Annotated in this window: 203 protein-coding genes, 2 pseudogenes and 2 riboswitches (1 of these 207 cut by a window edge); of the genes and pseudogenes, 50 read left to right on the top strand and 155 right to left on the bottom strand. The window is 48.2% G+C overall.

Annotated features, from left to right (window positions below; all coding sequences use genetic code 11):
* Positions 1 to 515, bottom strand: partial view of an ankyrin repeat domain-containing protein gene (locus CHI14_RS16985; RefSeq protein WP_349290384.1) — the 5' portion only. It extends 79 nt beyond the left edge of the window; 515 of the gene's 594 nt are visible here — the first part of the coding sequence; its start codon is at positions 513 to 515; the stop codon falls past the left edge of the window.
* Between the two features lie 170 nt (positions 516 to 685).
* Between CHI14_RS16985 and CHI14_RS16980 the strand changes: the two genes are divergently transcribed.
* Positions 686 to 1,567: a LysR family transcriptional regulator gene (locus tag CHI14_RS16980; RefSeq protein WP_095289681.1), complete on the top strand. Its 882-nt coding sequence runs from the start codon at positions 686 to 688 to the stop codon at positions 1,565 to 1,567.
* Positions 1,568 to 1,702: 135 nt separating this feature from the next.
* Here the strand turns inward: CHI14_RS16980 and CHI14_RS16975 are convergent, their stop codons facing one another.
* From CHI14_RS16975 to CHI14_RS30100, 5 genes are all read right to left on the bottom strand, one after another.
* Entirely contained in the window at positions 1,703 to 3,619 is a 1,917-nt protein-coding gene (locus CHI14_RS16975) for a beta-glucoside-specific PTS transporter subunit IIABC (protein WP_095289680.1), read from the bottom strand.
* 129 nt (positions 3,620 to 3,748) lie between these two features.
* Positions 3,749 to 4,600, bottom strand: a complete 852-nt coding sequence (gene licT, locus CHI14_RS16970; protein WP_095289679.1) for a BglG family transcription antiterminator LicT — start codon at positions 4,598 to 4,600, stop codon at positions 3,749 to 3,751.
* 232 nt (positions 4,601 to 4,832) lie between these two features.
* On the bottom strand, positions 4,833 to 6,257 hold the full coding sequence (locus CHI14_RS16965; RefSeq protein WP_095289678.1) for a glycoside hydrolase family 1 protein: 1,425 nt from the start codon (positions 6,255 to 6,257) through the stop codon (positions 4,833 to 4,835).
* A 69-nt stretch (positions 6,258 to 6,326) separates the two neighbouring features.
* Positions 6,327 to 7,784: a glycoside hydrolase family 1 protein gene (locus CHI14_RS16960; protein WP_095289677.1), complete on the bottom strand. Its 1,458-nt coding sequence runs from the start codon at positions 7,782 to 7,784 to the stop codon at positions 6,327 to 6,329.
* A 349-nt stretch (positions 7,785 to 8,133) separates the two neighbouring features.
* The gene (locus tag CHI14_RS30100; protein ID WP_095289676.1) at positions 8,134 to 8,427 is read right to left on the bottom strand and encodes an antitoxin Xre/MbcA/ParS toxin-binding domain-containing protein; all 294 of its coding nucleotides are present in this window, start codon (positions 8,425 to 8,427) and stop codon (positions 8,134 to 8,136) included.
* A gap of 148 nt (positions 8,428 to 8,575) precedes the next feature.
* On the opposite strand from CHI14_RS30100, the gene CHI14_RS16950 reads away from it, so the two are divergent.
* From CHI14_RS16950 to CHI14_RS16940, 3 genes are all read left to right on the top strand, one after another.
* Entirely contained in the window at positions 8,576 to 9,640 is a 1,065-nt protein-coding gene (locus CHI14_RS16950) for a suppressor of fused domain protein (RefSeq protein WP_095289675.1), read from the top strand.
* A gap of 18 nt (positions 9,641 to 9,658) precedes the next feature.
* Entirely contained in the window at positions 9,659 to 10,420 is a 762-nt protein-coding gene (locus CHI14_RS16945) for a LuxR C-terminal-related transcriptional regulator (RefSeq protein WP_249281151.1), read from the top strand.
* A 110-nt stretch (positions 10,421 to 10,530) separates the two neighbouring features.
* Entirely contained in the window at positions 10,531 to 11,310 is a 780-nt protein-coding gene (locus CHI14_RS16940; protein WP_095289674.1) for a hypothetical protein, read from the top strand.
* 112 nt (positions 11,311 to 11,422) lie between these two features.
* Here the strand turns inward: CHI14_RS16940 and CHI14_RS16935 are convergent, their stop codons facing one another.
* Positions 11,423 to 13,168 carry an ABC transporter ATP-binding protein gene (locus CHI14_RS16935; protein ID WP_095289673.1) on the bottom strand — a complete coding sequence of 582 codons (1,746 nt, stop codon included), beginning with the start codon at positions 13,166 to 13,168 and terminating at the stop codon, positions 11,423 to 11,425.
* 137 nt (positions 13,169 to 13,305) lie between these two features.
* On the opposite strand from CHI14_RS16935, the gene CHI14_RS16930 reads away from it, so the two are divergent.
* From CHI14_RS16930 to CHI14_RS16920, 3 genes are read left to right on the top strand one after another with little or no spacing between them, the layout of a single operon-like run.
* Positions 13,306 to 14,757, top strand: a complete 1,452-nt coding sequence (locus tag CHI14_RS16930) for an ABC transporter permease (protein WP_481856428.1) — start codon at positions 13,306 to 13,308, stop codon at positions 14,755 to 14,757.
* 12 nt (positions 14,758 to 14,769) lie between these two features.
* A complete protein-coding gene (locus CHI14_RS16925) occupies positions 14,770 to 16,284 on the top strand; it encodes an ABC transporter permease (RefSeq protein ID WP_095289672.1) in 1,515 nt (504 codons plus the stop codon).
* A 45-nt stretch (positions 16,285 to 16,329) separates the two neighbouring features.
* Entirely contained in the window at positions 16,330 to 18,156 is a 1,827-nt protein-coding gene (locus CHI14_RS16920; RefSeq protein WP_095289671.1) for an ABC transporter substrate-binding protein, read from the top strand.
* 90 nt (positions 18,157 to 18,246) lie between these two features.
* Here CHI14_RS16920 and CHI14_RS16915 read toward each other — a convergent pair whose 3' ends face one another.
* Positions 18,247 to 18,729 carry a hypothetical protein gene (locus CHI14_RS16915; RefSeq protein WP_095289670.1) on the bottom strand — a complete coding sequence of 161 codons (483 nt, stop codon included), beginning with the start codon at positions 18,727 to 18,729 and terminating at the stop codon, positions 18,247 to 18,249.
* A gap of 185 nt (positions 18,730 to 18,914) precedes the next feature.
* Between CHI14_RS16915 and CHI14_RS16910 the strand changes: the two genes are divergently transcribed.
* Entirely contained in the window at positions 18,915 to 19,115 is a 201-nt protein-coding gene (locus tag CHI14_RS16910) for a hypothetical protein (RefSeq protein WP_095290136.1), read from the top strand.
* Positions 19,116 to 19,244: 129 nt separating this feature from the next.
* Here CHI14_RS16910 and CHI14_RS16905 read toward each other — a convergent pair whose 3' ends face one another.
* Together CHI14_RS16905 and CHI14_RS16900 are read right to left on the bottom strand one after the other, a co-directional pair.
* The gene (locus tag CHI14_RS16905) at positions 19,245 to 19,982 is read right to left on the bottom strand and encodes a cyclase family protein (protein ID WP_095289669.1); all 738 of its coding nucleotides are present in this window, start codon (positions 19,980 to 19,982) and stop codon (positions 19,245 to 19,247) included.
* 180 nt (positions 19,983 to 20,162) lie between these two features.
* Entirely contained in the window at positions 20,163 to 21,089 is a 927-nt protein-coding gene (locus tag CHI14_RS16900; RefSeq protein ID WP_095290134.1) for an NADP-dependent oxidoreductase, read from the bottom strand.
* A gap of 185 nt (positions 21,090 to 21,274) precedes the next feature.
* On the opposite strand from CHI14_RS16900, the gene CHI14_RS16895 reads away from it, so the two are divergent.
* Positions 21,275 to 22,153 carry a PhzF family phenazine biosynthesis protein gene (locus CHI14_RS16895; protein ID WP_095289668.1) on the top strand — a complete coding sequence of 293 codons (879 nt, stop codon included), beginning with the start codon at positions 21,275 to 21,277 and terminating at the stop codon, positions 22,151 to 22,153.
* A gap of 125 nt (positions 22,154 to 22,278) precedes the next feature.
* Here CHI14_RS16895 and CHI14_RS16890 read toward each other — a convergent pair whose 3' ends face one another.
* From CHI14_RS16890 to CHI14_RS16880, 3 genes are read right to left on the bottom strand one after another with little or no spacing between them, the layout of a single operon-like run.
* A complete protein-coding gene (locus CHI14_RS16890) occupies positions 22,279 to 23,484 on the bottom strand; it encodes a cation:proton antiporter (RefSeq protein ID WP_095289667.1) in 1,206 nt (401 codons plus the stop codon).
* A 3-nt stretch (positions 23,485 to 23,487) separates the two neighbouring features.
* Positions 23,488 to 23,994: a cation:proton antiporter regulatory subunit gene (locus tag CHI14_RS16885; protein ID WP_170948171.1), complete on the bottom strand. Its 507-nt coding sequence runs from the start codon at positions 23,992 to 23,994 to the stop codon at positions 23,488 to 23,490.
* Positions 23,984 to 24,457: a GreA/GreB family elongation factor gene (locus CHI14_RS16880; protein WP_095289666.1), complete on the bottom strand. Its 474-nt coding sequence runs from the start codon at positions 24,455 to 24,457 to the stop codon at positions 23,984 to 23,986. The genes CHI14_RS16885 and CHI14_RS16880 overlap by 11 nt, the downstream gene beginning before the upstream one ends.
* Positions 24,458 to 24,844: 387 nt before the next feature.
* Here CHI14_RS16880 and gdhA point away from each other — a divergent pair, with 387 nt between their 5' ends.
* Positions 24,845 to 26,221: an NADP-specific glutamate dehydrogenase gene (gene gdhA, locus CHI14_RS16875; RefSeq protein WP_095289665.1), complete on the top strand. Its 1,377-nt coding sequence runs from the start codon at positions 24,845 to 24,847 to the stop codon at positions 26,219 to 26,221.
* Positions 26,222 to 26,440: 219 nt separating this feature from the next.
* Here gdhA and CHI14_RS16870 read toward each other — a convergent pair whose 3' ends face one another.
* A complete protein-coding gene (locus CHI14_RS16870; RefSeq protein WP_095290131.1) occupies positions 26,441 to 26,980 on the bottom strand; it encodes an NADPH-dependent FMN reductase in 540 nt (179 codons plus the stop codon).
* Positions 26,981 to 27,330: 350 nt separating this feature from the next.
* Between CHI14_RS16870 and CHI14_RS16865 the strand changes: the two genes are divergently transcribed.
* A complete protein-coding gene (locus CHI14_RS16865) occupies positions 27,331 to 28,155 on the top strand; it encodes a pentapeptide repeat-containing protein (RefSeq protein WP_095290129.1) in 825 nt (274 codons plus the stop codon).
* Between the two features lie 109 nt (positions 28,156 to 28,264).
* Here CHI14_RS16865 and CHI14_RS16860 read toward each other — a convergent pair whose 3' ends face one another.
* The 18 genes from CHI14_RS16860 to CHI14_RS16775 all read right to left on the bottom strand — a co-directional run bounded on the left by CHI14_RS16860 (position 28,265) and on the right by CHI14_RS16775 (position 49,395).
* On the bottom strand, positions 28,265 to 29,242 hold the full coding sequence (locus CHI14_RS16860; protein ID WP_095289664.1) for a diaminopimelate dehydrogenase: 978 nt from the start codon (positions 29,240 to 29,242) through the stop codon (positions 28,265 to 28,267).
* 166 nt (positions 29,243 to 29,408) lie between these two features.
* On the bottom strand, positions 29,409 to 29,588 hold the full coding sequence (locus tag CHI14_RS16855) for a hypothetical protein (protein WP_095289663.1): 180 nt from the start codon (positions 29,586 to 29,588) through the stop codon (positions 29,409 to 29,411).
* A gap of 44 nt (positions 29,589 to 29,632) precedes the next feature.
* Positions 29,633 to 30,616, bottom strand: coding sequence for an alpha/beta fold hydrolase (locus CHI14_RS16850; protein ID WP_095289662.1), 984 nt, complete (start codon positions 30,614 to 30,616; stop codon positions 29,633 to 29,635).
* Positions 30,617 to 30,913: 297 nt separating this feature from the next.
* Complete coding sequence (locus CHI14_RS16845; protein ID WP_095289661.1) at positions 30,914 to 31,669, bottom strand: exodeoxyribonuclease III; 756 nt, start codon at positions 31,667 to 31,669, stop codon at positions 30,914 to 30,916.
* Between the two features lie 102 nt (positions 31,670 to 31,771).
* Positions 31,772 to 32,503, bottom strand: a complete 732-nt coding sequence (locus tag CHI14_RS16840) for an alpha/beta hydrolase (protein ID WP_095289660.1) — start codon at positions 32,501 to 32,503, stop codon at positions 31,772 to 31,774.
* A 36-nt stretch (positions 32,504 to 32,539) separates the two neighbouring features.
* Positions 32,540 to 33,562, bottom strand: a complete 1,023-nt coding sequence (locus CHI14_RS16835) for a FecCD family ABC transporter permease (protein WP_095289659.1) — start codon at positions 33,560 to 33,562, stop codon at positions 32,540 to 32,542.
* The gene (locus CHI14_RS16830; RefSeq protein ID WP_095289658.1) at positions 33,555 to 34,562 is read right to left on the bottom strand and encodes a FecCD family ABC transporter permease; all 1,008 of its coding nucleotides are present in this window, start codon (positions 34,560 to 34,562) and stop codon (positions 33,555 to 33,557) included. Before CHI14_RS16830 ends, CHI14_RS16835 begins: the two co-directional genes overlap by 8 nt.
* Before the next feature lie 23 nt (positions 34,563 to 34,585).
* Complete coding sequence (locus tag CHI14_RS16825; protein ID WP_095289657.1) at positions 34,586 to 35,587, bottom strand: ABC transporter substrate-binding protein; 1,002 nt, start codon at positions 35,585 to 35,587, stop codon at positions 34,586 to 34,588.
* 118 nt (positions 35,588 to 35,705) lie between these two features.
* Positions 35,706 to 37,349 carry an AraC family transcriptional regulator gene (locus CHI14_RS16820; RefSeq protein WP_095289656.1) on the bottom strand — a complete coding sequence of 548 codons (1,644 nt, stop codon included), beginning with the start codon at positions 37,347 to 37,349 and terminating at the stop codon, positions 35,706 to 35,708.
* Between the two features lie 117 nt (positions 37,350 to 37,466).
* Positions 37,467 to 38,303, bottom strand: coding sequence for an alpha/beta hydrolase (locus tag CHI14_RS16815; protein WP_095289655.1), 837 nt, complete (start codon positions 38,301 to 38,303; stop codon positions 37,467 to 37,469).
* Between the two features lie 214 nt (positions 38,304 to 38,517).
* A complete protein-coding gene (locus tag CHI14_RS16810; protein WP_095289654.1) occupies positions 38,518 to 39,075 on the bottom strand; it encodes a GNAT family N-acetyltransferase in 558 nt (185 codons plus the stop codon).
* 190 nt (positions 39,076 to 39,265) lie between these two features.
* Positions 39,266 to 42,253 (bottom strand): beta-galactosidase, encoded by a 2,988-nt coding sequence (locus CHI14_RS16805; RefSeq protein WP_095289653.1) that lies wholly within the window; start codon positions 42,251 to 42,253, stop codon positions 39,266 to 39,268.
* A gap of 84 nt (positions 42,254 to 42,337) precedes the next feature.
* Complete coding sequence (locus CHI14_RS16800; RefSeq protein WP_095289652.1) at positions 42,338 to 43,837, bottom strand: glycoside hydrolase family 30 protein; 1,500 nt, start codon at positions 43,835 to 43,837, stop codon at positions 42,338 to 42,340.
* Positions 43,838 to 43,919: 82 nt separating this feature from the next.
* Positions 43,920 to 44,765 (bottom strand): carbohydrate ABC transporter permease, encoded by an 846-nt coding sequence (locus tag CHI14_RS16795; RefSeq protein ID WP_095289651.1) that lies wholly within the window; start codon positions 44,763 to 44,765, stop codon positions 43,920 to 43,922.
* Positions 44,758 to 45,645, bottom strand: a complete 888-nt coding sequence (locus CHI14_RS16790; RefSeq protein ID WP_095289650.1) for a carbohydrate ABC transporter permease — start codon at positions 45,643 to 45,645, stop codon at positions 44,758 to 44,760. The genes CHI14_RS16795 and CHI14_RS16790 overlap by 8 nt, the downstream gene beginning before the upstream one ends.
* A gap of 83 nt (positions 45,646 to 45,728) precedes the next feature.
* A complete protein-coding gene (locus CHI14_RS16785; RefSeq protein WP_095289649.1) occupies positions 45,729 to 47,000 on the bottom strand; it encodes an ABC transporter substrate-binding protein in 1,272 nt (423 codons plus the stop codon).
* A gap of 181 nt (positions 47,001 to 47,181) precedes the next feature.
* Complete coding sequence (locus tag CHI14_RS16780; protein WP_095289648.1) at positions 47,182 to 48,210, bottom strand: LacI family DNA-binding transcriptional regulator; 1,029 nt, start codon at positions 48,208 to 48,210, stop codon at positions 47,182 to 47,184.
* A gap of 291 nt (positions 48,211 to 48,501) precedes the next feature.
* Complete coding sequence (locus CHI14_RS16775) at positions 48,502 to 49,395, bottom strand: metallophosphoesterase family protein (protein ID WP_095289647.1); 894 nt, start codon at positions 49,393 to 49,395, stop codon at positions 48,502 to 48,504.
* Positions 49,396 to 49,620: 225 nt separating this feature from the next.
* Here CHI14_RS16775 and CHI14_RS16770 point away from each other — a divergent pair, with 225 nt between their 5' ends.
* Positions 49,621 to 49,983: an iron-sulfur cluster biosynthesis family protein gene (locus CHI14_RS16770; RefSeq protein WP_095289646.1), complete on the top strand. Its 363-nt coding sequence runs from the start codon at positions 49,621 to 49,623 to the stop codon at positions 49,981 to 49,983.
* Between the two features lie 218 nt (positions 49,984 to 50,201).
* Positions 50,202 to 51,359: an N-methyl-L-tryptophan oxidase gene (gene solA, locus CHI14_RS16765; protein WP_283163899.1), complete on the top strand. Its 1,158-nt coding sequence runs from the start codon at positions 50,202 to 50,204 to the stop codon at positions 51,357 to 51,359.
* Positions 51,360 to 51,534: 175 nt separating this feature from the next.
* Here solA and CHI14_RS16760 read toward each other — a convergent pair whose 3' ends face one another.
* A complete protein-coding gene (locus CHI14_RS16760; protein WP_095289644.1) occupies positions 51,535 to 53,595 on the bottom strand; it encodes a methyl-accepting chemotaxis protein in 2,061 nt (686 codons plus the stop codon).
* A 270-nt stretch (positions 53,596 to 53,865) separates the two neighbouring features.
* On the opposite strand from CHI14_RS16760, the gene CHI14_RS16755 reads away from it, so the two are divergent.
* Both CHI14_RS16755 and CHI14_RS16750 read left to right on the top strand, forming a co-directional pair.
* Positions 53,866 to 54,282 (top strand): hypothetical protein, encoded by a 417-nt coding sequence (locus CHI14_RS16755; protein WP_095289643.1) that lies wholly within the window; start codon positions 53,866 to 53,868, stop codon positions 54,280 to 54,282.
* Between the two features lie 106 nt (positions 54,283 to 54,388).
* Positions 54,389 to 54,712 (top strand): hypothetical protein, encoded by a 324-nt coding sequence (locus tag CHI14_RS16750; RefSeq protein ID WP_141236697.1) that lies wholly within the window; start codon positions 54,389 to 54,391, stop codon positions 54,710 to 54,712.
* Between the two features lie 333 nt (positions 54,713 to 55,045).
* On the opposite strand, the gene CHI14_RS16745 is transcribed toward CHI14_RS16750, so the two are convergent.
* From CHI14_RS16745 to CHI14_RS16725, 5 genes are all read right to left on the bottom strand, one after another.
* Complete coding sequence (locus tag CHI14_RS16745; protein WP_095289641.1) at positions 55,046 to 55,924, bottom strand: amidohydrolase family protein; 879 nt, start codon at positions 55,922 to 55,924, stop codon at positions 55,046 to 55,048.
* On the bottom strand, positions 55,911 to 59,081 hold the full coding sequence (locus tag CHI14_RS16740) for a GNAT family N-acetyltransferase (RefSeq protein WP_095289640.1): 3,171 nt from the start codon (positions 59,079 to 59,081) through the stop codon (positions 55,911 to 55,913). Before CHI14_RS16740 ends, CHI14_RS16745 begins: the two co-directional genes overlap by 14 nt.
* A 359-nt stretch (positions 59,082 to 59,440) precedes the next feature.
* Complete coding sequence (locus CHI14_RS16735; RefSeq protein ID WP_095289639.1) at positions 59,441 to 59,707, bottom strand: AbrB/MazE/SpoVT family DNA-binding domain-containing protein; 267 nt, start codon at positions 59,705 to 59,707, stop codon at positions 59,441 to 59,443.
* A gap of 210 nt (positions 59,708 to 59,917) precedes the next feature.
* Positions 59,918 to 61,126, bottom strand: a complete 1,209-nt coding sequence (locus CHI14_RS16730) for an MFS transporter (RefSeq protein ID WP_095290127.1) — start codon at positions 61,124 to 61,126, stop codon at positions 59,918 to 59,920.
* 86 nt (positions 61,127 to 61,212) lie between these two features.
* Positions 61,213 to 62,247, bottom strand: coding sequence for an ROK family protein (locus CHI14_RS16725; protein ID WP_095289638.1), 1,035 nt, complete (start codon positions 62,245 to 62,247; stop codon positions 61,213 to 61,215).
* A 184-nt stretch (positions 62,248 to 62,431) separates the two neighbouring features.
* On the opposite strand from CHI14_RS16725, the gene CHI14_RS16720 reads away from it, so the two are divergent.
* The 4 genes from CHI14_RS16720 to CHI14_RS16705 all read left to right on the top strand — a co-directional run bounded on the left by CHI14_RS16720 (position 62,432) and on the right by CHI14_RS16705 (position 65,661).
* Entirely contained in the window at positions 62,432 to 62,776 is a 345-nt protein-coding gene (locus tag CHI14_RS16720; protein ID WP_095289637.1) for a hypothetical protein, read from the top strand.
* 119 nt (positions 62,777 to 62,895) lie between these two features.
* Positions 62,896 to 63,510, top strand: a complete 615-nt coding sequence (locus tag CHI14_RS16715; protein WP_095289636.1) for a TetR/AcrR family transcriptional regulator — start codon at positions 62,896 to 62,898, stop codon at positions 63,508 to 63,510.
* Positions 63,511 to 63,659: 149 nt separating this feature from the next.
* Complete coding sequence (locus tag CHI14_RS16710; RefSeq protein WP_095289635.1) at positions 63,660 to 64,985, top strand: amidohydrolase family protein; 1,326 nt, start codon at positions 63,660 to 63,662, stop codon at positions 64,983 to 64,985.
* A 16-nt stretch (positions 64,986 to 65,001) separates the two neighbouring features.
* Positions 65,002 to 65,661: a DUF554 family protein gene (locus CHI14_RS16705; protein WP_095289634.1), complete on the top strand. Its 660-nt coding sequence runs from the start codon at positions 65,002 to 65,004 to the stop codon at positions 65,659 to 65,661.
* Between the two features lie 83 nt (positions 65,662 to 65,744).
* Here CHI14_RS16705 and CHI14_RS16700 read toward each other — a convergent pair whose 3' ends face one another.
* Positions 65,745 to 69,275: an S-layer homology domain-containing protein gene (locus tag CHI14_RS16700; protein ID WP_095289633.1), complete on the bottom strand. Its 3,531-nt coding sequence runs from the start codon at positions 69,273 to 69,275 to the stop codon at positions 65,745 to 65,747.
* A 728-nt stretch (positions 69,276 to 70,003) separates the two neighbouring features.
* Here CHI14_RS16700 and CHI14_RS16695 point away from each other — a divergent pair.
* Positions 70,004 to 71,311 carry a DUF4990 domain-containing protein gene (locus CHI14_RS16695; RefSeq protein ID WP_249281150.1) on the top strand — a complete coding sequence of 436 codons (1,308 nt, stop codon included), beginning with the start codon at positions 70,004 to 70,006 and terminating at the stop codon, positions 71,309 to 71,311.
* Positions 71,312 to 71,433: 122 nt separating this feature from the next.
* Here CHI14_RS16695 and CHI14_RS16690 read toward each other — a convergent pair whose 3' ends face one another.
* Positions 71,434 to 71,892 carry a MarR family winged helix-turn-helix transcriptional regulator gene (locus CHI14_RS16690; protein ID WP_095289632.1) on the bottom strand — a complete coding sequence of 153 codons (459 nt, stop codon included), beginning with the start codon at positions 71,890 to 71,892 and terminating at the stop codon, positions 71,434 to 71,436.
* Between the two features lie 148 nt (positions 71,893 to 72,040).
* Here CHI14_RS16690 and CHI14_RS16685 point away from each other — a divergent pair, with 148 nt between their 5' ends.
* Positions 72,041 to 72,919: an SDR family NAD(P)-dependent oxidoreductase gene (locus tag CHI14_RS16685; RefSeq protein ID WP_095289631.1), complete on the top strand. Its 879-nt coding sequence runs from the start codon at positions 72,041 to 72,043 to the stop codon at positions 72,917 to 72,919.
* Positions 72,920 to 73,062: 143 nt separating this feature from the next.
* Here CHI14_RS16685 and CHI14_RS16680 read toward each other — a convergent pair whose 3' ends face one another.
* Positions 73,063 to 73,890 carry a sugar phosphate isomerase/epimerase family protein gene (locus CHI14_RS16680; RefSeq protein ID WP_095289630.1) on the bottom strand — a complete coding sequence of 276 codons (828 nt, stop codon included), beginning with the start codon at positions 73,888 to 73,890 and terminating at the stop codon, positions 73,063 to 73,065.
* A 198-nt stretch (positions 73,891 to 74,088) separates the two neighbouring features.
* Here CHI14_RS16680 and CHI14_RS16675 point away from each other — a divergent pair, with 198 nt between their 5' ends.
* The gene (locus CHI14_RS16675; protein WP_095289629.1) at positions 74,089 to 74,793 is read left to right on the top strand and encodes a DUF6199 family natural product biosynthesis protein; all 705 of its coding nucleotides are present in this window, start codon (positions 74,089 to 74,091) and stop codon (positions 74,791 to 74,793) included.
* Between the two features lie 133 nt (positions 74,794 to 74,926).
* Here the strand turns inward: CHI14_RS16675 and CHI14_RS16670 are convergent, their stop codons facing one another.
* From CHI14_RS16670 to CHI14_RS16635, 8 genes are all read right to left on the bottom strand, one after another.
* Positions 74,927 to 76,249, bottom strand: a complete 1,323-nt coding sequence (locus CHI14_RS16670; protein ID WP_095289628.1) for an LLM class flavin-dependent oxidoreductase — start codon at positions 76,247 to 76,249, stop codon at positions 74,927 to 74,929.
* A 2-nt stretch (positions 76,250 to 76,251) separates the two neighbouring features.
* Positions 76,252 to 77,484, bottom strand: coding sequence for an MFS transporter (locus tag CHI14_RS16665; RefSeq protein ID WP_249281149.1), 1,233 nt, complete (start codon positions 77,482 to 77,484; stop codon positions 76,252 to 76,254).
* Positions 77,485 to 77,616: 132 nt separating this feature from the next.
* Positions 77,617 to 78,063: a GNAT family N-acetyltransferase gene (locus CHI14_RS16660; RefSeq protein WP_095289627.1), complete on the bottom strand. Its 447-nt coding sequence runs from the start codon at positions 78,061 to 78,063 to the stop codon at positions 77,617 to 77,619.
* 69 nt (positions 78,064 to 78,132) lie between these two features.
* On the bottom strand, positions 78,133 to 78,462 hold the full coding sequence (locus CHI14_RS16655; protein WP_095289626.1) for a GRAM domain-containing protein: 330 nt from the start codon (positions 78,460 to 78,462) through the stop codon (positions 78,133 to 78,135).
* A 195-nt stretch (positions 78,463 to 78,657) separates the two neighbouring features.
* A complete protein-coding gene (locus CHI14_RS16650) occupies positions 78,658 to 79,476 on the bottom strand; it encodes a purine-nucleoside phosphorylase (RefSeq protein WP_095289625.1) in 819 nt (272 codons plus the stop codon).
* Positions 79,477 to 79,603: 127 nt separating this feature from the next.
* Positions 79,604 to 79,930, bottom strand: a complete 327-nt coding sequence (locus CHI14_RS16645; RefSeq protein ID WP_095289624.1) for an immunity protein TriTu family protein — start codon at positions 79,928 to 79,930, stop codon at positions 79,604 to 79,606.
* Positions 79,931 to 80,048: 118 nt separating this feature from the next.
* A complete protein-coding gene (locus tag CHI14_RS16640; protein WP_095289623.1) occupies positions 80,049 to 80,228 on the bottom strand; it encodes a hypothetical protein in 180 nt (59 codons plus the stop codon).
* 90 nt (positions 80,229 to 80,318) lie between these two features.
* Positions 80,319 to 82,388, bottom strand: coding sequence for a helix-turn-helix domain-containing protein (locus tag CHI14_RS16635; protein WP_095289622.1), 2,070 nt, complete (start codon positions 82,386 to 82,388; stop codon positions 80,319 to 80,321).
* Between the two features lie 147 nt (positions 82,389 to 82,535).
* Between CHI14_RS16635 and CHI14_RS16630 the strand changes: the two genes are divergently transcribed.
* The 4 genes from CHI14_RS16630 to sdaAA all read left to right on the top strand — a co-directional run bounded on the left by CHI14_RS16630 (position 82,536) and on the right by sdaAA (position 86,916).
* Positions 82,536 to 83,774: an MFS transporter gene (locus CHI14_RS16630; protein ID WP_349290383.1), complete on the top strand. Its 1,239-nt coding sequence runs from the start codon at positions 82,536 to 82,538 to the stop codon at positions 83,772 to 83,774.
* 112 nt (positions 83,775 to 83,886) lie between these two features.
* Positions 83,887 to 85,317: an amidohydrolase gene (locus CHI14_RS16625; protein WP_095290120.1), complete on the top strand. Its 1,431-nt coding sequence runs from the start codon at positions 83,887 to 83,889 to the stop codon at positions 85,315 to 85,317.
* Positions 85,318 to 85,321: 4 nt separating this feature from the next.
* A complete protein-coding gene (gene sdaAB / locus CHI14_RS16620; protein ID WP_095289621.1) occupies positions 85,322 to 85,990 on the top strand; it encodes an L-serine ammonia-lyase, iron-sulfur-dependent subunit beta in 669 nt (222 codons plus the stop codon).
* Positions 85,991 to 86,040: 50 nt separating this feature from the next.
* A complete protein-coding gene (gene sdaAA, locus CHI14_RS16615; protein WP_095289620.1) occupies positions 86,041 to 86,916 on the top strand; it encodes an L-serine ammonia-lyase, iron-sulfur-dependent, subunit alpha in 876 nt (291 codons plus the stop codon).
* 142 nt (positions 86,917 to 87,058) lie between these two features.
* Here sdaAA and CHI14_RS16610 read toward each other — a convergent pair whose 3' ends face one another.
* The 21 genes and pseudogenes from CHI14_RS16610 to CHI14_RS16500 all read right to left on the bottom strand — a co-directional run bounded on the left by CHI14_RS16610 (position 87,059) and on the right by CHI14_RS16500 (position 101,209).
* Entirely contained in the window at positions 87,059 to 87,406 is a 348-nt protein-coding gene (locus CHI14_RS16610; protein WP_095289619.1) for a hypothetical protein, read from the bottom strand.
* Between the two features lie 192 nt (positions 87,407 to 87,598).
* Positions 87,599 to 88,474, bottom strand: coding sequence for an aminoglycoside phosphotransferase family protein (locus CHI14_RS16605; RefSeq protein WP_095289618.1), 876 nt, complete (start codon positions 88,472 to 88,474; stop codon positions 87,599 to 87,601).
* 86 nt (positions 88,475 to 88,560) lie between these two features.
* A complete protein-coding gene (locus tag CHI14_RS16600) occupies positions 88,561 to 89,040 on the bottom strand; it encodes a DinB family protein (RefSeq protein ID WP_095289617.1) in 480 nt (159 codons plus the stop codon).
* A 27-nt stretch (positions 89,041 to 89,067) separates the two neighbouring features.
* Positions 89,068 to 89,604: a GNAT family N-acetyltransferase gene (locus CHI14_RS16595; protein WP_095289616.1), complete on the bottom strand. Its 537-nt coding sequence runs from the start codon at positions 89,602 to 89,604 to the stop codon at positions 89,068 to 89,070.
* Between the two features lie 45 nt (positions 89,605 to 89,649).
* Entirely contained in the window at positions 89,650 to 90,186 is a 537-nt protein-coding gene (locus tag CHI14_RS16590) for a GNAT family N-acetyltransferase (RefSeq protein ID WP_095289615.1), read from the bottom strand.
* Positions 90,187 to 90,808: 622 nt separating this feature from the next.
* A pseudogene (locus CHI14_RS16580) lies at positions 90,809 to 91,266 on the bottom strand (DUF2262 domain-containing protein).
* A gap of 498 nt (positions 91,267 to 91,764) precedes the next feature.
* Complete coding sequence (locus CHI14_RS16570; protein ID WP_095289612.1) at positions 91,765 to 92,310, bottom strand: GrpB family protein; 546 nt, start codon at positions 92,308 to 92,310, stop codon at positions 91,765 to 91,767.
* A 74-nt stretch (positions 92,311 to 92,384) separates the two neighbouring features.
* On the bottom strand, positions 92,385 to 92,867 hold the full coding sequence (locus tag CHI14_RS16565) for a GNAT family N-acetyltransferase (RefSeq protein ID WP_095289611.1): 483 nt from the start codon (positions 92,865 to 92,867) through the stop codon (positions 92,385 to 92,387).
* Positions 92,848 to 93,390 (bottom strand): DinB family protein, encoded by a 543-nt coding sequence (locus CHI14_RS16560; RefSeq protein ID WP_095289610.1) that lies wholly within the window; start codon positions 93,388 to 93,390, stop codon positions 92,848 to 92,850. Before CHI14_RS16560 ends, CHI14_RS16565 begins: the two co-directional genes overlap by 20 nt.
* Before the next feature lie 60 nt (positions 93,391 to 93,450).
* Positions 93,451 to 93,873: a DUF1801 domain-containing protein gene (locus CHI14_RS16555; RefSeq protein ID WP_095289609.1), complete on the bottom strand. Its 423-nt coding sequence runs from the start codon at positions 93,871 to 93,873 to the stop codon at positions 93,451 to 93,453.
* Positions 93,874 to 94,104: 231 nt separating this feature from the next.
* Positions 94,105 to 94,590, bottom strand: coding sequence for a hypothetical protein (locus tag CHI14_RS16550; protein ID WP_095289608.1), 486 nt, complete (start codon positions 94,588 to 94,590; stop codon positions 94,105 to 94,107).
* Between the two features lie 40 nt (positions 94,591 to 94,630).
* Positions 94,631 to 95,146, bottom strand: a complete 516-nt coding sequence (locus CHI14_RS16545; protein WP_481856427.1) for a DinB family protein — start codon at positions 95,144 to 95,146, stop codon at positions 94,631 to 94,633.
* Between the two features lie 154 nt (positions 95,147 to 95,300).
* Positions 95,301 to 95,516, bottom strand: a pseudogene (locus CHI14_RS16540) (DUF3977 family protein); the annotation flags it as partial.
* Positions 95,517 to 95,677: 161 nt separating this feature from the next.
* Positions 95,678 to 96,619, bottom strand: coding sequence for a GNAT family N-acetyltransferase (locus CHI14_RS16535; RefSeq protein ID WP_095289605.1), 942 nt, complete (start codon positions 96,617 to 96,619; stop codon positions 95,678 to 95,680).
* A 14-nt stretch (positions 96,620 to 96,633) separates the two neighbouring features.
* Positions 96,634 to 97,113, bottom strand: coding sequence for a GNAT family N-acetyltransferase (locus CHI14_RS16530; RefSeq protein ID WP_095289604.1), 480 nt, complete (start codon positions 97,111 to 97,113; stop codon positions 96,634 to 96,636).
* Between the two features lie 21 nt (positions 97,114 to 97,134).
* On the bottom strand, positions 97,135 to 97,620 hold the full coding sequence (locus CHI14_RS16525; RefSeq protein WP_095289603.1) for a DinB family protein: 486 nt from the start codon (positions 97,618 to 97,620) through the stop codon (positions 97,135 to 97,137).
* A 179-nt stretch (positions 97,621 to 97,799) separates the two neighbouring features.
* Positions 97,800 to 98,246 carry an oxidoreductase gene (locus CHI14_RS16520; protein ID WP_095289602.1) on the bottom strand — a complete coding sequence of 149 codons (447 nt, stop codon included), beginning with the start codon at positions 98,244 to 98,246 and terminating at the stop codon, positions 97,800 to 97,802.
* 91 nt (positions 98,247 to 98,337) lie between these two features.
* Positions 98,338 to 98,781: a GNAT family N-acetyltransferase gene (locus CHI14_RS16515; protein WP_095289601.1), complete on the bottom strand. Its 444-nt coding sequence runs from the start codon at positions 98,779 to 98,781 to the stop codon at positions 98,338 to 98,340.
* 56 nt (positions 98,782 to 98,837) lie between these two features.
* A complete protein-coding gene (locus CHI14_RS16510) occupies positions 98,838 to 99,266 on the bottom strand; it encodes a GNAT family N-acetyltransferase (RefSeq protein ID WP_170948169.1) in 429 nt (142 codons plus the stop codon).
* 31 nt (positions 99,267 to 99,297) lie between these two features.
* The gene (locus tag CHI14_RS16505; RefSeq protein WP_170948168.1) at positions 99,298 to 99,753 is read right to left on the bottom strand and encodes a GNAT family N-acetyltransferase; all 456 of its coding nucleotides are present in this window, start codon (positions 99,751 to 99,753) and stop codon (positions 99,298 to 99,300) included.
* Positions 99,754 to 99,985: 232 nt separating this feature from the next.
* Positions 99,986 to 101,209 carry an amidohydrolase family protein gene (locus CHI14_RS16500; RefSeq protein WP_095289598.1) on the bottom strand — a complete coding sequence of 408 codons (1,224 nt, stop codon included), beginning with the start codon at positions 101,207 to 101,209 and terminating at the stop codon, positions 99,986 to 99,988.
* 152 nt (positions 101,210 to 101,361) lie between these two features.
* On the opposite strand from CHI14_RS16500, the gene CHI14_RS29740 reads away from it, so the two are divergent.
* Positions 101,362 to 101,553, top strand: a complete 192-nt coding sequence (locus CHI14_RS29740; protein WP_141236694.1) for a hypothetical protein — start codon at positions 101,362 to 101,364, stop codon at positions 101,551 to 101,553.
* Between the two features lie 41 nt (positions 101,554 to 101,594).
* Here CHI14_RS29740 and CHI14_RS16495 read toward each other — a convergent pair whose 3' ends face one another.
* Together CHI14_RS16495 and CHI14_RS16490 are read right to left on the bottom strand one after the other, a co-directional pair.
* Positions 101,595 to 102,149 carry a methylated-DNA--[protein]-cysteine S-methyltransferase gene (locus CHI14_RS16495; protein WP_095289597.1) on the bottom strand — a complete coding sequence of 185 codons (555 nt, stop codon included), beginning with the start codon at positions 102,147 to 102,149 and terminating at the stop codon, positions 101,595 to 101,597.
* Between the two features lie 64 nt (positions 102,150 to 102,213).
* Positions 102,214 to 102,918, bottom strand: a complete 705-nt coding sequence (locus CHI14_RS16490) for a DNA alkylation repair protein (protein WP_095289596.1) — start codon at positions 102,916 to 102,918, stop codon at positions 102,214 to 102,216.
* A gap of 191 nt (positions 102,919 to 103,109) precedes the next feature.
* Here CHI14_RS16490 and mgtE point away from each other — a divergent pair, with 191 nt between their 5' ends.
* Positions 103,110 to 104,486 (top strand): magnesium transporter, encoded by a 1,377-nt coding sequence (gene mgtE, locus CHI14_RS16485; protein ID WP_095289595.1) that lies wholly within the window; start codon positions 103,110 to 103,112, stop codon positions 104,484 to 104,486.
* Between the two features lie 149 nt (positions 104,487 to 104,635).
* On the opposite strand, the gene mmsB is transcribed toward mgtE, so the two are convergent.
* From mmsB to CHI14_RS16455, 6 genes are all read right to left on the bottom strand, one after another.
* A complete protein-coding gene (gene mmsB, locus CHI14_RS16480) occupies positions 104,636 to 105,799 on the bottom strand; it encodes a multiple monosaccharide ABC transporter permease (protein ID WP_095289594.1) in 1,164 nt (387 codons plus the stop codon).
* Complete coding sequence (gene mmsA, locus CHI14_RS16475; protein ID WP_095289593.1) at positions 105,783 to 107,333, bottom strand: multiple monosaccharide ABC transporter ATP-binding protein; 1,551 nt, start codon at positions 107,331 to 107,333, stop codon at positions 105,783 to 105,785. Before mmsA ends, mmsB begins: the two co-directional genes overlap by 17 nt.
* A 21-nt stretch (positions 107,334 to 107,354) precedes the next feature.
* Entirely contained in the window at positions 107,355 to 108,440 is a 1,086-nt protein-coding gene (gene chvE, locus CHI14_RS16470) for a multiple monosaccharide ABC transporter substrate-binding protein (protein WP_095289592.1), read from the bottom strand.
* Positions 108,441 to 108,742: 302 nt separating this feature from the next.
* Positions 108,743 to 110,062, bottom strand: coding sequence for a response regulator (locus tag CHI14_RS16465; protein ID WP_481856423.1), 1,320 nt, complete (start codon positions 110,060 to 110,062; stop codon positions 108,743 to 108,745).
* Entirely contained in the window at positions 110,059 to 111,915 is a 1,857-nt protein-coding gene (locus CHI14_RS16460) for a cache domain-containing sensor histidine kinase (protein WP_095290117.1), read from the bottom strand. Before CHI14_RS16460 ends, CHI14_RS16465 begins: the two co-directional genes overlap by 4 nt.
* An 88-nt stretch (positions 111,916 to 112,003) precedes the next feature.
* Positions 112,004 to 113,011 (bottom strand): substrate-binding domain-containing protein, encoded by a 1,008-nt coding sequence (locus tag CHI14_RS16455; RefSeq protein ID WP_095289591.1) that lies wholly within the window; start codon positions 113,009 to 113,011, stop codon positions 112,004 to 112,006.
* A gap of 207 nt (positions 113,012 to 113,218) precedes the next feature.
* On the opposite strand from CHI14_RS16455, the gene CHI14_RS16450 reads away from it, so the two are divergent.
* The 3 genes from CHI14_RS16450 (at position 113,219) to CHI14_RS16440 (ending at position 115,378) form a co-directional block, all read left to right on the top strand.
* Positions 113,219 to 113,800 carry a LysE family translocator gene (locus tag CHI14_RS16450; protein WP_095289590.1) on the top strand — a complete coding sequence of 194 codons (582 nt, stop codon included), beginning with the start codon at positions 113,219 to 113,221 and terminating at the stop codon, positions 113,798 to 113,800.
* A gap of 18 nt (positions 113,801 to 113,818) precedes the next feature.
* Positions 113,819 to 114,595: an AraC family ligand binding domain-containing protein gene (locus tag CHI14_RS16445; RefSeq protein ID WP_095289589.1), complete on the top strand. Its 777-nt coding sequence runs from the start codon at positions 113,819 to 113,821 to the stop codon at positions 114,593 to 114,595.
* A gap of 114 nt (positions 114,596 to 114,709) precedes the next feature.
* Positions 114,710 to 115,378 (top strand): phosphatase PAP2 family protein, encoded by a 669-nt coding sequence (locus CHI14_RS16440; protein ID WP_095289588.1) that lies wholly within the window; start codon positions 114,710 to 114,712, stop codon positions 115,376 to 115,378.
* Between the two features lie 70 nt (positions 115,379 to 115,448).
* On the opposite strand, the gene CHI14_RS16435 is transcribed toward CHI14_RS16440, so the two are convergent.
* The 4 genes from CHI14_RS16435 to CHI14_RS16420 all read right to left on the bottom strand — a co-directional run bounded on the left by CHI14_RS16435 (position 115,449) and on the right by CHI14_RS16420 (position 120,838).
* Positions 115,449 to 116,570 (bottom strand): Ger(x)C family spore germination protein, encoded by a 1,122-nt coding sequence (locus tag CHI14_RS16435; protein WP_170948167.1) that lies wholly within the window; start codon positions 116,568 to 116,570, stop codon positions 115,449 to 115,451.
* A 4-nt stretch (positions 116,571 to 116,574) separates the two neighbouring features.
* A complete protein-coding gene (locus CHI14_RS16430) occupies positions 116,575 to 118,074 on the bottom strand; it encodes a spore germination protein (RefSeq protein WP_249281148.1) in 1,500 nt (499 codons plus the stop codon).
* A complete protein-coding gene (locus tag CHI14_RS16425) occupies positions 118,071 to 119,213 on the bottom strand; it encodes a GerAB/ArcD/ProY family transporter (protein ID WP_095289586.1) in 1,143 nt (380 codons plus the stop codon). The genes CHI14_RS16430 and CHI14_RS16425 overlap by 4 nt, the downstream gene beginning before the upstream one ends.
* Before the next feature lie 191 nt (positions 119,214 to 119,404).
* Positions 119,405 to 120,838 (bottom strand): glycoside hydrolase family 1 protein, encoded by a 1,434-nt coding sequence (locus CHI14_RS16420; RefSeq protein WP_095289585.1) that lies wholly within the window; start codon positions 120,836 to 120,838, stop codon positions 119,405 to 119,407.
* Positions 120,839 to 120,928: 90 nt separating this feature from the next.
* Here CHI14_RS16420 and CHI14_RS16415 point away from each other — a divergent pair, with 90 nt between their 5' ends.
* The 3 genes from CHI14_RS16415 (at position 120,929) to CHI14_RS16405 (ending at position 123,457) form a co-directional block, all read left to right on the top strand.
* The gene (locus CHI14_RS16415) at positions 120,929 to 121,873 is read left to right on the top strand and encodes a helix-turn-helix transcriptional regulator (protein ID WP_249281147.1); all 945 of its coding nucleotides are present in this window, start codon (positions 120,929 to 120,931) and stop codon (positions 121,871 to 121,873) included.
* Positions 121,874 to 121,946: 73 nt separating this feature from the next.
* Positions 121,947 to 122,762, top strand: a complete 816-nt coding sequence (locus tag CHI14_RS16410) for a class I SAM-dependent methyltransferase (protein WP_095289583.1) — start codon at positions 121,947 to 121,949, stop codon at positions 122,760 to 122,762.
* A 77-nt stretch (positions 122,763 to 122,839) separates the two neighbouring features.
* On the top strand, positions 122,840 to 123,457 hold the full coding sequence (locus CHI14_RS16405) for an SMI1/KNR4 family protein (RefSeq protein WP_141236693.1): 618 nt from the start codon (positions 122,840 to 122,842) through the stop codon (positions 123,455 to 123,457).
* Between the two features lie 62 nt (positions 123,458 to 123,519).
* Here the strand turns inward: CHI14_RS16405 and CHI14_RS16400 are convergent, their stop codons facing one another.
* The 3 genes from CHI14_RS16400 to CHI14_RS16390 all read right to left on the bottom strand — a co-directional run bounded on the left by CHI14_RS16400 (position 123,520) and on the right by CHI14_RS16390 (position 126,381).
* Positions 123,520 to 124,314, bottom strand: a complete 795-nt coding sequence (locus CHI14_RS16400) for a hypothetical protein (RefSeq protein WP_095289581.1) — start codon at positions 124,312 to 124,314, stop codon at positions 123,520 to 123,522.
* A gap of 92 nt (positions 124,315 to 124,406) precedes the next feature.
* Entirely contained in the window at positions 124,407 to 124,823 is a 417-nt protein-coding gene (locus CHI14_RS16395) for a hypothetical protein (protein WP_095289580.1), read from the bottom strand.
* Between the two features lie 277 nt (positions 124,824 to 125,100).
* Complete coding sequence (locus tag CHI14_RS16390; RefSeq protein WP_095289579.1) at positions 125,101 to 126,381, bottom strand: transcriptional regulator; 1,281 nt, start codon at positions 126,379 to 126,381, stop codon at positions 125,101 to 125,103.
* A gap of 200 nt (positions 126,382 to 126,581) precedes the next feature.
* On the opposite strand from CHI14_RS16390, the gene fabV reads away from it, so the two are divergent.
* Positions 126,582 to 127,772 (top strand): enoyl-ACP reductase FabV, encoded by a 1,191-nt coding sequence (fabV, locus tag CHI14_RS16385; RefSeq protein ID WP_095289578.1) that lies wholly within the window; start codon positions 126,582 to 126,584, stop codon positions 127,770 to 127,772.
* 151 nt (positions 127,773 to 127,923) lie between these two features.
* On the opposite strand, the gene CHI14_RS16380 is transcribed toward fabV, so the two are convergent.
* The 3 genes from CHI14_RS16380 to CHI14_RS16370 form a co-directional block, all read right to left on the bottom strand.
* On the bottom strand, positions 127,924 to 129,171 hold the full coding sequence (locus CHI14_RS16380) for a winged helix-turn-helix domain-containing protein (RefSeq protein WP_095289577.1): 1,248 nt from the start codon (positions 129,169 to 129,171) through the stop codon (positions 127,924 to 127,926).
* A 126-nt stretch (positions 129,172 to 129,297) separates the two neighbouring features.
* Positions 129,298 to 129,528, bottom strand: a complete 231-nt coding sequence (locus CHI14_RS16375; protein WP_095289576.1) for a hypothetical protein — start codon at positions 129,526 to 129,528, stop codon at positions 129,298 to 129,300.
* Positions 129,529 to 129,663: 135 nt separating this feature from the next.
* On the bottom strand, positions 129,664 to 130,260 hold the full coding sequence (locus tag CHI14_RS16370; RefSeq protein WP_095289575.1) for a restriction endonuclease: 597 nt from the start codon (positions 130,258 to 130,260) through the stop codon (positions 129,664 to 129,666).
* A 258-nt stretch (positions 130,261 to 130,518) separates the two neighbouring features.
* Between CHI14_RS16370 and CHI14_RS16365 the strand changes: the two genes are divergently transcribed.
* The gene (locus CHI14_RS16365; protein ID WP_095289574.1) at positions 130,519 to 131,790 is read left to right on the top strand and encodes a hypothetical protein; all 1,272 of its coding nucleotides are present in this window, start codon (positions 130,519 to 130,521) and stop codon (positions 131,788 to 131,790) included.
* Positions 131,791 to 131,873: 83 nt separating this feature from the next.
* Here CHI14_RS16365 and msrA read toward each other — a convergent pair whose 3' ends face one another.
* From msrA to CHI14_RS16335, 7 genes are all read right to left on the bottom strand, one after another.
* Entirely contained in the window at positions 131,874 to 132,389 is a 516-nt protein-coding gene (gene msrA / locus CHI14_RS16360; RefSeq protein WP_095289573.1) for a peptide-methionine (S)-S-oxide reductase MsrA, read from the bottom strand.
* Positions 132,390 to 132,593: 204 nt separating this feature from the next.
* Positions 132,594 to 132,851, bottom strand: a complete 258-nt coding sequence (locus tag CHI14_RS16355; RefSeq protein WP_095289572.1) for a GlsB/YeaQ/YmgE family stress response membrane protein — start codon at positions 132,849 to 132,851, stop codon at positions 132,594 to 132,596.
* A gap of 284 nt (positions 132,852 to 133,135) precedes the next feature.
* Positions 133,136 to 134,440 (bottom strand): AAA family ATPase, encoded by a 1,305-nt coding sequence (locus tag CHI14_RS16350; protein WP_095289571.1) that lies wholly within the window; start codon positions 134,438 to 134,440, stop codon positions 133,136 to 133,138.
* Positions 134,440 to 135,903: an RtcB family protein gene (locus tag CHI14_RS16345; protein ID WP_249281145.1), complete on the bottom strand. Its 1,464-nt coding sequence runs from the start codon at positions 135,901 to 135,903 to the stop codon at positions 134,440 to 134,442. Before CHI14_RS16345 ends, CHI14_RS16350 begins: the two co-directional genes overlap by 1 nt.
* On the bottom strand, positions 135,887 to 136,045 hold the full coding sequence (locus tag CHI14_RS30095; RefSeq protein ID WP_170948166.1) for a hypothetical protein: 159 nt from the start codon (positions 136,043 to 136,045) through the stop codon (positions 135,887 to 135,889). Before CHI14_RS30095 ends, CHI14_RS16345 begins: the two co-directional genes overlap by 17 nt.
* Before the next feature lie 408 nt (positions 136,046 to 136,453).
* Positions 136,454 to 137,272, bottom strand: a complete 819-nt coding sequence (locus tag CHI14_RS16340; protein ID WP_095289570.1) for a TerC family protein — start codon at positions 137,270 to 137,272, stop codon at positions 136,454 to 136,456.
* 295 nt (positions 137,273 to 137,567) lie between these two features.
* Positions 137,568 to 137,882 (bottom strand): DUF3817 domain-containing protein, encoded by a 315-nt coding sequence (locus CHI14_RS16335; protein ID WP_170948165.1) that lies wholly within the window; start codon positions 137,880 to 137,882, stop codon positions 137,568 to 137,570.
* A gap of 161 nt (positions 137,883 to 138,043) precedes the next feature.
* On the opposite strand from CHI14_RS16335, the gene CHI14_RS16330 reads away from it, so the two are divergent.
* Positions 138,044 to 139,138, top strand: a complete 1,095-nt coding sequence (locus CHI14_RS16330; protein WP_095289568.1) for a glycosyltransferase family 4 protein — start codon at positions 138,044 to 138,046, stop codon at positions 139,136 to 139,138.
* A 55-nt stretch (positions 139,139 to 139,193) separates the two neighbouring features.
* Here CHI14_RS16330 and CHI14_RS16325 read toward each other — a convergent pair whose 3' ends face one another.
* The 12 genes from CHI14_RS16325 to CHI14_RS16270 all read right to left on the bottom strand — a co-directional run bounded on the left by CHI14_RS16325 (position 139,194) and on the right by CHI14_RS16270 (position 156,695).
* Positions 139,194 to 139,556, bottom strand: coding sequence for a DNA-binding protein (locus CHI14_RS16325; RefSeq protein ID WP_095289567.1), 363 nt, complete (start codon positions 139,554 to 139,556; stop codon positions 139,194 to 139,196).
* Positions 139,557 to 139,613: 57 nt separating this feature from the next.
* Positions 139,614 to 140,579 carry a helix-turn-helix transcriptional regulator gene (locus CHI14_RS16320; protein ID WP_095289566.1) on the bottom strand — a complete coding sequence of 322 codons (966 nt, stop codon included), beginning with the start codon at positions 140,577 to 140,579 and terminating at the stop codon, positions 139,614 to 139,616.
* Positions 140,580 to 140,851: 272 nt separating this feature from the next.
* A complete protein-coding gene (locus CHI14_RS16315; protein WP_095289565.1) occupies positions 140,852 to 141,370 on the bottom strand; it encodes a hypothetical protein in 519 nt (172 codons plus the stop codon).
* Positions 141,371 to 141,546: 176 nt separating this feature from the next.
* The gene (locus tag CHI14_RS16310) at positions 141,547 to 142,182 is read right to left on the bottom strand and encodes a 50S ribosomal protein L25 (RefSeq protein ID WP_095289564.1); all 636 of its coding nucleotides are present in this window, start codon (positions 142,180 to 142,182) and stop codon (positions 141,547 to 141,549) included.
* Positions 142,183 to 142,467: 285 nt separating this feature from the next.
* Positions 142,468 to 145,344 carry a type I pullulanase gene (gene pulA / locus CHI14_RS16305; RefSeq protein WP_095289563.1) on the bottom strand — a complete coding sequence of 959 codons (2,877 nt, stop codon included), beginning with the start codon at positions 145,342 to 145,344 and terminating at the stop codon, positions 142,468 to 142,470.
* Between the two features lie 293 nt (positions 145,345 to 145,637).
* Positions 145,638 to 147,707 (bottom strand): type I pullulanase, encoded by a 2,070-nt coding sequence (gene pulA, locus CHI14_RS16300; protein ID WP_095289562.1) that lies wholly within the window; start codon positions 147,705 to 147,707, stop codon positions 145,638 to 145,640.
* A 171-nt stretch (positions 147,708 to 147,878) separates the two neighbouring features.
* On the bottom strand, positions 147,879 to 149,390 hold the full coding sequence (locus CHI14_RS16295; protein ID WP_095289561.1) for an extracellular solute-binding protein: 1,512 nt from the start codon (positions 149,388 to 149,390) through the stop codon (positions 147,879 to 147,881).
* A gap of 96 nt (positions 149,391 to 149,486) precedes the next feature.
* Complete coding sequence (locus CHI14_RS16290) at positions 149,487 to 150,590, bottom strand: glycoside hydrolase family 88/105 protein (protein ID WP_095289560.1); 1,104 nt, start codon at positions 150,588 to 150,590, stop codon at positions 149,487 to 149,489.
* Between the two features lie 23 nt (positions 150,591 to 150,613).
* The gene (locus CHI14_RS16285) at positions 150,614 to 152,113 is read right to left on the bottom strand and encodes an extracellular solute-binding protein (protein WP_095289559.1); all 1,500 of its coding nucleotides are present in this window, start codon (positions 152,111 to 152,113) and stop codon (positions 150,614 to 150,616) included.
* A gap of 90 nt (positions 152,114 to 152,203) precedes the next feature.
* The gene (locus tag CHI14_RS16280) at positions 152,204 to 153,076 is read right to left on the bottom strand and encodes a carbohydrate ABC transporter permease (RefSeq protein ID WP_095289558.1); all 873 of its coding nucleotides are present in this window, start codon (positions 153,074 to 153,076) and stop codon (positions 152,204 to 152,206) included.
* A gap of 44 nt (positions 153,077 to 153,120) precedes the next feature.
* A complete protein-coding gene (locus CHI14_RS16275) occupies positions 153,121 to 154,074 on the bottom strand; it encodes an ABC transporter permease (RefSeq protein ID WP_095289557.1) in 954 nt (317 codons plus the stop codon).
* Positions 154,075 to 154,358: 284 nt separating this feature from the next.
* On the bottom strand, positions 154,359 to 156,695 hold the full coding sequence (locus CHI14_RS16270) for a helix-turn-helix domain-containing protein (protein ID WP_170948164.1): 2,337 nt from the start codon (positions 156,693 to 156,695) through the stop codon (positions 154,359 to 154,361).
* 558 nt (positions 156,696 to 157,253) lie between these two features.
* Between CHI14_RS16270 and CHI14_RS16265 the strand changes: the two genes are divergently transcribed.
* Positions 157,254 to 159,206, top strand: coding sequence for an endonuclease MutS2 (locus tag CHI14_RS16265; protein ID WP_095289555.1), 1,953 nt, complete (start codon positions 157,254 to 157,256; stop codon positions 159,204 to 159,206).
* 53 nt (positions 159,207 to 159,259) lie between these two features.
* Positions 159,260 to 159,529, top strand: a complete 270-nt coding sequence (locus CHI14_RS16260; RefSeq protein ID WP_095289554.1) for a cysteine-rich CWC family protein — start codon at positions 159,260 to 159,262, stop codon at positions 159,527 to 159,529.
* A gap of 69 nt (positions 159,530 to 159,598) precedes the next feature.
* On the opposite strand, the gene CHI14_RS16255 is transcribed toward CHI14_RS16260, so the two are convergent.
* The 5 genes from CHI14_RS16255 to gcvH all read right to left on the bottom strand — a co-directional run bounded on the left by CHI14_RS16255 (position 159,599) and on the right by gcvH (position 165,599).
* Positions 159,599 to 160,744 (bottom strand): mannitol-1-phosphate 5-dehydrogenase, encoded by a 1,146-nt coding sequence (locus tag CHI14_RS16255; protein ID WP_095289553.1) that lies wholly within the window; start codon positions 160,742 to 160,744, stop codon positions 159,599 to 159,601.
* Complete coding sequence (locus tag CHI14_RS16250) at positions 160,741 to 161,175, bottom strand: PTS mannitol transporter subunit IIA (protein WP_095289552.1); 435 nt, start codon at positions 161,173 to 161,175, stop codon at positions 160,741 to 160,743. The genes CHI14_RS16255 and CHI14_RS16250 overlap by 4 nt, the downstream gene beginning before the upstream one ends.
* A 5-nt stretch (positions 161,176 to 161,180) precedes the next feature.
* On the bottom strand, positions 161,181 to 163,277 hold the full coding sequence (locus tag CHI14_RS16245; RefSeq protein ID WP_095289551.1) for a BglG family transcription antiterminator: 2,097 nt from the start codon (positions 163,275 to 163,277) through the stop codon (positions 161,181 to 161,183).
* A 39-nt stretch (positions 163,278 to 163,316) separates the two neighbouring features.
* Positions 163,317 to 164,777: a PTS mannitol transporter subunit IIBC gene (locus CHI14_RS16240; protein WP_095289550.1), complete on the bottom strand. Its 1,461-nt coding sequence runs from the start codon at positions 164,775 to 164,777 to the stop codon at positions 163,317 to 163,319.
* Between the two features lie 429 nt (positions 164,778 to 165,206).
* The gene (gene gcvH, locus CHI14_RS16235) at positions 165,207 to 165,599 is read right to left on the bottom strand and encodes a glycine cleavage system protein GcvH (RefSeq protein WP_095289549.1); all 393 of its coding nucleotides are present in this window, start codon (positions 165,597 to 165,599) and stop codon (positions 165,207 to 165,209) included.
* Positions 165,600 to 165,939: 340 nt separating this feature from the next.
* Positions 165,940 to 166,063, top strand: a riboswitch (glycine riboswitch).
* A 3-nt stretch (positions 166,064 to 166,066) separates the two neighbouring features.
* Positions 166,067 to 166,168: riboswitch (glycine riboswitch) on the top strand.
* A gap of 186 nt (positions 166,169 to 166,354) precedes the next feature.
* On the opposite strand from gcvH, the gene gcvT reads away from it, so the two are divergent.
* From gcvT to gcvPB, 3 genes are all read left to right on the top strand, one after another.
* Complete coding sequence (gene gcvT, locus CHI14_RS16230) at positions 166,355 to 167,491, top strand: glycine cleavage system aminomethyltransferase GcvT (protein WP_095289548.1); 1,137 nt, start codon at positions 166,355 to 166,357, stop codon at positions 167,489 to 167,491.
* A complete protein-coding gene (gene gcvPA, locus CHI14_RS16225; RefSeq protein WP_095289547.1) occupies positions 167,488 to 168,843 on the top strand; it encodes an aminomethyl-transferring glycine dehydrogenase subunit GcvPA in 1,356 nt (451 codons plus the stop codon). Before gcvT ends, gcvPA begins: the two co-directional genes overlap by 4 nt.
* A 74-nt stretch (positions 168,844 to 168,917) precedes the next feature.
* Positions 168,918 to 170,393 (top strand): aminomethyl-transferring glycine dehydrogenase subunit GcvPB, encoded by a 1,476-nt coding sequence (gcvPB, locus tag CHI14_RS16220; protein ID WP_095290111.1) that lies wholly within the window; start codon positions 168,918 to 168,920, stop codon positions 170,391 to 170,393.
* A 248-nt stretch (positions 170,394 to 170,641) separates the two neighbouring features.
* Here gcvPB and ptsP read toward each other — a convergent pair whose 3' ends face one another.
* The 11 genes from ptsP to CHI14_RS16165 form a co-directional block, all read right to left on the bottom strand.
* Complete coding sequence (gene ptsP, locus CHI14_RS16215; RefSeq protein ID WP_095289546.1) at positions 170,642 to 172,354, bottom strand: phosphoenolpyruvate--protein phosphotransferase; 1,713 nt, start codon at positions 172,352 to 172,354, stop codon at positions 170,642 to 170,644.
* Positions 172,347 to 172,622, bottom strand: coding sequence for an HPr family phosphocarrier protein (locus tag CHI14_RS16210; RefSeq protein ID WP_036617010.1), 276 nt, complete (start codon positions 172,620 to 172,622; stop codon positions 172,347 to 172,349). The genes ptsP and CHI14_RS16210 overlap by 8 nt, the downstream gene beginning before the upstream one ends.
* A gap of 78 nt (positions 172,623 to 172,700) precedes the next feature.
* Entirely contained in the window at positions 172,701 to 174,755 is a 2,055-nt protein-coding gene (ptsG, locus tag CHI14_RS16205) for a glucose-specific PTS transporter subunit IIBC (protein WP_095289545.1), read from the bottom strand.
* Between the two features lie 287 nt (positions 174,756 to 175,042).
* Positions 175,043 to 175,897, bottom strand: coding sequence for a glucose PTS transporter transcription antiterminator GlcT (gene glcT, locus CHI14_RS16200; protein WP_095289544.1), 855 nt, complete (start codon positions 175,895 to 175,897; stop codon positions 175,043 to 175,045).
* A 165-nt stretch (positions 175,898 to 176,062) separates the two neighbouring features.
* Entirely contained in the window at positions 176,063 to 177,610 is a 1,548-nt protein-coding gene (locus CHI14_RS16195; RefSeq protein WP_170948162.1) for a flotillin family protein, read from the bottom strand.
* A gap of 52 nt (positions 177,611 to 177,662) precedes the next feature.
* Positions 177,663 to 178,199: an NfeD family membrane protein gene (locus CHI14_RS16190; protein ID WP_095289543.1), complete on the bottom strand. Its 537-nt coding sequence runs from the start codon at positions 178,197 to 178,199 to the stop codon at positions 177,663 to 177,665.
* Positions 178,200 to 178,413: 214 nt separating this feature from the next.
* The gene (locus CHI14_RS16185) at positions 178,414 to 179,577 is read right to left on the bottom strand and encodes an iron-containing alcohol dehydrogenase (protein ID WP_095289542.1); all 1,164 of its coding nucleotides are present in this window, start codon (positions 179,575 to 179,577) and stop codon (positions 178,414 to 178,416) included.
* 90 nt (positions 179,578 to 179,667) lie between these two features.
* Positions 179,668 to 180,255: an MSMEG_1061 family FMN-dependent PPOX-type flavoprotein gene (locus CHI14_RS16180; RefSeq protein WP_095289541.1), complete on the bottom strand. Its 588-nt coding sequence runs from the start codon at positions 180,253 to 180,255 to the stop codon at positions 179,668 to 179,670.
* A gap of 264 nt (positions 180,256 to 180,519) precedes the next feature.
* Positions 180,520 to 182,118 (bottom strand): UDP-glucose--hexose-1-phosphate uridylyltransferase, encoded by a 1,599-nt coding sequence (locus tag CHI14_RS16175; RefSeq protein WP_095289540.1) that lies wholly within the window; start codon positions 182,116 to 182,118, stop codon positions 180,520 to 180,522.
* Between the two features lie 15 nt (positions 182,119 to 182,133).
* Entirely contained in the window at positions 182,134 to 183,123 is a 990-nt protein-coding gene (gene galE, locus CHI14_RS16170) for a UDP-glucose 4-epimerase GalE (RefSeq protein WP_095289539.1), read from the bottom strand.
* A 1-nt stretch (position 183,124) separates the two neighbouring features.
* Positions 183,125 to 184,306, bottom strand: a complete 1,182-nt coding sequence (locus CHI14_RS16165; RefSeq protein ID WP_095289538.1) for a galactokinase — start codon at positions 184,304 to 184,306, stop codon at positions 183,125 to 183,127.
* Positions 184,307 to 184,459: 153 nt separating this feature from the next.
* Between CHI14_RS16165 and CHI14_RS16160 the strand changes: the two genes are divergently transcribed.
* Positions 184,460 to 185,422, top strand: a complete 963-nt coding sequence (locus CHI14_RS16160) for an AraC family transcriptional regulator (protein ID WP_249281144.1) — start codon at positions 184,460 to 184,462, stop codon at positions 185,420 to 185,422.
* Positions 185,423 to 185,578: 156 nt separating this feature from the next.
* Here the strand turns inward: CHI14_RS16160 and mgrA are convergent, their stop codons facing one another.
* The 6 genes from mgrA to CHI14_RS16130 form a co-directional block, all read right to left on the bottom strand.
* Positions 185,579 to 186,586 (bottom strand): L-glyceraldehyde 3-phosphate reductase, encoded by a 1,008-nt coding sequence (gene mgrA / locus CHI14_RS16155; RefSeq protein ID WP_095289537.1) that lies wholly within the window; start codon positions 186,584 to 186,586, stop codon positions 185,579 to 185,581.
* Positions 186,587 to 186,667: 81 nt separating this feature from the next.
* Positions 186,668 to 187,408 (bottom strand): NAD-dependent protein deacylase, encoded by a 741-nt coding sequence (locus tag CHI14_RS16150; RefSeq protein ID WP_095289536.1) that lies wholly within the window; start codon positions 187,406 to 187,408, stop codon positions 186,668 to 186,670.
* 30 nt (positions 187,409 to 187,438) lie between these two features.
* Entirely contained in the window at positions 187,439 to 188,215 is a 777-nt protein-coding gene (locus CHI14_RS16145) for an HAD family hydrolase (protein ID WP_095289535.1), read from the bottom strand.
* Between the two features lie 29 nt (positions 188,216 to 188,244).
* Positions 188,245 to 189,009 carry an alpha/beta fold hydrolase gene (locus CHI14_RS16140; protein ID WP_095289534.1) on the bottom strand — a complete coding sequence of 255 codons (765 nt, stop codon included), beginning with the start codon at positions 189,007 to 189,009 and terminating at the stop codon, positions 188,245 to 188,247.
* A gap of 91 nt (positions 189,010 to 189,100) precedes the next feature.
* A complete protein-coding gene (locus CHI14_RS16135; RefSeq protein WP_095289533.1) occupies positions 189,101 to 189,766 on the bottom strand; it encodes a bifunctional 2-keto-4-hydroxyglutarate aldolase/2-keto-3-deoxy-6-phosphogluconate aldolase in 666 nt (221 codons plus the stop codon).
* An 87-nt stretch (positions 189,767 to 189,853) separates the two neighbouring features.
* Complete coding sequence (locus CHI14_RS16130) at positions 189,854 to 190,819, bottom strand: sugar kinase (protein ID WP_095289532.1); 966 nt, start codon at positions 190,817 to 190,819, stop codon at positions 189,854 to 189,856.
* Positions 190,820 to 191,041: 222 nt separating this feature from the next.
* Here CHI14_RS16130 and CHI14_RS16125 point away from each other — a divergent pair, with 222 nt between their 5' ends.
* From CHI14_RS16125 to ilvD, 3 genes are all read left to right on the top strand, one after another.
* A complete protein-coding gene (locus tag CHI14_RS16125; RefSeq protein WP_095289531.1) occupies positions 191,042 to 192,082 on the top strand; it encodes an acyltransferase family protein in 1,041 nt (346 codons plus the stop codon).
* 122 nt (positions 192,083 to 192,204) lie between these two features.
* Complete coding sequence (locus tag CHI14_RS16120) at positions 192,205 to 192,456, top strand: KGG domain-containing protein (RefSeq protein ID WP_095289530.1); 252 nt, start codon at positions 192,205 to 192,207, stop codon at positions 192,454 to 192,456.
* Positions 192,457 to 192,766: 310 nt separating this feature from the next.
* Positions 192,767 to 194,452, top strand: coding sequence for a dihydroxy-acid dehydratase (ilvD, locus tag CHI14_RS16115; RefSeq protein ID WP_095289529.1), 1,686 nt, complete (start codon positions 192,767 to 192,769; stop codon positions 194,450 to 194,452).
* Between the two features lie 142 nt (positions 194,453 to 194,594).
* On the opposite strand, the gene CHI14_RS16110 is transcribed toward ilvD, so the two are convergent.
* On the bottom strand, positions 194,595 to 196,019 hold the full coding sequence (locus CHI14_RS16110) for a polysaccharide deacetylase family protein (RefSeq protein ID WP_095289528.1): 1,425 nt from the start codon (positions 196,017 to 196,019) through the stop codon (positions 194,595 to 194,597).
* Positions 196,020 to 196,190: 171 nt separating this feature from the next.
* Here CHI14_RS16110 and CHI14_RS16105 point away from each other — a divergent pair, with 171 nt between their 5' ends.
* Positions 196,191 to 197,387 carry an AI-2E family transporter gene (locus tag CHI14_RS16105; protein WP_095289527.1) on the top strand — a complete coding sequence of 399 codons (1,197 nt, stop codon included), beginning with the start codon at positions 196,191 to 196,193 and terminating at the stop codon, positions 197,385 to 197,387.
* On the opposite strand, the gene CHI14_RS16100 is transcribed toward CHI14_RS16105, so the two are convergent.
* The 15 genes from CHI14_RS16100 to cymR form a co-directional block, all read right to left on the bottom strand.
* Positions 197,366 to 199,174, bottom strand: coding sequence for a peptidoglycan D,D-transpeptidase FtsI family protein (locus CHI14_RS16100; RefSeq protein WP_249281143.1), 1,809 nt, complete (start codon positions 199,172 to 199,174; stop codon positions 197,366 to 197,368). The two genes, CHI14_RS16105 and CHI14_RS16100, sit on opposite strands and share 22 nt — an antisense overlap.
* Before the next feature lie 132 nt (positions 199,175 to 199,306).
* Positions 199,307 to 201,547 carry a methyl-accepting chemotaxis protein gene (locus tag CHI14_RS16095; RefSeq protein ID WP_249281142.1) on the bottom strand — a complete coding sequence of 747 codons (2,241 nt, stop codon included), beginning with the start codon at positions 201,545 to 201,547 and terminating at the stop codon, positions 199,307 to 199,309.
* Between the two features lie 229 nt (positions 201,548 to 201,776).
* Positions 201,777 to 203,105, bottom strand: a complete 1,329-nt coding sequence (locus CHI14_RS16090; RefSeq protein WP_095289526.1) for a peptidase U32 family protein — start codon at positions 203,103 to 203,105, stop codon at positions 201,777 to 201,779.
* A 17-nt stretch (positions 203,106 to 203,122) separates the two neighbouring features.
* Entirely contained in the window at positions 203,123 to 204,052 is a 930-nt protein-coding gene (locus tag CHI14_RS16085) for a peptidase U32 family protein (protein ID WP_095289525.1), read from the bottom strand.
* A gap of 15 nt (positions 204,053 to 204,067) precedes the next feature.
* The gene (mltG, locus tag CHI14_RS16080) at positions 204,068 to 205,108 is read right to left on the bottom strand and encodes an endolytic transglycosylase MltG (protein ID WP_249281141.1); all 1,041 of its coding nucleotides are present in this window, start codon (positions 205,106 to 205,108) and stop codon (positions 204,068 to 204,070) included.
* A gap of 75 nt (positions 205,109 to 205,183) precedes the next feature.
* On the bottom strand, positions 205,184 to 205,498 hold the full coding sequence (locus CHI14_RS16075) for a DUF1292 domain-containing protein (RefSeq protein ID WP_095289524.1): 315 nt from the start codon (positions 205,496 to 205,498) through the stop codon (positions 205,184 to 205,186).
* Complete coding sequence (locus CHI14_RS16070) at positions 205,499 to 205,798, bottom strand: DUF1292 domain-containing protein (RefSeq protein WP_095289523.1); 300 nt, start codon at positions 205,796 to 205,798, stop codon at positions 205,499 to 205,501.
* 12 nt (positions 205,799 to 205,810) lie between these two features.
* Positions 205,811 to 206,227 carry a Holliday junction resolvase RuvX gene (ruvX, locus tag CHI14_RS16065; RefSeq protein ID WP_095289522.1) on the bottom strand — a complete coding sequence of 139 codons (417 nt, stop codon included), beginning with the start codon at positions 206,225 to 206,227 and terminating at the stop codon, positions 205,811 to 205,813.
* 126 nt (positions 206,228 to 206,353) lie between these two features.
* The gene (locus tag CHI14_RS16060; RefSeq protein WP_024633073.1) at positions 206,354 to 206,614 is read right to left on the bottom strand and encodes an IreB family regulatory phosphoprotein; all 261 of its coding nucleotides are present in this window, start codon (positions 206,612 to 206,614) and stop codon (positions 206,354 to 206,356) included.
* A 254-nt stretch (positions 206,615 to 206,868) separates the two neighbouring features.
* Positions 206,869 to 209,487: an alanine--tRNA ligase gene (alaS, locus tag CHI14_RS16055; RefSeq protein WP_095289521.1), complete on the bottom strand. Its 2,619-nt coding sequence runs from the start codon at positions 209,485 to 209,487 to the stop codon at positions 206,869 to 206,871.
* 432 nt (positions 209,488 to 209,919) lie between these two features.
* Positions 209,920 to 210,987, bottom strand: coding sequence for an AI-2E family transporter (locus tag CHI14_RS16050; RefSeq protein WP_095289520.1), 1,068 nt, complete (start codon positions 210,985 to 210,987; stop codon positions 209,920 to 209,922).
* 275 nt (positions 210,988 to 211,262) lie between these two features.
* On the bottom strand, positions 211,263 to 211,472 hold the full coding sequence (locus tag CHI14_RS16045) for a hypothetical protein (protein ID WP_095289519.1): 210 nt from the start codon (positions 211,470 to 211,472) through the stop codon (positions 211,263 to 211,265).
* A gap of 10 nt (positions 211,473 to 211,482) precedes the next feature.
* Positions 211,483 to 212,004 (bottom strand): PRC-barrel domain-containing protein, encoded by a 522-nt coding sequence (locus CHI14_RS16040; protein WP_095289518.1) that lies wholly within the window; start codon positions 212,002 to 212,004, stop codon positions 211,483 to 211,485.
* A gap of 165 nt (positions 212,005 to 212,169) precedes the next feature.
* Complete coding sequence (locus tag CHI14_RS16035; protein WP_095289517.1) at positions 212,170 to 213,321, bottom strand: cysteine desulfurase family protein; 1,152 nt, start codon at positions 213,319 to 213,321, stop codon at positions 212,170 to 212,172.
* 125 nt (positions 213,322 to 213,446) lie between these two features.
* Entirely contained in the window at positions 213,447 to 213,866 is a 420-nt protein-coding gene (gene cymR, locus CHI14_RS16030; RefSeq protein ID WP_076287765.1) for a cysteine metabolism transcriptional regulator CymR, read from the bottom strand.
* Positions 213,867 to 214,181: 315 nt separating this feature from the next.
* Between cymR and mnmA the strand changes: the two genes are divergently transcribed.
* On the top strand, positions 214,182 to 215,306 hold the full coding sequence (mnmA, locus tag CHI14_RS16025) for a tRNA 2-thiouridine(34) synthase MnmA (RefSeq protein WP_141236692.1): 1,125 nt from the start codon (positions 214,182 to 214,184) through the stop codon (positions 215,304 to 215,306).
* Positions 215,307 to 215,438: 132 nt separating this feature from the next.
* Here mnmA and crcB (CHI14_RS16020) read toward each other — a convergent pair whose 3' ends face one another.
* From crcB (CHI14_RS16020) to CHI14_RS16005, 4 genes are read right to left on the bottom strand one after another with little or no spacing between them, the layout of a single operon-like run.
* Positions 215,439 to 215,798 carry a fluoride efflux transporter CrcB gene (gene crcB / locus CHI14_RS16020; RefSeq protein WP_095289516.1) on the bottom strand — a complete coding sequence of 120 codons (360 nt, stop codon included), beginning with the start codon at positions 215,796 to 215,798 and terminating at the stop codon, positions 215,439 to 215,441.
* The gene (gene crcB / locus CHI14_RS16015) at positions 215,795 to 216,193 is read right to left on the bottom strand and encodes a fluoride efflux transporter CrcB (protein WP_095289515.1); all 399 of its coding nucleotides are present in this window, start codon (positions 216,191 to 216,193) and stop codon (positions 215,795 to 215,797) included. The genes crcB (CHI14_RS16020) and crcB (CHI14_RS16015) overlap by 4 nt, the downstream gene beginning before the upstream one ends.
* 28 nt (positions 216,194 to 216,221) lie before the next feature.
* A complete protein-coding gene (locus CHI14_RS16010; RefSeq protein ID WP_095289514.1) occupies positions 216,222 to 217,529 on the bottom strand; it encodes a replication-associated recombination protein A in 1,308 nt (435 codons plus the stop codon).
* Positions 217,530 to 217,580: 51 nt separating this feature from the next.
* A complete protein-coding gene (locus CHI14_RS16005) occupies positions 217,581 to 218,459 on the bottom strand; it encodes a LysR family transcriptional regulator (RefSeq protein WP_095289513.1) in 879 nt (292 codons plus the stop codon).
* A 138-nt stretch (positions 218,460 to 218,597) separates the two neighbouring features.
* Between CHI14_RS16005 and CHI14_RS16000 the strand changes: the two genes are divergently transcribed.
* Together CHI14_RS16000 and CHI14_RS15995 are read left to right on the top strand one after the other, a co-directional pair.
* A complete protein-coding gene (locus CHI14_RS16000; RefSeq protein ID WP_095289512.1) occupies positions 218,598 to 219,341 on the top strand; it encodes an SDR family NAD(P)-dependent oxidoreductase in 744 nt (247 codons plus the stop codon).
* Positions 219,338 to 220,276: a DMT family transporter gene (locus CHI14_RS15995; protein WP_481856421.1), complete on the top strand. Its 939-nt coding sequence runs from the start codon at positions 219,338 to 219,340 to the stop codon at positions 220,274 to 220,276. The genes CHI14_RS16000 and CHI14_RS15995 overlap by 4 nt, the downstream gene beginning before the upstream one ends.
* A 96-nt stretch (positions 220,277 to 220,372) precedes the next feature.
* Here the strand turns inward: CHI14_RS15995 and CHI14_RS15990 are convergent, their stop codons facing one another.
* From CHI14_RS15990 to hisS, 6 genes are all read right to left on the bottom strand, one after another.
* Positions 220,373 to 222,559 (bottom strand): HelD family protein, encoded by a 2,187-nt coding sequence (locus tag CHI14_RS15990; protein WP_095289511.1) that lies wholly within the window; start codon positions 222,557 to 222,559, stop codon positions 220,373 to 220,375.
* A gap of 175 nt (positions 222,560 to 222,734) precedes the next feature.
* Positions 222,735 to 224,543 carry an ABC transporter ATP-binding protein gene (locus CHI14_RS15985; RefSeq protein WP_095289510.1) on the bottom strand — a complete coding sequence of 603 codons (1,809 nt, stop codon included), beginning with the start codon at positions 224,541 to 224,543 and terminating at the stop codon, positions 222,735 to 222,737.
* 55 nt (positions 224,544 to 224,598) lie between these two features.
* Positions 224,599 to 225,897, bottom strand: coding sequence for an NCS2 family permease (locus CHI14_RS15980; protein ID WP_095289509.1), 1,299 nt, complete (start codon positions 225,895 to 225,897; stop codon positions 224,599 to 224,601).
* A gap of 167 nt (positions 225,898 to 226,064) precedes the next feature.
* Positions 226,065 to 226,823 (bottom strand): tRNA threonylcarbamoyladenosine dehydratase, encoded by a 759-nt coding sequence (locus CHI14_RS15975; protein WP_095289508.1) that lies wholly within the window; start codon positions 226,821 to 226,823, stop codon positions 226,065 to 226,067.
* 18 nt (positions 226,824 to 226,841) lie between these two features.
* A complete protein-coding gene (aspS, locus tag CHI14_RS15970) occupies positions 226,842 to 228,620 on the bottom strand; it encodes an aspartate--tRNA ligase (RefSeq protein WP_095289507.1) in 1,779 nt (592 codons plus the stop codon).
* 216 nt (positions 228,621 to 228,836) lie between these two features.
* Entirely contained in the window at positions 228,837 to 230,090 is a 1,254-nt protein-coding gene (hisS, locus tag CHI14_RS15965) for a histidine--tRNA ligase (protein WP_095289506.1), read from the bottom strand.
* Positions 230,091 to 230,686: the final 596 nt, after the last annotated feature.

Genomic DNA, 230,686 nt, shown 5'->3' with positions numbered 1-230,686 from the left:
TCCGCGATCTCTCTATCGGCACCATATTGCAGAAGCAATGCCACGATCTGCTGATGCCGAGGTCCACCGTCTCCCAGAATGACGGCCTCCAGCAGAGCTGTCCAGCCCAGATTGTTGACATGGTTCACATCCACATCCGTACAAGTCAGCAGGAATTCCACAATGTTCACATGGCCCCGGTCTGCTGCAGGGATAAGTGCCGTTCCGCCAAAGCGATTTGTTAATCTTGTATCTGCCCCAGCTGTGACGGCCATTTCAACTATTTCCTTGAGGCCCTCAGCACTGGCATATAACAATGGATTATCCAATCGATTATCCTGAATGTTAATATCTGCTCCGGCATCAATCAACATGCTAACGGTCTGTACCTTATTGCCATGCACTGCAGCCATTAGCGGAGTTCTCCCAAGCGCATCCCGTTCATTCAATCCGGCTCCTTGCGTAATAAACCGGATCACCTCATCTGTATGTCCAGCTTCAGCAGCAGCATGTATCGTATTAACCAATACGTTCATCCTCCAATTCGTTGTTAACCTTGTGGATCAGCGTTCCAATGGAGATCGAATCTTGCGATTTAGGTGCGTAAATCTAATGTATGGTACCATAGGAGGATAGTATATTAAAAATACATGTTTTGTTGGCTAACTATACGAAATACATATACTTGCAACGAGGGTGAAAACAGGTGGATATCAAACAATGTCGCTACTTTATTGCCATTGCCGAAGAGAAACAAATTACCGCAGCTGCCCGAAGATTGCACATGGCTCAGCCTCCACTCAGCCAGCAATTAAAACTGATGGAAGAAGAGCTTGGCGTAGCGTTATTTGAACGCAAAGGACGCTTGATGGAATTGACGCAAGCAGGCCGCAGCTTCTATGATTATGCCGTCACGATGACCAAATACATGGAGGAAGCCGTTATGGAGATGCAGAGCTTCCGTTACGGAATCCGGGGCAAGCTATCCCTTGGCATGAATACCATTTCCGACAGTCTGATCCCGAAGGCACTCCAGCAGTTTCGCACAAGCCATCCTCAAGTTACCTACAAAATTCAGCAGAATGAATCCGCTCAACTATGCAGCATGCTGGATGATGGACTGATTGAGCTGGCCTGCGTACGTATGCCGGTGAAAACGAAACACTATGAAGTGCTGCATCTGCCGCAGGAACCGCTCTACTACATATCCTCGGATCCCCTGGAGACCAAGGGAGAACATGGCACTTACTTTGATCAGTTGGCAGAAGTTCCACTCCTGCTTCCCAGTACAGAGGGACTCGGAATGTTTGAACTGATTCTCGAGAAGTTTCGTGAACATCAGGTGAAGCCTTCGATTATGGGAGAATGCTCAGATGTGGCCATGCTGCTAGAGCTGGTCCGGCTCGGATTCGCGAATTCCATCGTGCCTGGCACTGTGCTGCAGCTTCATCACGAACAATCATTCCATGTATATCGGATCCTTGATCCGAACTCCACCGTGGGTTCAGCGCTCGTCTGGCTGCACCATCGTTACCTGTCCAAGCCAGCCCAGCAATTCGTGCAGTTGGTTCGGGAGATGCTACCATAGGTACATACGGATAAGGTGTTGTTTCTGAAAGCAACGGATATTAAACTGCGATGACACACAACGAATAGCGTAGCTATAAACAAAAAAAACAGCAGGGTCTCCAGTACGTTTGGAAACTCTGCTGTTTCTTATGGACTAGGCTTTTGCTGTATAGAGCAGCTCTTGCTCTTTAATTGCAGTACGACCTGCAGATACAATCGACTCATATTGATGCATGTTTGTGACAATCACTGGTGTAATGGTTGTATAACCGGCTTTTTCGATTTCTTCACGGTCAAATTCCATCAATACATCACCCACAGCAACTTTTGCACCTGCCTGAACCTTAGGCGAGAAGAATTGGCCTTTCAGTTTCACCGTATCAATTCCGATGTGGATCAGCATCTCTGCACCGTTGTCGCTGACCAGACCAATGGCATGTCCACTCTTGGACAAGGAGAACACCGTTCCGTTAATCGGGGAAACCACACGACCTTCAGTCGGCTGAATTGCAAAACCTTTACCCATAATTTCTTCAGAGAATGCAGGGTCTGGTACTTCGCTCAGCGGTTTTACTTCCCCTGTCATCGGGCTGAATACTTCTTGATCCTGGGCTTTTTCTTCTTCGACTGCAGATACTGCGGAAGCGGAACTGTTTACATCAGCTGCAACTGGTGTAACAGGCTCAGCTGAAGCTGTAGTCGTTGCTGCTGGAACCGCTTCTGGAACATCTTCAAATCCGAGGATGTAGGTCAGAATTGCTGAAGCTACAACCGCAATGACAATTCCGATCAGAGCATATACAAATGTCGGACCGATGATCATTGGAATTCCTGAAAGACCTGCCAGACCACCGATAACATACGCTTTAGTTTGGAAGAAGCTGATGAACGCTCCGCTAATTGCCGCACCAATCAATGCTGCCACAAACGGTTTTTTGAATCGCATGTTGACCCCGTACATGGCGGGTTCTGTAATACCCATAAGTGCGGTAACACCAGTTGATGCAGACAAGGACTTAATTTGTTTGTTTTTGGATTTTAGAGAAACACCCAAAGCACTACCTGCTTGTGCAAAGTTAGCAACCATCATGAGCGGAATCAAGTAATCGTATCCCAATGTTGCAATGGAACCGATCATGATTGGAACGAGCGCATAGTGCATTCCTGTAATAATCAAGAGTGAGAACGCTCCACCAACAAGCAACCCTGCAAACAAACCAGCATTATTAAACAACCAGTTAATACCATCTGTCAAGCCGTTACCAATGATAACCCCTAGTGGTCCTACGGCAATCATCATAACAGGAACAATGATAAGCAGAGTCACTGTAGGCACAACAATCAATTTAAGTGAAGCATGTGTAACTTTGTCGATCGCCTTTTCCACATAAGACGCCAGCCAAATTGCAATCAAAATCGGAATAACCGAAGATGCATAGGTTGCAGCTACAACCGGCAAACCGATGAAAGATACATTCTCACCCGGTGCTAACAAAGCCGTAATGGTTGGGTGCATAACCGATGCACCAATGGCCGCACCAATGTACATATTGCTCCCGAGTTTACGCGCTGTACTAATCCCGAGAATGATTGGCAGGAAGTAGAACGCACCATCACCGATAGCGGACAAGATGATGTATGTTGAACTTGTTGCATCGATCCATCCAAAGGTAAGCAGCAAAGCTACGATCCCTTTAATCATACCCGCGCCAGTGATGGCTGGAAGGATTGGAGTGAACACACCTGAAATAAAGTCAAATACGGCACTCAGCGGATTTTTCTTTTTGCCGCCTGTTGCAGCAGCAGCTGGTTTCGCATCAGGAGATTTGGACATGTTTCCAACCAGCGCGTTATACACCACAGGCACATCGTTCCCGATAATAACCTGAAATTGACCACCATTCTCCATAACACCCATAACGCCAGGTGTATTTTTAAGCGTCGCTTTGTCAGCTTTGCCATTGTCATTAAGATTAAATCTAAGTCTTGTCATACAGTGCGTGACTTGATCAATGTTTTCTTCTCCACCGACCAATTTCAGAATATCTTTGGACAATTGTTGTTTATCCATTGTGTTTTGCTCCTTTAATGTGTAATGAAGGTTAAAAAAAAACCTAAACACTGGATAATGACAAAGCAGTTTAAGCTTATCATTATTCAACGTTTAGGTTTTGCCTTTTTAGCAGTAACAATCCCAAAATTATTCAGTTGGTTGTTCATTTCTTACCACACGCTCAATGTGAATCGTCAGATACAGTATTTCTTCCTTAGACAAGACCCGATTATAGATCTTCCGCGTATAATCATTAATCTTGACTGCACAAGCAAATGCTTCAGGGTATTGCTTACTCACCAGATCATGAAGCGGATTATCTTCTTCCTTGTCTTCAATGGCTGTACCTTGCAGCACACGTTGAGCAAAAAACTTCAGATGGGTTAAGAAGCGATAATAGCTCAGCGAATCCTCATCCAGTTCAATGACAAAACTGCGCCTTACAATGTTGAGTATGTCCTTGACAATATTCGTAATACTGATGGTTTCTCTCATCTCACCGTTCATCTGGGCATTGACCAGATGCATGGCGATGAATGCGCATTCGTCTTCAGGAAGCAGTACACCCAGCGTTTCTTCAATAATCTGAAGTGCCTTTAGTCCAATGGCATATTCCTTGCGGTACATGCGCTTGATCTCCCAGAACAGCGCGTTACGAATCTGCAACCCTTGACGATGTCGATCAATGGCAAAATGAATATGATCCGTTAGTGAAATATAGATGCTCTCATGTAACTTCTCACCTAACACCGTCTCCGCATAACGAATAATTTCATCCGAGCATTCAACATATTCAACTGGAATATCGGACAGAAGCGTTTTCAGTTTCTGCGATACTTCCTTGCTTTCCAAAGAGAATATTTTTTCGACAAGACTTTCGTCGATCGATTCACCAGCATGTTTTTTGAAGGCAATTCCCCGCCCCATGACGACCAGTTCGTTTCCGCCCGAATCAATCACGGTAACTACGTTGTTGTTGAGCACCTTCTCAATTTTCATTTCTTCACATCACCTTGCACCGTCAAAGTAGTAAAAGGCAAAACCAAAGCAGGTCACGAAAGATGCCCTGCTTCTGGTTTTGCCTGATTGAACAGTAACAATCCAGTTATTCATTAGCCTTAGGCCCATCTTACCATATAAATATCTATATGACAATGTTTTTGTGAAAGCGGTTAATGTGACTAATTATGACATGAGAAGATGCTTGTCAACCATGCCTTTTGAACCACTATTATTCGTTAATGCCTTTCAAGCTTGCACCATTAGTACTAATAACTTCTTTGTACCAATGGAACGATTTTTTCTTATACCGTTCCAGTGAACCAGTTCCGTCGTTGTTGCGGTCCACATAGATAAATCCATAACGCTTCTTCATCTCTGCCGTCGATGCACTAACCAGGTCGATACAGCCCCATGAAGTGTAGCCCATAACTTCGACACCATCTTCAAGCGCTTCACCAACCTGCACCAAGTGGTCATTCAGATATTGAATGCGATAATCGTCATTTACCGTTTTATTGCCGTTCTCATCCGTGATCAATTCATCCACGGCACCCAGCCCGTTCTCAACGATAAACAATGGTTTTTGGTATCGATCCCAGTATTTGTTCAGCGTTACACGCAGACCTTGCGGATCGATCTGCCAGCCCCATTCACTTGCTTTGAGGTAAGGGTTTTGAACCCCTGCAAACAGATTTCCTTTTCCTTCAATGCGTTTTTGCGGATCTCCTGTTTCACAGATACTTACATAGTAGCTGAACGAGATAAAGTCGACCGTATGCTTCAGAATTTCTGCATCTCCGTCTTCGAACTTGATATTGATATTATTCGCCTTGAAATAACGGTTAATGTATTTTGGATAGTATCCACGTGCGTGGATATCAGCAAAAATGTCATTGCGTTGTTCTGCATGCATCGCTGCAACCACATCATCCGGATTCGGAGTCAGCGGATACGTAGGCATACTCAGAACCATACAGCCAATTTTGGCTTCCGGCATAATTTCATGACCCAGTTTAACAGCCAGTGCACTTGCCACCAACTCATGGTGAATCGCCTGATATAGATCCTGCTTGCTCAATTGATCTTTTGGCGTATAGATCCCGCCGCTCATGAATGGCTCTTCCAAAATGGAGTTGATTTCATTAAACGTCAGCCAGTATTTTACTTTGCCTTTGAACCGGTTGAACAGAACGGTTACATAACGTTCGTAAAACTCGATCATTTTACGGTTAACCCAGCCGTCATACGTTTTGGACAGATGCAGCGGCGTCTCATAGTGAGAAATCGTTACTAGGGGTTCAATCCCGTATTTGTGGCACTCATCGAACAGGTCATCGTAAAATTGCAAACCTTTTTCGTTTGGCTCAAGCTCGTCCCCTTTAGGGAAGATCCGGGACCAGGCAATGGATGTGCGGAACACTTTGAAGCCCATTTCGGCAAACAGTTTTACGTCCTCTTTGTACCGGTTGTAGAAATCGATACCGATCAATTTCAAATTATCTTCCGTAGGTCCTTCTGTTCTTGGCGTTGTGATCCCGTGAGGCATCACATCTTGGACAGACAATCCCTTACCATCCGTATTATAAGCTCCTTCAAGCTGGTTGGCGGCTACCGCGCCGCCCCATAGAAAGTCCTTAGGAAATGGTGTTGTCATCTCAATCATTCCTCTCTTATCGTGTCTATTCATTGTTTGTCAGAAGCGTTCACGCTATCCGAACCTGTATTACAGCTGTTCACCATTGCTTGCAATCACGTTTTTGTACCAGTCAAAGGAATCCTTTTTGGAACGTTCCAGGGTTCCGTTACCTTCGTCGTCCAGATCTACGTAGATGAAGCCGTACCGTTTGGACATTTCGGAAGTGGACATGCTCACCAGGTCAATTGGACCCCACGCCGTAAATCCGATCAGATCCACACCATCCTTGATGGCTTCCTTCATTTGTTCGATGTGTTTTTTCAGGTAATCCACACGATAGGAGTCATGAATTGATCCATCTTCTTCTACTTTGTCATAAGCTCCAAGGCCATTCTCAACAATGAACAATGGTTTTTGGTAACGATCCCAGAAGTTGTTCAGCGTTACGCGCAGACCGATTGGATCGATCTCCCAACCCCATTCGGAAGCTTCCAGATAAGGGTTTTTCACACCGCCAGCCAAGTTGCCTGCAGTTTCCTCCAGGTCAGCAGAAGCTGATTTGGTCACGGACATGTAGTAGCTGAAGGAGATGAAATCGACCGTGTTGTTCAGCAAAATTTCATCATCGCCAGCTTCTTTTTGAATCACGATGTTGTTCTCTTCAAAATAACGGGCCATGTAGTTCGGGTATTTACCACGAGCGTGCATATCCGTGAAGAACAGGTTGATCTGATTCTCGTGCTGAGCCAAACGAACATCTACCGGGTTACAAGTCGCCGGATATGTCTCCATGCGAGCGAGCATACAGCCCACTTGTGAACCTGGCATGATCTCATGCGCAAGTTTTGTTACCATTGCACTTGCTACGAATTGGTGATGCAGCGCTTGATACGTCGTTTGCAATTTGTTGTCTACTTTATCGATCAGAATGCCGCCGCCAGTGTACGGGCTAAACAGCATAACGTTGATTTCATTGAAAGTCAGCCAGTATTTCACTTTATTTTTATAACGGTTGAATACCGTTTCTGCATATCTTACGTAGTGCCCAATAACTTCACGACCAGCCCAACCATTGTACTTCTGCGTCAGACCGAGCGGAGTTTCGTAGTGAGACAGGGTCACCAGCGGCTCAATGCCGTACTTCAAGAGTTCATCGAAGACTTCGTCATAGAATTTCAGACCTGCTTCGTTCGGTTCCTGATCATAACCATTCGGGAAAATGCGCGCCCAGTGAATGGACAAGCGGAATACTTTGAAGCCCATTTCGGCAAACAAAGCGATATCTTCCTTGAAACGATGGTAGAAATCGATACCAAAACGTTTCGGGAAACGCTCTTCAATTTTGCCTGACAGAATCTCTTCGATGCGGGAAGAGGAGATTTCCATCGCATGTCCGCCCGTACGTTTCTCTTTGGGAACATGGGCGATCATATCTGCTGTGGAGAGACCTTTGCCGTCCTTGTCGAATGCACCCTCCAATTGATTGGCAGCTGTAGCGCCGCCCCATAGGAAGTTTTCAGGGAAACCTTTTTTTGCCGTAGTCATGAACAACAACCTCTTTTCAACAATTTATTTTGTAATGACAAGTCAGAAAGATAGAATGTCCTATTTCGAGCAAACCAACACGATAATCAGTAGATCCACTTGAGGTTGTTCCTGATCCATGAACCCAAAACAGGCCAGAAAACAAGAAAAACCTAAACTCAAGGTAAAATAGCGCCCAAAAAAGGAGCTTTCATTTCACCATCAGTTTAGGTTTTGCCTGTCTTCGCAGTAACAATCCATCAAACGATGTATTGATTATTCTGTTGTTTTTCTCTCGTGATGTAAGCGTAACATATCTATATTTGAAAATCAACTTCACCACGTGACACCCATTTTATATAGAAGAACTTCAACGCGGCATGCGCATAATGGCTGCTCTTAATGCATTTGCGCCGTCTGTATGACCCAGATAGCTTGCAGGACTTTGGTCGCCTAAAGCAGGCACCTTTTTGCGCACCCATTCCAGTGCATACTCCCCCATTTCGCATAAAAGCACCTGACATATATCTGCCGGAATTCCCTTTTGTTTCGCGCTTTCCACCAGTTTGGGATTAACCTGCAAAAAGCGATCGGCAAAGCATATAACAAATGAGTCCCAATTCTCCTGATTGAATTCAGCAAGAAAGATATCTTTCATACTCATGTAAATTATCTCCCTGAAATGCGATTTGGTACCCCGAAGTCCTATCTGACATAATTCAGCCTTAAGCCGCTTGAAACGTAAACTGAGAAAGGTAAACTTAATTTTAAATGTTTTTCTGGGAAATTGGAACATGAAGGAGGACCCCATCATGACTGATGAAGCAAGCACAGCCGGCTGGGATGCCATTGATACAGCATTTAACAAACTTTATGGGGAGCAGGAACCCAAACATTATGGCACAGCCATCCCTTATGCACTCGGGGGACCCGACCCTCTGGATGGAATCAGTGCCTATACAGTGGAATATCCAACGCCTCATTGGCATTTTGTAACATACGGATTCTCAGAGCTATATGACAAAGAAACCAATGATCCGGAGCACAGTGGATATGGATTCGAACTGACCTTTCGGCTTACCCGAACAGAGGATGAGACTGAACCTCCCGCTTGGGCGCTGAACTTGTTACAGAATATGGGACGGTATGTCTTCAATAGCGGAAACGTATTTCGCGCAGGCGACTACCTGGATGCCAATGGACCGATCTGTCTGGGCTCTGATACCTTGCTCACCGCCCTTTCCTTCATTGAAGACCCGGATCTGAAGCAGCTGTCCACCCCTAATGGCAAATTGGAGTTTATTCAGATGGTCGGAATTACCGGACGTGAACTGGAAACGATGCAAACGTGGAATACTCGCGGATTCCTCAAATCATGCGAACCTTTCATGCCCAAATATGTCACGGATCTCATGCGTAACTCCTATGTGGATATTCCATCGGTAGGGCAGGCTGTTCAGCGTGGAATTGAGCTTGAAGGCTCCAGCACGGCATTTTTATTCATACAACAACTGGCTTGGACGCCTTCCCGCAAAAGATTGCTGCAAAAAAATATGCCCGCCGAACTCCAGCTTGGAGCCAAACAGGCGGTTCTGATTGGAAAAATACTGCGCAGCCGTATTGCAAAAGGTGCTCCATTATCACTTGTCGGTTCAGGTGTAAATATCACCTTCGAGGCCGGGGAAAACGCTTCTTTTCATGAAGAAGAAACCAAAATAACCATAACCGTGAATGAACAGACAGTAAACGAACTCACAGCTCATCTTAAACCTTCGGAAATGACATTCGATATACCTTCCCTTCCCGGCTTGGTTATCCGAATAGTCCGAACTGAAATTACCGATCAGGAAGGTCGCGTCGTAGAAACCATCGGTTAAATGTAAGGAGGTAATATCATGTCTGTCACTACATCGGCCTTGCTGGAACATTGGTCTGACATCAGTGCACCTAGATCCGGCATGACTCATATTAAATATATTTCCAGGACCAGTCTGGAAAGATTGCGCAAAATCAATCATTTTCTGATCGGTGCCTTCCAGCGCAGTCTATCGGATATCCGGGAGAACCTGTCCAGCACCTATCTGTTTCTGCTTACGGATGCGGATGGCGTGCTGCTCGCCATGGATTACAGCCCTGATCTGGAGGATGAAGTGAAGCAGTCACCGATTCGTCCAGGCATGGTTTTCACTGCACAGAGCTGTGGAATTAACGCCATTTCGGCCACCATGGAAAAGAACGAACCGGTATTGCTGCCACCAGAGCAGCATGAGAGCCCTCTTTTTCAACAATGGCACTGTTACGCTACGCCTCTATCTGTAGGACTCAACCATTCCGGTTATCTGGATGTGTCCACCATTAACGCAGATATGCAAAGTGAATTAATCGCCATTGCCAAGCTCATTCCTGCCCATATGCAGAACAGCTACCAGAGCCTGATGTCATCCGTTCCTTCCGAGAAACCTTCTGTAGATTTCACTGAGCGTCAGTTAACCATCCTCGAGATGATCTCCAAAGGGTTAACCGTTAAGGCCATTGCTTTGAAATTAAAAATCAAGGAATGCACTGTGAATCACCACAAAAAAGTGATCTTCAACAAATTAGGTGTGCAATCCAGCACGGAAGCTGTTTCAATTGCAAGCCGATTGTCTTATTTATAGAGGGACCCCTATAGTTTCCTATAGGTGGTAAAGCAGAACGTTTGTGCTACAATTTTGGAGTACGCAACATTTCAGAGAGAAAACACACACATTTATTTCAGGAGGGTTTTATGTCTATCACAAAAAAAACGTCTTTATTCACTATGCTCATCATGATGATGCTTGTTGCAGCCGCTTGCGGTGACAAGGCAGATAACAACGCTCAAACGGAAGACACAACTAAAACAGAAACTGCAGCCGCTACAGACACGGATACAGCCAAGACTGAGGATACTGAAAGTACAGAAACGTCGACTGACGCAGCAGCTGAGGAAGACAATTCAGCTAACGTGGAACTGGGCACAACCGAAAAAGGTTCCTACACGAATGACTACTTCGGTGTATCATTGAAATTCCCTGAGGAATGGGAGTTCCAGGATGCAGCAGGAATGAACGAGCTGACAAGCGCTTCTTCGGATGCCATTGCCGGTGACGATGATATGAAGAAAAAACAGCTTGAACTGTCCCAAACCAAAACACTGAACCTGTTGATGGCTTCGGAATTGCCACTGGGTGGTCAGGAAGTAGGTCCTTCCGCTATGGCCATTGCCGAGAAAGTCAGCCTTCTGCAAGGGATTCGCACAGGTAAAGACTACCTGGAAGCAACCAAGAAATTCATGGTCGACAGCCAGTTCCCTTACGAATATAAAGATATCGCAACTGAAACGATCGGCGGTAAAGAGATGGACGTTATGCAAATCACAATGGATGCTGGTGACGGCACAACCATTACACAGGATTACTACAGCACCATCATTGAAGGTTATGCCTTCAACTTCATCTTCACGTATTTGGATGATGCAAGCAAAGCCGAGATTGACAACATCAAGAAATCGGTGCAATTCAAATAATAAAGTCCACAACCTAATACAAACGTATAAAGGACCCCGCACAGTTGATCTTGTACAGATCACTGACGGGGTTATTTTTTCGTGCCTACTTGTTTGATCACCCTAATCCGTTCTAACCAGAAACGGCCACCCAGTGCCCCTCCGTTACTTCGACCCACTTGGACTGCTCCAGATTGTAACGATCGGCTAGCTGCTCTCTGCTGTTTTCTTCATACACCGTCCGTTTTTTCTTCGCTTCCACAGCCGGATCAGGGACCGGAATTGCAGAGAGAAGAGACTTCGTATACGCATGCTGTGGATTGGAATAGAGCTCTTCACTCTCAGCAAGCTCAACGATTTTACCGTTATACATCACAGCTACACGATCACTGATATGTTTGACCATGGACAAGTCGTGTGCAATAAAAAGATACGTCAAGCCAAGCCGCTGCTGCAATTCCTCAAGCAGCTGCACGATCTGCGCCTGGATGGACACATCGAGCGCAGACAGCGGCTCATCGCACACAATAAACTCCGGTTCCACAGCAAGTGCCCGCGCAATCCCGATTCTCTGTCTCTGACCGCCAGAGAATTCGTGAGGGTACCGCAGCGCATGGGATGGATCAAGCCCCACCATTTCCAACAGCTCTTCCACCCGCTTTTCTCTCTCCGCTGTTGTCTTTGTCAGCTGATGAATATCAAGCGCTTCACCGATTATGTCCATAATTCTCAATTTCGGGTTCAATGAGGCGTAGGGGTCCTGGAAGATGATCTGCATATGCCGTCTCATCGTTTTCATTTCCGAAGCGGACAGCCGGTTTAGTGGAACCCCTTTGAACAAGACATCTCCGCCAGTCGGTTCATGCAGTCTCAAGATGGCACGCCCCGTCGTGGACTTGCCGCTGCCAGACTCTCCTACGACCCCCAGTGTCTCGCCCTGGCGGATATAAAAGCTGATATCATTCACTGCCTTCAGTGTATTGCCTTTGCCAAGATTAAAATGCTGCCGCAGGGATTTCACCTCAAGCAGAGGCTGATCATCTTTTAGATCCTTAGGGAACAGCGAAACCGGTTTGGGTTTCTTCTTCTCATCCAACCGCGGCAAGGCATTCAGGAGTCTGGACGTATATTCGTGTTTCGGATTCGCGAAGATCTCTGCCGTTGTCCCGGATTCCACGATCTGTCCCTCTTTCATGACCACGACGCGGTCACACATTCCGGCCACAACCCCCAGATCATGTGTAATCAATATAATGGACGTCCCGAGCCGTTCCTGCATGTCTTTCATCAGATTCAGAATTTGGGCCTGGATGGTCACATCGAGTGCAGTCGTTGGTTCATCGGCAATCAGCAGCTCCGGGCGGCAAGCAAGTGCTATGGCGATCATTACCCGCTGACGCATGCCTCCCGAGAACTCATGCGGGTACTGATTGTAGCGCACTTCACTTCGTGATATGCCAACCAGTTCGAGCATGGCGATGGCTTGCTTTTTCGCTTCCCTGCGTGACAGCTTCTGATGCTTGATCAGACTTTCGGAGATTTGTTTTCCAACTTTGATGGTCGGATTAAGCGAACTCATGGGATCCTGAAAAATCATGCCGATGTCACGGCCGCGGATGCTTTCCATTTCTTTTTGCGTTTTGGTTGCCAGGTTAACTCCGCGAAACAAAATCTCCCCCTGCTTCATCTGAGATGGAGGAGATGCAAGCAGCCTCATAATGGAACGGGCTGTTACGCTTTTACCGCTTCCCGATTCTCCAACAATCCCAAGCGTTTCCCCTTTCCGAACCTCGAAGCTGACATCCCGTACCGCCTGAAATTCATTCTCTCCGGAATGAAAAGAGACCGACAAATCACTAACTTTCAGTAAAGGCTGCATGCAAACACCTGCTTTCCTTCATATTTATGCGTTTCATAATATGTACACAATTCCATACCTTGACAATTGAATAGACCCTAAATAATATATACTATATCAATCGGAATAATGCAATTTAAACCTGAATGAAGGGAGGTTTGCTCGATTTGAATCTTGCAGTAGGCGGCAAAATGGCACGGCTTGCAGAGAATCTGAGTTTCATTTATGGCAAAATGCTGCTTCATCCCTCCTACCGATATGTTCTGTTTATTCTCGGGCTGCCGATCAATCTGATTGTGCTTCTGGTGTGGCAATCCAGACGCGAAAAGGATGGATGGCAAACGGCTCAGCGAACTGTAGAACAGGAGATGCACTCTTCTTCTTACCGGGATAAGCTTCGAACCATAGTAGAAGAACAGCTGAGGCGCAAACATCGCTTCTTCCAGCAGCAGGTCAGTGAAACTGAATTCAAGCGTCAGACTGAGCAGTGGCTGGAGGAAACCTATCAGAAAGAGTTGTATGAACGAACGTCACGCAGGCTGCAGGAACATGGAGAACAGCGCCTGACCATGGCCGACACGTTCCGGGCACTGCTGGATAAACCCTGGTTTGTGGCCCTATCTATTATTCCAGGCTGTCTGATGTACGTCATTCTATGGATCTATGGCAATCCTTATCTTAAGTACATATTTGAAAGAATACTGATGACCATGTTCGTCATTTTGGGTGTAGCTACCCTCGTATTTACCATCTTGTATCTGTCTCCGTTCAACCCGGCAGCCAACATTCTCGGAGAGACAGCTACACAGGAGCAGATTACTGCCTTTAATCACGTATACGGTCTGGATCAGCCTTATCTCGTTCAGCTATGGAACAATATCAAGGGAATCGCGCTGTTTGATCTAGGCAAATCCTTCTCAGGAAATGAGGATGTGACCGCGACCATAGCCAGAAAGTTTCCGATTACACTGACACTCGCAGTCATTTCTCTACTGCTTGCCCTTGTCATCGCACTTCCCATCGGGATCATCTCGGCGATCAAGCCCAATTCGCTGTTTGATTACACATTTATGTTTATCGCTCTGATCGGATTGTCAATTCCGAACTTCTGGCAGGGACTGATCTTCATCCTAAACTTTTCTATTAAAATGCAGTGGCTTCCCGCGACCTTCAATCCTCAGAACTGGCTGTCCATCATTATGCCAACCATTGTTCTGGGAACAGGATTAACGGCTGCAGTAGCCCGGATGACCCGTTCTTCCACTCTGGAGGTTATTCACGAAGATTACGTGATGACGGCTCGCGCCAAAGGACTCAGCGAACGGAGTGTTCTGCTGAAACATGCGGTACGTAATGCATTGATTCCAATCGTAACGGTCGTTGGATTGCAATTCGGAGGTATGCTCGGCGGAGCGGCCGTAACGGAGAAAGTATTTAATATTAGCGGACTCGGCAGTTACATTGTGGATAAACAGTTCATTCCCGATATTCCGAGTATCATGGGCGGAGTAGTGTATACAGCGATTACCATTTCCATCATTAATGTGATCGTAGATCTGTTGTACGCATTTATCGATCCAAGAGTACGTTCCAAGATGAAACAATATTAAAGCAGGTGCAATATGACAAATTCGGGTTCCTTAACACAAGAAGTTCGTTTCCGGCTTAAGTCTTCACCAGAATACAGTCAGGCCAGCTTTGCGTGGGTTACTTCTTTCCTATTAACGGTGTTACTGCTGTTTAACAGTTATGACTTGGGCAGGCAAGAATTCAGACCCTTTCTGCTGACTGCACTTTGTATCTATCTTTTCTTCACGATTATTCAGAGTATCCTGATGCTGCTCATCCGAAAAGACTTGACCAGGCACGGACATATTTCAGCATTAACCCGCAGGCTCGCTTGGGTTCAGTTGCTGGCCATCTGCTCTGGCAATATTTTCATCGTCACAGCGGCATTTCATCTGATCAAAAAAGCAAAGCAAGTGGAGTACACCTTCGCAGTCTATATGCTGCTGACGCAGCTATTCGTTATTGGCGTATCGGCGCTCAATATGTTTAAACCCTATGTATCAGATACGTTTTTGCCAGCCATGGCCGCCTTGCTACTCATTCTGGTCATTGACCTGGTCGTCTTGACGATTGTAGCCCAGTATACTGCTGCTTCGGTCATCCCGCGCTGGATGGTTGCTGTCAGCATCCTGCTGATCCTGACCTCGGTCACAGGAAACGTATTTGCACTATTGCTCGGCATTTCCATCATTGGGCGCTACCGGAGACAAGGGAAACAGAAATCAAACTTCTGGAACGACCTCTGGGACCGACTGGCTCCTAACGTAACAGCGATGTCCGGCATGTTTTTTATCATCTTTCTATTTTCCATCTCGATCTGTAGTTTCTTCACCTTTGATTACAGCATGGCGGTCGAAAACAACTATTCCGCCCTGCTGCAGCCGCCATCCCTGGCTTATCCACTCGGGACGGATGACTTCGGGCGATGCCTGTTCTCCCGAATCGTATTCGGTGCCCGCATCTCGTTGATCGTAGGCTGCCTATCGACCATTATTCCTGTAATCATTGGTGGAGTCCTTGGAGCCTTCTCCGGATTCTATGGAAGACACACAGACAATATCATCATGCGGCTGCTCGATGTCCTCTATGCCATTCCGGGCATCCTGCTGGCCATAGCCATCATTGCGGCATTTGGTGCCAATACGGTTAATCTGATTCTGGCCCTCAGTCTGGGATCGATCCCGACTTATGCACGTACCATGAGAGCCAGTGTCCTGTATGTTTCCACCTTCGAATTCGTGGAGGCTGCGCGTGCACTCGGTTATAACAACCGTTCCATCATTTTCAAGCACATCATTCCCAATTCGCTTGCACCAATGATTATCAAATCCACGCTTACGATTGGCGGAGCGGTCATTGCTACCAGCAGCCTGAGCTATCTGGGACTGGGTGTCGAACCGCATATCCCGGAATGGGGCAACATCCTCAAGCTGGGCAGTACATATCTGGAAACGCACTCGTATCTCGCCATTTATCCGGGTCTGGCTATCATTCTGCTCGTTCTGTCATTTAACTTTCTCGGTGATGGTCTGCGCGACGCACTTGATCCGAAATTGGTAAAAGCTTAATTCAAAATCATTCATTCCATTCCAAATTATCCAGGAGGTATTCCCATGAAAAAACGTTCGTTGATCTCATTGCTGCTCATTCTCGTCATCGTGATTTCGGGCTGCAGCGTGAAGACCAAGTCCGAATCCCAATCGGAGACGGCCCCGACTTCTCCAGCTGAGAACGCTCAGAATCAGGCTCCAGTCGACATTGAGCTACTCGCCCAAAGTTCTTCTGAAAATGACGTTAATATCATCCGCGACCAGCTGACCAAAAACGGCTTCAATGTAAAGCTGAATCTGCAGCCGGATTACGGCAGCTACAAATCCCAACAGGATGCAGGCAACTATGATATTGCTCTCTCCAGCTGGACAACAGTAACCGGTAACCCGGACTATGCCGTTCGTTCCCTTTTCAAAACCGGTGGTGACTACAGCATTCTGGCGGATGAAGAGATCGATAAACTCATTGACGCCGCAGCTACCCAAACACCCGAAGAATATAAGGAAACGTACAAACAATTGGAGGACCGCCTGGTAACGGATCAAGCCTACATCGCTCCATTGTACATTTCCCTGAAAAGTCAGGCCGTGAATCAGGACATCCTGAATCCGGATACGGTGCGCCTGTCCAAATCCCGTGCCATGGCTTGGGAACCCATTGAGTTCAAGGACAGTTCCAAAAATACTAAAGATCCTCTGATCCTGACTCAAAGTGCTTCCGTGCTGACTTCCCTTGACCCGATCAAAGGTAACGACGGCTCCATCAACCAATTGAACACCAACATGTATGTTCGTCTTGTGAACCTGACGGATGATGATCAACTGACAGCCGAAGGATCACTTTCCCACAATTTCAGCATCGCTGAAGGGAATTCCGAGTATTATTTCATTCTGAGAGACGACATCAACTTTGCGAAAATTGAAAACAAAAAAGCAGTGGATACCGGGGAGCGCGTGGGTGCCGATGACGTCATCTTCTCTCTGGACCGTGCCAAAAATAAAGACTCTGTTCCGGATCACCGGACATACAGCTTGCACGAGCATATCAAAGAAGCTGAGCTGGTAACCGACCTGAGCACTCTGGAATCCATCCAGCAATCCGGCGGTAACGGAACCATCAAAGACGCTCTCGAGCAAGGGCTCGATTCCAAAATCAACGAACTCGTCTCAGACAAAACAAAAGCGGATAATAATGCAGGTAAATATCAGGTCGTGAAACTGACCACAACGGAGCCTTTCCCCCAAGTTCTGAATTACCTGGCTCACCAATCCGCGGGAATCGTGTCCAAAAAACAGGTGGAGAGTATCAACACCTATGACGTAGCTTCTTTTGACGTAAACAAGGATATCCCTTATGGTGACCAGAACACGGTAACAGAGGGTGCTTCGTACAACAACACACTGTATGCAAGCGGACCTTACATTCTGGCTTACAAAAACGACTACGAGGGCGTATTCTATCAAAACCCCGGATACCGCAAAGGATCTGAATATGCTCCGAAAATTTCACAGGTAAACGTGCGATTCATCGCGGATGCTGACAGTGCGCTGTCTGCGCTTCGCAGCAGTGAAATTCATTTGTATTACGGGGTACCTGAAACGAAATATGACATCATCGAAAGTGACAGCAAGCTGAAACTGCAGAGCATTCCGAGCAACGCGGTTTCCTATCTGCTGTTTAACACCAAGAATAGGGATGTGGCGAAGAGCAATGACTTGAGAAAGGCAGTGCTGTACTCCATCAATCAGGATGAGATTCTGCAGTTCTATAAGAACAACAAGCTCAAAGCCTACTCTACGGTAAGCCCTCTCGTTCAGACAGGGAATGAATTGAAGTCTGATCCGGCTAAAGTAAAAGAGTTCTTGAGCAATTACAACGCATCCAAGTAATAAAAGCATAAACGGCTGCTGACAGAATCACTCCAGGGTTCTGTCGGCAGCCGTTTTCATATAATGCCGATTGTATTCATGTTGGATAATCTATCTGGAATATCTTTGCTGTACTCCAGGCAGCAGAGTAACGACCTGAATTGCGATGCCCCATGCAAAATAGACCAGATGAATGACTGAGACATGCTGTATCCAGAATACCTGAACCATAATCCAGATATGAAGTGCGAACCCTGTATACAAGGAGAACGTCCATGCCCAATGCCGATCCGGGTAGAGATTAAGTTTCACTCCTATCTTCCAATGACATTGAGTCACAAGCGAAATAGCAATCACAATCGGCATTATACCAAGAACCAACAACAGTACGATTCCAGGGATCAAAAAATTGCGAAACGGGGAATGCTCCAACAACGAATTTGGCATTTGGAGGATATTTCCTGATGGATCGATAATGAGGCCTCCCCCTCCAATGATCGCACCAATACCCAAAAATCCGTGCAATATAATGAGTACCCACGATAATCTGCCCAGACTCTGCTTAGATCTGATTCGCTCTTCATCTGCTTGCATACCTCACCCTCCAGACAAGTGTACAGATGGCACTGAATTCTCAATTCCATTTTTACATATGGAGCTGAATGCTCCTGTGCTCTTTTTCACATATTCGCTTGCGGATACAATGCTTAATGGTAAAACTTGATAAAAGAACGTACGTTCGGTATAATGGTGTTATCCTGAATAAGCGAGAGGCAGATATGGACGACAAATTTATTAAAGAATTACGCGAGATTAGTCGGGATGATAGACGAAGATCCGAATTCATGATTCAAGGCATGAAAGAGACACTGGAAGAAAGAAAGCAGCAGAACATACTTAAGCGCTGGATTCGGCGCAAGAAAGCCGAGAAGAAAATCTCACAACGATTCAACCCGAATCCCCACTCGGATCAAAAGTAAGACATAAAAAAGGAGGCAACACGTGCCTCCCTTACGTTTACATATGAGAATTGATCTAGTCATTAGGAATTGTAGTTTAATTGGATACTTATTTTCTATAGAACTTGATTTCATTTGAGAGCTGTCGCATCAAGGCAAAATGGCAAAGGATCTAACCGGGAATCCGGAAGCCTTTTCGGCCTTGGGGACAATGTTGAAGATCACTGCACCTTTTGCTGGCACCTGATCCAGATTGGTTAACAACTCTACCTGATATGTATCCTGAGCAAGCACATAATATTCCGCGAGAAGTGCGCCATTCTTCTGATAGTCCACAGCTGAATCGGTATCGAAGGTTTCATGACCAATGGCCTTGATTTTGCGTTCCTCGAACAAAAACATCAATGCACTAACCGACCAACCGGGTGCATGACTGTTGCCTTCTGCATCCTTGTTGTCGAACTTTTCATGATTGGGCCAGCGTTTGCTCCAATCGGTACGAAGTGCCACGAAGCTGCCTTCTTCAATGACCCCATGTTCCTTTTCGAATTCAAGAATATGCTCGACATCCAGCGTAAAATCCGGATTGCTCGCCACGGCAGCAGACTGGTCAATGACCACAAGCGGCAGCACAAGTTCCTTCAGCCCTAGCTCATCCAGATAACGCGTGTCACGCACAAAATGAATCGGTGCATCCAGATGGGTGCCGTACTGGCCGGGGAATTTGAAGCTTTGAGCGAAAAAGCCTTGGTCGTGATTAAACAACGTATCAAACTGGGCTGCATCAAAAGCAGAGAAGTGCGGCGATTCCGGGCCAAAAGTATGGGTCAGATCAACCCACTTCTTTTCTTTTAACAGTTGAATGGCTTGGATGAGTTCGTTGGACAATTGGATCACCTCATACGCAGAATGGAATAAATTTCTACTATTATATCTTAAACCTCTACATATGGGAATGCGATCTGTTTCTCCCGCCATCCTTGAAACAGCCACCTTCCCAAACGGAAGATGGCCATGATTCAGACTCCTGATTTCAATGTAATATAACCTTCGTATGCGAGTTGACACCTATTGCGCACGGATGACAAGCTTCCCACGTGTATGATGTGTTTCGCTCTTCTTATGCGCCTCCCGGAGTCCCTGCTCGCTTAAATCATACGTCTCGTCAATCACAGGTTTGAGTTTCCCTTCTGAGGCGAGCTTCGCCAGTTGGTCAAGCTGATCCCCTTTCGGTTCCATCATGAATACATTCGCCGTTACGCCTGCCTCCTTGGCAAGGCTCTGATCCGGTTGTTCCACAAGCGAAACCAGATGTCCGCCGGGCTTCAGCACCTTGAAGCTGTCCCGCTGAATGTCACCACCCATCGTGTCGAGCACGACATCATACCCGGAGAGAATCTCCGAGAAATCTTCTTTTTTATAATTGATAAAATGATCCACACTCAAGGAGCGCAGCAGCTCCTCATTGGACTCACTCGCCGTTGCTGCCACTTCAGCACCAATGTATTTGGCAATCTGTATCGCATAAGTTCCCACACCGCCTGCTCCCGCGTGAATCAATACCTTTTGCCCCTTGGCGAGATGCGCATGGTCAACAAGTGCCTGCCAGGCTGTCATGCCCGCAAGCGGTATGGCCGCAGCCTCCTCAAAACCCAGATTGTCCGGAATACGGGATATGATATCTGCATCGACCGCCGCATATTCTGCATAGGTTCCGAAGCTTCGCGGACGGGCAAATACACGGTCACCCTCCCTGAACTGTGTAACATTGGATCCTACCTCTGCCACAATACCCGCAGCATCCCCACCCAAAATCAAAGGGAATGAATCAGCTGCTTCTTCCATATGTCCTTGTCTGACTTTGAAGTCGACCGGGTTCACCGAGGTTGCATGAATCTGGATGATGACCTGATTGATTCCACATGTCGGCTTGGGCACTTCCTGTTCCTTCAATTGTTCCGCTCCACCAAACTTATCAATAACAATAGCTTTCATACCAAATCCCTGCCTTCCCATTGGATTATAGCGCTCTCCTTCTTCATTACCCTGTGCAGCCATTCACTTGACCTTGAATCATCAATCGCTCGACGTCCTCGTTCCACTAAAACCAGCCATTAAGCATGCTATAATAGGAACATTCTCATTCTTCATGAACTAACGGACAAGCGAGGGAAAACAAAATGGATATTGAGGTAATTACATTACATGCATTTTCGGATATCGCTGAGGGAGGTAACCCTGCTGGGGTCGTTCTGCAGGCAGAGCATTTGTCCGCGTCGCAGATGCAGGAGATTGCCAGACAAGTCGGATTTTCTGAAACGGCATTTGTCATGCCTTCGAATTCAGCTGATTACAAGATACGTTACTTTACTCCAAATCATGAAGTAGACCTATGTGGACATGCAACGGTTGCACTATTCTATCTGATGAAGGCAGAGCAGATGGTCGACGTGGGCAGGTATACACTTGATACACTTGCAGGCATTCTCGAGGTAACCGTCGAGGAAGGCGGTGACGTCTATCTGTCCCAGACGCTTCCGCAGTTTGGAGAGCTGGTTAACCGGCAGGACATCGCAGACTCTCTGCAGATTCCGCTGCAGGACCTACATCCAGAATTGCCTGTACAGATCGTGTCTACCGGGCTGCGCGACATCTTAATTCCGGTTAGGCATCCTGATGTTTTGACAACCATTAACCCTGACCTTCAGCAAATCTCCGACATCAGCAAAGCTCATCAAGTGGTGGGTTATCATGTGTTCGCACTTGAAACGCAGGATAATGCAGCCCTCGCAGAATGTCGGAACTTTGCCCCGCTGTACAACATACCGGAAGAGAGCGCCACAGGGACATCCAATGGCGCATTGCTGTGTTACCTGCATAAGTATCAACAACTCCGAGCTCCCCATGATCAGACATACATAATCAAACAAGGGTACACGATGAACCGTCCTTCCAGGATCATAGGCAGAATAACGCTCGGCCCTTCCAACGAGATCACTCAAGTTCAGATCGGTGGTGTCGCCGTGCATATCGAGAATATTCAAATTCATCTCCCTTAGGCAAAAAAATATCCGCGTTGCTCGCCTTCTCACTTACCGTACTTGGTAGCATAGGAATCCAAAAAAAAGCGTCACACCCGAGAGATGAAGTCTCTCCCGGTGTGACGCTGCTACCCGAATTCAATCTAACCAGTTTCTTTCCTTCGTAATCGACTTCTCAGACGCTCATATTGCCCATAGATCCACGGCGCTTCCTTCGTCAGGATCGGGCCCAGAACCGCCAGAATCAGCACGTACAACACAGCGAAGGACTGGATTGAAACCATCAATCCTCCGGCCTTGCCAATGTTCGCCATAATGATGGAGAACTCCCCTCGGGAAACCAGCGTGAATCCTACCTTGAGTGAAGCCTTTGGCGTCATTCCAGACATTCTGCCTGCAATCATTCCTGCGCCATAATTGCTCGCAATGGTTAAAATAACCGCAATGATCGTCATCCCGACAGCACCCCCAAGGGAGGAGGGTTCAATGGTCAGCCCAAAGCTAAAAAAGAAGATCGCACCAAAAAAGTCCTTGAACGGCATGACCTGATGCTCAATCCGGTTCGCATGTCTCGATTCACCGAGGACCAGCCCCATCATTAATGCACCGATCGCCTCGGCAACATGCAGCGTTTCCGAGAAACCAGCGACCAAAAAAAGCAACGTCATCACGGTAAGCAGAAACAGTTCGGATGACTTGATATTCAGCGCCTTGTCAATATACTTGATGCTCTTCCGGCCAATGATCAGAAACAGCACAATGAACAGCATCGCAGACAAGGATACCAGCAGTACACTGAGGAACGAGGTCGCCCCGCTGAGAACGAGGCCAGTCAGGATCGAGATATGAATGGCAATGAACAGATCGTCAAACATGATCATGCCCATAATAATCTCCGTTTCGGGATTCGCCGTGCGCTTCAGATCAACGAGTACTTTGGCCACAATCGCTGTTGAAGAGCTGGTCATGATGCCGCACACCACCAGCGTTTCTTTTAACGGCAGCTCCATGAACCAGCCCAGCAGCAGGCCGGAGGCAAAATTAAGCCCTACATAGAACATGCCTCCGGTCAATATGGCTTTGCCCGATTTCATCAATCGGGAGACCGAAAATTCAAGTCCAAGATAAAATAAAAGAAACAAAATGCCAAGCCTGCCCATAAATTCAATAAATGCCGAGCTTTCGATGAAACGCAAATCCACGATACCGATCTGTGGTGCATGCGGTCCAACCGCCATTCCGATCAGAATGTAGAAAGGAATGACCGAAAAACGTAATCGTGCAGATATTAGCCCCGTAAGTGTAATCAGCGCAACAGCAATTCCCACTTCGAATATGAGCATATCCATAGGCTACAACCGTCCATCGGATAATAACCGTTTTAATTGCCTGATCTGATCCCGCTCTCCAGCCACGACAATCGTAGCCCCTGAGGCAAATGTGTAGTCTGGACCCGGATTAAACTGTTTCTCCCTGTTCTTCTCCATCACCGCCAGAATGACAGCCCCCGTCGCTTGGCGGATATCCAGTTCCCCTATCGTTCTTCCAATGCTTCGTGAATGAGGTTCGATTCGCAACCATTCGATCAGTAAGCCATCGAGCATAACTTCCCGTTCATCCTGGAATTTCGGCTTATAAGTCATGCCTCCCACGACGGCAGCGACTGCCCGGGCCTCTTCGTCATCCAAGGTTACAAGGGATACCATATCCCCCACCTCTTCAGGCGTGTCTCCGGATTCCATGTGAAACAGATCGCGCCGCTCATCATTATGAATCACGATAATCAAATGCTCTCCGCTACGGGTATGCAGCCAATACTTGCGTCCAATTCCCGGTAAATCCGTCTCTTTAAAGTGCATGATCCACACCTCCTGAAGACACCGGATTCAAGGTTGTACTACTCCAAGTGATTTCCATAATACGCACCCTCATGGAACCAGCCGGGATCGTAACGGATCTCGTTTCCCCTTTGCTGCTAAGCAGCAATTGACGTCCTACAGGCGAGAGAAAGGAGATGCGCCCTGCATCCGGATCTGCCTCTTCAGGCATGACAATCTTGAATGCATCCGACGTATGGAAATCAATGTAATCAAATCGGATCTCGCTCCCGATAAGCACGACGGAATGGAGAAGCTCATCCGGGCCGAGCAGGAGCTTCTGGACATATTCGGTGTAAGCAGACAATAATTTCTCCATCTGTATCCGCTCGGGTTCACGCACATCAAAATAGGCGTCGAGAAATGTCCTTTTCTCTTCACCCAATGTAATTAGCTGTTTCACCAGTACTTCTCTGCAAGGTTGAAGGTTAGACCTATGGTTCATAATAGATCTCACCTCCTATACAAGCTTTGTTCTCCACATGAATTCGCATGTTGCTGTTCATCATCCTGTTTTCCTCCTTCTGTTAGATAAAAGCCCCGGAAACCGGGGCCTTCTTACCATCTTACCAAAACTAATTTTTTAATCCAGTCTATTCAGCTAACTTCCCGTTCAAAATGGGTAATCGGCTATATTATCCAATTTTAGAATCCAATCTTTACACCGCATGATAGATCCATAGAACATTTTAATAACGTCATAAAAAACATTTTATGGGTTTTCATCTCGTATTTTTATTTTCTTTCCTGTATATTTAACTACAAACTTTTATGCAATTTATGCAAATAGCCAACCAAAGACTTTAATACAATAAAGGAGTGCATCGAAAAAGTGTCCACTATTACTCAAGAATCAACTCAAGTCACTGCTGCAGAATATGTTCATTCCGTTTATGAATCGGTTATCGCCAGAAATCCGCAAGAACATGAATTCCATCAGGCTGTAAAAGAGATTCTGGACTCACTCATTCCTGTGATTGAAGCACACCCGAAATACATGAACAACAGCTTGCTCGAACAGCTGGTTGAACCTGAACGTGTCATTACATTCCGCGTACCTTGGGTCGATGATCAAGGCAAGGTTCAAGTGAACCGTGGATTCCGCGTACAGTTCAACAGTGCCATCGGTCCTTACAAAGGCGGACTACGCTTCCACCCTTCCGTTTATTCCGGAATCGTGAAGTTCCTGGGCTTCGAACAGATTTTCAAAAATGCACTGACTGGACTGCCAATCGGCGGCGGTAAAGGCGGTTCCGACTTCGATCCCAAAGGAAAATCCGATCTGGAAGTAATGCGTTTCACGCAAAGCTTCATGACAGAGCTGTATAAATATATCGGTTCCGATACGGATGTACCTGCAGGCGATATTGGTGTAGGCGCGAGGGAAATCGGTTACATGTTCGGACAGTACAAACGCATTAGCAGCGGGCATGATGCAGCGGTATTAACGGGGAAAGGTCTGCTGTATGGCGGAAGCCTTGCACGCAAGGAAGCCACTGGATTCGGTTGTGTGTACTTCGTGAACGAGATGCTGAAATCGAAAGGGCTGAGCTTCCAGGACAGCACAGTGGTTGTTTCCGGTTCAGGCAATGTATCCATCTATGCCATCCAAAAGGCTCAGGAGCTCGGTGCCAAAGTCGTGGCTTGCAGTGACTCGGGAGGATACATATATGATGCGGAAGGAATTAACCTGGATACCGTAAAACGATTGAAAGAAGTGGATCGTCTGCGGATCAGCGAATACGTCAAAGAGCATCCTCACGCGGTGTATACCGAGGGCTGTGCAGGCATCTGGTCCATCCCGTGCGATATCGCGCTGCCTTGCGCAACGCAAAATGAGATTGATGAACAGTCTGCTGAGCTGCTCGTGCAAGGCGGCGTCAAAGCCATCGGTGAAGGAGCCAATATGCCTTCCACGCTTGCTGCAATCGAGCTTTTCCTGAAAGAGGGTGTTCTGTTCGGCCCGGCGAAAGCAGCCAATGCTGGTGGGGTTGCGGTGTCCGCTCTTGAAATGTCTCAGAACAGCATGCGCCTGTCCTGGTCATTTGAAGAAGTGGACGCGAAGCTGCATGAGATCATGCGGAACATCTACAGCAGCTGTGTAGAGGCAGCGGATCAATATGGCTGTACTGGAAACCTTGTGGCAGGAGCCAACATTGCAGGCTTCCTGAAGGTAGCCGATGCCATGCTCGCTCAAGGCGTAGTCTAAGTTTAAGCAATTAGACCGTTCCACTTGAAGCGTGTGTACATCATCATTCATCTTAACTTTATTGATGAAGGACAGTTCTCCCTGAGGAGAGCTGTCCTTTTTCATCTTTTGGAATGATCGGAGCACACCAGGCCTTCACAGGGTGAGACGGTCAATATGGTTGTATCCTCCTCACGCAAAAAAGCCGCCAAAATGGCGGCTATTACAGTCCATGTGCTTTTATGAACGAATGGTTTTCAACGCCCCGCTCCAGGACAACACTTGGTCCAACATTCCGTTGAGATTGGTCAAGTGCAGATCAGCCGGTTTGAAGGTTCCGTTATCAAAATCGGTAAACAGCGAGAGTGCCGGATGCACACGAACATCCGCAACCGACAGTTCTCCGAGAATACCACGTAGGTGTTCTGCCGCACGTGCACCGCCTACTGAGCCATAGCTAACAATTCCTGCAGCTTTATCGTTCCAGGCTTCACGAGCATAATCCAGTGCATTTTTCAGTGATGCAGAGATGCTGTGATTATACTCCTGCACGATAAATACGAATCCATCGAGGCTCGCCAGCTTGGTGTTCCAGGCTGCAGCCTGTTCTGTTGCATCAGCTTCGCCCAATAGCGGCAGCTTATAATCGGCAATATCCACGATTTCATAGTTGGCATCACCACGTGAATCAGCGATCTGTTTCACCCATTCTCCTACTTGCGGACTCAAGCGACCTTCACGTGTACTCCCAAGAATAATCCCAATATTTAATTTCGTCATTTTTGTTTCCTCCTCTTGTGTGTTGTTGTTTGTTTTTCCGAATAACTTATCCATAAATCCCATATCTACACCATCCTGCATCCGTTTAATTGTTTGGCTTGTTATTGATAATAAGTTATGTGATTTAATTAGTCAAGTAACTTACATAAAGTTCGCAAATGTTTTTTTATCTCTACATATCATATCAATGCTGATTCCTATTTATGCTGCAATTCTGCCCTCCCATATGAAACCTATAGGAATTGATCATATTTCAGTGTAATGGTAAAGTGATACTAACACGCAATATCCAGTTTTTTCATTTATTAAAGGAAGTGTACACATTGTCTAATCTATCCTACGGCAGTACGATGAGCCCTCATTTATACACGGACTGTGAGCAATGTTTCGGGCTGTGCTGCGTTGCCTTGCCTTATGGCAAGTCATCCGACTTTGCTTTTGACAAAGCCAGCGGCACCCCTTGCTCCAACCTGCGCTCAGACAATCGCTGCGGCATTCATACGCAGCTCCGGCAAAAGGGCTTCAAGGGCTGCACCGTCTATGACTGCTTTGGTGCAGGTCAGAAGCTGTCCCAAGTAACCTATGCAGGCAAGGATTGGCGGGATCATCCGGAATCGGCTGCCGAAATGTTCGACTGCCTGCCAGTCATGAGACAACTGCATGAGCTGCTCAGTTATATGAACGAAATGCTCATGCGTCCGGAAACCGCCTCTCTTCACGACGCCATCCGCAGTGTATACCAGGAGACGGAACGTTTAACCGATCTGGAGCCTTCCGCGATTCTGCGTCTAGATATCCCCTCTCAGCGGGCGATTGTGAACGATCTCCTGGTACAGGGGAGTGAGCTGGTACGTGCACATGCGCCATCCAGCAGTCATGAACAAGGCAACTCCAAACGCAAAAAACTGAAAGGAAGAGACTTCTTGGGAGCCAATCTAAGAGGAGCTGACCTCCGGGGAGCAAGCTTTCGGGGCGCCTTAATGATTGCTTGTGACCTGCGCAATGCGGACTTAAGACATGCTGATCTGATCGGTGCCGACTTGCGTGATGCGGATCTGGGCGGAGCAGATCTGACCGGGAGCCTTTTTCTGACACAATCCCAGCTCAATGCAGCCAGAGGCAATTCCCGTACCAAACTGCCAGCACATCTCAACTTGCCTGAGCACTGGTTGTAACCATATCCTGCTGCTTCATAGTGGCTACAATAGAAACAGCCCGTCCCTCATAAATGAAGGACGGGCTGTTTCTATTTATTGCAATGATTAAATTGTTATATTTCAAACCTTACAGAAGATCGCGGCGAAGTTCCTCAGCGGATTTCGGGGAGAGGTGACCAAGTGGAATATCAAATACAGTTTTGGCACCTTTATGTCCTTCCAAGCTCAAACGCTGTGCAGCCCGTGCATACGCCACCAGTACACTAGCGGTGAATTCAGGGTTGCTATCGAGCTTCAGACCAAATTCCACAATTTGCTTTTGGCCTGTACCGGTAACCCCACTACGAATAACAAAACCACCGTGCGGCATACCTTCATGTTCCGATTTAAGCTGCTCTTCCGTAATAAACGTCACCGTTGTATCGTAATCTGCAAAATAGTTCGGCATGGATACAATGGTTTCACGAATTTCATCCTGGTTGGCACCTTCTTCAGCCACAACATAACATTGACGCAGATGTTTCTCGCGTGTGGACAATTCAGGTGTCTCTCCTGCACGAATTCGGTTGATCACTTCTTCAACAGGTACAGTGTACTGAACACCAGCCTTAACCCCTGGAACACGACGGATCGCATCGGAGTGACCTTGACTAACCCCTTTGCCCCAGAACGTATACTCTTTACCCTCTGGCAGAATGGATTGAGCGAGCAGGCGGTTCATGGAGAACAAGCCTGGGTCCCAGCCTGTAGAGATCACGCTTACGTGACCGCCTTGTTCTGCGGCAGCATGAACTTCCGCATAGAATTCAGGAATTTTGGCATGTGTATCGAAGCTGTCCACTGTATTGAACAACTTGGCAATGGCAGGTGTCTGTTCTGGAAGATCCGTTGCCGAACCGCCGCACAGAATCATGACATCGATTTTACCTATGTACTGCTCAGCAGCAGAGATGTGTTCAAAACGTACTTCTGTACCTTCTGCAACCATCTGCTCCGGGTTACGCCGTGTAAATACGGCAACGAGTTCCAAATCCGGGTTTTGCACAATAGCTTTCTCTACGCCTTTACCCAGATTTCCGTAACCTACGATACCAACTTTAATCATGTTCGATCTCTCCTGTCCTCTTCTATAGTTGTCTACTACTCTAGTATAAACATATAACATACCATGTAACTTGTTAGGTTTCCAGTCGAAATCAAAAATACTTTGCACGAATGCAGCATCAGGCTGCTTTCATGCAAAGTATTAGCCATTCATTTCTATCATTGACCTAGAAAAATAATCGAAACACATGAACGAAGTAATCCGACTGTTCGGTAAAATGTGCTACAGATGCTGCATCTACTCTGGCTGTGAAGCACAAGAAAGAGAGCGTTAGAATCAAGAGAGAGAGTACACTACTTGCCAGGAGCAAGGATGCGAACTTGGTGACGACCCTTAATTTTCTCATCCATTCTGCCTCCTGTTCGCTGTTTGTTTCGGAGATGATATGTTTCATTGATGACCTGTGGATTCAGCCATGTCCAAAATGGCACCCGCAACGGCATCCGGTTGACTATTATGGATGTAATGCTTGGCGTGAGGAACAATCTGCTGTCTCCCCTGTATGGACCATGAGGCAAACTCGGCTTGATCTGCCTGCCATGCCCGGCCTCCCTCACTTGATTGATCTGATCCGGCCGTAAGAATGGTTAGAGGAAAGGACAATTGCTGTTTGTTCTCCAGCACATGGGCTGCGTTAATCTTGGAACGATGAAGCTCATCCATCACGTTGTCGTTGTACGCATGCTTCAGCGTCGAACTGGTAGCGGCCTTTTTCATCGGTTCCGCAACCAGGTCCGGGTCAATAACCAGTGTTGCCATCATCCGATCCGAATGCAGCAATGTTCGTGCAATACCTGTTTTCACCAGAAATCTTGCTGAATCGAAGTACCAGTCTGGTGTATCCATCTCCACCGTGCTGTAATATTCAGGACTGCCCCCATCGATCATAACGATACCTGCCACTTCATCCGGATACATTTGAGCATATCGAATGGTCTCCAGAGATCCGAGGGAGTGACCTACCATGATGTACGGTGGTCGCTGACCGGATTTGCGCAGCAATTGATGAACTTCATCTACAACGGTATCGATGTCACGCGGCTGCTCTGTATAGTCGCTGTATCCATACCCGAATCGGTCATACACGGCAATTTTCACATGGGATTTCAGCTTGTCATACAGCGGACTGAAATCCACGTAGGGATTGGGTGTTCCCCAGCCTGATGCGAGTACAACAGTCACCGGTCCCTTTCCCGCCGAGTAGAGGTGCATATTACGTCCACTTACCTCATACAGCCTGCCAGGCGGCGTATATGACTTCATATCCTGTGCAGACTGATAAGCTTCGTAAGCCGTACCTGTAAGCAGCAGCAGACCTGTCGTCAGCATCAGGCCACCTAATACTTTCACCACTCTCCGTAAACCCTTGTTCATCGCTTCTCTACCCCTTACACGCTAATCTCATCTTCGTCTATGCCTTGCATAACGATCCTATATGTATTCTTTAATCCTACCCAAGATCCGTTGTAACCGGAACAATCCGGGGTCCAGTTCTTCCCCCAACCAAAGTCCAGTTCATGACCTACCCTGCGGGCTGAGAAGGGACTGTCCAGAGTTTTATTAGGAGGTAATAAATGGCCCAGTTCACACCAAAAAACCGCAAATCCCCGATGAATTATCGGGAACCTGCGGTTCTCATCTTATTATGAAGTTCAGCCTCTTCTGCGCATGCTATAGTTGTAACGTCAGTCCGACTGGACAGTGGTCACTGCCCATCACATGACAGTCGATGTTTGCATCTTCAACCAGTGGCGCCAATTGATTGGACACGAGAAAATAATCAATACGCCAGCCCACATTCCGCTCCCGTACCTTAGGCATATAAGACCACCAGCTATATACGTCCGTGCGATCCGGATACAAATGCCGGAAGCTGTCAACATATCCCGCCGCCAGCAGTTCGGTCATTTTCCCCCGCTCTTCCAGCGTAAATCCGGAGTTGCCCATATTGGGCTTCGGATTCTTCAGGTCAATCTCCTGATGAGCCACATTCAGGTCACCACAGACAATGACCGGCTTGGTCTGCTCTAGCTGCAGGATATATTTTAGGAAACGATCCTCCCACTCCAGTCGATAGGGAAGACGGGTCAGATCACGCTTCGCATTGGGAGTGTATACATTCACCAGGTAAAAGCGGTCAAACTCCAGCGTAATCATCCGGCCTTCCGGTTCGCTGTCCTCCTCCATCCCATAGCGGACGGATAACGGCTTGATCCGGGTAAATACGGCGGTACCGGAATATCCTTTTTTGATCGCATAGTTCCAGTATTGATACACATCTTCCCCGAGGTCCATCTCAATCTGTCCTGCCTGAAGTTTGGTCTCCTGCACACAGAAAATATCGGCCTGGCTTTCCTTATAATAATCCATGAATCCTTTGGTAACGCATGCCCTTAAACCATTCACATTCCAGGACACCAGCTTCATATCCTCATCTCCTCACATCTCCCCAATATAGCATGGGCGAATTCATAAGGACAAGGCTATCCGCCTGGAAATGGGACGAGGGCTGCTCAGAGTCAGTTCCGTCTAGGTGAACAGCCACTCAAGCGCTTCGGGAAAATGTTTGGCAAAGAACAGCAGGTCATGTGTTCCTCCCTCTTCCTCCACGTAGTTCAACTGGTCAGCGGGATATCCCTTTGCCAGAATCGCCCTGACCGCTGCACGCGTATAGTCCAGCATATGGGCCTGAATATTTTGTTTGTAGAACCCCTCCAGGCTGCCTACATACATGTACAGCTTCAGCTCACTTCGATCAGACCAGGATTGCCCGGTCAAGTAATCCAAAAAGCCTTCGTACCACATCGATGCAGACAACGCCCCTACCTTGCCGAATACGTGCGGGAATTCGGTGGCTGCATACAGGGAGATCAATCCCCCGAGGGAACAACCCATGATCCCCGTATTCGCTCGATCTGCCCATGTGCGGTAGTTCGAATCCACGTGCGGTTTCAACTGCTTGATGATCGTATCCAGATAGGTTCTGCCATGCCCCCCAAAAGACGAAAACGAAGCCGTAAGGGCAGGCAATGGCCAAGGCGTATAATCATCGTTCCGATTATGGGGCTCAATGCCAACCAAAATCACTTCCGGCAGCCTTCCCGTTCGATAATAATGATCCAGAAGATTGCTGCCGGCCTTGGCTACTGCTCCCCCATCCTGAACATATACGACAGGATAACGACCTCCATCGGCGTAGGAGGGCGGAAGAAGAATATGAAGCGTCCAGCCGCCCACTGTCTCATGTATCCATTTACTCATGCTAGGATTCCTCTCTTCCAATGCGAGTCCGGCCAATCACATCCGGTTTTTGAGCAGCAAAAATATAAAATACGGTACTCCGATAATGGAGATCACGATGCCTACAGGCAGCTCTGCCGGGGCAAATAAGGTTTTGCCAATCAGATCACCCACAACGACCATGGCCATACCCACCAGCCCGGATACCGGAATGACCCGCTTATAATGAAGACCTACCAGTCTTCTGGCAATGTGAGGAGCGATGAGACCAACAAATCCGATACTGCCGGATACGGCAACACAGGCGCTGACCAGACCAACACTGCCGAGCAGCAGCAGTTTTCTCTCCCGATGCACATCCACGCCGAGCCCCTGGCTGCTGGCCTCCTGCAGCTGCATCACATCAAGTACACGGGATTTCAACCAAAGCAGTGGAATAAGCAGCACCAGCCAGGGAATCATGGCCGCAATGAAGCGCCAGTTGGCATTATAGATACTGCCCGTCAACCAGACGGTGGCCATCTCAAAGTCCCCAGGGTTCATCTTCAGGGAAAGATAGAGCGTAATCGCACTGAAGCCCGAACCGATCGCGATGCCGACCAGTATCAGCCGCTGCGAATCCAGCTGGCCCCTCTCCTGGGCAAACCACAGAATAAGAGTTACCGCCACTAAGCCTCCGATCAGCCCAAACAGCGGCATGGCCATAATGGATAACCAGCCGGTCCCCGATATGGAACCCTGGAACAGAAGCATAAACAGCACCATGGCCGTTCCCGCTCCTGCGTTGATTCCAAGCATGCCTGGATCAGCCAGCGGATTGCGGGCAATCCCCTGAATAACCGCCCCTGCAATGCCGAGTCCCAGCCCAAGCAGCAGAGCAATGACGATCCGCGGCAGCCTGAAGTCGAAAATAACCAGGTCATGTTCATGCACAGGGTCCAGCCGCAATAAGGTTTTGACTACCTCCATGACCGAGATATCGAACGTACCGTTCGTTAGACTGATATACATTGCCGTTGCGATAATAGCTGCACATACGAATATAACGGTCCATAATCTTCCCCGCTTCCGTTCAAGCATGTTTTCCCCCTCCTTTGGTCTTGATCAGATAGAGGAAAAATGGCACGCCAAACAATGCGGTGACAACCCCAATTGGTGTTTCAAATGGTGAATTAATGAACCGACTCAGAATGTCGCACCATGCAAGGAATATGCCGCCCAGAATGGCGGAACAAGGAACAACCCAGCGATAATCCACACCGAAGAAAAAACGTGTAATGTGCGGTATCAACAAACCGACAAATGCGATCTTCCCCGCCAGAGCCACGGATATCCCCGTTAAAATAACAACACTCAAGATGGATAATGCCTTGACCCATGCGGTCCGTTGTCCCAGACTTGTCGCAACGTCATCTCCCATGGACAGAATGGTAACGGACTTCGAAAGGAACAGCGCCAGTGCCAATCCCACCACGGCAAAGGGAATAATCAGCTTGATCATGGTTGGATCCATCTGATGCAGTCTGGCGTTGTACCAGAAGCTGATGTTCTGGGAGACCTGATAGTAGGTTGCTACTGCCTGCGACACACCACCTAGAAACGTGCCAATAATCGTGCCCAGGATAGCAAGCCGCACCGGGGACATTCCGCCGGGCAGCAGCCAGGCAATGAAAAATACGAGCCCTGCTCCCAGAGCAGATCCCGCCAGGGAATAAAAAATAAGCCCAAGGGAAGACGTATTCGGCATAAATACCATGCATAGCGTGATTAAAACGACCGACCCGTCGGATACCCCCATAATGGAAGGGGAGGCAAGATAGTTTCTTGTCATCCCCTGCATGAGAGCCCCGGATACGGCCAAAAAAGCGCCGATCAGCAGAGCACCGATCACGCGTGGAAGCCGTGAAGACACAATGATCTGATGATCGATGCTGTTCGTGTCAAATTGAAAGATACTTGCAATGACCGTGGAAACATCAATATTTTTGGCTCCATACAGAATGGATGCCAGAATGGTGGCTGCAATAATCAGGGGTGCTGCTGCGAACAGCACCCCCGGATTCAATCTTCTTTTTTGCATGGATTATACACGCCTTGCTCTAATTATTTGGTTAGCTGCTCAACAGCGGCCTCCAGGAAATGAATTCGGCTCCACGCCGGGCCTCCTTCGGCAAGCGGATCAATTACGTTAACAAACGCCTGATTATTTTGCAGGGCTGTCGTCTTCTGCAGAATCGGATTATTCTTCAGATCTTCAAGCGCATTCGGCGTGTCTGCATTCTCTGTTGCTTCGAATTGAATAAACACCACATCCGGATTCATCTCGGCAAATTTCTCCACGGAGATCGCTTCCTGTGCTTTCGCTGCCTGAATCTCGACAGGGACCTGGAATCCAAGGTCATTGTACAGGATCGGGTTCACGAAGACCGACTCGGGATATACATACATCTGTCCATTACGGATTCGGACCGCCACGACCTTTTTGTTCTGCAGTGTATCACCGAGCTCTGCCTGAGCCGTTGTCAGGGCTGCTTTGTATTGTTCAATCTCCTGTTTGGCCAGCTCCTGCTTGCCTGTCAACTCAGCCAGCAGATTCAGATTCGCCTCCCAGTTCGTGGAAATGTGAGATACCTGAATGAATGGGGCAATTTTGCCGAGCTGCTCAGCCACTTCAGGCTTGAATTTGGTGGTTCCCAGAATAATGTCCGGTTTCAGTGACAATATGGTTTCAAAGTTTGGCTCAATCTTCTGTCCAATAGACTCCGCTTGATCGGTAATCGAGGTATACATCTCCGGGAACTCTCCGCCAAAGGTAATTGCACCTACAGGGTGTACATCCAGTACCAGTGCATCCTCCATCGCTTCCATCGAACCCGTAATTACGATTCGTTGAACATCTGCTGGAACCGTGTATTCCTGATCGAGATACTGAATGGTACGTGTTCCTTCTTCTGCTTGGCTCGTGTCCGTTTCACTACTCGCTGCCGTACTTTCGGCCTGCGCTGAATTTTCCGTTCCTCCTGCTGTATCTTCCTGATTACCGCATGCCGCCAGAACAGTCAGCATACAGATCAATGCCAGCAGCAACCCCAGTTTTTTCTTCATCTCTAGTGATCCCCCTTCAATAGTTCCATTCTCCAATTGAGAATAATAATCATTATTGAATGATAAACAAGAATGACAAACAGGACCATGGACTCTGTCCTGAATCCCTATGGATTATTTACCGAAACAGATTCATCATGTCATCCACCATTCGTTCATTGGATACAGGGGAATTTTCAAGCCAAGGGTCAGCCGTAATGATAAACAGACGGTTATTCTGCACCGCCTTGATGTTTTGCCATAGGGATGTTTTCTGCACATCCTCCCATACGGATAATGTTTCACTCTCCTGACACACCATCAGGAAAATGCAATCCACCTTCATGGCACTTAATTGTTCCAGGCTAATGGGTTCGTTGTATACCGCGCCCTGTGGACTCGAATAGGCGGGTCTAACCCCCAAATCACCATAGAAAACCTCCGCCATGGAAGGTGAGCTGTACCGGGTGAACTGCTGTTTCAGCAGGCGTACAACTACAGCTGTGCCATTACCGAGTTCCTGCTGCACCAGCACCTTAGCCTGCTGGACCTTGAGGTCATAGCTTGCCAGCCAGGCTTCGGCATCCTGCTTAACCCCCACCTGCGCAGCCAGCGTCTGCAGCTGTACGCGCCAAGAATGCTCCGAAGCTGCAATATACTGCACAGGCGCAATCTCTTCTAGCCGTTTCCTCTCTTCAGGCCGCAAATGGTCATAACTGATAATCAATTCGGGTTGATGCTCCTGCAGAGCCTGGATTTTGGATTCCCATTCCACGTCCAGACGATAGGCACTAAGGTGCACCGGGATGTCCTTGCCGAACATGCGATAGTAATAGGCCGTCCATTTGGGGTGCAGCGGGGCAGCATACGGAGTCATGTTCAGCGCCAGCAAATGTCCCGTGACCCCGATATGATAGGCGGCAATTTTGCGGCGGCGGCTGTTCATATATACCGAAGGGGATACGCCTACGATTTTTTTGAATTTGCGACTAAAGTAAAACTCATCCTGATACCCGACCTGATGGGCGATGTCCCGCAGACGCAGATCCGTGCTGGCCATGAATTGCTTCGCCCGGTTGATCCGAAGTCCTGATATGTAGTCAGTGGTGCTCATTCCATATCTTCGTTTGAACAAGTCCACGTAATATTTCGGGCTGAGTCCGGCCATGCCTGCGAGAAGCTCCACCGTCAGATTCTCATTGGAATGTTCATCAATGTATTCTTTGGTACGCTGAATCAACATTTGCGAGTCTTCCTTGAGTGGTGTGTGAGCCTCTGTAACGTGAACCAGGAACTGCAGGAATTCCAGATAAGCATGGTAACGGCCCATCGGCTTGCCGCTGTGCCAGAAGTTATTCATTTCTTCACAACGGAAAGCCAGCTGCAGGGTGGAAGCGACAGCCAGTTCCCTACCAGATCGAAACAAAGGTGTGTCTTTAATGAGACGCAGCGAACTTGTGTCTTCTTGGTCTTCCTCATACAGATCGAAGCGGACCAGCGTTACTTCAGCGCCTTCTTCTCCAAAAGATGCCAAGCCAAACGTCGATTCAGGCACACATGAATATACGCCTTGTGCCCTAATGTTCACAGAACGGTGATCCAGGGTTAATAAAGCTTCACCACCTGTAACCAACACCAATATATAAGACGATGTATGCTGCTGGGGCAGCACCCAACCTGTTGTGGATTTGATTTTCTCAATATCTCGTATTTTCAAAGTCAGACGATCGAGCGGATGTTCGGAACCCACCAGGCGATCCTTGTGAAAGTTTTGGGAAATCATCTATTTTCCTGCCTCCATTTGATAACCATTCTCATTTACTCGTTTTAGTATATCAAATTTACGCAGGATGTCGCACGACCTTCTCAGGATCGACACATTAGAAAAAGAAATGATCCACTATCCTCTGGAGGCAAACCGGATTGCCCTGCTCATCAATATCGGCAGTACCGAAATATGACCTTCATCTGCAAAACATGTAAACTCGGCACTGAAGCCCTCAAGTCCGGTCTGGCCCAGCCAATGTGCGAGCTCCCTGGAACGGCCCACTACGCCGCTCGGGTGGCTTCCTTCCTGCTCCCCTGCTGTGATTAAAACATGCATCTCCTTCCCGCAATTCTCCGCGCGCGAGACCCACGACGCTCTCTGCTGCACAATCCAAGCAGAATTCCAGTGGATGGACGGACTGCCTGCGATGTAATGGCGAAACGTTCCGGGATTGCCCAGCAGCATCTGCAATACCAATAACCCGCCGAGGGAGTGACCTACGATGGATTGCCTGCTGCGATCGATGGAATACTTCTCCTCCACCTCCGGCTTCAACTGTTCTTCAATAAAATGCATGAACGCTTCTGCCCCTCCATGTTCAGGCCAGCTTGCGCCATCCGGTCTTCGAGGCAAGTCCACTTCCGGAACCGGCATCATGAAATCGTAGTATCTTTCTGGTGGGAAGGGCTGCTTAGCCTCGTAACCAATCCCGACAATCACTGCAGGGACCACTCCCGTTTTGTCCGAACGAGCGGATTGAACACGCATCGCCTCAACCATGGTACCGAACACGGCATTGGCATCAAGCAGATAGATCACGGGATATCCACTGGAAGGGGGAGCGATCTCCGGAACAAAAACATTAATTACATACTCGCGTCCACTCCGTTCAGCACGTAACTTATATACAGATGTCCCCGGCAAGATCACTCCCGGACCCATGCCATCTTGATTTATGACCTGTTTCATTGACAATTCCTCCTTGTTGTTAATGCAGTAACTTTTGATTATATCCAAGGCCCTTCCATCCTTCCATGGACGATCTCCCCGTCTGATATGGATAATGCACCGTTCATGAAGGGTTTCCAAAAAAACGAAAAAAGACCGGAACATGGTCCGGTCTTCGTTCGGCCGAGAAGAGGCGCGGCCTTTAGACTATTTGAATCCTTCCAAGTTGTGTTTCCTATACCTCGCTCTTTAACTTGGAGAACACCGCAAGATCGATGTACCGTCCCTTTTCAAACTCTTGCTGCCGCAGCAGACCTTCCTGTTGAAAACCAAGCTTATGCAGCAGTCTGATCGAGGCCACATTCTTCGGTTCCACTCTCGCTTCAATCTTGTTCAGCTGCATGTTCATGAAGCCAAAATGCAGCACGGCACGTGCTACCTCAGTCATGACGCCCTTCCCCCAATACTCGGGATGCAAATCGTATCCGATCTCTGCACGGTTATGTACTTCTTCTCTATTGAGGAACCCGCAGGTACCCACCACCTTACCGGACTCAGGATCTTCAATCATCCAGCGCAGACCGGACTGCTCCCTGAAAATCTTCGTATACCAACCGATCTCATCCATCGCATCGTTCACACTCTCAAAAGGCGTAAACGGCATGAATTCCACAACCGTCTCATTGGAATACAACGCCAAAACATCCAAGGCATCCTGTTCATTTGCAGCTCGCAGGTTGAAGCGGTCGGTCTTAAGCATAGGGAATTCGTCAAACACAAACGGGGTATTCATGGATCGTCTCCTTTAAGCCAAACTGTCATCAAACTCTATTTATCCATTATCCATATGTTTCCTATCCATTGTACCAAAAACATGAAAAAAAGACTCCTATATTGCACAGCAGATGATAGAAACAATCACCGTACTGTTCAAAAAGGAGTCCTACTGCACACGGTTAACCGCGCCTATTCACACTTGATGGTTATTCGATTACAACCCATGGGTATCGGGACGGCTTATCAAACAGAAGTCGCATTCGATCAGGTGCACAACCTTCCTCGTCAAATACGAGCAGTTCATTCTCGTCCTGGAGCCAGGAAACAGGAACTTTGTAATCTTCCTGCGGACCAATCTGCCAATATCGGCCCAGATGATGTCCATTCAAATGGAGTGTTCCCTTGCTCATTCCGGTAAGCCTGACCATCAGATTCACTTGGTAATGTTCCGGTACATCAGGCCGGGAGAACTTCCAACGGTACCACACCGGCTGGCCATATGAACGATCAATCAGCGGACTGGCCATACGATTGCCATTATACTGAACAACATCCTTGGTTTCCCTTGGCTCAGCCGACTCATCGAAAGTACCCTGCGTTGTCCACTGCTTGGGAAGCAGTGCTTCGCTGCCAGCCATGCGCCAGTCTGTCAGCTCATCTTCATTTCGGTACAGAATAAGCTCCAATCGGTTCAGAGGGCTGGTGCTGTAAGGCATCTCCAGTGTGTTGACCTCACCCGGTTTCAAATAAAGTGACAGATCCACCGTATGGAATGAAAACCAGTCCTGATATCCTTCGAGCGGTACATCGATGCCATTAACTCGCAGCCCTTTGCTCACAGCTCCAACCAGAATGGCACGGTCCATGCCACCCAGCGTGAAATTCCGGCTGAGAAGCGGATGTTCCTCCAGCTGATTTACTTCATCCAGATGAACAATTCCATTTGCTGCTTGCCAGTCCCGCCGGATATCCTGTACGGAGCCGCCAAGATACACAGGGCCTGCCAATCCTTTGCTCTCTCCCAGATGTGGGGAGAAATTGAGCCTTCCCATGTGCTGGATCAGGATCTTGAGCCTGTTCGTTCCTTTCACAGTCCTCACCGGGATAGCCGCCGCACCAACCTGTCTTACCAGCGCCTGTTCAACGCCACCCATGTATACTCTGGCCGTATCCTGAAGATCCGGCAGAATGAGATTGCTCGCACTGCCTTCCTCACTGTGGAAGTCGCATTCATAGAGCAGATATCCGTAATCCTGCCCGTACTTAGCGAAGTGTTCCGGCTGACCGCTTGGTGATTGCGCCGCTGCTTCCAACTTTATACGCGATACGTCCGGGGATCCAGACAACCTTGGGGGCATCGGCAGCACTGGCAGCTGCTGATAGTGAGTGCCCTTCGTGGCATAGTAATCCTGCGTATCCTCCGCATGACTGGACTCCACTGAGGCATCCGGGTGGATGAACTCGCGTCCAGTCAGCATCTGTTCACCACAGGGCCAGCCACCGAGCAGCATCATGGACCGATCCGGATCGGAGATCATGCCCTTGACCTGCCCGGATGGCAGAATGTCAACATCATCCAACCCGATCACATAACGCAGTTGTTCCTGATCCGTGCCTTCGATTCTCCAGGTTCTGGCCATCGCTTTACTGTCCAGTACAATGATACGGAGCAGGACACCGCCAGCCTCCAGACGAATCGTCCCGGGTTCACGGAAATGGAACAAATCCAGGCGCTGGACATCACTTTCGGGATCGTGATCCAGGAGCAGCTGCATGCTGCTGCTTATCACTCGCAGGGACGGAGCTTCTAGTTCCACAACTGAACGCTGTCCTGTATCTCCCACAATGAACAACGTTCGTTCACCATTCACCATTTCGTTGCCTGCAATCCACACACCACCAGTCAGGAAAACATCATCTGCAATCCGAATCCGGTCAAAAACCGGAACGATCTGCCCAGGGTCCAAAGCAACAGGAAGGGTCCGTCCTTCTTCCAGCGTAATGGGCACCGTCTGACGTTCATCCAAGTGACTCTCCAGAAACCAGATCGTCTGGTCGCCAGAACGCCGGCCTCGTATGGAGGTCCCTTTGGGATGGCGCGGGCTAATCTCCGCTTCCGGGATCTCTTCGGATTCCATGAAGAACGCTCCGAGCGCATTCACGAAATAGGACCACTTCTTCGTTACCGCATACTTCGGCGTCACACGACCGTATTCATTCAGCGGTGCATCATAGTCATACGAAGTGACCATGAATATGTCGCTGCTGCCCACGGTTCTTCCGCCATATCCGCCAAAGTTGGTCCCGCCATAGAACATGTAGTGGCTGATCCCGGTATACCCGGCACGGAGAACCTCCATCAGCCGCTTTTCCAGTAAGGGCGCCGTTTTCTGAATGGCAGAGGGTCCGCCCCAATTCTCGAACCATCCGGTCCAGAACTCGGTAACCATCTTCGGCGTATCCGGCTGTTTATCACGCAGCCTCGCATAATGCCCGTCAGCACCTGACCAGAAGTTAGCCCCTTCGATGGTCCCCTCTGCACCCCCTACACAGGTAATGAGCGGAACTTCGATACCCCGCCGCAGCAATCCATCCCGGAGGCGGATCATATGGTCGCTTGCTGCGGCGTCATCCATCAAATACCCGTATTCGTTCTCGACCTGAACAAGAATGACGCTTCCTCCAGTGGAAACCTGGCGCTCACGGATGATCGGTATAATCCGGTCGAAGTACAGGTCCACATAATGAAGGTAGGTTTCGTTGTTTTCACGGAATTTCACGTTTGGCTTCGTTTCCAGCCAGTAAGGAAATCCACCAAAATCCCATTCTGCACAGATGAACGGGCCTGGACGGGCAATGACCCACATACCCAGTTCGGCACACAGATCCAGGAAAGCCCCGCAGTCATGATCTCCTTCGAAATTCCACTGTCCTTCCTCGGGTTCATGTACGTTCCAGGCAAAGTACGTATCGATGCAGTTCATGCCGGCCAGTTTGGCCTTTACCAGTACCTCTCTCCACTCTTCCCTTGGCATCCGGAAGTAATGAATCGTTGCACTGTTCAGAAATACGCGTTGTCCATTCCACATGAAGCTATGCCGGTCATAACTCCATTCCGAAGTAACACGGTTGTCAGCCCCAGGTTCTGTATTCTTCTCCTGCTCATGAAGCAAAAGGGATCGTTTCTCTGTCAAAGCGTTCCCCTCCTTCTTAAATGTTTGAGTTCATATGTCATTCGTCTGTTCCTAATCCAGCGAATGGATCTGCGTCTGCTTCATCTACTCGCCCGCCTTCAACGTTACAGCTTCCAGAACCACGGTGGTCACGGAATTGTCCGCCAAAGGCACTTCCACTCCATTGGCATACACCGGAATGTCCTCAAGCTGTTCCATATTCCGGTCCGGTGAGGTCTGGTACACCTGTGCTGTAGATGAATTCCCAATATCAAAAGACTGCAAATCAAACGCCTTTTTCCCGGCAGACAGTTCATTACGGATGATCAGCACCAGTCTCTGGCGATCTGTGTCATAGGCAGCCAGCGTACGTCCATCATCGGTCGGTATAATCTGCATACCCGGACGAATGTACTTGGTGAACTGGGCCATGCCGTAATACTGTTTGGTCATCTCAAACTGCTCATCCCCGTTAAAATGGGCATGGATGAAGCCCCAGTTATTATTCGCACCTTCATCTTCAACCGCCTGCCAGTAGACCCAGGCAGAAGGCTGCATGATTTTCAGATCAAACATGATCCGCTCCGCCAGTTCCTGTACGGATGTCATATCTTCGTGATGATGAGGTTCACTGCCTCCCGTGCCATACTCGGACATCCACAATTTCTTGCCGTGCCGCTCGGCCAGGGTGCGCAGTTCCTCCATTTTGCTTCCATTATAAGAATGGGTGTTGATCTGCGCGATCACATCCAGCGTATCCTGATCATAGATGCTGAAGTTGTGCACAGTCTCATCAATACTGTTGTCGTCCGCAGCACTGATGACCGTACCATCCAATCCCTTGCTCTTCAGCGATGCAGCCACCTTCTTGATGATCTCGGCCTGCTTGTCGTTGCTGAAGTGACTGCCTTCCTGCATATTGCCTTTTTTCCACCAGTCCGAGGATGGTTCATTCAAGGGATCCAGCGTCCGGAACGTAATGCCCCACTCATCCCGGTAATGCTTCACCACTTCGGTCAAATAATCGGCAAAGGCATCATACTGATCCTCACGCAGATTATTGCCGCCGTCTACGGCACCTGTTACCGATCCGCTGATTGTCATCCAATACGGTGGTGAGTTGGAGAATGCCTCAGTGATGTTAACTCCGCGTTCCAGGGAGCCCTGCAGCACCGACCGCTGCCCTGCATCCGCATCCCAGTCCCACACGCCAGGTTCAGGCTGGAAGCCGGGAACATCACCGCCAGGGCGAAGCGCCTTCATTTCCGGGTTTTCTTCTCCGCCGATATTGTAACGGACGATGTTCAGTCCCAGCCCTTTGTCCGCATCAAAGACCAGATCCATGACTTCATTGACCTTCGCCTGATCCTTCCATCCCCCCAGATCGTTGGCCCACCATGCAAGCGACGTGCCCCATCCTTCAAAATGGTCATAGGACTGTTCCAGTTGCAGACGTACCGGCTCACCCTCAAATGCGAGTGTCCCTGATTTTTCATTGGCAAATTGATTCATAATGATTCCTCCTCCCGCCAGAAGCACAATCAGGGCCATACCGATCAGGGTATAGCTCCTTTTGCGGCTGCTGCGTTGTTTGTTATCCGCCATGGTTCACCCAATCCCTTCTCCATGCATGAACATGACATCCACTGATTTTCACGACAGGTTCGATCATTGTACATACCTCCCGTTACTTGATTCCGCTGCTGCCCCCGCTAATGTTGGCTTCATAGACATAACGCTGTCCGAACAGGTAGACCAGTACCATCGGAATGGTCAGGAACAAGGAAGCAATCATGACCAGGTTCCATGGAGGCATCTGCCCGCCGCCAACGGTAGTCAGGAGCTGAACGCCAAGCGCAAGCGGCATTTTCTCCGGATCATTAATGTAGATGAGCGGCCCCATGAAGTTCCCCCAGTTATAGGAGAACGAGAAAATGGCGATGGCTGCCAGGATGGGATACGTGAGCGGCATGATGATTTTCCAGTAGATACCCGGATGTCCCATACCATCGATCATCGCGGCTTCATCCAGCGACTTCGGAATGCTCATCACAAACTGCCGGATCAGGAATACGTTGAACGCCCCTGCGAAGAAGCTCGGTACGATGAGCGGATAAAATGTATTGATCCAGTCCAGATGACGGAAGATGATGAACTGCGGCACCATGGTGACCTCACCCGGAATCATCATTGTGCTTAGCAGGACGATGAACAGAAACCGGCTGCCTTTGGCCTTGATGCGGGCGAAGCCGTAAGAAACGATGGAAGCCGACAGGACCGAGCCCACGATGGTGAATACGGTAATGATGATTGAATTTTTCAAATAGGTGCCCAGGTTATTGTTGGTGAAAATCGTGTAGAAGTTCGACCATTGAAATTCCAGCGGCACAAATGTAAAGGCTGACTTCACCGTAGTTGCGTCACTCGCCAGCGCAATCGAGATCATGTACAGGAAGGGCGAAGCAAGCAGCACCCCGACCAGGATCAGAAAAATGTAGGATATCGTTTTCTCCGCAGTGGATGGATTACTCATTCGCTTTTCCCTCCTCGTAGTGCACCCATAGTGCCGATGAACGGAACACAACCAGGGTGAGTGCCATGATGATAATGAACAGCACCCAGGCTATGGCTGAGGCGTAGCCCATTTTGTAGAACTGGAATGCATTCTGGAACAGGTAGGGAACGACCATCTGGCTCGCATTGTCAGGGCCGCCCGCGGTAACAATGAACACCTGTGCGAACGTCTGCAGCGCTCCGATCATCCCGGTAACCAGATTGAAGAATATGACGGGCGTGAGCATCGGAAAGGTAATATGGAAGAAGGACTGTGTGCTCTTCGCTCCGTCAATGGCAGCAGCCTCGTACAGCTCCTGGGGAATGCCTTTCATACCCGCCAGCAGCAGTACCACGCCACCCCCAACGCCCCAGAGGGACATAAGAATCAATGCAGGTTTGACCCAGTTCGGATCGAGCAGCCAGGCAGGACCCGGAATGCCGAAGATGGACAGAGCCTTGTTAATCAACCCTTCGGTCGGTGCCAGCAAATGAATGAAGAGCAGCGAGCTTGCTACAACCGGTACGACCGACGGCAGATAGAACAAGATGCGAAAAAAGGTAATGCCCTTGATTTTTTTGTTCAAATAATAGGCGATCCAGAGGGAGATCGACATGCCCAGTGGAATGGATATCAATGCATAGAAGAACGTATTGCCCACGGACTTCCAGAACAGTGGATCATCGGTGAGCAGCGTTTTGTAGTTGTCGATACCGATAAATTCCGGGGTCTGGAACAGATCCCAGTTGGTGAAGCTCATATAGATGGAAAACAGGATCGGACCCAGGGTAAGCCCCAGGAAACCGATCAGCCAAGGCGAGATGAAGAGATAAAACCATTTCCCGTCTTTTTTTCTCACATTAAGCCCTCCCCATGACGTAGAGAGCAGATGGAGATCCGCACAAGTTCATGTGCTGCGCTCCATCTGTCCCCCTGTCCATGCTATTTGTAGAGTCGTTCCAGCCCACTCTGAATTTCGGTTACCGTATCATCCAGTGAAGCCTTGTTGTTGAAGTAGACGCCAAGCTTGTCATTGATCAGTTTCATCATTTCGTTCCATTGCGGGTTGAAGGGTTCTGCATAAATGGTGGATTCGCTGAACGCAGCCATGTTGATCTTCTTGCCGCCATATTCGGCATTCAGGAATTCATCGCTGGACAGTCCCGCTTTCGTAGCTGGTGCATCCTGCCCTGCCTTGATCATCGGCATCTGTGCCTCAGGCGTCGTCAGTGCTTCAATAATCTTGAATGCTTCCTCCTTGTGTTTCGATGCATTCGTGATGGTGAAGCCGTTGAAGAACGCGTTCGTCTCCCCCCATACCGGAGAGATGTCCCAGTTGATGCCTTCCACCTTGGCCAGTGAACCGATGTTCCAGAACCCTGTCGTTTCCATCGCGATCTTGCCCTGAGCGAACAACGGGTCCGCACCGATATTCCCCATGTCGGCAATCTCCGTCGGCGTCGGTCCAGCACCATGCGTGAAGATCAGGTCATTCATGAATTGCAGCGCATTGCGCACCGGTTCAGTATTGAAGGTTGGCTTGCCGCTCTCGTCGAACAGCGATCCGCCATTCTGGTAGATCAGCTGCATCCACTGCGGCCACCAGCTTCCCGGGTAGTACCCCCATTGAACCGTCTTGCCGTTCTCCTGCACCGTCAGCTTCTTGGCTGCTTCAAGCAGGTCTTCCTGGGTCCAGTCCTTGGTTGGATATTCCACCCCGGCCTTATCGAACAGATCCTTGTTATAAAAGAGTACCATCGCGCCTGCGCGGTCCGGCATGCCGAACTGCTTGCCATCGTATTTCATGAGGTTCGCGATGTCATCCGAGTAACGCTCTGACATGTTGACATTGTTCGCCTGGATCATCTCATCTAGCGGGATAATCTGATTTTTGGAGGCGTACGCCTGATAGTTCTCGGCAATCATCATGATGTCGGGCGCAGTTCCCCCGGCGATCATGGTCTGTACCTTCTGGTCATAATCCCCGGCAACCACGTTGAGCTTCACATTAATATCGGGATATGTCTGTTTCACAATGTCGAGTCTCTCCTGGTAAATCTTCTTCTCATCCTCCGAGCCCCAGATGGTCATGCTTAGATCAACCTTGCCTCCGGTCCCGCCGGCTGAATCGCCGCCGTTTCCGCTGCTGCAAGCTGTCAGAACCACAACCATAACCAACATCAATAATGAAATGACCTTTAAACTTCTTCTCATACGGTACGCCCCCTCGAAATAATGAATGGATGACCACACTGAAACCCATTTCATGAAATGGGTTTCATAAAGCTTAAAACTAAAACCCGTTCCACTTCATGAAAGGGGTTTCATTTACGGACTCATTATATTTCACCTTTCGAGGGAATGTCAACGCTTTCTTTTCCAGATGTCCGTCCCTTTACTGCTTGGCAGATCCAGTGCTCTGACGGATAATCAGCTCCGGCTGCAGCACGGTTTGCTTCTTCGCTTGTCCCTGATTAATCAGCTCATGCAGCTTATCCACCGCCAGCTTGCCAAGCTGATACGTATTCTGTGACACGGTCGTTAGTTCCGGAATAACTGCACTGGCCAGCGGTGTATCATCGAATCCCACGATGGAAATATCCTGCGGAATCGACAGGCCATGTTCAATCGTTGCCTTGATCGCACCAATGGCGGTGTAATCGTTCACGCAGATGACTCCTGTCGGTGGATTGTCCTGCTCCAGCAGCTTGGACATCTCCCGTTTGCCGTCATCGATGGAGAAACTGCCCAGCAGCTGGCGTTCTTTCGGAATTTCGAGTCCATGCTCCTTCAGTTTTTTCTGCACGGCCTTGACCTTGACCATTGTTGTGGACAGTTCTCTCAATCCGCCTACAAAAGCGATATCCCGATGTCCAAGTTCCAGCAAATGTTCCGCAGCGAGTACAGCTCCTGCCGCTTCATCCGTATAAACCCGGTGGAAACCTCCTTTGGGAATATTGCCATTCACCAAAACAATCGGCATACGTTTGCCCATATCGATCAATTCCTGAGCCATGTCGTCCGGACAATGCTGCATGTTGATTCTTCCACCGAGGAAAATAATGCCGTCCACCCGCTTTTCCCGCAAAATGGACAGATACTCGGACTCCCGGTTGTAATCCCCCGCCGTATTGCACAGAAAGAACGTGTATCCCAAGCCGCGTGCCTCATTCTCGGCGCCCCAGAATACTTCCGGGAAGAACGGATTGGTAATGTCGGGAAGGATGATGGCAATCGTGCCCGTCTCTTTCTTGATCAGGCTACGTGCCTGCGCATTGGGCTGGAACTGGTGCTTCTCGATAATCGACATGATCTTCTCCCTCGTGCTTGCCCGCACGGGTGCCGTATCGTTGAGCACTCGGGAGACGGTCGCAACAGATACGTTCGCTTCTTTCGCGATGTCATAAATGGTGATCGGTGTCATAAGTGGAACCTTCCTTTATCTCTAATTTTCCTGCTTATCATACCAGATAAGGATGGGCGATGTAATGGGTTTCACTCAGGTGAGCGAATCATTTTACACTGGACCACTACGCGGTCAGAACCATCTTCCGATCGCTGTTATCCCCAGATTTTTATGATTCACTAGAAGTAAGGGGAAAATCCGGGGATAAGCGTATGCTTTCGATGTAGCTTTCTTGCAGAAAGCTTTTAGGCGAACGCTTCGCTTCTACAGATTGGTTCTGTCCTCTCCGTTATTGTGTAAATGGTTAGTTCAACTTATATAGCTTGTCAAAATAAACAGCTTGCTGTCGGCATTCACGATCTGCGTACCGTTGTTCAGCTGCACAAGGGACGTATGCCAGTGGGTATGTCCGCAAAAGACGACCGTCTCCGGCCCGGCCTCCAGGGCCTGCCGGATCAGTGGTTCACCCCTGAGCCCAAGCTCGGGAATGCCCGGGCTTTGGTGCAGCAGCAAGCAATCCGGCTGCTGCTTCAGCAGCTTGTTCACGGATTGCAGGTAGTGCTTCTCCGGCAGCCGGTTCGGCTTGTCCGGCCTGCCGATAATGCCGCCCAGGCCAGCGATGCGCAGCAGCTGTGACTGGGCGGCAGCATGCGGCGCAGGGCCATCCGCTGGCGGGCCTGCGTCAATGACGGCTGGGACATCCATGTAGTGGATGCCCTTGCTGCTGTGCAGCCGATGAGCGCCTGCTTCATCGGTGAGATCATGGTTGCCGTCCACGCCGGCAACCCAGCCGAAGGCTTGCCGGAAGGCAAGCCAGACGGGAACCGGATTGCCGCTTGCTCCCCTTTTGCCACGACGGGCATACAGGTCTCCGCACAGTAACACTCCCACACGATCCGGATCAACCTCCGGCCATTCCACCTCCAGCAGCAGCCGGACATGGGCGGGCAGCATTACACCGAGCAATACATCCATGTCGGATTCAGCCGCTGCATCGGCTGTCATCGTGTGCGTTTCCATCCGGGGCACAGGCACAATGCCCTGCAGATCTGAAGCCACAATAAGTGCATCTATACCCTCTGGCAGCCCGGAAACCGTACCATGATATATGGGCAGCTGAGCCTCTGCGACCTCTCCCCCGGGGATGGCATTCAGGTAATCATACTGTTCGATCGGCTGGTCATTCAGCTTCAAGATTTGCATGCGAATTCGCCTCCTTCGCTGACGAAAAATGTTTGTATTTTTGTTCAGAAGTACTCTACACTGCTATTAAGATTTATGTATGACTTCCAAGCTTGTACATGGAGTAGATTAGTCTTCATTTTTCCTTGATTTTGACATGAATACTCCTTCTATTTTACATCACTCGCCCATATATTAGATTGTAAGCGAATTCATATGGTGATTAGAGGAGTGTGAACTTACGTTATGATCATTCAGGTCAGCCCGCTGGCAGAATCAAGACTTAACGCGATGCTGGGAGATCGGCCAGGCTATCTAAAGCTGTTTTATGACACCGATGGATGCGGATGCGATGGCACTGCGGTCCTCCTGATCGTTAACGAACCGGATAGTGATGACATTCCGATTGAATCCGGTGCGCTCCCTTTTCTCATCAACAAACAGCAGCAAATATACTTCGAGTCCAACTTGCGTCTGCAATCGGAGAACAGCTTTCCTTCGTACCGGCTGACCAGTGATTCCATGATCTATGGCAGCCATGTCAAGGTCCATGATCTTCGGGATACGGCCAACTCTTCCCCCGAGCCGCTCAGTTGGTTTGTCCGCTGATTTATTTTACTACGCTTAAACACATATGCAAAAGCCGGCACTCCCGTTGGAGCGACCGGCTTTTGTTATGGAAGGTATGAAATATCTAAGCTTTTATCGAATTTTCCTTTATCGTAATACCTTTCTCCTATAAGCTGCCTCTTGACCAAACTCGCTTTCGCGTCTACATTATCATGTAAGCTAATCAAGCCTATCAATCCGCAAGAGGAGGAGCTCTTATCACACCAATCTATGACGTCATTATCGTTGGAGCAGGCTCCATGGGGATGAGTGCAGGTTATTATCTGGCACGAAACGGGCTAAAAACCCTGATGATTGATGCTTTTGATCCCCCACATACTGAAGGGAGCCATCATGGAGAGTCGCGATTGATTCGTCATGTTTACAGCGGGGGACCTGATTACATCGCGATGGCGCTTCTTGCCCAGAATTTATGGCAGGAGCTGGAGGATATAACGGGTAATAATCTATTTGTTCGTTCAGGAGTCATCAACCTGGTTGATCCAGAATTCCATACGTTTCGCGACCGGTTGCCTCATGCAGATGATGCCGGAGTCCGGTATGAAATGCTGCGTGCAAATGAGGTGATGAAGCGCTGGTCAGGGATTACCCTACCTGAACATTATGAAAGCATGTACGAACCGGATGCTGGTTATCTCTTCAGCGAACGCTGCATTCAGACATATCGGCAAGCTGCAGAACAAGCGGGAGCCACGCTGCTGACACATACTCCTGTGGAACATGTCGAGTGCGGACCTCAGTCCGTATCCGTAAAAACCGCTGGAGGAGATACGTATCACGCAAGTAAGCTCATACTCAGCACAGGTGCCTGGTTTCAGACATTGAAACCTTTTGTGAATCTCCCGATCCGGGCCGTTCGCAAAACGGTAGGATGGTTCGATGCACCGGAAGCATTGTTCGGCGAAGAACATTTCCCTGGTTTCACGATATCCGAACGGGAAGGGATCTATTACGGATTCCCCAGCATCGGAGGGGCCGGTGTGAAGATTGGCCGTCATGATACAGGACCTACATGGACGCCAGGAGAGCAACAGACACCATTCGGAACAGAAGAAACCGACGAGGGTGAACTGCGGAGGCTGCTTGAGCTTCGAATGCCGCTGGCGGCAGGCCAATTGAAACGTGGCAGTGTATGCAAATACGAAATGACGCCTGACGAGGACTTTATTATCGATCGTCACCCGCTGCATGAGCATGTTTGGCTGGCAGGCGGATTCTCAGGTCACGGATTCAAGTTCGCGAGCGCAATTGGCCAGATCCTGTCCGATTTGGTCCAGACAGGGCATACGGGTCAGGATATTGGAAGGTTTGCCCTGTCCCGATTCGCCAAAACCGGCATCTCATCATCACTATAAATTCAAAAGACGTGCAGGGACATCATCAATCCTTATCGATTGGCGTCCTTGCACGTCTTCTTCATGAACACTTTTAATATTAAAAAATGATTCTTGTGATCTTGCTTAAAGCGGGATGAGTTACTATATTTTGGTTACTATATCGTGGTTTCTTTATTGTGGTTGCTTCAGTAGATCAATTCGTTTTAAACTTCGACGCTTCCTCTGCAAGCCGTTTGGTCAGCGCATCAATGGTCTGCACCATCTCTGCCAAATGCTCTGTCATCCCCGCTTGCTCCTGCATCGTTGCGGTCACTTCCTCAACTGAAGCCGATACTTCCTCACCGGAAGCAGACAAGTTCTGTGCGGCCCCAAGAACATCATCCTTGTCACGCTCAATGGATTCGATCTCGGAAGCAATGGCCTGAATCTGGTCCATGATCTCATGCATATTTTGCGTGACAAACGTAAAGGTTTCCTTCGTTTGACCAACACTGCTCTTATGCTGTTCGGCAATGGCCTCAATGGCTTGTACGCTGCGGTTGTTCTGCTCGACATGTTCAATCGTCTGCATCACAATCCGCTTGATGTCTTCCGACTGTGCGGTCGTCTGCTCTGCCAGTTTACGGATCTCCGAGGCAACGACGGCGAAGCCGCGACCCTGATCGCCTGCTCGGGCTGCCTCAATGGAGGCATTGAGTGCAAGCAGCTTCGTCTGATTTGCAATCTCGGCAATGGTGCCTGTAATCTGATGAATACCCGTAGAACTCTCCGCGAGCTGCACCGTAATTTTAGAGATATTGCCAACTTCAATCTCGTTCTGATTGTTCACGGCAATGAGCTTATCGACGACTTCATGATTGTTTTCAAATGCGTCGCTAATCTCATCGGCTTTACGTTTTACCGCCTGCGATTTCTCGCTCACACTGGCAATCTTGCTTCCAACGTTCATGAATTTATCCACGATGGATTCCGTATCACTTGCCTGTGATTCCATGGCCCGCGAGATTTCCATTGCCGTTGTCGTTGTATCCGCAATGGATGCGGAAGTCTGCTGCGTGGACTGATCCAGCTCAGTTGTACTGGTGTTCAACGTACCAATGGAACTGTTCATGCTGGAGATCAGCTGCCTGTTGGCACTCGCCATTGTGTTGAAGCTGTCCGCCAGATCCTTGAATTCCCCGCTGTACTTGCCTTCTGCCTGAACGGTCAGGTCTCCGCCTGCAAGCTGTCTGAACAATCGGGTCAGTTTGGTTATCGGTTTAGTTAACATCAGCGAGATCAGAATTCCAGCTGCGATGGAAACTGCAATGGCACTGAACAGCACGATATACATTTTGTTCGCCATGGATACGAGCGGCTTCCGCACATCTTCGTACGAATCCTCCACGATTACCGTCCAATCGGAGCGTGGAATTTTGGAGTAGAAAACCACTTTTTCTTCCGAGCTGACTTCCCCTTGCTGCAGCTGCTCGCTTGGAGGTAGATCAAGCAATGTCTGATATTCCCCGGACTCCATCTTCTGGCCAGCCAATGTCTCATCGGACGAATGGAACATAACCGTACCTACACGATCCAGAATGATGACACTGCCCTTTTCATTGATTTTGATATTTTGCAGCTGATCGACGAAAAACGAGGCGGTTGCAGTGGACACCAGCACGCCTTCCACTTGGTGGTCATTGTTGTAAATCGGCATAGCGAAGGCTGTACCCAACGTTCCGAGCGTTTTGGAGATAATCCCTTCACTGATTACATTCCGCCCTTGAATGGCCTGCTTAAAATAATCACGATCTGCACGTTCACCCTTGAGCGCTGACGGATCATTGGCTGCAACAATGGCACCTTCCTTGTCCAGCAAGATAATATTGCTGTTGCCCTCCATTCCTGCGAGACTGTCTGCCAATATGCCATTCGCTTTGTCAATCAGTTCACTATTTTCTGTGAAAAATGTATCATCGCTCTGTTCTCCCGAATTCCGTATCTGGAGCAGATCCGCAAATGTACGATGTGTTGTAATCAGAAACGTAGACTGTTCCTCCAAAGTAAGAGATGTGAACAATCCCGCGCCGATCCGATCGGAAGTCGCTCTAATCTCATCTTTACTTTTGTCCAGTGTAATACTTTCAGCAACCCTATAACATAAGACCGCCGTAACTGCCAATACGATACATACCAGCACACTGATCATCAGCGGCAATCTGACCCTGAAGGACATGTTCGCCACGCTTCCCTTCACTTTACCGAATAACTTCAATCCATTTCACCTTCCATTTTCATCATGATGTAATCGATACTATGCATTTTCTTTATATCGGTATGTATCTGTGAATTGTACAGTGATATAGAACATTTGCATTGGATTTTTTCATATTCATGCAGTACCTCTGACGCCCTTTCTCCAGGATCTTTCTAGGACAAAGGAGAGAGCAACCGATTAACAAAACTAGACTTTGGTTTAATACAAAATATGACATCACTTACGTATAATCAAAGAACTACATATTTATTAGGGAGAGAACTGAATTTGAATACAAAAATGCCCACATTGTTAAACGTTATACGCTCACTGCTTGGGGTACAGATGATCTATATGGGAATTGCCACAGGCTTTGTAATCTACGATATGCTGCGCCACAGTGCAGATTACGCCGCGTTTCCGCTATCTGATCAGGTCGCTTACTTCACGAGTGCAGGAGTTCGTATTCTGCTGATCCTGGGGCCCCCGATTCTGACCATGATATTCATTGCAAAAAGAAGATATAAACTGACCATGACCTTCATGAGTCTTACCTTTTTGTTCACTGCCGGATTGCTTCAGAATTTTCTAGTCGTTCTGCATTTGTTCATGCTCCTTGTACTCCTGCTCCACAAACCGAGCAAGATGTATCTCAAGCAGGAGGCTCATGTGCGGCAGTATTCCAAGCGGGATTTGCAAGTATAGATTTAGTTGTAGAATGGAGTCTGTGAATAGAATGAAAATGCCAAAATGGTTCAATGCCTTTTACTCTCTACTCTGCCTCAAAGTTGTCTATGAGGGGTACTCCCTTTTGAAAGCAATCTCTTTGTTTCTCAGCGGCACGCTGGATAACGCTCCTGTTGTACTAGCGGATGCCATTACCCGGTTTATTTTGCTTGGCCTTCCCGCGATCTGGATCGTGGTTTGTATCGCTCAACGTAGGTACACCAGAACCATATTTGCGCTAATTTTGGCATTACTGCTCGGTATAGCCCTTCCACCCACCTGGGGTCAAACGCTATATCTATGTTCCATCCCATTCCTTCTGCTCCATAAGCCTAGCAAGGATTATTTAAAACGTCCCAAGGAAGAGCCCTCGGCCATTCGAATTCCTGTCAAAAAGGCTCGTATGTAAATGAAATCTGATAACGTAACTTGATTCTCCTTGCGGCAGAAAAGCGCTCTTGGTCAGACTGGTTGGGGCTCCGATTGTTCTATAACGGGACTTGCTCAATAGATCGGATCCATTCTCTTACTGCAGACAGAGAAGAAGAACGTTGTTTTAAATGGAAAATTGAAGAAGCTTGGTTAACGTTATAATAAATCCTTCTAGTTAAAAAAGCTCCTGCCACATATGTGGCAGGAGCTTTTTTGCGATCGATAACTTATCGTGAACGATCATAGTTAACGCAAACGTCATATTCCGAATATTTATCATCTTATAAATATATTCCTTGAACCGTTCTTCTTAACCCAGCTGTGCAATTCGCTGCTCTATGCGTGGAAATAAACGGAATGCATTCTCATAGAACACCTTGTCATGATGCTGCTCCGGCACAAGCCTGCGGATGAATTCGGCATACAGATCGATCGGCGCAAGCGGCCAGTCGGTTCCGAAGAGCATTTTCTCGTAGTGATCGGAATACACCAGCGCCCGGCGGAAATGGTCCATGAAAAGCGGTTCATTCATGAACCGTTCAAAATGGGGACGATCCCCCACCACAAGGCCGGACAAATCTGCATATACGTTAGGATTCTTCGCCACTACTTCGGCGGCATCCATCACCCAGGGATCACCCAAATGGCAGATCATGAAGTTCACCCCGCGCTGTTGATAAGCTAGCTCATCCACAGTCAGCGGATGGGCATACTTCAGCAATCCATTCATGGAGTAGGTGTCCCCCGTATGAATCACGACGGGTATATTGTACTTGGCTGCCAGCTCATAGATCGGAGTATAAATCTTGTCATGGACATAGTAATGATAGTACCCCGCGTACAGCTTGATACCCGCTACCTCGGGAGCTTGCAGCCTTGCTTCAATGCGATCCAATTCTTCCTGCGCGTGTTCTCCCCCAAGCCGATTCGGATTGACACCGACGCACTCCATCAGAAAGGGCGGAACCGTTTCTTCCAAATCAAGTCCCATCGGGTTGGGTGAACTGGAGTCCGGAAAGGCTCCCTTGGTCTGCTCGGTTACTCCCATGCCAATACCGAGAATAACGTCGTTCTTGTCAAACTCCGCCTTGAGGCCTGCGGCAGAGTAATCGACTCGGGCCAGATCGATCGCCGTTCGATGAAAGCTGTCAATGTCAGACAGATGAATGTGAATATCAATGATCGGCATGCGTGTTCTCCTTTTCAACAGTTGTGTTCTCAAAGGATAGCTTCAACAGGCTGCGGACATCTTCCGTATGCAGAGGAATCTGCCCTAAGACCAGATAAGTCGGTTTCATCCAGGCAGTCTCCCCATTGGACACCGGCAGATGTTGATGCACATTGTGGCTGAGTACCTGGTTGTTCACATATACCGACGGATTATGATTGGGATAGGCATCTACGGCATGAAGCATGTTTTTACGCGTAACCGCACCTATTCGCAAGAGTCCCTTCAATTGAAGACCTGCATCCACTTTGCCCAAGGAGAACCGTCCTTGCTCGGGATGTTCCAGCCAGCCTTCGGCAAAGATGGGTGACGGCCTGAAGAAATGATCTTCGGTAAGCGAGTAATCCACCAGCGCCAACCCGGTTTCGTTCGTCACCGAATGCAGCGAACAAAGAACAGGCACGCCAGGCAGCATGAGGTAACGCTGTTGTACCGTGATCCCCCGATTCGCTTCCTGTTTCTCGATCCGGGTCGTCATGCAGATTCCTGTCCAGACGTTTCCGTGATCATCCTTCTGTTCCGTCCACTCTGTACTTCGGTGCTCCTGCTGACGGCTGAAACCATTCATGCCGGGAATTCCCACACCAAGCCCGCCGTACCACGGATTCCACCAGGAACGCGGAGCAGCTTCGGGATACGAACTGTCTAGCCATTCCTCACCCTGATACGTCAAGGAATGCACAACACTTCCGAATCCGGGTGCTGCTGCTATTGAGAGAACACCATTGCTCACCGTGTACACCGGTCCTGCCTGCCCTTCTTCAATCACACAGTCAACAGCGGATTGCGTCTTCGGGAACCAGAGAGCGGTCCGTTCCTGAATCCGATCCTCCCCGCGATATACGGCCCGAATCTTCCAGCCATGTTCACCGTTATCCTTTGCCACGGTTTCCTCCGGGGAGAACTCCAGCTGTACAGAGCGAAGATCCTGCTCCCGGTTTAATTCCATATCTGCAACTTTAAACTCCGATGCACCACCGTTCTGCGCATACAGCTCCAGATTTCCGGCTAGGGGTATCATTTTTCGCTCCATCCATTCGGCCTGCAGCTTCCCTCCTTCAAATGGATTACCACCGCCTAGAGCCAGTTCAAGATGGTCATCCAGCACAGGTACAATCAGATCGCGCTCTTTACGTGCAAAAGAACGGAAATCCTTCCACTTAACGAAGGTGTTCAACGCAAATACAGTCTTCTTGGTCTGCACAACGGCCCCTGCTGGCATCCGGCCAAGCTCATGCTCCAGCCCTAATGTATATTCCGGACGAAGCAGCTTCAGGGAAGGGTCCCAATAGATACCACATGCTCCATACGCTTCCTTGCAGAAAAGCCAGTTCTCCGTGATTTGGGCACTATCCCAATGGCCCGGATCGCTGGAATACGTATCACCCATGTCCACGTACCGACCTTGATACGGCAGAATTAGCCGATTCCCGAAGAATCCGAAGTTGGTCATCAAACTCATATTCTCTTCCAGCTCTGTACTGCGCGTATTGATTATTTCGTGGTTAAATTCCGCAATGCCGCTGGCAAACAAATGGACAACAGACTTGATCTGCAACCCAGGAAAGTCCTCCGATTCATAAAGAGCTTCAAAAACCTGACTGTCCCCTTCGGAATAGATGTTGACTTCTCTGGCTTGTTTCTTGGAAAACTCCTCGGCAAACGGCTTACCCAGCTTCGGGTAGGTCCACCAGAACGTATGGTGAGAGCCCGGATATTCGATCCACATCGTATTATCTTGTCTGCTCATATGAAGGGAGAATGCTCCATTCACAGCTACCCATTGATCCCCATGCTCTCCGCCATAACGCCCTTGGGTTCCCTTCATCAGGACGGAGAGTTTGCTTGTGAAAACGACTGGCTGGTGACCTGCCGGAACAGCTGTCACTTCCACCTTCCTCGAATAGAGTCCATACGAGCGCAGGATAAAGGGTACAGGTATCGAAGCTTTACCCTTCGCAGGCACGGTGAGGCGTACCGAAGGCTCTGTCCATTCCAGGAATTCATCCTCAGGCAGGTCAAAAGCAAACTCGGCCTCGGCATCATAATTGTTCTCCACGTTCAGAACCAGCCCTGCCGGGACGCCTGTGTACAGTTCCTTCACGGGCAGTACCATGTTCAGCTTGGCTGGAAACTTCGGTGCAACGCCTATACGAAACTCCGCTTTCCTGCCGTCAATCAGCCATGTGCTGGCGACAACAGGGTGGGTCTTCATCAGGTTCTGTTCCTCTGTGACCGGGTCCAGATGGAACTCGCCTTCCACCACGATCGCCTCTCCCGGAGCCACTTCTCTTGCAGTGTCCAGATCAAAGCGGATATTTTTGTTATCCTGCCCCTTGATTTCAAACGTCTGCTCAGATGCTGAGCAGTTCTTGATTCGGTAGCGAACCTTGTATGTGGAGCCAAACACCAGATCATGGTCATCGATCTCTGAGGAGATTACGAAATCTGGCGTTTCGAGTGCGGTCAAGCCGCGACCGGATTTCTCGAACTCGGCGCGCAAGGAGATATCTCCCTTTTTCCAAGTGTAATCGAAGAAATCAAAGCCACGCTCCCGCCTGCCATCCGGCTCAATGACGAGTTCACGCGTACTGTCGGTATACCAATCCAACACCTCGAAGTATGGAGCGAGCGCTTCGGTCTGCAAGACGGTCGGGATAAAGTTCATTAGGTGTACATTGTCCTCTTTTTTCTCCCAGAAGAAACCGCACTTCTTGTACATCGGCACAGCCTTGGTGTTGCCTGCCCACGTGAACAGATCGAGGCGGGGCCACCCCGCTTCCACGGTTTTGCGAACGGCGTTCAGGATCAGATTGCGGCCAACCTTATGGCCATGATAATCGGGGCGCACGTTCAATAACGGTACATACAGCGCACCTTCATCGAAACGGTAGTGGGCAAAACTGCAAAAGCCAACCACTTCATGCTCATGAACCGCGAGAAACACATGCAGATTGGACGAACTCTCCATCTCCCGGCGCACGGTATCCTCCGTTCTCTGGTTCGTACCGCCTCCCCAGCTTTCATTGCTGCGGTTCCACATGTCTGCCAGTGCGGCAGCGTAAGAGTGATCGTATTCGATAATGCGGATCTGTTCTAGATTTGAAGTTACTGCCATGTCTCTATCCCCTTTGCTTTATGTATAGGGTGGTCTTCGTACTCGTTCGTGATGACCCGAATATATCCGATAGCCACAGAGATGATAGAGTACGTGTTTGCAGAAGCTATCGATAGTATGATCATACTATAAATGGGAAACATTTTCAGAGGATTAAAATATTTCTTTTCACCAGGAGTGTCTACTAGATGCACTTAATCACCGGATAAATTCCATATCGAAACAATATAATTCGTTGCTTTATTAGAACTAGGTAAAACAAGAACAGAAGAATCCGAAAATTCCTTTCGGAATAATAACCAAAAAATCCACGTCATTGAGATGGACGTGGATTTAAGTATGGGATCTCGTTTGGGAACTCAAAGCAACTCGTTCCCTTCCGTGCCAAAGTCTATTTCATCGTGTCGTTTAACCTCTTTCACTTTAGAGAGCAGAGTCTTTAGATGGGAGCGCAGTTCCTCATTGGAATTGGTCAGTTTGGTATTTGGGCGCAACAACAATTCATTGTCTGCCGTCACTAAAATCTCAATTTCCGAACCTTCCTCCAGATTAAGACGTTTAAGTACTTGGTTAGGAATACAAATTGCAATACTATTTCCCCATTTCCTAAGTATGGCTGTAGTCATGGCAATCTCATACCTTTCGTTTGATAGTTGCTCTAATTATACCTCACCCTGAAATATTTTCTTAAAAACCAAAAAAATGCATTTATCCGTCTACGGCTAGCTAAAATAATAGCATCATGTATCTCAGAATCAATAAATAAAAGAACCCCCGTTTAACTCCAACGAGGATTCCCATGCCATCTCACATAATTAAATTAAATAGAATGATTACTAAATCAGCTCCTGCTTCCGTTTCAAATACACAAACAACACCACGCCCGACGCCGCACAGATCACAGCGCATAAACCGATGAACCCATAACCCGCCTGCAGACCGCGAAGCAGCCCCAACGGAGTAGCTGCACCATACGCGTTCTTCACGCCTTCAATAACCCAGCCAATCGCATAGTTACCAATGACGCTGCCGACCCCCATCAGCGTAACGGCAAACGTTATGGCGGTATCACTTCCGTTTGGATACCTTTTCGCAATAAATGCCATCACGGTTGGATAGATCATCGCAATACCTGCACCGGACACGGCAAACAGGAACGCCAGCCCCTCACCGCCCGCGATGGCCGCGAACGTACAGATAGCGGAGAAAGCCGAGAAAACAATCAATGAAAGAACAAAACCAATCCGGTCCGTAAGCGGACCGAGCAGCAGACGCCCGAGTGAGAAGCTTAGGAAAAATGCAGACAGCATCCCCGAAGCCTTCACGGTGTCCCATGTATACGCCTTTTCCAGGAAGTTTACAAGCCAGCCACCCACGGCCAGTTCGGATACCACGCCAAAAGAAAGAATCAGCACCATCATCCAGATGGCCGGATCCCGTGTCAGCATTTTCAAAGAAACTCGGTCTTCATGCGGAAGATCATCTCCCGGAAACGAACTAAGCATCGCCGCAATAATAGGCAGTAGGCAGAGGGACAACATAGCCAGATACATGCCGCGCCAGTCCAGTTCATGCCCAAATACCGTCAGTGACATGACACCTGTTGCCAGCAGAGGAGCTACGGTAGAACTCAGACCATAGAAGAAATGGGACAGGTTCATCATCATGCCTGTATTTTTCACAAAGATCCGAGCACCCAAAATCGCTAGCGCAATCTCCAACATGCCGTTACCGATGTACATGAAGAAATAAGATGAAGCAAAGAGCGGATATGTATGGGATAAATAAATGAACACACCCGAGAGAATCATGGAGGCAAAGGAGATAATGCTAACCGCCTTGATGCCCCATTTGCGGACCAGGATCGCCGTGAATGAACAAGCGATCAGGTACCCCAGTGCGTTCAGGGATAACAACGTTCCGAGCTGCTTCTCGTCCAGATTGAAGTCGAATTGAATGCGAGGAATCGCCGGCCCTTTAATATTTTCCGATATGCCAAACACGATAAAACCAATAAAGATTGTCGCCAGCTGCATGGCATACATCTTATTAAACTTTTTCTTACTCGCTTGCTGCTCCAAAATGAGTACCTCCTGTTGTATAAGACAAATAACGATTCGTCACATATGATCTACCATTTTTTCTCGATTAACTGGATGCGGTAGGTTAAGCTCTCCAACGTGACATCAACCAGGCCGGTAACATATTCACGTCGTGTGTCATTTTGAATGATGACTTGTGGCATATGCTCCTGTGGAATGGTTTGCAGGCAACCCTGAATCAGATCGTGCTGCATGCCAGAGTCCATCGTGTCCCCCGTAATGACGATCGCTGCCGGGTTAATAATGACAATGATGGATACCAGCGTTTTGACTACAAGCTGATGCAGTCCCTCGGGAATTTGCAGCAGCTGAAGCTGTTCTTCGGCTGACATCCCAAAAGGCAGGTAAGATACCTCGCCGCTAAAATGCGTGTTCCCTTTCAACGGGTGACCATCAATGATGAAACCGGCCCCGGGATAATGATTTTTCGGAAAAGTGACCACCGCAAAGTTCTTCTCTTCCTCAAAATGCTGCTCGTTGTACAGTCCGTACACCGTCAGATTCATGTCGTTATCAATAGTGACTTCCACGTCATCGAATCGCTCCTTGAGTTTCGGCCCCAGCGGCTGACCTGCCAGACCTGGCACATCGCAAATGCCTATCATTCCGTTGTGTGCCACCCCCGGTATACCAATTCCGATCGCCTGCACATTGTTGTACTTGTCAATCAAGGCTGCAATCAGATCCTCCACCGTAGCCACGGTTATCTCATCGAAAATAAGCGCCTGCTCATCCTTTATCTCACCATTCAGATTAGCCTGAAGATGCGTGATCGAGTGAACACCGCCCTCTGTTCGAATAAACACGCATAGCACGCTGGCATAATCCGCATTGAATTGATATCTGCTCGCAGGTCTTCCCCCGCTTGATTCGTCTGGGCCAAGATCGATAATCTCCCCCGTCTGGAGCAGCTCGTTCAGAATCGTGCCGCAGGTCGCAACACTGAGTTTTGTCAGGTTCGCAATGGAAGACTTCGTTCCCACGCCCGTTGATCTAAGCGTGTTCTTCACCAGCTCCACATTAATTCGCTTCACCTGCTGGGTGTTGTGTGATGTAGGCTGCATTTCGAGTTTTACGCCTCCTTTCCAGTAGATCTGACGCCATTTACTGAATGTTTTTAAAAGTATTTTAATAATTGAAGTTTAGGGGGACTCATGGGGAAAGTCAATGATTAATTGAAAGCGAGAACATTATTATTGATACTCGGGTTGTTTAGCCATAGTATGTTCTCAAAGGAGGTCAAGGATTATGAGAATAAAACGACTACTTATTATAAGCTTCGCCATCTTGGTTGGCTTACTATTGCTGAGTGAATTATTCATTTGGTCTTCGGGGAGAATCGGATTGATTAATACAGTAAGTAGAATGATTTCAGATGCACCTAATATAGAAATACAAGGCAAGAGATTATCTTACCAAGGAACAGTGAGTTTTGAAGATACGCATAGTCTTGAACAATATGCATCCAGTGACGGGGGCAAAGCCCTGTACAAAGCAAAAGGTACTCCAATACCACCTCCATGGATTTATGTTAAAAAAGATGAAAACCACTTTTTTCGATATAAAATTCCACAGATCCCTTGGCGCATGTGACTATCCAACCCGATCACCGAATCGTATACTTCAAGATCTTCTCGCCCCCATTGACAAACCCACAAAATAGGAATAACCTAATAACGAATCACTCATTCATTATTAAGGAGTCGTTCTCAATGGTGCAAGCCAAGAAAGACGAAGTCAGGAAAGAAATTGAATACGCGGCGCTCAAGGTGTTTTACGAGAAAGGCTTTGTGGATGCCAAGATGAGCGACATTGCAAATGAAATCAATATTTCGGTAGGCAATATCTATACGTATTTCAAAAACAAAAAGGATCTGTTCTACGCGGTCGTTCCGCCCGATCTGGTGGATTATCTGAAAAAAGTGCTGGTCGAGACCATTCACTTCGATAACCAGAACTTGTTCGAGACGGAAACGGATAGCGAAAGGAAATCGGCACTTTTACAGGAGCAGGTTGACGTATTACGTAAATACCGGAACCAGATCATCATCATTTTCGAAAAGAACAAAGGAACGATCTACACCAACGCTAAGAACGAGCTCGTCGAGACCATGGTCGAAACCAAGAAAGCCTATCTCAAAAAGCAGTACAAGCATTATGAGATTGGAATGGAAGAACACCTGATCTTGCTCGATATCCTCGCGCACAATGTGATCGGCATGAACCTCGATTTGTTAAAACGAGACATGAGCGAGGACAGCCGCAAGCAGATTTTTGAAGCATTATATGTATACCGGTTATACGGCATGAAGAGTTTGAGCGAATAAGCCGGCTGGCACAGCGTGCAGATCAGGTCAAAAAGGTACTTGGTCCGCACGCAAAAAAATGCCTAATCCAACACCCTTATTTTTTTGACTTAAAAATGAATTATTAATTCAATTTTAAATTCGATTCTCATTTCAAGGAGGAACACCCAATGACGAAAACAGCTTATGCATTAAAGAACTGCCATCTGATTCATGGAGACCTTAATCGCAATCTGGAGAAAAACATGACTGTCCTGGTCAATGAGCAAGGGCTGATTCAGGGGATTGGAAAATCAAGTGAACTGGCCATTCCGAGCCACTATAAGGTCATCGATCTCTCTGGAAAATACGTGATGCCTGGCTTGATCAACGCTCACGTTCATCTCTTTGCAGATGGTAAGCCCTTCAGCCTGTCTGTCAGTGAGGGCATGCTGCAATTCGCATATGATCGAATCCTGAACACGAAATTCGGCAAAAACGTTCTGAAAAAACGAATGAAACGCAATGCGCTGACCGCACTCCACGCGGGCGTAACCACGATGCGCAGTGTCGGTGAATTCTTCTATACCGATGTAAAATTGCGGGATGAGATTAATAACGGTGAATTCGTTGGCCCTAATCTGCTTGTCTCTGGATTTTTTCTAAGCGTAACGGGAGGTCATGGTGCTCCTTTCCTGGCTCTGGTCGGGGACTCCCCTTGGGAAGCTCGCAGGAATGTACGCATCAATGTGAAGAACGGCGTGGATCTCATCAAAATCTGCGTGACTGGCGGCGTTACGGATGCCAAAATGGTCGGCGAAGCAGGCCGTTTGCAGATGACGGTAGAGGAAGTTGCCGCGATCTGCGAGGAAGCCCACAAAATCGGGTTGCGGGTGGCAGCTCACGTGGAAAGCACGGAGGGTGTCAGGGTCGCATTAAAGGGCGGCGTCGATACCATTGAGCACGGCTCCGAGATGGATGACGAGATTATCAGCTTGTTCAAAAACAATCCGAATGCCCTGAATGGCTATACTGCGCTTATTCCAACTTTTCTGGCTGCTTATCCCTCTGCTCTGCTCGATACCAGCGTAACGAAGGTGAGTGCAACCGTGAAAGAAAACGCCAGACTCGTGTATACATCCATGTTAAAAGGTGCGAAGCAGGCCATCGACAACGGCATTACCATCGGTCTTGGCACCGATGCCGCCATGTCGTATGTGACTCACTATGACATGTGGAGAGAGATGGACTATTACATTAAACAGACTAATCTTAGTAACAAGCAGCTGATCGATATGGTTACCCGAACCAACGCGAAGATCCTGGGCATTGAAGACGTTACAGGTACGGTCGATATCGGAAAACAGGCCGATCTGATCGTGCTGGACCAGAGCCCGCTGGATAACATTGAAGCACTATCCGATGTACGCATGGTCATGGTCAAAGGAAATCTAATTCAAACACCATCTGTGACGAGAATACAGCAAGTAGACGATGTTCTAAACTCGGTTTGGTGAATTCAGGAGTGAAATCATGTTAGGAATATTAGTTAATTGCTTTTCCATTGTATTCGGAAGTACGCTGGGAGCGATAACCAAAAAGTTTGTCAATGACGGATATAAAGCCATCCTGTATCAAGTCATTGGGATCAGCGCAATCATCATCGGCATTAGCACAACCATTAACAGCATCTCTACCAGTCAGTATCAGGTCATGTTTGTTATCTTTCTTACGATAGGCGGCATTATCGGTCAACTGATTAATTTCGATCAGATCTTGTCCAGGATCATGACCCGCTTCTCATCCAATGGACTGAATGAAGGCTTAACGGTTGCGATCTCTTTATTGTGCTTAGGGTCGATACCCATTCTCGGACCGCTGCAAAGTGCACTGCAGGGTGATAACACCTTTTTGCAGATCAACACCATTTTCTCGGGCATTACGGCATTAATCCTGGCTTCCTCCTTCGGCTTCGGCATCATGCTTTCAGCAATTATTTTATTTGTCATCGAAGCTATGGTCTTCTTCTCGGCTGATTTTATCTCCGTATACATGACGGCCAACATCATTAACGAAATCACGCTGATTGGTGGTATTCTGGCGCTCTGTACCGGATTGAACGTTCTGAAGATTACGGAGATCAAAGTATTGAATCTGCTGCCGGCCTTATTTATTCCCATTTTGGTGCTATAAAAAGATTCAATCAACTAAAAAGAGAGGAGCGCCACCTCGACCTCGTGGCACCCCTCTTTTTTAACAATACATTCCTTTATTCTTTACAGGTACATCGCAAGCAGGAATTTATAAATCATGGCTGTTGCTTCCGCACGAGTCGTCATATTCTCCGCGCGAACCGTATGATCCGTATACCCATTAATAATATTAGCTTGTACAGCTGCATCCATGGCTTCCTGTGCCCAAGCTGGCGTTTGTGCTGCATCGGTGAAGCTTGGTTTGGCATTCTCACCGTTCGTTCCTGCTTGAACATCACTCAACTTCAACGCCTTCGCCATCATCACAGCCATCTCCGCACGGGTAATGGTGCGGTCCGGCTTGAATGTATTATCTCCATAGCCTGTCACTATACCGGCTTGCACGGCAGCTGCAATCTCGGACTTCGCCCATGCAGGTACAGCTTCCTCATCGGCAAATGAAGTCGTGGACGCTACCGTTTGGAGAGCCAATGCTTTGCTAAGCAATGTGACAAACTCAGCTCTTGTGATCTCCTTGGACGGTTGGAATGTTCCATCTGCATACCCTTGGATGACGTTCATGCCCATCAGACGATCCGCATAATCAGATGCCCAGTGTCCATTTAGATCCGTCAGATCCGCAGGTGTGTAACTGGAGACAACAAAGGTACCCAGGTGATTCACCTTCGCCGTAATGGTTCCAGCAGCATTCGTTTCCCCGCCGACAAAAACCCAGCTCTGACGAGCTTCGTTATAATAATAGATTGCCGGCTTCGTTCCGCTTATCAAACCTGTCGGATCATAATTCAGGCTCAACTCAGCCGAATGGTTTAACGTCCGTCCACCTGAGCGGCTAATCTGTACCGCTTGACCTAGCACGTTCAGCGAAGCTGTATTCTGCAGTTTGTCCTTTGCAATCACGGACAGCTGTAAAGTATCTTTTTCCCCAACGGCTCCAGCCGGAGCGTTGAATTCTACCACGTTTTTAATCCCCGTCTGTACTGGCTGGTTCGCTTCCACCTCTACCTTCACTTCAGTGGATGAATCCGATCCGGTGTCCGGAGTGGATGGTGTTGTAGGAACGGCAGGGGTTGTCGGTACGCTTGGCGTGCTTCCTCCCGTATTGCCACCGGAACTGCCTCCATTACCGCCGCCTGATCCACCGCCATTGTTCGAACTGGCTTGTACCGTAATGGTACGTTTGACTTCTTCTGCTGCATTGCCAGCGATATCTTTTACGTTATAACGAATCGTATAGATTCCGGCTGTTTGCGTGTTCACGGTGCCATCCATCTGTACGGAACCGCTGATCCCCACATTGTCGGATGCCAATGCTCCAGGCTCAGTGTAGGTATCCCCCACGTTCAATGTCATCTGACTGCTGCCTTGCAGCGTGATCACCGGAATTTCACGGTCGATTTTGATCATCACAGGTAAAGTATACTCACTGTTCAGATCGTCTGTAGCTCGGAACAACAGGCTGTGTTCTCCAGGCTCGGCGATCTCCAGAGGTGTATTCGCGGTATAAGGATCATACGTTTGACCTCCATCACGGGACAGCTCGATGGTCGCCGAAGTAGCCGGTGCATAAACCGCGCTGGTTACACTTACGTATACAGACTGGTTCGTCCATGTATCCGTATGATACGGCTGGCCGTCTGTGGTCGTCATATTGCTTTTCAAAATCAGAACCTGATTATTCGTGCCCTCTACGATGACAGTGAAGACTTTCGTTTGAGTTTCGCTGCCGCGTTGTACCGTTGCCGTCAGTTCCAATCGTTCATTGTTATCCGGTTGTGTCAGCAGCTTGCCTTGATTATCAATCAATGCCGGATTGGAACTGGACCAAGCGATCGTTGCTCCATGCTTTCCTTCAACAGGAAGAGTGAGGTCGGACGTGACTGCGTTCAGGTCCCCCAGATCAATCGCTTGGAGCGTGTCATTTACCGCCTGTACATCACTGTAAGGTGCCGCGTTCACGAAGATCGGATTGGAGTAGAACCACAGATCCCGATAATTGCTATCATTGATTTGGTTGAAACGCGTTTCCGCATCAGAAGTTGTGTTCTTCGGATCCAGCTGGGGTTCGCCATTCACCGTCTCTCCCGGAACATTCATATCCAGATTCGTCCCGCGCAGGCGGAAATACTGGTCTTGATCCGTCGCTTTGATCTTATACGTGATGACATGGTAGCCTTCGGCATCTGTCGTCCAATCGTCCGATGTGAAGGTAGCCAGCACGCGGGTGGAATCGTTGGTATCCTTGTTATATGCGGCTGTACCCTTCTCGGCCTTGCCTGTCACATCTCCTGCAATCAAGTCGACGTGATCTACTACAGGTACCTGTCCAGCCGACGTACCGCTGTTGATTGGTGTTTCATAGTTATTGCTCGTGGTTGGGCTCTTGAACCGGATCTTCAGCTCCACTTCATCGCCCTGAATCACGTTCAGATCCTCACCCATTTCAGCCTGAGCGCCTGCTCCGGAAGCGGTGAAATCCAATGCGTTAATCAGATCACCAAATACGGAAAAGGATTTTCCTGAACGAAGGCCTTCCAGCACGGCCTGCATTCCGCTGCCCTCAATCCACGCGTAAGTTTTGGCATATTCCCCAGGGAAATAACCACTGGAATTCGTGCCAATCGTCTTGAAATGGTAATCCGAGTTACCATAGTTCCAGAAGTGGCGACCTTCTCCCAGGAGTGCGTCCCACAGTCCGCCGACTTTGGCCACCATGTAGTCTACACCGCCATATGTACGGTATTTGTACCCATCGTCTGCCGTCGGATTAGACACGTTGTAGGTTGTGTTATACCCGCCACGATCCGGTTCCATCTGGTTACCCAGCATACCTTCGATACCGAATACCACTTGTGGTGCCAGATCGTTGAAATCACGGAAGTCTGCAATCGTATATTTATTTTTGCCACGCGAAGGATGGTTGATCATCGCATAGCTCGTTGTTGGATAGTTGGTTTTCAGCCAGTTAATGGCAGTTAGGGCATCCTGATGTGTCGTATAGGCACGTCCGCCTTCCTGATCCCAGGCCGCTACATCCGCCGGATCAAACAGACTCGCATCGCGATTGGTAAAACGATATTCGAATTCTTTGGCAGCTTCAAGAGCTTCGGTCGAATTCGGTTCATCTGTGAGAATACCCACCCCAACGTGTTCATGCGTCGGCATGTCCCATTCGAAGCCGGAGAAGATCGTTTTGCCTGCATATTTGCCTTGCTCCTGTAGTGCCTTGATCTGTGGTACCTGATATTCATTCATCCCCACGGACATCGGAATGGATCCACCAGGGATTTCATTTCCGTTGTGATCCCGCTTGGATAACCGCAAATGATCCGTCAGCGCGATCCAGTCCAGCCCATATTGCGTCAAACCCGCGTCCAGGACGTTCTCCAGCGAATTCTGCGCATCATCTGATTCAAAGGTATGTACGTGCAAATCCCCCGTTTGCCATGAGCCTGCAGCCATGCTGTTGACTGGCGTGTTATCTCCCGCAGCTGCATGGGTAATCGCCGCCGGAAAAGCTCCCATGACCATCCCTGCAGCCAGGGGTATCAGCGTAAGCATAGCCAGCATTTTCTTTCCTTTTTTGTTGAACAACCTGATCCCTCCACCCGTTCTGTGTTGTTGTGCCGGGAGTAAATATATGAGACTTTGAGGGCAGGGTCAACGCGTTGAAAGCGCCTATTAAAAATTTTACATAGAGCTGCATTCATTTACGTTCTATTAAAGCTTGCTTTTGCTGCATGCATATGATGTATGCTCTCAAAATCTCTCATTTTATGAGTCAGACTTGAAAAAATGAAGCCGATCCAGCCTCTCGCAACGTTCAAAGTTTGTTCACCATTCAGGAAACTTTCACCACTCTTGTGGATGACAGGAAGAGCTTTGTGAGAATTCCATGATAGATGGGATCAAGCTAACGAATTATGTAAAAATCGTCCTGTGAACATGATTCCAAACACTGTAATACATACGATCCATTTCAGAGATATTCATGAGCTCTACATCCCAAGGATACTCGGTCAATGCTCCCTTTTGGCTTGAATTTTACATCTCCAGTTACGTAAAAAGATTGTTAATGGGATGTTAATCTCAATGGCAAATCTACTACATATGAAGAGGCAAAAATTAATTTCAACAGAGGCTGACTTTCCCCATCAAAAGCTTTCTTATAACACCATTACTTTATACCTAAGACGTACTGCAAAAGAATTATTTCATCGTTGTTTTATAAAAATCTCTATACGGGGGACCGATAAAAATCATGCGCCATGGTTGCTAAGACGTCACCAAACCATTGATTGACCCAAAAGGAGAAAAGCATTGTGAGAAAACTCGGGAGTTTATTCATCATTTATTCCATGCTTACAGCCTTGTTTATGACAAGCTCTGTTATGGCAGCTGGAGATACATTGGATTCAGGGAAAGAAGGAACCATTGCTACTATAAGTGCGACGAGTTATTACGTCTCTCCGAACGGCAGTGACACCAATGCGGGAACGATAAATGAGCCATTGAAGAGCTTGATGCAAGCCCAGTCCATGGCTTCGTCCGGCGATACGGTCTATATCCGCGGCGGAGTTTACGATGATTTTGAAATCGCCAAAACGGATAGTAATTATAATTATGTTCATGCCTTCAACAAAAATGGAATTACCTACGAGGCATATCCGGGTGAAAGACCTGTTTTTGACTTCAGTCATGTCCCAACCAATTTACGTGTGGCTGCATTCTTTGTTGAAGACCGGACAACAGGAGTCACTTTCCAGGGATTCGATGTCACTGGTGTTAAAGTAGGTGAGCAGCCTCAATCGGAGGCTTTCAGAATCAGAGGGCAAGCCGACTTCGTGAATATGGCCGCTTACGGGAATGAAGCGATTGGTTTTTACTATACAGGGAATGGAACAGGAACCGTTCTTAACTCGGATGCTTATGACAATATTGGCCCAACGGATGTATCTGCCGGGAATACAGATGGATTCGGAGCTCATGGTGGAGCGGTCTCGTTCATTAATTCTCGCGCCTGGAATAACAGTGATGATGGATTCGACAGCATCAGTTCTAAGGGACCTGTGGTGTACGATCATTGTTGGTCGTTTAACAACAGGGGCAACCAGAATGGCGTAGGCGACCAGAACGGATTCAAAGTCGGAGGATACGCCTACCGGACAACCGACATTCCAGATCCATTGCCTGTACATACCGTCAGATATTCACTTGCCGTGAATAACGGAGCGAATGGTTTTTATGCGAATCATCAGCCAGGACAATCCGCTAACTGGACCAATAACACGTCATATAATAACAGCCGGGCCAATTATGATATGCTGGAGCGCGTTAGTCCAACGGATATCACCAACATTCCTGGTTACAGGGAAGTGTTACATAATAACATTGCCTTCATGGGGACAACCATCAAAAACGATAACCACCCTATCGAAAATGTGTCCAATAATTCTTGGACCATTGATGGTGGCCTTCAGCTCACCCCAGAGGATTTTGTAAGTCTGGATACGACTCAATTATCAGCAGCCAGAAAAACAGACGGCAGTTTACCTGATGTCACGTTCATGCTTCCTGTAGATACAAGTACTTTATTCAAACATGGTCTAGGATACCTTGCCGACAAATAAAACTCTGTTTTATCCTCAGTAGATCATAAGGTGATGTCCAGCGGAAATGTGGATATCACCTTTTGATTTTTTTACAATGGCTATGTTTATATCAACACAACTTGCGCTACATCCCCCCACAACTACCCCTCCAACCCGTTAAACTGCCGAAGCATGGTGGTGAAATGTCCCAGTTCTTCATCATCCCATCTGGATATACGCTCATAAAAGGCAGACTCCTTCTCCTTCAGCGCATTCACTGTCGACTGCTCGCCAAGCTCTGTCAGAGACAATAGAATGCCGCGCCGATCATCAGGGTCCTGCTCCTTGCTCACATATCCCGACTTTTCAAGCTGCTTAATCAGACGACTTACCGAGCTGCGGTCCATGGCAGTCGCTTCTGCCAAAGCTGCGGCACTTGTTGGACCATAAGAGTACAGCCACCGTACGAGGTGAAAAGCAGCAGGCTGCAACGTCGCATCAAAACGCTCGGCAGACCGAACATTGAGTGCATGCGAAGCACTAATCAGAGCATGGATCTGCTCACCAAGGGCCAGTTCCAGGGTTTCTCTATCTTTTGTTTTGGCTGCATGTTCACTCATTTTGTTGTTCCCCTCTCTTTCATTCATTAAAGCAGGGCTTCAGAATATATAGTTGACAAATATCAATTAATATTCAATTAATATATGTATAGTTGATTTATGTCAATTATATCTGCCGACTCTGTTCGTGTCAAAAGGAGGCTTAACCATGAAAACAACACAGCCCATTATTGTAATCACCGGAGCAACAAACGGATTGGGGCAGCTTGCTGCCATCGAACTTGCCAAACGTGGTGCATCGCTTATACTTACAGCCCGTAGCGAAGAGCGCGCCGAGGCCACCAGGAACAAAATCAGGGCAATCGTGCCCTCTGCCAACATCCACTTTTTCTTCGGAGACTTATCCTTGCTAAGTGATGTAAAACGTGTTGGGCTTGAAATTACAGCTGCGTATCCACGTATCGATGTACTTTTGAATAATGCCGGACTCCATGCGTTTGAGCAGAGAGTGACTTCTGAAGGGTTTGCCGAGATGATTGCCGTGAACTATTTGGCCCCTTGGCTGCTAACGTATACGTTGCGCAATTCCCTGATTCAGTCGGGCCATGCCCGTGTTGTGAACGTTGCATCTGAAGCCTCACGGAATCACGGTCAACTGGTGCTGCCGGATGACTTGATGGATACCACTCCTTTTACTGCACGCGGTTCCTCTCCGATCTATGGCAAAACCAAACTTCTCAATATTATGTTTACCAGTGAACTAGCCAGACAATGGGATGAGACCGGGGTTTGTGTGAATGCCTTGAATCCTGGTTTCAATGTCACCGGCCTTGGTCGGGAGCTGTGGTTCGCGAGTGTGCTGGAGCGCATCTTAACGTTTCTGCACATCGGCGACCCGCGCCGAGGGGCGGACATCATGACTCGTCTGGCTGTGGAGCCCAAGTTTGGGGAGGTTTCGGGAGGTTATTTTAACGTGGGCAGCGGAGCGGCTATTACGCCTGCAGCTCCAGGCGGAGATGCCGAAATGCAACACAAATTGTGGGCGGTAACACATCAATTGATGAACGAACGTGGCTTGCTTGATTAAAAGTAGCTTATTGATAGATGTAAGGCCAATTTGCCCCTTACGAATGCTTATACAATACTCCACTTCCACCTTGGTTAGGGTAAATTGTTTATATAAGGAAACGAAAAGACCCGTACATCATGTACGGGCCTTGTTCCATCAATTTATAACTCCGCAAACACCTTGTCAAAGCCTGCCTTTGACTTGGCAAACAGCTCGCTTGAATCAAGTGTTGATGCAGGGGCCAGAACTTCCTGAGCTACAGGGCCCGTGTAACCAATGGCCTTCAGATTTTTCAGGAAACCCGTCAGATCAATGACTCCCTCGCCTGGGTAGAGGCGCTGATTATCAAGCAATTCTTCAATTGGCAGATCAGAAGCATCATTGATATGAACGTGAACAATCTGTTCCTTTTTCAATTGCAGCATCTCTTCCATACGCAAATCAAGCGTATGCCAATGATAGGAATCCACCAGTAAGCCTACATTGGGAGCATGAATGGTCTCGATCCAGTCCAAGGTGTCCTCCACACTCCAAATAAACGGATTCTTCCACTGGGTCCGCAAATGATGGGGGCCGACAAACTCCAGCCCCAGCCGGATACCGTAAGCACCCAGGATATCTGCGCAGAGCCTCAGCCGTCTGGTAGCCGCCGCCATAAAGGATGCTGCAGGCTGATCGGTCGAGGGCAGAACATAGGTGCAGCAAGTAAAGCAATTCAGCGAAGCGGAGGCTTCGGCCATTTCAACCAGAGATTTGAGCCCTGCACGAAACTGCTCTTCCGAGCCTCTCCAGTCCACGGTTAAATCCGATGAACCGATGATCACCTGATTATGTTCCAATAGATGTGCAGCTTGTTCCTTCCCGTACTGTTGAACCAATGAGAGCGGATTCAAATCTACGGATTGGAAGCCATATTTGGCTGCATTCGTAATATATTGTTCATCAGACTCGATCTTCCCCAAACCCGCTTTCGTTAATCCTCTAATCATCCCAATCTCCTCCTGTGACTTGTCTAATAGGCAACAACTGCTGCACCCTCTCAAGCTCAAATTCAGGGTATAAACTCATAATAACAGCCACGTCCAAAAAAGAAACCAGTATGTTCCATTTCTTTTTTTTGCAGAACCCACTGCAACCAGTTCCTGGAATTTACGTAATAGAGAACAAAGTGGAAGGAAGGCGTTCATATGATAACAAGGTTGCGAAAAATCAAATCCCCTACCCTTATTTTCTTTTCATGCGTTGTGGTTGTGTCTGTGATCGTTGGCTTCCTATCCAAGCCTTATTTCACGGAACACATATTCTACGCAGACAATCACAAGTATTCATTTGATCGCCAAGAAGAAAACCAGTTGATATACCGGAGTAGAACGGCTGATTCCATTCAGGTAATAGTGGGGCAGCAGAAGCGCACCGTATTCATCGACGATCAGAAATATATCATTACCGAACTCAGTTCCAAACCTCATGCAAAATATAGCGTGTTATACCCCAAAGGAGACACGTATGAGGTTCAGGACCATGGCGGTATATTAAGAAGTTTTGATGAAGAAGGCAATATCATAACTTCCATCGCTTTTTACGTTAACAACCAGAGAATACTTAGCGAGGACGAAGAGCAATTTTCACCGGATATAATCGTGACTGCTGCTTACCCGATATACCATCACACGCAAGGTGAGCCTGTCTACCTTTTTCTCGCACTCGCCGGTTTGATATTTGGATGGTGCAGCTTCTACTACCGGAGGTTTCAGGATATCCTCTTCCTCATCTCCCTTCGTTGGATCTGGGTGAACGACCCCGAACCTAGCGACTTTTATTACTTGATGACCAGTATTAGCGGCATTGTTGTCATGATGGGATCCGTTTGGATTTCCTTCAAAGCATTCTGAACCAAGCAGATTTGCATACAAATAAGCGGTGATGACGTTGAAGATACGTCATCACCGCTCTTTTTTATCCCCCTATTAACGGGACTTAGATCAAGTTTGCCAAATGTGAATACCCATCGTCATGTTGCTCCACTTAGTTCACACGTTCCAGCGTGTACCGATTACGCGGAATTTCGAGCCCCAGGGTCTCCCGAAGCGTCTCATGCTCATATTCTGTCCGGAATAGCCCTCGTTCCTGCAGAATGGGGACAACCAGATCCACAAAATCCGCTAGTCCATTCGGCACAACCGTACGGATATTGAATCCGTCTGCGGCTTCGCCTTCAAACCACTCCTGGATCTGATCGGCGATCTGCTCGGGTGTTCCAATGAATGAGGTTCGCGGCGTTGACGCTCTTAGCGCGACTTGGCGGAGAGTCAGCCCCTCTTCCCGTGCCTGCTGCTTGATCTTGTCCGTTGTACTGCGGAAGCTGTTGCTGCCCACATCACCTAACTCAGGGAAAGGCTCGTCAAGCGGATACTTTGAAAAGTCATAATGGTCAAAATAACGCCCCAAATAATTCAGCGCGTGGTCAATACTGACGAGGCCGGCAATTTCCTGATACTTTTGCTCTGCCTCTTCCGCTGTTCTGCCCACAATTGGACCGATACCCGGGAAGATCAGAATGTCTTCAGCCTGACGTCCATATGCTAACGCTCTTGCCTTAACATCCAGGTAAAACTCCCTTGCTTCCTCGAACGTTTCATGTCCCGTATATACAGCATCTGCCGATCTCGCTGCCAGGTCTTTGCCGGATTCGGATGAACCTGCCTGGAAAATGACCGGATAACCCTGCTTCGAACGTGCCACATTGAGCGGTCCCTGTACAGAGAAATGGTTCCCTTTGTGATTCAACGTATGCAGCTTGGAAGGGTCGAAGAAGACACCATTCTCCTTGTCCCCTACAAATGCATCATCCTCCCAGGAATTCCATAGTCCTTTGACCACATTCAGGTGCTCTTCAGCAATTTCATAGCGAAGCGCATGGTTTGGATGCTCGCCTTTGCCGAAGTTAAGTGCCGACCCTTCCAGTGGGGAAGTGACTACGTTCCAGCCCGATCGTCCTCCGCTGATCTGATCCAGTGAAGCAAATAGCCTCGCTACCGTAAACGGTTCGCTGTAGGAAGTTGATAATGTCGCAACCAGCCCTATATTGGAAGTGGCTCCTGCCAGCGCAGATAACAGGGTCAATGGCTCGAAGCGATTCAGGAAATGAGGATTGGATTTTTCGTTAATAAAGAGACCGTCAGCAATAAATAGGAGATCGAACTTGCCTTCCTCCGCTTTACGCGCCTGTTTTTTATAAAAATCAAGGCTAACACTGGCATTAATCGGAATGTCAGGGTGTCGCCAGAAGGAAATACTATTCCCGACTCCGTTCAGATTGGCCCCCAATTTCAGTCGTCGTTTCGTCATATTCAAGTCCTCCCTATGTTTTCGTGAGTAATCCGATCACTCTTGTTCATTTGCTTCATATCACTTGCCTTTACTACCCAGGCAGCCCCGAGAAGTACGATCCCTGTGAGCAGAAAAATAAAAGGAATGCCTGTCCATCCACCAAGAAAGCCGCCAATTAAAGGCCCAAGCACAATACCGAATTGGCTCGCCGTCTGGCTGAGACTAACTGCCCTGCCCCGAAAATCGTGCTCCGCATATTTGATAATTAATGCATTGAGAGCCGGGTAGACCGCAGCGAAGAACAGACCATAGATAAATCGCAAACTTCCAAAATACACGAGATTATACGCGGTTAGCTGAAGAAGACTGCCAATACCGCCACCGATCAGCCCGATAAACAAGGTTTTCTCATACCCGATCCTGCCACCAATCTTTCCCCATCTGGGTCCCATAATGACTGTCGCTACGCCGATGGCTGAAAATACGATGCCTGCACTGAGTGTCGCATGGCTTACATCTCCGCCGATCTGAACGACATACAGCGTAAGCACCGGTTCAATGATGAGCACGGACGTGGAGACGAGTAAAATGAGGCCATAGATCCGCATTAAACCGGGAGTGGATGCCGCTCTCTTCAGATCACCCAGAATACTGGTGGAAGCCACTTTATGGCTTCTGCGCGACTCTTTTACGCCAAGAACCAGCAGAGCCGAGCACAGTGTAATGATCCCGGATGCAATGAAGCATCCCCGCAGTCCAATCCATTGACTGAGCACTCCTCCAGCAAGAGGCCCAAGAATTCCGCCTGCAGCAGTGGATGTGGAGATGACACCCAGCGCGTAGCCGACATGTTTCTCCGGCGTATTCGTGCCCACCAATGTGATGGAGGCCGGATTGAATCCTGCCATGAGTCCCTGAAAGACCCGAACAGCAATAAAGGTGTAAGGATCCTGAACAAAAAAGTTGGCAGAATGGGCAATCGCCAGCCCAACACCCGACCGGATCAGCATCAGCTTGCTGCCGTATTGGTCAGCCAGTGATCCCCAGAAGGGCGCACATAGTCCGCTGATCAGAAAGCTGATTGAGATTGAGACACCGGACCAGGCCTCCAGCCCGCTCTCAATTCCGAGATCATTTTGCAGGAACAGAGGAAAGAACGGCACGGACAAGGTGTACGCCATATGATTGAAAAAAAGCCCCAACCACAGAATATACAGATTACGCTTCCAATCCGGCATATCGGTATTCTCCATAGTATATAATTCCTATAAAATAAGTAGGTTATTATCCATATTAGGATACAGATACAGGAAAGTATAATAGAAATGTTCAATAGACCCATTCAAGAATTAAATGAATGGGCCTATCATGATGCCATTTAAAGATCAATCTCCTGTTAGCTGGAAGGACATAAACATATCTACCTCATCTTCACGATCTACAACAAACCCAAACCGTTCATATAACCGTCTCGCCCGGCTTCCCTGCAGCACATTCAACATGACACGTTTGCCCCTGACTTCATCCTTTCCCAGTAGCTTTTGCAATACTTCGGTCCCGAGCTTCCTGCCCTGAGCATCCGGATGAATGTAAAAGTGCTCCAGCAGAGCACCCTCAGCCATAGGCTTCAGTGACACACAACCTACAGGTGACCCCTCCAGCTTAATAATCCATGTATAGATCGGATCGAATGTGTTCCGGAAACGTTCCCGAACCTTCACCTCGTCATACCTTCCCAATCTGGTCAGATCGTCATATAGAACCAGAGCACGCAAATCAGCAAGCCACTCCACATCTTCCTGCACAGCTTGATGCATCGTTAGTTGGTTCATTAATACAGCCTCCATATTCATAACTCCAAATACCTGTTTCTTCGTATATGTACTACTGCTTTCGCACTTCTACATCAATTCATTATCCATTCGCTTAGCACGTATAATCTCGCCAATAATCTTCGAACGATTCCAAACGACAAACTTGAAGACAAGTCCATCCTCCATCGTAATTGTAATACCATTAGGAATGATTCCCCAGGTCTTTCGTTTCTCAATCTTGGTCATGCCCCAGATCTCAAGTTGAAGCCATTCGGTCTGAATATTCAGGCCATGTGGAATAAAGACCAATCGTTCATTGGTAAGGAACAGCTTCCCCCCAACGCCTTCAAATCCCCTTAACCAGTTCGCATTGATGCGTTCAAAAATGACGTATTCCGTTGAACCCAACTCTTCCATTGCTGTCAGTCTCCTTTGATCAGCCGATCTTGATTATTCTACCAGTTTGAATCTCTCCTATTATAGGTCGTTTCTGCCCGTTTAGGAATATTTTCGCACCTAATTATGATCAAAAAAAGCATAGTCCACCGGAGGTCATCCGTTATAGACAATGCTTTTTCAATGGTTACTATGAAAAGGGTTAGCCTCTCTTCCCTACATCTCTTGCAGGATGCCTTTGACAAGCCCGATAAAGGTTGTCTTCACTTGTGCAGCCACTTCGATGACTTCATCATGACTGAGCGGCTGATCCAGAATGCCGCAGGCCATGTTGGTCAGGCAGGAAATGCCCAGCACCTTCATGCCGCCATGGATGGCTACGATCGCTTCAGGAACCGTAGACATACCTACAGCATCCGCGCCCATCGTCCGAATCATGCGAATCTCGGCTGGTGTCTCATACGCAGGGCCACTCCACCACGCATACACCCCTTGCTGCAGGCTGACCTTCTGCTCTTCTGCAACCTTAAGCGCAATACTGCGCAGCTCGCGGCTATATACCTGGGACACGTCAGGGAAACGTACACCCAGTTCAGCGTTATTGGGTCCCATTAATGGATTGTTGCCTACCAGGTTAATGTGATCCGTAATGAGCATCAGCTGTCCCGGCTGGAAGCTTGTGTTGATGGCTCCGCAGGCATTCGTAATGATTAATTGCTCGACACCCAGCGCCTTCATGATGCGAACCGGAAACGTCACTTCATCCAGCGTGAAACCTTCATAGTAATGAAGACGCCCTTTCATGGCTACGACCGTTTTGCCCATTAGTTCGCCAATGACCAGCTCGTTAGCGTGACCAACAGCTTCAGATTGTGCAAAATACGGAATATCTGTATAGGGAATAACTGTAGCATTCTCAATCTCGTCCGCAAGTGCTCCAAGGCCGGAACCGAGGATCATGCCTACGACAGGCTTGGTGTTGATTCGGTTTAATATGTAATCTCTAGCTTCTTGAATATGTTCGGATTGATGCATGAATGGTTTCCTCCTGATAATCTGTATTGGGGATTAGTGTGACTATACCTCAAGTGTAATGAACAATGGACATGATGTAAATGGAAGTCAGCAGCCATTACATCTGGACAGCTTCACGCGGTACACGTTAAGAATTAACACCTGTCTGTAACACTTGGAAATAACCTTGCAAAAGCTTATCAAAATCAGGAGCCTCATCTTCAATCTGCTCTATATACTTCCACAAGATCAATTCTTCCGTTTCGATGTTTATTACCTCGTATTCCATTTGTCCAGATTCCCAGACAGTTACTTGGCCCATGGCACACCCTGATTCATGAACAAACCCTGTCGAGGGGTCGGGAATATATTGTTCATTCACATGGCCATGTTTCACCGGTTCGGTAGTAATATGAAGCGTTCGCAGTGGGCCTGCCTTTTGTTCGGCCCATTGTCTGAATTTTTTTTGAAGCAACGTGATATGCACCTCCCAAAACGACTGGCATTGGCCAGAAGCCCAATTATTTCCTTTCTAATCATTATACTTCACCTGTGCACACAAAAAACGACCCCCAGCCAGAGAGTCGGTTGTTTCATGGTATTTTATTCAGTGAATGTGTGGTTCTGCTTTTTATAAAATCCATCCCCATCATCAGAAGCAGCATCAGTGTGGCGAACATCAACGGCTTGTTAAGAGTGCCCTCAGCAAAAATGAAATAGGTAAATGTCACATTGCCCATAAATGCAATCAGGTAATTGCGGATGTGATTCATCTTCTCACCCTCATTTCGGGACTTTATTTTAAAACGCCTTATTCTATTCTTAACGCTATCATATTTTACCAAATAAATCCAGATATTCATTCAAGATGAGCGGTATGTCTGCCGCAGATAACAGGCCAGCTGCAGATGAAGCAGGTGTTCCTGGTTACTCAAGGACATGCCCAGAATCTCTTCAATTTTGCGAATCCGCTGATACAGTGTATTGATATGAATATGAAGCGTGGCTGCCGTCTGAGCGGCAGATCCTCCGGAAGCCATATATGTCATTAGCGTTTCCTCCAGTCCGCCGGTCTGCCCTTTGGCAGGTCGAAGCGGCTCAAAGATCTCTGCCATAAACGTATTCAGATCCTCCGCAGATTGCCGGATGAACAAACGGTTGACACCAATATCCGTATAGCGAATGGTTCCCCGTTCGCCCCTTGTCTTCTGATACGCAAGTGCCTTATCCGCTTCCTGGAATCCCGTATTAATCGCGTCCACGCCTGATCGGATTGAACTTAAGCCTCCGAATAATTTCACCTGATTTCGACTCTCCCAATCCTTCACCAGGGAGCTGAACTGCTGCTCCAGCTTACCGGGTTTAACCGCATCGGTTACGATCAGCAGCAAGGTAATTCGCCTCTCATCCCCAAACGCAACAGGCAGCGTTCCGCTTGGCATTTTCTCTCTCAGATAAGCAATGAGCTGAACGGATAATGGACTATATGTGGATGGGTTCACCCGATCTGCAAACTCCAAAAGGCCCACTACGATGAAAGTTGAAGGACCAATCCCGATCTCCCCCGACTTCTGCCAGTAATCCTCCGAGTCCTGACTAAGTCTCAGTTCATTGAAGAATTGCTGTGTTTTCTTGAAGTAAAATTCAGCCAGAGACTGCTTGCGCATCAGTTCAAGAGCCAGGATGGAGCTCCCCTGCTCCAGCGCAATCAACTGCAATGGTTCCAGCGGAGTATTCATCTGCATGATCAGATAACCGAGACATTGATTAGCCGAAGCAATCGGGTACAAATATTGAAATACCTGGCTTTCTTCCCCCTTGATACATGTCAGATAATCAGGATGATGCAAGGATTCGTACAGATTGCGCAGTTTCTCCATATCCCAATTATTCAGGACGCTGCTCCGTTTGGGAATCCATTCATTATCAATAAAGTCGATAAAGACGATTGGCACGCCAATGATACGTGTCAATTCGTTAACGATGGATACCGCACCTTTATTTTGGAGGGAAAGCCGCATTAAGGATGTATGAATCTCGTCCCGTTTGATGAGCGTCTCGTTCCGTTTGCTCAGATCCTCATAGAGCTGGGCATTCGTGATGGCAATGGAAACCTGATCGGCAAAGCTCTGCAGCAGTCTAACATCCGATTCCGTGAATATGGGGACTCTTCCTTTTTGATAGACAATTAACACGCAATCCGGCTCGCCTCCCACCTTGATTGGCACCGAAATGATCGACCCGATATTCTGAAAGTCATATGCCGAATTCAAATGATACTTGTTGTCAGGTGTCATGTTGCCGAAGTCATCTTCCACTGTGGAAAAACTGTTATAGAGCTTGGGTGTGCCTCGCTTAAATGTATTGCCAATAATGCCTTCACCCGGCTTCAGCTTCATTTTCAGCATGTCCTCGCCCATTTCTCCAGCTCTCGCCTTAACCTTCAGTGCATCAATTGCAGGATCATATCTCCATAACACCCCGATACATTCATAAGGGATGACTGATAGCGCACTCACCAAAATCCGCCCCAACAGTTCATTCAGATCTAACAGCTGAGTCACATCACGGATACTGTTCATAATTTCGTTCAAAGCACGTTCATGCTTGCTGGCCACAGCCTCCGTATAATACGGATAGAGTAATGAGGATAGCGTAACTAAATCTTCCGCAGAACAGTGCCAGTTCTTAAAAACACGAATTGCCACACATATATTATTGCTATATGGCAGATAAACTAACACAGCATCATCTGATTCTTGCTCTACTTTGGGGTGTTGAAGAGGGAGGCTTTCAGCAAAACAAGGCGGTATACTTTCCTTTATGCCAATGGCTTCATTCAGCACCCAATCTTCCCAATTACTGCTGATCCAAACCTCATAATCGCATTTCCCCAAACGTTCTCTCAGGATTTCATGCAAGATTCCATTCAACAGATCCGCCCCCAAGTCAATGTAGGTTTTCACATAAAACTACAATTTATTATACATATATATACATTGTGTTGGTACCCTCTCATCCTGTAACTTTATATCAACACAGAAATCAAGTTAACAATTGATGAGAAAGAAGGTAACACAATGTCCAAAATCATGCAAAGCAAACACTTCAAGTACATTGTTCTCGCTCTCTTGTTTCTCGGCTGGTGCCTAGGCAACCTGGATCGCTTCGTCATCAACTATGCCATTGTGGGAATAACTCAGGACCTGGGTCTGGGCGCTTCCGCACAAGGAATCATCCTCAGCAGCTTTTTTCTCGGGTATGCCATTATGCAGATTCCGGGCGGAGCACTCGCTGACCGTTTTGGCTACCGTAAGGTCATTCTCGTTTCCTTGTTCTCCTGGTCCGTATTCACCATCTTGACCGGCTCGGCCTGGTCACTGCTCTCTCTCATCTTTGTTCGTTTCCTGTTTGGTATTGGTGAAGGCAGCTTCTTCCCTTCCGGTTCCAAAGCGATCGCCACCAACTTTCCGGTCAACCAGCGAAGCGGAGCCATGTCGATCATGCTGGCATCCGCTGCGATTATGGGGGTTGTCACTCCCATTCTGACTGGACACGCCCTTGTCACTATCGGCTGGCGCAACCTGTTCTATATCATCGGTGTCGTGGGCATCCTCATCACGGCCCTCATGTTCTTTTTACTCAAAGAACCGGCCAAACCTTCACTCGCTGCCTCTGCCTCGGGCCAACAACCCAAAACATCGCTTAAAGACGTCTTGAAAACACCCATGATCTGGAACTTGTTTATCAGCTACTTCAGTATTTATGCCGTGAACTGGGGCCTTCAATCCTGGATGCCAACATACATGGTCAATGTCCGGGGTTTGGATATGACACAAATGGGACTGCTTTCAGCCATCCCGGCTGTCGTCAGCATTTTCACCATGCTCCTCAGTGGCTATGTGCTTGACCGCATCCCAGCTGGCAAAGATCGAATCATCGCTTCCGTGTTCGGAGTACTTGTTGCCTTGTTCCTGTACCTTATGGGCTCTGCAGGCAGCATTGCCACATTCATTACGTACATGACGATCGTAACGGCCATGGCTGGTTTTATTTCAACACTCATCATTTCGAAATCCCTTAAAACGATGCCCGAATCCGTAGTCGCAACGGCCAATGGATTCATTAACACAGGTGCGCAACTCGCCGGTTTCCTGACACCGATGCTGATCGGGTTCCTGGTACAAGCTTCAGGGGGATCTTATGCAACGGCCTTCATCATGTTGATCGCCTTCGCCCTTATCTGCTCCCTTTCGTTATTGTTCTCGCGTCGGTCAAAACAGGACAGTGGTTCCGAAGTGCAGGCAACGGCCGTTTAAAGACGCAGCAGATTAGTACCCTTTTTCTAGATAAAAATCATGCCATAACTAACAAGCCATTTCGTGTCCACCATAAAACACATGTAGAGAGGTGTATCCCATGACAACAACGATTGATCTAACCCAATATATATCCGATGCCATTGAAGGAAAACGTGAGCTATTTACCCAAGCCAGTGACCGAATCTGGGAATTTGCAGAGACAAGGTTTGATGAATTTCAATCCGCAGAGCTGCTGATCGAATTGCTTGAATCGGAAGGCTTCATAATTGAGAGAGGTGTTGCCGGACTGGAGACCGGATTCATCGCCTCCTATGGTTCAGGGCTGCCTGTTATTGCCTTACTGGGCGAATATGACGCACTCGCTGATCTCAGCCAGGAAGCAGGAATCAGCACATACCAGCCCGTTCAGCCGCGTGGTAACGGTCATGGATGCGGACATAACCTGCTCGGAATAGGCGCTGTGGCTGCGGCGGTCGCAGTCAAAGACTATCTTAAGGAGTATCCGGAAACCCAAGGAACGGTGCGCTTCTATGGATGCCCGGCCGAGGAAAGCGGGTATGGTAAAACGTATCTTGCTCGCGAGGGCTATTTTAAGGATGTGGATGCTGCACTCTCCTGGCACCCTCATTCCATGAATGCCGTTATGCATGGAAGCTCCAATGCGGTCATTCACGGCACGTTTACTTTTAAAGGCATTAGTGCTCATGCTGCTGCCGCTCCCCACCTGGGCCGAAGCGCTCTCGATGCCGTTGAGCTGATGAACATCGGTTCAAATTATATGCGTGAGCACATGATTGATCAGGCCCGAATTCACTACGCCATTACGAACTCGGGCGGTTTGGCACCCAATGTCGTGCAGGCGGAAGCCGAGGTCACTTATCTCGTACGAGCACCGAAGAGCGCTCAGGTACGGAGTCTGTTTGAACGTCTGGTGAAAGTCGCAGAAGGGGCCGCCCTGATGACAGATACCACAATGGATTTTAAATATGAAGGCGCATGTGCCAACCTGATTCCGAACAGCACGCTCGAAAAAGTGATGCATCAGCATCTCGTGGCTTTCGGTGCACCCGAATATGAAGAGGAAGAATACCATTATGCCAAAGCCATCTATGATACGCTGCCGCTCCCAAATCAGCAGGAAGCTGGCGCATTAGTTGGTCCTGAACTGGCCCCTCTTCTGGCTGAGCGACCGCTGCCAAACTTTATTGCTCCTTATTCGGATGAGAAGGAGACCTTCATGGGTGGATCAACGGATGTAGCCGATGTCAGCTGGAACGTGCCGACGGCGCAGTGTATCACAACCACGATGGCCTTTGGCACGCCGCTCCATGCTTGGCAAACCGTTGCCCAAGGCAAGAGCAGTTTTGCCCACAAGGGCATGCTGCTCGCTGCCAAAGCGATGGCAGCCACGGCCATTGAATCCATCTTGCATCCAGAGATCGTCAAGGAAGCACAACAGGAGTTACTGGACAGACTCGGCGGGGAAGTGTACGACTGCCTCGTTCCCGCAGATGTGCAGCCTCCAAAACGGGGAGAATGAGACTGTGAGGTTCAAAGACGTATTTTCCATTATCGGTCCAGCCATGGTTGGACCGTCAAGCTCCCACACTGCAGGAGCAGCACGGATTGGACGCACGGCTAGACAACTGTTCGGCGAATGCCCTTCCCATGCGGAGATCATCATGTTTGGCTCTTTTGCCGCAACGTATAAAGGACATGGTACCGATACCGCCATCGTTGGCGGTCTTCTGGATATGGACACGGATGACCCCGGATTGCCCGAAGCTTTTGCCCATGCAGATATGGCTGGCATGCAAACCGTCATTCGTCCGGGGACAGGTCTGTACCCGCATCCGAACACTGCGGAGATTGTACTATCCAACGCAGCGGGAAATCGCACATTAAACATGATCGGTACGTCAATTGGCGGAGGAAATATCGAAATTGTCCGGATTAACGGCTACAACTTGAAGCTGACGGCTCTCTATCCTACACTCATCATTCGTCATAGCGATGAACCAGGTGTCATTGCTGTCGTCACCCGCCTGCTTGTAGATAATCGCATTAATATCGGACACATGTCCGTGGATCGTAAGAACCGGCGAGGTGAAGCCATGATGGTGCTCGAATGTGATGGTCGGATTGACCCCGCCGTGGTCAGGCAGATTGAGGTGATTCCGGAAGTCCAGGAAGTCACGCTGCTCCATCTTTAACTTAAATATTGGAACTGATTTCCGCTTAATAGATAAAGGAGCCTACGCCAATGAACTTTCGAACGCTAAAACAACTTGCCGAACTGGCGGAGACCCGCAATCTTTCCCTCGGCCAGCTCATGCTGGAAGAGCAATGTCATGAATCAGGCGAAGACACGGGCACCGTATTCGGCCAGATGCAAGAGTATTATGAGATTATGAAAAGTGCGGTGCATCAAGGTCTTCACACCGATACCACTTCCAAAAGCGGCTTAACTGGAGGAGACGCCCGTAAATTGATGGCTTTTCGTGCAGATGGACAGTCCTTGCTCGGCGACCATGCCAGTCTGTCGATGAGTTACGCACTTGCGGTATCCGAGGTCAATGCCTCGATGGGCCGAATTATTGCTACACCGACGGCGGGTTCCTGCGGCATTATTCCCGGGGTATTTATCAGCAGTCAGGAGCGATTCGGCTGGACCGATGAACAGATGGTCTACGGCCTGTTCGCCTCCGGGGCAATCGGTTATGTCATTGCCAACAATTCGTTCATCTCTGGTGCAGAAGGCGGGTGTCAGGCCGAAGTAGGGTCAGCCATCGGGATGGCAGCTGGAGCGCTGGTGGATATCCGGGGCGGGTCCCCGTCCCAGGCCATCCACGCCGTTGGGCTTGCGCTGAAGAATACCCTAGGCCTGATCTGCGATCCGGTAGCCGGGCTTGTCGAGATTCCGTGCATCGTACGGAACGGGTTTGGTGCCATTACTGCTCTCGGAGCCGCCGATATGGCGCTGGCCGGAGTCCGCAGTGTCATTCCTTCCGATGAGGTGGTACAGGTCATGCTTGAGGTTGGATCGGCCATGCCTGAATCATTACGCGAAACGGCAAGCGGCGGCCTTGCCCAGACGCCAACAGGCCGCAAAATCACACGGGATTTGCAGCACAAATAAAGATCAGGCATGTCATTTACACTCGGGGAGACGTTCAGAACGCCTCAAGGTAAATGCATGCCTGTTTTTTGTATGATGTATATGATGTAGCCCAACCAAGGAATAAATCTCACATCCTCCTGTTGAACTAAAAGGGCTAAAGCTATAGCTTGTCCACCTGCAGCAGCGTAACCTGTTTTACGGTACAGGCAGGACTGATCTGCTCCTCGGACAGCACGTTCAGCTTAATCAGGCTTTTCAGCTTATGACTGTCTACCTTGGACAGCAGTCGCCAAATATCCGGATCAGGCAGTGCGGCATATAGCTTCTGGTCGTCATATTCCTTGCGGTGCTGAAGCACCGTTTTCACCGTATAACCGCCAACCTGCGCCTCGTATACCCCTTGTTCCGCACAATAAGCGACAATCTCATCTCGTAGCACAGACAATTGCTGCTCGATGTCTTTTTGCTGCTGCTTCAGTTGAAAGTAGGTTTGCACCTTCTGTTCCATGACCTATCACGCCCCTCTATACCATAGGTATGCAGGAAACGATCGTTTAAGACAGGCTATTCATGACTATTCCCGGGGAAATAATGAATCATGATTTGTACCGGAGGTACCTTCGGTAGTATTCCAACCCAAAATATAAGTACGGATTTCACCTGCTTACTCATCATTTAATAATTCCATCGGGTGTTTCTGTCATGGGTGCAATAGACTCTCCCGCAAATACGGATTATTACAAACAATTGCACGCACACGCTGCATTACCTTCGGTCCCATGGGCACATCGCCGACGCGTCTTAACAGAAGCCAACGCAGACACGCAATTGCCTCAAATACTTTCTCATCCTCCAGCGAGTAACTTGCCGTGCGCCTGAATTCAGCACAATACGTCTCGCCATAATTCTCGCCACTGTAGATCATAATGAGAAAAACAGACCAGGCAATATCGTACCTCGGATCACCGACCTGTCCGTTCGTCCAGTCGATAATGGTATAGTGGTCCTCCATTTCAAGAATATTACCCAGATTATAATCGCCATGGATTAAGCAATCCTGCCTAAGCTGGACGCGCTGAAGAAGGTGCGACAGATGAGTGCCTATGTCTTCATGGAGCTCAATGGAAGGAAAGAAATAACCGACAAAATCATGCCTGGATATGTACGCTCCATCTTCTGCACCAGCTTCATTTAACGGATAACGATGGACCTCCATTAAATTTTGAGCCAAATGTGCCAGTTTGGAAGATGTTAATTGGGTAACAGGTGTACCATCATAGCTCGTTAACAGAACCTGATTCTGCTCCTCATCCATGCCCCAGCCATAAGGTGTGGAGACACGAATTCCATTACGAAGTAGTTTGGACAACAGCCTGTATTGGTTGCCGACATTTGGTTTGGATTCCTTGTTCCATATCTTCAGAACATACGGCTGATCATCAAGTACGATTTTCATTACATCTGCTTCCAGTCCAGGTGACAAAGGAATAACCTTAACCTCATATCCTCCTTTCAACATAAGCCGTAGACTTTCATCCAATTGGACCCAATTTATAAGGCTAAGTTTGATGGTCATCACTTCCTCCTTTCAGCTGGCCTTATCTCCAGTAAAATAGATCGTTCTCATCATTTTTTAGCTGGTCATGGGTCTACCCGATCCGGTCAGTCAGGGATAATCAGGCCTTTACCAATCACATTGGCGGATACCGGTTCCTTGCCCAATTCTCTGGCCCATACTGACAATTGTCCCATATGGTGAATTTCATGAGCAATGACGTGGCGCATCACTTCTCCCCATGAATCTATTACAACTTTGCCATTCGGTAGATGATCGGTATGAGCTCTCTTTTCCATGCTCGTGTCCCACGCCAAAACAAATGCCTCTACATCAGGACGCAGCTTGCGATCAAATTGTCGCACCGCTTCAAGGCTCTTGTAGTGTTCAAAATCTTCCGCCCCATCCGGCTTACCCTGCAGAATCTGAAGCCAGCTCCATTCTACATCAATGATATGGAAAAACGTCTTCAAGATGCTCCCTACACCGCCTGTACGAGTCCGCAGCAATTCTTCAAGCGGTAGGTCCTCACACCACGCATACCACTGTTCACGCACCATCCAGTTATAACGAAAAAATGTTTCCATCACCATTCTCCTTTTCCTGTTGTATTCCTAGAGTGTTTTGATTAATTCTGTGTTGGCAAACGTGGTATCCGAATGTTCAAGATCCCCATAAATCCCGCTAATCTGATTGAATCCGGATTTAATCCAGAATCGTAATGCTGGCCAGTTTTTGAGCGCTACATTGATTCTGATTTCCCTGTATCCGAGTGAGGAAAGATGGAGACTCAGTGCTTGAATCATTTCCTGTCCATAACCTTTCTTCTGAATATCACTTTGGATATATAAAAATTCAAGATAAATGGAATCCTCAGATGGGTAACCATGGTACATACTCAGCAGACCCATTTTTCGATTCTCATCGACTGTACGGATCGATTGAATCCGGTAATTCTCCAACTTTCCTCCCGGTGGAAGATTGCCTTCTTTAACACATTTCTTCACATAATCCGGTTCATACTCTCGTCCGTCCCATTGTTGTAAGTAATGGCTTGTGTTACAAATGGACTGGATCTCGGGGATCTCGTATTCTTCCACATCCGAAATAATGAGTCGTTCTGACTTCCATTCTGCTGGAAGCTGTTTCATATTAATCACTCCAATGTACTTTATCATCATCTTGGATTATAGAAGTTACATAGAATCGCTCTTCAATGTATTGTTATGCTTATCTCCAAATACCTGGATCGGTCCAGTCCATCGTTCCTCATTCAGGATCATCTCCCTATACATTCCTTCCGCATAGCTATGAATAACACGATTCCAAAATTGATTGGCAGGCTTGTTGGCTAGCGTTTGCCGAATCTCCCACGCACCCGGGAATTGATCAAAGATGTGGAACGTGGCTCGTTTTCCATATCCTTTGTTTCTATACTTGCGCACAATAAAAAAATCACTAATGATATTCGTCGCGGATGCCTCACTGACATGCACGAACTCTCTCGGAACATCCAGCATTAATAAGGCGAAGCCTGCTAGCTCCCCATTCACTTTGATCATTAGAGGTTTCCTGTAGGTGTCCGTCCATTGATGATCAATGTACTTGTATAGATATAGCCCATGAATAGTCAATTCATGTCTATCGAACTCACTTGAATCATATCGATATAGTTGCATCAGGTTATGTAATACATGTTTATCTTCATATTCTATCGCATTAATTTCTAACATTTCTCTTCTCCACTCTCCCTTCCTGTTAAGCAATTTTCTTGATGATTATCGCTTTCACCTTCTATCATAACCCACGATATGGAAAAACCAGAACCGCATAATTGCGGTTCGTTACTCTTCGGAACGGGTCAATCTCTTTTTTATATAGTGGAAGACATGAATTGCGGTATAAATAAGTAGGATATTAAACAAATAGGAAAGCACTTGGATGTTGATACCTGAAAGAAACCAAATTGTGTCAGGGGGACTGGCATGGTGATATTCTGTGTAAAACCGAATGGGAAAACCGTACTCCGTTCTCGGTGGACCTTCCGTGTATGCTGTTCCAGGAATAAGCATGACAGCTAACATGGCAAGCCAAGCGGAGAGGTTTAGTATTCTATAATTAATGTTCAAGCTATCTCTCCCCCACTCATCTAGGACTGGACCTTCTTCGAAATACGTTCCTTGCAGCTTTTTATCAAAGAAGTCTCCCCAATCCTTCTAATCAATTACATAATTTTTTAATAATTCAAACTCTTCCTAAACGTAACGCGCGAATACTCTGCTTGAAAATAATCCTTCTCAAACTTCGATACCGAGTAACCAATCGATGTATAAAATACTAATGTGTCTTCTGCTTCTAAATCTCGGCACTTCTAAGACGGTGGTCATTATCAAAGTATGCATGGATTCTGTGACCACCGAACAATTCTCCATCATCATATTCGCAGTATATATCTTCATGCTTGATCACGATGTCCAGAAGTTTGATGAGGCTGCAAAGGTCTCCGGAGTTACATCATATTTTCCTGCATCGACTTCGTCCCAATCCAGATGTTCATCGTCTTCATCATATTCAGGCCAGGAATCATTTTTATAGCTCGTTAATTCATCTGCGATGGATACCTTAGCCTGCTTATCGAACTCATGCAAAACCCTATATAGATTCTCCGCCCGCTGCATCATCCCATAGATATTAGCCTTGTCATCCGATATTTCTAATGTCCAATGCACAGGACCTTTCTCATACGTGTATGCCCTGCTCAATTCTTCATAAATAAATGTTCCGATAAGCTCGCTGCGAATCGATTTTTCCAACTTACAGCACCTCCTTACAAACACTGTTTACACTATTCTCGTTTTTTTGCGAGCCCTGAAGAGAGCCTCCAACCCAAGATCGACCAGTACAAAGATCATCGCTGCAAATACACCAAACAAAGTTAGAGGGAACGTTTCTTTAAGATTAAAAATATTCTCTCTAGCTCCGATAACCAGATAAAATATGAACATGCCGACGAACCCAGCGCACGCGTAACTCAGTATTTTTACAATTAGGTAGAGTACATGATTAGTAATTCTAATCTTGTTCACCAAGAAGTCTACTACGATCGACAAAGGTAAGCCTATCAAAAAGATCAACGGAGCTGCATATATAGGGTACACAGCAATATAAAAACCAAAACCATAGGTTTCACTCATGGATAACAAGCTTGCAGCTAAACTAAACAAGATTACGGTTAAAAGTGAAGTTAACAGCTTTCTACCCAGGTTCATTTCACCACTCCAATATGGGTATCCACAATTAATCCAAGGTACTTATACGTCCGAATCCGCCGGTTTCCAGCCTACGTCCTGAGACCACAGATGGGCTTTCTGCAAGATCTCCCACACTACTGGCCCTTTGTCCTCAACATACTTCGAACGTTGTTCCTTGTATAAACTCATGAGCCTGTGCTTTTCCTCCGCATACTTCAGGCAATCCAGTGGATGTTCTCGTAAATAATCCCTGAACAGCAATGTCATCTGCTCCGAAAAACTCCCTGCTTGCCTAACGTGTACATGCGTTCGTCTATTCCCAGGTGCTTCGCGGAAGTATCTTTTACTTTGATCCGGATTATCCTCCCTAAACACAAAGCCGACCCTTTCAATATCAAACTGGAAACTCCTTAAGTTTTCGAGATGCAAAACGGAAATTTGAATGTCTATGATGGGTTTGGCGTCTAAACCGGTGATAGAAGTTGATCCGACGTGGTCGATGCGAAGAGCCTTATCTTCTAACGCCTCTCTTAATCGGAGTCCCGTCTCTAAAAACATCTGCCTCCATGCCGGGTCATATGTTGCAATTCTCCATTGCTCCTCCATACAGAACCTCAACCTCGTTTCAATATGTATTGGCTATATCATAAATAACAAGCTTATCATGCTTATGTCGCTCATTATCGAGTGTTTCTTTTTCTTTCGTTTAACTTTAATCTGTATATCATTTCACCTTCTTGGTTATCCATCTCTTGATCGATGAATCCCGTCTTCTCGTAAAGTTTTCTGGCATGGGCATTGCTTTCTTCAATAGTTAATGAGACCACCTGACATTGATGATGGGTTTGCTGAATGAATTCTAGTATGGTATAAAGTGCTTCTTCCCCTAATCCTTTGCCTTGATAATCCTGATCGATTTGAAACCCGCCTATCCAATAATTATCCCTACTATCTGGCGTGTAGCTTAAATAGAAGAAACCAAATGCCTTTTCTCCCTGGCGCAGGATAAAGGGGTCAAAAGCTTCATCCCACGGTTTAATATAGGCATGTGCTAATGACTCAATGACAGTTGGCACCCATTTGACCTGAGATTCATGTAATGAGATTGAGAGTGCTTCTTCCCAATTACGTTTATCAATAGCTTCAATAAGAATTGGTATCATTTAAGTTCCTTCCCTTAAACCACTTTCTTAGTTGATTAATATGAGCTTGATGGTAACGATTATGGTCAGCCATATGCCATATTCCCCAGCGTAGTGTGGCTTGTTTTTCATGGTCATGTCCAAAAGTAACAATACGGTCCAGATCAGCATCTGTTAATTGCTCACATGTCTCTTTTAGATCAGTTATTACTCCTTCATATTGAGAGATAAGTGTGTCCCTTGACACTCCACTCACCATCGGAAGGTTGTTGTTTTCATCGATCATCGGGCCGTATTGTTCTCTCAATGATTGGGGTAGCGGTATTCCTTTAATTCTGTAAACCCAGTTTAGATCAACGTACAGGATATGTTTTATTAACTGAGCCGTACTGTTGAGGTTATAATCTGGTCCCTTGTAGTCTACTTCCTCCTGAGACATTCCTTCTGTAATGGTTTGAAGTCGCCGGCTGTTCTCTCTTACCGCTGAATATAACATCCCAACCACAGGTGACATATCGGCTTGGCCTTGCAGGTCATGCAGCATATTAAGTATTCCTCCTTGCCTTGTTCATAGCAGCATAGCAGATCACTTCATGAAATATAACTACGGATTCGGGTAGGTCTCTTGTAAGAACTTAACCGACTGGTTGATTAGAGCTTTCAAAATATCCACATGAATGTCTGCGACTTTATTAATATACACGCATGCTTTTCCTGTCGTATGTTTCCCCAGGTCCTTTAACAGTGCTTCTCGCTCTGTATCTCCGGTTGCAAAATATAAGCTGATTTTCGCTTTACGGGGTGAAAAACCTACCAGCGGGGCATCGCCTTCGTGTCCTGAAGCATATTTATAATGATACGAACCAAATCCAATAATGCTTGGTCCCCACATCTTGGCTTCATAACCTGTTGTTTCAGCAAAAATATCCAGCAACGTATAAGCATCCTCACGTTTCTTTGGATGATCCACACTCTCAATAAACTCAATAACACTATTGTCTGTCTCTTTTGTTTTTTGCTTGTACATCATGATTCACTCCCTTTCAACCTGATTGGCAGATTGGATCTGTCCAGCTCCTCGCAGCTGATGATTCAGTTCATCCAATGATTTTTCAGTGATTCCATTCTCCTCAACCCTGCGTATTGATTACTAATTATGCCTGCAAAACCAATAACAACGACTTTAATGAGATAGAGCAATGGATTCCCTCCAAAGTGAATTATCTTTAATAGAACTGTTAATGAGTGCAGCAGATAATTAATTCGTTAAATCTTTTACTTTCATTGAAAAACTCCCCCAGTCACTACTATATCCTATATTTGTCCCCCAACCTGCTGACCTTAGATCATTTCCTAATTGGATTAGCTCGTTAATTCCGTCATTGTCCAACTTGGTATTTGGAAATCCTGTAAATGTGGGGGATTTAGCAAAGTACTTATACAATGTCCACAAGTCATTTTCTTGCGATTCCGTAATCATTCCAGCATTCTTACCTGAAATCACCATTAGTTGATTGATACCTTCTGTAACATCCTCAATCTTCTCAAGAACTGTATTTTCGTCGTTCCACTTATTATTCATTTGATAATTAATTGTACTCTCCAATTGCACTAAATCGCTCTGAAGTCCAAAGGATAAACCCGAATAAATTTCTCTCAGGTGACTTTCCCTCCAAAATACATACGTGATCAAAATGCAATTGATTACTATGGAAACAACAATAATGATATTTTTGGTCTTCATTGATTCCCCTCTCTATTAAAAAACTTCGCCACCTTAAGCGTCACGAAGTTCTCTTTCTGATCATTCTGATTTGGCCCCTGTGATTGATTTCATCCTCAAAAACATGAAACCACATAAAATAATAATTGGCCGGTTTGTTATACCAAAATTCTTCTTCCTTGCTTAACCAGTCGTCATCTACGCTCTGAAAGAACTGAAGTGTTCTCCTTCTGACCTGGTCCATTTTCGTAAAATAAAAAGTGATATCGTTGCCTTTGATCTTTTCCTGCCCCTCCTTACCTAATTGAAGCGCCGGGCCCCATTCCAATAATTCCTCTTGTTTCAGCTGCCGATTCTCAAACGTCGCCACCTGATAAGCGTATTCGACCCCCGCAAAGTGCAGCAGCAATGCACCAATCGAGTTGCTCTCGGTATCCAGCAAAAAATCAAGTTGATCAATGGATAGATCTTTGACTTCTTTAATCGTTGTATATCTGGCATAGTTCATCATTGAAATCAAGCGACTAATCTGAGGAGAATAACCCGGTATGTCACTTATCAGATAAATGTTATCCATGTTCATGATTTATGTTCCCTCCACTTTAGGTATGTACGACTTGGCTCATGATAAAATTCACAGCATCTTTCAAATGATCCGCAATATAATCCGGCTCTGTCACAAGCCCATTCCCTTTTATCAGGGTTAAGCCTCATGTGCAAGGTTTCTTCAATCAATATCCAAAAAAGCCAAGAATGATTTTTACCTTCTTCTCCTTTTTGTTCATAAATTTAATTCCCTCTTTTGTATCGATGATCATTACCTTTTTTCCAATCCATGCTCTAACGTACACTGATCTTAGACTGAAGGGTTTTGTGAATCCTTTGACCTCACTTTCCGTACCGTCTTCGTGTTCGAATTCCGTTCGGATGAACCAACGGTTTCCATCCGATCTCTCTAAACTTTTTCACAGCATGCTCCTTTTCAAAGCCTCTTTCTTTATCTTAGAATTCAATATAAAAAAGTAATATCTCATTCAGATCATTGATTACAACCGCAGCTGCCGAAACAATATGTTTAGGTGGGGTCATCTTCTCCAGACCTTTCACTTTAATTTGATTCCGCAGGAATAATCATCTGTTGTACTTCTTGTACTCCAGGAATAAACCCGAGGTTATAATACAATGATTCCGCATCGTTTCCTTCCATAACATACAACCGTAGGATTGGATATTTTCCTTTCAGGATTGTCAAAGCTCTCTGCAACATGTATGTAGCAATCCCTCTCCCTCTATGCGATGGGATGACACCAATACTATATACTGCTGCCTCCGTGTCCTGTAAACAAAGCCTGCAATTGGCGACAAGCTGCCCTGTATTTTTGTCATACACAAGTGTAGAAGCTTCCGTAAGGGTCTCATTGGTTAGAGCGGGATCTTCATCAGGTATGAACTGTTCCAACGAAGACTTATTTCTTCTTAACGCCTCAAAACCTCCTACAAAGCTTGCGAAGTCGCATTGAGCTATTTCATTTTCATTGTTAAATCGCTTGGTACCTGTTTCTTCTTCAATAATTTCAGGACTCTTGATGATCAGATCGTCGTCCCATGTCACGTCGAATCGTTCCGTGGGACGCTGCATCCAGCGGCATCTGAACTCCACTGGCCAAAATCCGGCTTTGGCAAATAAATGAACCTGGTCCGGAAGAATTTCAAAAGCTTTAATGGCCTGGGTTCGGTCAGACCAGCTGACAAGGATCTTTTTCAGAAGCTTCAGTACCTCAAAGGACTGATTGAACGGTGGAATGAAAAATAAATGATATATATTATTGGGTGCCATCCGCACCCCACCAATTTTCGATGCTCCCTGGTAGATCCAATACGCATTATTTCGATTAGCACTGAACCGCTCTTCTCTAAAAAAACCAACAAAGCGCATATTGTAATAAACCGAGCAATATATTCCCCACTCTTCCGGGTCAGCCTTACGAATAGAATATTCGCTGGATAAATCATACGTTTCCATGTTTTCAGACCATTCAGCTGCCTTCATTCGCCATTCCCCCACTATGCCTTGAATTCTTGTATTCTTCTGCCGTCATGCACTCGATCTGAGAAGTTTCCTTGCGTGTATTCGCGTATAACCTTATTCCAAAATTGCTGTGCAGGCACGTTGCTTTCAAGCTGGTGTATTTCCCACTGTCCCTTATGCATATCAAATAGTTGTTTAGCTACCGCCGTGCCTATGCCTTCTTTTCTGTATTTCTTCATAATAAAAAACTCCGCAATGGAGCAATACTTTCGCTCTTCTGATTCTATGCATCTGACTAACACAAAACCGATATAGTTATCCTCCTGTTTGATGACATATGGAAATCGATGATCCACTTCGACCCAATAGTCTTCCAAATAAGGATAGGCCTTAAATAGACCATCATCTTCCACATCACAATGGATAAATTCAGAGAAATCATAACTATAGAATTGCATGAGATTTTGTATGATACCCTTATGTTCCTTGGATGCTTGAATTAATTCATAATTCATATCGTGGTTACCACCTCACCTTTACTTAGCTATGTGTAGCGTCTTCTTAAAGGCTTCAATCTGTTTTTTATGATGTTTATCATGCGAGATGAATGCCCTTACATACTTCTTAATACTGAATTTCTTTTTGTCTCCATCCTTATATTCTCGTGTATATTCTTCTTCGTTCAATCCCGTAATGTCATGGATAATGTTCATTCGCTTTTCTACAAATTCTTCAACAATCGTATTCTTCGATCTGGTCTTTGAGTATTCCATCGCATTTGCATTAAATTCATCAAAGTTCAGATGCTTTACGGTCAATGGTTCGCCCTGTTTGATTTTATAGATAGCTTCCTCATAGAAATATTGATCCCACAGCATCATATGCGCGATAACGTCTTTCAAAGTCCATTTGCCCTCAGCTATTGGTGTATTCCAAACCTGCTCAGATAGACTGTCCAACTCTCTCACATAAGAAGTAAACGACTTGAATTCCTCAATCATTTCACCCGTAGTTTTAGCCATGATTATATCGCTCCTATAAATGATTTTGTTCAACTTACTTTAAGATCAAATTCTATGCAAAAAACTAATTCCATCCTTGCTTTTATTCATTGATTAAGGTTGAACTATGCCAGGCCTCTTAGTATCGAAGCAAAAATGTTAAGCGACGTCTAGATAATCCGAGCTTGAATTGATACACATTATTGCTCACCCATAACAAGAGTACCCTGAATAACCTTCTCATAGTTTTCCCACACAAAATAAAATGGACCTATGTTTAGTGGTTGGTTCTTGTGCTCCAGCATAAAGTCCTTCCAAATAACTACATCCTCTTCCCGATCCACTTTCACAGAGATATAACCGCACTCTTCGTCTCCGCACCAAGGGCATACTAAAATGGGATATCTATAATACAGATACTCATGGGGTTCCTTTAACAAAAAGTATTGAATCATTTGTTTTTGATTTTCTTCAGTTCCCCATCCCAGCGCTGGTACCAGATCGTGCCTCTTAAGCATCTGATATAGAGACTTTCCATCAATAATGAGATCTGCGAATGTTGTGTTTTTATTTCCTTCCTGAGCTGGATCTAATTCATCATACCGACTGGAAGGTTGAGTTTCTAAAACATTTATTATTGAAGTCATTAATAGATTCTCCTTGTTGTTTATCCTGCTGATAACTTATAAATAAAATAACGCTTTTCCATTCGTAATAGTTATTACATTTCCAAAAAGTCTACAGCCTTTTCTTCAGAAAATACTGAACAATGCCCTCTGGATATTCATCAATGACTCCAAACACTTCATAGCCCATCTTCTGATAGAACTCTGGAGCCTGGTAGGAAAACGTACTGGTGTGAGCAAGTTTGCACCCCATACTTGAGGCTATGCTTTCCGCTTGCAAGATGAGAGACTTGCCACTCCCGTGATTTCTATATTCCTCGTCGATCCAAAAGTTATCAATATATAACGTCTCACAGTATGTAGCGCAGAAGATTCCACCTACAGCCAGGCCTTCCTTATCCCTTAGAAATAGATTGATGCTTTTGCCTGGCCTCTTTAATAACCCTTTCGTTTCTCTTACATTATAGTTATACAAACGATCACAAATGGCTTTGTAGTCTTCCTCATGGTCTTCATATACAATCTGCAATTCAACATCTTGCTTCGGGCTGCTCATCGCTCTATAACCTCATTTCATTCGATATGATTTATATGCTCACTTGGTTCGTTCATCTATAGATATTTCTTAAATGCTTTGCTTGACTCTCCATCGTACCCTAGTTTTTCGTAGAAATGATGTGCCTCGCTTCTGGATGCTCCACTGGTTAGAAATATTTTCATACAATTTCTCTGTATACATAAATGTTCAATATACTTCATCAGTTCTGAACCGTATCCCTTGCTTTGGACATGCTCCGTAACAATGACTCGTTCGACTACTCCAAACGGTCTATTCTCCACAAAGGCATCCAGACAAATATGTAAGTGCGCTGTACCAATAACCTTTTGATCGATTTCACACACGAGCAAGAAACTGTTGGGATTATTTTGGATCTCCTCAATCCGTTCTCCCAACACTTTTGTATTCAAGTTGTTTGGCAACAACTCTTTGTACAAACGTTCAATAGCCTGCGCATCTCTTGGCTCTGCTTCTCTGATCATCACGCTCACGCTCCTTATGTTCTAAAAATAATTAATTCAGCTGATAACTCAATATAATGTCTCCATTGTCTTCAACTTCGCCTGTGTCCAGGAATCCGGAAGCTTTATATAGCGTATTAGCCACAACGTTATGCGGTACATGAGACACCCTGATCTGTTGGCAATCCGCTCTGCTTTTTAGTTTGTTGATCACTTCTCTAATAGCTTGTTTGGCATAGCCTCTTCCTTGGTATCTTTCATCAATCATAAATCGCAAAATCCAGTAATACCCGTCACTATAGATTTCATTATCAAATAGAATGAAACCCACCATCCGATCCTCCGCATAGATTCCGTATGGCTTGGAAGTGGTCTCCTTGATTGCATGAATGAGCGAGTCCGAATTCGTAGCGACCAGGTTCATTTGCTCTTCCCGTGGTTTAAGGCTAATGCAGTCCAATTCGTTTTCTTTCGTTATCAACCTTAGCGTGACGTTCTCTACTGACATGAGGACCTCCCCTTGATCATTTATCATCGTATTATCATAATTCATATGTATACTTGCACCGGCCTGTCCTACAATTTATTCAATACATATACATCTGGAAAACTAAATCCATCATAACCCAAATCATGGTATATGCGAATAATTACTTCCTTTTTCAAAAGAATCTAATTTCTTTTAACATCACAAAAAGACCACGGTTCCCCATGGTCTCAATTGATTCCTGCCTTTCCTCCTATACCGCTCCACTCACCATTTGCCCCTTGTACCATACCGCCTGCCGGGCAGATTTACGGGCAACAGCTTCCGCAGAGCAGCTCGCATGAACCAGTACAAAGCTCGCCTCATCGCCTACTTTAGGCCAGACTTGTTTCCCTTCCGAATTCAGCGGTGTAACTCCACCCGTGATGAATCCAAGAGATTGGGACAACGAACGTTCATCATTGTATCCATACAATTCGGCGAAGCGCCCTGCTTTCTCCAGTTGATCCCCGCTGCCAAAAGGTGACCAATGATCAGTCAGGCTGTCTGTGGCCAGCCTCACGTTGACCCCCACGCGATGCAGCATCGGAAGGGGCATAACCATTTTGCCGATGGGTACTGTTGAAGCCACGCTCATGCCGAGAGCGGCCAGGCGCTTCGCCATATCCTCTGCCTCCTGCGGCTCCGCTTGAGCGAACCAAAATGCATGACTCACTGTGACCTTCCCTTGAAGTCCTGCCTCTTCCGTCAGATCAGCGAGCCGCTGCAGCGTTTGCTTGCCCGGCTGATTGCGATCATGCAGATGGATATCGATCCCCGCCTGATGCTGCACAGCCAGATCTACCATGGCATGCAGCGATTTCTCGATATGCTCGTCCACTGTATGAGGATCAAGTCCGCCAACGATCGTAGCTCCTTCTTCCATGGCTTGACGCATCAGCTCCACCGAATTGGAGCGAAGCAGCCCGTGCTGCGGAAATGCCACAATTTCTGATGAGAGTTTGCCCGAGAAAGTTTCCAGTGCCTGTCTGGTGGCCTCAAGCCGTTTCAACCCGCTGACGGGCTCAATGTTGCAATGGCTGCGTACATGAGTGGACCCATAGCCCTGAATCAGATGCAGGATACTCTCCGCTTGACGTTTCGCATCCGGCAGCAGCTTGGGCAGCAGTACCTTCTCTTCTTCAATCCGTTCGAAAATGCTGGATATGCGCCTTACGGCTTGCCAAGGTCCATCGTAATACGTTTTATCCAGATGAATATGAGCTTCTTCGAACGAAGGCAGCAGCAGCTGCCCTTTAGCATTATATTGAGGCAGATCCGTCTGAAGTTCCGCTCCCTCATCCTTAATCTCAGTAATGATTCCGTTCTCCACCCGGAGATGGGCCTTCTTTGTCTGTGTTCCCGTTACCTGGCCCTCTTCCGTAACATATCCTTGCTCCAACGTTACGTTAGTCAACCAATATGCCTGATTTAACATGTCATCCCTCTTTCCACGAAGTGTGCCGTGCATGGTACCGATCATCTGTGCTCTATGGTACCATAGGGGTGAACGAGGCAAAAATATGTAAAACGTTGGTGTTCCATACGATGATCGTTTGGATCTGTCTAGCAGAAAGGTGTGCACTCAACATGAATAAATGGCTTCATATCCTTGCAAGTGCAATCGCAATCACACTTTTCATGATGCTGTATTATTCAGTAACCGGAACGTCCCTTTCAGAAGTGCATTGGGGTTCGTACACGGTGATCCTCCTACTTGTTCTCGTTATTCCACAGACGCTCGGAACGATAATCAGAGAACGCAAAAACAGGCACAACTAAGTGCCTGCACCCTATTCACCCTCCTAAACTACCGCTCTTCTTCAAAAATGAAACCTCTCATGCCCGCCATCCGTCACGCCTTCAATCCGCTCTAATTCTAGAAGTCTGCGCTTCAACTCCAAGCCTCCGCGGAATCCGGTGAGCTTGCGGTTGGCACCGATAATGCGGTGACATGGTAACAAAAGAGGAATGGGATTCGCACCGTTTGCTGCCCCAACTGCACGAACCGCCGTAGGTCTGCCGATTGCAGCCGCAATGTCGCCGTATGTGCGAACTTCACCATAAGGGACACGTCCCAGCTCTTTCCACACCTGCTGCTGGAATGCTGTGCCAATCAGATCAAGTGGAATCTCATCCGTATAACGAATTTGCTCCCCTGCAAAGTAAGCTTGCAGCCAGTCCACCATGCCTGTCTCCTTAATGGCTTGTTCATCTTCTACCAGCTCTGCTCCCGGGGCAATCCGGGTAATCCAGCTGCTCCAGTCCTCCAACGTTTCATTCGGCATGACAATACGGCAGATCCCCAGTTCCGTAGCGATCAACACCCACGGACTGCCGTCCAGCTCCAAGGCAGACCATATGATCTTTTTTCGCATGTTACACTCTCCTCCCCTTTAAGTATTTCATTTCGTTTCTTTATATATAATGGAGGCTCCGCTGCTAAACACGAACAGATCTCTTGGTCTTCCGCTTCATGCTGCGCATCATCTGCTTGGTCTCCGGATCCACGCGATAGGACTCCGTTATTTTCTGCAGAGCTTTATTATAGGTAAAATCATCAAGCGTATTGTTTTTCAAATATGGCATCGTCACTTCCGGCTGCTTCACATAGGCCATCGATATTGCCCACGCTACCGCCATTTTGACGTAGTACGCTTCATGTTTAATCTGATCCAATGAGACCAGAACCCGATCAATGTATGTCTCATCCAGATAAAAGTTCAATAGCATGACCACGCCAAAACGTATCTCGTACTCCTGATCCGACTTCAGATAAGGCTGCAGGAAATTCCACACGGATTCTGCATGTACCCTCGTATATTTCAATCCGGCGCAGAAGCTGTCACATATCGACCAGTTATCAATCTTGGGAACAAAAGCGGCGACATGCTCCAGCCATTCATCCAGATCCGCCTGGACATGACCAATAACCATGGCCTGCAGCATCACTTCTTCGAAATAATCATCGTCAGCCGTCTCCAGGTACCCACGCCAGTCCCCTGCAGCGAGCTTTTTCGCCATCTTTCGTATCGCAGGCAATCGAACACCCATCAGATTCGTAATATTGGGAATCAATGCAGCCGAGAATTTTTGGTACTCCGGTTCGGCCAGACTGAGCAGCTGTGTTCTGATCTCTGTTTCCACGATTGCAAGTCCTCCTCATCAGTTACTTGTACAACCAGTATATCTCCGCAGCGCCTATTTGTAAGCCCGTTCCGAATGGTTGAGCAAGATTTCAATAGCGCAGTCCATGCTTCACTCATCCTATCTGCTGTTTACCTCGCTTACATTGCGTTTAAAAATACGGAGCCCCGCCTCTAGAAAGGAGTCTTGATATGAACAAGAACGGACCTCAATCGCCTAGGAATAATTCAATCGAAGAAATCACCGAGCTGCTGGTTCAATATGTACAAACCCAAGACCTCCCCGAATTTTATAAAGCGATAAAAGAGCTTCATCCCTACGATCTTACTCTCATCTACAAAAAGTTTCCCGAACAGGAAACGAAGCGGTTGCTGCTGCTGTTCAAGCCAGATGTTCTCGCTGATATGGCCGAATCGCTCAAGCTTCATGAACAGATTAAGCTGTTCGAACAGCTTGGCCCGGAACGTACGCTTGAGGTCATGCAGCAGATGGACAAGAGTGATCTGATCCGGTTCCTGCATGATTTGCCTGCCAAACGCAGGGAACAGCTGTTGTCGAGCATGCATCTCGACCATTCTGCCATTATCCGCTCCGTGCTGAACTATCCGCCGGAGACGGCCGGCCGGATCATGACCGACCGTTATCGCACTCTGCTGGCGCATGAGACTGCGAAGGAAGCGATAAGAGAATCCCAGGGCACTCCGCCTATACCGGCTGCGAGCTATCTGTACGTTACGGATGATGAAGGCAAACTCATTGGAGTGGTCAGTCACCGATCCCTGCTTCAGGCGGGTGACAAGACCCGGGTAGAGGAGCTGATGACCAAGCGCGTCATTTATACGACTGTGGACATGGACCAGGAAGAAGCTGCGCAGCTGCTGCAGCGTTATGAATTTAACGCCTTACCCGTCGTTGATGAGAACCATAGACTCTGTGGTGTCATTCAGATGGATGATGTCATTGATATCATCATGCATGAAGCCAGTGAAGACCTTGCCAAGATGGGTGGCGGCGGCAAGGATATTGATTTTGATACCAAACCGCTCGTAGCGGTCAAGCGCAGGCTCCCCTGGCTCATCCTGTTACTATTCATCGGACTCATCTCAGGCAGCATTGTGGACTTCTTCGAGGATACGCTGAATCAGGTCGTTGCTCTCGCGTTTTTCATGCCCATGATCGCCGGTATGACCGGAAATACGGGAACACAGTCTCTGGCTGTCGTCGTCCGCGGTCTCATTGGTCGCAAGCTCGACAAATCCACCGTACTGGCGTTAATTGGCCGGGAAATCAAGGTAGGTACCCTGATTGGACTCGTATGCGGAGTCATGATTACAGTTATCGCCTACTTCTGGCAAGGGGACTGGCTGCTCGGCACCATTATTGGCGTGTCCCTCTTCTTCACACTCGTTATCGGTACACTGACAGGTACATGTATTCCCCTATTGCTAAGTCGCTTCAAGGTTGATCCCGCCGTTGCCTCCGGCCCCTTGATCACTACGCTGAACGATATATTGTCGCTGTTTATTTACTTCGGGATCGCTACCCGGTTTCTGGATGCACTTATGTAAAACCGGCTGTGCCTGACATACGGAAAACAGACCCACTATGAAGGATAGCGGGTCTGTATGTGCCTTTCCAAATGAATGAACATTGCATCGAATCATAAGTGACATCCAAGCTTTAAGATATCGATGAAATGATCTATTTTTCTATCGTTCTATGCCGATCTCTTATTTTTGTTATAGATATCGAAGGCCACGGCAAGCAGAAGCACCAGACCTTTAATTCCCTGCTGCCAGTCAATGCCCAGTCCAATGAGGGACATCCCGTTATTCAGTACCCCCATAACCAAGCCGCCGATGATCGCTCCAAACACGGTTCCAATACCTCCGGAAGCTGAAGCTCCACCGATAAAGCAGGCAGCAATCGCATCAAGTTCGAAGTTGGTACCCGCTCTTGGGGTAGCCGCATTCAGACGAGCAGCGAAGATCAGACCGGATATAGCAGCGAGCACACCCATGTTTACAAATACCCAGAACGTTACTTTTTTGGTTTTGACTCCGGATAGTCCTGCGGCCTTTTCATTTCCGCCAAGTGCATACACATGACGTCCCATTACAGTGCGGTTCATGACGAAGGAGTAAACAACGATCAGTACAAACAGCAGGATCAGGATATTCGGAATTCCGGCGTAACTTGCAAGTACGAAGGTAAACAGGTTCGTTACCGCAGCCACCACAACCAGTTTGAGCAGGAAAAGTCCCTGCGACACCACCGCGAATCCGTATTTCCGCTGGGAGCGGCGTTCCCGCAGTTCATTTACGATATACCAGATTGTAAGTGCAATCCCTACAAGGATCGAGATGAGACCGAAACCTGAGAATTGGATATCAGGCAGGAACCCGGAGCTGATCTTTTGGAATCCCCCCGGAAAAGGAGAGATGGACTGACCCTCTAGCACAATCATCGTCAAGCCGCGGAAGAGCAGCATGCCCGCAAGGGTTACGATAAAGGCAGGAATCCGCACATACGCGATCCAGAAGCCCTGCCACGCCCCGATTAACGCCCCCACCAGCAAAGAAGCGATCACCGCCAGCCAGGCTGGAAGCTGCCAGTCAACCATCATAATGGCAGCCACTGCACCAACAAAGGCTGCAACAGATCCGACCGACAGATCAATATGCCCGGTAATAATGACAAGTACCATCCCGATGGCGAGCACCAGGATATAGCTGTTCTGCAGGATCAGATTCGTAATATTGATCGGCTTCAGCAAGAGTCCGCCAGTCAGCACCTCGAACAAGATCATAATGACAACCAGTGCGATAATCATGCCGTATTGGCGTATATTGTTTTTGAACAGTTTAGTTAGCATTTCCATGCTTCTCGCCTCCAGACTTCGTCATATATCTCATCAACGTTTCCTGCGTCGCTTCCTCGCGGCTGACTTCTCCCGTGATGCGTCCGGCATTCATGACATAAATCCGGTCACACAGGCCCAGAACCTCAGGGAGCTCGGATGAGATCACCAGCACGCCCTTACCTTCAGCAGCAAGCCGGTGAATAATGGTATAGATTTCGAATTTGGCACCCACATCGATTCCGCGGGTTGGTTCATCCAGAATGAGAATATCCGGTCCGGCAAATATCCATTTGCTTAGCACCACTTTCTGCTGGTTACCACCGCTCAGATTGCCGGTTTTCTGAAGGATGCTTGGAGCCTTGATATTCATGCTTTTCTTCATCTCTTCGGCAACCAGCACTTCTTCACGTTCATTCACAACGGCGTTTTTGGTCAGCTTGCCCAGGCCGGTCAGTGAGATATTGCGTTTGATATCATCCATAAGAATAAGCCCGTATTCCTTCCGATCCTCTGTCACGTAGGCAAAACCATTCTGAATCGCTTCTGTTACGCTGTTGTTCTGAATCGGTTGACCATCCTTGATGAGCTGACCCGATATGTTGCGTCCATAGGATTTGCCAAAGATGCTCATGGCCAGCTCTGTACGTCCCGCACCCATCAGACCGGCTATGCCGACGATTTCACCACGCCGAATGTTCATGTTGACCCGGTCCAGTACTTTGCGCTCAGCATGATGCTCGTGATATACCGTCCAGTCCTTCACTTCCAAAATGACGTTACCAATATCCGCATGACGTTCCGGATAGCGGCTTGTCAGATCACGGCCCACCATTCCGCTGATAATCCGGTCCTCGGTGACGTTATCCTTCTTCATGTCCAGCGTCTCGATGGTCTTGCCATCCCTTAATATCGTGACGGAATCCGACACCTTGGACACCTCGTTCAGCTTATGGGAAATCAGGATACACGCAATTCCCTGCTTCTTGAACTCCAGCATCAGTTGGAGCAGGTTTTCACTGTCGTCCTCGTTCAGCGCTGCTGTCGGTTCATCCAGAATAAGCAAACGAACCTTTTTGGAGAGTGCTTTTGCGATTTCAACCAGCTGCTGCTTCCCTACACCGATGTTGGATACAAGGGTGTTTGGATTTTCGCTCAACCCCACTTTGGAGAGCAATTCACGTGTACCGACCAACGTTTCTTTCCAGTCAATGATGCCTTTGCTGGCACGCTCGTTGCCCAGGTAGATGTTCTCGGCAATGGACAGGTAAGGGATCAGTGCGAGCTCCTGATGGATAATGACGATTCCCAAATCCTCGCTCTGCTTGATGCTTTTGAACTCGCATGTTTTCCCTTGGAACAAAATATCCCCTTCGTACGTTCCATGTGGATATACACCGCTAAGCACTTTCATCAGTGTGGATTTACCTGCACCGTTCTCACCGCACAGGGAATGAATTTCACCTTCCCGGATCTTGAGATTGACGTTCTCCAGTGCTTTGACGCCAGGAAAGGTTTTGGTAATGCCCTTCATTTCCAATATGATTCCGGTCATGGGACTTGCTCCTTTCCATTATTATTTCAGTCCGATTTCCTCTTTGGTGTAATAATTGGAGCCGACAATGTCCTTCTCCACATTGGTCCGGTCCACGGAGATCGGGTCCAGCAAATAGGCCGGAATTATTTTAATACCGTTGTTATATGATTTTTCGTCATTCACTTCTGCTTGTTTCCCTTGTAAAATGCTATTAGCCATCTCTACCGTCTGCTCCGCGAGCTTGCGTGTATCCTTGAATACCGTCTGTGTCTGCTCTCCGGCAACAATGGATTTGATGGAGGCCAGCTCCGCGTCCTGTCCAGTAATGACAGGCAGAGGCTTACTCTCTGATCCGTATCCGACGCCTTTCAGTGACGAGATGATGCCGATGCTGATTCCATCGTACGGGGACAACACGGCATCCAGGTTATCTCCGGAGTAATAGGCACTTAGCAGGTTATCCATCCTCGACTGGGCGAGTGCTCCATCCCAGCGCAAGGTCGCAATCTGTGCCATTGTGGTTTGGTTGCTCCGTACCACAAGCTTGCCGGAATCGATATAGGGTTTCAGTACAGACATTGCACCGTCGAAGAAGAAATACGCATTGTTGTCATCGGGTGAGCCGCCAAACAGCTCGATGTTGAATGGTCCTTTGCCTTCCTTGAGGCCAAGCTTCTGCTCTATGTAGGAAGCCTGGAGCACCCCAACCTTGAAGTTGTCGAACGTCGCATAATACGTGAGATAGGGCGTGTTCCGGATCAGACGGTCGTATGATATGACTTGAATGCCCTCATCGTGGGCCTTCTTGATTACATCCGTCAGTGTGTTGCCGTCCACGGATGCAATGACCATCACATCCACTCCCTTGGTGATCATGTTCTCAATCTGTGAAATCTGATTTTCGACCACGTCCTCAGCGTACTGCAGATCCGTCTTATACCCTTGTTCCTGAAATAGACGGACCATGTTCTCTCCGTCGCCGACCCAGCGCTCGGACGATTTCGTTGGCATGGAGATGCCGACATATCCTTTTTCCTTGCTCCCTGTTCCGCTCTCAGCCAGATTGCAGGCCGATAACATCAAGGTCATCACCAGAAGCCAGATCATCACTGCTCCTTTTTTCATATCAAGTTCCCCTTTCCTCGAATCATGCGGATCTGATTGTTTAACAAGATAACGCTTACAATCCAGAAATGAACTTCTATTGCCTTCTGTTTCTGCCTGATCCCATCGTAGCATTGTCAGGTTTGAGCAGTCTTTGCAGCTTTTGAACCTTTTTTATAAAAATTTAACTTTTGTATCCTCAGCAGGAGTACCTTATCCCTTTCTTTGAATACCGTTCCAGCTCCATCCCCGGACACAAAAAAAGAGTTGAACCGCTTCGCAGAAGCAGCGCAACTCTGTTGTCTTCGCCGTACCTTATAATGCTACACCCGGTCTGCGGAGGCACTCTGCCCTGTGCCCCCATCCTTCCGATACTGTGCGGGTGAAATGCCCATCACTTTCTTGAACGCCGTGCTGAAATAGTGCTGGGTATCGTAACCGACCCGTTCTGCAATGCTGTGGATAGGCAGTGCGGTTGAATCCAGCAGCTGTACTGCTTTGCGGATGCGGGCATGTGTGACCAGGGTTACGAATGTATCGTTTAACTCTTTCTTGAGCACCCGGCTGAGATATACCGAGGAGACTTGCAGACGCGAAGCGAGCGATTCCAGTGTAAGTTCCCGATCCGCGTATCCTTCATGAATGATCTGCCGAGCTCTGCGCACCAGCGGAGATAAGCGGGCTTCCCCATAGATAAGCTCACGGCATAACCGGTAAGCACTCGGGACCTCCTCCAATGCACCTGTATTCTGCTCCACATGAGCATGAACAGCAATATTCAGACAGGTACTAATTTGCTGTTCAATGGTGCAATCCAGTTCTTCCGGAGCTGCCCGCCAGAGACAGAAGCCAATTAATCCATTCGGGTCCCGGAACAGGACATGGGGAAGATCTCCCAGCAGTTCACCGATAATATTTTCTACGGCAAAAAGAAACAATTGACGATCATTCTCCCGCATAAGGGACTGACGTGCTTCGGCCGCAGGCCAGCGGACGACCCCGATCTGCACAGGCGGATCCGATGGCAGGCGCAGGAACGCAAGCTGCTCTCTCAGATCTTTTCCTTCCGCTCGGCCTTCCAGCCACTCCAGACAAAAACGCTGACGCAGCAGCGGAATATTGCGTTCGATCTGGTCGGCAGCCTGCTTGACGTAAGCCGTACGTCTACGTTCTTCATCCATGCGCTGTTTCAGGCGCACAAGCGCAGCGTTGAGCCGTTCTGCATCTACCGGCTTAAGAATGTAATCCTCCACACCAAGCCGCACAGCCTCTTGGGCATAAGCGAACTCATCATGCCCGGAGATGATGAGGCAGCGGCAATCCGGACACTCATCCTGAAGTCGACGGATCAGATCAATGCCGTTCAGAAATGGCATGTTCATATCCACTAGAATGATATCAATACCGAACTGGACAGCCAGCTCCAGCGCTTCCTCTCCGTCCTCCGCTTCACAGGCAACCTCCATGCCAAGCGCTTCCCAGTCAATGGCATCCCGGATGCCTTCGCGAATAATCGGTTCATCATCTGCGATCAGCACTTGGTAACGCCGGGCCGACTGCAATGTCTCGGCTGCTGCCACCGATGCTGCCGTACTCTCCGTCTCTGGTTCTGTCCAAGCTGCTTGGATCATTGCTTCCTTCATTGACTATCCCGCCTTCCCTCAGTATCAAATTGCAACGTTTGTGGAAGTTCTTTCATCAACGGCTGAGTGATGGTCACACAAGTCCCTTCACCTTCCCGACTATTCAAACTGATCCCGTATTCTTCTCCAAAAGAAAGCCGAAGGCGTGCCTGTACATTCAGCATGCCATAGCTTTTGCCGCCCTGACCGGCTTCCTGTGTTTCCATGCTTTCCAGCGGCGTACCGAGCAGCTGCGCCATCTCGTGCAGCCGCTCGCTGGACATCCCGGCGCCATCATCCTGTACCGTCAGAACCAGCTTATGATCTTGTACTTTGGCTTCAATTCGAATCTTACCCGGACCTCGTCTGCCCTTAATCCCGTGATAGATGGCATTTTCCACAATTGGCTGCAGCACCAGCTTAAGCACGAACAGCTCCTTGAGCTCCTCCGGAATCACCAACTCACATTGAAGTCGATTCCGGTACCGGGTCTGCTGAATCTGCAGATAACTGGATATATGTTCAACCTCGGATTGCAAGGGAATGAAATCATTGCCTTTGCTAAGCCCAATACGAAATAGTCTGGACAGGGCTCCCACCATCTCGGATACATCGTCCACACCTTTCCTCTGTGCCATCCAATGGATCGTATCTAGGGTGTTATATAAAAAATGAGGTTTGATATGCTCCTGCAGGCTTCGCATTTCAGCATCCCGTTTTTGCCGCTCCCGTAATTCGTTAAGCGACATGAGCTGCCGGATCTGTGCCAGCATTCGGTTAAAACTTCTACCCAGCATGCCGATTTCATCAGCCCGATCGCTCCAGCGGCCGGATCTGAGATTTCCCGTTTCCGCCCTGCGCATATACGACATCAAGCGGAAAATCGGTTGAGCAATGGAACTGGAGAACCGAAGAGAAGCGCTCAGACCAAAGAGACAGACCACGAACACAAAACTGACGACGTAAAACTTAATCTGGCGGACTTCAGCGATCGATTCCCTCGCCGGGAATACCCCTACAGTTCTCCATCCTGTAAACGAGGAAGACTGGTACATGAACAACAATTCCTTCCCATCCGTTTCTGCGTTAAATATTCCGCTATCCCCGGATGGGAACCACGCCGATGGAATCTGCTCAACAAGTGGGTTGTCCGGCATATAGACACTTCGCCCTTCTGCATCGGTCACCATCACATATCCCGATTTCCCCAGCGTCACATCCCTGGCGGCCTGAGATACGGTACGCAGTTTCAAGTCAATCATGATGACACCGAGCACGCGTCCCGATGTTTCATCCGTAATGGAACGTGCAACAGACACAATTTCACTATCCTTATACCGAACATGTGTCGTGATGTTACGCTGTCTCGGTTGACCCAGAACAGTAAAAATGCCGGCATTCCGGGACGCACCTTGATACCATTCCTCCTGAACCAAGCTCTGATTGGTTTTCGGGTACATCTCGTTGCTAATGTAATCTCCGTTTCCGTTCACAAGGACAATACCTGCAATTTCTGGATACAATGTCGTGAATCCCTGCAAAAACTGCTTGATCCCATACAGTTGATCCTGATCTTGGGACTGATTCGAATCGCCACTGGATACGGCTGCTCCTGTATGACCGTCAAACTCCGTTTTCCCTTCCATGAACGCACGGATATCCGGGTCAAACGCGATCAGATAGGTCATGTTTTGCAAATTCTCCATCTTGCTGTCAAGCGCTTCATTGACTTTGCCGATCAGCTGCATCGTGTGTCCCTCGACCTGCCTTTCAACAATCCGTTCCACAGTCCAGTTCACCAGCAGTCCGAGTCCCACTGAAGGAACAATCGCAAAGAGCAAAAAGAGCAGCATCAGCTGATAGCGCAGCGGCATATTACGCAAACGAAGCCTCTGCAATCCACTCTTCATCCGGAAACGAATTTTCTTCCAGCCGAGGGGCATTCGAGAACGATGTTCTGTTTTATTTGGCATAGTAATCATCTACATTCGATCGTGTCACGACAGAGATTCCGGTATCCACCCTAACCGGCAGCGGTGCATTTTCATCGGAAGAAGACGGTGCAGGTACGGTCAGTTGGTGGTGCAAATGAAACAGGTATTGAAGGGACCAGTAGCCCATATTCCAGGTTCCCTGTGCGATCGTTGCAGAGATTGTGCCACTCTTGATCATGTCCAGTGTAGCTTTATTGGTATCAAAGGATATGATCTGCAGCGGATAACCTGCATCCCCATTCTGAACCGCTTCGCCAACGCCCGCTGCTCCTGTCGCTTCGGTTACAAAAATACCGCCGAGCTCCGGATATGTCTTCATCATTCTAAGAGCTTCATCTCTCGATTTCATTGCATCTCCGTGCCCATCCGCGACTTCAACAACCTTCATGGAAGGGTACCGATCACGTATGGTATCGCGGAAGCCTTCCGTTCGTTCCTCATGATTTTGCTGACCCGGCATGGTCAGAACAGCGACTTCTCCCTCCCGGCCCAGAAGCTCGGCCATTTTGTCCGCAGCAGTCACCCCTGCTTGATAATTGTCCGTGCCGAGAAAAGAATATGCCCTGCTGTCCGGGGCATCCGCATCAAACAAAACCACCGGAATACCTGCATCCAATGCTTTGTTAATCACAGGAATAAGCGATTGCGGGTCAATGGCGGAGATAGCGATGCCTGCCGGTTTCCGCGCAATCGCTTGCTCAATGATCGTCGTCTGTTCCTTCGGGTCATATCGGGTAGCTCCCCGATACTCCACGGTTACTCCGAGCGCATCCCCCGCATCCTCGAAGCCTTTGAGCACACTTTTCCAATATTCCAAGCCGGACTGAAATGTGATCATGATGTATGTTTCACCAATATCTCCACGCAGTCCCTTGGCTTCCCAAGAGCCATTCGCTTCGCTTGAGAATTCATACCTGAGTACATACAGTGCAAAAGCCGAGATAAGCAAAATGTAGACCAGCAATGTCTTTTTCATATTCGTTTTCACATCCTTGAGATCTGTCCACTTGCGTTTCGCTTAAATTGTAAACGCAAACACGTAAAAAAGAAACCGCTTTCCTCTCTAACCAAAATATCTTCATACTTTCGATCTCAGGTTGTGCTGCTGCAATAATGTACTATCGGTTCAACCAGCCCCGCAGTATGATCATGAAACTACAACTTGGGGAGGCACTATGAAACGATGAACCTTACATCCTTTTTGATTTATTGCATTGTGGTTACCTTTACGCCAGGACCCAGCAATATTGTCATTTTATCTTCCGTCCAGCACGCGGGCGCACGCAAAACCATGCATTATGTGTGGGGAGCCACCTTGGCATTTGGTATGCTGCTTGCCGCATCGGCTTTTCTCAATCATCTTCTGGCCAGCATCTTGCCCAGTCTTCTGCATGTGATGCAAATCGTGGGCAGCCTGTATATGCTGTACCTCGCCTATCAGATCTATAAGATGGGATCTTCCGAGGAGGCACCGAAACAAGCTACCGGATTTGTGAGCGGTCTAATCATGCAGTTTGTGAATCCGAAGGTGATTCTGTTCACGTTCACCGTCATCCCCAGCTATGTGCTGCCCTATTATGACACCTCGCTGTCAACGGTACTGTTTGTCTGTCTCATTACATTGATTGGATTTTTGGCCTTTACCAGCTGGGTTGTTTTCGGCTCTCTGTTCAGGCAATTTTTGCATGATCATCAAAAAGCTTTTAGTATCGTGATGGCCCTCTTTTTGGTATACTCAGCCATTATGGTATCGGGGCTCATCTAGATTGGAGGTATGCATGGAATGGAGCTGTTCAATTATAAGAAGTCGTCCGATGTCCTGGCCCTTTCGGCCAGTTTTACGGATTTTACGTATAAGAAGCACTGTCACGAGGAATATGCGGTTGGCGTGACGCTGCGCGGTATCCAGCAGTATCATCTGGATGGTCATTATCAGGCTTCCCACCAGAACGGGGTCATGCTGTTTAATCGGGAGCAGTCCCATGATGGCAGTTCTTACGACAAGGCCGGAATCGACTACGTCATGTTGTATCTGAAGCCGGAGGTGGTAGAAGACATTCTGGGGAAAAAGGAATTGCGTTTCTCCTCTCCCATCGTCTATGATCCTCAGCTGGCACGAAGTATTCTCATGCTGAACCATGCCGTTCAGAGCGGGCAAGATGAAGCCAAATGCAGTGAACTGCTCTTCAGCCTCGTGCATCTGCTGTCCCAGTCGGAGATCGATACCCACATTCCCGGACCTCGTGACGGGCTTGTCCGAAAGGCCAAAGAAATGATGTTCAGCAGGTTCGATGATGTGCTGAAATTGGACGATCTCTGTACCGAATTCAATATGTCCAAGTTCCAGTTTATCCGGGAATTCAAGTCACATGCCGGCATATCACCCTACCAGTTCTTCCTGAACTGCAAGGTTGAACATGCCCGGCAGGCCATAGAGAAGCATCAGGATGTCTACTCCGCCGTTGCCGAATGCGGATTCGTCGATCTTACGCATTTGAACAGACATTTTAAGCGTGTCTTCGGCGTTACCGCCTATGAATATATGCTTCAACTGAACTGAATCGCTAACCTTTTTGTTCAAGCAATATTTAAGGTGAAATGATAGCATAATACCCATATCGTATGGCTGGCGGCCCAACATATGAAATTCAGACATCCTGGAGGAACATGACATTTGAACCAGCAAGGGAAAAAGGCCTTCTCTATCCCGCTGCTCCTTGCAGCATTGAGCCTTACCGTATTTGCACTGATTGCCCTGTCTATCAGTGATAACCAGATCCACCGTTTTGATGATAACCTGATCGGATGGATTCAGGGGATGGAAGCACCCGGAATGACCAAGTGGATGCAGGTATTCACCTGGATTGGCAGCGGATGGCCTGTGATCATCATAACGATCATCTCCATGATGGTCTTATATCTTTTCCTGGGGCACCGACGGGAACTTCTGTTTTTGGCAGCAGTCATTGCAGGTTCCACGCTGCTAAACACCCTGTTGAAACTGGCGTTTCAGCGTGCCAGACCCACTATTCACCGCATTATCGAAGCGAGCGGTTACAGCTTCCCAAGCGGACACTCGATGGCAGCTTTCAGCCTGTATGGCGGACTGGCCTTTCTGATCTGGAAGCATATCCCGACAGCAGCAGGCCGGGTAATCATGATCATCGTGAGTGCAGCCTTTATTTTGACCATTGGCATGAGCCGGGTTTATCTGGGTGTACACTATCCCAGTGATATTGCCGGAGGTTACTTTCTGAGCGGCAGCTGGCTGGCCATTTGCATTTGGTTTTATCAGCGTCATGTGGAGCGGCTCTCCCTGCTTCATTCCAAACCTCTGACATAGAACATCAAAATCAGAACATAGGAAAGACCCGCCACCCTCAGAGCTGAGGTTAGAGCGGGTTTTCCTGTTTTTATTCCTGAATGCCATCCTGGACGAGAGTCATCTCTACGTGAGCCCGAATATCCATCGAGCCATAATCTTTGTAGAATTTTTCACTGTCCCAGTGGCGGGTACAACTTCTCACATACTCTCCAAACCCGAACGGATCCACATTCTCTCTCTGGCACTTGCGGATCAGTTGATTGATTTTGGCTTCCATATGCCTTTTCATTTCCGATTCCAGTTCCTTCATCTCCTTGCCGGATAACAGAAAATCATTCCGTGAAGCCTTAATCACGGACGCGCTGATGTGGATCTTTGAATCCAGCGCTGCTGCTGGGGTATCTGAACGCATCCGATGCTTCACGGAAGATGATACAATTTTGATTAGGGCATCATTGTCTGTTGTATTAGCCGATGGCTTCTGTGCCCCTTCAACCTCATTGATTTGTGCAAGAAACTTGCCATTCTTGGCATCCTCCGTAAGCAGCTTCAAACAAAGCCCCTCTTCATCGCTCAGCTGAAGTACAGCTTTTTCCCCTTTGAAAACCACGAGCCCACCCAGCATAATTTTATCCTGATCGTTCAAACGAAGACGAGGGAGATAGATATTCTGTCCTTTGCTGAAATATTGGAATAACGTCTGATGCAGACTGAAGTGAGGCAGATTGGCAAAATTGCCGTTTTGCTCGATTAATTTCATCAGATACAGAGGATCATGAGCAGGAATGGATGCCTTAATGATATCCAGCGCCTTTCCTTCCGCTACGGCAAACTGCATACGTCTGGATACCCGGGTATTATGGGATAACACCCGCAGAATATCGCCTATCCCGTGTTTTGCATAGTCCTCACCCAGGACCATCATTCTTAATTGGCCATACTCAATAGGCTCTTTTGCCTGCATATTCATTCTTGGCATGACATCAAAGCTGTTGGTTGAATCGATCTCCAGCAGTTCGACATCACTTTTGTCCTTCTCGGTATACTCACCGATGAGCACGCTGTTGTGAATCTGTTTATCTTGCAGATCGTAAGCAGAAGTTAGGACGAGGCTGATCTCATTCACAATGCTCGTATCCTGGCAGGAGCTGAGCATCAGCATCCCCATGACGCACATTACGGCGAGTTTCAATTTGGATAGACGTATCATACGCTCACTCCTCATCCAGTTGATTCGTTTGATGAACCCTTCCCGGCTTGTAGCGGATGATGGAAAGCGGCCTTAGATAGCTCGGCCTCTTATCCGTCTGTTGATAGGAAGCACGAATCAGGCTGTCTTTCAGATCCCTGAACCGCATTGGATAAAAAGGAGCCATGTAAGGCGACCCCAGGGATTTTAATCGTGACAGATGAACAAGGAGGAAGCAGAGTCCGATCGCGATCCCGAATGCGCCCCAGATGGCAGCCAGTATAATGATCGGAAAACGCAGAAAACGAATGGCATTGGACATTTTATAGATCGGTGTCACAAACGAAGCCAGTGCAGACAAGGATACGATGATGATCAGTACGTTGCTCGTAAGTGCGGCCTCTACGGCGGCCTGCCCAAGAATGATCCCGCCAACAATACCCAGTGTTTGTCCGATCCGGTTCGGCAGCCTGGCTCCTGCTTCACGCAAGAATTCAATCGTCGTCTCCAGAAATATGGCTTCCACAAAAGGGGGAAACGGTACGTTTTGTCTGGATGAGATCAATTTGCCAAGCAGCTCCTTGGGTATGACTTCATAGTGAAAGGTCATTAATGCCACATAGAGTGCTGAGGCAAACAGCGAGAAAATGACTCCAAAAATGCGAATCAACCGAAAAAAAGATCCAAGCGCCCACGGCAGATAATAATCTTCCGGCGAGACAAAAAAATCAAACAACGTGGATGGCCCTGTAATAAAACTTGGCGAGCCTTCGCTGATGACCGCAACCTGCCCGGTGATCAAGGCATAGATGACTCTGTCTCTCCGTTCTGTCGTCGTAAACAAGGGGAACGGCGTAAGTGAATTATCCGCAATCAGCTGATCCAACTGTGACGTATCCAAGACAGCATCAAAATCGATTCCCTTCAGTCTGTCCTCCATTCGGCTGACGTTCTCGGGATGAGCAATACCATCCATATACAGAATGGCCACTTGGGATTGGGACAAGGAGCCCAGTGTCATTTCCTTGATGATCAGATTAGGTGTCCGCAGCTGTGTACGGATCAGATGCAGGTTAACCGGCAATGCCTCGACGAATCCGACCTTGGGTCCGATCACGCTAAATTCATTTTCCGTGTCGTTATCACTTCGTATCCCTTCCTTGCCTGGCATGGGAACCAGAATACCCTCATGGGTCTGTCCGCACTGCCGGATAAGCAGGCTGCCTTGAAGAAGGGATTTGACCATTTCCTCGTCTTTATCGGTAAGGTTCGTTTCCTCTATGGGAATATGCGTGAGCACATCCTGCAAATTCACTTCTTCGCTTGAAGGGATGCGTTCCTGCAAGGAGTGGATGGCTACTTCAAGGAGATGGCTGTCCACGAGCGTTTTATAGTAGCAGACTTCAAGAGCCAGTCCGGAGACGGTCATCGTACTTATGATAAAATCATCAGAGCGACGGCATGGATCGAGCGGGTCATGAGATGTACTGGACATCTGTTGGTTGTCACTGGCAGGTGAATTCATGCTTCCTCTCCTTTGGGCTGGTCCGGCATGTCCTGATGTCCAGCAGAGCCCCCCAGATTCTTGCGGATCAGGGAGATGATAAACAGAAGCGGGACATATAACAAAATCAATATTTCGCCCGTTCTGGTGTATATCTCGGTGACCATATCAATATCCACGGTGTCTTTAACCACAAACAAAAGAATAGCAAAAAGGACGATGGCGAGTTTCAGTCCGAGACTGGGCTTGATTGATCTCTCCAGTTTCAAACAATGACATGCTGCCCAAAGCCCCAACGTGATGATGGATAGAATTTTTAGCAGCCAAAAGGATAACACCAGATACTCCATCCGCTGGATCAAAGGCATTTCAATAATGCTGATCAGGCTCAGGGTAGGCCACAAATGTTCCTTCATCTGTCCATGATTAAAGTACATAAAGGAATAGATAAAGAAAACCAGATACACTATGGTTGCAGTAACCAAGGCGAGATACGCCCATTTGAGCGAGCGACCTGGCGTCTTGATGTACGGATATACGACCAGCAGAATGCCGCAGCCGATAAATTCATGAAGCATATCCCTTGTGGACAGCCATATGGATGTGACATCGTGATCCAGCACAGGAAGAAGGTTTCGTGGATGAAGATAGGAAGAGACCAGGAACGTCTGCGGGAAGACAAATACTAGGATGAAGAGGGTGCCCCAGAGGCACATGCCGGTGACCGACTGAATGCCGCCCGACACACAGTAATAGACAAGCAGCAGAACCACGATGCCCAGCAGCCAGTTATTTTGTGTGGGAAGAATCCACAGCTGGATTATATGAATATAGGAGCGATAGGCTACAAAAGCACCCAGCAGAAAATATAAAATAAAGATCCAATTCAGGACTGAACCCGCGATTCGGCCCCAATACCGTCGATTGATGTGAACGAGAGAGGAATGACCGGGGGATTGGCGTGACAGCAGGACAAACATCATTTTAAGGATGATGGAGATCATGACAGCGGCGGCCAAAATGCTGATCCATCCATCATTCTCCGCGCCGCGCAGCATTTTATATTGAAAATTCATTAAACCCACGCTAACCAAACTTACATAGAGCACAAAATACACATGAATGGGTGACATGCTGTAGCGATTCCCGGAAGTGTTCACAGAGCTCTCCCCTTTTCTGAACGATCATATGAATCTGCTGAAAAAAATCACGTCTAGCGTTGTACCTTCACTTATGCTCAGTCACTTGAGTTAAGTATGTAAATAATTCAAGATTTTATTCAAAAGCAAATACCCGCCTATTCCCATAGAGGGAACAAGCGGGTACGGCATCTCTTTTTATCAGCAATCCATTATAGTTCTTCGCCATTGGATTCAATGACTTTTTTGTACCAGTGGAAGCTCTTCTTCGGCGTTCTGCTCAGATCACCATTTCCATCATTATCCTTATTGACATGAATGAAGCCGTAACGCTTCTTCATCTCTCCGGTCGATGCGCTGACGAGGTCAATACATCCCCACATCGTGTAGGCAATGAGCTCCACTCCATCCGCGACTGCTTCTTTCATTTGCTCAATGTGGCCTCTCAAATAATCAATGCGATAGTCATCCTGAATGGTGCCATCTTCTTCTACCACATCGACTGCACCCAGACCATTCTCAACGACCATCAATGGCACCTGATAGCGATCATAGAGATGATTCAGCGTGTAACGCAATCCTTTCGGATCAATCTGCCAGCCCCAGTCGGAAGCTTCCAGGTATGGATTCTTGATCCCGCCCAGCAGGTTGCCTTCGGCTCTCTCCAAGGACTCGTCCGCACTTTCAACCAAGGACATATAATAGCTGAAGGAGTAGAAGTCCACGCAGCCCTCACGCAGGGTTTGCTCATCTTCCGGCTGCATTTCGATCTGAATGCCCTGCTCTGCGAAGAAACGTTTGGCGAAACCAGGGTATGCCCCTCTGACTTGCACGTCCCCACAGATCATATTGGAGATCTGATCCTTCTTCTGGGCAAGCAAAATGTCGTCCGGATTACACGTATTCGGATAAGTTGTCATGAACGCAACCATGCAGCCGATTTGGAAATCGGGGTTAATCTCATGTCCAAGCTTGACAGCCTTCGCACTCGCCACGAACTGATGATGCAATGCCTGGAAGCGAGTCTGCGGATCGTCGATGCCGTCCGTCAATGTTTCTTTCCCTTCAAACAGAATACCCGCCGCCATATATGCGCCCATCGGCATGGTCAGACAGTTGATCTCGTTGAATGTCAGCCAATATTTCACCTGGTCCTTATAACGATTGAACAGGGTTGTACAATAACGGAGGTAACAATCAATCACTTCACGTGAAGCCCATCCGTTGTATTTTTGCGTCAAACCAAATGGTGTCTCATAGTGAGAGATGGTTACCAACGGTTCGATGTTATATTTCTTCAGTTCGGCAAAAACTTGATCATAGAACTGCAATCCCTCTTCGTTGGGCTCCAGATCGTAACCGTTCGGATAGATCCGGGACCAGTTGATGGACATGCGGAACATTTTGAAGCCCATCTCTGCCATCATGGCAATATCTTCTTTGTAATGTCCGTAAAAGTCTACAGCCTCATGGCTCGGGTAATACGTGCCTTCTTCAAGTACTGGCGTTATCCGCCGCGGAGTCGTATGGGTTCCGCCTGTCATCATATCGGATGTGCTCGGGCCTTTGCCGCCCTGGTTCCATCCGCCTTCGAATTGATTGGCAGCTGTTGCGCCGCCCCAGTAAAATCCATCTTTCATTTTCATGACAAGTCCTCCTCTGAATGAGCTGCTTAACACTGTAATACCAGTGTAGCATCCATACCCTGACACCTATTGTCATGGTATAATCAAGGCATGGAAAATAACCGATTATTCCGAATGCTGCTGCTGTTACTCGAAAAAAAGAAAGCCACCGCGCTTGAACTCGCCCGCTTGTTAGAAATCTCGGTACGCACAGTCTACCGTGACATTGACCGGCTGAGCGCGGCGGGAATTCCCGTCTACACCACCACTGGCAAGCACGGTGGCATCCATCTAATGGACAATTATGTCATGGACAAGTCCCTGCTGTCTGAAGAAGATCAGAACGAAATTTTGCTTGGCCTGTACAGTATCAGCGCCATTCCCCACCTGAACAGTGTCCATATGCTGAAACGGCTAACTGCCTTGTTTGATCACAAACTGGATTGGATTGAATTCGATTTCTCCCCGTGGGGCAATATCCCTGTGCAGGAAAGAGAAATGTTCAACTTAGTGAAGCAGGCCATACTGACCAAGCAAGGGATGACATTCAACTATATCGACTCTGACGGAGAACCAAGTGTGGAAACCATCGCACCCGCCAAACTCATTTTCAAAAATAGTACATGGTATATCGAAGGACAGGACGAAAGCCTGCCGCATCCTACCGAGAAAAAGACATTCAAGATGAAACGGATCTCCGAGCTACGTTTGCTGCCCAGGCTGCAAGAGCATGGATCAGCTTCTTCCACAGCCGGCGTGGAAAAGACAACTGTGAACGCTCCCTTATCTCTGGATCTCTTATTTTCAAGTTCCATTGCTTATCGGGCGCTTGATTTCTTCGAACCTTCCCGGATCAACAAACAGCCGGATGGTCGGCTTCGGGTGACGTTGGAAATTCATGAAGGAGAGCGGCTGTATTCGTTTCTGATGTCATTTGGTGCTGAACTGACCGTTCTCGAACCTCCACATGTTAGACATGAACTGCTCCGCCGATATCAACAGGCTGTCAAACACGTGCAAACATTCAATCCTGACGGCTTCAAGCCCGATGAATGATATAATGGAATTGCCAAGAAGTTGAATTTATCAATTCATTGCAAGTCGCCCATTTTGTAGAGGAGGTTTATCCATGCAAGACATCAGACGCAACAATGTGGAACGTTTCAAAGGCTTCGGTACGTTATATGACCAGAATCGCCCGGCTGCACCCACAGAAGTCGTGGAAATTCTGAACACCTATCTCGGCACCAAACCAAGATTGGTTGCAGATGTGGGCTGCGGCACCGGGTTATCCTCATGGATCTGGCTGAATGAAGCTGAACGCATTATTGGTGTAGAACCCAGCGATGACATGAGAGCTGTGGCGGAGGCCAAATGGGAGGCTGCTGGCAAACCGGATCATCTGCGATTTGTATCAGGCTTATCTCATGAACTGGGATTGCCAGACGGCAGTGTGGATATTGTAACCTGCTCCCAATCGTTCCACTGGATGGAGCCTGAGTCCACACTTCGTGAATTCGCACGTGTACTGCGACCAGGAGGCATATTTGCCGCTTATGATTGTGACTGGCCACCTGTCCTCGATTGGCAGCTGGAGCAGGCATATCAGCAGCTGATCTCGGAAGCCGATCTGCAAGCCTCCAGTCTGGAAGCACAGGAAAACCAGGCTCATAAATGGAGCAAGGACAGACATCTGCAGCAAATAAGCCAATCGGGCCTGTTCCGATATGCCCGTGAGATCGTATTCCATCACCATGAGACGTTTGATGCAGATCGGTACGTCAATCTGGCCCTCAGCCAGGGCGGCTTGCAGACAGCGCTGAAGCTTGGAGCAGACGAACTATTAACGGCCGCGGATGAATTCAGAACGCTCGCAACCCGGGTATTTGACGGACAATCGAGAACGGTTTTGTTTTCTTACCGCATGCGTCTGGGTATCATCTGACCATCTTCTCATCATTCCAATCATATAGATCCAACCCGGAAGAAAGGCAGTGAATCGCTTTGAATGATTCGAACATCTTGCTGCAAGATCGGACTTACATTGAACAATGCTTGGATAACTATTTTAATACCCCTCATCAAGACATCCTGATGTCCCTTCCAGCCAAAACAGAGGATGAGGATTACGGCGTGCCTATGGATATGCAGGATGGTACAGTAGATGACGAAGGCTGGGTTCGTTGGAGAATGCTCGCTTCTATGGTGACGGAGGATCAGATACGCGAGCTGGAGCAATCCTGTGGATTGCCCGTTCCCGTCCCGCCGCTATATCGTGCATATCTGAGCACAAGATACGTCATGAATGTCTATCTGCGTTTCGATGACTTTGTCATAGGTCTGCCGGATCTACCCTCCGATCGTCCATTACGTCGCTTACAGGAGTTATGGGTAGCCTGGAAACCACTAATCGTCGAAGGGTACATTCCACTCGCTACATACGAAGATGACGCCGGACCGGTATGCTGGGACATTCGCAAACCGGGTGGTGACCATGATTATGCTGTCGTTTGGTTCGATCATGAACTGCTGGTGCACGATGAATGGCCTAGTCGCGAACAGCTTGAAGGCTGGGCTGTACCTCTATTCCCATCATTCCGGGATATGCTCAGCCCACTCGCGTCCAGCCACGATTCATAACTTACAGCTATTCAAAAAAGACGGTTCCTCCTCTGCGGAGAGAACCGTCTTAGGCATATGGATCACGATGAGAACAAATGGCTTAACTGCTCCTCCTGCACATTCAATGCAAGTACCAGCTTGGATGGATCCTGCTTGGAATAGATGACGTTAATGATGTGACCCTGCTGAACCTGAGAGAGTGCGGAAGGCAAAATATCCTTTTGCGTTGTCACTTGAAACGTCTCCCCATTCGGCGGGGTCACACTGAGCGTGAGCTGAAGCTTAATCTTGCCTGTTCCCGAATTCCCCAGCGGGGTGACGTCGAGAATCTTGGCCATCGCTTTCTCTCCCGTACGGGCAATATCCATCATATCTGGAGAAACGCCCTCCTGGATCATCTTCTCGTTAAGCAGTTCCTGCAGGTCCGCTTGCGATAGCTGTCCTTTCAGATCAATCCCCACCTTACGCTCATCCTTCTCGGAAACGACCAGCGGAACAAAACTTCCTGGCTGAAACTGTGCCAGCGCTGTAAGGGGGACGACCGTCTTCAATTCAGTGTCATATTTCTCCCGTCCTTTGCGCGATACAGTCAGGCTGAGCCTCACTTCTGGCTGTTCATTAATATACGTGCCTGTCTGCTGAACGCTTCGAATGACGCCTACAGCAGGAAGTCCTGACTTCACCCGACCCACGCCAAAGATGTTACTTAGAATGGTTGGAATGAAAATTAGTCCAAAGCCTGCAAAGATCGCCGGTTTATACCACCAGGCCTGCATGATGATAAAGGGATCATTCCAGAGCTGCTGTGCCAGAAATGGCGAAAATCCCACCCCGAATACGGTCAACACACCAATCAATCTCAATATACCTGTCATATCCCCCACTCCTTCATCTCTATAATTCGTTGTTATATGAATAAAACAAACTACTCTCTATCCGTACTGTGCTTAATCCTTGGGGTGAACATTTAACCTGTCAACAATCCCATATAAATCAGTTCCGACGGATTCGCAGGATTCTGACCTAATCCAACCCGGTCTCCCACCCGGGGAATCTGCATCTTGGATACTAGCGTTTCCAGCGTTCGCTGATACTGTCTGCCACTCGTCTCCGTTACATCCAATACGAGTACCACAATGGGATCAAAGTTGATCAGCTTTCCTGTATCGGTAATCGTGAGGACCGTAGCCGTGGCTGTTAAGGGAAGTGAACCCGTCGCTGCCAGTTGTGCCTGTTTCGCCGAATCCAGACTCTGATTGATTGCTTCCCGGTGCTGCTTGGGTACAAAGCCTTTCATCATCAGGCCGGTAAGTCCTTTGTTCATCACTCGATCTGCTTTTGCAATGGCGTCTTCCTGTTTGTTCTTCTTGCTAAACCATCCCATCCGAAACACCTCATTTGTTTGTTTTTTGTTATATATTCATTATAAACAGGAGGGCTTCGCCTTGAATATACTTCTGACTGCATACAAAATAAACGCCAAATCCGTAAATTCAATCCCGATATGATGGCTGATTTTTATATTTAGTTCATTTAATTCGCAAAAAAAGAGCCGAGTATCGGCCCTTTAATTGGTCCCGGAATCATTTATTTTGTGGAAAATGGACCCGCACTGAACAATAAACAGCGTCAAAGCATGCATCTCAAGCTAATTTACTCCCTTATTTTTTGCGCAGCAGATAAACCAGCTTCTTATAATACATCGCTGCCTCTTTATACCTGCGCTGATCCTCGGATACCACCGCGAGTCCCTCATATAACGGCTCCAGTCTCATGGCATGCTGTGTCGATTCGAAATAGGGGAGGCATGCGAGGGCCTGTTCCATAAACGCTTCACGATTCCCATGTGCCAGGGCCAGATGACTCTGATAAAACGTTCCACTCATCTGTTGATCTTCTGTTATTGCATATTTCAGCAGGTGATCCACACTTTGTGCAAGCATGCCCCAATGTTTGCGGCCAAGTGCCACCTCACAGCGATACACACAGATGAGCGGCTTCATCGCCTGCTGTGTTTCTTCCGGCTCCTGCAGCAGCAGCGTCTCAAATCGCTCAATCTCCGTCTGAGCCTTGTCTAGTTCGCCCGTCATGGTCAGCATGACAATTCGATTGTTAGCAATCGCAGTAACGAGATCTCCCTGATTCCCGGCATACACCAGGTTGGCTTCCGCCATCGTAAGAGCCGAGAGGGCTTCCTGCACAAGCCCCATGGCGAAGCAATAACCGCTATATGCAACATATAAACCCGACAAGCGGTGGAATAGACGCTGATCATACACATGTCGCATCGTCAGTTCAAAGACCTGTTTGGCCTCTTCATATTGTTTGACCTGAATATAGGCTTCCATTTTGATATTTTGTACCGACAGCCAAAACTCACTTCCAGGGAGAGCCAGCTCATTGAGTCTTGTTGCATGAGTCAATACGTCGACATAAGCAAGCTTGGAACGATAATATTGCACTTTGTAATACAAGAGGGCTTTCGCCAGCGGACGAGGCAGATCGACATCATCCGGACGACCGTATTTCTCCAAATAATAATTCAAATAGGAAGTATGGATGTATTCATGAGCGGCTGCATCGTTCAGCTGCTGGTAATACACAGCTTTCATAAGAGCGGTCGTCAGCTCAACCGTCAGCGCATCATCCCGGTCTTCCAGCGCATGCACGGTGTCTTCCGGTATGGCCGAAGCCGGCACGGACAGCTGTGCAAAAATGGCTTCTGCCCGTTCCAGTGTCTCCTCACTCTGATCCGCTGCGTGCAGCAGATAAGACGGCTTGACTGCCAGGCGTGAAGCAAGGGCTTCAGCCAAGTCCTCGGGAAGCGGATACCGATCCGCCAGTATATTCGCAAAATGAGCCTGTGTCACCAGACCCTCAACCAGGTCCTTGCGGGAAATTTGCTTTCTTTTACTCAGAAATTCAATCCGTTCCTTCAGCATGGGCGTGTGTTCCTTTCGATTCATTGCTGTAAATGCTATGAACTATCATCGCAAAATCAGGGAATCAATGCCACCCTTTTGACGAATTCAAATGAAACGGTTTCCGTTTCGGTGACAATTGTTTTACAATAAGGAGGTATGCAATGGAGAATATGGACTAACTATTGACACATGAGTTGATAATGAAAGGATGCCAATGAATGATTATTAAACCAAGAACGCGTGGTTTTATTTGTACGACTTCCCATCCTGTAGGTTGTGCCGCACAGGTGCAAGAACAGATTGAATACGTGAAATCCCAACCGGCGCTGAAAGGGCCACGTAATGTGCTCGTTATCGGTGCTTCTACCGGATACGGACTCGCATCACGTATTGTCTCCGCGTTTGGCGCAGGAGCGAATACCATCGGTATTTACCGCCCAAGCAGCTCGACGGACAAGCGTACCGCTTCGGCAGGATGGTACAATTCTGCTGCATTTGAGAAGGCCGCGGAAGAAGCAGGCCTGAAATCGTACAGCATTACTGGGGATGCATTTGCTAACGAAACGAGAGAAAAAGCGGTTGAGCTGATCCGCAGCGAATTCGGCCAAGTTGACCTTGTCGTCTACAGCGTGGCGTCCGCACGGCGCACCGATCCGAACACCGGGGAAGTTTCCAACTCCGTGCTGAAACCAATCGGACAATCGTACACGAACAAAACGGTCAATTTCCATACGGGCGAAATCACTTCCGTTACCCTGGAGCCTGCAACCGAAGAAGAGATTCGCCAAACGGTAACGGTAATGGGCGGGGAAGACTGGGAACTGTGGATGGATGCACTGCAGCAAGGCGGCGTGCTGGCAGACGACGCAACGACGATTGCGTTCTCCTATATCGGTCCTCAATTGACACAGGCCATCTATCGTGAAGGCTCCATTGGTCAGGCCAAGGATCATCTGGAGGCGACGGCACACAAGCTGAATGATCGCATGAGTGCGACGGGTGGACGTGCATATGTGACTGTAGCGAAAGCACTTGTCACCCAGTCCAGTTCCGCGATTCCTGTTGTGCCGCTGTACATCTCTGCCTTGTACAAAGTCATGAAGGAAAAAGGACTGCACGAAGGCTGTATCGAGCAATTGCAGCGTCTGTTCGCTGATCGCCTGTATGCCGGAGGGGACGTTCCAACAGACGAGAAAGGACGCATTCGGATTGACGATTGGGAGATGAGAGAGGATGTACAGGATGAAGTCGCGAAGCTCTGGAATGAGCTGACCACAGACAACATCTACGATCTGTCGGATCTCGAAGGGTACCGTCGCGAGTTCTTCCAGCTGTTTGGTTTTGAGACCGATGGCGTGGACTATGAAGCTGACGTGGATCCCAATGTGGAAGTACCACATCTGCGCTAATCGCGAATCAGAGATACGCAACGCGGGTACGTACATCAACGAATAATATAAAATTAAAGGAGAGCCCAGGGCTCTCCTTTTGTTATGTTCAGATTTATAGAGTGAATGATTTATCTTCTTCAATCTCATATCCCCTTCATGCATCAGAGGATCATAGGGACTTCAATCCTTTTTTTAGAGCTGCAGGTACCGTCTTTTCCACCTTGATGGACTGCGCTCCATGCATGGTGGCGAAGAAGGCGAGTCCATCCCGAAAATCGGACATCCATTCTTCCACCGGAGGAGCACTTTCCTCCATAGATAACAAACGGACCGTGAGCGTTCCCGTTTTACGATCCAGTCTGGGATCCATCCGTCCGATCAGCCGATCCCCGTGAAGAATGGGCATGGCGTAATAGCCATACGTCCGTTTCGCTTCAGGCGTATAAATCTCCCACTTATAATGAAAATCAAACAAATCCACAATCCGTTCCCTTCTCCAGAGCAGGTTATCCAATGGGGGTAAGAAACGGACCGCACCTGATGCCTCATAATGTGTCTCGTCCTGCTGCATTCTCAGCAGCAGTTCTTCATCCTCTGTCCGGATGTAGTAGGTTGTCATGACCCCCTCAATCTCCAGAGGGATCATTCGTCCATCCGCCACACGTGCAGCCATTTGGGCACGCCGCTCAGCTGCGGACCATTTGAGCCATCCGAGTCTGGCATCACGGGTATCCACTACCCGATAGGCATGGATGTATTTATCCAGAAGTGCTTGCTGTTGGATATGCGCCTCCTGTTCGACACTAAGGCCAGGCCTCTGTTGATACAGATCCGGTTCAGTGATCTGAAAGTATCGTTCATTGCCCTGCCTTGCTACGACCCGGATGGCCGCAGTATCCAGCAGCAGGTTCAGTGCAAGACTTGTATCCTTGGTCTTTGGTGCATCCGGACGATCCCAATAACCACTGACTCGTTCAACCGCACGAAATGCTTTGGAGGGTAGCGGTCCTTCCTCCCTCAGACGCTGCAGGACATGCTGTACGGTTACCTCCAGACCCTGCAGGGATGGATTAAGCCGTTCCCTTAATCTTGCACGCACAGGTTCGAAGTACGCGTAATCCTCCATCGGGATGACACATGCGGCATTGGCAAAATACTCGAATACCTTGTGCTCACGGAGCAAAGTATGTAAATATGCAGGATCGTACCCCGGATCGCGGGCACCCAGAACCAAATGCTGATTACCGGTCACTGCTGCAACCGGATCAATCTGCACGCAGCCTAAGTTACGAATCAGACGCATAACCTGATCCGGTCCGGACGATCCCGATTCTGCTGGCCAGCGTTCCAGCAGCAATTGTGTATGCAGCAAAAAGCGCCGAACAGCTGCCTTTGTCGTACGCAGGGTTGTAGTCATGATGGATCATTCGTCCTTTCTCACAGGATTCATGGTTCGCATTTACGATTTTACAGTTTGTCCTATTTTTCCATTTTATCAGTCTTCAATGAAGCAATCCAACCAAAGCGTTAAGTAAAACATTCATTAAGCGCCCTTGCCGCACATCCCGTGGACAAAATAAAAAGAAGCACCACCATCCTGGATGATCCGCTTCTTGTGTTTGACCTTTTGCAGTTTTTCTTGTTTGGTTGGCATGAGTCGAACATGTTGGGATAATGCACCATAATTTTCGTTTACTCTTCGGCTCTGTTCGGGACAATATTGTCCTGAGCGCTCTGCTCTGCGTAATGCTTTTTGTGTTTGGGTACGTGCCATAATGGATATACACTCTCCTTTGGTTGAATACAATCAATATATCATGTGCAGGCATGCAAGTGAAGGTGAACCCTGCCTAGTTTCTTCGTAAAAAGGCCCAATCGGGCCTGATAAATGCATTTCTAATTTAGAACTCTAGCGTGTAGTTCGTTTTCGTCTCGATTGCCAGGTTTCTACCGGTTCCTGATCATCTTCTTCAATGAGCTCCATGGCTTCTTCCACTCTTCTCGACTTGAACAGGACAATCAGATCCATCAGATCTTCCCGGTCCAGCAGCTTCACACCGTTGACCGCAGCCAGAGTCCGGCAGGCTTCCGTGTACCTCGCTGAAGTCAGAACGATTGAGCGGTCTGCTTCATAATAACGCATCGAGGTGTAAATCTCCTGCACAGCACTCAAACCAACCGGATGATTCGCTCCATATCGTTTGGCCTGAATCACATTCCGTCTGCCCAGCCGGTCTGTAAACACAAGATCCGCTCCGAAGTCACGGCTGCTGGTCGTCTTGTGAACTTCTTCGTATCCGAGCTGTTGAAACAAATGAAAGAGATACAACTCAAACTCCGAACCATCTTCCATTTTGTCGATATCCTTGATTGAAATCTTGCGAGGGTTGGCTTCACTGCGTATACGCTGTCCCCGCCGGATGATTCGCCGAATTACCAAGGCCAGCAGCAGCAATACAGCGATCGATCCAATGACCCAAGGGGTTAAGTTGTCATTCCAATTCATGTCTGATCTCCTTGTACATTCCTCTGTCTGAATCGTGCCTATGTTAGAATTAACCATCATTACCGCACTTAATATAACAAACTTCTACCCGGTTCGGAAGAAGATGAATTCCCTGTAACCGTTACACTTCATCAAACATAGATAATAGGATACATCACGGATAAAAGGTTACAGTCTCTCAGGTTGAATTCGAACTGGATTAAATGGTAGAATTCAACAATCGGTTCTATTTTGAACTGAAGAAAGGTGGTTTATAACTTGCTTACATTAAACAAACGCAATACCAAAACTTGGGCAGCCCTGCTACTCAGCGGCGTGCTCCTCTTCAGTATGAATACAACGGGTTATGCCGCAGTACAGAGTGAGCCGCTTCCCAAACCCGCTTGGACTTCGCCTTCACTGATGCAATCCCAAGTCAACACGGAGAAAGACGTCCTGGTCAAGGAGATCAACGCTGTCCCTGCCAAAAACCTGGTATACGTACATTCCTCCCAGCCTGTGACCAAGACAAGCAGTGCCACAACGCTAGCCTGGCAGCTGGATACACTTCAGGCCCTGGATGCGACAACCGGCAAAGTGAAATGGAATTATATTTTTCATGAGAAAAGCGGGCCGTATACGACCTACTCCGATTCAATATACACCAGTTACGGCACAGCCTATGTATATATGGAGTATTCGGATGGAACCAAGAAAGTATATTCATTTAACACATCCGGCAAAACGAACTGGGTCAGAACGGTAAATGCTCCTTCCGATCTGTATCTTCTCGATGACGAAACCTTGCTAGTCGCTTCCAGTCAAGGTGCACAGTCCAACGGTTCGGTTCGAACCGCTATCTCGCTTTATGACAAGAAGGGCAAGATGATTACCGAGAAGACGATTAATGGTGCTGTACTCCAGGCAGGCAGTGACCGCATTGTGGTAGATGCCAGCAAACGAATCAAAATTGGCGGTTACTGGCAGCCAGCAGCGAATCCCAAAGTGGAGATCTATGATCGTTCGCTCACCCGCCTGTCCTTCTATCAATTCCCGAGCAATGCCAACACGCAGGGAGACGGCGGTGGTGAGTCACTTGCTATACTGAACGATGGCTCCGTCATCATGCGTGCCAACTTTGAGAACACAGGCAACAAACTCATGGGCTTCGGAGCAGATGGAAAGCTCGCTTGGGGACGCAGCATTCCAGGTAGTGCCTTCATTCAGACAGCAGGCAACGGATATACCCTGTTTACAGGTTCCAAGCTGGAGCTGTACAACATGAAAGGCAAAGTAACCGAGCGCACGTTCAAAGATCAACAGCCTGTGCTGATGCAAGTGAAGCGGACACAGGATGGACAGTATCAACTTGATTTTGCCAAAACAGGATATATTGTGAACCCCAAAACCCTGGAAGACGTGCATGTGTACACAGCCAGCGCTTCGGTTCCTTCTATTATAACTCCTTCAACATATGTCAATGATGTCCTCTACACCATTCAGGATGATGCTTTGTCCAAACATGTGCTTAAGTCCATGTCCGCAAAATAATTCATCAGCCTTGATTAAGAAAAAAAGCCGGGTCGACTCCAAAAGGAGCCTGCCCGGCTTTTGCAATATGATCTTCCCTTGTCTTACTTCCAGTTTGTTTCAATAAATTCATCCCGTCCGGATTGGGCACGGTCTTCCTTGTAATGCTTCTCATTTTTCTTGTGGTAATCCTGATGATAATCCTCGGCCGGGTAGAACACAACCGCATCCCGGATTTCTGTCACAATGGGCTGGTTAAATCGTCCACTTGCGGCTAGTTCCTGCTTGGACTGCTCCGCCAGTTCACGCTGTCGCTCATTGTGTACAAAGATCGCTGTACGATACTGGGTTCCGCGATCCTGGAACTGACCTCCGTCATCGGTTGGGTCAATCTGCGGCCAGTAAAGCTCCAGCAGCCGCTCATAGGGAAACAGCTCCGGATCGAATGTGATCTCAACCACCTCAACGTGTCCGGTTTCACCTGTTTTGACCTGCTCATATGTGGGATGTTCAACGTGACCGCCTGTATACCCGGATACAATCCCGTGAATGCCTGGCTGTTCTTCAAATGGTGTAACCATACACCAGAAACATCCTCCGGCAAATGTCGCTTTTTCCATGGTCTCTCTCTCCTTCGTGCACTCATCTATTATTAGGAAACCTTGCTTGTCACCCAAACTAAGGTTTCGTTATGAACCGCTGCTTATCTATCTTAAAACAAAAAGAGGTTGATGGAAAGCCATCCATATGGCTTCTCATCAACCTCTTCATTATAAACGGGAAACATCATTTATTTCCCATGGATTCGTAGTGCAATAACGTCGTTACCCGCGACTACGACCCATTGAACGGAAGATCAAGCTTACGATTGCTACAAGTACGATGGCACCAATTAATGCCGGTACGATGTAGAATCCGCCCATTTCAGGACCCATCTCTCCGAAGATCACGCCGCCTAACCATCCACCGATGAAACCAGCGATAATGTTACCGATAACACCACCTGGGATGTCACGACCAACGATCAGACCTGCCAACCATCCAATAATACCACCGATAATTAATGACCATAACCAACCCATACTACTCACCTCAATTAAAAGTTTTTGTTGTTGTCTGTCTACTATTAACCGCTACAGAAGCATTTAAACAACTGAATTAAAAATTGTTGTATATTACCTTTTATTCATATGCTTCATATCCGCACGACAAGCCCGTCTCAGCAAGGGAACAACTCATTTTTGCTTTCCGTTCGACCTTCAATAGCTTCAACGGCTTAATTGTACCTCCCGAAGGTCATTGTATGTGGGAGCAGACAACCGTAGTATATCCAATTGAGATGTATAATATTTGGTGGTGTATAGTATTAATAAAAACCGGCTCGTCCTTTTCCTGGCTGAGTCAGCCAGTTATGCTTATGGCTCTTGTCCAGCTCTCCCCGCATGGACTGAATAACTTGTACAATGTCTGTCTGGCCATTCTGATGCCATTCTAGTGCAGCACTGACATATAACTCACCGAGCTGTGCAAGGGAGAATGTATCGGTGAGCCGAGCCGCTTCCTGGGTTCCTTCTTCGCCGGCAAAGACTGAAAATCCCCGCTGCTGCAAGTATTGCAGCCGCAGTGCTTCATCTGGCAGCGGAATTTCATAAGCCCGATCAAACCGTCCGGCACGGTTCATGAGACCTGGATCTATTTTCTCCGGATAATTCGTTGTACCGATCAGAAAAATACCTTCTTTGGATGTGGCTCCATCCAGTGTATTGAGAAAGAAGGAGCGCACTTCATCAGGCATCGAATCTATATCTTCAATGATCAGCACCATAGGAGCCAGACGTTTGGCTGCCTCGAATACTTCCCGAACGGACTCACTGTTGGTATACTCGGTAATTTGCCAGTATGCAGCTGGACCCGGGATGCTGCCCGCAATGGATTTGACCAAGGTTGTTTTCCCGTTGCCCGGATGACCATACAGCAGAATCCCCCGTTTATAGGGAATATCATATTCCCGGTAGAAGGAGCGATCCGCTTCGAAGAACTGATCCAGCGAGCGAAAAATATCCTGCTTAATTTGGGGCGAAAGAACCACATCGTCTCTTCCCACCGAGCGGGTGATGGATTCGACATGGCGTTCACTGCCATTGCGGGCATCGGTATACACCGTAACCTTTTTCATATTTTGCTGACGCTCCCGTTCACGCACACTGCCCAGAAACTGCTTGAGTTCTTCTTCGCCTACCGCAAATACAAAGTCCTCATTGTAAATGCCATTATCCCGGAAAAAGGGAATACGGACGAGTGCAACCCCCCATTTGGGATATGCAAACACATTGTTCCGAATGGAATAATGCACCCCATATGTAGGCACATCACCATCATCTTCATAATGCAGGGTACGGAGCTCCAGATCCTCGAAAATACGGGCAACCAGCTCCACTTCGTTACTGTCGCTCAGCAAATCCTCCTTCAGCAGCTCCCAGTATTCGTTGTTCGGATCATCACTGGCAAACAGTTCATAACGAACCCCGTACTTGCTGCTTAATGCTTCAATAATGCCCCGGATCAGGCGTGCATATGTCGCATAGCCCTGGATTCGGATCTGGTCGTCCTGTGTTTGCTCATAAGCATAGATAGCTTGGGTGTAATTTACTTTTTTATTTGGTATTATCATTATTTCGCTCCTTTCACAGCTGCAAGTGGTTTGCATTTGGCTACAACCTGAGCCAGGCCTGCACCGGTAACACTATCAATAATTTCATCGACATTTTTATATGCCTGTGGCGATTCATCTATAATCGATTCGAGTGATCGCTGATTCACCACAATTTCATCTTCTGTACCAACGCCAAGTGCAGATGCAAAATCTTCTACCGTAACCAGACGCTTGGTTGCAGTACGTGAACGAATGCGCCCTGCACCGTGACAGATCGAATAATAGTTATCTTCGCCCTGCGGCTGACCTACCATGATATACGAAGCTGTCCCCATCGATCCTGGAATAAGCGCAGGATGGCCTGTAGCCATATAAGGTTTCGGATTATCCGGGTGCCCGGCAGGCAGCGCACGCGTTGCGCCTTTGCGATGAACGAATACGCTGCCTTCTTTTGCATGAGATTCCTCCCAGGCATAGTTGTGCATCAGATCATACAATGTACGGAATTCACATTTGGGTCCAAGCACTTCCCGGAATGCCTCCCGAATAGCGTAAGCGATCAGATGCCGGTTAACCACAGCATAATTCAACGCGGAATACATCATGTTGACGTAATGACGGCCTTCGGCGTGTTCCAATGGAGCAAAAACCAGTCTCGGATCCGATGTACCAAGCCCGTTTCGCTGCATCACTTTGGCAATCGCAGACGAGCTGGTCTGGCTCACATGTCCGCCCCAGGCACGGGAACCTGAATGAATCATGACGACAATTTGACCATCAACCAATCCCCAGGCTTCCGCGATCTCACGATTTTCCTCTGCGATTTCAATAGACTGGATTTCGGCGAAATGATTACCCCCGCCCAAGGTACCCAGCTGACGGTGTGCACGGTGCCATGTCATATCCGGAACAAGATTCAGCACGTCCTCATCGTAGGCAAATTTGCTGCTTTCCACATGGGTAATGGAAGTCGACTTCTTCGGCGTATAACTGTCCGGAATATATTTTTTGGGCAAGCCGTGCAAGCCTTTGCGAACAATGTGTTCAAGTCGGATATCCGAGAAATGCCCTCGCTGACTAGCCTCCATAGGCAATACCTTTTCAATGGCCTTGACCAGCTTGCGGCGCAATTTTACATCTTTCAGATCATCCCTGTGCAGATTGGTCATATGCACCCGCATCCCGCAGCCAATATCACTGCCAACAATGGATGGAGATACGTAACCCGTCTTTGCGTCCCATACGGCCGTCGTGCCGATGCAGGTTCCTACACCTACATGAACATCAGGGGTATAACTCATATAGGAAATGCCAGGAATTTGCAGATTATTGTTAGCCATTTCAAACACTTTATAGTCCAGAGAGGAAAACAATTGTTGTGCGGCATATACCGTCAAGTCTCCCGCTGGCAACTTCACTTCATGCCGATAGCCACCAGGGAATTCGTTTTGACTCGTAAATAAATTAGGTTCTGTATTCATAAATGGTGATTTTTCCTTCCTGTTTATCATCTTTTAGTTGTTTTTCAAAATAAGGAATGTTTGTATCGCATTGGTTCATGTCCGCTTCAGTCGATACAACAAAAAAAGAAGCCATGGACGCATCCGCCCATGACTTCTTCATGACAATTACAGAGAACAGGAGGGCATGAAGATGCCATACCTCTGTTCTCCATCGCTATATAAGCCGAGATTGACATATCTATGCCTGCATAATGAACAGTGAAAAGATATGCCGATTCTCCTATGTCGCCCGTAAGAGGCCAAAGAGACGATGAGCTGGATATGCAGTTGTATCTATGCGACTTGGTATCTGTGTCAATCGAATATCATAACCAACCATCATGTCTTTCGGCCTCCCTTCGTAAATGATAAGTCTTATATTAATAGGACTCGTTTCGATATGTCAACCCTTTTCTTGGAAAATAAACCCTTTGGCATGGATATGCATATACTAAAAAATCAGGGGTCTGTATCCATACAGCCCCTGATTTTTACGACAACATATGGTGTTTGTGTTAAGCTTACATGCTTAGTTTCCTGCTTGTTTTTCCAACTCTTCAATCGGATTTTCATCCTCTTTGGCTGGTACTTTGGACGACAGGAACCAACCGCATACCGCAATGGTAATCAATACGATATAGAATCCGAATTTCCAAATTTTATTTTCCGGGAAATGTTCATCCAGAACACCAAGCGAAGGATGCGCCAGCGTAATGACTGCCAGCTTAACCCCTACCCAACCTACGATAACGAAGGCTGCCACTTCAAGGCCCGGACGGGAATGAAGCAATTTAACGAAGAAGGAAGCTGCAAAACGCATAATGACGAGACCAATAAATCCGCCCAGGAAGATGACGATAAACTGTCCACCATCCAACCCGCCAATTGGAGGCAATCCACTTGGTGGCAGCGCCACAGCCAGTGCTACGGCTGCAAGAATGGAGTCGACCGCAAAAGCGATATCCGCTACCTCGACCTTGAAAACGGTCATCCAGAAACCGGATTGTTTCTTGGCTTTCTTCGGTGCATCATCGGCTGCTTCATCTGTCTTGTTGCGGCTGCCCATAACTTTCTTGGCAATGTGGTTAATCGAGATGTAGAGAAGATACAGTGCTCCGATCGCCTGAACCTGCCACACATCCACGAGGAACGAGATCAGGAACAAGGAACCTAACCTGAAGATGAAGGCTCCGAGCAAACCGTAGAATAGCGCCTTTTTACGTTTCTCATCCGGTAAATGCTTAACCATAATCGCAAGCACCAAAGCATTATCTGCTGCCAGCAATCCTTCCAGGACTACTAGGACGATTAGCACCCATCCATACTCCAATAATAATGACAAATCCAAATTTGACTCCTCCTTAGTATCCTTATGATGTACAAAAAAAAGGACCTTTACCATCGCTGGTAAAGATCCTTTTTTATCCATAAAAAGAGACCTTTACCCAGCATGAAAACTTGGTAAAGGTCTCGCTAACAACAAATTGCTGCCAATAAAGCCGGGGATGTGATCCCGAACTGACGACTTTACTGTGAAAGCTACTCCCCTTTAACATCAGGAATATGCAGTTTTAGTTGGTGCATTTCTTACAGTTCAAATAACCTGTTCTCATCATATTCACAACACAACACAAAGTCAAGCTTTATTTAACCGTACCTTGACCCTGATCCATTTTGCGAAAAACAAAAAAGTCATAAACGAAATTGCCCAGAGGGATAAACGATATGAAAAATAAGGCGATCGGACGGCGTAAACGCCACTTTTGCGTCGTATACAGACTAACCATAAACAACATATACATCAAAAACAGAAAACCGTACAAATTGCCAAACCATGTGACTGATTGAGGCAAAATCCCTGCATTTTTCAAGGGGAATGCCACAAAAAGCAATAATACATATGAAAGTCCCTGCAGCCACAGCAGTAATCGGAAGCGGCCCAGTGTTGAATGTAACATCATGTTCCTCCTGTTTCTATCCACGTAACGAGTAATTTGCAACCTGTTCATTATATCACAAATACCTATTTCTTCGGTACTGCCGAGGCGCAAAATGCTTCGTAAAAGCATAAGATGTGACGAAGATTCGATACGCGCATGGGACAAGGAGGAGCCGCCCAATGAAAATAGCGATGGTCGCACCGGAGAAACTACCTGTGCCTGGAAACGGTTCAGTTGAAATAAGCATTCTGGGTATCGCTCGCGAACTTGCACTGCGTCATGAAGTGACCATTATTAGCCGCGAAATGCCTGGTCTTCCAGCCAAAGAGCAGCTTGAGGGCATTACGATCCGCCGTGTTCCATCCAGCAGTCCTGATCGATATATTCAGGCCGTCATTCGGCTCTTAAAGGAAAATTCGTTTGATCTGATCCAGGTGGATAACAGGCCACGCTGCTTGGCCCGAATCAAACGGAGCCTGCCTGACACCCCTGCAATCCTGTTCCTTCACTCCCTGACCTTCGCTCAGCCTGGACCGGCAAGATTAACGTTGTTACGACAAGCCGACTGCATCGCCGTCAACAGTTTGTCGCTGAGAGAAAGATTAGGACGCAGGTTCCCTTCGGTGAAACATCTGATGAATGTTATCCCTCTGGGCGCCGATCTGACCCGCTTCGTTCCAGCGCTAAGTGATGGAACTAACTTCATGCCGTCAGAGCGTTCACAACCCTTTTCTGTGCTGTATGTCGGCAGACTGATTCCAGGCAAAGGTGTGGACATTCTGATTCGCGCAGTAGCACTTGTGCAGCAGAAGGTTGATGTACAGCTCATTATTGCAGGCAAGGGACCGCAGGTCTATGTGCGCAAGCTGCGTCTGCTAGCCCGAAAACTCGGGATACGATCATCTTTTCTCGGACAGATTGCCCATGAACAGATACACCACTTGTACCGGGCCGCTGATTGCCTGGTCTGCCCTTCTCAAATGCACGAAGCCTTCGGGTTAGTTAACGTTGAAGCCATGGCTTCCGGTCTGCCTGTGATCGCTTCAGACAATGGTGGCATTCGTGAAATTATTGAATCAGGCAGCAGCGGTTATCTGGTTTCTCCATATGACAAACCTCAGCCATTTGCTGCTTGTCTTCAGAAGCTTGCCCGGGATCCGAAGCTAGCCGAATCTCTTGGCAAGGCTGGGCGGGCAATAGCCGTGAATCAGTTTGGCTGGTCCCGAACGGCCATGCATCTCGAAGCAGCTTATACAAGACTTATCCGCCAATGAACATACATTGGACAGAAGTCATAACCAAGCTGCCCCAATTGCTGCGAGGGACTGGTTATGCTTTTTCCCGTGACTGCCAGCTTGTGATCCATGACTCCATTTGGGGGATGGGGACATGTACCATTTCAATGAGCTCAACAATAATCATATCTTTCATGGCAAAACGGACCTTCGCACAGGTCTGCTGGTTAAAGACATCATAAAATCCAGAGCCTGCCCAGCACCCGTGAGGAACAAAGACTGGGTCGTTCACGATATATCCCACGGTACCTATTGGTGGAATAACAACCTTGATCGCCTGATGATCTGTACGATTATTGGGATCTTTAACCAAAAATACGGTATCATCTACATTTAATGCCTGGATACCATGATAATGCTCCATTCGATCCATGGCTGCAAATAATTTACTGTTCATAACATGTTCTTCTCCTTTTCCTTCATTCCAAGTTTCAAGTTAAAATAATCAATCAAATTATTCATCTTCCTCATAGTGCTTCAACCAATGAGTCAGTTGTTTGCGAATCTCTGTTCGAAATTCTCGGGGCTCAAGAACCTCCGCTTGAGGGCCAAATTGATATAACCACATCAGAAACTCACGACTGCTGTTTAGTGTGACTTCGAATAACAATCCGCCATCGGGCAGATCCGTCATACGTGGACGAACAAACATTTCTTCTTCTTTTATGTAGGGTGCCATTTTTTCAGTAAATCTCACCTTGAAATGAATATGTTCGTCCCCTCGATCAACAGACCACGTATTTTTCATATACTGCGCTATGTTGAAATCCGCTTTGTCAAAGTGGGTACCTGTCTGATTCACGTCCAGAAATCGGCTCATGCGAAACAATCGCACCTTTTGCACCAGATGGCAATACCCGACGAGATAAAAGCGCTGATCGCGTGGAATTAGATAATAGGGATCAATGTCACGGACCGTAATATCATTGTTGGTCAGTGTTCGATACCGGGTACGTATGGTTTCCTGATTAAGAATAGCTTCAATAATCGGGATAAGCAGATTGGGGTCTTTTCCTTCCTCCCGGTATGCAGGCGTTCCCATGCGTATGATACCTGCAATGTTCTCCACGATATCACTGTTTCTTGATTTTAGCTTGGTATGGACCGACATCACTTTGTCAAAAGCCGCATCGAATTCAGCCGGCAATTGGGAAGTATCCAGGACAGACGGAAGCATGGAGAAGACCATAGCCTCCTGCTCCGTGAAATCGAGTGGATACAAGGCGAAATTCCCAATAAACCGATAACCCTTGCCGTAGCCTTCGTTCATGATAGGGGCAACCCTGTCCAAAATCCGGAGATCGCGATAGATCGTGCGTACAGTTGTATCACATTTCGCAGCCAACTCCTTGGCTGAGATTCCGGGATACGCTTGTATAGCCTGAAGTATACGCAGCAGACGAATTAATTTCTCTGTCATGTAGTTTCTCCCCTTCGATATTTTATCGGCAAGGAAAACTAGTTCCTTTAGTACATCTATAAATCTTTAGTCCCATTCATTATTTCGCAAATTCACTAATTATGTATAGTTCAATTGCACTTTTTCTCCTTTATTAATATACAATTTATGACTTTATTGCGTAAAATATTAGATACAAGCCCTTATACCTAAGCCTGTAAGCCTATTTATCTTTTCTAATAAAATGACAAAAAAGCCCCGTCTCGTGGGAAGAGACAGGGCTTTACGGATGATTAATTATGCAGCTGGACTAATTCTTTCAACACGTTCACCAAATGTTCACATAATTCCGGGATATCTCCCATCTGGTCTTCATTCACATTTCGATCAAAATACACATGACTTGAAACGTTATACCTGATAGGTTCCTCTCCATACACAAAATGAATGTCTTGTACGATGCGCTGATCTGGCCAGCTCACTTGTATGATGGAGCGAATTGCGGGACATAGCCTGTCTGGCTCAGGAGTCTCCTGGCTAAATCGAAGTTCAAGCCGACATCCCGGCTGGCTGCCGGGTGACTCCAATATTTCGGCCGCTAGTGCTTCTAGAGAGCTTCGGAGTATAATCTCCCCTTTGACCTCAGAATGCTCCCTTAGAACGAACTGCAGCACGAACTCTCTGGACATACTCGCCATCTCCAGGCTGTCTTTCCGGTCGGATATGTGAATGATCTCATCGAGATTGTCGAGATCATATAGATAGTTCTCAAAACCGACCTTGAGATTGTCGTACACGGTTGGATCAAACATGAACTTGCCTACTTTCCTAAGAACTTATACTGACCTGTTTGCGAATATGACCTTGATCCGCTTCGGATCGGTGTATCACTTGTATCTATTATAACCATCTCTACGATTGAAAAAAGCCCGGTCATAATGACCGGGCTTCGTCTGGGGTAGGGGAGCTGAACTCCCACGCCCCTATTTTATTCGTCTGCTGCCTTCTCTTCCTCTGCAGCCACAGGTTCTGCCTCATCAGCAGAAGCTGTTGGCTCTTCCTCAGCCGCTTGTGGTGGCATAACGGATGCGATAATGGAATCGGGTGACGTAATAAGTGTCAAACCCTTATCCAGTTTAATATCTTCAGCTGTCAGACGATCACCAATGTCCAGCCCGCTGACATCCACCTCAATGGAAGTCGGCAGGTCGGCTGGAAGTCCTTCGACTTCCAATTCGGTTTCCTGCGTCTGGAACACACCACCAGCTTTGGAGCCGGCAGCCGTACCTTGGAAATCGATCGGCACACTTACGCTGATCGGTTTATTTTTGGATATTTGCAAGAAGTCCACGTGCAGCAGACGTCCATTGCGCTCCTGCTGATCCTTAATCAGCACAGGAACGGTTTTGCCACCCTCCAGATTGAGGTTGAACATCTCGGAACGACCTGTACGAGCGACCTTGAGCATCTCTTTTTCATCCACATGTATGGAGGCCCCTTCAAATTCAGGACCATAAACGACAGCCGGAACACGTCCGCCTTGTCTTAACAGGCGCAATGCCGCACCTTTCTTTTCAGTTCGTGGAGTTGCAGTAAGTTGAGCCATTTTTCCGTTGGATTTCATGATTGAACATCCTCCTTCAAGGGATCCCTACTTTGTATTGGTGTTGGGAAGCATTCGGCTTCTCTCATAGACCAAATGGGTCTTCTTTTTCTGTGGCCAAATCACGCGCCATATCTATATATACCCCAATGAACTTGTTTCTCAAACATTGGCTTGTACAATTCATCCGCTTTTCACATCAAAATCCAAGCCTTGCGTACCAAAAAAAGACAGCCGGAAATACCCTCCGACTGCCTGCTGCTTCTAGGTTTATCTACAGCTACTATACGGACCTAACAAGAGGATTCAGGCACTGGTACGGCTATCCTCTTCATCACTCTCGCGTATAACCTGCATTTGGTCCGTACCGCTCTGCACAACAATCTGCACATCCCCGTCTTCTGGCACAATATCTACATATCGGTCTCCACAGGTATCCTTGGCCTGCCACTCATTCAGCCGAATAATCAGCCCCAGATGGTGCAGGCCTGGAGCTACACGAATACGGGCCTCTGCGGCATTGCCCACTCGTTCAAGGGGTACCGCTCCATCTGCCATTCCTGTGCCCCATACCCAAACATCCCATCCCTCGTACTGTTGATCCTCCCGTTCATAACGAAGCGTAACCAGACGTGAGACATGCTTGTGGACTTTGATTGTCGCCGTAGACTGTATGCTGCCAGCCATGGCTGTAATTTGCGCTGTCCCTGGGGATAAGGCACGAACGATTCCAGCCGTACTGACCGTTGCAATATCCGAATTCGAGGAATGCCAGCGTATGGCGGTCCCTTGAAGCGGCTGCCCAAATTGATCCAGCACCAATGCACGGAAGCGACTGATTCGTGTCGTATACAGAACCGTTTCACCGACAAGCTCAATTCGTTCGGCATGACGATGATCCACCTGCAAGAGGCTTGTAGCAGAGATATGACCACATTGAACCGTTATCGCTGCTTCACCTGTCTCTTTCGCATGGATCGTTCCATCCGGATCGATCTGAATCCGCTGCGGCTCCGAAGAACGCCACAGGACTTCGCAATTCTCTACTACATTACCGAGACGGTCACGCACAATCGCCCGCAGCCCTGCTGTTTCACCTGGGCTATACACCTGCCGTGGAGCATTAATCTCAATTGTAGCCGGTTCTGTTCCGCCCACATGTTCAAAATCATACAGTACCATTAACGACCAGCGCTCTATAGGAGCAATGCCGCTAACCGTTCCAATCGAGTCAGTACCTGCCTGATGATCGTTAACGACCACATGCCAGTCACCCTCCGGCAAATGAATCTGCTGCCGGTACGCTGTCGCATTATAGGCCACGATAATTCGATTCCAGGTGTCCTGATTGGCCCCATCCTGCAGCATGAATATGACGACATTACCATCAGCACGTAGAATGCGAAGGTGATTCCGGATCTGATCTGCGCTGATCATGCGAAAGGCAGGATGAGTACGGCGCAGATGTATTAAGCCCCGGTAATAGTCAAAGACAGGTCTGAAACGGGATTTGTTCGCCCACTGAATGGCGTTAACCGCATCTCCGCTGCGGTAGCTGTTGTGATCTCCCGCTTTTGATCTCAGGAGCTCATCCCCTGCATGCAGAAAAGGTATCCCCTGAGAGGTTAGCAATACTCCGGAGGCTAGCAGCGAGCGGCGAACCATCTCATGGTTAAGCACATCAACAGCATCCACATACCGATAGGGATCTGCTGCCTTTACCGCCGATTCTGCACTCCCTCCCTCCACCGGTTGCCCGTCTCTCCATGCCGGGAAACCCAATTCATGTCTGAGATTCATCGTGGTTGCGATTTTGTCCCACAGGTTCAGGTTGTCATGGGCCGTGACATAATTGACCGTCTCCACAGGTGAGGATGTAAAGTCATCGATAGCTCCGGAAATTCCCTTAAGCAGCTCATGCTCCAGGCCATCTGCTCCGGTTACATACCCTTTCCCGCTGCCATCGCTGTCCCCTTTGATCGCACTGCGGAAATGATCATTGAATACGGCAAATCCCTGACCCCTCTGGGTACCTTTCAGGGTTTTGCGATCCAGTGGTGAGTCTCCGCCTGTCCACGGCTCCCCATAAATTAGCATGGCAGGATCAATCTGCTCACGCAGCTCACGGGTCAATTCGTTCATTGTATCGGTGTCAATCAGGCCCATGAGATCGAAACGGAAACCATCCACATGATATTCCTCAGCCCAGTACAAAAGAGAGTCTATAATATATTTTCGCACCATTGGGCGCTCTGTAGCCAGTTCATTGCCTACACCCGATCCATTACTCAGTGTGCCGTCTGTCCGATAGCGGTAAAAATAACCGGGTACAATTCGTTCAAATGGACCTTCGTCCACACCATACGTATGATTGTAGACCACATCAAGCACAACACGTATACCCTGGCGATGCAGAGACTGCACCAAGGCTTTGAATTCACGAATTCGCACGACCGGATCCCGCGGATCCGTAGCATAGGAGCCTTCCGGGACGTTATAGTGCTGTGGATCATAACCCCAATTATAGGGTGCTCTGAACGTTGTGCCTTCTTCAGCGGATTCCAGTTCATTTACCGTCTGGTAATCCGCCACAGGCAGAAGATGCACATGGGTAACCCCGAGTTCGGCAAGATGATCCACCCCGATACGATGACCTGCCCTGTCGGTCAGTCCGGAAGCCGTGAAGGCCAGAAATTTCCCTTTATACGGAATGTCGGCATGGGGATCGGAGGAGAAATCACGCACATGCAATTCATAAATGACGGCGTCCACCGGCCGCTGAAAAACAGGCTTCACGTCCAGCTCCCAATCCGGTGGATGCGTTGTATCGAGATCAATAATGGCCGTCCGCTGACCATTGGGCGACACGGCGCGGGCATAAGGATCTACCACGACTTCTATGCGTTGATCATCGTGAGTAATGCGATACATGTAATAAAATCCGGCCCAATCGCCTGCCAGCTTCACGCTCCATATACCGTCTTCATCACGAGTCATGTCACTTGCCTGCCCGCCCTCATGTTCTGTTACCCATCCTCTTGCATTGTAGCTGCCCTCATTTTCAAAAACCAATATAGAAACCTGCTGAGCCGTTGGGGCCCACAGCTTGAAAGTACTGGAAGCACGAGTATATGTTAAGCCAAGATCGTTGCCTTCGTAACGAAAAGATGTCCATTCCGGCATCGTTCCCACCGCCTTTATATCCATTGATTTCGTGTTGTCCCGATGGTACGGAGTGGGACGTCATTTGTCAACCCGGGGTTGTCTGTACTCAACATATCGGTTGAACAGAGGCTTTCATGAAGTCACTCGCTGGATTTTGGTCAAACCCTTGCAGCAATCGCTTTCAAAATACAGCATATGTAAACAAGCGCCGCAGATTGACAGCATTTGTACCTGTCTGATCAAAAAAACAAAAAATAAAGCACCCTTCTCTTCGCAGCGAAGAAGGGTGCTTTACTACCATAAGAAAAAATTTAATTATTGGCATACATGACCATCAGGGATATCGCCGGTACGCTGACCTGCCCATCGTTGACGGTGCGCAGTGGTTCAAGACCTGCTTGTCCCTGCTCTACAACAATATTCCACATTCCGGAAGGAATAGGGAGGGTTCGGCTTTCCTTTGCCGCGTTGTAGATCACAATAATCCGATCCCAGGAATCCCCGGCAGCCGTGCCTGATAGCTCATAGGCAAGCAGGCTTTTATCTTTTTTTAACAGAGATACATGTTGATTAATGTCCTCCCGGGTTCTCAACCGGAAGGCAGCATGTTCACGGCGAAGACGAATCAGTCCGCGGTAGTAATCGAATACCGGCTTGAACCGCTGCTTTTGTTCCCAACGAATCGCATTGACGGCATCACCACTCTCGTGACTGTTGGCATCGCCATATTTACTGCGCAAAAACTCATCCCCCGCCGCAAGCAGCGGAATCCCTTGGGATGTCAGCACAATGCCATTCGCAAGCAAGCAGCGCCGAACCGTTTCATTCTCCAGCACATGATTCGGATCAATCTGCATATACGGATTCGCATGCTGTACTGCCTGCTCTACACTGTCATATCCACGAATGTGTCCCTCATCATCATAGGAGATAAACCCAAGCTGTTCTTCCAGTTCTTGTGTATGCACAACCTTGTCCCACAGATTCAGATTATCGTGAACTGTTACGTAATTCACCGTCTCGGATGGACTGGCCGTAAAATCGGTAATCGCTCCCCTTACACCCGTCCAGATATCCTCTTCCTTTCCCTCCGTACCTGTCGCGAATCCTTTCTCTGCTCCATCACTGTCCCCTTTGATCGCTCCACGATAATTATCGTTGAATACAGCTATTCCGTCTCTTTTCTGATCTCCCTTGAGGGTCATTCGCTCTCCTAGTGGGGAGTCCGAGGCCGCCCATGGCTCACCGTACAATAGGATGGATGGAGAAACATGTTCATGCAGTTCCGCAGCCAGTTCCCGCATGGTTGTCGTATCAATCAACCCCATCAGGTCAAACCGAAACCCATCAATATGGTATTCCTCTGCCCAGTAACGCACCGATTCCAGGATAAACTTGCGTACCATCGGACGTTCTGTGGCTACCTCATTCCCAGTCCCTGAACCGTTGCTGTATGTGCCATCCGCATTCTGACGATAGTAATACCCCGGGACCAGCTTCTCAAACGAACTGTCGGTTGTATTAAACGTGTGGTTATACACCACATCCATAATTACTCCGATACCTCTCTGATGAAGGGCTAGCACCAGAGCCTTGAGCTCACGGATGCGTGTACCAGGCTCATCTGCACGAGTGGCATAAGAGCCTTCGGGAACGTTATAATGCAGCGGATCATACCCCCAATTATAGCTGGAATCCTCGGAATCACCGTAAGCACGATCTCCAGCCTTGGATTCATCCACGGTGGCAAAATCAAACACGGGCAGCAGGTGCACATGGGTAATCCCAAGCTCGGCCAAATGATCAATCCCCAGTGTATTGCCCTCGGAATCGCGCAGTCCTGTTTCCGTAAAAGCCAAATACTTGCCTTTGTTCACCATGCCTGATGATGGGTGAATTGAAAAATCGCGCACATGCAGCTCGTACAATACGGCATCCACCGGACTCTTCAGCTCTGGACGAACATCCTGACTCCATCCTTGGGGATCGGTCTCTTCCAGCCTGATAATAACTCCCATTTCACCATTCATGGTAACTGCCCTTGCATAGGGGTCCACTGCTGTCTCCTGTCGTCCACCCTTGAAGGTGGCACGGTACATATACCTACAACCATTCCATTCTCCATCCAGCTTCAAAAACCAGATGCCCTGCTGCTGTCTTTCCATTAGGAATTCCTTTGGCTCGGCACGTTGTTCCCCGGTTCCTCCCTGTCCTCCTGGAAGCTCGGCGGTGAATGCCGGGTAGAGCAGCACTTCCATTTGAACGGCATCTGGCGCCCATACTTTGAATTGGCAGAATTGGGCGCCAATCGTTACCCCCAAATCTTTTCCCTCGTATGTATCATTTGCAGCTAAGTCTTGCTTGTCATGTTCTTCAATCATGATGTCTTTCCCCTCTCGCTTGAGTATAGATGGATGTGAAAAAGAATGCTCCTTTCTTTTATACCCGTTCCGCTGCCCAACCATAATCCTGTGATAGAAAAAGAAGCCATGCTTCACGTCCATTCACGTAAAACACAGCTTCTTCGGGCAAACGCATACTCTGCGCTTTCTTTATTTCCCGTTCAGTTCGGCGTAGGATGCCTCCAGTTCAGAGATCAGCTGGTCTCCCCCGGCTTTTCGCCAGTTAGTCACTTCCTGCTCCCAGCCTGCATCATCAATCTTGCCCATAATATACTTCGTCTGTGCATCCCAGATCATCTGATCCAGTTCCTGACCCCGCTCGGTGTAGATGGCCGATGACAGTGTCAGCGCAGGATTCGGAATGGCGTACTGCTCATTCTCCCGAGCCATCTTGGTGCCCTTCATGCCAATCGGAACATCAACCAATTCAGCCACGTTGTATCCCTCAACACTTAACAAATTGTCACGGTACGGCTTCACTTCGCGTTGATAAGCGTCAAAGTCCTTGAGTTCGGTTTTACCGTCCGCAGTCTTGGTGTAGTGCACATCGAGCAGCCCGCGCAGCTGCAGCGTACTCAGCTCCTCATCCATCAGCTGATCGAGGAAGGTGAGCACTTTTTTCAATTGCTCCTCATCCGGGACGGCAGCCTTCGGGATTACCAGCATGCCATAGTTCCCCGGCTCTCCGGCGATGCGTATACCATCTGTTCCCTGGAACGGAGCTACATCGATCACCCCATCCGGGGCATTAGGTGTAAGCCGCTGCTGGGATGACTTGCCGTTCTGGGCCACGCCGTTCAGCTTCATGCCAATTAGGCCAGAGTCCATTTTTTTATCCGCATCCGAAGGATCAAGTGCAGGGAAATCACTGTTGATGAGCCCTTCACTGAACAGTCGCTTGAACAGCTTCATGGTGTCCACATATTCAGTGGTCAGGAATTCCGGAGTCAGTTTGCCCGCATCATCCACTCCCCACTTGTTCACACCCCCTATACTCACGGCAATCCGGGTCAGCGGAGAAGACACGCCTTCGTTATATTTCTTGAAGAGCAGCGCACCATACGTATCTTCCTTGCCATTCCCGTCGGGATCATCCTTGCGCATGGAACGCATCACCTCATACCAGTCATCCAGCGTCTTCGGCACATCCAGCTTCAACTTGTCAAACCAATCCTTGCGGTATACAATGGCCGTTCGTCCGATATCGCGGAAGTTCGGAATGCCGTAAATTTTGCCTTCAATCTTGATATTGTTAAAATAGGCCTCGGATTGGGCAGACAGATTTTTATAATCCTTCAGGTAGGGCCCCAGCTCCCAGAACAGTCCCGTTTTGGCTGCATTGAACGTGGTCGGTACGTAATTCACGCGCATAATGGTCGGCATCTCCCCGGAAGCAACCATGACGTTCACCTTGTCATCAAAAGCAGACTGCGGAATCCACTGAACATTGACATCCGTATTCGTATACTCCTCAATCTTTTGCTCCACTCCATTTTCCTTCGCGGGCACATCCCCTACCTGCATCAAAGAGATGGAAATGGGAAACTTGCCTTCCCCGGCGGCTGGAGCCTTTTCTCCTCCACAACCTGCAAGCAGTCCGGCGGACATTGCACCAATGACAACCAATCCACCTATACGGGACACCCGACCTTTTGGACTCATGAACCATCTCTCCCTTTTATATTATCGTCACTACCAGCATTAAGCTCGCCTGAATGAATGCGCTATCATAATTCTGTCTGAAGAAAAGAACCAGCGTTAAGCCAGTTCCATCTCCACACCTGCCAGAATAAACGGGGCAACGGATTTCGGATCATTGATTCGGATCGACTCGGTTACATAATATTCGTACGACCCGTCACGATACGGACTTCCCCCAAGGCCTGCACCGCCATTGCACTGGGTCAGCGACAGTACACCTTCACGATCCGTTTGCAGCAAGTGCTGCAGCAACCCCTGATATCCTTTAGCCGCTGTCTCCTTGAACTTGCCGCTCAGGTAACCTTTGCGTACACCTTTGGCCAGCGCGTATACAAACATCGATGTACCCGACGCTTCCAGATAATTGCGCTCACGTCCCGGCTGATCCAGCAGATGAGGCCACAGCCCCGTCTGTTGATCCTGTACATGCACAAGTGCGTTTGCCACGCGTTCAAAAATGCCGACAATCTGGCCGCGCTGTTCATGATCTACAGGCAGATGATCCAGTGTATCCACCACGGCCATCACGTACCAACCCATGGCCCGGCTCCAGACATGGGGAGAACAGCCGGTTTCGCCCGAACTCCAGCGCTGCTCCCTGCTCTCATCCCAGCCATGATACAGCAAACCGCTGCGCGGATCACGGGTATGCTTCTCCACCAGCAGCAGCTGCAGAGCCGCCCGGTCAAACCACTTTTCTTCGCCCGTTACTGCCCCATACTGCGTGAGAAACGGAGTTGCCATATACAACCCATCCAGCCACATCTGAAAAGGATAGATCTTCTTATGCCAGAAACCGCCTTCACTCGTGCGTGGCTGCCCTTTGAGCTGAACCATGAGCAGGTCTGCTGCCTTGCGGTATTTCGCTTCACCTGTTTTTTCCATCAAGAAGAATAAGGATTTCCCCTGATTAATCTGGTCCAGGTTGTACTCCTCAACGGTATACGAGCGGATCGTGCCATCCTCCTGAATAAAGTGATCCATCAGCTCCCGGATGTAGTCGTAATACTTGGCTTCCCCCGTACGATAATACAGCTCTTCCAGTGCCTTCAGCAGGCAGCCGTTCTCATAATGCCAGGTGGGATACAGCTGATGATTGCGGTAACTTTCCATGAACTGATCGGCCATTCGTACCGGTGTGAACTGCAAGGTTTCCTTCATCGATACCCTCCGCATCCGCTCGCTTATTGAGCCTGTTTTTTGTAATCTTCTGCGTATTCCTCGCGAATCTTGGTTCCGCCTGCATTAGCCCAGTTTTCAATTTCCTGTTTCCAGCCATTTTCATCAATCTTGCCCATGATGTATTTGGTTTGCGCATCGGCAATCATCTGATCCAGATCAGCCCCGCGATCACCATAGGTCGGCGAGTATAACGTAAGCGCAGGATTCGGAACGGCATGTTCGGCCAGCTCTTTGGCAAGCTCCGTTCCTTTTACCCCCAGTTCGGTATCCTTCAATTTCGGCACATTATAACCTTCGACGTATGGCAGATTGTCACGATATGGCTTCACCTCACGCTGGAACGCATCGAAGTCGCTCATTTCCACTTCATCCTCGCCTACTTTGGTATAATGTTTGTCTTCTATTCCGCGCATGAGCAGTGTTGCCATCTCCGGTTCCATCAACTTATCCAAAAAGCTCAGCAGGCTTTTCAGCTCCTCTTCGGATTTCACGGTCGCTTTAGGAAAGGCCAATATGCCGGAATTGCCTGTCTGGCCCGCAACACGGTCGCCGTTCGCTCCAAGCAAACCTGCAATATCCACAACCCCATCCGGGTCATTCTTGGAGAGACGCTCCTGCTGACTCTTACCGTTCTGTGCTACGCCGACACGCATGCCGACAACGCCGGAGTCGTACTTTTTCTCCGCTTCCGTGGAATCAAACACAGCAAAGTCCTGATTCAGCAGCTTCTCATCATACAACCGTTTCAGCAGATCCAGCACCTGCATGTATTCCGGCGTCATGAACTCCGGTGTGAAGCTGCCGTCATCCTCAACCTTCCACTTGTTCGGTGCACCGAAGCTTACGCCTAGACGCGTTGTGAAGGAGTATTGATCTTCGTTGTATTTTTTGAACAGCATCAGACCGAACGTGTTATCCTGCCCGTCTCCATCCGGATCGGAAGTCGCCAGGGTTTTGATCGTTTCATACCATTCATCCGGCGTGGTCGGTACCTTGAGATTCAGCTTATCGAACCAGTCTTTGCGGTAAATGACCGTCGCCCGTGCAATATCAGAGAACACCGGGACGCCATAGATTTTCCCGTCTACCTTGATGTTGTTGAAGAAGCGCTCGTTCTGGGCGGACAGATTTTTATAATCCTTGAGCAGGGGACCGATCTCCCAAAACACATCATTGCGCATGGCACTTGTGACTGTCGGGTTGTACTGCACTTTGACGATCTTCGGCATATCACTGGAAGCGATCATGACATTAATTTTGTCATTGTACGCCGAAGCGGGAATCCACTGGATATCCAGCTTGGTATTGGTAAAGGCTTCGATTTTTTGCTGAACCTCATTCCCTTTACTAGGCACATCCCCTACCTGTGCAATCGCGATGGAGATGTTCTGTACGCCGCCCTCTGCAGCCTGACCCTCGTCTGATCCGCATCCAGCCAGCAATCCCGTTACCAGTGCAAGTGTGCTCAGGACAGCCAGAGCTTTCTTTTTTGTTCCTCTCATCAAATGAAAACCTCCCCTTTTATACATTGCTGATTCCGCATACTGCATGCTGTACGCTGCATTCTGCAACCATCCATTCAATCATCAATTTCAACCTTTCACAGACCCCAGCATCACTCCCTTGGCAAAATGCTTTTGCAGGAATGGATACACAAGCATGATCGGAATCGTTGAGAATACAATGACAGCCATGCGAATGGTCAACGGCTGAATCTCCGTCTCCTCAATACTCGTGTCACCAATCCGGCTCTGAGCCAGAATGACAATCTCACGAAGCCAGACTTGAACCGGCCACTTCTCGCTGTCATTGATGTAGATGACGGCGTTGAAGAAGCTGTTCCAGTGAGCGACTGCATAGAACAGGGAGAATGTGGCCATCGCCGGCATCGACAAAGGCAGTACAATACGGAACAGAACGCCGACATCATTACAGCCGTCTATTTTGGCAGCATCCTCCAGTTCATCCGGAATGGCCTGAAAAAAGTTCTTAAGCACAATCAGGTTGAACGCACTGATGGCGGTAGGCAGCATCAGGGACCATAACGTGTCGGTCAGATGCAGCGATTTAACTACGAAATAGGTGGGAATCATGCCTCCGCTGAACAGCATGGTGAACAATACGCCGAGCAGAATCGGCTGCCGTCCTCGCAGATATCTTCTGGATAGCGGATACGCCATCAGCGACGTGAATAACAAGTTAATCAAAGTACCGACAACGGTAATATAGATCGAGACTCCGAGACTGCGAATCAGTGTATCTGTCGAGAAAATGTAGCGATAGGCCGCCAGGGAGAATTCTTTGGGGAAAAGGATGAATCCTCCCTTCGCCACCTCATGCGGGCTGGTAAACGAGACAGCCAGAATGTAGATAAACGGAATGACGGTCACGATTCCGATCAACAGCAGCAAGCCATGATTGACGATATCGAAGATTCGGTTGCCCCACGTTTTATCCTGTTGCATCTTAATGTTCACTCCTGTCTGGTGAAGACGTCTGCTTGCTCATGTTAGTAGACGCCTTCCTCCCCGAATTTTTTGGCCAGCTTGTTGGCACCCAGTACAAGCGCCAGCCCAACAACCGACTTGAACAAACCGACAGCGGCACTGTAGCTGTACTGTGCCTGCGTCAGACCTTTGGTGTACACGTAGGTATCAAATACCTCACCCACATCCCGGTTGGTCGGCGTCAGCATCAGGAAGATCTGTTCAAATCCTGTATCCAGGAAGTTGCCCAGACGAAGAATGAGCAAAATCACGATCGTACTGCGGATGGCAGGCAGCGTAATATGCCAAGTCTGGCGCCAGCGGTTGGCTCCATCAATCCGTGCAGCTTCATAGAGCTGCGTGTCTACACCGGAAAGTGCTGCGAGGAAAATAATCGTGCCCCAGCCAACCTCTTTCCAGATGGATTGTCCGACAATCATGGATCGGAACCAGCCTGGCTCCAGCAGGAACGCAATCTTCTGCCCCGTCAGACTGTACAGCAATTCGTTGATGGCGCCGCCCTCCGTGGTAAACAGCATATAGAACACCCCGACGACAACAACCCACGATACAAAGTGCGGAACATAGACCAGCGTCTGTACAAAACGCTTGAATCGCTCACGGCGCACTTCATTTAGCATCAGTGCGAGCACGATGGGCAGCGGGAAGAAGAAGACCAAATTATAGATCGCCAGCAAAAACGTGTTCCGGAACAGGGTCCAGAACTGCGGTTCCCCGAAGAAACGCTGAAAATGCTTGAGTCCTACCCAGTCACTCCCCAAAATGCCTTTGTACGGTGTGTAATCCTGAAAAGCCATCGTAATGCCATACATGGGTATATATTTGAAAATAACAAAGTAAAGCACTCCCGGTATCAACATGATGTAGAGCCACCGGTTTTTGATAACGTCCCTCCACAGCAGGTTTTTGTCACTGCGGGCAGCGGGCCGTGTCCGAGCCGTCGTTTCGGCTTTCATAGTGTTTTCCTCCCCACATTGGAAACGATTACAAAAGTTCAATTCCTGAACTCATGCCTTCATTGTGGAGGATAAACGAATCACTGGCTATCGTCCGGTTTTAGCTTCTTGTTTTTCCTTGCCAGGCAAGGGTTTGCGACACTACCCCCGTTGAAATCTCAGGCGTGAATGCACCCGTTTTAACCTCTATAATCCTGTCTTAACCCGGGACAATGGAGCGTGGCCAGCAGGGTGTACAAACATAAAAAAGCCTGCCCGCCATGGCAGGCAGAGCAGGCTTAGTTTTACCGCTGCTGTTCCCGGTACTTGCCGGGAGTTGTTCCCGTAATTTTACGAAACGTTCGGATAAACGCAGTGGGGTTGGTGTAATTTAGTTTCTCGGCAATTTCCGATATTTTGAGGTTGGTTGTCTGAAGCCAGGTTTTGGCTTTTTCCATTCGATACTCTGCCAGATATTCAGTGAAATTCACACCAGCTTCCTTCTTGAACACCCGGCTTAAATAAACAGGATGGAAATTCAGCTCTTCCGCACAGGCTTCCAATGACAGTTCACGGTCATAGCGTTCCTCGATCAATCGGATCATCCGCCGGGCGATGTTCATATACTGCGATTCTTCCTGCTCCCGCCAGAAACGAATGACGGGTACAAATAACCGTTTACGGAACCAGTTCGTCATTTCATCAAGAGTGGAAAGCTTCAGCAGCTGAGCCATGGATGCCTTCTCGCCAAGCACTTCGGCCACATCCCCTCCTTGTTCCTGTACAAGCTGGTACACACGGGACAGAAGCTGAACCATAATGACGGGATATTCACTAAAATGCAGTTTCTTGTCGGCGAGCAGACCCAGATACTGTGTAAAATACATATCGGTTTTCTCCTCATCACCTTGTTTCAAGGCAGAGGCCAGCTGATCCTCGATCATTCTGAGCTGTGTATATAAGGCTGCCTCGGTCTGGCCTCGCGGCTGGATATCTTCATAATGCAAAATGATACGGCTTCCCAGACTCACCCTGCCCTGCAGCGCCTCCCGGCTCTCCTGATACGCCCTAGGTGTATCTCCAATGGCAAAATAGGAACGGCTTATGCCGATACTTACTGGCAGATTGAGATAGGTGACTACGCGTTCCCTGATCCATTCCGCCTGGGTGTGCATCCATTCCTTGAGCTGCAGCTCATCATTCAGCCTTGAAGCCAGAACCGTCACTTGTGCATCATCGATCATAACCGGGGTGAAGCGCAATTCCGCAGGCAGAAGCTCTCCAACCATATTGTTGACGGCAAACAGCAGCAGGTCCCTGTCCTGTTCTTCGTACCTGGTTCCTTCGAGCGTATCAATTTGCAGTGTAAGTACACCCAGGCTCGACCAGTCTGCCGGAAAATCATAGCGTTCGCCCTGATACCTGAAATCCTCTTCCGAGATTTTGCCGGTCAGCAGTTTGGTCATGAAAAATTCCTCCAGATGAACATGCTGTCCCTTCATCTGTTCCCGCAGCGATTTTTCTGAGCTGAACAGCGTGGATAAACGTTCCTCAATATAAATAAATTCATCCTGACGGCGGCCCGTCTGCAAAACCGGAGAATCCAGTCCCTTCGTAAACTGCAGCAGTCTGGAGATGGGGGAATACATCCGGCGGCTGCCATAGATTGCAAACAATCCGGTCACGCATAACATGACCAGCGTAGCTACCCCGGTCACAAGAGCAATTTTCTGCGACTGGGCAGTGATCTGTCCAAGAGATACCACTGATACATACAGCCACCCATTGAGTGGTGATTTCCTGTAGCTTACAGCTACCTGGTTTCCTTCCACTTCAGCGTTAAAGAAGCCTTCTGCCTGATTGCTCGTTTCCACCTTAGCCTGAATTTCCTCATTCAAGGTAGCATATTTCTCCTCTTGCCCATGCTCGTTCAGAAAAAAGTTCTGATCCCGGTCCAGTACATACATATCTCCGGTATTCGGATTTTGGCTCAGAAACGTGCTAATCTCCGCATCTGCGATATCAATCACAAGAAATCCCTTAGGCCTAACATTCGTCGGCACCATAGGAATCTTGAATACCATACTGACCACGTCATTCGATGAAATGAGTGTGGGCATCTGTTCCTGTGACTCTTCGGCTATTCCAGCCGAAGCCGGTATGCTTTCCGTAGACAAATGATCATTCTGCGTCACCCAGAACAGACTGTTCGTATAGGTGAGATAGGAGCCAATGCGGTCCCGAATACTGAAATCATCCAATTTTCCAAATGATCTCATGGAGACCACCCAGTCCTGATCCAGGTTAACCAGATAGGCCTGATCTATGTTTGTAACCGCTTGCAGGTTGTTAAACCCGGACGTGAGATCGCGTATTTCCTGAAACTCGGAGCTGTCCAGCGGCTTCTTCATGGCTTGCAGCACCAAGGGAGAATTCACATACTGGATGGATGACAATTGCAGGCTGCGTAAAACTTGTTCTACCCGCATTTGGGTTTGATGCAAAATCTGCAGATTGCTCTCACGTACTTTTTGTTCAATGTCACGCGAAGCGATCGAATAGGAAACGGAGCCGATGACGATGACTGGAAGGGCTCCGAGAATCATGGTAAAACAGAGCAGACGCAGCAAATATTTAGGCAATGTTAGCATCCTCCTTTGTATAGAATCTGCATATTTAAATGCCCGATGGAATGCATATCCATCTGTATAATATCGCTTTCATTGGATTAATTTACTATTGTTATTTTAAAACCCAATCTTATTCAAGTCCACTATTTATTCTTAAGATTGACTTTGGGGCCGTTTCCAGTTTATAGTGGAGGCATATTCCTCAATTCGAAGGAGAGATTTTGATGTCGGTGAGCGTTCTTAACTAATCAAGTTTCATATTCAGGAGTTTGGCCTTTCATGTGCGCTTGTGCCTTATGGCATACGTGTATTTCTTGATGCGCCATAACCCTGTACTTAGTTAAGAACAGCGGATATCATAAATCGCCTCCGGGATTGTACTTGTCCGGGTCTATTTCCGCGCTGTGTTCAGCGTGGATTTTTTTGTATAGACCTATCATGGACTCTGCTTTCCCCTACATGCAGGGCGGAGAATGACGTTTGTTCATTCTCCGCCCTTTTTGCGTTTTCAGGAATAGATTTGGAGTTACCACCGAAGTTACAAATTCAAAATCCAAGGAGAGATCAAGCATGAATGAAAACACAATGAATACACTGGGCTATCATCAAATTCAAAACAACGTCGCTTCCTGCGCACTTTCTTATCTGGGCAAACGTTACGCGAAAGAAATGAAACCCATGGTGGACCCCGGGCTGATCCAGATGCGCCTCGCGGAAACAGAAGAGGCCTCTGCTCTCATCCGTTATGGTGCCAGTGTTCCCATCCCTTCGCTTGACGGTATGGAGACCATTATGGATCTGCTCGGTACCGGTTATCTGTTTAGTGAACGGGACTTCACTCAACTTGCGCAGTTTCTGCGAAGCTGTGCACAATTAATGAAATACATGGAGGGCAAATCCGAAGCAGCTCCTACGGTAAGCCGGTATGCTTCATCCATGATGAGGATGGAATCCCTGTTAAGCGAGATCGAACGCTGCATTTACAGCGGCCGAATTCAGGATCAGGCGAGCAAGGAACTGACACGTATCCGGAAAAAGATGACCGTGAACGAGGAACGAATGAAGCGCAAGCTGGATTCTCTCGTGAGCAAGCACCGGTCCATTATGCAGGAGAACGTAATCAGCCAGCGCGGCGGAAGAACGGTATTACCCATCAAGAAAGAATTCCGCAAGCAGGTGAAAGGCAGCGTCCTGGATGAATCAGGGAGCGGGCAAACCGTTTATATCGAACCCGCGGAACTGGTGGGTCTGCAGATGGAACTCGCCTCACTGCAAGCCGAGGAATCCAGAGAAGAAATGAAAATCCTGGGTGATTTAACGTCGCTTGCAGAATCCTATAACCGCGAGATTGCGCTGAATACCGAGACGGTAGGTGTCCTTGATTTCCTGTTTGCCAAAGCGAAATACGCGGCGACCATGGATGGACGTACGGTTCAAGTAAATACATCGGGCCGAATTACGCTTCAGCAGGCGCGTCATCCTCTGATGGGCGCCTCCATGATTCCGCTTGATTTTGCCATCGGGAGGGATTATTCCTCACTTATCATTACAGGGCCGAATACAGGCGGTAAAACGGTAGCGCTCAAAACTTTGGGGTTGCTCACCCTGATGATGCAGTCCGGTCTGCTCGTTCCTGTGGGTGAAGGCGGCGAGATGGCCGTATTTCACGAAGTGGCTGTCGATATCGGAGATGGACAGAGTTTGGAACAGGCACTCAGCACCTTCTCGGCACATATCCGCAACATGATCGGTATCCTCGAGCAGGCTAATTCATCCACCCTTGTCCTGATCGATGAGATGGCTTCTGGGACGGACCCTGGAGAGGGGGTGGGTCTTTCCATCGCCATGCTGGAGGAACTGCACAGCCGAGGGGCAACCGTGGTGGCTACCACTCACTTTGGGGAAATCAAGCATTTTGCTGCTGCCGCGCGAGGATTTGAAAATGCGCGGATGGAATTTGATACAGCTACGCTGCAGCCCCTTTACCGTTTGTGTATCGGTGAAGCAGGTGAGAGCTACGCCTATTCCATCGCCTTGAAGCTGGGGATGCCACAGCGCATTATTGATCGTTCCCAATCCATATCAGACCAGGGCATATCGAAGAGTTCTGTCCTTGAGCCATTTCCGAACTCCGCAGCTGCACAGAAGACGGAGAAGAAAGTACATTCCCCGGCAGCGACTGAAGCTGGAAATCCATCCCTGCAGGTAGAAGATACAAAGTCGGTTCCCCCAAAGAAAAAATTTCGAAAAGGGGATCGTGTATACGCAGCCTATCTGGACCAGTCAGGAATCGTCTGTGACGTGGAAGACAGTCGTGGAAACATCGGAGTAATGCTGCGCGGGCGGAAAGTCAAAATTCATAAGAAACGCCTCACACTCTCTATATCCGCAGATGAGCTGTATCCAGGCGATGACTATGATCTGGATATTGTGCTGGAGACAAAGGAGAACCGGAAGAAACGTAAATTAATGGGACGCAAACATGTCGAAGGGCTGACCATTGAATTGCCACCTGAAGAATAGGGCCAGCCCTGTTATACTGTTAGGTATGACGATATGGAGAAAGTAGGCGTGCCATGAGCCAAAGTTATCCTTCACAGGCCAAGTCGACAGCTGCAAAAGCCTCCCAGATCAATGTACTCTTATGCCCTTTGTGCGGGGAGGCTAATGGCTGCTCCTATGCGGCTGGCCGTCCCCACTCCGAATGCTGGTGCAATCATGCCGAGTTTCCCGAAGGTGTGTTTGACCGCATTCCGGTGGAGCAGCGGCGTAAATCGTGCATCTGTCAGCGATGTCTGGAATCGTATACAGATCAGGCTGAACACAAACAAGAGCCTCACAGTTAATTCCTGTGAGGCTCTTGTTTTGCGATTGGGAGCCATAATGCGGCACGCAATCGCTAAATGAGTTGTTCCTTACATTTGATGATAATGTTCTACAGCCTGCTTAAGCACAGGGTGCTGCTCATCCATGGCTGTGTAGTGACTAAGTGCTGCAGCAATGCCCTTTTGTTTGATCATATCCTGAAGCTCTACTGCCTCCGGATCATCCTGTACATCGAATTTGCAGGCTGCCGCCATGCCTCTTGCCAGGTTCGTCGTGCCCATTCCATAGTCATGTGCCTGTAGCGCCGGACGAACCAGACGGTCGTTGGGCGACAGCTTCCGCAGCGGCGAACGGCCTACCCGGGTGACTTCATCGGTGAGATGCGGATTTACAAACCGCTCCAGAATTTTATTTATATACTTCTGATGATCTTCGGGGTCGAAACCAAACCGTTTCACAAGAACCTCACCCGTTTCCTGCAGTGCACCATAGACCAGGAATTTCACTTTGTCGTCCGCAATCGCCTTCTGAATCGTATCATACCCGTTCACGTAACCGAGATATGCAGCGCAGCAATGTCCCGTATTGACGGTAAACAGCTTCCGCTCGATATAAGGCTCAAGGTCATCCACATAGAGTACACCTTCAATCGGAAGGAATGCAGCCGCCATCTGTGAACGGTCCACAACCCACTCATAAAAAGGTTCAACCTGTACATGCAGCGAGTCTTCGTGATGCTGTATGGGAACAATCCGGTCTACTGCGGAGTCAGGGAAATACACATATTGATCAGCTAGAGCCTTAACGGGTTCTTCCAACAGAGCATACACATGCTCTTTCAACTGTGTGCTGGCTCCAATGGCATTCTCACAGGCAATAATGTGAAGGGGTTTCTGCACCGAACCTGAATTCAATCTTGCCTCAAGCCCCTTGGCGATGCCTGGTGCAATATGTTTCAGGATGCCCACTCCGACTGCGGTCGTAACAAGATCTGCCTCTGCAACGTTCCGGGCAACAGTCTCCAGCTGCGTTCCATCAATGGCATTAACCCCTTTTACCGTTTCCATATCTTTTGTTTCGTTTGCCAATTCGACCGTATACTGTCCACGCTCCTGTAATGCCTTAACCAACTCCTGGTTCACATCCGAGAAGATGACATTATAACCTGCCCGTGACAGGATTAATCCGATGAACCCGCGTCCGATATTACCTGCTCCAAAATGAAGGGCTCTCATAGTTCCATTTCACTTTCGAGAATGGTAATGATTTCATCCGCCGTTTTGGCATTACGAAGTGCTTCCATGTTCTCATCTTCCGCACAAATGACCGCAATGCTGGTCAGAATCTCCATGTGCTCACCGCCCTGAGCGGCGATACCGATCACCATGTAGGCTTTTTCATCCCCAAAATCTACACCTTGCGGGAACTGAATCACCGAAATACCAGTGGACAGAATGAACGATTTGGATTCTTTGGTTCCGTGTGGAATGGCAAGTCCATTGCCCACATAAGTCGATACGATCTCCTCACGCTCAAGCATCTTGTCGATATAATCGGCAGTAATATGACCTGCGTCTTTCAGAATCTGTCCTGCCATGCGAATAGCCTCATATTTGTCCTGTGCCGTTGCGTTCATAACCACTTTGTCTGTTGTAAGTATGCTCATGTTTATTAACCTCCAATTTCGGTTTTACTTCGATAAAATCCAACCAATTCCCGGGACAGATAATGAATAAGATCATCCCGGATTCCCTTTTCCAGCAGTGTAATCATCTCATCCTGCAGTAACAATGCACTGATCTCGCTTAGCACCTCCAGGCTCTCCCGGGATAGCTCCCTCGGCCCAACCATCAGAAGGATATGGCTGACGCCAACCGGGTCCTCCGCCGTCACGAGCAGCGGCTCTGATAATTGAAACAGGCTGATGGACGGCCTATAAATGCCATCACTGCGAGTATGAAACAGCGCGAGTGATGTATCCGGAATTTTCTGACTGCCCACCTTCTCCCGAGCTTCAAGCAGCCTAGCGATTTCTTCTGGGTCCTTCAGCACCCCGGATTCCTGCAGTACCTTGCACATGGCAAATGCCGTTTCGTAAAATCCCATATTACGATTATCCAGTCGAAACACCTGAAACTTGCCTGTGATTCTTACAATCTCAATGAGTGTGGCATCAAGCCCAGAGGGATCCGCATGGCGGTCAGATGCCTTTGCACTTGCTCTACTCTCTCCATACTTAACTTGTACCCGCTGCAGCGTCGTATTTTGAATGTACAGACGCAAACGTTCACTTTCTTCCGCTGTTAACAAGGGACTCACCTTGTAATACTGATGCGGTTCCATCGGCAGATCGACTGTCGATAAAATGAGATCATATTCCTCTTCCGGGATTCGTGCAGCTTCATACCATGATGCACTGTCAACGATCCGGATCTCCGGAATCTCCTTGGACAACCGGCTGGAAAGCATACGGGATGAGCCAATTCCACTTGTGCATACGATAATGGCCCGAATCTCGCGCTTCAGCACACGCAATCGCTCGATGGAAGCGCCAAAATGCATGACCAGGAATCCAATTTCCTCATCCGGCACGTCCGTATCCGGCCATGCGTCATGCACCGCGTCCTTCACATCCCCGAACAGCGAATCGTAATCCTTGCGAATCTGTTGAAGCAATGGGTTACGTATGCTTTGCCTGCCTCCAATCCGCTCCATCACCGGCTGCATATGGGCAATCAGCCCTTCTCGCAGAAGACGATCCTCCTGGAATGCATAGCCTGTTCTCCCCTGCATCTGATCCATCAGGGAACGAACCATGTCCAGCAATACCAGATCGTCAACAGGCAGTAAGCGTGTGGAGTGAATAAGCTGCTCCGTTTCAATTAATAATTTGTGCAAATAGCTCTGTTCTTCCTTGGCAAACGAGATGCCAAGCTGATCAGAGAGCACGCTGCATAGTCTCGCAGCCATGTATTCAGGCACGCTCTGATCTCCAGTAGAAGGATAAACCGCCTTTTTATCCGGAGAAGCAATACGTCCGACGGTAAATCCCTTGCGAATGCGCACCAGCGCAACGGACAGTTGAATAAGCAATTTGGTATACTGTCGCTCCGGAATATTTTCGAGCCAGTCAATATCCGGTTGCCATAACGCATTCTCGACCGTCAGTACGTCACGATGGCCAATCATGCCCAGCAGCTTCTGGTTCACCTTGGAAATTCCCTGGTCAGGTTGCCTTCCGAACAGATCAGATTCATCCAGATATTCAAGCGCAAGTCCTGCGATTGCTGCGCGATAGGCCGTTTCACTGCCATTGATCTTCACTCCGTATCCTCGCCTGCGAACCAGCTTCAGGCCCGCTTGACGAATCCGGGGCTCCAGTTCATCCAGATCATTGCTCACGGTCGAGACTGTTACTCTCATATCCGATGCGAGCGCAAGCAGTTTTACAGGCTCTGCCTCATCCAGCAAAATGCAAAGCATGAAGAGTTTACGCTCTTCGGGCGTAAACTCCACATATTCGTTCAGCTCCAGCTGCTCACGCAGTGAAGCCAAATCATCGGAACCAGGGTCTATACGGACTCCGGTTCCTGATTTTTTTTCCAATTTCATGCCAAAGGGTTCAAGCCACTTCTCAATCATCTGCAGCTCCCGATGGACGGTTCGTGTACTGACTTTGACCGCAATTGCAATGTCGCCGGCGGTTACTTCCTGCGGATGTTCCAACAGAAACTCCACAATTTCACGCTGTCTTTTCGTAATACTCATATCTCAAGCCTCCGGCTCAGGGAAAACGATCGCAACCTGTTATTTCAGGCGTTCAACGAGCGTATCGTATTCCGGGCTTTTTAGGAAGTTGTCGATGGATATATGTTCTGCGTTCGGTGCCACGCTGCGGGCACGGTCCGTCAATGTCTTCTGCGTAATAACAACGTCTGCGTCCTGCGGGATATCACTGATTGCCGTGTTGGTTACCGCAACGTCAATCCCTTCAGCTTTCATCTTTTTGCGAAGAATGGAAGCCCCCATGGCACTTGAACCCATGCCTGCATCACAGGAGAAGACGATTTTCTTTACATCGGTTTTTGCTTTCACAGTTGAAGAAGCCAAATCCGCGGCTCTGTCTGCTTCACGATTATCTGCTGTAATAGCAGCATTCGCTGTATTGCCTTGGCTCTTCATGTCTTTCATGCGATTCGCTGCAGACTCCAGATCTTCTTCTTTTTGCTTACCTGTTTTCAGCAGCAGTGCTGCAACCAGGAAGGATACGATAGCGGCCACAGCCACCCCGGCGAGCATCGCCAGATATCCACCTTTTGGCGTTAACAGAGAATATGCAATGATACTACCCGGTGAAGGCGCTGAAACCAGTCCGGCTCCGGTAAGCATGAAGGTTGCTGTACCTGCCACGCCACCTGCGATTGCCGCAAGAATCAGAATTGGTCTCATCAGAATGTAAGGGAAATAAATTTCGTGAATCCCCCCGAAGAAATGGATGATAACGGCACCCGGTGCAGAAGATCTTGCTGTTCCACGACCGAAGAAGCAGTAAGCCAGCAGGATACCAAGTCCGGGACCGGGGTTCGATTCAAGCATATATAATACGGATTGACCCAATTCTCTCGCTTGATCTGTTGCAATCGGTGTTAGAATGCCGTGGTTGATTGCATTGTTCAGGAACAATACCTTCCCTGGTTCAATGATCAGGTTGACGAGTGGGAGCAATCCCAGATTCATCAGCCCCTGTACACCAGCAGACAATACAGTGCTGATCCCTTCAACAGCAGGTCCGATGCCCAGCAGTGCAATGATCGCCAGGATACCACCGATAATACCGGCGGAGAAGTTGTTAACCAGCATCTCGAATCCTGCTTTGATCTTGCCTTCAACGGCTTTATCGAACTTTTTAATAATCCATGCGGCCAGAGGTCCGGCAATCATGGCACCCAGGAACATCGGAATGTCACTACCGACGATAACCCCTATAGTCATGATGGCACCAACTACACCACCACGCTGGCGGTGCACCATAGTACCTCCAGTGTATCCAATAAGCAGTGGCAGCAAATATTTGATCATCGGATCTACCAACAGTGCCAGATCCGCGTTAGGGAACCAGCCCTTTTCAATAAAGAGCGCCGTAATTAATCCCCATGCAATAAACGCACCCATATTTGGCATAACCATGCCGCTTAGGAATCGGCCAAAACGCTGAACACCTACCCGGAGACCGCCTTTGGAATTGGACGTTTGGTCCAAGTTACTCATTGTATTATCCTCCTCGGATCAAGTAGTTATCATTTATGAAAGGGGTATCATTTCTCCCCTGCTGTTATCCTAAGCCAGATTGGTCTCCGGTTCAACGAAATGAAAGCGTACTTTCGTCATGATCATTGATGACAACATTGTGTTTATGTAATCGTTTTTATGGTGATGAGAGGGTTCTAACCATTGATATACTTGGCTTTTTTCGTATGTGCCTTATATCATTTACGGTGTTGAATTCTATAATATAGCTTGTGCGATTCAGCCTTATTCCATCCTGTTTAAGTGCCTCAAATGGCAACAAGCCTGTCCTTGAGAACACAAAAAGCCTGCATGAGCACCAAGGCTCACACAGGCTCTGAAGACGTGCACGAACGTCCATATTATGAAAAAAACCATAGAATAATAAAGGTTATTTAGTGCAAACAGATTTTACTCTTCGGTGTGCTTACGGTATGCGTCAGCATTCATCAGTTTAGACAACGCTGCTGTCAGATCACCTTCAACACGAATCTCGATCATCCAGCCTTCTTCGTAAGGCGAACTGTTGACGAGTTCAGGTGCATCCTGCAGCGCTTCATTCACGGCAATAATGGAACCACTTACCGGAGAAAACAAATCCGAAACCGTCTTCACGGATTCAATCGTACCAATGCTGTCTTCCGCTTTTACATCTGATTCAAGGTCAGGCAATTCAACAAACACAATGTCCCCCAGCTGATGCTGCGCGAACTCGGTAATGCCAATCCGTACAGTATCCTCCCCTACGGTTTGCACCCACTCATGCTCTTCACTGTACAGGAAATCACTTTTCAATTCGCTCATCGATATCCGCCTCGCTTTTCATTAATGAGTGCATGCGTCCTTCGGCCAACCCTTTTTCCCAGAACATAGCGTAAGATATTTTTGATTGAAATGTCAAGATACCTCACAAATTATTTGATTTTTGATGATTAGAGCCTGTAACGCAAACACCCTCACTCTACATATAATGGGTAATATTAGAATAGTAAGCGTACTCTTTTTATATACACGAACAATATATCTAGATCGCTAAATATCATTCGGTTTTTTATTGATTTCTGTGATATCGTTCTTGACATCGAGAGTGGATTCACGTTTTAATGAGAGAGTAAATGTTAATCGTTGTGTGCATCACCCGCGGATGAATGTAAAGGGAGAGATTACCCGTGACGTCCAACTCTTGGATGCATGCGGTAACGCCGAAGGAGTAAACCACCCGACAAGCGGGAGGTGAATCTCTCAGGCAAAAGGACTTTTACGGGACGCAACTCTGGAGAGCATCTATTCGCCCGGTATGGGCGTTTTGATCACCCAAGGGGAAACCTGCTGCAACCTATTGGCGGGGTAACTCTCAGGTACCAAGGACAGAGCCTAAGAATACAGCGTGCTTCTGGCATGCCGGTTCTTTGGCCTGTCCTTTTCCTTTTTCCCAAAAAAACGAAACTCAGGATCGAGCCGACGCTGTCATCAGCAGCCTTAACCATACTTATCCAAGAAAAGAATGCATCATTCATGTTATACACTCGGCCCGGTAGCGGCCATAACGAGGTGATTTGATGTCCGATTTGCTTAGAACTCCACTCTATCCACTTTATCAGCAATATGAAGGTGTACGGTGCATCGATTTTGGAGGCTGGGAGCTTCCGGTGCAATTCAGCGGGATTCAGAAGGAACATGAAGCGGTGCGGGAACGGGCTGGACTGTTCGATGTATCCCACATGGGTGAATTCACGGTGCAGGGTGAACAGGCCGAAGCATTTTTGCAGAAACTGACGACTAACGACGTGACCACACTGGTTCCCGGCCAGGCACAATACACGTTAATGTGTTACCCGGACGGTGGCGTAGTGGACGATCTGCTCGTATACAAGCTGGAAGATCAGCATTATATGCTTGTTGTGAATGCCTCCAATATCGATAAGGATTGGGCATGGCTGCAAGAGCATATGGTTCCTGGAGTGAGCATGACGAATGACTCCGTGGAAACAGGTCTCCTGGCCCTGCAGGGTCCGCTTGCTGCAGACATCATCGGAAAGGTTACAGATACCGACGTATCCATAATCGAGCCTTTTCGTTTTGTACAGAACGCTGAGGTCTGTGGTGTAAAACTGCTGCTGTCCCGCACCGGTTATACCGGAGAAGACGGCTTCGAGCTATACGTACAGGCAGATCAGGCCGCTGCGGTCTGGAACGGATTGATGGAGGCTGGCGCTGATCAGGGACTGGTACCGGCTGGACTTGGTGCACGGGATACACTTCGATTTGAAGCGAAGCTGCCCCTCTACGGACAGGAACTGTCGCCGACCATTTCACCACTGGAAGCTGGCGTTGGCATGTTTGTGAAGCTGAATGCCGGACCTTTTATCGGACACGAAGCGCTATTGCAGCAAAAGAATGATGGACCTGCCCGCAAGCTGGTCGGCATTGAAGTACTGGAACGCGGGATTCCACGTCCCCACTATCCCATTTACGCCGAAGGCGTGCAGATCGGGGAAGTAACAACCGGTACACAGTCCCCTACGCTGAAGCGCAATCTGGGGCTCGCCCTGATTAACAGCCAATATGCTGCACTCGGCACCCCGCTCGAGATTGAGATTCGTGGCAAAAAGCTGAAAGCCGAAGTTGTGAAGACCCCTTTTCATAAACGGACACGTACGTCAAAGACACCTACCCAAGGAGCTGAGCAAGCATGAGCAAGCACCGCTATATTCCCATGACTGAACAGGATCAGAGCGCCATGCTCGCGACCATCGGTGTGGACACGATTGAAGATCTGTTCCAGGACATTCCGCAGGCGATTCGTTATCAAGGCGAGCTGCCTGTCTCCTCCAAACTGGATGAATACGCACTGACGCGTCATATGTCCAAGCAAGCCGGCGCGAATGCCAATTTTGAGACACACGCCAGTTTCCTGGGCGCAGGCATATACGATCATCACATCCCTTCCGTTATTAATCATGTCATTTCCCGTTCCGAGTTCTATACCGCCTATACGCCATATCAGCCCGAAATCAGTCAGGGCGAGCTCCAGGCGATCTTCGAATTCCAATCGTATATCTGTGAACTGACTGGCATGGCTGTAGCCAATGCGAGCATGTATGATGGCGCGACCGCATTTGCAGAAGCAGGGAATCTGGCCGCAGCGGCAACTCGCCGCAAACAGCTGATCGTCTCCCGTACGGTTCATCCCGAAGCCCGTCAGGTATTGAAGGCTTATGCCCACGGTCTGAATTTGGAGATTGTCGAGATTGGTTATCAGAACGGGGTGACCGACTGGGATGCCCTTCAAGCCGCCGTATCGGATGATACCGCAGCCGTCATGATCCAGAGCCCGAACTTCTTCGGTGCCGTGGAAAATGTAAAACAGGCTGCAGACTTCGCGCATGCGCACAAGAGTCTGCTCGTGGTCAGCGCAAACCCGCTGGCGCTTGGTATGCTCGAAGCTCCAGGCAAGCTGGGTGCCGACATCGTTGTCGGTGATGCACAGCCCCTTGGCATCTCCGCTTCGCTCGGTGGTCCGACATGTGGATATTTCGCTGTATCCCAGGCGCATATGCGCCGGATTCCCGGCCGGATCGTTGGCCAAACAACGGATCGCAACGGCAAACGCGGTTTTGTACTGACGCTCCAAGCGCGTGAACAGCATATCCGCCGCGAAAAGGCGACATCCAATATTTGTTCCAATCAGGCACTGCTTGCCCTAAGCGCTTCGGTGTATATGTCTACTATGGGAAGACAGGGCATGATTGATGTGGCTGATCTGAATTTGCAAAAGAGTCATTATGCTCTTCAAGCATTGACAGCAATTCCTGGGGTCAGCCTGACCTTTAATGCACCCACATTCAATGAGTTTGTCATCCAGCTGCCCGAAGGGACAGACGTTAATGCCCTTCAGTTGAAGCTGCTGGATGCCGGTTTCATCGGTGGATATGAACTTGGTCGGGATTACCCGGAGCTTGCCGGACATATGCTGGTCGCTGTTACGGAACGGCGCAGTAAGGAAGAGATTGACGAATTCGTACGTGTATTGGAGGGATCGCTGTGACTCAGGAAATGACAACCATCCAAGGACAGCCGGAAACGGCAGCTCCTTCCCAAGCCGAAACCAGCACGCAACAAATGACACAGGCAGCATCGCCTGCTCCAGAGCAGTCGCTGATCTTTGAATTGAGCAGCCCGGGGCGTGTCGCTTATTCCCTGCCTGAATGTGATGTTCCGCGTCAAGATCCCGCGAGCTTGATTCCCCGGGAAATGCTGCGTTCGGAAGCAGCTGCACTGCCTGAGGTATTTGAAGTGGATGTCATCCGTCACTATACTGCCCTTTCTCGCCGGAACTTCGGGGTAGATAACGGATTCTATCCACTTGGCTCTTGTACAATGAAGTACAATCCGAAGATTAACGAAGATGTAGCTCGCTACAATGGATTTGCCAAGATCCATCCATATCAGCCTGAATCCAGTATTCAAGGTGCACTTGAACTTCTGTATACGTTGCAAAACGACCTTGCAGGTCTGACTGGCATGGACGCGGTGACCCTGCAACCAGCTGCTGGTGCACATGGTGAATGGACCGGACTCATGATGATTCGTGCCTATCACGAAGGTCGTGGTGAACAGCGGACCAAAGTCATTGTCCCGGATTCTTCACACGGCACCAACCCGGCAAGTGCAACCGTGGCTGGCTTCGAGACGGTAACCATTCCATCCCGGGCGGACGGTCTGGTCGATCTGGATGCACTGCGTGCAGCCGTAGGTTCCGATACTGCAGCCTTGATGCTGACCAACCCAAACACCCTGGGATTGTTTGAAAAGGACATTCAGGAGATTGCCTCCATCGTGCATCAAGCCGGTGGGCTTCTCTATTATGACGGAGCCAACTCCAATGCCATTATGGGTATCACCCGTCCTGGGGACATGGGCTTCGATGTCGTGCATCTGAACTTGCACAAAACGATGAGTACTCCGCACGGCGGAGGTGGTCCTGGTGCGGGACCCGTCGGCGTAAAAAATCGTCTGATTCCGTTCCTTCCGAAACCGATGGTGATTAAGAACGATCAGGGACAATACGCCCTGGATCGGGAAGGAGATCAATCGATTGGTCGGGTCAAAGCGTATTACGGCAACTTCGGTATCTTAGTACGCGCCTATGCCTACATTCGTACGTATGGACCTGAAGGCTTGCGCCGGGTATCCGAATGTGCCGTACTCAATGCAAACTATATGATGGCACGTCTTGCACCTTATTACGAAATTCCATACCCAGGCGTATGTAAACATGAATTTGTCATGTCTGGCCGGGGCCTGAAGCAATATGGTGTAAGAACATTGGATGTAGCCAAACGACTGCTTGATTTCGGGTATCATCCGCCAACCGTCTACTTCCCGCTCAACGTAGAGGAATGTATCATGATTGAACCAACAGAAACAGAGAGCAAAGAAACGCTGGATGGTTTTATCGATACGATGATTCGCATTGCCAAGGAAGCTGAAGAGACACCGGAACTGGTACTCAATGCACCCTATGGCACGCCGGTTACCCGTCTGGATGAGACCACAGCAGCACGTAAACCCGTATTGAACTGCGCGTGCAGTTGATACCCAGCCATTCAACTAAACGGCTCCAGCTGATGTTTTAACGTCAGCTGAAGCCGTTTTTTATTTGCAGATGATCCCTGCCTTCTACGCGCCAACGCTCTCTTTCTCATTCCATATGATCCTAAACTAGCCCGCAAAAAAAGCCGGCATCCGCTGTTCGCAGATACCGGCAATATCGCTGCATTCCTGCAGCCCATTTTATCGGAAAAAGAAAAGACCTTAAAATCCGAAGGAAAACCCTCGCAAAATTACGCTTTGATGCTTTGAACCAATTCAACCACTTGCTCAGCAGTTTGCATGTCCAGAGCTTTGGCAGCCAGTTCCTGCATGTCCGCACGGGACAGCTTGGTGATCTGGCTACGAGCTGGCAGGATGGATGTTGCGCTCATGCTGAACTCATCCAGTCCGAGACCAAGCAGCAATGGAATTGCTGTTTCGTCTCCCGCCATCTCTCCACACATACCAACCCATTTACCTTCGCGATGTGCTGCATCGATGACCATTTTCACCAGACGCAGAATAGCAGGGTTGTATGGTTGATACAGATAGGATACGCGCTCGTTCATACGGTCAGCAGCCATGGTGTATTGAATCAGATCATTCGTTCCGATACTGAAGAAATCAACCTCTTTGGCAAATTGATCCGCAAGAACCGCAGTCGAAGGAATTTCGACCATGATACCCAGTTGGATGCTGTCGGAAACAGCAATTCCTTCAGCTACCAGCTTTTCCTTCTCTTCGAGCAGGACCGCTTTCGCTTCACGGAATTCACCCAGTGTTGCGATCATTGGGAACATAACACGCAGGTTGCCATGTACGCTTGCACGCAGCAATGCACGCAATTGTGTACGGAAGATATCCAGACGGTCCAGACACAGACGAACTGCACGGAAACCAAGGAATGGATTCATTTCTTTTGGCAGATCCAAATATGGAAGCTCTTTGTCTCCACCGATATCGAGCGTACGAACAACGACTGGTTTGCCTTCCATTTTTTCAAGTACAGCTTTGTAAGCATTGTACTGAATATCCTCGGAAGGAAGTTTGTCTCTTCCCATGTACAAGAACTCGGTACGGTACAGGCCTACAGCCTCTCCACCGTTCTCCAGAACACCGGTTACGTCATTCGGCGTACCAATGTTAGCTGCCAGTTCCACATGAACGTTATCCACCGTTACGGTTGGTTCGTCACGAAGTTTTCTCCACTCGGCACGTTGTGCATCATATTGTTCCTGTTTGGAACGATACTCCGCAATTACCTCATCTGTTGGGTTAACCAGCACATGACCGTCCAAGCCATCAACGATAATCATATCGCCTTGTTTAGCTTGTGCCAGAATGTCTTTGGTTCCTACAACAGCCGGGATTTCAAGAGAACGAGCCATAATTGCAGAGTGGGAAGTACGTCCGCCAATGTTAGTTGCAAAACCTTTAACATATTGACGGTTCAATTGAGCTGTATCGGAAGGCGTCAGATCCTCCGCCAGCACAATCACTTCTTCGCTGATCTCAGCCGGACTCATGAAGTCGATACCAAGCAAGTGATTCAGCACACGTTTGGTTACGTCACGCATATCTGCAGCACGTTCCTGCAGGTAAGCACTCTTCATGTTTTCGAACATGGAGATAAATTGCGATGCCGTTTCGTTGAGTGCAAATTCTGCATTCACTTTTTCATCAGCAATTTTTGCTTTTACCGGATCAATCAGTTCCGGGTCATTCAGAATGAGCAAATGGGAAGCAAAGATTTCAGCTTTCTTCTCGCCAAGCTCTTGTAAAGTACGCTCTTTGATCGCCTCAAGCTCAGACTGGGACTTGCCCAGTGCTGAGTCGAGTTTTGCGATCTCTGCGTCAACGTCGTTGATTTGGCGTTTTTCTACAGAGTAATCAGGATGCTCCAAGATAAACGCCTTGGCGATAGCAATACCCGCCGAAGCCGCGATCCCGGAAACATTAAGCATTAATTTCGCCCAGCCCTTCGTTAACCATAACGTCAGTCAGAGCTTGAAGAGCTTCAGCTTCGCCTTCGCCTTCAACGATGATGCTGATGGTGTCGCCTTGTTCCAGACCGAGGGACAGAACGCCCAGGATGGATTTCAGTGTTACTTTTTTACCGTTAGCTTCTGCAAAGGATTCTGCACCTTTGAATTTGTTAGCTGTATTAACCAAGGCTGTCGCCGGACGTGCGTGGATACCATCTTCGTCTGTAATTCTGAATGTTTGTTGCATTACAATCATCTCACTTTCAAGTAGTTTATTTTAGGCATTGCATATATTTACACTTGCTTGCCATAGTCGGAACACTTCTTATTTTATCTCAATGATTGGCTGATCGCCAATTTTCAGTACTCCACTCTTCTTCAGGGTTACCGTGGAGCCTTCAGGCAAGTTGGTGAAAATCACTGGCGAGATGATGGATGGAGCGTTAGCTTTCACATAATCCAAATCCACTTCCATAATCGGTTGACCGGCCGATACCAGATCACCTTCCTGCACAAGCACGTTGAAACCTTGACCTTTCAATTTCACCGTGTTGACACCTATATGAACCAGTACTTCCTTGCCGCCGTCAGACATGATGCCGACAGCATGTTTGCTAGGGAATACGTTAAACACTTTACCGTACACAGGCGAAGTAATCTTGCCATCATGCGGCAGCACAGCGAAACCGTCACCTGTCATTTTCTCGGCGAAGACCGGATCAGGTACGTTAGTGATATCCATCAATTCACCGTTAACCGGCATGACGATATCTTCGGCAATAATGCGTTCGCCTTCTGCTCCCGCTGCCTTCTCCTCTTCAGGAGCAGGTTTAACATCAGCAGCTGGTGCTGGTGCCGGGGTGCGTCCTGCAATGATGTCCTGCATTTGGGACTTGATTGTATCTGAACGTGTACCGAAAATGGCCTGTACATTATTACCCACTTCAAGCACGCCAGATGCACCTAATTGTTTCAAACGATCTTTATTTACACTGGATTTCTCATTTACTTCAATCCGCAAACGCGTAATACATGCATCCAGGTGTTTGATATTCTGCTGTCCACCGAAGGCTTCCAGAATATTGTGTGGCAGATCGTCTGTTGAACCTGATCCTCCACCCGAGTTTGTTTCAGGTGTTGCTTCTTCACGACCTGGTGTTTTGAGGTTGAACTTGCGAATGATCATTCGGAATCCGAAGTAGTAGATCACGGCAAGAATCAAACCAACGATAATAACGTCCCACCACGGTGTGCGGTTCGGGATGATCCCGAAAATCAGGAAGTCAATAAATCCACCGGAGAACGTCATCCCGATTTTGACACCCAGAATTTGCATTGTCATGAAAGACAAACCTGCGAAGATACAGTGTACTGCAAACAGGACTGGCGCCACAAACAGGAACGAGAATTCAAGTGGCTCTGTAATCCCGGTAAGGAATGAGGTCAGCGCAGCTGAACCCATGATCCCTGCAACATACTTTTTGTGCTCCGGTCTTGCTTCATGGTACATCGCAAGTGCCGCAGCCGGCAAACCGAACATCATGAACGGGAATTTACCCACTTGGAAGGTTCCCGCCGTGAGGTTTACCCCATCACGCAATTGGTTGAAGAAGATCTGCTGGTCCCCACGAATAACGTCTCCAGCCTTGTTCACATACTCACCGAATTCAAACCAGAATGGAGAGTAGAAAATGTGGTGGAGTCCAAACGGAATAAGGGACCGTTCCACAACTCCGAAAATGAATGCGGAGAGCGTCGGACTCGTATCTACCATGAAATGAGATACAGCATTCAGTCCATTTTGAATCGGTGGCCAGATAACCACCAGCAGTAACCCGAGCAAGAGGGAAACAACCGAAGTGATAATCGGAACAAAACGTTTACCTGCAAAGAACCCCAGGTAAGACGGCAGTTCGATTTTGAAGAACCGATTGTAACACAGTGCTGCAGCTATACCAATAATGATACCTCCGAACACACCGGTACTCAGTGTTGGAATACCCAAAATGCTGGCATAACCTGGTACTTCGCCGATCATTGCCGGTGTTACACCAACGGCTGTACCCAAAGTGACATTCATCACCAGATAACCAATGATGGCCGCAAGACCTGCCACACCTTCGCCTCCGGCTAGCCCAACGGCTACACCTACTGCAAAGAGCAATGCCAGATTGTCAAATACGATCTGACCTGCGTTCATCATGATTGTTGCAATTGAGTTCACCCATGGCGTATCCAGCGCCGTTACATATTGCAAAAAGTCCGGATTCACCAGCATGTTACCGATTCCGAGCAATAAGCCGGCTGCTGGTAGAATGGCTACAGGAAGCATAAGAGCTTTACCTACTCTTTGCAAGACGCCAAAAAGCTTCTTAAACATCGCGTCGTATTCACCCTTTCGTCTAATCTGTATGTCGTGATGCAAGCAAGGGAAATCAAAAAAGGCATAAGCTAATAAAGCGAATTGTGCCAACCTTCGGGTATAGCATACCCTGTATAAGGTAAGAACAATCACACTCTAGAAACTCATGCCTGATCGAGTCAGTAACACGTCGCTTATGTTTTTTTCAGTTGCTTGATTACGGACACCATTGTAGCATCCCTTCAAAAACAGTGCAAGCCTTTACACTAAATTTCTCAGGACGCCATTCCATCCATGGAAAAATTTCACTTGTTCTCTTCTTCTTTCCTTTGATGCAGTCGTTGAAGATGAATAGTCAGATAACCCACCTCTGCAGGATAAACAGGAAGATTCAATCTTTTTTCCATGACTTTAGTCAGCTTCCATGCAAGCGAGTACATTTCGGGATACTCCAACTTGAGCAAGGAATCGAGCTTATGAAGTTCTTCCACCTTGTCCCCTCGACGCACACGTTCCAATGCAAAGCGAAGATGCGTAAGCAGGCGCGAATAGTCCAGCGACTCCGTTTCAAACGAATATTCCAACTGATCCGAGACGATTCCGACCAGGTCGGTAATCAGCTGTGAATGTTCGCGTACTTGGGAAATGTTTTGGTTGGTCATGGCACTGTAGATATGCAGCGCTATGAATCCAATTTCATCCATGCCCAAGTCGACACCGAGCTTCTCCTTAATGAGGCGAACAGCGTAATCTCCCATCCGATATTCTTCCGGATAGATCTCACGTGTTTCATATAGAAACGGATTTTGGATGACAATGCCCTGTTCTTTGCGCTTAAGTGCAAAAGAAATATGATCAGTCAATGCAATATGAATATGTTCATTAAGCGGAACATCCGTACGCTCTGCAATATACGTAATGCATTCGTTAATAATCTCGATCAACGCCTCATCCACTTGCGGAAGAAGCTGTTTGTACTGCTCTTGTTCCTGCTGGTTTTTCAAAATAAACATCTTCTCCACAGCCATCAAGGGAATGATGTCACCGGTTTTCCGGTTGAAGCCAATGCCTTTACCGATGACGACGACTTCTCCATGTTCAGGATGCTGTGCAATAATTACATTATTATTTAACGCTTTGTTTACATGCAGGCTGCTCACTGTTTGCACCTCTTTTTTCATACCATCTGGAATGTGATTCGTCACATCCTCGTAATGAACGAAAAGACGTCCGATGCGGGCAAACCGCGCCGAACGTCTCGCTTAAAAAGTAACAAAAAATCACGTTAAGGTCAATAGAGCTTCACGCATCGTTCACACCTAGTCCTAATCCTCTGCCCCAGTTCTTTCAACAATCTTGTCGATCACAGATGGAGTCGTTGGTGTCTCGCTTTGCTGAACAGCAACAGGTGCTGGTGTTTTGGACTTGGTCAAACCTTTAATTAACTGCTCTACATCAATGCCCGATACGCTTTTCAGCATCTCAGGAGCTGTAGACATCAGTTCGGTCACATAGTTACTTACACGTGCTGCACCCTCACCCTTACCTGTATCTACCACGGTCAACTTATCAATGGATGAGATCGGCTCTGCAATTTTACCTGCAAGCTCAGGCAGCATTTTGACGATGATATCGAGTACTGCAGCCTCGCCAAACTTCTGGAACGCTTCCGCCAATTTTTCCTTCGCTTCGGCTTCCGCCAGACCGCGCAGACGAATGACTTCTGCATCCGCAGTACCTTTGGCCCGTTCTGCATCTGCCACAGCCTGACCTTCAAGCCGTTTTTGTTCTGCTGTTGCCTTGGCTTGGGTCTCGATGGAGTATTGCACTGCATCGGCCTCGCGCATTCTTTTTGCTTTGTCCGCTTCGGCTGCCTGCTCGACAGCATAACGATCGGCTTCCGCTTTTTTCTTCACTTCGGCGTCATACTGCTTCTCACGTACGGTGATTTCTTTTTCTTTCAGGTCAATCTCACGTTCTTTGCGCACGAGTTCAACTTTCATTTGTTCTTCAACAACCGTCTGTTTCGCACGTGCTTCTTGGATATGATACGCTTGGTCTGCTTCGGCCTTAGCTGTATCCTGGTCGCGCTTAAACGCTGCCACTTTCAATTCCTTCTCTTTGGCTGCTTCAGCGATATTGGTATCGCGGAGCAATTCCGCCTTTTGCCCCTGCTCTTCTGCATTCGCTTTTTGAATACGAGCATCTCTCATCGCTTCGGCTTCCGCAATCTCGGCATCCCGTTTCACAGCAGCAATTCTCGGCTTACCGAGGGCATCCAGATATCCTTGTTTGTCACGAACATCCTTGATGGTAAAGGATACAATCTGCAGACCCATCTTTTTCAAGTCTCGTGCAGCCACACCCTGAACCTCTTGTGCGAACCGATCCCGGTTTCGATAAACTTCTTCTACAGTCATGGTTCCAAGAATGGCCCGCAAATGCCCTTCCAGAACTTCCTGTGCCTCGCCTCTTAATGCTTCAACGGGTTTACCGATGAATTGTTCGGCTGCTGTTGCTACATCTTCCACAGCACTACCAACTTTGATAATCGCGACACCATCTGCAATAACCGGAACCCCTTGTTCCGTATATACTTCAGGCGTGGATACGTCCAGCTTGTGAGACAGCAATGAGATAAATTCGGACTGCTGGAATACAGGCCAGATGAAGGCACCACCGCCACGTACAATTTTAATTTTGCGACCGGACTCATCTTCGGAAATATTTTTATTACCCAGGAATGAACCCGTAACGATCATCGCTTCATCGGGCCCAACCGTCTTATATCTCGCCCAGAAGGCCAAACCAAGAACCAGAATGACACCTACAACAATTGCAGGAATCAACAACACATCCATATTAAATTCCATTCCACATCTCTCCCCTTATTACAATGATGACAGACCACATCTCTCGTTCTACTCAAACGTCTTTAAATACATCTTCATCCCATTCCGCCACACGAAGCACACCTTCAGTTACATCCACCACGACAACGCGCACTCCCGCCGCAATAGGGCGATGTTCGAAGCTGGATGCAGTATGAATCGTGTTACCGGAAGCAACACGGATCATGACCTCACCGAAACCCCTTTCAGGTACTGGAATCGTAATTTCTCCAATTTTCCCGGATAGTTCCTTCATGGAAAATGCAATGGAAACCTCACTATTCCGCATCGGCTTGATATAAGCAAAGAATACCAGCATGGCAGCAGCAATACCTATAAGCAGGGATAAAATAAGACCTGCAATGGCACTTACCGAGCTATAACGCGTCAACATGATACCAGCTCCGCCAAAGGCTGTAATGGAACCAGCAAGTACAACAGGTTTGAGAAAATCAATGCCTGGCAGTTCAAAGGCTCCATCCAGCAATCCGTCAATCAAATCACCCAGCACCAGGCTGACAATCGCAAATATGGCTCCTCCGATTAGACATCCCCAATAGATGGATTCCATTCCCCGTTCCTCCTCTCTTCTGCCGTAACACCTAACTCACTGGGCATTCCTCATGTAAATAAATACGTAGCTACCCGTAAGAAGTTTCAAAATCTTTCCTCATTTGTATTCTAGACCCGATATTGGTTATTTTACATGCAATTTCACGCAAAAAGACCGCATATCTCCATATTGTGGAGATATGCGGTCTTTATTAATAATTGAATGCAGTTTGTTACAGAGAAGCCTTGTAAATGGATACAACATCCTCACGCTGCAGTTTCTTGAAGTTACCAAATGGACCAAACAGCATTGCCTTGTCAGCCATGACATCAATCTTGCTGTCGTCAATGTCATAGTCAGCAAGCCGACTAGGCGCGCCAATAGACGTCCAGAATTTGCGCAAAGCTTCGATGCCTTCCTCGGCTACCTGTTTGTCCGATTTGCCTTCCGGATTGACTTCAAAGACATTAATCGCCAATCGTTTGAAACGATCCACGTTTACGTCCAGATTGTGTTTCATCCAGTTCGGGAACAGAATGGCAAGGCCCCCGCCGTGCGGGATGTCGTATACAGCAGATACTGCATGTTCGATGTTGTGGGTTGCCCAGTCACCGGCAAGTCCCATATTCAGTACGCCGTTCAATGCCATCGTACCACAGTACAGAATGGTTTCGCGCAGTTCATAGTTTTCCAGATCCTCTACCAAACGAGGTGCTGCATCCATAACGGTACGCAGAATTGTCTCACAGAAGCCAAGTTGTACTGGCGTATTGGCATCCAGATGGAAATAATGCTCCAATACGTGAGACATCATGTCAACCATGCCGTATACTGTCTGATCCAAAGGCACGGTATATGTATTAACTGGATCAAGGATAGAGAACGCAGGGAACGAATACGCACTGCCCCAGCCCAATTTTTCCTGGGTATCCTGATTGGTAATAACGGAACCCGAGTTCATCTCGGAACCTGTTGCTGCCATGGTCAGTACTGTACCAAGTGGAAGTGCATCCTGAGCAACCGCTTTACGCTGAGCAAAGTCCCACATGTCGCCATCATATTTCGCACCTACGGCAATCGCTTTGGCGCAATCGAGCACACTACCGCCACCTACAGCGAGAATCAGCTCGATGTCCTGAGTTTTACAGATGTCTACTCCCTTATGGACAGTCGAAAGACGCGGGTTCGGTTCCACGCCTGCCAGTTCTGTAACTTCTGCTCCGATTTCCTTAAGCAATCCGATCACTTGATCATACAGACCACTGCGTTTAATGCTGCCGCCGCCATATACAAGCAATACCCGTTTGCCGTACTTCGGTACTTCGGTTTTCAACGCTTCCAGTTGTCCTTTACCGAAGATCAGACGGGTAGGGTTATAAAATTGAAAAGATCTCATAATCTATGTCGCCTCCATTGGAGTTAGAATGTTTGTGCAACTCCAATTATAGTACCCCGATTTTATAAAAACAAATCCATAGTCACTCACTTATAACAAGCCGTTGATTTGCAAATGGGCACGGAACATATCCATGCTGGAAGGCAGACTCTCCTTATCCACCCAAGTCTCGGAAGACCACAACCCCGCCTGCTTGAATGCTCTTGGGCAATGGATAAAGCATTCATTCACGTCTACAATAACCGCTGCCCCTATCGTTTTTCCCGTCCAGCCCATACTGTTAATAAACTCCTCATCCTTCGTAATAGAAGCTGTTCCATTGATACGTAATACTTCGTTCATGCCGGGAATGAGGAATAACATACCCACCCCAGGATGGGTTAGGATGTTTAACAGCGAGTCAATGCGGCGATTGCCTGGACGTTCGGGGTAGACCAGACGATGGGGGTCAAGAACCTTCACGAAACCCGCTTCATCTCCCCTGGGAGATACATCACTCCTACCTTCCCTATCCGAACTGGACAGAAAAAATAGGGGTGACATGGATAAAAAATGTTCAACATGGGAGTCCACAAACGATATCGCTTTGTTTCTCACATGCTCATGAGGCTCACCCACCATGTTTTGCAGTTCTGCTGCGTCGGTGATTAGCGGTATGTTCAGTGGCTTCTTTTCCATTTATTCATCCCCGTTTCCTAAACTTCAAATATTTGTTCAAGCCTATGATAATCATTCTCATATTATACAATGAACCTCCCGCCTCTGCCATGGCCCTGTGTTTATTGCTCAAAATAAAAAGATACTTTGGTTACATGAGCTACATGAGCACAAGTAATTGCAAGATGATTGATTCATTGTATTGAAAAAGGATAGACGAGCATTGCTGCTCACCTATCCTTTGTAAATGTTTATTCATAGCATCATATTACTGCCCATTTGTACTTATTCGGTATATCCCATGCTTTCTACAAATCGACGGAAAGCCTGACGTCCGGCTTCATCATATTTGTAAACTCCGGCATGCTCCAAAATCTCGGAAAACTTAAGGCCTACTTCCTGCTGAATGAGAGCAACGGCCTGTTCCTTGTCCAGGTTGGAACCGAAACGTTCTTTCAGTTCCTCCGCCCAGCGAAGATGCTGGTTCAAAACATGATCAGAAGCCTGGGCAGCTTCCGCAAGCTGAGTGTCCCCTGCGAGAATATCGGCGATTCCGTCCAATTCTTCTTTTAATCGTCCTGGAAGGATCGCAAGCCCCATGACTTCGATAAGTCCGATGTTTTCTTTTTTCAAATGATGCATTTCACGGTGCGGGTGAAAAATCCCCTCCGGATGCTCTTCATTCGTGCGATTGTTGCGGAGAACCAGATCCATCTCGTAACCACCGTCCGCACTGCGACGAACAATTGGCGTTACGGTGTTGTGAGGCACCTGCTCTCCATCCACCTCGCTGAACGCCTGGATCTGAGCGGAAGGATCACTGTACAGTTTCCACGCTTCGTACACGGCGTTACCCGCTTCGAGCAGCTCCGCTGGATCATGTGAAGCGAGCCGAAGAACGGACATTGGCCATTTTACCAGACTCAGGGTAAGCCCTGGTGCATCCGCATGACGGAATACCGCTTCAGGTTTCGCATTTTGGATGGCAAATGTATGACGTCCGCCTTGGAAGTGGTCGTGAGTCAGGATCGAACCTCCCACGATAGGCAGATCTGCATTGGAACCGATAAAATAATGCGGATACTCGCCTACGAAGGCTAGCAGCCTGCGCAGCGTATCTTTTGTCAGCTTCATTGGCACATGATCATGATGGAAAATGATGCAATGCTCGTTATAGTACACATATGGCGAGTACTGGAAGAACCAGGGTTCACCGTTTAATTCCAGCGGAATAACACGCAGGTTTTGACGGGCCGGGTGGTTTACCCGGCCAGCATAGCCTACATTTTCCCGGCATAATTGACACTTCGGATACACTGGCGGCGGAAGCAGTTTGGCCATGGCGATTTCCTTCGGACTTTTCTCCGGCTTGGACAGGTTAATCGTAATTTCCATATCGCCATATGGCGTTTCCTGTTTCCAATACACATTCTTCGAGATTCGGTCCATACGAATGTAGTTGGAGTGAATCGACAGCTCGTAAAACTTCGATGTGGCTGCTTCAATACCTTCTGTTTGCTCTGTGTGGCGGAACGCGCGAACCACCTCGGATGGACGGGCCATCAGCTGACCCATAATTTTCGCATCCAGCAAATCACGGTACGTATCGGTATTCTCCGGAATGAGTCCAATTGCATAACCATAGTCAATCAACGTATCCAGCAAGGATTGCGGCCCATCTGGTACAATCTCGTTCAGCGCTCCATCGTAAGGCTCGGAAAATCCAAACTGTTCCAGCAGAAGGTTACGGCTGTAATCCCGATCCGCCTCTTCAATCAGCTTGTTCTGCAAGGCAAATGCAACCAGACGTTCAATGGCATGCAGTGCTTCCTGCTGCTCCGGTGTCCGGTCTATGGTGTCTGCAGCATTATGGGTCTGTGACATATTGATGTTCGCCTCCTAGTTTTTTCCGTAGCCGTTAGGATGAGATTGGTGCCAGCTCCAGGCACTCTGAATGACATCTTCCAGATTGGTCCATGTCGGATTCCAGCCCAGTACGGATCTTGCTTTGGCGGACGATGCGACCAGCACAGCCGGATCACCTGCACGGCGCGGCTCCTGTACAACCGGGATATCAAGTCCGGTTACTTTTTTCGCAGTTTCGATAACCTGTTTAACCGAGAAGCCTTGACCATTACCCAGGTTAAACACGTTGCTGTTCTCCCCTTTGCGGAGATAATCTACCGCGCGCAGATGCGCATCTGCCAAGTCACTCACGTGAATATAATCGCGGACACACGTTCCATCTTCTGTCGCGTAATCATCGCCAAACACGGCAATGTGTGGACGTTGTTTCAAGGCGGTTTGCAGGACCAGCGGGATCAAGTGGCTTTCCGGCTGATGGTCTTCACCAATTTTGCCGCTATCATGTGCTCCAGCTGCATTGAAGTAACGCAGGGACACGTATTTAATCTCCTGTACTTTATCGAACCAGGACATCATGCGTTCCATCATCAGTTTCGTTTCGCCATACACGTTCGTAGGTTCAGTGCGGTCGCTTTCTTCGATTGGCACTTTCTCAGGCTCACCGTAAGTGGCGGCTGTAGAAGAGAATACGATCCGGCGCACATTGGCTGCATTCATTGCTTCCAACAGGCACAACGTACCGAACACGTTGTTGTCATAATATTTAACCGGATCCTTCATGCTCTCGCCGACCAGGGAATTGGCTGCAAAGTGAATGACTGCATCAATAGAGTTCTCAGCGAACAGTTTTGCCAGAAACGCCTTGTCACGTAGATCTCCTTCATACAGTTTGCCACCAAGCAATGCTTCCCGATGCCCTGTCTGCAAATTATCCAGAACCACAACTTCCTCGCCGCGTTCCAACAAAGCCGCTACCGTATGCGAACCAATATATCCTGCTCCACCTGTCACCAAAATTGCCATTTTACTTCGCCTCCTTCAATTCTTTGACACCGTCGCCCACTCCGCACACATAGAAATCTCCCTTGAGACTTGTACGTGCTTCATACGCTGCTCCCACTTCGCGAACAAAGCGTTCTACATCATCCTCATGTACCAGTGACACCGTGCATCCACCAAATCCGGCTCCCGTCATGCGTGCACCGAGTGTGCCTGGAATGCGCTGCGCCTCCTCTACCATCACGTCCAATTCCTCGCAGCTTACTTCATACAGATAGCGGAGCGATTCATGGGATGCATTCATCAGCTTGCCGAACGTTTCCAGATCGTTATTACGCAGTGCTTCCACCGATGCAAGCACACGTGCATTCTCTTCCACAACGTGCTCGGCCCGCTGTCTTACCTTCTCATCCTTGATGTGATCCTGCAGGGTTACAAATTGCTCCGGCGTCAGTTGCGCCAGATAATCAAGTGCAGGCAGCTGTTCCTTCAAAATGGCAAGTGCCTGCTCGCATTGGGAGCGCCGCTCGTTATAGGCCGAGTCTACCAGACCGCGACGTTTGTTCGTATTGCCAATGACCAGCTTATAAGAGCCCGTACGGAAAGGTACTTTCTCATATTCAAGCGTATCACACATCAGCAGAATGGCATGATCTTCTGCTCCGTTAGCCACGGCAAACTGATCCATAATGCCGCAGTTGACGCCAACGAACTCGTTTTCTGCTTTTTGGGACAGAAGCGACAACTGTACTGTATCGATCTCAGATACACCTTCCATCGACTGTATCGCGTATCCCGTAAGCACCTCCAGCGAAGCGGAAGAGGACAGTCCGGCACCGTTCGGAATTTCACCGTGGTACAGGAAGTCGTAACCTTTCGTTACCTTCACGCCTTTAGCTTGCAGTTCAACCATGACACCAACTGGATAATCTGTCCACTCCCCAGTTTTCTCCTTGCCGATCGAGGATGTGTCCAGCACGCCTTCATAGGACATGTTGGTGGAAGCCAGCTGTAATTTGTCGTCCTTCCGTTCCCGAATAACAAGTGTTGTACCGAATTCAAGTGCTGCCGGAAGCACGTACCCACCATTGTAGTCGATATGCTCCCCGATCAGATTTACGCGTCCAGGAGCATGGAATACACGGAGATCCGCTTCATTCTCTCCGTACTTCTCAATAAACTTTTGTTTCAATTCATGTATGTTCATTGCTGCTGCACCTCATCTCAATGTTGTTGTTTTGTTAAGGTTATTATACAAGAAAGCGGTACCTCTTAAAATGCAACCATGTGTGTTTCATATGGATAAATGTGACCTTCCGTCATATAATGGAAAGAACACCACAGAAAGAAGGAACGGTACATGGTTGATCAACACAAGGAACATTCAGCAGTAGATCCGATAAAAAACACACAGGAATCCTCCGGGAAAAGTGGAGCAAAAACGTACTCGGTTGCCTCCAATCCGGTCTATTATGAGAAGGGGCCGTTACACGTCCTTTTTGCAGGCGCAAGCCAGACCCTTCCGGGTCATGCCCTTGGTCCAAAACTATACGATTATTATCTGCTTCATTATGTAGAAAAGGGCGCTGGTACATTTCGCACGGAACTCCATACCTACGAATTATCCGCAGGCGATTGTTTCCTCATTCATCCCGGGCAACTCGTAAGCTACCAGTCCGATGCCCGCCGTCCCTGGGAATATCGATGGATGGCCTATACTGGCAGCCAGGCTGGGAAACACACGGAAGAAGCGGGCTTTCGTCCGGAAAAATCCGTTTTTCATGCCGGGCCGTCCTGCGGAATTGCTGACTGGCTATCCGTCATGCAAAATGCATTTGCGGAGCGAAAGGAAAGCTCTCATTTTACATCCATCGGTACCTTATATATGATTCTAGCCGAAGCCCAAAATCACCTTTCTCAGGGACAAACCCTGATTCCAGGTGAATCTTCGATTAGACGGACGGTAAAACAGATGATCCAATACATGTCTACCCAATATGCTCACCCTGTCTCCATTGAACAGATGTCAGCCAGTCTTGGCTACAACCGCGCTTATCTATCCCGGATATTCAAGCAGGAAACCGGTCTATCCCCGGTCACGTATCTGCTCAAGCTCCGCATTGACAAGTCGCGGCAGCTGCTGCGTGAACGTCCGGATCTGTCCATTGAGCAGGTATCCGCCTCCGTAGGACTGCCAGATGCCCTTTATTTCTCCAAACAGTTCAAACGTTTCCACGGAGAAGCCCCGACTCTCTATCGGGAAAATATTCTCTCCAGACCTCCAACTCCGATGCGCGGCATGGCACAACCAAACAAGAAATAACCCTTCAGGAAATGTGTAAGTGTTGCGAACAACGTCTGGTTACTTGGGCACCATGCATGATTGAAAAATCGTGAAAAGAAAAGAAGATGCATCAGCCATTTCGGCTACTATGCACCTTCTTTTTTTCATTTATTATAGCATTTCTCAGTCACATGTTTATTTGTCATGATGTTCGGGACTAAGAATGGATTCAATTCGCTCCAGCTCTTCCGATGAGAAGTCCAGCTGATTGAGCGCGGCCACATTCTCCTCGATCTGCGAAGTACGGCTTGCACCGATCAATGCCGACGTTACCCTACCGCTTCGCAAAACCCAGGCGAGCGCGAACTGAGCCAGACTCTGACCACGAGCTGCAGCAATCTGATTGAGAGCACGAACTTTGCGCAGCGTCTCAGGCGAGATATTATTCTCGTTCAAGAAAACGGACGGCCCTTTTGCACGAGAATCCTCCGGAATGCCGTTCAGATATTTGTTCGTCAGTACCCCTTGTGCCAAAGGACAAAATGCAATGCTGCCTGCACCATACTCATCCAGCACATCCTGCAGCCCATCTTCAATCCAGCGGTCCAGCATCGAATACTTCGGCTGATGGATCAATAGAGGTGTACCCAAACCTTTCAGAATTTCGGCAGCCTCTCTCGTCTGTTCCGCGGGGTAATTGGAGATGCCCACATACAGTGCCTTACCCGAACGAACAATATGGTCCAGAGCCATCATTGTTTCTTCCAGCGGTGTTTCCGGATCATAACGATGTGAATAGAAAATATCAACATAATCCAGTCCCATGCGCTTCAGACTTTGATTCAGGCTGGATACCAGATTCTTGCGGGAACCCCATTCGCCATAAGGTCCGGGCCACATATAATATCCCGCTTTGGTGGATATCACCAGTTCATCCCGATAAGGCTTCAGATCCTGTGCCAGCACCTGACCAAACAGCTGCTCTGCAGAACCTGCGGGCGGACCGTAATTGTTGGCAAGATCGAAATGAGTAATGCCCAGATCAAAGGATCGAGTAATCATGTTTCGACCGTTCTCCGCATTGTTGATGCCGCCAAAATTATGCCAGAGTCCAAGTGAAATTGCCGGAAGTTTCAATCCAGAACGTCCAACCCGGTTATATTTCATCGTTTCATAGCGTGTATCGCTGGCTAAGTAGACCATCATGAATCCCTTCTTTCCCCAGGTTCCGCTTCCTGCACTCTATTCAAGCGCGGGATAAGGCGGTTATTTCAGACAAACCGTTTAACCAAGAAGCTGGTCCACCTTAATCATTACCTCGCCAATCGGGTCAGTAATCAGCAAATCTGCCTGGCGGTCATACGCCGTTGGCGTGGCATTCAGTAAGACGGTGTGTTTTCCCCGAAAATACGTAACTAGCTGTGCAGCAGGATGGACGGTCAGTGAGGTACCACCAACCAGCAGCAGATCAGCAGAAGAGATTGCATCCACAGACTGGTATAGCGTGTTCTGGTCCAATTCCTCTTCATAGAGCACAACGTCAGGCTTAATGACTCCATGACAAGCGGCACAGCGGGGAACCGCATCCTTCGACCGAATGATGTCATCCAGCGGGTAGAAACGCCCGCAATCCATGCAGGCATTCCGGTGAACGGACCCATGCAATTCGAGCACGTTGGTGCTGCCTGCTTTTTGATGCAACCCGTCGATATTCTGGGTAATGACCGCCTTCAGCCGACCTTCCTGCTCCAAACGTGCAAGGAGCTTATGACAACCGTTAGGTTCGGCATCGGGATGAAGCATTTTGCCCCGATAGAAATCATAGAAAATATCGGCATGCTGATCGAAAAAGTGACGACTCAGCAGTTCCTCCGGCGGATAAGGGGAATGCTGTTCTGTCTGATATAGGCCCGCGGCAGAGCGGAAGTCGGGAATCCCGCTTTCGGTCGACGTTCCTGCCCCTCCGAAAAATACAATATTCGAACTTTCCTGAATCCAGGAAGCCAGCTGTTCTACCCCGTTCATCCTCTTTCCTCCTTAGCGGAATAATCCCGTTCAGGCACCATCCGGAATCACCCGGATTTCATGATAATCCCCAATAACGACATCCGCATCCTGTAAATGTACTGGTTCCTTCCCAGGGGGACAAAAACCAATAACATGCGAAACTCCTGCATTCAGTCCCATCTGCATATCCCCGTTGCTATCACCTATAACGATGGCCTGGTTAGGATGGATATGTAATTCACGACATGCCAGCTTGGCAGTTTCGCCATTCGGCTTGCCTAAGGTAACGCGGTCACAGCCTACGATGGACGTAAAAAAGGAGCGAATCCCCATCCATTCCAAATGCTCTTCTGCTGCGGGCGTGCTGTCCGAGGTTACCACCGCCACCTTGATCGAAGCGACTTGGCAGCTCTGCAAAAAAGAAACCAACCCAGGCATAGGCTCAGCCTGCCGTTTGGAACGCACTTCCTGCATGGCTGAATTGGAGAGCTCACGGACTGTTGTGATCGCATCATTCCAAGGCATGCCTGCCGCATACAACTGTCCAGCCAGGAGCCCGGTACTCTCATCTACAGTAGCGATGGCCAGCGGACCCTGCCTGTCATAATCAACAATGTGTCCTGCGCTGTCGTGGACTGTTCCGAGTACCCTGCCTCTTTCCACCGTGAAACCAGCGCCCATGTCTGACAACAAGGCTTCCAATTGATTTAGCAAGGAATCGGCCCACGGTCCCCATAATTGCAAAAATTCAAGCATTGTCCCATCCTTATCGAACAAAATGCCCTGGCAGGGAATCTGCATACCCTTTACTTGAAGTATGGCCATAACCTAGCCACCCCTCCTGGCAGATGTATTTATTGGATACCTTCGAGCCATTCGGTAACCGCCTTTACCGTTTGAGACAACTGCTCTTCACCCGTAATTTCAGGTTCTCCGTCACCACTCTGGTGCCCGTAGTCACCGAACTGAGAGTGGTTTCCTCCTTCAATCGTGTAGTACACCGTGTCTTCCGGCAGATAGGCACGGCCATTCTGATATTTGGTCGCATTAACGACTTCGTCATTCGTCCCCAATATGGAAAGTGCCTGAATGCCCAATGACTTCACGCTGCCTTTTTGATCCGGATAGGACGCCAGGAAAAAGATACCTTGAAGAGCGTCCGGATGGGATGCTGCATAACGGGCAGCCATCGATCCACCCAATGAGTGTCCACCCATGACAAACGATTCGTCCGGATAAGCATTACGAATATCATCTGCCAGATTTTGTTTCAGTACTGCCAGATTGACCGGCATTTTGGCAATGACGGTATGGTGTCCGGCTTTCGCCAACTCGTGAGCCAGCGGAGCGTAGCTTTCCGGTTTCACCAAACCACCCGGATAGAAAATAACACTAATCCCTTCAGGTTTGTCTGGCATAAAATCAATCCAGTTTTCCTGTTCACTCACCGTAACCTGATCCGCTGTTTCCATAGCCTTCTGGGCCATTTCCTGCGGTCCGTACGGGGTAAATAGCTTCCAGGCAACAAACCCGCAGCCAATGACAATGAGCGCCAGAAGTACGAGCAGAAATTTTCCGATGCCCCTCTTCTTGCGCCCTGTATTATACCGGTTCCTCAACTTCAATCACCTTTCTTCACTTACCGCAGGTGCTGCGGCTCTTGGGGAATAGGAGGTCGATTTGAACCTGCTCACATTCCCCGCCTTGCCTCTATTCCGCTTTCGCCTTACGGTAAGCATCCATATATTGTTCCGCCTTGCGGCGAACATGACTTAAATCCCCTGTTTTCATCGCTTCGGAAGTAAGGTCGGACCCGATCCCCACAGCTACGGCTCCTCCCTTGATCCAATCGCCCAGATTGGACAAGGATACTCCTCCGGTCGGCATAAAATTGGCTTGTGGCATAGGCCCTTTCATCGTCTTGATAATGGATGGATCATACAGATTGCCTGGGAACAGCTTCACGATGTCCACCCCAAGCTCAAGCGCACGTTGAACATCGGCAATGGTCATCACGCCTGGCAGAATCGGAATTCGATAGAGATTGCAGATCTGTACAGTATCCGGATTCAGCGATGGTCCGACAACAAACTCAGCACCTGACATGATTGCAGCTCTTGCTGTCTGGGGCTCAAGCACTGTTCCTGCGCCTATAATGGCAAACTTTTCGGGATCCTGTGTGTTCCATTGGTAGACACGGCTCAGTTTCTCGATGGCTTTGAGTGCACTGGGAACCGTCATCGTAATTTCAATCACTTTGATTCCGCCGGCAATGGCTTGCTCGGCCATGGCGATGACCTGATCGGCAGAGTCTGCCCGAAGCACGGCGACTACCCCGTTATCCGTTATTTTTTGCAGCAGCTGAAGCTTCTTCATTTCATTCTCTCCCTTATCAATGTGGTTGTTTATTACAAGCCTTACAATTGAAGAACGAAGATGAGACTTACATGATATCAGCAGCGACTAGCGCTCAACATGGGCGACGTTGTTCAGCTTGGCCTCGACTTGCTCCCACGTCGGTAGCGCCTCCCAATCACCAACGGCCTGTATGACCATGGAGCCAGTTAAGTTCCCGAGCCGGGTAGCTTCCTGCGGAGAGTATCCCTTGAGCAGGCCTGATAGGAAACCTGCACAAAATCCATCACCCGCGCCAACCGTATCCAGCACATGATCCGCCTTGAAGTACGGAACTTCCGTTAGGGTACCATTCACCAATACATAGGTCAAATCCGGTCCGCCTTTTACGATGGAGACGGCATTCAGAGCTGACAAGCGCTCGAATATCTTCTGCTCATCCTGTTCGTTATACAGAAGCTTCATCTCGTCCAGGCCTGGCAAAAAGTAGTCAGCCTGCTCTGCCAGACGAAGCAAAACCGGACGAGCCTGCTCAGCTGACCAGAGTTTAAGACGCAGATTCGGATCAAAACTTACTTTTACACCAGCCTGTTTGGCTATATGTATGGCAGCTTCTACCGTAGACAAACCCGAAGGGCTTATAGCGGCAGTAATACCTGTAACGTGCAAAATCTCAGCCCCGGCAATATAGTCCGGATCCAGATCATCCGGAGTCATCGCACTTGCAGCGGATAGTTTCCTATAATAATGTACAGAGGATTTCCCGGAAGCGTTCTCACGAATCATCAGACCTGTCGGTTCCGCGTCACTCAAGCGTGCTCTGGATACATCTACACCTTCACCACGAATCGCTTTTAAGATCATGGTGCCGATGGGATCCTGACCCAAGCGCCCAAACCAACCACTTGTATGGCCCAGACGGGACACACCGATAGCCAGATTGCTCTCTGCGCCGCCAAACGACTTGTCCAATGAAGCCGCATATTCAAGACCTCTTGTATCCTTGGCTGTCAGCAAACCCATACTTTCACCGAATGTAACAATTTCAGGACTTTGGCGGGTATTCGTTGACATCGTTTCTTAGCCTCCTTAAATTTACAATTCCTCATCTTCTTTTCCCATTGTCATCCTCTATGCAACCGTTGTCAATCCCGCCCGTTCATTTTGTTGTCACAGCTCCGGGAAAGGATAGCGCTTTCCGTTGTGAAATATATCACAATGATTATTACATATTCGTATTACCCTTATGAAAGATACAGATGGCCTCGAGTGTGAGGTCAACAGGAGGGTTACAACATGAACAACCGGACTGGAATCCGTAGTGATCAGGAATCATTTTTTTATAACTTGCGCTTTATGCTTATTGTCTGCGTACTCGTTGGCAATGCTCTTGAACCGCTCATCACACGCTTTGCGGGAGCAGAGGCTCTGTTCCTGTGGATATATACATTTCATATGCCGTTATTCGTATGGGTTACCGGATATTTCGCCAGACATGCTCCTCAGGGTGCACCTGGACGCAAAGTACTTAAACAAATTGCGCTTCAGTACGTTCTGTTTCAATCGTTATATGCTCTAATGGATGCTACGGTGTTCCACACCCCGCACATGAAACTGTCCTTTTTTGCTCCTTATCTGTTGCTGTGGTTTCTGGCCAGCCACTTCTGCTGGAGGCTTCTGCTCAGAGCTACCTTATCGTGGAAGCCGAGCTATCGGCTTATCGCCTCCATTCTGCTGGGAGTAGTGGCGGGTTACTTGCCTGTGGACGGATTTTGGCTCAGCTTCAGCCGAACGTTTGTGTTTCTCCCATTCTTCATGATCGGTTATGACTATGGAGCGTCCATTCGTTCCTATGTGCGAACAGGCTGGGGGCGTCATGCCGCCGCAATATTATCTGCTGGTCTTTTGATATGGATAGGTTTGGGAGGACTCCAGATCTCCACAGGTTGGCTAATGGGCAGCATGACTTATGCTGAACTCGGTCACCATGAATGGTATGCCGGAATATATCGTCTTGCGATTTATGCCCTGGAAATGATCTCGGGAGCACTATTTCTGGCCTGGGTACCTTCTCTTACTTCCAGACTGACCGATATGGGACGGCGTACGCTTTATGTATTTCTCCTGCACGGATTTCTCGTTCGCCTTGTGATTTGGTCAGGGGTTTATAATTATATCGAAAGCGGATTATACATTCCCGTAATCGTTGCTATTGCCGTAATGTTTGCTGTACTGTTGGCCCAACCCGTAGTACTTCATGCCTTTCGGCCCTTAATCGAACCGGATATCTCCCGGTTTTCCCTGCATCGCCGTGAAATATTCAAACGTTCTGCTTGATTGCGCATCTATGCCTTATTCATTTACTCTCTATCGTAACAGCTTGTTTCAGGCTGGAAACAACGTGGTAAGTAGGGATACGCGCTACAAAAAACAACTTATCCCTTAAGGAGTGATTTGTAATGGCACGTTCACAGACAGCTGGACAAAAGATGAGTCGAGAGGAAGCAGGCCGATTGGGTGGCAGAGCCACCTCCAAAAATCATGACCGCAGCTTCTACCAAATGATAGGCAAAAAAGGTGGAGAAGCGACCTCGGATGCTCATGATTCCGATTTTTACAAGGAGATTGGCCGCAAAGGTGGCGAAGCAACCTCCGAAACGCATACCAAAGAATTCTATCGTGAGATTGGACGCAAAGGTGGAAGCAATTAGCCTTTTGCAGCGTCTCTTTTCCGATTTATAACAAAAGTTATATTCCAGTTGAGGAAGCCGAGCTCTATTAAATTGAGATACGGCTTCTTTCTATTGATTGTAGAAATATGACGACGGTTGTGATAGACTCTATAAAAAACCGGGTTGTTCACGGGTTTAAAGCAGCAAAGAACTTCATAAACTACGGGAAGCTCGAAGCCGGCCATGTCGGTTATTTTTTAGAGTACGGATGAAATTAAACGACAGATGCACTGCCATTTATATTTCCATTCATGTTGCTCAATATTATATATTTGGGGGGAAATACACCATGTCAGCCAATAAGATGCGTTCCGATATGATCAAAAAAGGTTTCGACCGTGCACCACACCGGAGTCTGCTCCGCGCAGCGGGCGTTAAAGAAGAGGACTTCGGCAAGCCGTTTATCGCTGTATGTAACTCTTACATTGATATCGTGCCGGGCCACGTTCACCTGCAGGAATTCGGTAAAATCGTAAAGGATGCTATTCGTGAAGCGGGCGGCGTTCCATTCGAATTCAACACCATCGGAGTAGATGACGGAATTGCCATGGGACACATTGGTATGCGTTACTCGCTGCCAAGCCGTGATATTATCGCGGATTCCGTGGAAACGGTTGTATCAGCACACTGGTTCGACGGCATGGTCTGTATCCCGAACTGTGACAAAATCACACCAGGCATGATGATGGGTGCACTCCGCTGCAATATCCCAACTGTATTTGTAAGTGGTGGCCCAATGAAAGCAGGTCGTGACAGCAATGGTAAGGCTCTGTCCCTGACTTCCGTATTTGAGGGCGTAGGTGCCTTCCAGGCTGGTAAAATCGACGATAAAAGCTTGCTCGAGCTTGAACAGTTCGGTTGCCCAACTTGTGGTTCTTGCTCCGGTATGTTTACAGCAAACTCCATGAACTGTTTGGCTGAAGCGATGGGACTGGCTATGCCAGGTAACGGTACCATTTTGGCTGTAGCTCCTGAACGCCGTGAGTTTGTTAAACAATCCGCGAAACAATTGATGGAACTCATCAAACTGGATCTGAAACCACGCGATATCGTTACGGTTGAAGCAATCGACAACGCCTTCGCACTGGATATGGCTATGGGTGGTTCAACCAACACTGTACTGCACACTTTGGCTCTTGCTCATGAAGCAGGCATCGATTATCCAATCGAGCGCATCAATGAAGTGGCTAACCGTGTACCTCACCTGGCGAAGCTTGCACCTGCATCCGACCTGCACATCGAAGATGTACACAATGCCGGCGGCGTAAGTGCAGTTCTAAACGAATTGCTGAAAAAACCAGGCGCGATCCACGCTGATTGTATTACCGTAACTGGTAAAACGATCCGTGAGAACGTAGAGGGACAAGAGATTCAGGATACGAATGTTATCCACAAGCTGGATAACCCGCATTCCGAAAGAGGTGGCCTTGCCGTATTGTTTGGTAACCTTGCACCGGAAGGCGCAATTATCAAAGTCGGTGCGGTTGATGCTTCGGTTGGCGGTTACCACAAAGGACCTGCGATCTGCTTCGATTCACAGGAAGAAGCACTCGAAGGCATCGCGAACGGCAAAGTAAAAGAAGGACACGTTGTCGTTATCCGTTACGAAGGACCAAAAGGCGGACCAGGTATGCCTGAGATGCTTGCTCCAACTTCCCAGATCGTAGGTATGGGACTTGGTGCCAAAGTCGGTCTGATCACAGACGGACGTTTCTCTGGTGCGTCCCGCGGTATCAGTATCGGCCACATCTCTCCAGAAGCAGCAGAAGGCGGTCCAATCGCTTTTGTTGAAGAAGGAGATATCATTGAGCTGGATCTGAACAACCGCATCATCGAGCTGCACATCAGCGATGAAGAGTTCGAACGTCGCCGCGCAGGTTGGAAAGGCTTCGAGCCGAAAGTAAAAACAGGCTTGCTGGCTCGCTATTCCAAACTCGTTACCAACGCAAGTAACGGTGGGGTTTTGAAAATTTAATCCCCTGCAATTTTTCAATTGATTTTGCTATCGGAAGCAAAATACAAAATAAAAGGGTTGCTCCTCTGCCATGATGGCAAGGGAGCAACCCTTTTTGCATTGGTTTTCATGCAATCGAATTAAATATAAATAATCCCTGTTACTAACCTGTTGGTGTGTTTTTCAACTCAGCACCGGCCATTACATCCGTTTCGGCCTCAATCAAATCTGTGTGCATCTGTTCCGTTGTTGCAGCCACAAGAGCATGTTGACCGTAACGCTCCATTAATGTAGCCAGTGGCATGGCAATCATTTTCGGAACCAATTGCTCGGATCGCTGTTTTAGACGCTTGGTTCCTGAAGGATGAATTACGCTGAGCAATAGTTTGAGATACACCTTGGAAGCTGAACTGAAGGGTCCAGGCGGCAGATCCTTAACGGTAAATCCGAATTTCTCCGGTCCCCGATTAATCATGCTTACACCGTACAGTGCTTTGGCAGAACGGAGTTCAGGTTTTGATGCAATCTGCCGAGCCAGATCGGGAAGCTGCTGTTCCATGGCACGAATCATGCGGATGGCCAGATGCATACTGGAGCGCGAGGTCATCCCGAGCTCGAATAATTTTTTATTATCAAAATGAAGTTCAATAACCGGGTCGCCGTTTCGGATGACTTGCCCGTTGCTCATTTCAACCAACGCACCGTGATATACACGGGATCGATAATGAAGCATCGGGTCTTCCGGCGAAGCTGTCCGGAGATGGTACACCCAGTGGAACAGCTTCTCCCAGCCAAGCCATAAAGCAACCACAATTCGTTTCCATGGGGATAATACGGTCTGAGCTTGACTCGTTTTCTGAGATTCACTCACTGTAATGCCTCCTCCCATCAAGGTATCGATGCGTACACTTTGCAATCCCTGCCGATCGGCCTCTTGCAGTACCACTTCCAGTGCCTGAAGCATCTGTTCGGGTGCATGTGCGTCAGCCCCAAGCGTGGTGCCCCGGTCATGCAGCAGCATGACTTCTCCGCCTCTGAGCTCTTTCAGCATGCGTTCCGTCAGTTTCTTCGCTCCGACACGACTTCTCCAATCTTCGAACATGGAGGACCACAGGACAATCTGACGATCCTTTCTGCTGAAAAAATCAAACAGGTTCATAATCCCCCAAGGCGGACGGTAATAACAGGTTCTTACCCCCGTGACTTCCTCTATAATCTGACCTGTTCGCTGGATCTGGTTTTTAACCGTACGCGGCCGCATTAACCAGTTTGTTTTGTGGATATAGTTATGGATTCCGATCAGATGTCCTTGCTCATGAATGTGCTGGATAAGTTCCGGATGACTGGCCGCATGCTCCCCAACCACAAAAAAAGTCGCCTTGGCATCGTATTGCTTCAGCAATTGGAGCAACCTTGGCGTATATACCGGATCGGGACCATCGTCGAATGTCAACGCAAACTGTGTATCGCTTTTACCACGCCTGAACACGCGCAACCCAAAGAGTCTGCTGATCAAACTTGGAATAAAGGCATAAAAAGATGAAATGTACAATGCCCATAAAAATAGGCTCTGAAGTAAATTTGTCATGCTCTGATTCCCCACTTCTCTTGCTGAATGACTGCTCCCATCCAAGTACTATGGAAAATAAATCGCCTTTAATTTTATCACAATTTAAACTTTTCTTGAATCCTGTTTTCCAAAAAACAAGTCAATCGTGTACAATAAATGGAATGAATGACGGATGAAGGAGCCCTGCCCATGCTGCCGCTTTATAGAAAATATGGACGTACTGTTTTTGACATCGCTTTACTTGTGTTAACTGTATATTTGGTCATGTATGGCTTTAGCCGATTGTATCAACTGGCTGCACCTGTGTTTCTTTCATTTATCGTATACTGGATGATTGAACCACTGGCCCGTTTTTTGCATCGCCGAGGACTGCCCAAAACAATGGGAGCGGCGATATCCGTTTTGCTTTTTCTAGCACTGATTGTTGCTGCCTTTTTTGGCGTGGGTCTGATTATCATTTCTCAAATATCCAATCTGCAGGATAACTTCCCTCGATACGTAGAGCTGCTGCAGAGCGAGTTCACCAATCTCGCCTACTTTCTTCAGGACAAGTGGAACGCACTTCCTCCTGGTATTATTGAGAAGATAAACGATTATTTTGCAACACTTACCGGTTTCCTGTCCAGCTGGGTGACCAGTGGCGCACAATTCATTATTGGATTTCTCAGTTCATTTTCATCATTTATCACAAACTTTGGGATTGCAATCATTCTTGCCTTCTTTCTCAGTATCGAGATTGAATCCTGGCGCAAGTTTGCCCGTGCCAAGACACCGAAAACATTGAAGCTCGCTTTGGCTTTTATGCGCAACCATGTCTTCAAAACCATTCGTTCGTACTTGAAGGCACAGATGATCATGATGCTAATCACCTTTGTATTGATCTATGTTGGACTGCTCATTCTTGGAACCAATAATGCCTTTACGATCGCTGCAGTCTGTGCAGTATTTGATCTCGTGCCTCTCCTGGGAGTTCCGGTTATATTTATCCCATGGATTGTCTATCTCTTCATCGTAGGGAACAGCAGCTTGGCCATTGGTTTAATCGTCGTTCTCGTGATTACAATGCTGACACGCCAGCTGCTTGAACCGAAAATATCCGGCAACTCGATCGGGGTGTCTTCCGCATACCTGATGCTTTCATTTATGCTGATCTCACTCTCCATATTCGGCATTGCCGGAGTTGTACTATCTCCAGTACTGCTGATTTTGCTAAAGGAACTGCTGCAGCAGGGCTATTTACAGCGGTGGATCCATCTGCCCAAGGATGAATTCGATTCTTCTCCATTAGTTATGGATACGCCTGTGGGTGAAGCCGCGGGCGTGAACACAGAATCATCTGCCGAAGCTTCAGTGCAGACCGAAGATCAGGAAGATTCTGCCAAGTAATCCATCACACGGCGAAAGACATCTGTAGCCTGGTGATGTCCGCCTGGTGTAACATTCTGGACCAGAACCGCAACCGCATATCGTGGCTGTTCTACAGGGCCATATCCGATAAACCATTGATGATTACGTTTCCGTCCTCTCTGCTCCACTTGAGCGGTACCCGACTTCCCTGCAACGTGCCACCGTGCATGCTGCAGGGTTTTTCCGGTTCCATCCGTTACAACCTTACGCATCCACCTAAGAAGCTGATGAGAGGTTGCGGGAGTGATCTGACCGGCTTGTGAAGGCGAATGTTGCGTAGGTATCTCAAGCATCACATCACCATCAGCATATCGGATACGCTGAACAAGCCGCGGCGCGTGAACACGGCCATCATGAAGCAGGGTCACAATCAGATTTGCCGCCTGTAACGGGGATACGCGGGTATCTCGCTGACCAATGGCTGTCTGAACCCGGGCTCCTTCATCCTCCGAGGAGACTGTTGTTGTTCGTACACGCCCTGCATCTTCGTGATCAAAATGACGCAGCACCGGCATGCCGGCTACATCCTTCTTCTCCCAGCCGATGGTCCTTGCCAAGCCCAAAGCATCGGCAGTTCGCTCCAATTGCTCCATACTGAGACGGCGGGCTGTTTCGGCAAAAACAATATTACAGGACTCAGCGAAGCCCTGTTCCAGTTTCAGATCACCATGTCCATGTTCTTTCCAGCAGGACAACCCATACTTTCCCCATTCTCCACCACAATGAAAGGTTTCCTTGGTTGAAACAGCTTGTGATTCCAGCGCCGCTGCCGCCGTAACTATTTTGAATATCGATCCGGGGACAGCACTCTGTACAGCCCGATTCGCCCAGGAGGAGTTGGCCGGATCCACATGCAGCGGATCATAAAATGGAACTGAGACCATTCCGCGTACATCTGCATTTGCCGTATCCAATACAACAATCGCTCCCTCTTCCATACCCGCTTCCTCTGCAATCTGTTCTATTCCTTCCTGTATGTCTGAATCGACTGTAGTCTCTACCTTTAAAGGATAGTGACTGTTTCTCGGGGCAATTACCCTTGGTTCGTATTCGGGAATAATCTCTCCTGTGCCAGTAACCATTCGAGTCAGCAGGGTTGGCCCCATGCCCATCAATAGGGGATCAAGCGTCCTTTCCAGTCCAGCTGCCCCCGACTTCAGCGCAAAAGGTTGTTTTACTTCAACTGTATGATGATCTCTCACGCTCAGAACTTCAGGTTGTTCAGCCAGGTAACCTAACCATTGCCTTCCTGTATGGCTCTTGTCATAACGTGACATCACAGGGTATACACTGGCTCCATCCCCTTCGAATTCCTGAAGTTTTGCTAGTTGGGCCTTGTCCAATACCATGGGTTGATGCGTGCCTGCTGTCCAGAAATGAGGAGCGTCTCCCTGCTCCCACTCTTTCATTAGGTGTGTTGTATCCGTATGTAGTATGGCTGCCAGCCGCTTCAATCTGACGTTTGTCGTATTCATCAGGGATTGGACATGCCTATGTCCAGAGTGCGGAAAAAGCACAACTCCCCACTGCAGGCTTCCTGTCAGTGATTTTCCCTTACGATCTGTGATTTGTCCTCGGCCTGAATCAAGCATAACGCCCCGTTCACGCTGCAAAACAGACATCTCACGAACCGTTCGCTGAAATCCCGGCATGACTCGATTCACCTGAACCATCTGAATCCACCCGAGACGAAGGATAAGGATTACAAAAATGACGGTCAGGAAGACACAACCCATATAAATTCTTCTTTTTAGTTGTACACGCATGCTTCCTTATCCCCCTTCTTCCTTTTTCTGCATAGTATGCTTCTTCGCATCTGGAATTATCCGGAAAACAGCAACAAACCTGCTCCAGAAACGGAACAGGTTTGTTGAAGATTTCACGATTTTTGTATTTGATTATACCGTAAAGCGTGACAGCGTATTTTTCAGTTCAGTGGATACATTCTCCAGCTTGTCGGACAAGTTCACCAACTGGTTGCTGATATTCTGCTGCTCGCTGCTCAAGGAAGCCACTTCTTCGGAGGTTGCAGAGGATTCCTCGGCAACTGCGCTTACATTACTCATCGCCTCAGACAATGTACCTTGAGACTTGCTCAGATCCCCGATGGAGTCCGTTACCATGCCCAGCTTCTCTACAAATGCCCCCATCTGCTGTTGAACCGAAGCAAAGATCACATTGGTATCTTTAACGGCATCCATTTGCTCCCGGAATAAAGGATTGACATTGGACAATGCGGCCACCGTTTCGTTCATCTCATGCATGATTTTATCGGTAATCTCGCCCACCATGTCAATGGACTGTCTGGATTGCTCGGCGAGTTGACGAACCTCACCAGCAACAACCATGAATCCGCGTCCGGCTGCACCGGCACGTGCCGCTTCAATGGTAGCATTCAGTGACAGAATATTCGTCTGCTTCGTAATATTCTGCAGCACATCCAGAACCTTCAGAACGGAAGATGTACTCTCTTTCAGGGAGTCCACCTTGTTCACCAGAGCACCGATCATCTCTTCGGTCTTCTGTGTCTTCATCATTAACTGATTCAAGTGCTGTGTGCCTGTCTCACTGGACTGCTCGACATGACGGGCGGATTGCCCCATCTCCTCGTTCGCGGCAACAACGCTCTGCATCTGACGTGAGATATTATCGGTCAACTCATTACCACGCTCGGCTTCCGTAGCCAGGCTGCTTGCACCACCGGCAATCTCTTCCGTGGCTACTGCAATCTCCGATGCAGAAATAGCTGTCTTCTTGGATGCATTGCTTAGCTCGGAAGCGGTATCCAGCACCTCCTGTGCGGAACGATTTGTTTGCTCAACCAGCTTCGTGATCTGTTCCATCATCAGATTGAAGGCTGCTGACAATTGACCAATCTCATCCTTGGAGGTAAACGGTGTACGTACCTTCAGATTTCCTTTGGCACCTTCCTGCATGAGGTCCTTCAATCTGCCCAGTGGACGGGCAATCATACGTACCATCCATACCCCAATCAGTACCGCAATTGCCGCATCGACCAATGCCATCCACAAGGTCAGTGTCAAAATGCCTTTGGCATCCTTCACCAGCATTGAAGTAGGTACCATTCCAATCAATTTCCAATCCGACGTTTCCATCGTACTGTAAACCACAAGCATATCGGTAGATTTCCCATCAACCGCATACTCTGCATTGGTACTGCCCGTCTGTTCAGTCAAATCTCCGTAAAACGCGAGCTCAGTCTCCTTACCTGTGCGGTCAGCAATCGTTGAGGCAACAACTTTTTTATCCGGAGCAATGAGCTGAATTACAGCTCCCTCTCCCAGATTAAGCGATTTCAACTGTTCTTCCAAAACTTCCAGTTTCAACTCAATCACCAGGACATAAGATTGGTTCGTCCCCTGCAGGTTTTTCATGGAACGGGCAATTCGGAACGTTGGCGCACTTCCGTCTTCTTTAATTTCTGTTGGAAGCCAGCGATATCCACCGGATTGTACTATTTCGTCATACCAAGCTTCACTGCGAATATCACCCATGGAAGCACTGCTGCTGCCCGTTCCCATGGTGGACTTGTTTTCGTCCGTTGGTACCAGATAAATCGCTTCCATAGATTTATTTGTAAAAGCAACATTGGATAGCTGTTTATTGATGGAGCTTGAATTGATGAACATGTCATATGCCGTCAGATCCTTATTAGACATGTTTTGCAACAAGGATTGCATTTCCGGATCAAAGAAGATCTGGGTTGACGTATCCACAAAACGCTCCAGGATGATATCCATTTTTTCTTTGGTTTGATCAATCGTTTCCTGGTTTGCCCGGGAGGCATTTTCCTCAATGGTGTTTTTGGCTTTCGAATAGGATAATAGACCCAAACTAATAACAAAAATCATAATCCCCGCAAAAAAGATTAAGAATAGTTTGACCCCTACCGATTTAACCGGATTTGCCTTCCTGACCTGAGTTAACGTTGTCCCTCCCATCTTATTCCACTGGATCTTTTTCCAATCCAGCTTAAATGGCTTCTTGTTCGATGGTTTTTCCGTCTTGCTTTTAAAGAAGCTCATTTTCTTAAACTTTTGCTCTCTCGGTTTTTTTTCCTTCACTGGTTTCTTCACCTTTTCCCCACTGTCCTTCTGCTTCTTTTGAACCAATCCCATTCACCTGCCAGTTTGCTAGTTGTTTTTCTTTCTCTCCCCTATAAATATGTAATATTCGACAGTTTTCCCCTTTCCCCTTTTGTTTTTAAAAAATATTTTGCAACTTTTTTCCTATTTTTCTATAAAAAAAAGCCCCCCATATACCGATATACGGAGGGCTAAATCATTCGATTCATAACAACATATTGTTAATTCATAACACAATTTTGTTGTTGATAGGTCATTTAACCTATTTCTTTTTTCTCATCATATCAAAATACGATACAGGCTGGTCTACCTTCATTTTGATCAACTGCAATGGGTGTCGTGCTGCGTCCAATACATTGCCTTCTTCATCCTGAATTTCACCTACAACCTGTTTGAAAAAGGTGCCGTTTGGACCGAAAAATTCAATTTCTTGTCCAGGCTTGAAATGATTCCGCTGCTGAATGGTAGCCATTCCTGTAGCTGCATCATAGTCCATAACCAATCCGGCGAAATCATAAGGAACTGCTTTTTCTTCCGGCTCATAGATGTGATCCTCATGATCCGGTGTATCGTAGAAAAATCCGGTGTTTAACGGACGGTTGGCAGCCTTGTTCATCTCTTCGACCCATTCCGGCTTCAACACATAGTTTTCCGGATCAGCCATGTAAGCATCGATTGCTTGACGATACACGTTCACGACAGTAGCCACATAGTGGATCGACTTCATGCGACCTTCAATTTTGAAGCTATCCACACCCACATCAATCAACTCGGGAATATGGCCGATCATGCACAGATCTTTCGATCCCATAGAGAACGAATTATCCTGTTCCTGGAACAGGGGCAGCTGGTTTTCTCCCAGCTTGAAGGGTGCCGGAGCCTGCATCTGCATTTCTTCCTCGCTTACCCACACCGCGTCTTCTCTGGCATCTTCAAACAAATCATATTTCCAGCGGCAGGATTGGCAGCAGCCCCCCCGGTTGGAATCCCGATCTGTAAAGTGATTGGAGAGTACACAGCGTCCGGAATAGGAGGAACACATTGCCCCATGAATGAAGGCTTCAATCTCGATATCGACATTCGCCTTGATCTCTTCGATCTCCTCGAAGCTGGTTTCACGCCCCAGAACCACACGCGGGAGCCCCTCGTCTTTCCAGAACTTCACGGCTTGCCAGTTCAGTGTAGACTGCTGTGTACTTAGATGCACCTCAAGGCCGGGTACAGCCCGCTGAGCGACTTCAATAATCGCCGGGTCTGCCACGATTACGGCTGCGATACCCGCATTGTACAAGTTTTGCAAATATGCCTCAATGCCTTCAATGTCTTCATTGTGTGCATAGATATTGGTAGCCACAAATACCTTGGCGCCGTATTTACTCGCAAATTCCACACCTTCACGCATTTCTTCAAAGCTGAAGTTGTCCGCATTGGAACGAAGTCCATAGGCTTGTCCGCCAATATACACAGCGTCTGCGCCATAATGAATCGCAAATTTGAGTTTTTCCAGATTACCCGCCGGAGCAAGAAGCTCCGGTTTGTCCAGACGGTTACGTTTACCCGAGAACTTCCGCTGTACCGCCACTGTTTCCATTTCGTTCACCTCGTCTATTAATACACCTGTTCTTTGTAGAAAAAGCCAAATGACAGCTCCCGTTCAGGATCCTGCAATTGGCGGACCTCATCCAGCCACTCATCCGAAAAAGCATATGCATCCGCATCTGCTGCATAACAATCAATAGCTCTCCGGTATGCCCGGACAACAGCCTCATTATAAACCAGCGGTTTGAGAATACCTTCAATCTTGAAGCTATGAACACCTGCCTCCATCAACAGATGTAGATCCTCCAAAATGCAAATATCTTCAGAGCTCATAATGTGCGTACCGTTGACATCTTCATAAATCGGGAACTTCTCATCCCGGCGTTCTGCCTCAATCAGAAATAATCCGCGTTCTTTACCAAGGTTCCCCTCTACCGGGCGCCCCTGATGAGCCATATAACTTTGGACCAGACTGCGTTTGGAATGGTAAATATTCGTCATGCCATGCACCTGGACCTGAGCTTCAACCTTTAGAAAAGGAACCATCTCCGTCAGCTCATCCATATTCAGCTCTCTGGCGAGTACAACGCGACTGGCACCTTTATTGCCCCAATAGTTGGCCGTTGCGTAGTTCGTTGAAGTCATCTCCGCATTCCAGTGCAGCTGGATATGGGGAGCATACTCCTTAATCGCAGCCAGCACGGATGGATCGTTAAATTCCACGGCATGAACCCCAATGCTGCCCAGAGCCTGAACATATTCAGGCAGCTCCTTCAACAGCTCGTTGGACATCAAGTTATTCATGGATACATAGACACGAGCCTGATGTTTGGCAGCAAGGGCAACCACTTCAGCTGTCTCTTCCACAGTGAAACTGCCAGGTAAACGCATGCCGAAGCGATCATCCCCAATTAACAAGGCATCTGCTCCGGCCTGTAGCAGTACTTCTGCTTCATTTACATTTGCTGCCGTAACCAGCAGTTCATGTTTCTTACTCATATACATCCCCTCCGCTTATTGCGCAGCCTTACTTTTGGCTATATTTTGCTGATGTTCCTTATACGTTTTGGCAAACAGGTGCCCGGATGAGCCATCCTTCTTCGTAACATAGAACAGGTAGTCTGAAGCTTCCGGTGCCAGAGCCGCCTCAATGGATTCCAAACTCGGGCTTGCAATCGGCCCTGGCGGCAGTCCCTTGTTCAGATATGAATTGTATGGACTTTGCACCTTCAAGTCTTTGAACAACAATCGTGCCTTGGGCTTGTCCAGCAAATATTGAACGGTCGCATCAATCTCCAGCTTCATGTCCTGCTTGATCCGGTTATCAATAACACCTGCAACCAGCGCACGTTCCTCATCCACCACAACTTCTCGCTCCACAAGGGAAGCGATCGTAAGCAGCTCATGCAAAGAAAGATTGCGGGCTTTCAGTTTGGATTCCATATCCGGTATGGTATTGATTTTGGTCTGAAATTCTTCAAGCATTCGCTGCATGACGTCATGGGTGGAGCTGCCCTTTTTGAGCTCATAGGTCTCAGGGAACAAATATCCCTCCAGGACGTAACGAAGTTCTTCATCCACAGGAATGTCCTTAATGATATCGACATCAAAAGAAGACGGATCATTCGCCAGCTTGATGAATTCCTCACGATCTACGACACCTTCTGCAGACAATTTATCCGCCATTTGCAGCACGGTATATCCTTCAGGAATCGTAAATTTTACCATTTCTTCGGGTACCACTTCACCGCTGTTCAGCTTGCTAATAATCTCATCGTATGACACGCCAGGATTCATCGAATATGTACCTGCCATAAAACTCGATCCTTGCTTCTTCCATTTCAAATATCCCTTGAAGGCTAAACCGCTTCGAATCAGTCCCTCTTGTTCCAGCTGATCGGCAATTTGGGATGTCCCTGATCCGCTTTTGATCTCGAATACGACTGGATCTGTCGAAGCCGCAACGGGACGCATCATGTTCCAGACCGCAGCACCCGCTCCTCCAGCTGCAATCACAATGATAAGCAGAACGACTATTATGGCTTTCCCTTTCAAAAAAGACACAACTCCTTTACACAACCAAAAAGAGCGGACTTCTCCGCCCTTCCGGTTTCTTCAATTTGAAGCTGGTTAATCTTCGTCAATAGGGAGGGTACACTCATCGTACAATTCCGAGATGTTCTCCCATTCATCGTCATCATCAATCGTAACTAACTCCGGCATGATCTGGTCTTCGCTTCCCGGCAATACCCGCAGAAGTTCAACCTCGTCATAAGGACGCAATGAACTGCGGAGTACCGCGTACTGTTGACCATGCACTTCAAACTCAGCCAACAAGTCATACGGTTGCGATTTACCGTTCTCTTCCTCGAGCTCAACATGAGCACCGAATGCCAGACGCAGTGAATCTGTCCATTTCAGGTCTTTGCGGCTATATTCCGTCATTTAGTTCGCTTCCTCTTCATCTTCAGCTAAAAATGTATTAAACGTCTCCTCGACAATATCCCATTCGGCATCATCTTGGATGACGAAAAGTTTAATATCGTCGCCATCTTCTTCGTAACGGAATGCATATACATCCGTTTCGCCATCTTCAGGTTCAACCGGAGCAACCATCATATACTTGGCCTCCGACCCATCCACTTCAAACTTCATGATGACTTCGAATTCTTCTTCATTGCCCTCGTCATCCGCGATGTAAATAATCTCCGATTCTTCTTCCATACCCAGTCGATCTTCAGCCATTGTTGATCCCCCTCACCTTTTACTGTTCGCATCCAAATAATTTTGCAAAATCAAGCTTGCGGCCATTTTGTCCACAACCTGCTTGCGTTTTTTCCGACTGACATCCGCTTCAATCAGCGTTCGTTCTGCTGCCATGGTTGTCAGCCGTTCATCCCAAAGGTGAACAGGTAAATTCAGTTCGCCCCGCAGGCGTTCGGCAAAAGCAATGCAAATTTCACCACGCGGCCCTACGGTGCCGTTCATGTTTTTGGGGAGCCCAACAACGATCTCGCTGATTTCGTGCTCACGCACAAGTTCAGCAATGCGACCGAACTCACCTTCATCCCGGCGGCGTTCAAGCACTTCTAATCCCTGGGCAGTCCAACCGAAGGCGTCACTAACGGCAACTCCGATTCTTCGGTCCCCATAGTCCAAACCTAATATTTTCATCCATGCTCTCCCATCCTCAAGCCCGTGCGGGAAGATAAGTTCCTTCCCTTCTCAAGCTTCAGGCTGTCTTCTGTCGGTTCATTTCCCGCTGCATGCATGGCTGCATCACAGCGGAAGCGGTATACATTACCGGTGATTGGCCAGGTAGGAACGTACAAGCTCTTCAATCAGCTCGTCGCGCTCCTTTTTCCGGACCAGACTGCGTGCGTTGTTATGACGAGGAATGTATGCAGGGTCTCCCGAAATGAGATACCCGACAATCTGGTTGATTGGATTATACTCCTTATCCACCAGTGCATCATACACCGTGAGAAGAATCTCTTTGGAGGATGCTTCCTGCTCGTCAGCTTTCACATTAAATTTAACCGTCTTATCCATGGAGTCCATTGATGACACCTCGCTCCTGCATGAACATGGGGACCATGTCCTGCCGAATTGATTTCTGCTTATATAATAACATATTCTGACTGCCACGAGTAAATAAAGGAGAATGCAATTGTGTTTTTTGCTTGTCCGTTATTGACTTCAGCATGCTGCATAATTCGATTCCACTCGCTCCCGGGAACAAAATATAGCCGAATAGAACCATTTCGAGCTATATTTTGGCCATCGAAAGCCGCTTATTGGATTTATGCAATATGCTAACCGATGAGTGAAACGGCCAGTTTCAGCGCTTCATCCAGCTTGGACGCATCCTTGCCTCCGGCTTGTGCCATGTCTGGACGTCCGCCGCCGCCACCGCCGCATACTGCTGCGACTTCCTTGACGATTTTACCGGCATGAAGACCCTGCTTCACTTTCTCAGCAGGAACAGCAACCACGAAGTTTACTTTACCATCTGCAGGAGCACCCAGAACGAGCACAGCATCAGGCAGCTTCACTTTCAATTCGTCGGCAACGGTACGCAGGGCATCCATGTTCGGCGCGTCCACACGGGCTGCAAGCACTTGTGTATCTCCTACCTGTACCACTTGATCCGTCAACGAGCCTGCTTCCATGGCACTCAGCTTGCTTTGCAGCGATTCTGTTTCTCTCGCAGCTTCTTTCAGCTGTTGGTTCAGACCTTCGATCCGTTTAGGCACATCTGCAACATTGGCTTTGAGCAGGGCTGCGGATTGGTTGAGCAGCTCCAGCTGACTTTCAACGAAGAGGTACGCACCACGACCTGTTACAGCCTCGATCCGGCGTACACCGGAACCAATGCCGCTCTCGCTGACAAGTTTGAACATGCCAATCTCTGATGTATTGTTTACGTGACAGCCGCCACAAAGTTCCAAACTGTAGTCACCGATTTGTACGACACGTACAATATCTCCATATTTTTCACCGAACAATGCCATTGCGCCCATTTCTTTGGCTTCATCAATGGCCTTCAATTCGATGTTCACATTCAGGCGATTCCAGATCTGCTCATTCACCTGACGTTCAATCTCTGTCAATTCTTCCGGCGTAATGCTGCCGAAGTGAGAGAAGTCAAACCGCAGGCGCTGCGGCTCCACAAGGGAACCTGCCTGATTGACATGCGTACCCAGCACATCCTTAAGCGCCTTGTGCAGCAAATGGGTAGCTGTATGGTTTTTGATAATATCTCCACGCTTGGACGCATCCACTTCCGCTTGAATCACATCACCTACACGCAATTCGCCCGACTCTACGCTTACCATGTGTACGTGCTGTCCTTGCGGAGCTTTGAACAGTCCTTGTACTTTGGCAGTAACGCCTGCACCGCGCAGCAGGCCCTGATCGCTGACTTGTCCGCCGCTCTCTGCATAGAACGGAGTTTTGTCGAGGATGACCTGACAGGTTTGTCCCTCGCTTACTGAATCGACAAGGGCATCGCCTGCAACGATGGCAACCACTTTTGCTTCCGTCAACAGGTCAGTATAACCAACAAACTCGCTTTTAACCTCCAGATCGGCAAGTGGTCCACCTTGAACCTTCATGCTTTCGCTTTCCTGACGGCCTGCACGCGCACGATCACGCTGTTCCTGCATGGATGCATCGAAACCTTCACGATCAACAGTCAAGCCATGCTCTGCCGCATAATCTTCAGTAAGGTCAAACGGGAATCCATATGTGTCATACAATTTGAATGCTTCCGGACCACTGATTACCGTACGACCTTCGGATTTGGCTGCAGCACTGATGTCTGCCAGAATCGCCAAACCGTCACTAAGTGTTTCGTGGAACCGTTCTTCTTCGGTTTTGATGACCTTCGCGATAAACTCCTGCTTGTCTACCACCTCTGGGTAGTATACGCCCATGACTTCTCCAACGGTTGTTGTCAGTTCATAGAGGAATGGACGGTCCAATCCGAGAACTTTTCCGTAGCGTACAGCACGGCGCAGCAAGCGGCGGATAACGTATCCACGTCCTTCATTACTTGGCAGAACGCCATCTCCTACTGCAAAAGCAACGGTACGGATATGGTCAGCAATAACTTTCAGCGCTACATCAATCTCCACACTGTCGTTGTATTTCACACCGGCAAGTGCCGCTGTTCTTTGAATCATCGGCTGGAACAGGTCTGTGTCAAAGTTGGAATCCACATTCTGCAGAATGGACGCAAAACGCTCCAAACCAGCACCTGTATCAATGTTTTTGTTAGGAAGCGGCGTATAGCTGCCATCCTTGTTGTGATTGAACTGGGAGAATACCAGGTTCCATACTTCAAGGTAACGCTCGTTTTCCCCGCCCGGGTACATTTCCGGATCGTTCATGTCATTGCCGTAGGCTTCACCGCGGTCATAGAATATTTCGGTACAAGGTCCGCATGGGCCTTCACCGATATCCCAGAAGTTCTCATCCAGTTTGATGATGCGCTCTGCTGGCAATCCCACTTTTTCGTTCCACAGTTTGAAAGCCTCTTCGTCTTCCGGATAAACTGTTACTGACAGGCGCTCTGGATCGAATCCGATCCATTCCTTGCTTGTCAGGAATTCCCATGCCCAAGTAATGGTTTCTTCTTTGAAGTAATCTCCAATGGAGAAGTTACCCAGCATTTCGAAGAACGTATGGTGACGGCGTGTTTTGCCGACATTCTCGATATCGTTGGTACGAATACATTTTTGGGAGTTCGCAAGACGCGGATTCTCCGGTTTCTCACGTCCGTCAAAATACGGCTTAAGCGGTGCCATTCCCGCATTGATCCATAGAAGGGATGGATCGTTGTGAGGTACGAGCGATGCGCTTGGCTCGATTTTGTGACCTTTACTTGCAAAAAACTCTATCCATTTGGAACGGATTTCACTGGCTTTCATACGGACTGCCCCCAATTAATTATTAATGGTCCGGTGCGATTAGCCCCGGTTGGTAAACATTGCTTTTGTAAAAACAAACACAAAAAACGCCCCTGAATTATCAGGGACGATGTTATCGCGGTACCACCCTGGTTATTGCTGCCTGTCCCTCATTTCGGACCAATCAGCAATCTCCTCGTTGATGCGAATAACGGTCGCGCCCGGCAGGGTTGTCCTGCACTCCGAAATCAGCTTTCCGCCGCTTCAACTTTCAAGACTCTTCCAGCCATCGGTCAGATCTGAATTTGATCCGAAGAAGTCTATTCTCTGAGGAAAGGAACCCTCGGCGTACTTCATTTCATCATCGATTTCATTTTTGAAACATGTGACTTCATTATATCGATACGCCATGCGAGTGTCAATGTACCCCCAAGACGGCTCATTCTCGGGCTCTTAATCCGTTCTTCGCTTGATGTAGTAGGCAAAAAAGTGCTGCACGATGACTTTCAGAACGGCAAAAACAGGCACCGCCAAAATAAGACCAACAATCCCTGCCAGTTCACCACCTACAAGCAGCGCAAAAATAATCGACAATGGATGCAGATGCAGCGTCCGCCCTACAACTTGCGGGGAGATGACATTGCTCTCCAACACCTGACATAGCGTGTTTACGATGACCACCAGCAGGACCATTTTAACAGATACGGTTGAAGCCATAACTACAGCTGGCGCCGCACCCAGAAAAGGCCCTAGGTATGGCACAATATTAAATACGGCCACAATGCTTGCCAGCAGCAGTGCGTAAGGCATATCAATAATCACGTAACCGATATAGGCGAAGATGCCAACAATGACACAGACGATGAACTGTCCCCGAATATAATTGCCGAGTGCCGTATCAATCTCCTTCATGACCGATACGATGGCTTTGCGGCGAGAACGCGGCAAATACGCAACGACCGTGCGTTCGAACACCTCAAAGTCTTTTAACATATAGAAAATGAGAAACGGCACAATAAATACGTTAAACAGCACATTGATCGTGGCTCCGATGTTGTCCATCAGCATCGTTATGCCTTGGGTAAGACGGTCTTCCATCTGGAAGAACCAGCTGTTCATGCCTGTGCGTACACTTGGTGGCATCAATTTATGATCCATGCTGTTCATTAAGCTCTGTGCGCGCATCGACAATTCAGGCATATGCTCGTTCAATTCTTCAAGCTGTTCAATCAGCACCGGAATGACATTCATGAGTATGACGCCGATACAGGTGAGAAAAAAAGCATAGATCAGCAAAACAGCGATGGAGCGTGGCACCTTCCGTCCGCCCAGCATACTTACAATGGGATTAAGCACATAGGAAATAATAAGGGCCACGATAAACGGTGCAAGTACGGTTTTCAGGAATCCGTATATATGAAGCAGCAGGGGCCTTAACAGCCATATAAAATACAGAATAATCAAGCCGAGCAGCAGCCAGATGGCATAACGGAACAGCTTGTTTTTGGTTAATTGCTCCACTTGCATCTCTCCCCTTTGGACTGGCTCTGAGAGTCAGTATATGTAGGAAAGGGAATATTTATTAACCCCGCACAGATGTGGAAAAGAAGAAAACAAAAAAGCGTCCCCCTCACTAAGGAAGGAGACGCATGTTGAGGCCTGCCCCAGCATACATTAATACAGGCTGGACAGACTGCTATGTAACTGTCATCTATACACATCTGTCGGCGCTTTGCGACATGGTCCGTGACGTTCGTTGTCACAAAACCGCATATAGAGGAAGTTTCACTCGCATTTTAAGAAGATGCGTGCAGATGCGGGAAGTCCTGTGGCAGCTCTTCCCCGAAGAACAGATCGTCAAGCGAGCTGAGCGTTCCATCTTCTTCAACTTGATATACAGACATTTTCTCACCGTTTACGTTCAGTTCAATAAAGCAACCCCAGCAATAGAACTGGTGGGAACCAATTTTCCCGATATCTTTTGAACTACAATTTGGACATTTCATATACATTCACCTATCCATTAACAGAATGAATGGCATTTTCCAAGCGCTGCTCACTCAGTGGAGGCACCATAATGGCACTTTCCCCGATAGACATATCGCTTGTACATGGCAGCCATTTACGGCCCTCGATCAGATCGGACACAAAACCGTCCGTAATTTCAATCCCTATTATTGTATTTCCCAACTCTTGGTCAAAATAAACATCGGAGACTCGTCCAAGCAGCAAACCTTCCTCGGTCAGCACGGACATCTCTTTCAATTTAGATTGGCCAAGAAGATACGTGTGTTTTATGTCGTCGGCTCCCGTCTTGCGGACAGCCTGTTGATTACGGATCATGACGGCATCTTCGCCGTAGGCAACAATGTCTTGCCACTGCACGATTTTGACATGATTGGTAAACAGGCCTTTGTTCTCAAGTTCAATGCCTTCAATTTTCCAATCGTCACTAACAATGAAATCCTGGATCTTACCGACCTGTTTCCCGTCCTCGACATCAAAAACGGCTAGTCCGATCATTTCCTGAAGCTTCATCGCAGGGTCCTCCTCATCTTCTTATCATTAAATAGGCGCGGCGCTATTGCTAGGTATGCCCAAAGTTGATGAGTGGCAATCAGACGCCGATCATCAAAACCGCTTCTATCTAACCGATGAAATGGAACTTCTTCCCTCCTTTTGTTCCATGTGCAAAAGAGCCCCTTAGGGTCTATTACGCAATCGTTCAAGAATGGTTCCAATTTTTTCGGCGGTTTTCATGATTTCTTCCGTAGTATTACCCAATCCCCAGCTAAAACGAATCGCTGAATGCAAAAATGCCTCCGGCAGCATCATTGCTTTGAGTACATGAGATACTTCGAGAGAGCCTGAAGTACATGCAGAACCGCTCGCAACCGCGATGCCTTCCATATCCAGGTTCATTAACATGGTTTCTGTAGATACCTCAGGAAAACTGATATTCAGAATGTTGGGAAGCGTATATTCGGGATGACCGTTCACGTGAAAATGGGCTTTGCCCACATGGATTTCCAGCTGTTTTAACAAAAGCTTCCGTAATTTCAGATCATCCTGACGATGCGTCTCTGCTTGCGCTGTCGCAATTTTGAGTGCCTCTGCAAATCCGGCAATTCCTGCTATATTCTCCGTACCTGCTCGGCGCTGACGCTCTTGCAGTCCTCCATGGGATTTGGCTTCCAGTACAATGCCACGACGCACATAAAGTGCCCCTACACCTTGGGGCCCATTAATTTTATGCGCAGAGAAACTGATCAAGTCAACCGGTAGATCTTTACAAGAGATGTTTTGGGTCCCCAGAGCCTGTACTGCATCGGTATGAAACAAAATCTGATGCTTCCGTGCCAGCTCCCCTATTTCGCGGATGGGCTGAATCGTTCCTACCTCGTTATTGGCAAACATCATCGTAATCAGTACCGTATCCGGACGAATAGCCTCCTGAAGCTCATCCAAACTTATTCTTCCATACTCATCTACAGGCAGATAGGTAACCTCATAACCTTGACGTTCAAGCTCTTGGCAGCTGTGAAGAACCGCATGATGCTCGATCACCGTTGTAATCACGTGTTTCCCCTGATCTTTTCGTGCAGAAACGGCGCCAAAGATCGCCAGATTATCACTTTCCGTGCCACCACTCGTGAATACGAGTTCATCCGGGAAACAGTCCAAATAAGCCGCAATACTGTCCCTTGCTCCGCTAACCGTCCGCTTCGCATCCCGTCCAAAAGAGTGTATACTCGAAGCATTGCCGTATTGGCCTGTCATGACTTTCATCATCGCTTCCGCCACCTGCGGATGCATGGGCGTGGATGCAGCGTGGTCCAAATAAATTCTATTCATTGAATTCACCCCGTTATATGTTGAAATTCCATATGATTTATTGGTATAAAATGTTGCTTTGCATGGCTAAAGCCCCCATAATGGGGGCTTTAGTGTATGGCTGAATGTTCCATAATCAACCTTGATTAGATGTAGAACATGTAGCTGTCTTTTTGTTCCTGATCCTGGAATGTAATCAGGTCTTTGAGCGTTGTGGAATCCAGCACCTCTGCAATGCTGTCACGAATGCGCAGCCACAGATCCCGTTTGGCTGGGTCATCTTCCTCGGTGAAGTCCACTGGGGAGATCGGCCCCTCCAGTACACGAATCACGTCTCCTGCAGTTACTGTCGCTGGATCTCCTGCCAAGATATAACCGCCGTATGCTCCACGGATACTCTTCACGAGTCCGGCATTACGCAGCGGTGCGATCAGCTGCTCCAGATAATGTTCCGAGAGCTGGTTGCGCTCCGCGATGCTTTTAAGGGATGTAGGGCCTTCGCCAGTTCTGGCTGCCAGCTCCATCATGATAGTTAGCCCATAACGGCCTTTTGTCGATATTTTCAAAGGAGTCACCTCTTTCAATTTTCAGAAAAACAATTACACTATATACTTGGCGTGATGCAAGACCGTCTTTTCATGATCCGCCACAGCGGGATATGAATAATACAGATCTTGTGCACGTAATCCTCCGTATTCCGATTATAACCCTCAGCTAATGTTAACATATCTGCAAGCTTTATGGAAAAGAAAGATTGACGATATTCCAAATTGTGCGCCTGGAGTGGACACTATCCAAAATTGGCCGGGTGTATCGTAACTTGAGTCCGGTTATGCTAAAATAGAAACGAAACACATTTATATATAGAAATGGTGATAACGATGTCCAAAACAATTGAAAATACTCGGGTCGTCGTTGGCATGTCCGGAGGTGTCGATTCTTCCGTTACCGCCTTGCTGCTGAAAGAGCAGGGATATGATGTCATCGGCATTTTCATGAAAAACTGGGATGACACGGACGAGTTCGGCCACTGTACCGCTGAAGAAGATTCAGAGGACGTTCGCCGGGTTTGTGAACAGATCGGCATTCCTTATTACACTGTCAACTTCGAGAAAGAGTACTTTGATAAAGTATTTACCTATTTCCTTGATGAATATAAGTCAGGTCGGACTCCAAATCCAGATGTCATGTGCAATCGCGAGATCAAATTTGGCGAATTCCTGAACAAGGCGCTTGATTTGGGCGCAGACTATGTTGCCACAGGGCACTATGCTCGCCTTATCGAAGAAGACGGCACGTTCAAACTGCTGCGAGGCGTGGATAGCAACAAGGACCAAACCTACTTCCTTAATGCACTAAGCCAGAACCAGCTGTCCAAAGCGATGTTCCCGATCGGCCATCTTCCCAAACCGGAAGTACGGAAAATTGCTGAAGCGGCAGGTCTGTACACGGCTAAGAAAAAAGACAGCACAGGTGTATGCTTTATTGGCGAGCGCAACTTCAAGGAATTCCTGAGCAACTACCTTCCTGCCAAAGGCGGAGACATGGTTGATATTGTAACGGGTGAAGTAAAAGGCCGTCATGACGGACTGATGTATTACACCCTCGGACAGCGCCAAGGTCTGGGTATTGGCGGTTCCGGCAATGGTGAACCATGGTTCGTGGCCGATAAGGATCTGGAGAAAAATCAGCTGCTTGTGGTTCAAGGCGATGCGCACGCGAGCCTGTACTCAACAGGTTTGACGGCTACTGGCGTTAACTGGATTGCTGGTGCGGACCAAGTGCCTAACGTACCTTTCCGCTGCACCGCCAAATTCCGTTATCGTCAGCCGGATCAAGGTGTTACTCTGACTTGGCAGGAAGACGGAAGCGTCGATGTACAGTTCGATCAACAACAAAAGGCGATTACCCCGGGACAAGCCGTTGTATTCTATGATGGTGATGTTTGTCTCGGTGGTGGCACGATTGATCAGGTTCAAAAAGTACCTGTACCAGCGATGCAATAATCAGGAAAGCCTCCAATATGTATAGATGATGTGGAATACCCTGTATTCCCATCATAAAAGCCATCTTTCATGTATACCATGAAGGATGGCTTTTTTCCTGCTTTTTCCTGAAAAAACATTTAAAATTTTTAGTTATGCTGTTAACCAATCGCCAGCAAAGCAGGCAGCTACACCCAGTAAAACGGAACTTACTACATATAGAATAGCTGATGGATAACGTTTCATGGTGAGCAATTGAATCGTTTCATACCCGAAGGTCGAGAACGTTGTATAGGCTCCGCAAAATCCGGTGCCCCACACAACCCAAAGTCCACCCGAGATCATCTCCGATTGATGCCATCCATATAACAAGCCCAGCAGCAGAGAACCACTGATATTAATGATCCAGGTCCCCCATGGGATAGCTGTGCCCAATTTTCCTGAGATCCATCGCCCCAGACTGTAACGAAGGATGGCCCCCAAAGTACCTGCCAGTCCAATCCAGATCATCATGCTGCACCATCCTGTGACGATTTACCCCGCATGAGCTGCCCAAGCTGGATTCCCAACGCACAGAGCAGCAAACCCGCAAGCAAACTCGCCACGATATAAATTACGGCCTTCGTCCACATGCCGTTCTCCGATAGGCGGACAATATCCAGCGTAAACGTAGAAAACGTAGTAAATGCACCTGTAAATCCGGTGCCTATTGCAAGACGAAGTTGTGGTGTTATTTTGTCTGGGACGGCGATGGTAAAGAACCATCCTAAAAATAGGCTGCCAATCGCGTTAATCAGCAGGACTGCCCAAGGAAAGCCCACATTGGCTGATGGTATCCCCAATTGAATGGCATATCGGGTCAATGTACCCACAAATCCGCCAGCGCCTATATACAGAAGCTCTTTCATGTTGTATGCATCTCCCGGGTCATCAATCTTACAGTTCTTTTCTCCGCTGTTGGTTCAGCCTGATTTTCGACTCATTGCCTTGCTCTGTTGCTTCATAGAATACTCTTCGCGAGAGCTGTTTGGGCAGATATTCCTGCTTCACATAGTGCCCCGGATAATTATGGGGGTATTGATAACCTTCATGTCCCAGCTTCACTGCTCCCGAGTAATGGGTATCCCTTAAATGGAGCGGTACCTCAGCCGACTTCACCTCATTGATGGCGCTCATCGCCTTCGAAATGGCCGTGTATACCGCATTCGACTTCGGACTTTCCACTGCGAATAAAATGGCCTGTGCAATATTCAGCTTCGCTTCGGGCCATCCGTTGTTACGGTAGGCATCCAGCGCACCTATAGCCTGGGTCATCGCTTGTGGATTCGCCAGACCGATATCTTCGCTGCTGGCGGCAATCAGACGCCTGATAAATGTCATCGGGTCCATGCCAAGCTTCTCTACTGCGTACAAAAACCAGAACAATGCAGCATCACTGGAACCGCGAATGCTCTTGTGAAAAGCAGACAGCACATCATATTGCGTGGACTCATCCGCCTTCACAATCGGACGACGAATCGACTCCTCTGCCACGGCAAGCGTAATATGAATGGACCCATCCTTCTCAGGCGGCGTGGTCAGCGCAGCCAGTTCCAGCGCATTTAGAGCACGCCGAATGTCTCCATTGGCCATGGTGGCAATATGATCCAGAGCTTCGTCATCTGCCTGCAGTTCCATGAATCCAAGCCCTTTATCGGAATCCGCCAGCGCACGGCGCATCGCAATAAGCGAATGTGCCGTGTTCAGCGACTCGAGCTGAAAGAGGGTTGAACGGCTCAACAAGGCACCATTCACATAGTGAAATGGATTCTCTGTCGTAGCACCGATAAATATGATGGTGCCCTTCTCCACTGCTGGCAGCAATGCATCCTGACGGGAACTGTTGAAGCGGTGTACCTCATCCAGGAACAATATGGTTTTGGTTCCGTACAGCTGCTTGTTTGTCTGTGCCTGCTCGATAACTTCACGAACGTCCTTCACCGAGGCGTCTACCGCATTCAGACGAACAAACTCTCCCTGTGTATGCTTGGAGATGATGTGTGCAAGCGTCGTCTTCCCGCAGCCGGGAGGGCCGTATAACAAGATGGACGAGATCTGGTCCGCTTCAATCGCGCGCCGCAGCAGCTTACCTGGTCCAATAATATGTTCTTGTCCAATATATTCATCAAGATGCTCTGGTCGCATGCGATCAGCAAGCAGTCTTGCCTGGGGCTTGGAGTCCTGTTGAAACGAAAATAAATCCACTGCTTATCACTTCCTTAACGGATTACCTATCCTAGATTGGATCTAAACACCTCAATATTCTCTACTCTCTATCATATCATAATCCCGCGGCAGCATAGCCATAAATGCACCGAGCGCACTGCTGACAAACGCATCCTTGCGTGTAATAAAACGAGTCATCATCCGGCTCATGCCCGCGGGAAGCGAATGCTTGCGAAGCATGCCGCTATTCATCTGCTGACGAATAACAATCTCCGGTAACAATGAGATGCCCATCCCCGACGCTACGCCACTGATAATGGCTTCCAATGTGCCAAATTCCATGATTATAGGGCGATTTACGCCGCAGGATAGCAACCACTCCTCTAACGTCTGGCGGTAGGAACATCCCATGCTGTAAACAAGGATCGGTTTACGTGTAAGCTCATCTTCTGGCATTACACCAGATGAAACCACAAACAGTTCTTCATCAAATACATCCAGAGACGCGATCTCGGGATGATCGCAGGCACAACCAATAAATGCACCTTCCAATTCATACCCGATAACTTGGTCTATAAGCTCTTGCGAATTCCCAGTAGTCAGTGACAAGGACACATCGGGATATTGCCTATAATATTCTGCAAAAAGTTCGGGCAAACGAACCGCAGCTGCAGTCTGCGTAGAGCCTATTCGCAATGGACCCGATGGCGCACTTGTCGCCTGAAGCGCTTTGGAAGCATCGTTCAGCAGACCAATGATTTTATCTGCATAACTCATTAGCATCTCTCCGGCTGGAGATAACGTCATTCCCCGGTTGTGACGAATGAACAGCTTGGTGCCCACCTCCGCTTCCAGATGTCTGATCCGGGCCGTGACGTTGGATTGCACATATCCCAGCTTCGAAGCAGCTTTCGTCAGGTTTCCTTCCTGTGCCACACATTGAAATATTCGAAGATCTCCGCTCTCCATCTTATCCCCCACTTCTGACATCATTCAAAATGATGGCCAGTTCACTAACAATCATTATACTCCATGCGCAAACAGGACTACAATTCATGTAGATCCCAAACCAGTTCACCAGCTGGATGATGATAAGGAGTGTTCAACATGACATACTGGAACAACAGAGTAGCCTTAATTACAGGCGGCGGAACAGGCATTGGTCGTGCGGTGAGTCTGCTGCTGGCTCAAAAGGGAGCAAGGGTCGCCGTCAACTACTCCCGGTCTCGGGAAGCGGCAGAAGAAACGGTTCAACAGATCGTGGATGAAGGAGGTCAGGCATTCACTGTTCAAGCCAACGTTGCTAGTGACATGGACGTCCGGCAGATGGTGGCTATAGTTACTGAAACGTATGGTCCCATAACTGCCCTTGTTAACAATGCCGGAATCACCCGGCACATTCCTCTGCAGGATCTGGAATCCGTTACGGAGGATGTTTGGAATGAACTGTATGATGTGAACGTGAGGGGCATGTTTTATTGCGCTCGTGCAGTGACGGAGGGGATGCAGCAAGCCGGCGGCGGCTCCATTGTGAATCTGGGAAGTATTGCGGGCAGCACAGGTTCCGGCTCATCCCTCCCTTATGCGGTTTCCAAAGCGGCAGTTCACGGCCTGACCTTATCACTTGCCCACGCACTCTCACCGCTGATTCGGGTGAATGCCATTGTCCCTGGCGCCGTTGCAACCCGTTGGTGGGCAGGAAACGAGGAACGAATGAATCGTCTCGGTGGCTCGCTGTTATTACAGAGAATTTCCTCTCCTGAGGATATTGCGCACATGATATGCGCCGCGCTTGAACAGCCATCCATGACCGGACAGCTGATTACCGTAGATAGCGGTCAGACGTTATGAGCCCCGGTACACAAGCTGACAGCCGCGCGTTGAAACCATTGAAATATACAATATGGATCTTGTTAACGACATTCATTATGGGAACTTCTTTTCCGGTTGGCAAAATCGGCATGTTGTATGCTCCACCGTTCCTGCTCATGGGCATGCGTTACGTACTGGCAGGGGGCCTGATGGCTTGGTTTCTGCGGAAACGCCCTCTACCTACAGGATGGCAAGCCTGGCTAAGAATCATTTTAATTGGCCTGTTCCAATCTGCTGGAGTGATGGGATGCGCATATTACAGCATGAACTGGATTACATCCGGTGAATCTGCCATTCTTACCTTTACCAATCCGTTGCTGGTCATTATCATCAGTGCTTTATTGTATCGGTTAACGTATCGCTTCAGCCAGTGGATTGGTGTAATCCTCGGCCTCGCCGGCGTCCTGTTAACCTTTGGCTCGCATATGAGTTTTAGCCCCGGAACCTGGATTGGAATTGGTGGTGCGGTTTCCTTCGCAGTCTCCACATTACTTATTAAACGCTGGGGTGATCGTTACGATACCTTTGTGCTTACCGCGTACCAGATGCTCGCTGGAGGTGCAGTGTTACTCCTGCTAAGCACATGTACTGAACAGCCTCAATTTATTGTGAACGCAACTTCGGTCGCAGCGCTGCTCTGGTTGACGCTTGCTTGCTCCATTATCCAGTTCTCACTCTGGTTTTATTTGCTGCAGCATAGTGACCCCGCCCAAACCAGTTCTTATCTGTTTCTCACCCCTTTCTTTGGAGTATTGTCGAGCTGGGTTTTACTGGGGGAACAGGTTCAGTGGTTCGTTGGTGCAGGCGGTATACTCATTGGTGTTGGTATTTTTCTGGTCAATCGACGTTCATCTGCTCAGAAAACGAAAGAACACCCTTCCGAACTACACAGGCATTCTTCTCCAGCAAGTTAAAGTTGTCATACCAAAATAAAAAAGGCATGCGCTTATGGGATTTGCCCATGAACGTCATGCCTTATATTTATTTATATTACAATGCTTAAATTATGTTTATTCGGTGTCACTGTCCGGCCAACCCTGAATGGTTACCGGTTCGCCTTCCGAATGATGTGTTGCTGCCGCATAAGACGGCAGGTCACCGTCATGGAACAGCCACAGCTCGTGCAATGCCCGTGTACAGCCTACATACAGCAGCTTGGCGTCGCCCGCATTAGACAAGTAATGCTGCTCATCCGCGTCTGCCACAATAACCGCATCAAACTCTAGTCCCTTGGACAGATAGACAGGTAAAACGGAATGTCCGCCTGTATATTGCTTTTTGCCGCCATCAATCAGGTTCAGGTCCCAGCCCGCATCCAGAAGTTCACGATGAAGCTCAACCGCTTCATGCAGGGTACGCGTCAGAATGGATACTGTGCGGTAGTCTTTCACCGTTAACAGCTTCAAAGCCCGTTCAAGACTCTGCGTTCTTCCTTCACCCTCATAGGCTAATGTTCGAACCGGATCCCCGCTCCGGAAGACAGGAATCGCCGTAATCCCGCTTTTGACCCCACGTTCCAGTATCGTATTGGCATAATCAATAATTTCCATGGTGGAACGATAGCTCCGGGTCAAGGCAAAATATGCATTCTGCTCGTCTGGGAACAGGGTACTCATCTCTTCCCATACATGAACCCCGCGATACTCATGTATGCCCTGGGACAAGTCACCCAGTATGGTGAAGGAATGTCCTTTGACAAACAGATCCAGCAGAGCGACGTGAAATGGCGAGAAATCCTGCGCTTCATCAATCACGACATGATCGAATCGTTCCGCTCCTTCAATATCATGAATAAGCGTGTGAATATACACGAGCGCAGGCAAATCCTCTTCACGAATAACATCCTGCTTCAGATCTGCTGTCGTCTGCTTCATCACACCTTTGGGAATAAGACTGCTTAGTGAAGCAGGCACTGAGCCACCCTTAGCGGCCTTGAACAGCTGTTTATACAGCGTAAGCGGTTCATATTGGGGCCACTTTTTGGCATATGCTTTTTCACGCGTCGCTGCTTTCTTCTTGCGTTCTTTGCGCACGCTCTCAGGACAAGGCTTCTTGAGCTCCATTTCGATCCAACGGTGAATACGCGCCATCACGCGCTCCTTACGTTTAGCCAGTGGATAGTGCTTATATTCTTCGCTAAACCAGCTTTCGATCTCTGCCCTGCTAAGTACTGCACCGTCCCAGGGAGTGAAGTCCAGATCGGGTACCGATTCCTCCTCCATGCCTGACAGCCATTCCTGAATGAGTTTCATGAAGCGTATCGAGCCCTTATAGCGCCCAGGTACGTCGTCATTCAATTCGGGACGTGCTTCCGGCGTTTCAAACCAGGTATTCAGTGTCTCCGACGTATCTGCCAGTGGCATCTCCAATCCCAGCAGATTCATCGCCCAATCCGGGAACGTGCGCTGCTGAATATCTCCAACGCCGAGTTCCGGGAGTACATCCGAGATGTAATCGAGGAACATGTGGTTGGGTGCGAAGATAACCATCTTCTCCGCAGATACCTGCTCTTTGTACTGATACAGCAAAAAGGCAAGCCGGTGCAGGGCAACGGTTGTTTTTCCCGAACCCGCCACACCCTGAATGATCAATGCCGTGTTCCTTGCGGCACGAATGATCTGATCCTGTTCTGCCTGTATGGTGGATACGATGTCACGAAGCTTGTTATCCTTGTTCTCTCCCAGCCGATAGACGAGAAACTCATCCGATACGGCCGGCTGATCGCTATCCCGGTTGTATGTATCTGCAACGCGCTCCAATATCCGCTGCCGGATAACCACGTTGCGTTTCAGATAGACCAGGCCTTCAATCAAACCTTCCGGTGCATCGTAGGTTGCGGAGGCTTCCCCTCCCGTAAATGAGTAAAACAGGCTCGCGACCGGAGCACGCCAATCGATGACGAGCGGATGCTCTCCCACCTCTTCGCGGTCTACGCCGACTTTGCCAATGTACAGCGGCTTCCGTTCCCCGCTGCCCTGTTCTTCGAAATCCAAGCGTCCGAAATAGGGTTGCTGCGCGCTCTTGGACAAGGCGGTGCGGCGCTCTTCACGTCCGGCTTCCAGCACTTGTTCGGTGAAATCGTGGCCGGTATAAACCGGTATATTCTTCAGCCGTTCCAGCTGACGATCCACTTCCTCCATCGTTCGCTCTAACCTGTACTCTTCTTCTTGATAGGCACTTTGAAAGCTGTCTGACATGTTTCAGTTACCTCCTAAGAATATGTTTTTTTGCATAGTCAAACTGACGACACAAAAGGATACCCACTATATCATATTGAATGGCAAAAAGCTACAGCTAACAGGACGATAAGACAAATGAACCGCTGTTCCCATCCCTTTAGGAGGGTAGAACAACGGTTCACATCGTTATCCATTAATACTTCTCGGGCTCTGGCTTCCCATCCTGTGCAACAAATTGTTTCTGAGCAAGCTCACGATATACCGAATGAGTGCTGATTAGCTCTGTATGCGTTCCCGTCCCGGTGACATGGCCCTGCTCCAGTACAACAATCTGATCCGAATCCACGACTGTGGACAAACGATGCGCAATTACAACCGTTGTCCGTCCCTCCATCAAATTCGAAAGGGCTTGCTGCACTTCATGTTCCGAAGTACTGTCCAGACTGGACGTTGCCTCATCAAGCATGAGGATATCCGGACTGCGCAGCAGTGCCCTGGCTATGGCAATGCGCTGACGCTGACCGCCCGAAAGCTTGATTCCACGTTCCCCCACCTCAGTCTCGTAACCCTGGGGCAAGCTATCAATAAATGCGGAGGAGTATGCCATGTCTGCGGCGTGCCGAATCTCGTCCATACTTGCTTCTCGTCCAAGCCCATAGGTAATGTTGTCCTTGATGGTACCTGCCATTAGCGGACTCTCCTGTGAAACATATCCGATCTTGCTGCGCCAGGAGGCGAGCGAATAATCCCTTATGTCTTGTCCACCGTAAGTTATGTTACCCGAACCGGGAAGGTAAAACTGCTCAAGCAGTGAGAATAGGGTTGATTTGCCGCTGCCGCTCGGACCGACGATCGCCGTCACTTTACGCGCAGGAACGGTTAAATGGATACCGTGCAGCACTTCTTCTCCTGTGACATAGGCGAAATGCAGGTTGTTGAATGCAATCGTCTCGTTGCCTTTTGGAGCTGACTTCACACTGTGCTGTGGTTCTTCTTCATGTGCAAGAATGGCCTGAATGCGCTCGGTTGCACCGACCACCTTTTGCAAACGCGAATACAGTGTCGTGAACTGTCCCATCGGCATAATAACCTGGAACAGCAGCAGGATGAAGGCCACCAGTTCCCCAGGTGATAACATGCCAGATGCTACCCGCATACCGCCAACCCCCAGAATAACAACCAATACAGCGGTCATGACAAAGGTAAAGAGCGGTCCGATCAACGCCAGGATTCTTGCTTCCTGCAAACCAAAAGCGAACATTTTGCCAATGCGGGAATGTCCCGCTTCCGCCTCCTGTTTTTCGGTGCCATACGCTTTTACCAATCGGATCTCACTAATGACCTGGCTCAGCACAGAAGTGAAGCCAGCCATCTCATCCTGCTGCTTTTTGGAGATTTTGTACATTTTACGTCCAACCGGCAGCAAAATCAGCAGCGTTAACGGTACCAAACTTAAGATAATGAGCGACATGACCCAATCCAGATAGAATAGCAGAGCCACTCCGCCCACTACCGCAACGATATTGGATACAAAGGAGACCAGATAATCGGCAATCAGCGTCATGATCTGGCTTGTATCATTGGTGATGCGGCTCATCGTATCTCCTGTACGATTACGATCAAAATATGGCATTGGCAGGGATAACACTTTATTCCACAGCTTCGTTCGCAGCGTTGCAACCACGCGTTGTCCTGCATAATTCAACATATAGATGCTGATGCCCGAAGCAATCGCCTGAATGACAAAAGCGCCAAGCAGCAGAAAAATGACGGATTTGTTAAGTGCAGACATCGTCAGTCCATCAATCAGACCTTTAGTCATCAGTGGAACAATTAACCCGGCCGTAGTCTGAATGAGGGTCAGAATCAATGCGACGATCAAAATGAGTTTGGGAGGTTCTGTGGAAGCAATCAGCTTCACGAAATCTTTGAATCCTTTTTTCCCCAGCTTCGGTTCAACCCGGTCCGTCTGTTCCTTCTCTTCCATTCCCCGTTCCTCCATTCTCCACCTGTTCACTAGACATTACACGAATGATTTGTCCTTACGTCCCAACTGATTACAATACGCCATGTAATACAAAGTTGGCCAGAAACAGAATGGCAATGCCATACATGACCACAGGCACCTGTCTCCCCTGACCTGCGGCCAGCTTCGCCAGTGGATAGGCAATGAAACCAAACGCCATGCCGTCCACAATGCTATACGTAAAGGGAATCATGACCATAATCAGAAATGCCGGGAATGCCTCTGTAAAGTCACCAAAATCCATATCCTTCACACCTTGCACCATTAAACCGCCAATGATGATCAAAATGGGAGCTATTGCACTGTCCGGAATATACCCGAGCAGCGGAATGAAGAAAAAAGTGGCCCCGAACAGCACGGCTGTAACGAGCGGTGTCAAGCCTGAGCGTCCGCCTGCTGCAATCCCTGCCGTAGTCTCTGCCGCAGCTACAGGTGGACTGCTCCCGAATATACCTGCTAATACCGTACTGATCGACAGAGCGCGCAGGCTGCCTTTAAAACGCTGCGGGCGATCAATCATTTGCGTCTGAGCCGTAATCAATCCGATATTTTCGAATACGACAATCAGCAGCAGCAAAAAGACAGCAATCCAAAACGCAACATCAGCCAGCTTCATCAGGGACAATTCGCCAAACAACCCGCCGTATTGACGCAGCGCTTCCATCGCGGACACCGGTTCACCCGGGTGCACTGCACCTAGCACATAGGCAAGTCCAGTCCCGATCAGAATACTGATGAGAAGTCCGCCCTGAATATTACGTATGAATAGAATCACAGCAAGCACCAGTGTTACGCAGGCCGTAATGACATTGGGATCATTGAAGTGCCCGATCGCTACAAACGTGGTCTGATGAGCGATAACAATTCCGCTTTTCTGCAAACCAATAAAGGTCAAAAACAGACCTATTCCCACCGTAATCCCATGCTGCAGGTTTTTCGGTATGGCTTCGCTAATCAATTTATATAGTGATGTAAATGCAACGATTGCAAATAGTATACCTGTAACAGCCACCACGGCCAGTGCTTCCTGCCAGCTCAGCTTCATGGAATGTACGAGTGTGTACGTAAAGAATGCATTAATCCCCATTCCGGGTACAACCACAATAGGTGACTTTCCGCCGAATGCCATCAGCAAGCAACCCGCAATAGACGTCAGCAGTGTACCTACCATCGCTGCCTGTAAAGGCATGCCGGCATCTGCCAGAATTGTAGCATTGACCATTACGATATAAACGACAGCAAAATAGGAGATGGCTCCCGCCACAATCTCTTTTTTCCACTGGTCCCCCGGCTCCACACCGAGACGTCTGGTCATCCAACCTTGTTTCATCCGTTCTGTTCCCCTCTCTCTATGTACACTGCCATTTCTATATATATTTATCATCATTTCGCGCAGCACCACATATCATACACGGTTTTGAGAATGAAGTACATCACATGATGACCATTAAAAAAGCGCAGGCGCCTTGTAGGCACCTACGCTTTTCACTCAACAGATTACTGTTGTTTCTTTGCTGCATTTTCAATCAATTCCTTGACTGCCACACTGACCATGATCAGTCCGGCTACCGGGGGAACAAACGCGTTGCTCGCTGGTGGCTGTTTCGCCTTGCGAATTTCCGGTGCGTTCTCAGGAACGATTTTTTGAGTAACATCTTCACGCGGCTTTAATGGCTCCTCCGTAGAGAAGACCACTTTAACCCCTTTTTTGATGCCTTCTTTGCGCAGTTTTGTGCGAACCACACGGGCAATCGGGTCCATGGACGTTTTGGAAATATCCGCGACCTGGAATTTCGTAGGGTCCATTTTGTTCGCTGCACCCATGCTGGAGATCACCGGAATCTTACGTTTGAGGCATTCCTTGATGAGATGGATTTTGTAGATGATCGTGTCGGATGCATCCAGGACATAATCCAGTTCATATTTAAATAATTCCTCATACGTTTCTTCCGTGTAAAACATGTTCAAGGCGATGGCATCAATCTCAGGGTTAATGAGCTTGACCCGGTCCACCATCAGATCGGCTTTTTTCTGACCAACGGTCGTGGTCAACGCGTGAATCTGGCGGTTAACGTTGGTGATGTCCACCACATCCTTATCGATCAGGATGATGCGTCCAACCCCGCTGCGAGCAAGGGCTTCAACGGCAATACCGCCCACGCCGCCGATACCAAGCACGGCAACTGTACTATTTTTCAAGGCATCCAGACCTTCAGGTCCGATTGCCAGCTCTGTTCTTGAAAATTGATGGAGCATTGAGAATCGATGCCTCCTTTATTTCTTTTCCGCCACCGGTTTACGGGCTACACGGATATGAAGTTGTTCCAACTGGGCCCCGTCTACTTCAGAAGGTGCGTTCATGAGCAGATCGGTTGCACTTGCCGTTTTCGGGAAGGCAATGGTTTCACGCAGGTTTGTACGGCCTGCCAGCAGCATAACGAGACGGTCAAGACCAAAGGCAATACCACCATGTGGTGGAGTTCCGTATTCAAATGCTTCAAGCAGATAACCGAATTTCTCATTGGATACTTCTGGAGAAAGTCCAAGGGCAGCGAACATTTTCTCTTGCACGTCACGTTTGTAGATACGCATTGAACCGCCACCTACTTCATAACCATTCAGAACAAGGTCATAAGCTTGAGCACGAATCGCACCCGGGTCTGTATCGAACAGAGCCACATCTTCGTCTTTTGGACGAGTGAACGGATGATGTTCTGCCACATAACGTTTCGCATCTTCATCATATCCAAGGAGTGGGAAGTCCACAACCCAGGCGAATTTGAATTTGCTGTCATCGATCAGACCAAGTTGACGGCCAATTTTCAAACGCAGTGCACCCAGAACGTCTGCAACCACTTTTTTGTTGTCGGCAGAGAAGAGCAGCAAGTCGCCTTCTTCAGCGCCAGTGCGTTCTTTCACCGCTTCAATCTCTTCCGGTGTAAAGAATTTCACGATTGGGCCTTTGAACTCTCCGTCTTTCACCTGAATCCACGCCAGACCTTTGGCACCGTAACGTGCTGCGAATGGTCCGAGATCGTCGATTTCTTTGCGGCTCCACGTGCCACAGCCTTTGGCATTCAGCACTTTCACTTCTCCACCTTTTTCAATGACAGAAGCAAATACTTTAACACCACTGTTCGCTACGATATCGTTCATTTCCACCAGTTCCATGCCAAAGCGCAGATCCGGCTTGTCTGAACCGTATTTACCCATCGCATCTGCATACGTAATCCGTTGGAATGGCAGCTCAAGCTCAATGCCTTTCGTTTCACGAAGCAATTTGGCCATCAGCTCTTCCATCATCGGCAGCAGGTCATCCTGTTCCAGGAAGGAAGTTTCGATGTCGACTTGTGTGAACTCAGGTTGACGGTCTGCACGCAGATCCTCATCCCGGAAACAGCGGGCGATTTGATAATACCGCTCAAGTCCGCCGACCATCAGCAATTGTTTGTAAATTTGCGGAGACTGTGGCAGGGCGAAGAATTCACCTTCATGCACACGGCTTGGTACGAGATAGTCACGCGCACCTTCTGGGGAGCTCTTCGTAAGAATCGGTGTTTCCACTTCAACAAACTCTTCTCCATCCAGATAGTCACGGAATACTTTGGACGCTTTGGAACGCAATTTCAATGTTTCGTACATTTCCGGACGACGCAGATCCAGATAACGATATTTCAAGCGAAGGGACTCATCAACTTCTACACCATCTTCAATGAAGAATGGCGGTGTTTTTGCCGCGTTCAGCACTTCGATTTCCGTAATCTGAACTTCAATTTCACCTGTAGGCAGGTTTTTGTTCACGGTCTCTTCATCACGTTTAACCACTTTACCCGATACGGCAATAACATATTCACTACGTACCCGGTCAGCAATTTGCAGTGCTTCGCCGGAGTATGCCGGGTTAAATACCACTTGTACAATACCACTGCGGTCACGCAGATCGATAAACAGTACGCCCCCCAGGTCACGGCGGGTCTGTACCCAGCCGTTCAATGTTACGGTTTCGCCGATGTGTGCGGTCGTTAATGCGCCGCAATGATGACTTCTTTTCATAACCAAACTCCTCATTATGTGAATTTCCGTTCTGTGCAAGTAGGCCAAGACCCTTACTTTAACAGCGCGGTTGCGTGAAGACGATGTATTGAAAGGCGTTATACTTACGGGAGCTGTACCATTTTTGGACAAAATCTAGGTTGAATGGACTCCAGGCCCCGTAAGGCTGCCGAATCATATTGATATTAAATTTAACTTACTCTGGCTTGTGCGATCTTATTTGGCTCCCTGAATGGTTGCAATCAGCTCTTCCAGTTTTACGGTTTGCTGTTCACCTGTATCCATTGCCTTGAGTGCGATCTCCCCGCGTTCCAGCTCATCATCGCCAAGAATTGCCGTATAACGAGCTTTGTAACGATCCGCTGACTTCATTTGAGCTTTCATCTTGCGCCCTAGATAATCACGTTCACCTGAAAGCCCAGACTGACGAAGTTTGAACAACAGACGATTTACTTCCCGATCTGCTGCTTCTCCAAGGGCAACAAAGTACACATCAAGCGGTGTGAGGGCACTTACATCAATGTTTTGGTGTTCCAGTATCAGTTGAATGCGTTCCAGACCGATACCAAAACCGATGCCCGGTTGATCCGGTCCGCCGATGTCCCCAACGAGGCCGTTATATCTGCCACCGCCGCCTACGGTATCAATGGCACCAATCCCCTGTGCCTTCAGTTCAAATGCTGTCATGGTGTAATAATCAAGTCCGCGCACGAGACGCGTGTTCACTTCATAATCCACCCCGAAATCATCCAGGAATCCCTGAACTTTGGCAAAGTGGTTCGTTGCTTCCTCATCCAGGCTATCCAGAATGGAAGGTGCACCGACAAATTTGTCCTGATCCACCTTACAATCGAGGACGCGAAGCGGATTGCGTTCCATGCGATTTTGGCAATCCTTGCACAAGGTGTCTTTCATCGGTCTCAGGAAGCCCAGCAGCTCTTCACGATAGGCAGCACGGCTTGCCGCATTACCAACCGAGTTCACTTCAACTTTGACATCCTTCAACCCCAGCTCAACACAGAACTGATAACCAAGTGCGATAACCTCTGCATCGATTGCCGGATCTACTGCTCCGAATGCCTCTACTCCGAACTGGTGGAACTGGCGCTGGCGTCCTGCTTGCGGACGCTCATAACGAAACATGGGACCTACATAATAAAGCTTCGTTACATCTGGCTCCCCATACAGCTTATTCTCTACAAAAGCACGTACAACACCGGCGGTTCCTTCCGGGCGAAGCGTCATGCTGCGATCACCCTTGTCCTTGAACGTGTACATTTCTTTTTCAACGATGTCGGTTGTTTCGCCTACCCCTCGCTCAAACAGTGAAGTCTGTTCGAAAATGGGTGTGCGGATCTCCCGATAATTAAAACGGCGACACAGATCCTTAATTTTCTCTTCGACAAACTGCCATTTCTCTACTACTCCAGGTAGCAAATCCTGTGTTCCCGTTGGTTTCTGAAAAGCCATCTTTCATCCCTCCAGCCTCTATTTTCTCTATATAACAAAAAAATCCCTCGCCCTGTCGCTGCATACAGCAAACAAAGGGACGAGAGATTGTGTTTATACATTCACCCGTGGTACCACCCACATTCCGGAACTCCTGAAACTTTTGCCGTTCAGGTGATCATCTGATTATAAAGGACTGCCTTGCTGCAATCCGATCAGACCATCGTTCCGCTCTACGTGTAACGCACGTCCTGCGCAGGCCGGCTAATGGCTATCAGAATCATCTCTGATGTGTTCGCCGTCTGTTCTCGGGGAAGTCATTCGTCCGCTCATCAAGAGAATCCTTACAGCCAAGGGATTCCTCTCTGTTCATGTGGGTACGGAGTACTTGGTCCCGTCATCAAATCAGTAATATAATTCAAGAAAACGACTGATATTGACTTTAGTCAACATATTATTTTCTGATTGTAATGAACCGCAGTACTAAAGTCAAGGGCTAACATCAAAAGACAGCAAAAAAAAGCCTGCACACGGTGTGCAGGCTCAAAGGATATATAAAAAAAGGGGGTCATGCTTGTTATTATAAACGCCCTATGTTAAAGCCTTATGTAACTAAT

The sequence above is a fragment of the Paenibacillus sp. 7516 genome, from assembly GCF_002272715.1.
Taxonomy (GTDB): Bacteria; Bacillota; Bacilli; order Paenibacillales; family Paenibacillaceae; genus Paenibacillus; species Paenibacillus illinoisensis_A.
The sequence above is the reverse complement of the archived record's forward strand: the minus strand, read 5'-3'. Positions and strand labels throughout refer to the sequence as shown.

Coding starts and splice junctions, on each gene's coding strand:
- mmsA (WP_095289593.1), bottom strand. CDS start 107,333: ATGACCGGAATCATATTGGAAATGAAGGGCATTACCAAAACCTTTCCT.
- pulA (WP_095289563.1), bottom strand. CDS start 145,344: ATGCCGGAATGGACATCTTTTCGTTACGAAGGCAACGATCTTGGCTTA.
- CHI14_RS15990 (WP_095289511.1), bottom strand. CDS start 222,559: ATGTCAGACAGCTTTCAAAGTGCCTATCAAGAAGAAGAGTACAGGTTA.
- CHI14_RS16505 (WP_170948168.1), bottom strand. CDS start 99,753: ATGTCAGTAGAGAACGTCACGCTAAGGTTGATAACGAAAGAAAACGAA.
- CHI14_RS16825 (WP_095289657.1), bottom strand. CDS start 35,587: ATGAAGAAAAAACTGGGGTTGCTGCTGGCATTGATCTGTATGCTGACT.
- CHI14_RS16380 (WP_095289577.1), bottom strand. CDS start 129,171: ATGACTACAACCCTGCGTACGACAAAGGCAGCTGTTCGGCGCTTTTTG.
- CHI14_RS16530 (WP_095289604.1), bottom strand. CDS start 97,113: ATGAATTATGAATTAATTCAAGCATCCAAGGAACATAAGGGTATCATA.
- CHI14_RS16850 (WP_095289662.1), bottom strand. CDS start 30,616: ATGAACAAGGGTTTACGGAGAGTGGTGAAAGTATTAGGTGGCCTGATG.
- CHI14_RS16570 (WP_095289612.1), bottom strand. CDS start 92,310: ATGGAGGAGCAATGGAGAATTGCAACATATGACCCGGCATGGAGGCAG.
- CHI14_RS16520 (WP_095289602.1), bottom strand. CDS start 98,246: ATGACTTCAATAATAAATGTTTTAGAAACTCAACCTTCCAGTCGGTAT.
- CHI14_RS16800 (WP_095289652.1), bottom strand. CDS start 43,837: ATGGCGGATAACAAACAACGCAGCAGCCGCAAAAGGAGCTATACCCTG.
- CHI14_RS16075 (WP_095289524.1), bottom strand. CDS start 205,498: ATGACGGAATATAGCCGCAAAGACCTGAAATGGACAGATTCACTGCGT.
- CHI14_RS16865 (WP_095290129.1), top strand. CDS start 27,331: ATGAGCCCTCATTTATACACGGACTGTGAGCAATGTTTCGGGCTGTGC.
- CHI14_RS30100 (WP_095289676.1), bottom strand. CDS start 8,427: ATGAGTATGAAAGATATCTTTCTTGCTGAATTCAATCAGGAGAATTGG.
- CHI14_RS16650 (WP_095289625.1), bottom strand. CDS start 79,476: ATGCATCAATCCGAACATATTCAAGAAGCTAGAGATTACATATTAAAC.
- CHI14_RS16435 (WP_170948167.1), bottom strand. CDS start 116,570: ATGATACGTCTATCCAAATTGAAACTCGCCGTAATGTGCGTCATGGGG.
- CHI14_RS16320 (WP_095289566.1), bottom strand. CDS start 140,579: ATGACAGAGAAATTAATTCGTCTGCTGCGTATACTTCAGGCTATACAA.
- CHI14_RS16100 (WP_249281143.1), bottom strand. CDS start 199,174: ATGCGTGTACAACTAAAAAGAAGAATTTATATGGGTTGTGTCTTCCTG.
- CHI14_RS16410 (WP_095289583.1), top strand. CDS start 121,947: ATGCAAGACATCAGACGCAACAATGTGGAACGTTTCAAAGGCTTCGGT.
- CHI14_RS16085 (WP_095289525.1), bottom strand. CDS start 204,052: ATGAGTAAGAAACATGAACTGCTGGTTACGGCAGCAAATGTAAATGAA.
- crcB (WP_095289516.1), bottom strand. CDS start 215,798: ATGATGATCTGGATTGGACTGGCAGGTACTTTGGGGGCCATCCTTCGT.
- CHI14_RS16185 (WP_095289542.1), bottom strand. CDS start 179,577: ATGAGATCTTTTCAATTTTATAACCCTACCCGTCTGATCTTCGGTAAA.
- CHI14_RS16915 (WP_095289670.1), bottom strand. CDS start 18,729: ATGCAAGCAGATGAAGAGCGAATCAGATCTAAGCAGAGTCTGGGCAGA.
- CHI14_RS16315 (WP_095289565.1), bottom strand. CDS start 141,370: ATGTTTGATCCAACCGTGTACGACAATCTCAAGGTCGGTTTTGAGAAC.
- ptsG (WP_095289545.1), bottom strand. CDS start 174,755: ATGTTTAAGAAGCTTTTTGGCGTCTTGCAAAGAGTAGGTAAAGCTCTT.
- CHI14_RS16895 (WP_095289668.1), top strand. CDS start 21,275: ATGGATATTGAGGTAATTACATTACATGCATTTTCGGATATCGCTGAG.
- alaS (WP_095289521.1), bottom strand. CDS start 209,487: ATGAAAGCCAGTGAAATCCGTTCCAAATGGATAGAGTTTTTTGCAAGT.
- CHI14_RS16135 (WP_095289533.1), bottom strand. CDS start 189,766: ATGAAGAAGCTTCAGCTGCTGCAAAAAATAACGGATAACGGGGTAGTC.
- CHI14_RS16165 (WP_095289538.1), bottom strand. CDS start 184,306: ATGAACATACATGAATTGAAACAAAAGTTTATTGAGAAGTACGGAGAG.
- CHI14_RS16265 (WP_095289555.1), top strand. CDS start 157,254: ATGAATGAAAACACAATGAATACACTGGGCTATCATCAAATTCAAAAC.
- ilvD (WP_095289529.1), top strand. CDS start 192,767: ATGTCAGCCAATAAGATGCGTTCCGATATGATCAAAAAAGGTTTCGAC.
- CHI14_RS16255 (WP_095289553.1), bottom strand. CDS start 160,744: ATGAGAGCCCTTCATTTTGGAGCAGGTAATATCGGACGCGGGTTCATC.
- CHI14_RS16515 (WP_095289601.1), bottom strand. CDS start 98,781: ATGAGCAGCCCGAAGCAAGATGTTGAATTGCAGATTGTATATGAAGAC.
- CHI14_RS16445 (WP_095289589.1), top strand. CDS start 113,819: ATGGAGCTGTTCAATTATAAGAAGTCGTCCGATGTCCTGGCCCTTTCG.
- CHI14_RS16110 (WP_095289528.1), bottom strand. CDS start 196,019: ATGACAAATTTACTTCAGAGCCTATTTTTATGGGCATTGTACATTTCA.
- CHI14_RS16945 (WP_249281151.1), top strand. CDS start 9,659: ATGTCTGTCACTACATCGGCCTTGCTGGAACATTGGTCTGACATCAGT.
- CHI14_RS16590 (WP_095289615.1), bottom strand. CDS start 90,186: ATGTTAGAAATTAATGCGATAGAATATGAAGATAAACATGTATTACAT.
- CHI14_RS16280 (WP_095289558.1), bottom strand. CDS start 153,076: ATGCAACAGGATAAAACGTGGGGCAACCGAATCTTCGATATCGTCAAT.
- CHI14_RS16180 (WP_095289541.1), bottom strand. CDS start 180,255: ATGGAAAAGAAGCCACTGAACATACCGCTAATCACCGACGCAGCAGAA.
- CHI14_RS16195 (WP_170948162.1), bottom strand. CDS start 177,610: ATGGAATTTAATATGGATGTGTTGTTGATTCCTGCAATTGTTGTAGGT.
- CHI14_RS16975 (WP_095289680.1), bottom strand. CDS start 3,619: ATGGATAAACAACAATTGTCCAAAGATATTCTGAAATTGGTCGGTGGA.
- CHI14_RS16495 (WP_095289597.1), bottom strand. CDS start 102,149: ATGCGAAAAAAGATCATATGGTCTGCCTTGGAGCTGGACGGCAGTCCG.
- CHI14_RS15985 (WP_095289510.1), bottom strand. CDS start 224,543: ATGGAGGAACGGGGAATGGAAGAGAAGGAACAGACGGACCGGGTTGAA.
- CHI14_RS16780 (WP_095289648.1), bottom strand. CDS start 48,210: ATGACACCGATCACCATTTATGACATCGCGAAAGAAGCGAACGTATCT.
- CHI14_RS16670 (WP_095289628.1), bottom strand. CDS start 76,249: ATGACGAAACGACGACTGAAATTGGGGGCCAATCTGAACGGAGTCGGG.
- CHI14_RS16605 (WP_095289618.1), bottom strand. CDS start 88,474: ATGACCATCAAACTTAGCCTTATAAATTGGGTCCAATTGGATGAAAGT.
- ruvX (WP_095289522.1), bottom strand. CDS start 206,227: ATGAAAATATTAGGTTTGGACTATGGGGACCGAAGAATCGGAGTTGCC.
- CHI14_RS16415 (WP_249281147.1), top strand. CDS start 120,929: ATGGAAAATAACCGATTATTCCGAATGCTGCTGCTGTTACTCGAAAAA.
- CHI14_RS16095 (WP_249281142.1), bottom strand. CDS start 201,547: ATGGGATTGGTTCAAAAGAAGCAGAAGGACAGTGGGGAAAAGGTGAAG.
- CHI14_RS16070 (WP_095289523.1), bottom strand. CDS start 205,798: ATGGCTGAAGATCGACTGGGTATGGAAGAAGAATCGGAGATTATTTAC.
- CHI14_RS16500 (WP_095289598.1), bottom strand. CDS start 101,209: ATGTTAAATCAGGCATATTGGTTGACTAACGTAACGTTGGAGCAAGGA.
- CHI14_RS15995 (WP_481856421.1), top strand. CDS start 219,338: ATGAGCCCCGGTACACAAGCTGACAGCCGCGCGTTGAAACCATTGAAA.
- CHI14_RS16775 (WP_095289647.1), bottom strand. CDS start 49,395: ATGCAAATCTTGAAGCTGAATGACCAGCCGATCGAACAGTATGATTAC.
- hisS (WP_095289506.1), bottom strand. CDS start 230,090: ATGGCTTTTCAGAAACCAACGGGAACACAGGATTTGCTACCTGGAGTA.
- CHI14_RS16565 (WP_095289611.1), bottom strand. CDS start 92,867: ATGATACCAATTCTTATTGAAGCTATTGATAAACGTAATTGGGAAGAA.
- CHI14_RS16785 (WP_095289649.1), bottom strand. CDS start 47,000: ATGAGAAGAAGTTTAAAGGTCATTTCATTATTGATGTTGGTTATGGTT.
- CHI14_RS16330 (WP_095289568.1), top strand. CDS start 138,044: ATGAAAATAGCGATGGTCGCACCGGAGAAACTACCTGTGCCTGGAAAC.
- CHI14_RS16835 (WP_095289659.1), bottom strand. CDS start 33,562: ATGCTTGAACGGAAGCGGGGAAGATTATGGACCGTTATATTCGTATGT.
- CHI14_RS16295 (WP_095289561.1), bottom strand. CDS start 149,390: ATGAGTCCAAAAGGTCGGGTGTCCCGTATAGGTGGATTGGTTGTCATT.
- CHI14_RS16960 (WP_095289677.1), bottom strand. CDS start 7,784: ATGACTACGGCAAAAAAAGGTTTCCCTGAAAACTTCCTATGGGGCGGC.
- CHI14_RS16290 (WP_095289560.1), bottom strand. CDS start 150,590: ATGAAGGAAACCTTGCAGTTCACACCGGTACGAATGGCCGATCAGTTC.
- CHI14_RS16900 (WP_095290134.1), bottom strand. CDS start 21,089: ATGAAAGCTATTGTTATTGATAAGTTTGGTGGAGCGGAACAATTGAAG.
- CHI14_RS16130 (WP_095289532.1), bottom strand. CDS start 190,819: ATGTCAACGAATACCCGCCAAAGTCCTGAAATTGTTACATTCGGTGAA.
- mmsB (WP_095289594.1), bottom strand. CDS start 105,799: ATGGAAATGCTAACTAAACTGTTCAAAAACAATATACGCCAATACGGC.
- CHI14_RS16655 (WP_095289626.1), bottom strand. CDS start 78,462: ATGGAAGAGTTGGGTTCAACGGAATACGTCATTTTTGAACGCATCAAT.
- CHI14_RS16890 (WP_095289667.1), bottom strand. CDS start 23,484: ATGGATATGCTCATATTCGAAGTGGGAATTGCTGTTGCGCTGATTACA.
- CHI14_RS16430 (WP_249281148.1), bottom strand. CDS start 118,074: ATGAATTCACCTGCCAGTGACAACCAACAGATGTCCAGTACATCTCAT.
- CHI14_RS16535 (WP_095289605.1), bottom strand. CDS start 96,619: ATGAAGGCAGCTGAATGGTCTGAAAACATGGAAACGTATGATTTATCC.
- CHI14_RS16245 (WP_095289551.1), bottom strand. CDS start 163,277: ATGAGTATTACGAAAAGACAGCGTGAAATTGTGGAGTTTCTGTTGGAA.
- CHI14_RS16005 (WP_095289513.1), bottom strand. CDS start 218,459: ATGGAGAGCGGAGATCTTCGAATATTTCAATGTGTGGCACAGGAAGGA.
- CHI14_RS16925 (WP_095289672.1), top strand. CDS start 14,770: ATGACAAATTCGGGTTCCTTAACACAAGAAGTTCGTTTCCGGCTTAAG.
- CHI14_RS16160 (WP_249281144.1), top strand. CDS start 184,460: ATGGTTGATCAACACAAGGAACATTCAGCAGTAGATCCGATAAAAAAC.
- CHI14_RS16965 (WP_095289678.1), bottom strand. CDS start 6,257: ATGACAACACCATTTCCTAAGGACTTTCTATGGGGCGGCGCGGTAGCC.
- CHI14_RS16660 (WP_095289627.1), bottom strand. CDS start 78,063: ATGAACCAACTAACGATGCATCAAGCTGTGCAGGAAGATGTGGAGTGG.
- CHI14_RS16390 (WP_095289579.1), bottom strand. CDS start 126,381: ATGCTGAAGGAACGGATTGAATTTCTGAGTAAAAGAAAGCAAATTTCC.
- CHI14_RS16940 (WP_095289674.1), top strand. CDS start 10,531: ATGTCTATCACAAAAAAAACGTCTTTATTCACTATGCTCATCATGATG.
- CHI14_RS16325 (WP_095289567.1), bottom strand. CDS start 139,556: ATGAACAGTAAATTATTTGCAGCCATGGATCGAATGGAGCATTATCAT.
- mgrA (WP_095289537.1), bottom strand. CDS start 186,586: ATGGTCTACTTAGCCAGCGATACACGCTATGAAACGATGAAATATAAC.
- licT (WP_095289679.1), bottom strand. CDS start 4,600: ATGAAAATTGAGAAGGTGCTCAACAACAACGTAGTTACCGTGATTGAT.
- gcvT (WP_095289548.1), top strand. CDS start 166,355: ATGTCCGATTTGCTTAGAACTCCACTCTATCCACTTTATCAGCAATAT.
- CHI14_RS29740 (WP_141236694.1), top strand. CDS start 101,362: ATGAATAAATGGCTTCATATCCTTGCAAGTGCAATCGCAATCACACTT.
- CHI14_RS16350 (WP_095289571.1), bottom strand. CDS start 134,440: ATGATAATACCAAATAAAAAAGTAAATTACACCCAAGCTATCTATGCT.
- CHI14_RS16665 (WP_249281149.1), bottom strand. CDS start 77,484: ATGGAGAATACCGATATGCCGGATTGGAAGCGTAATCTGTATATTCTG.
- CHI14_RS16460 (WP_095290117.1), bottom strand. CDS start 111,915: ATGCCGCTGCGCTATCAGCTGATGCTGCTCTTTTTGCTCTTTGCGATT.
- CHI14_RS16150 (WP_095289536.1), bottom strand. CDS start 187,408: ATGAACGGGGTAGAACAGCTGGCTTCCTGGATTCAGGAAAGTTCGAAT.
- CHI14_RS16555 (WP_095289609.1), bottom strand. CDS start 93,873: ATGTACAAGCAAAAAACAAAAGAGACAGACAATAGTGTTATTGAGTTT.
- CHI14_RS16345 (WP_249281145.1), bottom strand. CDS start 135,903: ATGAATACAGAACCTAATTTATTTACGAGTCAAAACGAATTCCCTGGT.
- CHI14_RS15980 (WP_095289509.1), bottom strand. CDS start 225,897: ATGAAACAAGGTTGGATGACCAGACGTCTCGGTGTGGAGCCGGGGGAC.
- CHI14_RS16860 (WP_095289664.1), bottom strand. CDS start 29,242: ATGATTAAAGTTGGTATCGTAGGTTACGGAAATCTGGGTAAAGGCGTA.
- CHI14_RS16720 (WP_095289637.1), top strand. CDS start 62,432: ATGAGAATAAAACGACTACTTATTATAAGCTTCGCCATCTTGGTTGGC.
- CHI14_RS16735 (WP_095289639.1), bottom strand. CDS start 59,707: ATGACTACAGCCATACTTAGGAAATGGGGAAATAGTATTGCAATTTGT.
- CHI14_RS16525 (WP_095289603.1), bottom strand. CDS start 97,620: ATGGCTAAAACTACGGGTGAAATGATTGAGGAATTCAAGTCGTTTACT.
- CHI14_RS16910 (WP_095290136.1), top strand. CDS start 18,915: ATGGACGACAAATTTATTAAAGAATTACGCGAGATTAGTCGGGATGAT.
- CHI14_RS16120 (WP_095289530.1), top strand. CDS start 192,205: ATGGCACGTTCACAGACAGCTGGACAAAAGATGAGTCGAGAGGAAGCA.
- CHI14_RS16210 (WP_036617010.1), bottom strand. CDS start 172,622: ATGCAACAAACATTCAGAATTACAGACGAAGATGGTATCCACGCACGT.
- CHI14_RS16675 (WP_095289629.1), top strand. CDS start 74,089: ATGATAACAAGGTTGCGAAAAATCAAATCCCCTACCCTTATTTTCTTT.
- CHI14_RS16870 (WP_095290131.1), bottom strand. CDS start 26,980: ATGACGAAATTAAATATTGGGATTATTCTTGGGAGTACACGTGAAGGT.
- mgtE (WP_095289595.1), top strand. CDS start 103,110: ATGAACAAGAACGGACCTCAATCGCCTAGGAATAATTCAATCGAAGAA.
- CHI14_RS16935 (WP_095289673.1), bottom strand. CDS start 13,168: ATGCAGCCTTTACTGAAAGTTAGTGATTTGTCGGTCTCTTTTCATTCC.
- CHI14_RS16545 (WP_481856427.1), bottom strand. CDS start 95,146: ATGGATAACATTTATCTGATAAGTGACATACCGGGTTATTCTCCTCAG.
- CHI14_RS16145 (WP_095289535.1), bottom strand. CDS start 188,215: ATGGCCATACTTCAAGTAAAGGGTATGCAGATTCCCTGCCAGGGCATT.
- CHI14_RS16060 (WP_024633073.1), bottom strand. CDS start 206,614: ATGGACTCCATGGATAAGACGGTTAAATTTAATGTGAAAGCTGACGAG.
- CHI14_RS16770 (WP_095289646.1), top strand. CDS start 49,621: ATGATCATTCAGGTCAGCCCGCTGGCAGAATCAAGACTTAACGCGATG.
- CHI14_RS16400 (WP_095289581.1), bottom strand. CDS start 124,314: ATGACAGGTATATTGAGATTGATTGGTGTGTTGACCGTATTCGGGGTG.
- CHI14_RS16000 (WP_095289512.1), top strand. CDS start 218,598: ATGACATACTGGAACAACAGAGTAGCCTTAATTACAGGCGGCGGAACA.
- CHI14_RS16885 (WP_170948171.1), bottom strand. CDS start 23,994: ATGCACTTTAAAGAGACGGATTTACCGGGAATTGGACGCAAGTATTGG.
- CHI14_RS16610 (WP_095289619.1), bottom strand. CDS start 87,406: ATGGAACAGAAGGTGCAAACCTACTTTCAACTGAAGCAGCAGCAAAAA.
- CHI14_RS30095 (WP_170948166.1), bottom strand. CDS start 136,045: ATGAAGAAGTCATGGGCGGATGCGTCCATGGCTTCTTTTTTTGTTGTA.
- fabV (WP_095289578.1), top strand. CDS start 126,582: ATGATTATTAAACCAAGAACGCGTGGTTTTATTTGTACGACTTCCCAT.
- CHI14_RS16420 (WP_095289585.1), bottom strand. CDS start 120,838: ATGAAAATGAAAGATGGATTTTACTGGGGCGGCGCAACAGCTGCCAAT.
- mnmA (WP_141236692.1), top strand. CDS start 214,182: ATGTCCAAAACAATTGAAAATACTCGGGTCGTCGTTGGCATGTCCGGA.
- chvE (WP_095289592.1), bottom strand. CDS start 108,440: ATGAAAAAAGGAGCAGTGATGATCTGGCTTCTGGTGATGACCTTGATG.
- CHI14_RS16335 (WP_170948165.1), bottom strand. CDS start 137,882: ATGTTACATTCAACACTGGGCCGCTTCCGATTACTGCTGTGGCTGCAG.
- CHI14_RS16855 (WP_095289663.1), bottom strand. CDS start 29,588: ATGAGAAAATTAAGGGTCGTCACCAAGTTCGCATCCTTGCTCCTGGCA.
- aspS (WP_095289507.1), bottom strand. CDS start 228,620: ATGAAAAGAAGTCATCATTGCGGCGCATTAACGACCGCACACATCGGC.
- CHI14_RS16375 (WP_095289576.1), bottom strand. CDS start 129,528: ATGGCACGTACCCAAACACAAAAAGCATTACGCAGAGCAGAGCGCTCA.
- CHI14_RS16040 (WP_095289518.1), bottom strand. CDS start 212,004: ATGAAGCTTCAGGAAATGATCGGACTAGCCGTTTTTGATGTCGAGGAC.
- CHI14_RS16175 (WP_095289540.1), bottom strand. CDS start 182,118: ATGTCACAGACCCATAATGCTGCAGACACCATAGACCGGACACCGGAG.
- CHI14_RS16260 (WP_095289554.1), top strand. CDS start 159,260: ATGAGCCAAAGTTATCCTTCACAGGCCAAGTCGACAGCTGCAAAAGCC.
- CHI14_RS16595 (WP_095289616.1), bottom strand. CDS start 89,604: ATGAAACAGCTTCCAGCAGAATGGAAGTCAGAACGACTCATTATTTCG.
- CHI14_RS16640 (WP_095289623.1), bottom strand. CDS start 80,228: ATGAATCACATCCGCAATTACCTGATTGCATTTATGGGCAATGTGACA.
- CHI14_RS16560 (WP_095289610.1), bottom strand. CDS start 93,390: ATGCTGCATGACCTGCAAGGCCAAGCCGATATGTCACCTGTGGTTGGG.
- CHI14_RS16730 (WP_095290127.1), bottom strand. CDS start 61,126: ATGTATGCCATGCAGCTGGCGACAATCTTTATTGGTTTTATCGTGTTT.
- CHI14_RS16355 (WP_095289572.1), bottom strand. CDS start 132,851: ATGGGTTGGTTATGGTCATTAATTATCGGTGGTATTATTGGATGGTTG.
- sdaAA (WP_095289620.1), top strand. CDS start 86,041: ATGAACTTTCGAACGCTAAAACAACTTGCCGAACTGGCGGAGACCCGC.
- CHI14_RS16715 (WP_095289636.1), top strand. CDS start 62,896: ATGGTGCAAGCCAAGAAAGACGAAGTCAGGAAAGAAATTGAATACGCG.
- CHI14_RS16275 (WP_095289557.1), bottom strand. CDS start 154,074: ATGAAAGCCGAAACGACGGCTCGGACACGGCCCGCTGCCCGCAGTGAC.
- CHI14_RS16600 (WP_095289617.1), bottom strand. CDS start 89,040: ATGGAAACATTTTTTCGTTATAACTGGATGGTGCGTGAACAGTGGTAT.
- CHI14_RS16045 (WP_095289519.1), bottom strand. CDS start 211,472: ATGAAATGTCCAAATTGTAGTTCAAAAGATATCGGGAAAATTGGTTCC.
- ptsP (WP_095289546.1), bottom strand. CDS start 172,354: ATGCTTAATGTTTCCGGGATCGCGGCTTCGGCGGGTATTGCTATCGCC.
- CHI14_RS16710 (WP_095289635.1), top strand. CDS start 63,660: ATGACGAAAACAGCTTATGCATTAAAGAACTGCCATCTGATTCATGGA.
- CHI14_RS16725 (WP_095289638.1), bottom strand. CDS start 62,247: ATGCAGCCTACATCACACAACACCCAGCAGGTGAAGCGAATTAATGTG.
- CHI14_RS16680 (WP_095289630.1), bottom strand. CDS start 73,890: ATGATTAGAGGATTAACGAAAGCGGGTTTGGGGAAGATCGAGTCTGAT.
- CHI14_RS16190 (WP_095289543.1), bottom strand. CDS start 178,199: ATGGAATCCATCTATTGGGGATGTCTAATCGGAGGAGCCATATTTGCG.
- CHI14_RS16920 (WP_095289671.1), top strand. CDS start 16,330: ATGAAAAAACGTTCGTTGATCTCATTGCTGCTCATTCTCGTCATCGTG.
- CHI14_RS16240 (WP_095289550.1), bottom strand. CDS start 164,777: ATGAGTAACTTGGACCAAACGTCCAATTCCAAAGGCGGTCTCCGGGTA.
- CHI14_RS16035 (WP_095289517.1), bottom strand. CDS start 213,321: ATGAATAGAATTTATTTGGACCACGCTGCATCCACGCCCATGCATCCG.
- CHI14_RS16250 (WP_095289552.1), bottom strand. CDS start 161,175: ATGAGCATACTTACAACAGACAAAGTGGTTATGAACGCAACGGCACAG.
- CHI14_RS16685 (WP_095289631.1), top strand. CDS start 72,041: ATGAAAACAACACAGCCCATTATTGTAATCACCGGAGCAACAAACGGA.
- CHI14_RS16745 (WP_095289641.1), bottom strand. CDS start 55,924: ATGCCGATCATTGATATTCACATTCATCTGTCTGACATTGACAGCTTT.
- CHI14_RS16285 (WP_095289559.1), bottom strand. CDS start 152,113: ATGAGAGGAACAAAAAAGAAAGCTCTGGCTGTCCTGAGCACACTTGCA.
- gcvPA (WP_095289547.1), top strand. CDS start 167,488: ATGAGCAAGCACCGCTATATTCCCATGACTGAACAGGATCAGAGCGCC.
- CHI14_RS16795 (WP_095289651.1), bottom strand. CDS start 44,765: ATGAGTAATCCATCCACTGCGGAGAAAACGATATCCTACATTTTTCTG.
- CHI14_RS16830 (WP_095289658.1), bottom strand. CDS start 34,562: ATGCAAAAAAGAAGATTGAATCCGGGGGTGCTGTTCGCAGCAGCACCC.
- CHI14_RS16310 (WP_095289564.1), bottom strand. CDS start 142,182: ATGAAATCCAACGGAAAAATGGCTCAACTTACTGCAACTCCACGAACT.
- CHI14_RS16395 (WP_095289580.1), bottom strand. CDS start 124,823: ATGGGATGGTTTAGCAAGAAGAACAAACAGGAAGACGCCATTGCAAAA.
- CHI14_RS16450 (WP_095289590.1), top strand. CDS start 113,219: ATGAACCTTACATCCTTTTTGATTTATTGCATTGTGGTTACCTTTACG.
- CHI14_RS16455 (WP_095289591.1), bottom strand. CDS start 113,011: ATGAAAAAGACATTGCTGGTCTACATTTTGCTTATCTCGGCTTTTGCA.
- CHI14_RS16840 (WP_095289660.1), bottom strand. CDS start 32,503: ATGAGTAAATGGATACATGAGACAGTGGGCGGCTGGACGCTTCATATT.
- CHI14_RS16370 (WP_095289575.1), bottom strand. CDS start 130,260: ATGAATTGGAATGACAACTTAACCCCTTGGGTCATTGGATCGATCGCT.
- pulA (WP_095289562.1), bottom strand. CDS start 147,707: ATGATTGAAGAACATGACAAGCAAGACTTAGCTGCAAATGATACATAC.
- CHI14_RS16815 (WP_095289655.1), bottom strand. CDS start 38,303: ATGAAACAGGTCATAAATCAAGATGGCATGGGTCCGGGAGTGATCTTG.
- CHI14_RS16820 (WP_095289656.1), bottom strand. CDS start 37,349: ATGATTTCCCAAAACTTTCACAAGGATCGCCTGGTGGGTTCCGAACAT.
- crcB (WP_095289515.1), bottom strand. CDS start 216,193: ATGAAAGAGCTTCTGTATATAGGCGCTGGCGGATTTGTGGGTACATTG.
- CHI14_RS16125 (WP_095289531.1), top strand. CDS start 191,042: ATGAACAACCGGACTGGAATCCGTAGTGATCAGGAATCATTTTTTTAT.
- msrA (WP_095289573.1), bottom strand. CDS start 132,389: ATGGAAAAAGCGACATTTGCCGGAGGATGTTTCTGGTGTATGGTTACA.
- CHI14_RS16090 (WP_095289526.1), bottom strand. CDS start 203,105: ATGGAAACAGTGGCGGTACAGCGGAAGTTCTCGGGTAAACGTAACCGT.
- gcvPB (WP_095290111.1), top strand. CDS start 168,918: ATGACACAGGCAGCATCGCCTGCTCCAGAGCAGTCGCTGATCTTTGAA.
- CHI14_RS16880 (WP_095289666.1), bottom strand. CDS start 24,457: ATGAACCATAGGTCTAACCTTCAACCTTGCAGAGAAGTACTGGTGAAA.
- CHI14_RS16690 (WP_095289632.1), bottom strand. CDS start 71,892: ATGAGTGAACATGCAGCCAAAACAAAAGATAGAGAAACCCTGGAACTG.
- CHI14_RS15975 (WP_095289508.1), bottom strand. CDS start 226,823: ATGCTCCATCAATTTTCAAGAACAGAGCTGGCAATCGGACCTGAAGGT.
- CHI14_RS16705 (WP_095289634.1), top strand. CDS start 65,002: ATGTTAGGAATATTAGTTAATTGCTTTTCCATTGTATTCGGAAGTACG.
- CHI14_RS16105 (WP_095289527.1), top strand. CDS start 196,191: ATGCTGCCGCTTTATAGAAAATATGGACGTACTGTTTTTGACATCGCT.
- CHI14_RS16950 (WP_095289675.1), top strand. CDS start 8,576: ATGACTGATGAAGCAAGCACAGCCGGCTGGGATGCCATTGATACAGCA.
- CHI14_RS16630 (WP_349290383.1), top strand. CDS start 82,536: ATGTCCAAAATCATGCAAAGCAAACACTTCAAGTACATTGTTCTCGCT.
- CHI14_RS16510 (WP_170948169.1), bottom strand. CDS start 99,266: ATGATCAGAGAAGCAGAGCCAAGAGATGCGCAGGCTATTGAACGTTTG.
- CHI14_RS16740 (WP_095289640.1), bottom strand. CDS start 59,081: ATGGCAGTAACTTCAAATCTAGAACAGATCCGCATTATCGAATACGAT.
- galE (WP_095289539.1), bottom strand. CDS start 183,123: ATGGCAATTTTGGTGACAGGTGGAGCAGGATATATTGGTTCGCATACG.
- CHI14_RS16550 (WP_095289608.1), bottom strand. CDS start 94,590: ATGAAGACCAAAAATATCATTATTGTTGTTTCCATAGTAATCAATTGC.
- CHI14_RS16810 (WP_095289654.1), bottom strand. CDS start 39,075: ATGAATACCCCGTTTGTGTTTGACGAATTCCCTATGCTTAAGACCGAC.
- gcvH (WP_095289549.1), bottom strand. CDS start 165,599: ATGAGCGAATTGAAAAGTGATTTCCTGTACAGTGAAGAGCATGAGTGG.
- CHI14_RS16465 (WP_481856423.1), bottom strand. CDS start 110,062: ATGAAGGAAGCAATGATCCAAGCAGCTTGGACAGAACCAGAGACGGAG.
- CHI14_RS16845 (WP_095289661.1), bottom strand. CDS start 31,669: ATGAAGCTGGTGTCCTGGAATGTGAATGGTTTAAGGGCATGCGTTACC.